At 75.1% G+C, this 228,923-nt stretch carries 190 protein-coding genes, 4 tRNA genes, 2 pseudogenes and 1 riboswitch (1 of these 197 only partly in view); of the genes and pseudogenes, 116 read left to right on the plus strand and 80 right to left on the minus strand.

All coding sequences use genetic code 11. The features are described from left to right. The first annotated feature begins 241 nt into the window (after positions 1-241). From ACFY07_RS07070 to ACFY07_RS07085, 4 genes are all read left to right on the plus strand, one after another. Positions 242-1,312: an SDR family oxidoreductase gene (locus ACFY07_RS07070; protein WP_230650962.1), complete on the plus strand. Its 1,071-nt coding sequence runs from the start codon at positions 242-244 to the stop codon at positions 1,310-1,312. Positions 1,313-1,572: 260 nt separating this feature from the next. After that, entirely contained in the window at positions 1,573-2,007 is a 435-nt protein-coding gene (locus ACFY07_RS07075; RefSeq protein WP_230650383.1) for a molybdenum cofactor biosynthesis protein MoaE, read from the plus strand. 134 nt (positions 2,008-2,141) lie between these two features. Next, complete coding sequence (locus ACFY07_RS07080) at positions 2,142-2,324, plus strand: hypothetical protein (protein WP_230650386.1); 183 nt, start codon at positions 2,142-2,144, stop codon at positions 2,322-2,324. Positions 2,325-2,384: 60 nt separating this feature from the next. Then, positions 2,385-3,449 carry a PDZ domain-containing protein gene (locus tag ACFY07_RS07085; protein WP_390867751.1) on the plus strand — a complete coding sequence of 355 codons (1,065 nt, stop codon included), beginning with the start codon at positions 2,385-2,387 and terminating at the stop codon, positions 3,447-3,449. Between the two features lie 87 nt (positions 3,450-3,536). Here the strand turns inward: ACFY07_RS07085 and ACFY07_RS07090 are convergent, their stop codons facing one another. After that, positions 3,537-4,097 carry a PPA1309 family protein gene (locus ACFY07_RS07090; protein ID WP_230650392.1) on the minus strand — a complete coding sequence of 187 codons (561 nt, stop codon included), beginning with the start codon at positions 4,095-4,097 and terminating at the stop codon, positions 3,537-3,539. 231 nt (positions 4,098-4,328) lie between these two features. On the opposite strand from ACFY07_RS07090, the gene ACFY07_RS07095 reads away from it, so the two are divergent. The 5 genes from ACFY07_RS07095 to ACFY07_RS07115 all read left to right on the plus strand — a co-directional run bounded on the left by ACFY07_RS07095 (position 4,329) and on the right by ACFY07_RS07115 (position 10,481). Then, on the plus strand, positions 4,329-7,328 hold the full coding sequence (locus ACFY07_RS07095; protein WP_390867911.1) for a UPF0182 family protein: 3,000 nt from the start codon (positions 4,329-4,331) through the stop codon (positions 7,326-7,328). 67 nt (positions 7,329-7,395) lie between these two features. Then, positions 7,396-7,469 (plus strand) — tRNA-Met (locus tag ACFY07_RS07100). Positions 7,470-7,742: 273 nt separating this feature from the next. Then, a tRNA-Met gene (locus tag ACFY07_RS07105) sits at positions 7,743-7,816 on the plus strand. Between the two features lie 243 nt (positions 7,817-8,059). Further along, positions 8,060-8,133: transfer RNA gene (locus tag ACFY07_RS07110), tRNA-Met, on the plus strand. 710 nt (positions 8,134-8,843) lie between these two features. Next, complete coding sequence (locus ACFY07_RS07115) at positions 8,844-10,481, plus strand: tetratricopeptide repeat protein (RefSeq protein WP_390867912.1); 1,638 nt, start codon at positions 8,844-8,846, stop codon at positions 10,479-10,481. 117 nt (positions 10,482-10,598) lie between these two features. Here ACFY07_RS07115 and ACFY07_RS07120 read toward each other — a convergent pair whose 3' ends face one another. From ACFY07_RS07120 to hisN, 3 genes are all read right to left on the minus strand, one after another. Beyond that, positions 10,599-11,021: a Fur family transcriptional regulator gene (locus tag ACFY07_RS07120; RefSeq protein WP_390867752.1), complete on the minus strand. Its 423-nt coding sequence runs from the start codon at positions 11,019-11,021 to the stop codon at positions 10,599-10,601. 332 nt (positions 11,022-11,353) lie between these two features. Beyond that, complete coding sequence (locus ACFY07_RS07125) at positions 11,354-11,770, minus strand: cyclic nucleotide-binding/CBS domain-containing protein (protein WP_390867753.1); 417 nt, start codon at positions 11,768-11,770, stop codon at positions 11,354-11,356. Positions 11,771-12,051: 281 nt separating this feature from the next. Then, positions 12,052-12,846, minus strand: a complete 795-nt coding sequence (hisN, locus tag ACFY07_RS07130; protein ID WP_230650403.1) for a histidinol-phosphatase — start codon at positions 12,844-12,846, stop codon at positions 12,052-12,054. 136 nt (positions 12,847-12,982) lie between these two features. Here hisN and ACFY07_RS07135 point away from each other — a divergent pair, with 136 nt between their 5' ends. Next, on the plus strand, positions 12,983-13,486 hold the full coding sequence (locus tag ACFY07_RS07135) for a MarR family winged helix-turn-helix transcriptional regulator (protein ID WP_230650409.1): 504 nt from the start codon (positions 12,983-12,985) through the stop codon (positions 13,484-13,486). An 86-nt stretch (positions 13,487-13,572) separates the two neighbouring features. Here the strand turns inward: ACFY07_RS07135 and ACFY07_RS07140 are convergent, their stop codons facing one another. The 4 genes from ACFY07_RS07140 to ACFY07_RS07155 form a co-directional block, all read right to left on the minus strand. Then, a complete protein-coding gene (locus ACFY07_RS07140; RefSeq protein WP_230650412.1) occupies positions 13,573-13,896 on the minus strand; it encodes a multidrug efflux SMR transporter in 324 nt (107 codons plus the stop codon). A 245-nt stretch (positions 13,897-14,141) separates the two neighbouring features. Next, on the minus strand, positions 14,142-15,197 hold the full coding sequence (gene rsgA / locus ACFY07_RS07145; RefSeq protein WP_390867754.1) for a ribosome small subunit-dependent GTPase A: 1,056 nt from the start codon (positions 15,195-15,197) through the stop codon (positions 14,142-14,144). 75 nt (positions 15,198-15,272) lie between these two features. Next, the gene (aroA, locus tag ACFY07_RS07150) at positions 15,273-16,607 is read right to left on the minus strand and encodes a 3-phosphoshikimate 1-carboxyvinyltransferase (protein WP_390867755.1); all 1,335 of its coding nucleotides are present in this window, start codon (positions 16,605-16,607) and stop codon (positions 15,273-15,275) included. A gap of 83 nt (positions 16,608-16,690) precedes the next feature. Beyond that, entirely contained in the window at positions 16,691-17,434 is a 744-nt protein-coding gene (locus ACFY07_RS07155; RefSeq protein WP_390867756.1) for a M50 family metallopeptidase, read from the minus strand. A gap of 259 nt (positions 17,435-17,693) precedes the next feature. Between ACFY07_RS07155 and ACFY07_RS07160 the strand changes: the two genes are divergently transcribed. The 8 genes from ACFY07_RS07160 (at position 17,694) to def (ending at position 25,931) form a co-directional block, all read left to right on the plus strand. Then, positions 17,694-18,494, plus strand: coding sequence for an SOS response-associated peptidase (locus tag ACFY07_RS07160; RefSeq protein ID WP_390867757.1), 801 nt, complete (start codon positions 17,694-17,696; stop codon positions 18,492-18,494). A gap of 54 nt (positions 18,495-18,548) precedes the next feature. Next, positions 18,549-19,196, plus strand: coding sequence for an alpha/beta family hydrolase (locus ACFY07_RS07165; RefSeq protein WP_390867758.1), 648 nt, complete (start codon positions 18,549-18,551; stop codon positions 19,194-19,196). Positions 19,197-19,558: 362 nt separating this feature from the next. Continuing rightward, complete coding sequence (locus tag ACFY07_RS07170) at positions 19,559-20,215, plus strand: sigma-70 family RNA polymerase sigma factor (RefSeq protein ID WP_255744140.1); 657 nt, start codon at positions 19,559-19,561, stop codon at positions 20,213-20,215. Beyond that, a complete protein-coding gene (gene rsrA, locus ACFY07_RS07175; protein ID WP_390867760.1) occupies positions 20,212-20,517 on the plus strand; it encodes a mycothiol system anti-sigma-R factor in 306 nt (101 codons plus the stop codon). Before ACFY07_RS07170 ends, rsrA begins: the two co-directional genes overlap by 4 nt. A gap of 376 nt (positions 20,518-20,893) precedes the next feature. Then, positions 20,894-22,465, plus strand: coding sequence for an HD-GYP domain-containing protein (locus ACFY07_RS07180; protein WP_390867762.1), 1,572 nt, complete (start codon positions 20,894-20,896; stop codon positions 22,463-22,465). An 83-nt stretch (positions 22,466-22,548) separates the two neighbouring features. Beyond that, positions 22,549-23,943 carry an HD-GYP domain-containing protein gene (locus ACFY07_RS07185; RefSeq protein WP_390867763.1) on the plus strand — a complete coding sequence of 465 codons (1,395 nt, stop codon included), beginning with the start codon at positions 22,549-22,551 and terminating at the stop codon, positions 23,941-23,943. 226 nt (positions 23,944-24,169) lie between these two features. Continuing rightward, positions 24,170-25,144, plus strand: a complete 975-nt coding sequence (locus ACFY07_RS07190) for a hypothetical protein (protein ID WP_230650432.1) — start codon at positions 24,170-24,172, stop codon at positions 25,142-25,144. Between the two features lie 127 nt (positions 25,145-25,271). Beyond that, on the plus strand, positions 25,272-25,931 hold the full coding sequence (gene def, locus ACFY07_RS07195) for a peptide deformylase (protein WP_230650435.1): 660 nt from the start codon (positions 25,272-25,274) through the stop codon (positions 25,929-25,931). Between the two features lie 70 nt (positions 25,932-26,001). On the opposite strand, the gene ACFY07_RS07200 is transcribed toward def, so the two are convergent. The 3 genes from ACFY07_RS07200 to ACFY07_RS07210 form a co-directional block, all read right to left on the minus strand. After that, positions 26,002-26,976 (minus strand): ribonucleotide-diphosphate reductase subunit beta, encoded by a 975-nt coding sequence (locus ACFY07_RS07200; RefSeq protein WP_390867913.1) that lies wholly within the window; start codon positions 26,974-26,976, stop codon positions 26,002-26,004. 53 nt (positions 26,977-27,029) lie between these two features. After that, a complete protein-coding gene (locus ACFY07_RS07205; RefSeq protein WP_390867914.1) occupies positions 27,030-29,357 on the minus strand; it encodes a ribonucleoside-diphosphate reductase subunit alpha in 2,328 nt (775 codons plus the stop codon). A gap of 301 nt (positions 29,358-29,658) precedes the next feature. Beyond that, positions 29,659-29,732, minus strand: a riboswitch (cobalamin riboswitch). A 135-nt stretch (positions 29,733-29,867) separates the two neighbouring features. Beyond that, positions 29,868-30,365, minus strand: coding sequence for a GNAT family N-acetyltransferase (locus ACFY07_RS07210; RefSeq protein WP_390867764.1), 498 nt, complete (start codon positions 30,363-30,365; stop codon positions 29,868-29,870). 158 nt (positions 30,366-30,523) lie between these two features. On the opposite strand from ACFY07_RS07210, the gene ACFY07_RS07215 reads away from it, so the two are divergent. Beyond that, positions 30,524-30,649 (plus strand): hypothetical protein, encoded by a 126-nt coding sequence (locus tag ACFY07_RS07215; protein ID WP_390867765.1) that lies wholly within the window; start codon positions 30,524-30,526, stop codon positions 30,647-30,649. Positions 30,650-30,692: 43 nt separating this feature from the next. Continuing rightward, positions 30,693-31,781 carry a helix-turn-helix domain-containing protein gene (locus ACFY07_RS07220; protein ID WP_390867766.1) on the plus strand — a complete coding sequence of 363 codons (1,089 nt, stop codon included), beginning with the start codon at positions 30,693-30,695 and terminating at the stop codon, positions 31,779-31,781. On the opposite strand, the gene ACFY07_RS07225 is transcribed toward ACFY07_RS07220, so the two are convergent. The 4 genes from ACFY07_RS07225 to ACFY07_RS07240 all read right to left on the minus strand — a co-directional run bounded on the left by ACFY07_RS07225 (position 31,744) and on the right by ACFY07_RS07240 (position 35,686). Further along, positions 31,744-32,556 carry a histidine phosphatase family protein gene (locus ACFY07_RS07225; RefSeq protein ID WP_390867767.1) on the minus strand — a complete coding sequence of 271 codons (813 nt, stop codon included), beginning with the start codon at positions 32,554-32,556 and terminating at the stop codon, positions 31,744-31,746. The two genes, ACFY07_RS07220 and ACFY07_RS07225, sit on opposite strands and share 38 nt — an antisense overlap. 157 nt (positions 32,557-32,713) lie before the next feature. Beyond that, positions 32,714-34,348: a monocarboxylate uptake permease MctP gene (mctP, locus tag ACFY07_RS07230; RefSeq protein WP_390867768.1), complete on the minus strand. Its 1,635-nt coding sequence runs from the start codon at positions 34,346-34,348 to the stop codon at positions 32,714-32,716. After that, positions 34,345-34,635: a DUF3311 domain-containing protein gene (locus ACFY07_RS07235; protein WP_230650452.1), complete on the minus strand. Its 291-nt coding sequence runs from the start codon at positions 34,633-34,635 to the stop codon at positions 34,345-34,347. Before ACFY07_RS07235 ends, mctP begins: the two co-directional genes overlap by 4 nt. Positions 34,636-34,867: 232 nt before the next feature. Continuing rightward, complete coding sequence (locus ACFY07_RS07240; RefSeq protein ID WP_390867769.1) at positions 34,868-35,686, minus strand: GntR family transcriptional regulator; 819 nt, start codon at positions 35,684-35,686, stop codon at positions 34,868-34,870. A 288-nt stretch (positions 35,687-35,974) separates the two neighbouring features. On the opposite strand from ACFY07_RS07240, the gene ACFY07_RS07245 reads away from it, so the two are divergent. The 6 genes from ACFY07_RS07245 to ACFY07_RS07270 all read left to right on the plus strand — a co-directional run bounded on the left by ACFY07_RS07245 (position 35,975) and on the right by ACFY07_RS07270 (position 42,561). After that, positions 35,975-37,270, plus strand: a complete 1,296-nt coding sequence (locus tag ACFY07_RS07245) for a sugar ABC transporter substrate-binding protein (RefSeq protein ID WP_390867770.1) — start codon at positions 35,975-35,977, stop codon at positions 37,268-37,270. Between the two features lie 120 nt (positions 37,271-37,390). Continuing rightward, entirely contained in the window at positions 37,391-38,434 is a 1,044-nt protein-coding gene (locus ACFY07_RS07250) for a carbohydrate ABC transporter permease (protein ID WP_390867771.1), read from the plus strand. Positions 38,435-38,436: 2 nt separating this feature from the next. Further along, positions 38,437-39,327: a carbohydrate ABC transporter permease gene (locus ACFY07_RS07255; RefSeq protein ID WP_230650464.1), complete on the plus strand. Its 891-nt coding sequence runs from the start codon at positions 38,437-38,439 to the stop codon at positions 39,325-39,327. Between the two features lie 6 nt (positions 39,328-39,333). Further along, entirely contained in the window at positions 39,334-40,890 is a 1,557-nt protein-coding gene (locus tag ACFY07_RS07260) for a glycoside hydrolase family 3 protein (RefSeq protein ID WP_390867773.1), read from the plus strand. A gap of 26 nt (positions 40,891-40,916) precedes the next feature. Further along, positions 40,917-41,978 (plus strand): SIS domain-containing protein, encoded by a 1,062-nt coding sequence (locus ACFY07_RS07265; RefSeq protein ID WP_230650470.1) that lies wholly within the window; start codon positions 40,917-40,919, stop codon positions 41,976-41,978. A gap of 139 nt (positions 41,979-42,117) precedes the next feature. Next, positions 42,118-42,561, plus strand: a complete 444-nt coding sequence (locus ACFY07_RS07270; protein ID WP_230650988.1) for a type II toxin-antitoxin system PemK/MazF family toxin — start codon at positions 42,118-42,120, stop codon at positions 42,559-42,561. Positions 42,562-42,735: 174 nt separating this feature from the next. On the opposite strand, the gene ACFY07_RS07275 is transcribed toward ACFY07_RS07270, so the two are convergent. After that, on the minus strand, positions 42,736-43,227 hold the full coding sequence (locus tag ACFY07_RS07275; protein ID WP_230650473.1) for an ATP-binding protein: 492 nt from the start codon (positions 43,225-43,227) through the stop codon (positions 42,736-42,738). A gap of 181 nt (positions 43,228-43,408) precedes the next feature. On the opposite strand from ACFY07_RS07275, the gene ACFY07_RS07280 reads away from it, so the two are divergent. Both ACFY07_RS07280 and ACFY07_RS07285 read left to right on the plus strand, forming a co-directional pair. Then, positions 43,409-43,642, plus strand: coding sequence for a DUF397 domain-containing protein (locus ACFY07_RS07280; RefSeq protein WP_230650476.1), 234 nt, complete (start codon positions 43,409-43,411; stop codon positions 43,640-43,642). A 71-nt stretch (positions 43,643-43,713) separates the two neighbouring features. Then, positions 43,714-44,625 (plus strand): helix-turn-helix domain-containing protein, encoded by a 912-nt coding sequence (locus ACFY07_RS07285; RefSeq protein ID WP_390867775.1) that lies wholly within the window; start codon positions 43,714-43,716, stop codon positions 44,623-44,625. Positions 44,626-44,707: 82 nt separating this feature from the next. Here ACFY07_RS07285 and ACFY07_RS07290 read toward each other — a convergent pair whose 3' ends face one another. Next, positions 44,708-45,517: an SAM-dependent methyltransferase gene (locus tag ACFY07_RS07290; protein WP_390867776.1), complete on the minus strand. Its 810-nt coding sequence runs from the start codon at positions 45,515-45,517 to the stop codon at positions 44,708-44,710. Positions 45,518-46,111: 594 nt separating this feature from the next. On the opposite strand from ACFY07_RS07290, the gene ACFY07_RS07295 reads away from it, so the two are divergent. After that, the gene (locus ACFY07_RS07295; protein WP_390867777.1) at positions 46,112-47,641 is read left to right on the plus strand and encodes a sensor histidine kinase; all 1,530 of its coding nucleotides are present in this window, start codon (positions 46,112-46,114) and stop codon (positions 47,639-47,641) included. A gap of 441 nt (positions 47,642-48,082) precedes the next feature. On the opposite strand, the gene ACFY07_RS07300 is transcribed toward ACFY07_RS07295, so the two are convergent. Continuing rightward, positions 48,083-48,334, minus strand: coding sequence for a WhiB family transcriptional regulator (locus ACFY07_RS07300; protein WP_014138019.1), 252 nt, complete (start codon positions 48,332-48,334; stop codon positions 48,083-48,085). Between the two features lie 340 nt (positions 48,335-48,674). Further along, the gene (locus ACFY07_RS07305) at positions 48,675-49,622 is read right to left on the minus strand and encodes a diacylglycerol/lipid kinase family protein (RefSeq protein WP_390867779.1); all 948 of its coding nucleotides are present in this window, start codon (positions 49,620-49,622) and stop codon (positions 48,675-48,677) included. Positions 49,623-49,700: 78 nt separating this feature from the next. Between ACFY07_RS07305 and ACFY07_RS07310 the strand changes: the two genes are divergently transcribed. Then, positions 49,701-50,126: a hypothetical protein gene (locus tag ACFY07_RS07310; RefSeq protein ID WP_390867780.1), complete on the plus strand. Its 426-nt coding sequence runs from the start codon at positions 49,701-49,703 to the stop codon at positions 50,124-50,126. Positions 50,127-50,209: 83 nt separating this feature from the next. Here the strand turns inward: ACFY07_RS07310 and ACFY07_RS07315 are convergent, their stop codons facing one another. From ACFY07_RS07315 to ACFY07_RS07330, 4 genes are all read right to left on the minus strand, one after another. Next, the gene (locus ACFY07_RS07315; RefSeq protein ID WP_390867781.1) at positions 50,210-51,262 is read right to left on the minus strand and encodes an RNA polymerase sigma factor SigF; all 1,053 of its coding nucleotides are present in this window, start codon (positions 51,260-51,262) and stop codon (positions 50,210-50,212) included. A 162-nt stretch (positions 51,263-51,424) separates the two neighbouring features. Further along, a complete protein-coding gene (locus tag ACFY07_RS07320; RefSeq protein ID WP_111491575.1) occupies positions 51,425-51,838 on the minus strand; it encodes an anti-sigma regulatory factor in 414 nt (137 codons plus the stop codon). 364 nt (positions 51,839-52,202) lie between these two features. Beyond that, a complete protein-coding gene (locus tag ACFY07_RS07325; protein WP_390867782.1) occupies positions 52,203-52,688 on the minus strand; it encodes a GNAT family N-acetyltransferase in 486 nt (161 codons plus the stop codon). 73 nt (positions 52,689-52,761) lie between these two features. Then, entirely contained in the window at positions 52,762-52,995 is a 234-nt protein-coding gene (locus tag ACFY07_RS07330; protein WP_230650994.1) for a UBP-type zinc finger domain-containing protein, read from the minus strand. Positions 52,996-53,202: 207 nt separating this feature from the next. On the opposite strand from ACFY07_RS07330, the gene ACFY07_RS07335 reads away from it, so the two are divergent. After that, on the plus strand, positions 53,203-54,828 hold the full coding sequence (locus tag ACFY07_RS07335; protein WP_390867783.1) for a Na+/H+ antiporter: 1,626 nt from the start codon (positions 53,203-53,205) through the stop codon (positions 54,826-54,828). A 113-nt stretch (positions 54,829-54,941) separates the two neighbouring features. Here the strand turns inward: ACFY07_RS07335 and ACFY07_RS07340 are convergent. The 3 genes and pseudogenes from ACFY07_RS07340 to sodN form a co-directional block, all read right to left on the minus strand. Next, positions 54,942-55,052, minus strand: a pseudogene (locus ACFY07_RS07340) (hypothetical protein); the annotation flags it as partial. 73 nt (positions 55,053-55,125) lie between these two features. Further along, a pseudogene (locus ACFY07_RS07345) lies at positions 55,126-55,671 on the minus strand (carbohydrate-binding module family 20 domain-containing protein); the annotation flags it as partial. Positions 55,672-56,144: 473 nt separating this feature from the next. Next, on the minus strand, positions 56,145-56,540 hold the full coding sequence (sodN, locus tag ACFY07_RS07350) for a superoxide dismutase, Ni (RefSeq protein WP_230650496.1): 396 nt from the start codon (positions 56,538-56,540) through the stop codon (positions 56,145-56,147). A 335-nt stretch (positions 56,541-56,875) separates the two neighbouring features. On the opposite strand from sodN, the gene sodX reads away from it, so the two are divergent. Continuing rightward, positions 56,876-57,247 (plus strand): nickel-type superoxide dismutase maturation protease, encoded by a 372-nt coding sequence (gene sodX, locus ACFY07_RS07355; RefSeq protein ID WP_390867915.1) that lies wholly within the window; start codon positions 56,876-56,878, stop codon positions 57,245-57,247. On the opposite strand, the gene ACFY07_RS07360 is transcribed toward sodX, so the two are convergent. Then, complete coding sequence (locus ACFY07_RS07360; protein ID WP_390867916.1) at positions 57,231-57,887, minus strand: CGNR zinc finger domain-containing protein; 657 nt, start codon at positions 57,885-57,887, stop codon at positions 57,231-57,233. The genes sodX and ACFY07_RS07360 overlap by 17 nt on opposite strands. Before the next feature lie 417 nt (positions 57,888-58,304). Here ACFY07_RS07360 and ACFY07_RS07365 point away from each other — a divergent pair, with 417 nt between their 5' ends. Further along, the gene (locus ACFY07_RS07365; RefSeq protein WP_390867784.1) at positions 58,305-58,634 is read left to right on the plus strand and encodes a hypothetical protein; all 330 of its coding nucleotides are present in this window, start codon (positions 58,305-58,307) and stop codon (positions 58,632-58,634) included. Between the two features lie 117 nt (positions 58,635-58,751). On the opposite strand, the gene ACFY07_RS07370 is transcribed toward ACFY07_RS07365, so the two are convergent. The 4 genes from ACFY07_RS07370 to ACFY07_RS07385 all read right to left on the minus strand — a co-directional run bounded on the left by ACFY07_RS07370 (position 58,752) and on the right by ACFY07_RS07385 (position 62,641). After that, positions 58,752-59,540 (minus strand): amino acid ABC transporter ATP-binding protein, encoded by a 789-nt coding sequence (locus ACFY07_RS07370; RefSeq protein WP_390867785.1) that lies wholly within the window; start codon positions 59,538-59,540, stop codon positions 58,752-58,754. Next, a complete protein-coding gene (locus tag ACFY07_RS07375) occupies positions 59,540-60,466 on the minus strand; it encodes an amino acid ABC transporter permease (protein WP_390867786.1) in 927 nt (308 codons plus the stop codon). Before ACFY07_RS07375 ends, ACFY07_RS07370 begins: the two co-directional genes overlap by 1 nt. Before the next feature lie 82 nt (positions 60,467-60,548). Continuing rightward, on the minus strand, positions 60,549-61,463 hold the full coding sequence (locus ACFY07_RS07380; protein ID WP_390867787.1) for a transporter substrate-binding domain-containing protein: 915 nt from the start codon (positions 61,461-61,463) through the stop codon (positions 60,549-60,551). A gap of 266 nt (positions 61,464-61,729) precedes the next feature. Then, complete coding sequence (locus ACFY07_RS07385) at positions 61,730-62,641, minus strand: ABC transporter substrate-binding protein (protein WP_390867788.1); 912 nt, start codon at positions 62,639-62,641, stop codon at positions 61,730-61,732. Positions 62,642-63,291: 650 nt separating this feature from the next. Between ACFY07_RS07385 and ACFY07_RS07390 the strand changes: the two genes are divergently transcribed. Continuing rightward, entirely contained in the window at positions 63,292-64,488 is a 1,197-nt protein-coding gene (locus tag ACFY07_RS07390; RefSeq protein ID WP_374228141.1) for an NADP-dependent malic enzyme, read from the plus strand. A 190-nt stretch (positions 64,489-64,678) separates the two neighbouring features. Further along, positions 64,679-65,641: a zinc-binding dehydrogenase gene (locus tag ACFY07_RS07395; RefSeq protein WP_390867789.1), complete on the plus strand. Its 963-nt coding sequence runs from the start codon at positions 64,679-64,681 to the stop codon at positions 65,639-65,641. 145 nt (positions 65,642-65,786) lie between these two features. On the opposite strand, the gene ACFY07_RS07400 is transcribed toward ACFY07_RS07395, so the two are convergent. Both ACFY07_RS07400 and ACFY07_RS07405 read right to left on the minus strand, forming a co-directional pair. Continuing rightward, entirely contained in the window at positions 65,787-66,842 is a 1,056-nt protein-coding gene (locus ACFY07_RS07400) for a helix-turn-helix transcriptional regulator (protein ID WP_390867790.1), read from the minus strand. Beyond that, positions 66,839-67,759: a DUF4097 domain-containing protein gene (locus tag ACFY07_RS07405; RefSeq protein WP_390867791.1), complete on the minus strand. Its 921-nt coding sequence runs from the start codon at positions 67,757-67,759 to the stop codon at positions 66,839-66,841. The genes ACFY07_RS07400 and ACFY07_RS07405 overlap by 4 nt, the downstream gene beginning before the upstream one ends. Positions 67,760-67,928: 169 nt before the next feature. Between ACFY07_RS07405 and ACFY07_RS07410 the strand changes: the two genes are divergently transcribed. Continuing rightward, entirely contained in the window at positions 67,929-69,350 is a 1,422-nt protein-coding gene (locus ACFY07_RS07410; protein WP_390867792.1) for a S1 family peptidase, read from the plus strand. 90 nt (positions 69,351-69,440) lie between these two features. Here the strand turns inward: ACFY07_RS07410 and ACFY07_RS07415 are convergent, their stop codons facing one another. The 5 genes from ACFY07_RS07415 to ACFY07_RS07435 all read right to left on the minus strand — a co-directional run bounded on the left by ACFY07_RS07415 (position 69,441) and on the right by ACFY07_RS07435 (position 76,964). Beyond that, complete coding sequence (locus ACFY07_RS07415; RefSeq protein ID WP_230650521.1) at positions 69,441-69,620, minus strand: DUF6104 family protein; 180 nt, start codon at positions 69,618-69,620, stop codon at positions 69,441-69,443. Between the two features lie 206 nt (positions 69,621-69,826). After that, positions 69,827-73,582 (minus strand): multifunctional oxoglutarate decarboxylase/oxoglutarate dehydrogenase thiamine pyrophosphate-binding subunit/dihydrolipoyllysine-residue succinyltransferase subunit, encoded by a 3,756-nt coding sequence (locus ACFY07_RS07420; protein WP_390867793.1) that lies wholly within the window; start codon positions 73,580-73,582, stop codon positions 69,827-69,829. A 285-nt stretch (positions 73,583-73,867) separates the two neighbouring features. Beyond that, on the minus strand, positions 73,868-75,013 hold the full coding sequence (locus ACFY07_RS07425; protein WP_390867794.1) for a sensor histidine kinase: 1,146 nt from the start codon (positions 75,011-75,013) through the stop codon (positions 73,868-73,870). 217 nt (positions 75,014-75,230) lie between these two features. After that, entirely contained in the window at positions 75,231-75,950 is a 720-nt protein-coding gene (locus ACFY07_RS07430; RefSeq protein WP_230650532.1) for a response regulator transcription factor, read from the minus strand. A 294-nt stretch (positions 75,951-76,244) separates the two neighbouring features. Further along, positions 76,245-76,964 carry a spermidine synthase gene (locus ACFY07_RS07435; protein WP_390867795.1) on the minus strand — a complete coding sequence of 240 codons (720 nt, stop codon included), beginning with the start codon at positions 76,962-76,964 and terminating at the stop codon, positions 76,245-76,247. A 419-nt stretch (positions 76,965-77,383) separates the two neighbouring features. Between ACFY07_RS07435 and ACFY07_RS07440 the strand changes: the two genes are divergently transcribed. From ACFY07_RS07440 to ACFY07_RS07455, 4 genes are all read left to right on the plus strand, one after another. Further along, entirely contained in the window at positions 77,384-78,178 is a 795-nt protein-coding gene (locus ACFY07_RS07440; protein ID WP_390867796.1) for a rhomboid-like protein, read from the plus strand. 142 nt (positions 78,179-78,320) lie between these two features. Beyond that, on the plus strand, positions 78,321-80,831 hold the full coding sequence (lon, locus tag ACFY07_RS07445) for an endopeptidase La (RefSeq protein WP_390867798.1): 2,511 nt from the start codon (positions 78,321-78,323) through the stop codon (positions 80,829-80,831). Positions 80,832-81,031: 200 nt separating this feature from the next. Further along, a complete protein-coding gene (locus ACFY07_RS07450) occupies positions 81,032-81,835 on the plus strand; it encodes an enoyl-CoA hydratase/isomerase family protein (RefSeq protein ID WP_390867917.1) in 804 nt (267 codons plus the stop codon). A gap of 170 nt (positions 81,836-82,005) precedes the next feature. After that, a complete protein-coding gene (locus ACFY07_RS07455) occupies positions 82,006-83,238 on the plus strand; it encodes a peptidoglycan recognition protein (RefSeq protein ID WP_390867799.1) in 1,233 nt (410 codons plus the stop codon). A 60-nt stretch (positions 83,239-83,298) separates the two neighbouring features. Here the strand turns inward: ACFY07_RS07455 and ACFY07_RS07460 are convergent, their stop codons facing one another. Both ACFY07_RS07460 and ACFY07_RS07465 read right to left on the minus strand, forming a co-directional pair. Continuing rightward, positions 83,299-83,562 (minus strand): dsRBD fold-containing protein, encoded by a 264-nt coding sequence (locus ACFY07_RS07460; RefSeq protein ID WP_390867800.1) that lies wholly within the window; start codon positions 83,560-83,562, stop codon positions 83,299-83,301. A gap of 185 nt (positions 83,563-83,747) precedes the next feature. After that, a complete protein-coding gene (locus tag ACFY07_RS07465; RefSeq protein WP_390867801.1) occupies positions 83,748-84,068 on the minus strand; it encodes a hypothetical protein in 321 nt (106 codons plus the stop codon). A gap of 286 nt (positions 84,069-84,354) precedes the next feature. Here ACFY07_RS07465 and ACFY07_RS07470 point away from each other — a divergent pair, with 286 nt between their 5' ends. Beyond that, the gene (locus ACFY07_RS07470; protein WP_390867802.1) at positions 84,355-85,653 is read left to right on the plus strand and encodes an ROK family protein; all 1,299 of its coding nucleotides are present in this window, start codon (positions 84,355-84,357) and stop codon (positions 85,651-85,653) included. Positions 85,654-85,837: 184 nt separating this feature from the next. Beyond that, positions 85,838-86,293, plus strand: a complete 456-nt coding sequence (locus ACFY07_RS07475; protein ID WP_390867803.1) for a MarR family winged helix-turn-helix transcriptional regulator — start codon at positions 85,838-85,840, stop codon at positions 86,291-86,293. A gap of 121 nt (positions 86,294-86,414) precedes the next feature. On the opposite strand, the gene ACFY07_RS07480 is transcribed toward ACFY07_RS07475, so the two are convergent. Both ACFY07_RS07480 and ACFY07_RS07485 read right to left on the minus strand, forming a co-directional pair. After that, complete coding sequence (locus ACFY07_RS07480) at positions 86,415-86,663, minus strand: hypothetical protein (RefSeq protein WP_390867804.1); 249 nt, start codon at positions 86,661-86,663, stop codon at positions 86,415-86,417. Positions 86,664-86,695: 32 nt separating this feature from the next. Further along, a complete protein-coding gene (locus tag ACFY07_RS07485; protein WP_390867805.1) occupies positions 86,696-87,856 on the minus strand; it encodes an anion permease in 1,161 nt (386 codons plus the stop codon). A gap of 422 nt (positions 87,857-88,278) precedes the next feature. Here ACFY07_RS07485 and ACFY07_RS07490 point away from each other — a divergent pair, with 422 nt between their 5' ends. The 6 genes from ACFY07_RS07490 to ACFY07_RS07515 all read left to right on the plus strand — a co-directional run bounded on the left by ACFY07_RS07490 (position 88,279) and on the right by ACFY07_RS07515 (position 94,981). Next, entirely contained in the window at positions 88,279-90,321 is a 2,043-nt protein-coding gene (locus ACFY07_RS07490) for an ATP-binding protein (RefSeq protein WP_390867806.1), read from the plus strand. Further along, positions 90,318-90,791: a roadblock/LC7 domain-containing protein gene (locus tag ACFY07_RS07495; RefSeq protein WP_390867808.1), complete on the plus strand. Its 474-nt coding sequence runs from the start codon at positions 90,318-90,320 to the stop codon at positions 90,789-90,791. The genes ACFY07_RS07490 and ACFY07_RS07495 overlap by 4 nt, the downstream gene beginning before the upstream one ends. Positions 90,792-90,811: 20 nt before the next feature. Further along, positions 90,812-91,222: a DUF742 domain-containing protein gene (locus ACFY07_RS07500; protein WP_230650567.1), complete on the plus strand. Its 411-nt coding sequence runs from the start codon at positions 90,812-90,814 to the stop codon at positions 91,220-91,222. Further along, entirely contained in the window at positions 91,203-91,856 is a 654-nt protein-coding gene (locus ACFY07_RS07505; RefSeq protein ID WP_390867809.1) for an ATP/GTP-binding protein, read from the plus strand. Before ACFY07_RS07500 ends, ACFY07_RS07505 begins: the two co-directional genes overlap by 20 nt. Before the next feature lie 77 nt (positions 91,857-91,933). Further along, entirely contained in the window at positions 91,934-93,172 is a 1,239-nt protein-coding gene (locus ACFY07_RS07510; protein WP_390867810.1) for a styrene monooxygenase/indole monooxygenase family protein, read from the plus strand. A gap of 207 nt (positions 93,173-93,379) precedes the next feature. Beyond that, entirely contained in the window at positions 93,380-94,981 is a 1,602-nt protein-coding gene (locus tag ACFY07_RS07515) for an NlpC/P60 family protein (RefSeq protein WP_390867811.1), read from the plus strand. A 72-nt stretch (positions 94,982-95,053) separates the two neighbouring features. On the opposite strand, the gene ACFY07_RS07520 is transcribed toward ACFY07_RS07515, so the two are convergent. From ACFY07_RS07520 to ACFY07_RS07535, 4 genes are all read right to left on the minus strand, one after another. Continuing rightward, a complete protein-coding gene (locus ACFY07_RS07520; protein WP_230650578.1) occupies positions 95,054-97,351 on the minus strand; it encodes an FdhF/YdeP family oxidoreductase in 2,298 nt (765 codons plus the stop codon). A gap of 234 nt (positions 97,352-97,585) precedes the next feature. Continuing rightward, the gene (locus ACFY07_RS07525) at positions 97,586-97,759 is read right to left on the minus strand and encodes a CsbD family protein (RefSeq protein WP_230651021.1); all 174 of its coding nucleotides are present in this window, start codon (positions 97,757-97,759) and stop codon (positions 97,586-97,588) included. Positions 97,760-97,948: 189 nt separating this feature from the next. Then, complete coding sequence (locus tag ACFY07_RS07530; RefSeq protein WP_390867812.1) at positions 97,949-98,776, minus strand: TetR/AcrR family transcriptional regulator; 828 nt, start codon at positions 98,774-98,776, stop codon at positions 97,949-97,951. Positions 98,777-98,862: 86 nt separating this feature from the next. Continuing rightward, on the minus strand, positions 98,863-99,819 hold the full coding sequence (locus tag ACFY07_RS07535) for a diiron oxygenase (protein WP_230651024.1): 957 nt from the start codon (positions 99,817-99,819) through the stop codon (positions 98,863-98,865). Positions 99,820-99,979: 160 nt separating this feature from the next. On the opposite strand from ACFY07_RS07535, the gene ACFY07_RS07540 reads away from it, so the two are divergent. After that, positions 99,980-100,981: a Gfo/Idh/MocA family protein gene (locus ACFY07_RS07540; protein WP_390867813.1), complete on the plus strand. Its 1,002-nt coding sequence runs from the start codon at positions 99,980-99,982 to the stop codon at positions 100,979-100,981. Positions 100,982-101,175: 194 nt separating this feature from the next. Here the strand turns inward: ACFY07_RS07540 and ACFY07_RS07545 are convergent, their stop codons facing one another. Continuing rightward, the gene (locus ACFY07_RS07545) at positions 101,176-101,883 is read right to left on the minus strand and encodes an alpha/beta hydrolase (protein ID WP_390867814.1); all 708 of its coding nucleotides are present in this window, start codon (positions 101,881-101,883) and stop codon (positions 101,176-101,178) included. Between the two features lie 286 nt (positions 101,884-102,169). Here ACFY07_RS07545 and ACFY07_RS07550 point away from each other — a divergent pair, with 286 nt between their 5' ends. Continuing rightward, positions 102,170-103,882: a DUF885 domain-containing protein gene (locus tag ACFY07_RS07550; RefSeq protein ID WP_390867815.1), complete on the plus strand. Its 1,713-nt coding sequence runs from the start codon at positions 102,170-102,172 to the stop codon at positions 103,880-103,882. Between the two features lie 149 nt (positions 103,883-104,031). Further along, positions 104,032-104,952: a carbohydrate kinase family protein gene (locus ACFY07_RS07555; protein WP_390867816.1), complete on the plus strand. Its 921-nt coding sequence runs from the start codon at positions 104,032-104,034 to the stop codon at positions 104,950-104,952. 37 nt (positions 104,953-104,989) lie between these two features. On the opposite strand, the gene ACFY07_RS07560 is transcribed toward ACFY07_RS07555, so the two are convergent. Both ACFY07_RS07560 and ACFY07_RS07565 read right to left on the minus strand, forming a co-directional pair. Then, complete coding sequence (locus tag ACFY07_RS07560) at positions 104,990-105,283, minus strand: hypothetical protein (protein ID WP_390867817.1); 294 nt, start codon at positions 105,281-105,283, stop codon at positions 104,990-104,992. 202 nt (positions 105,284-105,485) lie between these two features. Next, entirely contained in the window at positions 105,486-105,842 is a 357-nt protein-coding gene (locus ACFY07_RS07565; RefSeq protein ID WP_230650595.1) for a helix-turn-helix transcriptional regulator, read from the minus strand. Between the two features lie 306 nt (positions 105,843-106,148). Here ACFY07_RS07565 and ACFY07_RS07570 point away from each other — a divergent pair, with 306 nt between their 5' ends. The 5 genes from ACFY07_RS07570 to ACFY07_RS07590 all read left to right on the plus strand — a co-directional run bounded on the left by ACFY07_RS07570 (position 106,149) and on the right by ACFY07_RS07590 (position 110,167). Continuing rightward, the gene (locus ACFY07_RS07570) at positions 106,149-106,364 is read left to right on the plus strand and encodes a hypothetical protein (RefSeq protein WP_390867818.1); all 216 of its coding nucleotides are present in this window, start codon (positions 106,149-106,151) and stop codon (positions 106,362-106,364) included. Between the two features lie 104 nt (positions 106,365-106,468). Then, positions 106,469-106,690, plus strand: coding sequence for a hypothetical protein (locus ACFY07_RS07575; RefSeq protein ID WP_230650599.1), 222 nt, complete (start codon positions 106,469-106,471; stop codon positions 106,688-106,690). A gap of 100 nt (positions 106,691-106,790) precedes the next feature. Then, entirely contained in the window at positions 106,791-108,971 is a 2,181-nt protein-coding gene (locus ACFY07_RS07580; protein WP_390867819.1) for a hypothetical protein, read from the plus strand. A 31-nt stretch (positions 108,972-109,002) separates the two neighbouring features. Beyond that, entirely contained in the window at positions 109,003-109,737 is a 735-nt protein-coding gene (locus ACFY07_RS07585) for a hypothetical protein (protein WP_390867820.1), read from the plus strand. 163 nt (positions 109,738-109,900) lie between these two features. Then, positions 109,901-110,167: a DUF397 domain-containing protein gene (locus ACFY07_RS07590; RefSeq protein ID WP_230650608.1), complete on the plus strand. Its 267-nt coding sequence runs from the start codon at positions 109,901-109,903 to the stop codon at positions 110,165-110,167. Between the two features lie 196 nt (positions 110,168-110,363). Here ACFY07_RS07590 and ACFY07_RS07595 read toward each other — a convergent pair. Further along, positions 110,364-110,435, minus strand: a tRNA-Arg gene (locus ACFY07_RS07595). 241 nt (positions 110,436-110,676) lie between these two features. Between ACFY07_RS07595 and ACFY07_RS07600 the strand changes: the two genes are divergently transcribed. The 28 genes from ACFY07_RS07600 to ACFY07_RS07735 all read left to right on the plus strand — a co-directional run bounded on the left by ACFY07_RS07600 (position 110,677) and on the right by ACFY07_RS07735 (position 143,699). Beyond that, positions 110,677-111,156, plus strand: a complete 480-nt coding sequence (locus ACFY07_RS07600; protein ID WP_390867821.1) for a response regulator — start codon at positions 110,677-110,679, stop codon at positions 111,154-111,156. A gap of 175 nt (positions 111,157-111,331) precedes the next feature. Further along, on the plus strand, positions 111,332-112,993 hold the full coding sequence (gene argS, locus ACFY07_RS07605; protein ID WP_390867822.1) for an arginine--tRNA ligase: 1,662 nt from the start codon (positions 111,332-111,334) through the stop codon (positions 112,991-112,993). Between the two features lie 93 nt (positions 112,994-113,086). Then, the gene (gene lysA / locus ACFY07_RS07610) at positions 113,087-114,478 is read left to right on the plus strand and encodes a diaminopimelate decarboxylase (protein ID WP_390867823.1); all 1,392 of its coding nucleotides are present in this window, start codon (positions 113,087-113,089) and stop codon (positions 114,476-114,478) included. A gap of 115 nt (positions 114,479-114,593) precedes the next feature. Continuing rightward, positions 114,594-115,886 carry a homoserine dehydrogenase gene (locus ACFY07_RS07615; protein ID WP_230650619.1) on the plus strand — a complete coding sequence of 431 codons (1,293 nt, stop codon included), beginning with the start codon at positions 114,594-114,596 and terminating at the stop codon, positions 115,884-115,886. Positions 115,887-115,895: 9 nt separating this feature from the next. Beyond that, entirely contained in the window at positions 115,896-116,987 is a 1,092-nt protein-coding gene (gene thrC, locus ACFY07_RS07620) for a threonine synthase (RefSeq protein WP_230650621.1), read from the plus strand. Positions 116,988-117,358: 371 nt separating this feature from the next. Further along, positions 117,359-118,276 carry a homoserine kinase gene (gene thrB / locus ACFY07_RS07625; protein WP_390867824.1) on the plus strand — a complete coding sequence of 306 codons (918 nt, stop codon included), beginning with the start codon at positions 117,359-117,361 and terminating at the stop codon, positions 118,274-118,276. Positions 118,277-118,826: 550 nt separating this feature from the next. Then, positions 118,827-120,965, plus strand: coding sequence for a transcription termination factor Rho (gene rho, locus ACFY07_RS07630; protein ID WP_390867825.1), 2,139 nt, complete (start codon positions 118,827-118,829; stop codon positions 120,963-120,965). 379 nt (positions 120,966-121,344) lie between these two features. Then, entirely contained in the window at positions 121,345-123,171 is a 1,827-nt protein-coding gene (locus ACFY07_RS07635) for a trypsin-like serine protease (protein WP_390867826.1), read from the plus strand. Positions 123,172-123,431: 260 nt separating this feature from the next. Further along, a complete protein-coding gene (locus tag ACFY07_RS07640) occupies positions 123,432-125,213 on the plus strand; it encodes a trypsin-like serine protease (protein WP_390867827.1) in 1,782 nt (593 codons plus the stop codon). A 228-nt stretch (positions 125,214-125,441) separates the two neighbouring features. Continuing rightward, on the plus strand, positions 125,442-126,926 hold the full coding sequence (locus tag ACFY07_RS07645; protein WP_390867828.1) for an LCP family protein: 1,485 nt from the start codon (positions 125,442-125,444) through the stop codon (positions 126,924-126,926). A gap of 184 nt (positions 126,927-127,110) precedes the next feature. Then, the gene (rpmE, locus tag ACFY07_RS07650) at positions 127,111-127,332 is read left to right on the plus strand and encodes a 50S ribosomal protein L31 (RefSeq protein WP_230650644.1); all 222 of its coding nucleotides are present in this window, start codon (positions 127,111-127,113) and stop codon (positions 127,330-127,332) included. A 209-nt stretch (positions 127,333-127,541) separates the two neighbouring features. Beyond that, positions 127,542-128,618: a peptide chain release factor 1 gene (gene prfA / locus ACFY07_RS07655; protein WP_390867829.1), complete on the plus strand. Its 1,077-nt coding sequence runs from the start codon at positions 127,542-127,544 to the stop codon at positions 128,616-128,618. A 69-nt stretch (positions 128,619-128,687) separates the two neighbouring features. Beyond that, the gene (gene prmC / locus ACFY07_RS07660) at positions 128,688-129,554 is read left to right on the plus strand and encodes a peptide chain release factor N(5)-glutamine methyltransferase (RefSeq protein ID WP_230650649.1); all 867 of its coding nucleotides are present in this window, start codon (positions 128,688-128,690) and stop codon (positions 129,552-129,554) included. A 169-nt stretch (positions 129,555-129,723) separates the two neighbouring features. After that, positions 129,724-130,371, plus strand: coding sequence for an L-threonylcarbamoyladenylate synthase (locus tag ACFY07_RS07665; RefSeq protein ID WP_390867918.1), 648 nt, complete (start codon positions 129,724-129,726; stop codon positions 130,369-130,371). A 140-nt stretch (positions 130,372-130,511) separates the two neighbouring features. Continuing rightward, complete coding sequence (locus ACFY07_RS07670; RefSeq protein WP_230651030.1) at positions 130,512-131,162, plus strand: protein-tyrosine-phosphatase; 651 nt, start codon at positions 130,512-130,514, stop codon at positions 131,160-131,162. A gap of 277 nt (positions 131,163-131,439) precedes the next feature. Next, the gene (gene glyA / locus ACFY07_RS07675; RefSeq protein ID WP_390867830.1) at positions 131,440-132,720 is read left to right on the plus strand and encodes a serine hydroxymethyltransferase; all 1,281 of its coding nucleotides are present in this window, start codon (positions 131,440-131,442) and stop codon (positions 132,718-132,720) included. A gap of 107 nt (positions 132,721-132,827) precedes the next feature. Then, positions 132,828-134,153, plus strand: coding sequence for an MraY family glycosyltransferase (locus ACFY07_RS07680; RefSeq protein ID WP_390867831.1), 1,326 nt, complete (start codon positions 132,828-132,830; stop codon positions 134,151-134,153). A gap of 246 nt (positions 134,154-134,399) precedes the next feature. Continuing rightward, positions 134,400-134,840 (plus strand): hypothetical protein, encoded by a 441-nt coding sequence (locus ACFY07_RS07685; RefSeq protein WP_390867832.1) that lies wholly within the window; start codon positions 134,400-134,402, stop codon positions 134,838-134,840. Positions 134,841-135,095: 255 nt separating this feature from the next. Next, entirely contained in the window at positions 135,096-135,908 is an 813-nt protein-coding gene (gene atpB / locus ACFY07_RS07690; RefSeq protein ID WP_230650662.1) for a F0F1 ATP synthase subunit A, read from the plus strand. Positions 135,909-135,988: 80 nt separating this feature from the next. Next, entirely contained in the window at positions 135,989-136,228 is a 240-nt protein-coding gene (gene atpE / locus ACFY07_RS07695; RefSeq protein WP_230650665.1) for an ATP synthase F0 subunit C, read from the plus strand. 39 nt (positions 136,229-136,267) lie between these two features. Then, entirely contained in the window at positions 136,268-136,819 is a 552-nt protein-coding gene (locus tag ACFY07_RS07700) for a F0F1 ATP synthase subunit B (protein WP_230650667.1), read from the plus strand. Further along, entirely contained in the window at positions 136,816-137,631 is an 816-nt protein-coding gene (locus tag ACFY07_RS07705; RefSeq protein WP_390867833.1) for a F0F1 ATP synthase subunit delta, read from the plus strand. The genes ACFY07_RS07700 and ACFY07_RS07705 overlap by 4 nt, the downstream gene beginning before the upstream one ends. 143 nt (positions 137,632-137,774) lie before the next feature. After that, positions 137,775-139,349 (plus strand): F0F1 ATP synthase subunit alpha, encoded by a 1,575-nt coding sequence (atpA, locus tag ACFY07_RS07710; protein WP_230650673.1) that lies wholly within the window; start codon positions 137,775-137,777, stop codon positions 139,347-139,349. A 27-nt stretch (positions 139,350-139,376) separates the two neighbouring features. Continuing rightward, positions 139,377-140,297 (plus strand): F0F1 ATP synthase subunit gamma, encoded by a 921-nt coding sequence (locus ACFY07_RS07715; protein ID WP_230650676.1) that lies wholly within the window; start codon positions 139,377-139,379, stop codon positions 140,295-140,297. 5 nt (positions 140,298-140,302) lie between these two features. After that, a complete protein-coding gene (gene atpD / locus ACFY07_RS07720) occupies positions 140,303-141,748 on the plus strand; it encodes a F0F1 ATP synthase subunit beta (protein ID WP_230650678.1) in 1,446 nt (481 codons plus the stop codon). A gap of 200 nt (positions 141,749-141,948) precedes the next feature. After that, positions 141,949-142,326 (plus strand): F0F1 ATP synthase subunit epsilon, encoded by a 378-nt coding sequence (locus ACFY07_RS07725; RefSeq protein WP_230650681.1) that lies wholly within the window; start codon positions 141,949-141,951, stop codon positions 142,324-142,326. A 157-nt stretch (positions 142,327-142,483) separates the two neighbouring features. Continuing rightward, a complete protein-coding gene (locus tag ACFY07_RS07730; RefSeq protein WP_390867834.1) occupies positions 142,484-142,990 on the plus strand; it encodes a DUF2550 domain-containing protein in 507 nt (168 codons plus the stop codon). A 136-nt stretch (positions 142,991-143,126) separates the two neighbouring features. Beyond that, positions 143,127-143,699 carry a cob(I)yrinic acid a,c-diamide adenosyltransferase gene (locus ACFY07_RS07735; protein WP_230650687.1) on the plus strand — a complete coding sequence of 191 codons (573 nt, stop codon included), beginning with the start codon at positions 143,127-143,129 and terminating at the stop codon, positions 143,697-143,699. Between the two features lie 87 nt (positions 143,700-143,786). On the opposite strand, the gene ACFY07_RS07740 is transcribed toward ACFY07_RS07735, so the two are convergent. After that, a complete protein-coding gene (locus tag ACFY07_RS07740; protein ID WP_230650691.1) occupies positions 143,787-144,107 on the minus strand; it encodes a hypothetical protein in 321 nt (106 codons plus the stop codon). Between the two features lie 179 nt (positions 144,108-144,286). Here ACFY07_RS07740 and ACFY07_RS07745 point away from each other — a divergent pair, with 179 nt between their 5' ends. The 3 genes from ACFY07_RS07745 (at position 144,287) to ACFY07_RS07755 (ending at position 148,885) form a co-directional block, all read left to right on the plus strand. Next, positions 144,287-145,144 (plus strand): 3-hydroxyacyl-CoA dehydrogenase family protein, encoded by an 858-nt coding sequence (locus ACFY07_RS07745; protein WP_230650694.1) that lies wholly within the window; start codon positions 144,287-144,289, stop codon positions 145,142-145,144. 300 nt (positions 145,145-145,444) lie between these two features. Then, positions 145,445-145,861: an STAS domain-containing protein gene (locus ACFY07_RS07750; RefSeq protein ID WP_390867835.1), complete on the plus strand. Its 417-nt coding sequence runs from the start codon at positions 145,445-145,447 to the stop codon at positions 145,859-145,861. 726 nt (positions 145,862-146,587) lie between these two features. Then, on the plus strand, positions 146,588-148,885 hold the full coding sequence (locus tag ACFY07_RS07755) for an ATP-binding protein (RefSeq protein WP_390867836.1): 2,298 nt from the start codon (positions 146,588-146,590) through the stop codon (positions 148,883-148,885). A 104-nt stretch (positions 148,886-148,989) separates the two neighbouring features. On the opposite strand, the gene nucS is transcribed toward ACFY07_RS07755, so the two are convergent. Further along, entirely contained in the window at positions 148,990-149,649 is a 660-nt protein-coding gene (gene nucS / locus ACFY07_RS07760) for an endonuclease NucS (RefSeq protein ID WP_230650700.1), read from the minus strand. A 433-nt stretch (positions 149,650-150,082) separates the two neighbouring features. Here nucS and ACFY07_RS07765 point away from each other — a divergent pair, with 433 nt between their 5' ends. Then, a complete protein-coding gene (locus ACFY07_RS07765) occupies positions 150,083-150,475 on the plus strand; it encodes an SCO5389 family protein (protein WP_230650703.1) in 393 nt (130 codons plus the stop codon). 122 nt (positions 150,476-150,597) lie between these two features. Here ACFY07_RS07765 and ACFY07_RS07770 read toward each other — a convergent pair whose 3' ends face one another. Further along, the gene (locus tag ACFY07_RS07770) at positions 150,598-151,932 is read right to left on the minus strand and encodes an LLM class flavin-dependent oxidoreductase (protein ID WP_390867837.1); all 1,335 of its coding nucleotides are present in this window, start codon (positions 151,930-151,932) and stop codon (positions 150,598-150,600) included. 279 nt (positions 151,933-152,211) lie between these two features. On the opposite strand from ACFY07_RS07770, the gene ACFY07_RS07775 reads away from it, so the two are divergent. After that, on the plus strand, positions 152,212-152,535 hold the full coding sequence (locus ACFY07_RS07775; protein ID WP_390867839.1) for an ATP/GTP-binding protein: 324 nt from the start codon (positions 152,212-152,214) through the stop codon (positions 152,533-152,535). Positions 152,536-152,673: 138 nt separating this feature from the next. Here ACFY07_RS07775 and ACFY07_RS07780 read toward each other — a convergent pair whose 3' ends face one another. From ACFY07_RS07780 to ACFY07_RS07795, 4 genes are all read right to left on the minus strand, one after another. Then, complete coding sequence (locus tag ACFY07_RS07780) at positions 152,674-153,549, minus strand: ABC transporter permease (RefSeq protein WP_390867840.1); 876 nt, start codon at positions 153,547-153,549, stop codon at positions 152,674-152,676. 3 nt (positions 153,550-153,552) lie between these two features. After that, complete coding sequence (locus ACFY07_RS07785; protein WP_390867841.1) at positions 153,553-154,599, minus strand: ABC transporter ATP-binding protein; 1,047 nt, start codon at positions 154,597-154,599, stop codon at positions 153,553-153,555. 216 nt (positions 154,600-154,815) lie between these two features. Then, the gene (locus tag ACFY07_RS07790; protein ID WP_390867843.1) at positions 154,816-155,586 is read right to left on the minus strand and encodes an ABC transporter permease subunit; all 771 of its coding nucleotides are present in this window, start codon (positions 155,584-155,586) and stop codon (positions 154,816-154,818) included. Position 155,587: 1 nt separating this feature from the next. Then, positions 155,588-156,640: an ABC transporter ATP-binding protein gene (locus ACFY07_RS07795; protein WP_390867844.1), complete on the minus strand. Its 1,053-nt coding sequence runs from the start codon at positions 156,638-156,640 to the stop codon at positions 155,588-155,590. A gap of 76 nt (positions 156,641-156,716) precedes the next feature. Here ACFY07_RS07795 and ACFY07_RS07800 point away from each other — a divergent pair, with 76 nt between their 5' ends. After that, complete coding sequence (locus tag ACFY07_RS07800; protein WP_390867845.1) at positions 156,717-157,526, plus strand: alpha/beta fold hydrolase; 810 nt, start codon at positions 156,717-156,719, stop codon at positions 157,524-157,526. Between the two features lie 231 nt (positions 157,527-157,757). Here ACFY07_RS07800 and ACFY07_RS07805 read toward each other — a convergent pair whose 3' ends face one another. From ACFY07_RS07805 to mce, 3 genes are all read right to left on the minus strand, one after another. Further along, complete coding sequence (locus tag ACFY07_RS07805; RefSeq protein WP_230650723.1) at positions 157,758-158,690, minus strand: cellulose-binding protein; 933 nt, start codon at positions 158,688-158,690, stop codon at positions 157,758-157,760. 105 nt (positions 158,691-158,795) lie between these two features. Continuing rightward, positions 158,796-162,878, minus strand: a complete 4,083-nt coding sequence (locus ACFY07_RS07810; protein ID WP_390867846.1) for a hypothetical protein — start codon at positions 162,876-162,878, stop codon at positions 158,796-158,798. 575 nt (positions 162,879-163,453) lie between these two features. Continuing rightward, positions 163,454-163,900 (minus strand): methylmalonyl-CoA epimerase, encoded by a 447-nt coding sequence (gene mce / locus ACFY07_RS07815; RefSeq protein WP_390867848.1) that lies wholly within the window; start codon positions 163,898-163,900, stop codon positions 163,454-163,456. A 412-nt stretch (positions 163,901-164,312) separates the two neighbouring features. Here mce and ACFY07_RS07820 point away from each other — a divergent pair, with 412 nt between their 5' ends. Together ACFY07_RS07820 and meaB are read left to right on the plus strand one after the other, a co-directional pair. Continuing rightward, complete coding sequence (locus ACFY07_RS07820) at positions 164,313-165,515, plus strand: acetyl-CoA C-acetyltransferase (protein WP_390867849.1); 1,203 nt, start codon at positions 164,313-164,315, stop codon at positions 165,513-165,515. A gap of 146 nt (positions 165,516-165,661) precedes the next feature. Beyond that, complete coding sequence (meaB, locus tag ACFY07_RS07825; protein ID WP_230650735.1) at positions 165,662-166,618, plus strand: methylmalonyl Co-A mutase-associated GTPase MeaB; 957 nt, start codon at positions 165,662-165,664, stop codon at positions 166,616-166,618. A 70-nt stretch (positions 166,619-166,688) separates the two neighbouring features. On the opposite strand, the gene ACFY07_RS07830 is transcribed toward meaB, so the two are convergent. The 5 genes from ACFY07_RS07830 to ACFY07_RS07850 all read right to left on the minus strand — a co-directional run bounded on the left by ACFY07_RS07830 (position 166,689) and on the right by ACFY07_RS07850 (position 170,475). Further along, positions 166,689-167,201: a MarR family winged helix-turn-helix transcriptional regulator gene (locus ACFY07_RS07830; RefSeq protein WP_390867850.1), complete on the minus strand. Its 513-nt coding sequence runs from the start codon at positions 167,199-167,201 to the stop codon at positions 166,689-166,691. A 93-nt stretch (positions 167,202-167,294) separates the two neighbouring features. After that, positions 167,295-168,284 (minus strand): AIM24 family protein, encoded by a 990-nt coding sequence (locus ACFY07_RS07835; protein ID WP_390867851.1) that lies wholly within the window; start codon positions 168,282-168,284, stop codon positions 167,295-167,297. Continuing rightward, the gene (locus ACFY07_RS07840) at positions 168,284-168,934 is read right to left on the minus strand and encodes an AIM24 family protein (RefSeq protein WP_390867852.1); all 651 of its coding nucleotides are present in this window, start codon (positions 168,932-168,934) and stop codon (positions 168,284-168,286) included. The genes ACFY07_RS07835 and ACFY07_RS07840 overlap by 1 nt, the downstream gene beginning before the upstream one ends. After that, a complete protein-coding gene (locus ACFY07_RS07845; RefSeq protein ID WP_230650746.1) occupies positions 168,934-169,572 on the minus strand; it encodes an AIM24 family protein in 639 nt (212 codons plus the stop codon). Before ACFY07_RS07845 ends, ACFY07_RS07840 begins: the two co-directional genes overlap by 1 nt. A 108-nt stretch (positions 169,573-169,680) precedes the next feature. Further along, positions 169,681-170,475, minus strand: coding sequence for a DUF2127 domain-containing protein (locus ACFY07_RS07850; protein WP_390867854.1), 795 nt, complete (start codon positions 170,473-170,475; stop codon positions 169,681-169,683). A gap of 353 nt (positions 170,476-170,828) precedes the next feature. On the opposite strand from ACFY07_RS07850, the gene ACFY07_RS07855 reads away from it, so the two are divergent. Then, complete coding sequence (locus ACFY07_RS07855) at positions 170,829-171,146, plus strand: DUF3817 domain-containing protein (RefSeq protein WP_390867919.1); 318 nt, start codon at positions 170,829-170,831, stop codon at positions 171,144-171,146. Then, on the plus strand, positions 171,146-171,442 hold the full coding sequence (locus ACFY07_RS07860; RefSeq protein ID WP_390867855.1) for an MTH1187 family thiamine-binding protein: 297 nt from the start codon (positions 171,146-171,148) through the stop codon (positions 171,440-171,442). The genes ACFY07_RS07855 and ACFY07_RS07860 overlap by 1 nt, the downstream gene beginning before the upstream one ends. 200 nt (positions 171,443-171,642) lie before the next feature. Here the strand turns inward: ACFY07_RS07860 and ACFY07_RS07865 are convergent, their stop codons facing one another. Further along, positions 171,643-173,238, minus strand: a complete 1,596-nt coding sequence (locus ACFY07_RS07865; protein WP_390867920.1) for a M4 family metallopeptidase — start codon at positions 173,236-173,238, stop codon at positions 171,643-171,645. Positions 173,239-173,772: 534 nt separating this feature from the next. Here ACFY07_RS07865 and ACFY07_RS07870 point away from each other — a divergent pair. The 3 genes from ACFY07_RS07870 (at position 173,773) to ACFY07_RS07880 (ending at position 176,924) form a co-directional block, all read left to right on the plus strand. Further along, a complete protein-coding gene (locus ACFY07_RS07870) occupies positions 173,773-174,372 on the plus strand; it encodes a MarR family winged helix-turn-helix transcriptional regulator (RefSeq protein WP_390867856.1) in 600 nt (199 codons plus the stop codon). Between the two features lie 375 nt (positions 174,373-174,747). Beyond that, positions 174,748-175,077 carry a DUF3817 domain-containing protein gene (locus tag ACFY07_RS07875; protein WP_230650761.1) on the plus strand — a complete coding sequence of 110 codons (330 nt, stop codon included), beginning with the start codon at positions 174,748-174,750 and terminating at the stop codon, positions 175,075-175,077. A gap of 149 nt (positions 175,078-175,226) precedes the next feature. Then, the gene (locus ACFY07_RS07880) at positions 175,227-176,924 is read left to right on the plus strand and encodes a methylmalonyl-CoA mutase (protein ID WP_230650764.1); all 1,698 of its coding nucleotides are present in this window, start codon (positions 175,227-175,229) and stop codon (positions 176,922-176,924) included. A 188-nt stretch (positions 176,925-177,112) separates the two neighbouring features. On the opposite strand, the gene ACFY07_RS07885 is transcribed toward ACFY07_RS07880, so the two are convergent. Then, positions 177,113-177,763, minus strand: coding sequence for a TetR/AcrR family transcriptional regulator (locus ACFY07_RS07885; protein WP_390867857.1), 651 nt, complete (start codon positions 177,761-177,763; stop codon positions 177,113-177,115). Between the two features lie 402 nt (positions 177,764-178,165). Between ACFY07_RS07885 and ACFY07_RS07890 the strand changes: the two genes are divergently transcribed. From ACFY07_RS07890 to ACFY07_RS07905, 4 genes are all read left to right on the plus strand, one after another. Further along, entirely contained in the window at positions 178,166-179,140 is a 975-nt protein-coding gene (locus ACFY07_RS07890; protein ID WP_390867858.1) for a tetratricopeptide repeat protein, read from the plus strand. 589 nt (positions 179,141-179,729) lie between these two features. Further along, a complete protein-coding gene (locus ACFY07_RS07895; RefSeq protein ID WP_390867859.1) occupies positions 179,730-180,374 on the plus strand; it encodes a DUF6230 family protein in 645 nt (214 codons plus the stop codon). A gap of 150 nt (positions 180,375-180,524) precedes the next feature. Continuing rightward, on the plus strand, positions 180,525-181,112 hold the full coding sequence (locus tag ACFY07_RS07900) for a DUF6114 domain-containing protein (protein WP_390867860.1): 588 nt from the start codon (positions 180,525-180,527) through the stop codon (positions 181,110-181,112). Further along, complete coding sequence (locus tag ACFY07_RS07905) at positions 181,109-182,503, plus strand: hypothetical protein (protein WP_390867861.1); 1,395 nt, start codon at positions 181,109-181,111, stop codon at positions 182,501-182,503. Before ACFY07_RS07900 ends, ACFY07_RS07905 begins: the two co-directional genes overlap by 4 nt. Before the next feature lie 83 nt (positions 182,504-182,586). Here ACFY07_RS07905 and pyk read toward each other — a convergent pair whose 3' ends face one another. The 4 genes from pyk to ACFY07_RS07925 form a co-directional block, all read right to left on the minus strand. Continuing rightward, a complete protein-coding gene (gene pyk / locus ACFY07_RS07910) occupies positions 182,587-184,017 on the minus strand; it encodes a pyruvate kinase (RefSeq protein ID WP_230650778.1) in 1,431 nt (476 codons plus the stop codon). Between the two features lie 305 nt (positions 184,018-184,322). Beyond that, positions 184,323-185,522 carry an acetate kinase gene (locus ACFY07_RS07915; RefSeq protein WP_390867921.1) on the minus strand — a complete coding sequence of 400 codons (1,200 nt, stop codon included), beginning with the start codon at positions 185,520-185,522 and terminating at the stop codon, positions 184,323-184,325. 235 nt (positions 185,523-185,757) lie between these two features. Beyond that, complete coding sequence (pta, locus tag ACFY07_RS07920) at positions 185,758-187,878, minus strand: phosphate acetyltransferase (RefSeq protein WP_390867862.1); 2,121 nt, start codon at positions 187,876-187,878, stop codon at positions 185,758-185,760. A 756-nt stretch (positions 187,879-188,634) separates the two neighbouring features. Further along, on the minus strand, positions 188,635-189,300 hold the full coding sequence (locus ACFY07_RS07925) for a TasA family protein (RefSeq protein ID WP_390867863.1): 666 nt from the start codon (positions 189,298-189,300) through the stop codon (positions 188,635-188,637). Between the two features lie 301 nt (positions 189,301-189,601). Between ACFY07_RS07925 and ACFY07_RS07930 the strand changes: the two genes are divergently transcribed. From ACFY07_RS07930 to ACFY07_RS07940, 3 genes are all read left to right on the plus strand, one after another. Then, positions 189,602-190,381: a signal peptidase I gene (locus tag ACFY07_RS07930; protein ID WP_390867864.1), complete on the plus strand. Its 780-nt coding sequence runs from the start codon at positions 189,602-189,604 to the stop codon at positions 190,379-190,381. Positions 190,382-191,121: 740 nt separating this feature from the next. After that, positions 191,122-192,642, plus strand: a complete 1,521-nt coding sequence (locus tag ACFY07_RS07935; RefSeq protein ID WP_390867865.1) for a sensor histidine kinase — start codon at positions 191,122-191,124, stop codon at positions 192,640-192,642. 192 nt (positions 192,643-192,834) lie between these two features. Continuing rightward, positions 192,835-193,512 (plus strand): LuxR C-terminal-related transcriptional regulator, encoded by a 678-nt coding sequence (locus ACFY07_RS07940; protein ID WP_390867867.1) that lies wholly within the window; start codon positions 192,835-192,837, stop codon positions 193,510-193,512. Positions 193,513-193,707: 195 nt separating this feature from the next. Here ACFY07_RS07940 and glgB read toward each other — a convergent pair whose 3' ends face one another. The 4 genes from glgB to ACFY07_RS07960 form a co-directional block, all read right to left on the minus strand. Continuing rightward, positions 193,708-196,077: a 1,4-alpha-glucan branching protein GlgB gene (glgB, locus tag ACFY07_RS07945; RefSeq protein WP_390867868.1), complete on the minus strand. Its 2,370-nt coding sequence runs from the start codon at positions 196,075-196,077 to the stop codon at positions 193,708-193,710. Between the two features lie 136 nt (positions 196,078-196,213). Beyond that, on the minus strand, positions 196,214-197,785 hold the full coding sequence (locus ACFY07_RS07950) for a maltokinase (protein ID WP_230650798.1): 1,572 nt from the start codon (positions 197,783-197,785) through the stop codon (positions 196,214-196,216). 230 nt (positions 197,786-198,015) lie between these two features. Beyond that, positions 198,016-199,719, minus strand: coding sequence for a maltose alpha-D-glucosyltransferase (gene treS / locus ACFY07_RS07955; protein ID WP_230650803.1), 1,704 nt, complete (start codon positions 199,717-199,719; stop codon positions 198,016-198,018). After that, the gene (locus tag ACFY07_RS07960) at positions 199,716-201,728 is read right to left on the minus strand and encodes a maltotransferase domain-containing protein (RefSeq protein ID WP_390867922.1); all 2,013 of its coding nucleotides are present in this window, start codon (positions 201,726-201,728) and stop codon (positions 199,716-199,718) included. The genes treS and ACFY07_RS07960 overlap by 4 nt, the downstream gene beginning before the upstream one ends. Positions 201,729-202,940: 1,212 nt before the next feature. Here ACFY07_RS07960 and glgP point away from each other — a divergent pair. From glgP to ACFY07_RS07985, 5 genes are all read left to right on the plus strand, one after another. Next, positions 202,941-205,643 (plus strand): alpha-glucan family phosphorylase, encoded by a 2,703-nt coding sequence (gene glgP / locus ACFY07_RS07965; protein WP_390867869.1) that lies wholly within the window; start codon positions 202,941-202,943, stop codon positions 205,641-205,643. A 134-nt stretch (positions 205,644-205,777) separates the two neighbouring features. Beyond that, the gene (locus ACFY07_RS07970) at positions 205,778-206,350 is read left to right on the plus strand and encodes a WXG100 family type VII secretion target (RefSeq protein ID WP_390867870.1); all 573 of its coding nucleotides are present in this window, start codon (positions 205,778-205,780) and stop codon (positions 206,348-206,350) included. 13 nt (positions 206,351-206,363) lie between these two features. Then, a complete protein-coding gene (locus ACFY07_RS07975) occupies positions 206,364-207,605 on the plus strand; it encodes a putative T7SS-secreted protein (protein ID WP_390867871.1) in 1,242 nt (413 codons plus the stop codon). After that, complete coding sequence (locus ACFY07_RS07980; protein ID WP_230650813.1) at positions 207,602-208,228, plus strand: hypothetical protein; 627 nt, start codon at positions 207,602-207,604, stop codon at positions 208,226-208,228. The genes ACFY07_RS07975 and ACFY07_RS07980 overlap by 4 nt, the downstream gene beginning before the upstream one ends. Before the next feature lie 27 nt (positions 208,229-208,255). Next, the gene (locus ACFY07_RS07985; RefSeq protein WP_390867872.1) at positions 208,256-208,996 is read left to right on the plus strand and encodes a hypothetical protein; all 741 of its coding nucleotides are present in this window, start codon (positions 208,256-208,258) and stop codon (positions 208,994-208,996) included. A 134-nt stretch (positions 208,997-209,130) separates the two neighbouring features. Here ACFY07_RS07985 and ACFY07_RS07990 read toward each other — a convergent pair whose 3' ends face one another. The 5 genes from ACFY07_RS07990 to glgX all read right to left on the minus strand — a co-directional run bounded on the left by ACFY07_RS07990 (position 209,131) and on the right by glgX (position 216,988). After that, the gene (locus ACFY07_RS07990) at positions 209,131-211,074 is read right to left on the minus strand and encodes an ABC transporter ATP-binding protein (protein ID WP_390867873.1); all 1,944 of its coding nucleotides are present in this window, start codon (positions 211,072-211,074) and stop codon (positions 209,131-209,133) included. Beyond that, entirely contained in the window at positions 211,071-213,041 is a 1,971-nt protein-coding gene (locus tag ACFY07_RS07995) for an ABC transporter ATP-binding protein (protein WP_390867874.1), read from the minus strand. The genes ACFY07_RS07990 and ACFY07_RS07995 overlap by 4 nt, the downstream gene beginning before the upstream one ends. A 247-nt stretch (positions 213,042-213,288) precedes the next feature. Continuing rightward, positions 213,289-214,083 (minus strand): anti-sigma factor family protein, encoded by a 795-nt coding sequence (locus ACFY07_RS08000; RefSeq protein WP_390867875.1) that lies wholly within the window; start codon positions 214,081-214,083, stop codon positions 213,289-213,291. Then, a complete protein-coding gene (locus ACFY07_RS08005; RefSeq protein ID WP_230650828.1) occupies positions 214,080-214,625 on the minus strand; it encodes a sigma-70 family RNA polymerase sigma factor in 546 nt (181 codons plus the stop codon). Before ACFY07_RS08005 ends, ACFY07_RS08000 begins: the two co-directional genes overlap by 4 nt. 74 nt (positions 214,626-214,699) lie before the next feature. Beyond that, a complete protein-coding gene (glgX, locus tag ACFY07_RS08010; RefSeq protein WP_390867876.1) occupies positions 214,700-216,988 on the minus strand; it encodes a glycogen debranching protein GlgX in 2,289 nt (762 codons plus the stop codon). A gap of 237 nt (positions 216,989-217,225) precedes the next feature. Here glgX and ACFY07_RS08015 point away from each other — a divergent pair, with 237 nt between their 5' ends. The 7 genes from ACFY07_RS08015 to ACFY07_RS08045 form a co-directional block, all read left to right on the plus strand. Beyond that, positions 217,226-218,452 (plus strand): Ig-like domain-containing protein, encoded by a 1,227-nt coding sequence (locus ACFY07_RS08015; protein WP_390867877.1) that lies wholly within the window; start codon positions 217,226-217,228, stop codon positions 218,450-218,452. A 174-nt stretch (positions 218,453-218,626) separates the two neighbouring features. Then, positions 218,627-219,916 carry an Ig-like domain-containing protein gene (locus ACFY07_RS08020; RefSeq protein ID WP_390867878.1) on the plus strand — a complete coding sequence of 430 codons (1,290 nt, stop codon included), beginning with the start codon at positions 218,627-218,629 and terminating at the stop codon, positions 219,914-219,916. A 197-nt stretch (positions 219,917-220,113) separates the two neighbouring features. After that, a complete protein-coding gene (locus tag ACFY07_RS08025; RefSeq protein WP_230650835.1) occupies positions 220,114-220,887 on the plus strand; it encodes an enoyl-CoA hydratase/isomerase family protein in 774 nt (257 codons plus the stop codon). Positions 220,888-221,056: 169 nt separating this feature from the next. Then, positions 221,057-221,545, plus strand: coding sequence for an ATP-binding protein (locus ACFY07_RS08030; RefSeq protein WP_230650838.1), 489 nt, complete (start codon positions 221,057-221,059; stop codon positions 221,543-221,545). A 703-nt stretch (positions 221,546-222,248) separates the two neighbouring features. Continuing rightward, positions 222,249-223,850 (plus strand): cellulase family glycosylhydrolase, encoded by a 1,602-nt coding sequence (locus ACFY07_RS08035; protein WP_390867879.1) that lies wholly within the window; start codon positions 222,249-222,251, stop codon positions 223,848-223,850. Positions 223,851-224,053: 203 nt separating this feature from the next. Next, positions 224,054-227,743, plus strand: a complete 3,690-nt coding sequence (locus tag ACFY07_RS08040) for an AAA domain-containing protein (RefSeq protein ID WP_390867880.1) — start codon at positions 224,054-224,056, stop codon at positions 227,741-227,743. A 54-nt stretch (positions 227,744-227,797) separates the two neighbouring features. Beyond that, positions 227,798-228,923, plus strand: partial view of a hypothetical protein gene (locus tag ACFY07_RS08045; protein ID WP_390867882.1) — the 5' end (the start) only. 2,339 nt of this gene lie beyond the right edge of the window; the window shows 1,126 of its 3,465 coding nt (coding positions 1-1,126); it begins with the start codon at positions 227,798-227,800; its stop codon lies beyond the right edge, outside the window.

Raw genomic sequence — 228,923 nt, forward strand, 5'->3', positions numbered from 1 at the left:
TACGTGACACACGTACGTACGCAACAAAACTAACCGTGGAGGATGGCCGGTGAGTTCCCCGCCTTCGGACGTTCGCTCTGGGCTGACCGGGGATGCCGGGCCGACCGGGGACGGCGGCCCGGCGGAGGGCGCGGGCCCGGCCGGCGACGGCGGTCCGGCCGGCGACGGTCCCGCAGGCCGCGGGGCCGGGGAGCACGCGGACGCCGCGCCCGGCGCCGCCGCCCGCCCGGCCGCCGCCCCCGTGCCGTACGACGGCAGGCCCCTGGTGGTCGCCGTCACCGGCGCGGCCTCCGGCCTCGGCCGGCTGCTGGCCGCCCGCCTGGTCGAGTCGCCCGGCGTGCGCCGGGTCCTCGGCGTCGACGAGCGCCGCGGCGACGTCCCCGGTGTGCACTGGCGCGTGCTGGACGTCCGGGACCCCGCCGTCGCCGAGCGGCTGCGGGGCGCCGACGTCGTGGTCCACCTCGCCCTGGACCTCGGCATGGAGTCCGACCCCAAGGTCCGCTCCGCCTACAACGTGCGCGGCACCCAGACCGTGCTCACCGCCGCCGCGGCCGCCGGGGTGCACCGGGTGGTCCTCTGCACCTCCGCCATGGTCTACGGCGCGCTGCCCGACAACGAGGTGCCGCTCGCGGAGGACGCCGAACTGCGCGCCACGGAGGAGGCCTCCCTCGTCGGCGACCTGCTGGAGGTCGAGCGGCTCGGCCGGCGCGCCCCCCGCGCCCACCCCGGGCTCAACGTCACCGTGCTGCGCCCGGCCGTGGTGGTCGGGCCCGGCGTCGACACCGTCCTCACCCGGCACTTCGAGGCGCCCCGGCTGCTGGTGGTCGCCGGCTCCCGGCCGTGCTGGCAGTTCTGCCACGTCGACGACCTGGCCTCGGCCCTGGAGTACGCCGTGCTCGGCCGCGTCGAGGGCGAGGTCACGGTGGGCTGCGACGGCTGGCTGGAGCAGGAGGAGGTGGAGCAGCTCTCCGGCATCCGGCGGATGGAGCTGCCCGCCTCGCTGGCGCTCGGCACCGCGGCCCGGCTGCACCGGCTGGGCCTCACCCCGGCCCCCGCCGGGGACCTGGCGTACACCATGTACCCGTGGGTGGTCTCCGGCAGCCGGCTCCACGAGGCCGGCTGGCGCCCGGTCCACACCAACGAGGAGGTGCTGGCCGAGCTGCTCGCCCAGGTGGAGGGCAACCACGCGGTGGCCGGGCGCCGCCTCGGCGGCAAGGACGCCGCCACCACGCTGGGCGCGGCGGGCGCCACGGTGGCGCTGGTGGGCACGGCGGCGCTGGTCCGCCGGGCGCGCCGCCGCCGCCGCGCCTGACCGGCGCCCGCAGCGCCGGGCCCGCCCGTGCGCGGCCGCGCTCCGGCCCCGCCCGGTGCCGGCCCCGCCCCCACGCCCCGCGCCCTGTCCGGCGCCGCTCCCGCGCCCTGCCCGGCTCCGGCCCCACGCCCTGTCCGGCCCCCGTCCGGCCGTGCGCATGGCCCGACCCGGTGACATCCCTGGCCCGACCCGGTGACGCGCCGGACCCGACGGGGTTGATCTTGCGGGGGCTGTCGGGAGGAGGCCGTATCGTAGGGGCCATGCCGGAGATCCCCGACCCCGTCCGCCTGCTCGCGCTGCGCGACACGCCGCTCTCCCTCGACGAGGTGTACGCGGCCGTCGGCGACACCGCGGCCGGCGGCACCGCCGTCTTCGTGGGCACCGTCCGCGACCACGACGGCGGCCGGCCGGTGACCTCCCTGGCGTACAGCGCCCACCCCACCGCCGAGCGCGAGCTGCGCAGGGTCGCGGAGAAGGTCGCGGCGGACTTCCCGGTCCGCGCGCTCGCCGCCGTGCACCGGGTGGGCGACCTGGAGGTGACGGACACCGCAGTGATCGTCGCCGTCTCCTGTCCGCACCGGGCGGAGGCGTTCGAGGCGTGCCGCCGCCTGATCGACGACCTCAAGCACGAGGTCCCGATCTGGAAGCACCAGGTGTTCGCGGACGGCGGGGAGGAGTGGGTCGGCGCCTGCTGACCCCGGCCCGCCGCCGTCTCCGGCCCCGCCCGGGGCCGTCACCCGTCCGGGCGAATACGGGGGCCGGGGCGCCGTCTGCGTCCCCCGGTCCGGTGGATAATCTGCTCATAGGCATCTGAGCTGGGAGTACGGGTATGGGCGCGCTCGCCTGGTTGGTCATTCCGGTCGTCGCGGTGGTCGCCGCCGCGCTGTGGGCCGCCTGGGCCGCCAGGCCGCCGAAGGCGACCGGCGACGGCGCCTCGCTGGCCGACTACGAGCGCTTCCGGGCCGCCATGGAGCGCAGCACCGCCGCGCCGGTGCCCGCCGAGCGGGGCTGATCCCTGCCGGGTGCGAGGGCCGGGACGCGCAGGCCCGTTCCCGTCCCGTACTGTCGTGGCATGCCACGCCGCTCTGCGACGATGCTCGCCGCGACCCTGCTGCTCATAGCGATGCTGTGCGCCTCCGTGCTGCCGGCCATGAAGGTCCCGTACTCGGAGATGAGCCCGGGCCCCACCTACAACACGCTGGGGCGGCAGAACGGCAAGCCGGTGATCAGCATCACCGGGCAGCGGACCTACCCGACCAGCGGGCACCTCAACATGACCACGGTCCAGGTCACCAGCGCCGACTACCAGCCGAGCCTGGTCTCCGCCGTGATCGGCTGGCTGCGCGACGACGTCGCCGTCGTCCCGCACGACAACCTCTACCCGGACCACCAGACCGAGCAGGAGGCCGAGCAGCAGAACGCGGAGGAGTTCGCCTCCTCGCAGGACAGCGCCAAGGCCGCCGCCCTCCGCGAGCTCGGCTACAAGGTGGGGACCGACGTGATCGTCGGCTCGGTCGTCGCCGGCTCGCCCTCCCAGGGCCGGCTGCACGCGGGCGACACCGTCAAAGCCGTGGACGGCACCGCCGTCACCGCGCCGGAGCAGGTCGCCAAGCTCGTCACCCGCCACCGCCCCGGCCAGCCGGTGGTCTTCACCGTGGTCCCGAACGGCAAGGCCGCCTCCGCGGCCCGCACGGTGACCGTCACCACCGTCAAGGCCCCCGACGGCGACCGCGCCATGGTGGGCATCCAGCCCGGCACCAAGCACACCTTCCCGTTCAGCATCGACATCGGCCTGCAGGACGTCGGGGGGCCGAGCGCGGGGCTGATGTTCTCCCTCGGCATCGTCGACAAGCTGAGGCCGTCCGACATCACCGGCGGGAAGTTCGTCGCCGGCACGGGCACCATCACCGACGCGGGCAGGGTCGGCCCGATCGGCGGCATCTCCATGAAGACCATCGCCGCCCGCAACGCGGGGGCGCAGTACTTCCTCACCCCGGCCGAGAACTGCGCCGAGGCCGCCAGGGACACCCCGGCGGGACTCACCCTGGTGAAGGTGGAGACCCTGCACGGCGCGCTCGAGGCGCTGGACGCCATCCGCACCGGCGGCACCGCCGCGCTGCCGTCCTGCTCCCGCTGACGGCGGCCCGCTCCCGCCGGTGCCCGGAGGCCCGCTGACGGCCCGGCGGGCGCCGGGCCGTCCGGAGGGTGCGCCGGCCGCGCAGGGTCAGGCGAAGGTCGCCAGCAGCGCCTCGGAGAGGCCCGGGACCAGGCTCTCGCCGGTCAGCACCTCCCGGGCCGAGTCCTTCGACCGCAGCCGCAGCGCCGTCTCCCGGGAGCCGTCGCGCAGCACCGCCGCCGTGATCCGCACCTCCTGGCGCTCGGGGTGCTCGGCCACCCACGCGGCGAGCTGCTGCTCGTCCGCCCCCTCGGGCAGCTTCGCCTCGGCGTCCGGCGGCAGCATCAGCCGCTCCACCACCAGCGCGCAGCCGGACACCACGTCCGGCCAGGCGATGGTGCCGAGGAAGTCGTCGAGCGCCGCGCCCTCGGGCAGCTCGTCCTGTTCCACGGGCGTCAGGCCGCCGGGCTCGGCGCCCTCCAGCCCCAGCTGCTCGGCCAGGGCGGGCTCGCTGCTCAGCAGGCGGCCGGTGTCCACCAGGGCGAAGAGCCGCGCGGGCAGGTCCCAGCCCAGGGTGGCCGCGTAGCCGTCGATCTCCAGCACGGCGCGGGTCAGCGGGGTCGCGGCGGGGGGCAGGGCCGCGTCGGGGGTCTCGGGGTGCTCGGACATGGCCCTATCCTCACACGCCCGGCGGCCCCCGCCCCCCTCCCGGCGGCCCCCGCCCCCGCGCCCCGTCCGCCCCCGCCCCCGCGCCCCGTCCGCCCCCGCCCCCGCCGGGCGCCGCGGAGTGCGGGGGCCGGTAATCCGGGAGCCCCGGGAACTCGGCCGAATGCCGGGTAAGTTGCCTATCTGACGCTGACCGACCCACTGACGACAGAGGTGTGCACCTTGGTATTCCAGATGCCGGACCGCGGAGGGGCGGGGCCCTCCGGACCCCGGTTCAGAGTCGGCGCGTCCTCCCGGCGCTCCCGCGCCCTGCTGCTGACCGCCGGCGTGCTCGCGGTGCTGGCACTCCTCTTCGCCGTCTTCGCCGGGTTCTGGACCGACTGGCTCTGGTACCGCTCGCTGCACTACTCCTCGGTGTTCACCACCCGGCTGTGGACCAAGACCGGGCTCTTCGCGGTCTTCGGCCTGCTGATGGCCCTGACCGTCGGGCTGAACATCTGGCTCGCCCACCGCCTGCGCCCGCCGCTGAGCGCGATGTCCCCGGAGCAGCAGGGCCTCGACCGCTACCGCATGGGCGTCGCCCCCTACCGCCGCTGGGTGCTGCTGGGCGCCTCCGTGGTCACCGGCCTCATCGCCGGCGCCGCGGCGACCGGCCGCTGGCGGACCTGGCTCCAGTGGGTCAACGGCACCTCCTTCGGCACCCGGGACCCCCAGTTCCACAAGGACGTCTCCTTCTACGCCTTCGACCTGCCCTGGTACCGCTTCCTGCTCGACTTCGGCTTCAGCGCCGTGGTCGTCGCGCTGCTCGCCGCCGTGCTGGTGCACTACCTGTACGGGGGGCTGCGGCTGCAGGGCCCGGGGCGGCGGGTCTCCACCGCCGCGCAGGGCCACCTCGCGGTGCTGCTGGGCGTCTTCGTGGCGCTCAAGGCGGTCGCGTACTGGCTGGACCGGTACGGGCTGGCGCTCAAGTCCGGAGCCATCCGCGGCACCGACAGCTGGACCGGCCTGCGCTACGTCGACGCCAACGCCTACCTGCCGGCCAAGACCATCCTCTGCTGCGTCGCCGTCATCTGCGCGCTGCTCTTCCTCGTCACGCCGCTGCGCCGCACCTGGACGCTCCCGCTGGTCGGCTTCGGCCTGATGGTGCTCTCCGCGCTGCTGATCGGCGGGCTGTACCCGGCGATCGTGCAGCAGTTCCAGGTCAAGCCCAACGAGGCGAGCAAGGAGGCGCCGTACATCCGGAAGAACATCGACGCCACCAGGGCCGCCTACGGCATCGACGGGACGCGGGTCCAGCAGTACAGGGCCGCCGTCGACCCGGACCGCGCGGCGCTCGACAAGGACACCGCCACGCTCGGGAACATCCGCGTGCTGGACCCCAACATCGTCTCGCCCACCTTCACCCAGCGCGAGCAGCAGCGGTCCTACTACTCCTTCGCCTCGCCGCTGGACATCGACCGCTACGGCTCCGGCGCCGGCGTCCAGGACACCGTGATCGGCCTGCGCGAGCTCAACCTCGCGGGCGTCCCCAGCCGCAACTGGGTCAACGACCACTTCAAGTACACCCACGGCTACGCGGCCGTGACCGCCAAGGGCAACACCGTCGGCCCGGACGGCGACCCCGTCTTCACCGAGTCCGGCCTGCCGCCCCGGGGGCAGTTCCCCGCGGACACCAAGTGGCGCGTCTACTTCGGCGAGCGGACCACCGCGTACTCCGTCGTCGGCGGCTCCAACAAGGAGCTCGACTACTACGACCGGGACGCGGGCAAGGAGGTCACCTACACCTACGACGGCGGCGGCGGCGTCTCCCTGGACAACCCGCTCACCCGGGCCGCCTACGCGGTGAAGTTCTCCGAGCCGCAGCTGCTGTACTCCGGGGCGATCACCCCCGGCGCCAGGATCCTGTACGACCGCACCCCCAAGGAGCGCGTCGAGGCCGTGGCGCCCTGGCTGTCCATCGACGGCGACCCGTACCCCGTCGTGGTCGGCGGCAAGGTGAAGTGGGTGGTGGACGGCTACACCACCAGCAACGGCTACCCCTACGCCTCCCGCACCACCCTGGGCGACGTCACCGCCGACTCCCTCACCGCCGACGGGCGGCAGGTCCTGGCCCAGGCCGACCGGGTCAACTACATCCGCAACTCGGTCAAGGCCACCGTCGACGCCTTCACCGGCGAGGTCACCCTCTACCAGTGGGACGAGCGCGACCCGGTGCTGCGGACCTGGATGAAGTCCTTCCCCGGCACGGTGAAGCCCCGGTCCGCCATCGACCCGGCCCTGATGCAGCACCTGCGCTACCCGCAGGACCTCTTCAAGGTGCAGCGCGACCTGCTGACCCGCTACCACGTCACCGACCCGGCCGCGTTCTACGCCGGCAGCGACGTGTGGAAGGTGCCGACCGACCCGACCCGTGAGAACCGCGCCGACCAGCCCCCGTACTACCTGACGGTGCGGATGCCGGGCGAGCAGGCGGCGTTCTCGCTCACCACCAGCTTCGTGCCGTCCAACAGGCAGAACCTGGCGGCCTTCATGGCGGTGAACGCCAACCCCGGGCCGGACTACGGCAGGATGCACATCCTGACCATGCCGGAGCGCAGCGGGGACCAGGCGGTCCGCGGTCCGCAGCAGGTGCAGGCGAAGTTCAACTCCGACCCGCGCATCGCCTACGACATCAACCTGCTCAAGCAGGGCGACTCCTCGCTGGAGTACGGCAACCTGCTGACCCTGCCGGTCGGCGACGGCCTGCTCTACGTGGAGCCGGTCTACGTGCGCGGCAAGAACATCAACTACCCGCAGCTGAAGAAGGTGCTCGCCGTCTACGGCGGCAGCGACAACGTCGCCTACGCGGACACCCTCAAGGAGGCGCTGCAGCAGGTGCTCAAGGTGGACGCCGGCACCGTGCCGGAGCCCGGCGGCACCACGCCGCCGTCCGGCGGGACGCCGACCGCGCCGGGTTCGCCCACCGGCCCGGCGGGCCCCGCGAACCCCGCGAACCCCGCGAACCCCGCGAACCCCGCGGTGCAGAAGGCGCTGGACGACGCGCAGGCGGCCTTCCAGGCCGGCCAGGAGGCGCTCCGGAAGGGCGACTGGGCCGCCTACGGCGAGCAGCAGAAGAAGCTCCGGGACGCGCTCGACGCCGCGGTGAAGGCCCAGCGGCCGTCCGCCGCGCCGTCCGGTTCGCCGTCCCCCGTGCCCTCGGGGGCGCCCACGCCCGCACCGAGCCCCACGCCGTGACGGCGGGGCGGGGGGCGTCCGGCGTGACGCCCCCCGCCCGGGACGTGCTACGGTTGAGGCACAACGACGCGGGGTGGAGCAGCTCGGTAGCTCGCTGGGCTCATAACCCAGAGGTCGCAGGTTCAAATCCTGTCCCCGCTACTCCGTCGGAAGGCCCGGTGCACCAGCACCGGGCCTTCCGCTTTTCCCGGTCGCGGTTGCGGTCCGGGCTGCGGTTCCAACTCCGGCCTTCTTTCCCGGCGGCCCGGGCCTTCCCCTCCCCGGATCCCCGGCCGCTGCCGCGGCGGCTTTCCGCGGCCCCTTCCCGCCGGTTCTCCGGAACTCCGGCAGTCCGCGCGAAGGGGGTGCGGAGCGGTGCGGCGGAAAGCGATTCGTGGTCGCGGCGGAACGCGTGCTACGGTTGGGACACAACGACGCGGGGTGGAGCAGCTCGGTAGCTCGCTGGGCTCATAACCCAGAGGTCGCAGGTTCAAATCCTGTCCCCGCTACTCCGTCGGAAGGCCCGGTGCACCAGCACCGGGCCTTCCGCTTTTCCCGGCCCCCGCAGGATCCCGGACCGCCGCCCCGGCGGCTTTCCGCGGTCTTCCCTGGGATTGCGGCCCGTGACGGTTCGTGTCCGGACGGGAACGCGTCCACGGGGGTTCGCCGTCCCGGATGCGGGCAGCAGAACGACGGGTCGGAAAGCGATTCGTGGTCGCGGCGGAACGCGTGCTACGGTTGGGACACAACGACGCGGGGTGGAGCAGCTCGGTAGCTCGCTGGGCTCATAACCCAGAGGTCGCAGGTTCAAATCCTGTCCCCGCTACTGCGTCAGAAGGGCCCGCAGCCGATCAGGCTGCGGGCCCTTCTGCTGTCCGCCGGAGGCGTCCTCCCGTCTCCGGGCCGCGCCCCGGCGCTCCGCCGGCGGGGCGTCGACGCGGCGCCGGCGGGGCCCGCGCGGGCCGCCCCGCCGGACCCGGCGACACGCCGACGGGGTTTGTGGAGTTGATCTGTCGGGAAGTCGATAAAACGCTGAAGTAACATCAGGTCCTGCGGTATACCAGGTGTACGCGGCTTCCGGGTGGTGCGACGATGAGCGGCATGGGGGAGGGTGCAGAGGTTTTGAAGGGTCAGGTGCGTACGCCTGCAGGCGGATCGGGCTCGCTGCTCCACCGCCTCGCGGACACGCTCGCCGCCGTCTTCGCCGACCACGCCGACGACAACCCCTCGGGGGCGCTGCCCGCCCAGCGCTCCGGCGTGCACTCCCTGGTCGACCTCCAGGTCCCGCAGGCCGTCGCCCTCCTGGCCCCGCCCCGCAGCCCCCTGTCCGGCCGCGCCGCCGCCCTCCCGGCGGCGGACCCCGCCGGCGCGGACCTCCCGGGGGACCGCGCCGCCGGCCCGGACCCCTACCCGGCAGACCTCCCGGACGGCCCCGCGGAGGACGACGGCGGCCTGCCGCCGGGGCCCGGCACCGCCGACCGGTCCGCGTCCGCGGCCGGCTTCGAGGCCGCCCTCGCCGCCCGGGAGGAGGCGGCCCTGGAGGCCCGCTACCGCGGTGCCGCGGCGGCGGGCGACCCCGGCGCCGCCAGCCTGCTCGGCGCCCTGCTGCTGCGCCGCGGCGACCTGGAGGAGGCCGAGCCCCACCTGAGGCGCGCCGCCGCCGCGGGCCTGCGGCCCGCCGCCAACAACCTCGGCGTCCTCCTCCACCGGCGCGGCCTGCGCGAGGAGGCCGCCCAGTGGTGGCGGCAGGCGGCCGTCGCCGGGAGCGCGCCCGCCGCGCACGCCCTCGGCCTGCACCTGCGCGACCACGGCGACGAGTCGGGCGCCGAGTACTGGCTGCACTCCGCCGCCGACCAGGGGCACCCGCTGGGCGCCTACGCGCTCGCCGACCTGCTGGAGCACCGCCGCGACGTCCGCGCCGAGCGCTGGTTCCGCGCCGCCGCCGAGGCGGGGCACCGCGAGGCGTCGTACCGGCTCGCCCGGATGCGGGAGGCGGCGGGGGACAAGGAGACCGCCGGGACCTGGTACCGCACCGCCGCCGCCCGCGGCCACGCCCGCGCCGCCCTGCGGCTGGGCGTGCTGCTGGAGGAGCGCGGCGAGCGGGACGAGGCGGCCCGCTGGTACCGGCAGTCGGCCGACGGCGGCGAGCCCCGGGCCGCCTGCGCCCTCGGCTTCCTCCTGCGCGACTCCGGCGACACCGCCGCCGCGGCCGACTGGTGGCGGCAGGCGGCCGAGGGCGGGGACGGCAACGCCGCCAACGCGCTCGGGGCCCTGCACGCCGAACGGGGTGAGACGGCCCTCGCCGAGCGCTGGTACCGCGCCGCACTGGACGCGGGCGACCACAACGGCGCCTTCAACCTCGGCCTGCTGTGCGCCGCGGCCGGCCGCGGGGCGCAGGCCGAGCAGTGGTACCGGCGGGCGGCCTACGCCGGCCACCGTGAGGCGTGCAACGCCCTCGCCGTGCTGCTCCTCCAGCGCGACGACCCCTCCGGCGCCCTGCCCTGGTTCTCCAAGGCCGCCGAGGCGGGCAGCGTCGACGCGGCCTTCAACCTGGGCATCCTGCACGCCGCCCGCGGCGACCAGCACGAGGCCCAGGAGTGGTACGCCCGGGCGGCGGCCGAGGGCCACGGCGAGGCCGCCCTGCAGCTCGCCGTCGCCAGGGAGCGGCGCGGCGACCTGGACGCCGCGGAGCACCGCTACCGGCAGGCCGCCGGGGCGGGCTCGGCCGAGGCGGCCTTCCGGCTGGCCTCGCTGCTGGAGCGGCAGGGCGGCGACGGCGACGAGGCGGCCCGCTGGTACGAGGCCGCCGCCGAGGGCGGCCACAGCCGCGCGCAGGTGCGGATGGGCGTGCGGGCGGCGGCGCAGGGCGACGTGGACGCCGCGGAGGGCTGGTACCGGAGGGCGGCGGAGGCAGGGAGTCGCAGCGCGGCGTTCAACCTCGGCCTGCTGCTCGCCCGCGAGGGCGCGGAGGCGGCGGCGGTGCTCTGGTACACCCGGGCCGCCGACGCGGGCCACGGCCGGGCCGCACTGCGGCTGGCGCTGGCGTCCGTGCGGCGCGGGGACCTCGCGCAGGCCCGGAACTGGTGCCGGAGGGCGGCGGAGGCCGGGCCGGCCGAGGTGGCGGAGCGGGCCGGGCGCCTGCTGGAGGCGCTGGACGCCGAGCTGACCGCCTGACCCGCGGACGGGTACGGGCCCTCCGGGTCCCGCCCCGGGGGTCGGCCGGCCCCGGCGGGCGGGCGGCCCCGGCGGGCGGGCGGCCCGGTGCCGCTCCGGCGGTCTCCCGGGCCGTGCTCAGGCGGCGGTGGCGCTGCAGTCGGGGCAGGTGCCCCGGTAGGTCACCTCGACGTCGGAGACGGTGAAACCGAACCGCTCGCCGGACGGCAGGGCGGCCAGCGGGTCGCCGACCGGGTGCACGTCGCGGATCGTCCCGCAGTGCGAGCAGACCAGGTGCTGGTGTGCGTGGTGGGCGTTGGGGTCGTAGCGCCGGGCCCGGCCGTCGGTGCTGACCTCCAGCACCTCGCCCAGGGTCACCAGCTCGCCGAGGGTGTTGTAGACGGTGGCCCGGCTGATCTCCGGCAGCAGCCGCGCGGCCCGCGCGTGGACCTCGTCCGCGGTCAGGTGGACGTGGTCGCCGTCGAGCACCTCGGCGACGACCCTCCGCTGGGCGGTGAGCCGCCAGCCGCGGGTGCGCAGTCGTTCCAGGAGGTCGCTCATTCCGTCAGGATACCAGGGGATGTCCGAACCCGTAATATGTCGTGAATTGGTCATGATAGTGAATTGGACTTTGTCCATGTCGTGGTCGGGAGCGCGATCGCGAGGGTGGTCGGGATCGTGCGCCGTGGCCGCCCGACCCCGCGGAACTGCCCCGGTGGCGGCCCGGGACGGGCCCGGGCCGCCCGCGCCGCCGGGCGGACGCTCCCGCCGCGCACGGCCGGAACCCCGGGCGGCGGGTCCGGCTCGGAGGGCCCGGGCCGGCGGCGGGTTCGGGCCGGACGCCGATCGTGCGGGACGCCGATCGTGCGGGACGGGGATCGGGCCGGACGGGTTCAGGCCGGGACGGCGGCGGTGGACCCGGGGGCCGCCGTGCGGCCCGCGCCGACCCAGCAGCGCAGGACGTCCCGCACCGAGATGATGCCGGCGACCCCTCCGCCGTCGAGCACCACCAGGTGGCGGAAGCCGCCCCGCACCATGGCGGCGGCGGCCTGGTCGAGGGTCCACTCGGGTCCGGCGAAGACGACGTCGGTGGTCACGTGGGCGTGGGCGGTCTCCAGGTCGGGGTCCTGGCCGCGGCCGAGGGCGTTGAGGACGTCCCGCTCGGTGAGGATGCCGATCCCGCAGGTGTCGGGGTCGAGGACGACGGCGGCGCCGATGCGGCGCCCCGACATCAGGCGTGCGGCGTGGCGGAGGGTGTGGGCGGGGCCGATGGTGAGCACCACCGGACTCATGGCGTCGCGGACGAGCACGTGCGGACCACCTCCTGGGCAGGGGGGGCGGGCGAGCTCGGGAATCCCTTCACACATTCACAAGCTCCGGGATTCCCATGTTCACATGCCCGTGCCGCCCTGACCAGAGGGCCGGACGGAACCGGGGGAATCCGGCACCCCGGACGGTGCGCGGTGCCGTCCGCGGTCCGCCCGGCGGCGTCCGTGCCCGGCGTGCGCGCCGCCCGCGCCCGCACGGACGAGCCGTCACGCGCCGGTGTTCACGCGTCCGTGCCCGCACGCCCGCTTCCGCGCGCCCGCCGTCAGACGCTCAGCCGGGACAGCAGCTCCCCGTGCAGGATCCCGTTGGAGGCCGCCGCGTCCGCGCCCCCGGGCCCGTCCACCCCGTCCAGGCCGGTGAAGCGGCCGCCCGCCTCCTGCACCACGATGCAGGGCGCCGCCATGTCCCACAGCGACAGCTCCGGCTCCGCCGCGATGTCCACCGCCCCCTCGGCCACCATCATGTAGGACCAGAAGTCGCCGTAGGCGCGGGTCCGCCAGCAGGACCGGGTGAGGTCGAGGAAGGGCTCCAGCCGTCCGCGCTCCTCCCAGCCCGACAGCGAGGAGTACGAGAACGAGGCGTCCTCCAGCCGCGACACCCCGGAGACGTGGATCCGGCTCGCCCGGGTCAGGTCCCGCCCGGTGTAGGCGCCCGCCCCCCGGGCCGCCCACCAGCGGCGGCCCAGCGCCGGTGCGGAGACGATGCCGACCACCGGCTGCTCGCCGTCCGGCCCCAGCTCCAGCAGGGCGATCAGGGTGGCCCAGACCGGCACGCCGCGCACGTAGTTCTTGGTGCCGTCGATCGGGTCGATCACCCAGCGGCGCGGCCCGGTGCCCCGCCGCCCGAACTCCTCGCCCATCACGGCGTCGCGCGGCCGGGCGCGCTGCAGGACGCCGGCCACCAGCTCCTCGGCCGCCTTGTCGGCGTCGCTGACCGGCGTGAGGTCCGGCTTGGTCTCCACCTCCAGGTCGAGGGCCCGGAAGCGCTCCAGGGTGACGGAGTCGGCCGAGTCGGCGAGGACGTGGGCGAGGCGGAGGTCGTCGTGGTAGTCCGGCATGGCCTCACCGTAGCCACCCGCGCGCCCGCGGGTCACCTCGGCTCGCGCGCGGTGCGCCCCGGCTCGTGCGCCCGGCGGATGCGGCCCCGTCCGATCGGGGGGTCCGGACGGGGCCCCGCATGGCTACTGTGGCCCCATGGGACAGCGGGCAGCGGGACCGGCCGCCGGCGGCGCGGCCGCCACGGACATCTCCGACCACGAGCTGGTGACCCTCTACGGGCTGCTGCTGGAGGGGTGCGTCCGCACCGAGCGCCGGGTGCGCGTCGAGCGGGTGGCGGGGGTGGACCTGCCCGGTCCCTGGTTCGAGGTGCTGGTCAGACTGCTGCGCACCCCCGGCCGCCGGCTGCCGATGACGCGGCTGGCCCACGACGTCTCCCTCACCAGCGGCGGCTTCACCAAGCTCGCCGACCGGATGGCCGCGGCGGGCCTGATCGACCGTCAGCCCTGCCCCGGCGACCGCCGGGTCACCTACACGGTGCTCACCCCGCGCGGCGCGCGGCTCGCCGAGGAGGGGCACCGCCGCCACGCGGCCCTGCTGCGGCGGCACTTCCTGGCCCCGCTGGGGGCGGACCGTGCCGACCAGCTGGCCGCGCTCATGCAGGTGCTGAGGGACGCCAACAGCGACCCCGGCGAGGAGTGAGCCGCCCGGCGGTCCGCCGGACCCGCGGCACCGGCCCGCCGGGCCGGTCCGCCCGGTGCTCCGGCCCGCTCCGTGCTCCCGCCCGCTCAGTGCGCCGTGCCGCTGAGCTGCAGGCCGACCGCCCCGGCCACGACCAGGGCGATCGAGACCAGCTTCAGCGTGTTCGTGCTCTCGCCGAGCCAGATCATGCCGTACGTGGCGCTGCCCGCCGCGCCGATCCCGGTCCAGACCGCGTACGCGGGACCGACCGGCAGGTGCTTGAGGGAGAGCGTGAGCAGGCCGAAGCTCGCCAGCGCGAAGCAGCAGAAGGCGACGGTGGGCCAGAGGCGGGAGAACCCGTCGCTGAGCTTGAGGCAGACCGCGAAGCCCGTCTCGAACAGGCCCGCGCAGACCACCAGCAGCCATGCCATGGACACATCCCCCAAGGTTCGGTTCCGGCCGACGTGCCGACGTGCGCGCCGCCGCACCCGCGGTTCCCACCCGTCCGGTGGCCGGTCTCCCCGCGGGCGCGGCGGCGGCCGACCGCCCGGAGGCGGTCGGCCGCGCGTCCGCTTACGGAGAGTATGCACGCCGGGGCGCCCCCGCGGCCGCCCGGCGTACGCGGCTCGTCCGCGGCCGGCCCGGCGGTGCCCGGCCGCGCGGGGGGAGGGGCGGGTCAGTCGTCCTCGCGGGTGTCGCGGGCGGCCAGCAGCCGCCGCAGCGAGTACAGCCGCGCCGGGTCGGCCTTGCCGGCCTCCACCCAGGCGTCCAGCGCGCAGTCCGGCTCGTCGTGGCTGCAGGCGCGCGGGCAGTCCGCGGTCCCCGGGTCCAGGTCGGGGAAGGCGTGGATCACCCGGGAGGGGTCCACGTGGGAGAGGCCGAAGGACCGGAAGCCGGGGGTGTCGATGACCCAGCCCGGCGCCAGGGCCCGCTTCGAGCCGGGCTTCGCCCCCGGCGGCGCGGGGAGCCGCAGCGCGAGCGCCGAGGTGGTGGTGTGCCGGCCGCGGCCGGTGACGGCGTTGACCTGCCCGGTGGCCCGCTGCCGGTCCGGGACCAGGCCGTTGACCAGGGTCGTCTTGCCGACGCCGGAGTGGCCGACGAAGACGGTGGCGCGGTCGCGCAGCAGCTCGCGCACCGTCTCGGCGTTCTCCTCGTCCAGGTCGTCGCGGCGGGTCACGACGTGGCGGATCCCCAGCGGCGCGTACACCTCCAGCAGCGGGTCGGCGGGCGCCAGGTCGGACTTGGTGAGGATGAGCAGCGGTTCCATCCCCGCGTCGTACGCCGCCACCAGGCAGCGGTCGATCAGCCGGGGCCGCGGCTCGGGGTCGGCGAGGGCGGTGACGATGGCGAGCTGGTCGGCGTTGGCCACCACCACCCGCTCGTACGGGTCGTCGTCGTCCGCGGTGCGCCGCAGCACCGACGTGCGGTCCTCGACCCGGACGATCCGGGCCAGGCTGTCGGGCTCGCCCGACAGGTCCCCGACGAGGGCCACCCGGTCGCCGACCACCACGCCCTTGCGGCCCAGCTCGCGGGCCTTCATCGCGGTGACCGACCGCTCCTGCCGGGTCCCGGCGTCCACCAGGCAGGTGAGCCGGCCCCGGTCCACGGTGAGGACCATCGCCTCGGCGGCGTCCTCGTGCTTGGGGCGGGTGCGGGTGCGGGGGCGCGAGCCCCGCCGTGCGGGGCGGGCCCGGATGTCGTCCTCGTCGGAGTCCTTGCCGTAGCGGCGCATGCGGGGTGTCAGGCCTTCGGGTCGTGCGGGTTCGGGCGGTTCGTCACGGGGGGTCCTCTGCCGGTGGGCGGGCGGTCAGGCGGTGGCCGGCGCGGCGGAGCCGGCCAGCATGGCGGTCCACAGGCCGGGGAAGTCGGGGAGGGTCTTGCCGGTGGTGGCGACGTCCTCCACCTGCACGCCGGGCACGGCCAGGCCGAGCACGGCGGCGGCGGTGGCCAGCCGGTGGTCCTCGTAGGTGCGGAAGACGCCGCCGTGCAGCGGGCGGGGGCGGATCCGCAGGCCGTCCGCGGTCTCGGTGACGTCGCCGCCCAGCCCGTTCAGCTCCTTGGCGAGCGCCGCCAGGCGGTCGGTCTCGTGCAGCCGCAGGTGGGCGATGCCGTACAGGTGGGACTCGGAGTCGGCCAGCGCCGCCACCGCCGCGACCACGGGGGTGAGCTCGCCGACCTCGTGCAGGTCGGCCTCGATGCCGAGGATCCGGCCGCCGCCGGCCATGGTCAGGCCCTCGTCGCCGATCCCGCAGGAGCCGCCCATGGCGGTGAGGATCTCCCGCAGGCGGTCGCCGGGCTGCGTGGTGCGCCGCGGCCAGTCGCGGACGGTGACCCGGCCGCCGGTGACCAGCGCCGCGGCCAGGAACGGCGCCGCGTTGGACAGGTCGGGCTCGACGACCAGGTCGCAGCCGAGCAGGGCGCCGGGGGTCACCCGCCAGACGTCGGCCTCGCCGCCGTCCTCGGGCGCGTCCACCTGCGCGCCGGCCGCCCGCAGCATCTCCACCGTCATCCGGATGTGCGGCAGGGACGGCAGCGGCCCGCCGACGTGCCGCACCTCCAGGCCCTGGTTGTACCGGGCGCCGGAGAGCAGCAGCGCGCTGACGAACTGCGACGAGGAGGAGGCGTCCACGGTGACCGTGCCGCCGTCCAGGGCGCCGGTGCCGTGCACGGTGAGCGGCAGGGCGCCGCGGCCCTCGTCGTCGATCCGCGCGCCGAGGGCGCGCAGCGCGTCGATCACGCCGTGCAGCGGCCGCTCGTGGGAGCGGGGGTCCCCGTCGAAGTGGACCGGGCCGTCGGCCAGCACGGCGACCGGCGGCAGGAACCGCATCACGGTGCCCGCGTTGCCCACATCCACCGAGGCCGGGCCGCGCAGGCCGGCCGGGATGACCCGCCAGGCGTCGCCGCCGCCGGTGCCGCCGGTGGCGTTGTTGACGGTGTCCTCGATGCCCACGCCCAGCGACCGCAGCGCGGACGCCATCAGCAGGGTGTCCCGGCTGCGCAGCGGGCGCCGGATCCAGCCGGGCTCCGAGGCGAGGGCGGCCAGCACCAGCGCGCGGTTGGTGACCGACTTGGAGCCGGGCACGGTGACGGTGGCGTCCACGGCGGAGGACGCGGTCGGGGCGGGCCAGAGGTCATCGGTCATGCCGCAAGCGTAGAGGGTCCGGGCTCCGCGGCCCCCGAGCCGTCCGTCCGCCGGACGGCGGGTCCGCGTCCCGGCGCCGCCCCTCAGCGGGCGGTCAGCCAGCTGGCCCCCGCGAGCAGGCCGGCCAGCGCGGTGACCAGGAAGAGCCCCACCCAGAGCACCGGGGCCACCCCGGTCAGCCGGCCGAGCTGGTCGGCGTCCGAGTCGGGCGCCCCGCCGTGCCGCCGCTTGCGCTGCAGCTCCACCACCGGGCGCACCCCCGACAGCAGCAGGAACCACACGCCCAGGTAGGCGAAGGCGGCCTGCACCCGGTCGCCCGCGTACCAGGAGACCAGCAGGAAGGCCGCGCCGGTGGCCACGACCGTCAGCACCCCGAAGGCGTTGCGGACCATCACCAGCAGCCCGGCCAGCAGCGCCGTCGCCGTCCACAGCAGCGCCGTGACGTGCCCCGAGGCCAGCAGCGCCGCCCCGCCCAGGCCGAGCAGCGGCGGGGCGAGGTAGCCGGCCGCGGCGGTCAGCACCATGCCCGCGCCGGTGGGCCGGCCCGAGGAGACGGTGAGGCCGGAGGTGTCCGAGTGGAGCCGGATGCCGGACAGGCGGCGCCCGGTGAGCAGGGCCGTCAGGCCGTGGCCCCCCTCGTGGGCGATGGTGACGACGGCGCGGCTCACCCGCCACAGCGGCGGTGCGAGCACGGCGGCGAGCGCCACCGCGCCGGTGGCGAGCACCAGCCAGGCGGGCGGGTCGGGCTGGGTGCCGGTGACGCGGCTCCAGGCGTCGCCGATGCCGTGCCCGACCGTCGCAGCCGTTCCCGCCGCCGTCTCCACCACCGCGTCCTCCGTATCGCCGACCTCCCGGGGCACCGGCCCGGGGCGCCCGTCCGGGGCGCCCTGCCCGGGGGTCCGCCCCGGACGCGGCTCCGGGACGCCCGTCCGGACGCCCCTGCGGCGCGCCCGTCCCCGACGTCCCTCCGGTGCCCGGCCGCCCGAGGGGAACGGGCAGCTTCGCACGGGAGGACGAGCGGAGGCCAGTCCCCGGTTCGCCCCGGGGCCGCCCCGCGGTGGGGCCCGCGCGTGGCAGGGTGGACGCATGTGCGGTCGCTATGCGTCGGGCCGGAGGCCCGAGGACCTGGTCGAGCTGTTCGGGGTGGAGCGGTGGGACCCCACCGAGACCATCGCGCCGGACTGGAACGTGGCCCCCACCAAACCCGTGTGGGCGGTCATGGACCGGCCACCGAAGGACGCCCCTCCCGAGGGCGCCCCGCCGGAGGGGGCGGACCGGCCGGTCCGCCAGCTCCACGTGCTGCGCTGGGGCCTGGTCCCCTCCTGGTCGAGGACGCCCGAGGCCGGCGTCAAGATGATCAACGCCCGTGCGGAGACCGTCCACGAGAAGCCCGCCTACCGCCGCGCCTTCGCCTCCCGCCGCTGCCTGCTGCCCGCCGACGGCTACTACGAGTGGCACACCCCGGAGACCGCCCCGGACGGGCCGAAGGGGCGCGCCCGCAAGCAGCCGTACTACATCACCCCCGCCGACGGCTCGGTCATGGCGATGGCCGGCCTGTACGAGTGGTGGCGCGACCGCTCCCGCCCCGCCGACGACCCCGGGGCGTGGCTGTGCACCTGCACCGTGCTCACCACCGACGCCGAGGACGCCCTCGGCCGCATCCACCCCCGGATGCCGCTGCTGGTGGAGCCCGGCGGGTACGACGCCTGGCTCGACCCGGACCGCAGCGACCCCGACGAGCTGCGCTCGCTGCTGGTGCCCCCGGCCGCCGGGAGGCTCGCCGCGCGCCCGGTCTCCCCGGCGGTGAACAATGTGCGCAACAACGGCCCGCAGCTGACCGAGCCGATCCCCGCCGACCAGGTGCTGGGCGACGCCACGCTGTTCTGACGCCCCGGCCCGCCCCGGGCCCGGCCGTGGCCGCCGCAGCAGGAGGAGCAGCACGTGGAGCGCAGGACCGTCGCCACCCCGGCCGGGGACGCCCGGGTGTCGCTGGCCCGGGCCGGGGGGCGCCCCCGGGCGCTGCTGGCGCTCGGGCACGGCGCCGGCGGCGGCGTGGAGGCCCGCGACCTGCAGGCGGTCGCCGCCGCGCTGCCGCCCCTCGGCGTCACGGTCGCCCTGGTCGAGCAGCCCTGGCGGGTCGCGGGCCGGAAGGTCGCCCCCGCCCCGGCGGCGCTGGACACCGGCTGGCTTCCCGTCGCGGAGGCGCTGGCCGCCGACGCGGACGGGATCCCGCTGCTGGTCGGCGGCCGCAGCGCGGGCGCCCGCGTCGCCTGCCGCACCGCGCTGCGCAGCGGCGCCGCGGGGGTCGTGGCGCTGGCGTTCCCGCTGCACCCGCCGGGGAGGCCGGAGCGCAGCCGGGCCGGGGAGCTGACCGGGGCCGGCGTGCCGGTCCTGGTGGTGCAGGGCCTGCGGGACCCCTTCGGACGGCCCGGGGAGTTCCCGGCGCCGCCGCCCGGCGGCGCCCTGGTCGCGGTGCCCGGCGCGGACCACGGCTTCGCCGTGCCGAGGCGCGGCGCGCCGACGCAGGAGGAGGCGCTCGCCGCGGTCGCCGGGGCCGTGGCCGACTGGGTGCTGCGCCTCGCCGGGTGACGCCCCGCGCGGCCGCGCGGACCCCTCGCGGGGGCCAGTCCCCGGCCGGTGCCCGCCTCCCGGGAATGTCCGGGACGCCGCCGCGGTTGAGCACCGGTGTAGGTACACACGTCGGTGGAAAGGCAGTGCCCATGGGCTCGATCGCTTGCCCCGAGCGCCGCGGGGAGAAGGCGGGCAACCCCGCCGCCCTCTGGTCGGAGTGGCTTGTCGCGGGCGAGAAGACCCCCGGCCCGATATCCTCCCTTTCTAGCCGGACCACCACGGGCCGGCCACGCGTCACCGAGGAGGTGGGTCCGGTCGCCGGGACCGAGGACGACGCCGGGGCTGCGGAGAACGTAGGCCGGGAGCTCAGCGGGGAGGAGCTGGCCGACGCCATCGGCGAGGACACCTTCCGCGTCCCCGCCGGGGAGTCGGAGGACTCGCGCCGCGAGCGGTTCGAGCGCGACGCCCTGGGTTATCTGGACCAGATGTACTCCGCCGCGCTGCGCATGACGCGCAACCCCGCGGACGCCGAGGACCTGCTCCAGGAGACCTTCGCCAAGGCGTACGCCTCCTTCCACCAGTTCCGCGAGGGCACCAACCTCAAGGCCTGGCTGTACCGGATCCTCACCAACACCTTCATCAACTCCTACCGCAAGAAGCAGCGGGAGCCCCAGCGCACCGGGGCCGAGGAGATCGAGGACTGGCAGCTGGCCCGCGCCGAGTCGCACATGTCGACCGGCCTGCGCTCCGCCGAGGCCCAGGCGCTGGACCACCTCCCGGACAGCGACGTGAAGGAGGCCCTCCAGGCGATCCCGGAGGAGTTCCGCATCGCGGTCTACCTCGCGGACGTCGAGGGCTTTGCCTACAAGGAGATCGCCGACATCATGGGTACCCCCATCGGTACCGTGATGTCCCGTCTCCACCGGGGGCGCCGTCAGCTGCGCGGGCTGCTCGAGGACTACGCCAGGGACCGGGGGCTGGTCCCGGCCGGCAGTGGGGCGGGTGCGGGGGACGAGGCGAAGGGCTCGGGCACATGAGCTGCGGTAACCCGCACGAGACGGACTGCGGAGAGGTGCTCGACCACCTCTACGAGTACCTCGACAACGAGATGGACGAGGGCGACTGCGCCAAGCTCCGCCAGCACTTCGAGGAGTGCTCCCCCTGCCTGGAGAAGTACGGGCTGGAGCAGGCCATCAAGGCGCTGATCAAGCGGTCCTGCGGCTGCGACGCGGCCCCCAGCGACCTGCGCAGCAAGGTGCTGGCGCGGATCGACTCCATCCGGACGGCCCAGCGCGCCGACACCGCCTACGCCGCGGCGGAGGCCCTCCCGCAGGAGTGAGCGGCGCGGCCGGTCCGCCCGCCGGCCCGGCCCGCCGCCCCGGGGCGTGACGGGACCCGGCCGGCCTGCGGACCGGCCGCACCCGCACCCCGCGGCGGACGCGCCGGGGCCCGTCCCGGCCTCCGGCGGGCAGCCGCCCGCGCCCGGTGTCACCCGAACGTGGGAATCAGGCTGCGCCGACCCGGCCAATCCGGCGAGCGGCCCGTCCGAGGCCCGTCCGCGGCCTATCCTCCGTGGCGGGCGGTCCGCACCACCGGGGCCGCCGTACCCGACCGGTACGGAGGCCGTCATCGCTGCCGATCCCGCGGAGCCCGGCCCGGGCGCCGCGCTCCCTCCCGCCGCCCGGATCTGCCTGACCGCGGCCGCCGCAGCCGCCGTGCCCTGCCTGCTGCCGCTGCTCCCGCCCCTCCGGGAGGCCCTGCCGGCGGCGCGCTGGGCGGGCGCGCCCGTGCCCTGGTCCCGGCTCGCCGTCCTCACCCTCCTGTACGCCGGCTGCGACCTGATCGCCCGCGGCCTCCCCGCCCGCACCGGCCCGCGGGACCGCACCGGCCCGCGGGACCGCGCCGACCTGCCGTGCGACGCGCTGCCGCCCCTCCCGTCCCGGGCGGAGGCCGCCGCCAGCGGGGCCTTCCTCCCCGTGCTGCTCGCGGGCGCGCTGATGCTGCCGCCCTCGGCCGCCGCCCTCGCCGCCCTCCCCGCCGCCCTGCTCGGCCGGGTGCCGCCGCCCCGCGCGGCCCGCCGGCTGTGGAACGCCTCCCAGCTCGCCCTCTCCGCCTTCGCCGCCGCCGCCGCCTTCCGGCTGCTGCACGGCCCGGCGCTGCTGCTCGGCGCCCGGTTCCCCGGTGCGCTGCTCCCCGCCGCGGCCGCCGCCGCCGTGTTCTGCCTGGTCAACGGCGTCCTGCTGGGCCTGGTCACCGGCCTCGCCGACCCGTCGTCCCGCCGTCCCGCCCCCCGGGGCGGCATCCTGCTGCGCAGCGCCGTCCCCTGCCTCGTCCACGGCATGGCCGCTCTGGTGATGGCCGCCCTGTGGCAGGGCCCCTACGGCGCCTTCGCCGCCGTCGTCGCCCTGCTGCCGCTCTCCGTCTCCTGCTGGGTGTACGCCCAGTACCACCGCGAGCAGGCCGCGCACCGCGCGACCGTGCGGGCCCTGGTGCAGGCCGTCGAGATCAAGGACGAGTACACCCGGGGCCACAGCGAGCGCGTCGGGCGGGCCGCGGTGCTCATCGCCCGCCAGATCGGCATGGCCGAGGAGCGCCTCCACTCGCTGCGGTTCGCCGGGATCCTGCACGACGTGGGCAAGCTCGGCGTGCCCACCCCGCTGCTCCGCAAGAACGGCCCGCTCACCCCGGAGGAGCGGCGCGCCGTGGAGCTGCACCCCGAGTACGGGCACGAGATGGTCCGCGGCATCGGCTTCCTCCGCGAGGCCCGGGCCGGGATCCTGCACCACCACGAACGCGTCGACGGCCGCGGCTACCCCTACGGCCTCGCGGGGGAGGAGATCCCCGAGTTCGCCCGGGTGATCGCGGTGGCCGACGCCTTCGACTCCATGACCTCCACCCGCTCCTACCGCCGCGGCAGGCCCGTCCACGAGGCCGTGGAGGAGCTGCACCGCTGCTCGGGCACCCAGTTCGACCCGCGGATGGTCCGGGCCCTGGTCACCGCCGTCGAACTCCACGGCTGGCGGCCCGCCGCACCCCCGCCCGGCGGCTACGCGGGCGAGGTCCCGGACATCCCCCTGGGCCTGCCCGACCCCGACCCCGACCCCGACCCCGTCCCCGGATCCGCACACGCCGCCGCCCCCGCGCAGGTGCCCGCAGCCGCGCCGGGCCCCCGCCCGGACCGGCGGACCGCCGCACCCGCGCCCGCGCCCGCCCCCGCCCCCGCCCCCGCGCCCGCCCCCGCCGCCGACGCCGGCGTCGAGGACACCGCCCGGCCGGGCCGCCGGTGAGCGCGCCCCCGGCCGCCCGCCGGCCGCTGGACCGGGCGGCGCCCCGCCCCCCGCGGCCCGTCCCGCGCCCTCCCGCCGCGCCGGTGCCCCTGGCCGCGGTCGCCGCCGTGCACGCCGCCGCCGTCGCCCTCGTCCTCGCCGCCGCCGCGGCCGTCCTGGCCGGCGGCCTCGCCGACGTCCGCGCCGCCCTGGCCTTCGGCGCCCTGATCGCGGCCGGCGAGGCCGTCCGCATCACCCTCCCCGGCGACCGCGAGCTGGCCCCCGTCGGAGCCGCCGGAGCGCTCGCGTACGCCCTGCTGGGACCCCTGCGCGGGCTGCCCACCGGCCACGGCGTGCTCCAGACCGTCGCCGTGACCGCCGCCGCCGGACTGCTGGGCACCCTGCCGTACACGCTGCGCGGCCGCGCCCCGCAGCCCGACCGGGCCGCCCGCCGCCTCCTCACCACCGCCTTCGCCGCCGTCCTCTTCCAGCCGCTCTACAACTCCGGCGCCCTCGACCGGGTCGCCACCCGCGGCGCCCAGTACGGGCTCGTCCTCGCCGCCGCCGCCGTCCTCGCCGCGCTCTTCGACGTCGTCCTCGCCGCGCTGCTGCGCAGCGCCCGCGCCCGGATCCGCTTCGGCCCCGCCCTCGTCGCCGAGCTGCACGCCCTGCCCGGCATCGGCTCGGCGATCGCGGCCACCGGCCTGGTCATCAGCCTCGGCGCGGGCGAGATCGGCCTCTGGGCGCTGCCCGTCTTCTCCGTCCCGCTGCTGCTCACCCAGCTCTCCTTCCGCCGGTACGGGGCGACCGCCGCCACCCGGCGGCAGAGCGTCGCCGCGCTGGCCCGCGCCACCGAGGTCGCCGGCTACACGCTGCCCGGCCACGCCCGCCGTGTCGCGGCGCTCTCCCGCGCCGTCGGGAGCCGCCTGGGCCTGCCCGGACGGGACCTGGAGCTGCTGGAGTGCGCCGCGCTCATGCACGACATCGGCCAGCTCTCGCTGGTGGAGCCGGTGCCCGGCGGCGCCACCGCCCTGCTGCCGCCCGAGGAGCAGCGGCGGATCGCCCGACTCGGCAGCGAGGTGATCCGGCACACCGGCGTCCCGCCCGAGGTGGCGGTCTTCGTCGAACTGCAGGCGCGCCCGTACCGCGCGGCCGACGGCCGCCGCGACCCCGCCGTGCCCACCGCCTCGCGCATCATCCGGGCCGCCAACGCCTACGACGACCTGGTCTGCGACGACCCCCGGCTGGCCCGCCGCCTGGAGGTCCTGGAGCAGCTCCGCCTGGAGACCGGCCGCGCGTACGACCCCCGGGTGGTGGAGGCGCTGACCGCGGTCTGCACCGGGGCCGGCCCCGCGGGACCGGCGGACGACCGGCGCCGGGGGCGTCCCGCATGGTTGGATGCGGCGGCGGAGTGGGAGGAGCAGGGCGGGGCCGTGTCCGTCCGGGCACCGCTCCGCGCATCGTGGACGAGGAACGGGGCAGGGGGCCGTCATGAGTGAGCGGACCGGGGCAGGGCCGGCGTCCGCCGGCGGGCAGGTCCGGGCCTCCGGGGGCGGCCTGCCGGCGGCCATCGCGTAGCGCTCCGGCTCCGCCCGCCGTACTGTGCGGGCGTGGACCGGACCGGCCCGCGCGACGGCACCCCGCCCGCCGCGGCGGCGCCGCCCGCCGCGCGAGCCGGAGGAACGACCGACCAGAGGACGACCAGAGGACAACGGCAGGGACGACGTGAGGATCTTCCACCGGGCGAGGCACCGGCCGTCCGCCACCTGGCGGCAGACGACCGACCGGGCCTTCACGCTCATCGGCAACGGGCGCTACGAGGACGCGGGCGCCCTGCTCGTCATGGCCGCCGACCTGGAGCCCTGGCTCTCCGACTCCTGGTACAACCTCGCGCTGCTGCACAAGTTCCGCCGGGACTGGGAGCAGGCGCGCGCCGCCGGGCTGCGCGCCGTCGCCCTGCTCGACCGCGCCCACGGCGCCCCCGACTGGTGGAACCTCGGCATAGCCGCCACCGCGCTTCAGGACTGGCCGCTCGCCCGCCGCGCCTGGCAGGCGTACGGCCTGCGGGTGCCCGCGGGCGAGGGGCCGGTGCGCCTCGACTTCGGCACCACCCCGGTCCGGCTCTCCCCGGAGGGCGAGTCCGAGGTCGTCTGGGGCCGCCGCCTGGACCCGGCCCGGGTCGAGGTGCTGTCCATCCCGCTGCCGTCCTCCGGCCGCCGCTGGGGCGAGGTGGTGCTGCACGACGGCGCCCCGCACGGCGAGCGCGTCGCCGACGGCGTGGCCTACCCCGTCTTCGACGAGATCGAGCTGTGGGCCCCCTCGCCGGTCCCCACCCACGTGGTGCTGCTCCAGGCCGCCACCGAGCCCGACCGCGACGCCCTGGAGCGGCTGGTCGCCGACGCGGGCTACGCCGCCGAGGACTGGACCTCCTCCGTGCGGCTGCTCTGCCGGACCTGCTCCGAGAGCCGCATGGACACCGACGACGGCAGCGCCGACCACCACGACCCGCACGACGACGGCGACGCCGCCCACCCCGGGCACCTCAGCCACCTCAGCCACCGCGGGGAGGGCCTGTCGTGGATCGCGGAGCGCGAGTGCGGCATCGCCGCCCCCGCCGACCGGGTCGGCCCGCTGCTGGACGAGTGGGTCGCCGCGGCCCCCGGCACGCGCGCCTACCGGGACCTGGAGGAGGTCTGCTGAACCGCGGCAGGTAAGGGGCGCGGACCGGCCCCGGACCCGTACGCTGGGATCCGCACAGCCCGGGCACCCCGCAGGCGGACCTGCGGGCGCCCTCCAGGCCCCTCCAGGAAGACGAAGCGGAACAGCGATGGCGGAGCAGCACGAGCACGACACCCCCACCACCCGTGAGGGCGGCACCGACGAGGCGGCGGCGCCCGGGTCCCCCGAGGCGCCCGTGAAGGTGGTCGGGGAGGAGCCGGACACCTCCCGCGGCACCGTCCGGCCGGTCACCGTCGTCGGCAACCCCGTCCTGCACCGCCCCTGCCGGACCGTCACCGACTTCGACGCCGCCCTCGCGTCCCTCATCGACGACATGTTCGTCTCCATGTACGCCGCCGACGGCGTGGGCCTGGCGGCCAACCAGATCGGCGTCGACGCCCGCGTCTTCGTCTACGACTGCCCCGACGACGAGGGCGTCCGCCACGTCGGGTACGTCGTCAACCCGGTCCTGGAGGACCTGGACGCCTCCCGCCGCCTCCTCGACGAGTCCCCCGAGGGCTGCCTCTCCGTGCCGGGCGCCTACGCCGAGCTGGCCCGGCCCGACTACGCGGCGGTCACCGGGCAGGACCGGGACGGCAACGGGATCCGGGTGGAGGGCACCGGCTTCTTCGCCCGCTGCCTCCAGCACGAGACGGACCACCTGAACGGCTACCTCTACATCGACCGCCTCTCCAGGCGCGACCGCAAGGACGCGCTGCGGCAGATGGCCGAGTCCACCCCCAAGTACGCCACCGTGCCCAACGACTGAGCGGCACCGCCGTGCGCGGGACCGGCCCCCGGCCGGCCCCGCGCACGCCCGCGGGGCGGCCGGCGGCCGCTCAGAAGTCGTCGTCGAAGGAGACCGAGCCCTCCACCGCCACCTGGTAGGCGGACACGCGGCGCTCGAAGAAGTTGGTCAGCTCCTGGACGTTCTGCAGCTCCATGAACCCGAAGGGATTCGCCGAGCCGTAGCGCGGCGGCAGGCCGAGGCGGGCGAGGCGCTGGTCGGCGACGCACTCCAGGTACTGCCGCATCGAGTCGGTGTTCATCCCCGGCAGCCCGTCGCCGCACAGGTCCCGCGCGAACTGCAGCTCCGCCTCGACGGCCTCCTCCAGCATCGCCGTGACCTGCCGGCCCATCTCCTCGTCGAAGAGGTCCGGCTCCTCCTCGCGCACGGTGTCCACCACCTGGAAGGCGAAGTCCATGTGCATGGACTCGTCGCGGAACACCCAGTTGGTGCCGGTCGCCAGCCCGTGCAGCAGGCCGCGGCTGCGGAACCAGTAGACGTAGGCGAAGGCGCCGTAGAAGAACAGGCCCTCGATGCAGGCCGCGAAGCAGACCAGGTTGAGCAGGAACCGGCGGCGGTCCTCCCTCGTCTCCAGCCGCTCGACCCGCTCCACCCCCTCGCCCCCCTCCAGGGAGGCCATCCAGCGGAAGCAGAACTGCGCCTTCTCCCGGATGGAGGGGATGTTCTCCACGGCGGCGAAGGCGGCCGCGCGGTCGTCCGGGTCGGGCAGGTAGGTGTCCAGCAGGGTCAGGTAGAACTGGACGTGGACGGCCTCCTCGAAGAGCTGCCGGGAGAGGTAGAGCCGCGCCTCGGGCGAGTTGATGTGCCGGTACAGGGTCAGCACCAGGTTGTTCGCCACGATGGAGTCGCCCGTGGCGAAGAAGGCGACCAGCCGCCCCAGCAGGTGGCGCTCGCCCGGGCCCAGCTTCGCCAGGTCGGCGACGTCGGAGTGCAGGTCCACCTCCTCCACGGTCCAGGTGTTGCGGATGGCGTCCCGGTACCGGTCGTAGAAGGCCGGGTAGCGCATGGGCCGCAGGGTCAGCTCGAAGCCCGGGTCGAGGAGGTTCTTCTCACGGTCCGTCACTGGCAGGCCTCGCAGGACTCGGGGTTCTCCAGGGAGCAGGCGGCGGCCTGCTCCTCCGGGGTGGGCGTGGGGGCGGAGGAGGGTGCCGCCGTGCCGGCGGCGGCGCGGGCGATGCGGGTCGCGGGCCGGGACCGCAGGTAGTAGGTGGTCTTCAGGCCCGACCGCCACGCGTGGGCGTACATCGAGCTGAGCCTGCCGATGGTGGGGGCGGCCATGAAGAGGTTGAGCGACTGGCTCTGGTCCAGGTACGGCATGCGGGCCGCGGCCAGGTCGATCAGGGCGCGCTGCGGCAGCTCCCAGGCGGTGCGGTACAGCGTCCGCAGCCCCTCCGGCAGGCCGGGGACGTCCTGGACCGAGCCCTCGCCCGCCCGCAGGGCCTCGCGGGTGGCGTGGGTCCACAGCCCGAGGGCCTTGAGGTCGGCCACCAGGTAGGGGTTGACCTGCAGGAACTCGCCGGAGAGGGTCTCGCGCTTGAAGAGGTTGGAGACCTGCGGCTCGATGCACTCGTAGACGCCCGCGATGGAGGCGATGGTCGCGGTGGGGGCGATCGCCAGCAGCAGCGCGTTGCGCAGGCCGCCGGCGGCGATCCGGGCCCGCAGGGCGTCCCAGCGGTCCGTCCAGTGCGGCGCGGCGTCGGGGAAGTGGTCGACGTGCAGCTGCCCGCGGGCGGCCCGGGTCTCCTCCCAGGCCGGGTGCCGGCCCAGCCGCCCGGCCAGGTCGCAGGAGGTCTCGTACGCGGCCAGCATGATCCGCTCGGCGACGAGGGTGGACAGCCGCCGCGCCCCCGCGGAGTCGAAGGGCAGCCGCAGCCGGAAGAGGACGTCCTGCAGGCCCATCACGCCGAGGCCGACGGGGCGCCAGCGGGCGTTGGAGGCGGCGGCCTCGGGGGTCGGGTAGTAGTTGGTGTCCACCACCCGGTCGAGGAAGGTCACGGCGGTGCGGACGGTGGCGTCCAGCCGCTCCCAGTCGAAGGCGGCCAGGGGGTCCGCGCCGTCGAGGGGCCCCTCGGCCAGGTGGGCGGCGAGGTTGACCGAGCCGAGGTTGCAGACGGCCGTCTCGGAGTCGTCCGTCACCTCCAGGATCTCGGTGCACAGGTTCGAGGAGTGGACGGTGCGGCCGGGCAGGGCCGTCTGGTTGGCGGTCCGGTTGGAGGCGTCCTTGAAGGTCATCCAGCCGTTTCCGGTCTGCGCGAGGGTCCGCATCATCCGGGCGTACAGGGTGCGCGCGGGGACGGTCCGCACGGCCTTCCCGGCCCGCTCGGCGGCCTCGTACGCGGCGTCGAACCCCTCGCCCCACAGGTCGGTCAGCTCCGGCACGTCGGCGGGGGAGAAGAGCGACCAGTCGGCGTCGGCCTCGACGCGCCGCATGAACAGGTCGGGGATCCAGTGCGCCAGGTTGAGGTTGTGGGTGCGCCGGGCCTCCTCGCCGGTGCTGTCGCGCAGCTCCAGGAACTCCTCGACGTCGGCGTGCCAGGTCTCCAGGTAGACGCAGGCCGCGCCCTTGCGGCGGCCGCCCTGGTTGACGGCGGCGACGGAGGCGTCGAGGGTGCGCAGGAACGGCACGATGCCGTTGGAGGTGCCGTTGGTGCCGCGGATCAGCGAGCCGCGGGAGCGGACCCGGGTGAAGGGGATGCCGATGCCGCCGGCGTGCTTGGAGAGGCGGGCGACCTGCGCGTAGCGGCTGTAGATCGAGTCCAGCTCGTCCAGCGGCGAGTCCAGCAGGTAGCAGGAGGACATCTGCGGGTGCCGGGTGCCGGAGTTGAAGAGCGTGGGGGAGGACGGCAGGTACTCCAGGCGGCTCATCAGCCGGTACAGCTCCGCGACCTCGGCCACGGACCGCGCGGAGTCGCCCACGGCCAGCCCGCACGCGACCCGGAGCAGGAAGTGCTGCGGGGTCTCCAGCACGCGCCGGGTGACGGGGTGCCGCAGCAGGTAGCGGGAGTGCACGGTGCGCAGGCCGAAGTACTCGAAGCGGTCGTCGCCGCCGGGGTCGACCAGGGCGTCGAGGGCGTCCGCGTGCCGGGCGACGAAGGCGGCGGTGGTGTCGCCGATCAGGCCCTCGCGGTGTCCGGCGGCGACGGAGGCGGCGAAGCAGACCGCGCCCTCGCCGACGGCCTCGTCGGCGATCTCCCGGGCCAGCAGCCGGGCGGCGAGCCGGGAGTAGCCGGGGTCCTCGGCGGTCAGCGCGGCGGCGGCCTCGACGGCGAGGGAGCGCAGCTCCGCGAAGCCGGACCCGGCGCTGCGGCCGCGCAGGGCGGCGGCGGCGACCCGGCCGGGGTCGACCGCGGGCAGGTCGGCGGTGCAGTCGGTGAGGATCCGCAGCAGCGCGGCGCCCGGGTCGGCGTGCTCCGGGTCGCCGTGCTCCGGGCCCGTGTGCTCCGGGCCGGTGTGCCCGGGGCTCCCGGGCCGGGGGGCGCCGGGCCCGTCCTGCGACGGTTCTGCTGACAGGCCCGCTGGGGCGGCAGTGGTCAACGCGCTCTCTCCTCGCGGCGTGGTGGCCACCGGGCCGCCGGGGGAGGGCAGGGGTGCGCGCCGACGCGGGCGCGCCGGGGCGTCCCCGGCCCACCCGCGAGGCCCGGACGTACGGCGCCCGGCGGCGCAGGGGCGCGCCGGACGCACCGTCGGCAGGCACTCGGACTCGCGGGCCCGGAGGCCCGCACACCGCTGCGGGGCAGTCCCGGACTCGCACCGGGTTCCCCTGCATCGACAGCGAGGAGAGCATACATCTGGGGGGTGGGGGCGGCGACCACCCCCACATCTTGTGTGCCGCCCGGGGCGGAGCGGGTGACGCCGGGTCAGCCGCCGGTGCCGCCCCGGCGCGGGGCCCGGCCGCCGTCAGAGCCCGGCCGCGTAGACCCACAGGTCCACGCCCGGCACGGGCGACCAGTCCCGCTCCGGGGCCCGCCGGAAGCCCAGCCGCTCGTACAGCCGGTGGGCGGCGTGCATGCCCTGCTGCGTGGAGAAGGCCATCCGGGGCAGCCCGTGCGCCCGCGCCCGCTCCATCGAGGCCCGGACCAGCGCCTCCCCGGCGCCGCGGCCGCGCGCCGCGCGCGCGACCGCCAGCATCCGGATCTCCCCCTCGTCCTCCCGGGCGATGTCCGCCCACGGGCCGCCCGGGAGGGCGAAGGTCACGCAGCCGACGACCGCTCCGCCGGCGGCGGGGTCGGCGGCGACGAGGAGCTCCGCCTCAGCGGCACGGGTGCGGGCGTCGCGGAGGAGGCGGACGTAGTCCCCGTGGGCGGAGGTGTGGCCGTCCCCGACGAAGGCGTCCGCGGTGATGCGGCCGGCCTGCTCCAGGTCCTCGGGGCGCGCGGTGCGTACGACGATGTCCATGCGTCCAGTCTCCCGGAGCGCGGTGTCCGCGGGCCCGGCGTCTGCGGGCCCGCCGTCTGCGGGCCCGCCGGCCACGAGCCCAGGGTGAGGGCGGGCCGCTCGGGCCCGTGGGGGTCCGCGGGGTAGCCGCCGGGGCGGTGGCCGCCGACGGCGCGGTGGTGCCTGGCGTCCAGGCCGACGAGGAGGCCGAGGAGGCCGAAGCCGCCCACGACCGCGAGGAGTGCGAGTGCGGTGTCCATGGCTCCACCCTGGCACTTGCATGCACGTGCAACGAGTGGCAGTGATGCCACTCTTGCGCGAAAAGCTGCCACCCGGCAGGCTGGGGGCATGCTGAAGGACGTCGTCGCCGTGGTGCTGGAGGAGGTCCACCCCTTCGAACTCGGCGTGGCCTGCGAGGTCTTCGGCCTGGACCGCAGCGACCAGGGCCTGCCGGTGTACGACTTCGCCGTCGCCTCCTACCGGCCCGGCCCGATGCGCACCCACGCCGGGTTCTCCGTCGACGTGCCCCACGGGCCGGAGCGGCTGGCCACCGCCGACCTGGTGATCTCCGTGGCCGCCGACATCCGCGGCAGCTACCCGCCGGAGCTGCTGGACGCCCTGCGCGCCGCCGTCGACCGGGGCGCCCGGGTGCTCTCCATCTGCTCCGGGACCTTCCTGCTCGGCGCCGCCGGCCTGCTGGACGGCCGCCGCTGCACCACCCACTGGCGGTACCTCGACCTGCTGGCCGCCCGCCACCCGCTGGCCACCCTGGAGCCCGACGTGCTCTACGTCGACGAGGGCCAGGTCGTCACCTCGGCCGGGACCGCCGCCGGCATCGACGCCTGCCTGCACATCGTCCGCCAGGAGCAGGGCAGCGAGGTGGCCCGCGCCATCGCCCGGCGCATGGTGGTCGCGCCCCACCGGGACGGCGGCCAGGCCCAGTTCGTGGAGCGGCCGCTGCCGGAGTCCGAGGGCGACTCGCTCTCCGGGCTGCTGGACTGGATGCGCGCCAACCTCGACCGCGAGTCCACCGTGCAGCAGCTCGCCGCCCGCGCCCACATGTCGCCGCGCACCTTCGCCCGCCGCTTCCAGCAGGAGACCGGCACCACCCCCCACCGCTGGCTGGTCGGCCAGCGGGTGCTCCAGGCGCAGCGGATGCTGGAGGGCACCGACGAGACGGTGGAGGCCGTCGCCGCCGCCACCGGCTTCGGCAACGCCGCGACGCTGCGGCACCACTTCGGCCGATGGCTCGGCACCACGCCGCAGGCCTACCGGCGGACCTTCCGCGGACCGGCCGCCGCACCCGTCCCCGCCGCCGCACCCGTCCCCGCCGCCGCACCCGCCCCGGCGCCCGCACCCGCTCCGGCGCCCGCTCCGGCGCCCGCACCCGGGGCCGTGCTCACTGCGGCAGCCCTGCCAGGTGCCCGGTCTCGTTGAAGCAGACCGGCTGCATCCGGCCCGCCTCCCGCCGCCAGGCGGAGACCGAGGCGTTGCCCACCGGTCCGGCGGCGTGCACCGCCAGCAGCGCGGCCTCGTCCAGGCCCTCCAGGACGTGGCGCAGCATCAGCACCACGTTGTCGTGGCAGACCAGCAGCACCGGCCGCCCGTCGCCCGCCCGCCCGTCGCCCGTCCCCACGCCGTCCGGCCCGGCGTGGTCGGCCCGGTCCGCCCCGTCGGCCCGGTCGGCGCGGCCGGCCGGGCCGTCGTGCCCGGCCAGGTCGGCGAGGAGGCTGCGCACCCGCAGCGCCACGTCGGCCCAGGACTCGCCCCCCGGCGGCCGGTAGTACAGCGGCCCCAGCCGGCGGCGCCGGACGGCCTCCTCCGGGTGCCGGACCTCGATCGCCGCGGCGGTCAGCATCTCCAGCACCCCCAGCTCCCGGTCGCGCAGCCGCTCGTCGTACCGCACCGGCAGCCCGGCGCCGAACCCGGCGAGCGCGTGCTCCGCCGTCTGCCGCGCCCGGACGTACGGGGAGCACCAGACGGCCTGCGGCCGCAGCGGGCCGGGGAGCGCCGCCAGGCGGCGTCCCAGGGCGTCGGCCTGCCGGCGGCCGAGCGCGGTGAGCGGGATGTCGGCGTCCCGGCAGTCGATGGGCACCTCCAGGGCGCCCGCGGCCTCGGCCACCGCGAAGAGCGCGTTGGCGGTCGACTCGCCGTGCCGCACGGCCACGATCGCGGGCGGCAGCCCCGCCCCCCGCACCGGTGGTCCCCCCATCGCCGCGCCCCTTCCGCCGTCCCGGCCCCGGGCGGCCGCACGCCGCGGGCCGCCGCCCCCAGTCTCCCGGAGGCGGCGGCCCGTGCGCGGCGGAAACCGCGCGGTGCGGCGTGCGGTGCGGTGTGCGGTGCGGTGTGCGGCGAGGCGTGCCCGCTGCTCAGCCCGCCGGTGCCACCAGGGTCTTCTCCTCGACCACCCCGGGGTCGCCCGCCTCGGCGGTGTAGTCGCCCGGTGCGGTCTCGTCCACGCCCTCCGGCGCCTTGGCGGCCCGCAGCACCAGGGTGAGCACGACGGCGACGGCGAGGTTGAGGACGAAGGCGGTGAGGCCGATGTACCCGATCTCGCCGATCACGGGGATCACGGTGGAGCTGCCGCCGAAGTGCTTCGTGGTGGGCGAGGCGATGCCGTACGCCTTCCAGGTGCCGTACACCATGCCCGCGGCCCAGCCCGCGAGCAGCGCCCAGCGGTGGAACCAGCGGGTGAACAGCCCGGCCACGATGGAGACGAACGTCTGGAGGATCCAGATGCCGCCCAGCAGCTGCAGGTTGATCGCGAACTGCTTGTCCATGCCGAGGACGAAGGCCAGCGCGCCGACCTTCACCAGCAGCGACACCGCCTTGGAGACCTGGGTCTCCTGCGCCGGGGTGGCGTCCGGCTTCAGGAACTCCTTGTAGACGTTGCGGGTGAAGAGGTTGGCCGCGGCGATCGACATGATCGCGGCGGGGACCAGGGCGCCGATGCCGATCGCCGCGAAGGCGACCCCGGCGAACCAGCTCGGGAACATGTCCTCGAAGAGCTGCGGCACCGCCAGCTGGGCGTTGTAGCCCTTGACGCCGGAGCCCACGCCCGCCTTGATCGCCATGAAGCCGAGCAGGGCCAGGAAGCCCAGCATCAGCGAGTAGGCGGGCATGATGGCGGTGTTGCGGCGCACGGTGTCCCGCGACCTGGACGCCAGCACGCCGGTGACCGAGTGCGGGTACATGAAGAGCGCCATGGCCGAGCCGAGCGCCAGCGTGGCGTACCCCCACTGCGCCTGGGGTCCGCTGACCAGCGACCCGACCGGTTTGCCGGTGGCCGGGTTGACCGCGGAGAACTTGTGCGCGGCCGCGTCGAAGATCTGCCCGTACCCGCCCAGCCTCATGGGGATGTAGACCACCGCGACGATGATCACCAGGTACACCAGGGTGTCCTTGACGAAGGCGATCAGCGCCGGGGCCCGCAGGCCCGAGGAGTAGGTGTAGGCGGCCAGCACCGCGAAGGCGACGAAGAGCGGCAGGTCCTTGACGAACCAGCCGGCCGACGCGCCGCCGCCCACCCCCAGCACGTCCAGCACCGCCTGGATGCCGACCAGCTGGAGCGCGATGTACGGCATGGTGGCGAGGATGCCGGTGAGCGCCACCGCCAGCGACAGCCCGCGCGAGCCGTAGCGGCCGCGCACGAAGTCGGCGGGGGTGACGTAGCCGTGCCGGTGGGAGACCGACCACAGCCGCGGCAGGAAGAGGAAGACCAGCGGGTAGGCGATGATCGTGTACGGCACCGCGAAGAACCCGGCGGCCCCCGCGCCGTAGATCACCGCGGGCACCGCGACGAAGGTGTACGCCGTGTACAGGTCGCCGCCCAGCAGGAACCAGGTGACCCAGGTGCCGAAGGACCGGCCGCCGAGCCCCCACTCGTCCAGGTGGAGCGCGTTGTCGGCCCGCCGCCAGCGGGCGGCCAGGAAGCCCATCACGGTCACGGCCGCGAAGAACAGCACGAAGACCGTGAGCGCGACGGTGTTGACGCCGTCCTTCACCGTGCGTCACCCCCGCCCCGGACCCGGCGCTGCCGCTCCTCGCGGCGCACCAGCAGATAGGCGGAGACGGTGAGCAGCGCGGAGAGCGGCACCCACAGCAGCTGGTACCAGTAGAAGAACGGCACTCCGCCGAGGTCCGGCGAGGTGTCGGCGTACGAGGACACCCACAGGGTGGCGACGAAGGGCGCGACCAGGCAGAGCCCGGCCAGCACGCGGACGGGGGTGACGACGGGCGGTCGGCCGGGGGGCGCCTGGGCCTCCGGCGTCTCGGTCGGTGTGTCGGTCATGAGCGGCTCCGGCATCGGGAGCACCGCGGCGCCGCAGCGCGCGGGCGGGCCCGCGCGCCCGCCGAGCGGCGCCGCCGGTGGTCGTCAGGTGGGACGGCCGGAATCTAGGTCATCGCAGTGGCCATGTCACCGGTTCGCGCACGGAATCGCCTGTACGGGCAGGACGAACCGGGGCACAAGCCGCACGCGCGCCGCCCGGTGCGCCTCCGCGCCGTCCCCGGCCTGCCCGGGCTCACTCCTCGGGGCGCTTCAGCCGGGCCACGAACTTGTACCGGTCGCCCCGGTACAGCGACCGGACCCACTCCACGGGCTCCCCGTCCGCGGCGTAGGAGTGCCGGGAGAGCAGCAGCATCGGCAGCCCCACGTCCGAGCCGAGCAGCTCGGCCTCGCGCGGGGTCGCCAGGGAGGTCTCGATGGTCTCCTCGGCCTCGGCGACGGTGACGCCGTACACCTCGCGCAGGGCGGTGTAGAGCGAGTCGTGCTTCACCAGGTTGCGGCGCAGGGCGGGGAACCGCCTGGCGGACAGGTGGGCGGCCTCGATCGCCATCGGGTCGCCGTTGGCCAGCCGCAGCCGCTCGATGCGCAGCACGCGGCTGCCGGGCCGGATGTCGAGCAGCTCCGCGAGCCGGTCGTCGGCGGTGACGTAGCCGACGTCCAGCAGCCGGGAGGCGGGCTCCAGGCCCTGGGCGCGCATGTCCTCGGTGTACGAGGTGAGCTGGAGGGCCTGGGCCACCTTGGGCTTGGCGACGAAGGTGCCCTTGCCCTGGATGCGCTCCAGCCGGCCCTCGACCACCAGCTCCTGGAGCGCCTGCCGCACGGTGGTCCGGGAGGTGTCGAACTCGGCGGCGAGGGTGCGCTCCGGGGGGACCGGGGTGCCGGACGGCAGCCGGTCCGTCATCTCCAGCAGGTGCTTCTTCAGGCGGTAGTACTTCGGCACCCGCGCGGCGGGGCGGTCCGCGCCTCCGGGGCCGCCGGGCTCCCGCCCGCCCTCCGGGGCCGCCGGCCCCGGTGCCGTCGCCAGGGGCCGCGCCGTCCCCCCGTCGCTGGTCATCGCCGTCCTCATCCCCGTTCCGCCGTCGCCGGCCCGTCGGTACCGCCTGGGTGCCCATCGTTGCACGCCGCCGGGGCCCCCGGGCCTCCCCCTCCGCCCCGGGCTGCGGGGGCGGGTGTCGGCTTGGTAACGGCTGCTTCCCATTCGCGGCCGGAGCGTTGACACTCGCATTGGTCTAGGCCAAGCTCCGGGTACTGGTCTAAACCACTGAGGGCCAGCACCACAATCCCCGGCCCATCCACGGCGTGTCTGCGATGGGGGGAGTTCGGGCATCCCGAGGAGGACGGCGTGAAGCGTCAGCTCATTGCGGCGGTCGGTGTCGCAGCCATGGTGGTCGGCGTCGCGGCCTGCGGCTCCGACGCCAAGGGCGGCAAGACGGGCGACAGCGCGGGCAAGTCGCCCAAGTCCATCACGGTGTGGCTCACCGTCGACGCCCAGAACAACTGGCCGGAGCTGGTGAAGGCCGCCGACGACGCCCTCGTGGCCAAGCACCCGGGCCTGACGGTCAAGCACGAGTACTACGCCTGGACCGACAAGAACACCAAGCTCGACGCCGTGCTCGCCACCGACAAGGCCCCCGACGTGGTCGAGATGGGCAACACCGAGATGCTGCCCTACATGATCAAGGGCGCCTTCGCGGAGCTCGACGCCTCGAAGTTCGAGAACAGCGGCGCCTGGCTGGACGGCCTCAAGCTCTCGGCTACCTACCAGGACAAGACCTACGGCGTCCCGTACTACGCGGGCTCCCGCGTCGCCACCTGGCGCAAGGACGTCGCCGCGGCCGCCGGCGTCAAGGACGTGCCCAAGACCTACGCCGACCTGACCGCCGACCTCGACAGGATCCAGAAGAAGAACGGCGACAAGTTCTCCGCCTGGTACCAGCCCTCCCGCGACTGGTACGCCGCCATGTCCTTCGTCGCCGACGCCGGCGGCGCCATCGCCAAGCGCGGCTCCGACGGCACGTGGAAGTCCTCCCTCTCCGAACCGGCCGCCGTCCAGGGCCTGAAGGCGTGGAAGGACGCCCTCGGGAAGTACATGCACGGCGACCTCACCAAGGACGAGGCCGACCGCTACATCGTCTACGGCCAGGGCAAGTCCGCCATGATCTACGGCGCGTCCTGGGAGGGCGGCGCGGCCGCCGACCCGAAGCAGGACAAGACCGGCGGCAAGCTCAAGGACAACCTGGTCTCCTTCGTGATGCCCGGCCCGTCCGGCAAGGCCCTGCCGACCTTCCTCGGCGGCTCCGACCTGGCCGTCCCGGTCAAGTCGCAGGCCAAGGACCTCGCCTCCGAGTGGATCGCGGCCTTCACCGGCACCAAGGGCGAGGAGGGGCTGATCGGCAAGGGCAACCTGCCGAACAACAAGACCCAGCTCGCCCCGCTCAAGGCCGACCCGAAGACCGAGGCCACCGCCACCGCCGCCGAGATCAGCTGGTTCGTGCCGACCGCGCCGGGCTGGCTGCAGGTGGAGAAGCAGCAGGTCCTGCAGAACGCCCTCCAGGACATCGCGACCGGCAAGAAGTCGGTGGAGGACGCGGCCAAGGCCGCCGACACCGCGATCGACCAGGTCATCAACAACGCCTGACCCTCCCGGAAGGGGCCCGCCGCGCGGCGGGCCCCTTCCGGCCGGTCCCGCCGGCCCCGCCCCTCCCGCCGGACGCGCCCCGCAGGCGCGGCCGCGTGAGGCACAGCTGAGGAGCACGTGATGAGTGCCGCCCAGACCACCCCCGAGCAGTCGACCCCCGGGCAGACGGCCGCCGGGCGGACGGCCCCGGAGCACACGGCCGCCGCCGCGGCCCCGCCGCCGCGGACCGCGAAGGCGTCCCCGGCCGGCCGGGCGCCGGGCTCGGGCCTGCGCCTCACCGGCGCCGCGCTCCCGTGGACGCTGCTGGCCCCGACCCTGCTGGTCCTGCTCCTGGTGCTGGGCTACCCGCTGACCCGGCTGGTGGTCCTGTCCTTCCAGAGGTTCGGGCAGTCCCAGCTGTGGGGCTTCCAGCCCGCCGAGTGGGCCGGGTTCGACAACTTCGCGGCCGTCCTCGGCGACGGCGTGTTCTGGTCCGTCGTCCTGCGGACGGTGCTCTTCACCACGGGTGCGGTCGTCCTCACCATGGTGCTCGGCATGCTGGTCGCGCTGCTCCTCCTGCGGGTCTCGACCTGGGTGAAGACGCTGGTCAACATCGCCCTGGTGGCGAGCTGGTCGATGCCGATCGTGGTCGCCGTCACCGTCTTCAAGTGGATGTTCGACAGCGACTACGGCGTCGCGAACTGGCTCCTCAGCCGGATCCCCGGCGTCGACCTCACGGGCCACAACTGGTTCATGAACAGCACCCAGGGCTTCCTCGTCATCACCGCCCTGGTGGTCTGGGGCGCCGTGCCCTTCGTCGCCATCACCCTGCACGCGGGCCTCACGCAGGTCCCCAGGGAGCTGGAGGAGGCCGCCCGCATGGACGGCGCGGGCGCCGCGGGCGTCTTCCGGCACGTCACCCTGCCGATCCTCAAGCCCGTCGTCGTCATGCTCACCACGCTCTCCGTCATCTGGGACATGGGCGTCTTCCCCCAGGTCTTCCTGATGCGCGGCGGCCACCCCGAGCCGGAGTACCAGCTCCTGACGACCTACTCCTACGACCGGGCGTTCGTCGCCAACGACTACGCCACCGGCTCCGCCATCGCCCTGGTCACCGTCCTGCTGCTGCTCGGCGTCGTCGCCGTCTACATGCGCCAGATGCTCACGATCGGAGAGGTGGAGTGACGATGACGCCGACGGCCCCCGCCGCCGAGGCGGCCCCGCCCGCCGCCGCCCGCCCCGCCCCGGCCCGGCGCCGCCGCCCCCGCGGCCGCGCCCTGTACAACGCCCTGGGCGTGCTCGTCGCCCTGGTCGCCGGCTTCCCGGTGTACTGGATGGTCAACACGGCCTTCAAGCCGGCCAAGGACGCCATCGACCCGGACCCGAAGTTCCTGCCGTGGCCGATGACGCTGGACAACGTCCGCCGGGCCTTCCAGATCTCCGACTTCTGGGGCCCGATCGGCCGCAGCCTGGTCATCGCGGCGAGCACGGTCGGCATCGGCCTGGTGGTCGGGCTGCTCGCCGCCCTCGCGATCTCGCGCTTCGCCTTCCGCGGCCGCAGGGCGGTCATCGTCGGCATCCTCACGGTCCAGATGGTCCCGCTGATCGCGATGATCATCCCGGTCTTCCTGATGCTCAACGACATCGGCCAGTACGACAAGCTGACCGGGATCATCCTCACGTACCTGACCTTCATCCTCCCCTTCACGGTGTGGACGCTGCGCGGCTTCATCGTCAACATCCCCCGGGAGCTGGAGGAGTCGGCCATGGTCGACGGCTGCAGCCGCACCGGCGCCTTCGTCCGCGTCGTCTTCCCGCTGCTCGCCCCCGGCCTCGTGGCCACCGCCGTCTACGGCTTCATCCAGGCGTGGAACGAGTACCTCTACGCCCTGATGCTGCTCAGCAAGGAGCACCAGACCGCCCCCGTGTGGCTCGGCAACTTCACCACCCAGCACGGCACCGAGTACGCGCCCATGATGGCCGGCGCCACGCTGATGGCCGTCCCCGTCGTGGTCTTCTTCCTCCTCGTCCAGCGCAGGATCGCCTCCGGTCTGACCGCCGGCGCCGTGAAGGGCTGAAACCCCGTGAGCATCCTCGTCCCCACCGCCCCGCACGCGGACACCCTCCACCGCGACGCCCTGACGGTCCTCCAGCCCGGCTTCGTCGGCACCGTCCCGCCCGACTGGCTCCGCCGCCACCTGGCCGCCGGCCTCGGCTCCGTGGCCCTCTTCGCCCGCAACGTCACCGACCAGGGGCAGCTCGCCGGCCTCACCGCCGCCCTGCGCGAGGAGAACCCCGACGTCCTGGTCGCCATCGACGAGGAGGGCGGCGACGTCACCCGGCTGGAGGCCGGCTCCGGCTCCTCCTGGCCCGGCAACCTCGCCCTCGGCGCCGTCGACGACCCCGCCCTCACCCGCGACGTCGCCCGCGAGCTCGGCCGCGCCCTGGCCGCCTGCGGCGTCAACTACAACTGGGCGCCCTCCGCCGACGTCAACTCCAACCCCGGCAACCCCGTCATCGGCGTCCGCTCCTTCGGCGCCGACCCGGGCCTGTGCGCCCGGCACACCGCCGCCTGGGTCGAGGGCCTGCAGTCCGCCGGCGTCGCCGCCTGCGCCAAGCACTTCCCCGGCCACGGAGACACCGCCGTCGACTCCCACCACGGCCTGCCCGTCGTCGACGTCGACGTCGACCGGCTGCACTCCCGCGACCTGCTGCCCTTCAAGGCCGCGATCCGGGCCGGCGCCAAGGCCGTGATGACCGCCCACATCGTCGTCCCGGCCCTGGACACCGACCACCCCGCCACCCTCAGCCGCGCCGTCCTCCACGACCTGCTGCGCGCCGCCCCCGAGGACGGCGGTCTCGGCTACGACGGCCTCATCGTCACCGACGGCATCGAGATGGGCGCCATCGCCGACACCTACGGCACGGCCGAGGGGACCGTCCTCGCCCTCGCCGCCGGGGCCGACGCGATCTGCGTCGGCGGCGGCCTGGCCGACGAGGAGACCGTCCTGCACCTGCGGGACGCCGTCGTCGCCGCCGTCCGCGCCGGACGCATCCCCGAGCAGCGCCTCGCCGATGCCGCCGACCGGGTCCGCCGGCTCGGCGCCTGGGCCCGCGCCCGCGCCGCCGCCGCCGTCCCCGTCGAACCCGACCTCGCCGTCGGGCTGCGCGCCGCCCGCCGCGCCCTGCGGGTCGTCCGCGCCCCCGGCCGGTCCTGGGCGCCGGTCACCGAGCGCCCGTACGTGGCCTCCTTCTCCCCGGCGGCCAACATCGCCGTCGGCGACGCGACCCCCTGGGGCGTCGCCGGGATGCTCGCCGCCCGCCTCCCCGGCACCCGCGCGCGGGGCATCGGCCCGGCCGACGCCGCCCCGGACCGGCGGGCGGCCCTCGTGGGGGAGGTGCTCGCCGAGGCGCAGGACCGTAGGATCGTCCTCGTCGTACGCGACGTGCACCGGCACGCCTGGATGGCTGCCGCTGTGGAGGACCTGCTCGCCGCCCGCCCCGACGCAGCCGTCGTCGAGATGGGCGTCCCGCAGGCCCCTCCCGTCGGGGCACTGCACGTCGCCACGCATGGAGCGGCCCGTGTGTGCGGACTGGCCGCCGTAGAGGTCCTCACCGGGCAGCCGCCCGCGCTGGGGTAGAACCACCTTCTCCGGAGGTCCACCAGATGTCCGACACGCACGCCGTCGCCCCCGTCCCCGGACGCGTCATGGCGGGGGAGATGGCCGAGCAGCCGGCCGTCCTGCAGCGCGTCCTCGACGAGGGCGCACCCCGCATCCGCGCGATCGCCGCCGAGATCGCGGCCCGCGGTCCCCGCTTCGTGCTCCTCACCGGCCGCGGCACCTCGGACAACGCCGCGCTGTACGCCAAGTACCTGGTCGAGATCCTGCTCGGCAGGCCCGCCGGGCTCACCTCGATGTCCACCACCACCGCCTACGGGGCCCGGCAGGACCTGCGGGACTGCCTGGTCGTCACCGTCAGCCAGTCCGGCGGCTCGCCCGACCTGGTCGCCTCCACCCGGGCCGCCCGCGAGGCGGGGGCGGTCACCCTGGCCGTCACCAACAACGCGGCCTCCCCGCTGGCCGAGGTCTCCGAGTACCACGTCGACGTGCTGGCCGGGCCGGAGAAGGCGCTGCCCGCGACCAAGACCTACACCGCCGAGCTGCTCGCCCTCTACCTCCTCGTCGAGGGCCTGCGCGGCGGCGACGGCGCCGCCGCCAAGGCGCTGCCCGAGCTGGCCGCGGGCGTGCTGGCCCGCCAGGACGAGGTGCGCGCGCTCGCCGAGCGGTACCGCTTCGCCCAGCGGCTCGTCCTCACCTCGCGCGGCTACGGCTACCCGACCGCCCGCGAGGCCGCGCTCAAGCTCATGGAGACCACCTACATCCCGGCCACCCCGTTCTCCGGCGCGGACCTGCTGCACGGCCCGCTGGCCATGGTGGACAACGTCTCGCCGGTGATCGCGGTCGTCCCCGACGGCAAGGGCGGCGAGGCCCTGCAGCCCGTGCTGGACCGGCTCCGCGGCCGGGGCGCCGACCTCGTCGTCGTCGGCCCGCAGGCGCAGGTCGACGCGGCCTCCGCGGGCTTCGCCCTCCCGGCGGGCGTCCCCGAGGAGCTCCAGCCGGTCCTGGAGATCCTGCCGCTCCAGCGGCTCGCGTACGAGGTCACGATCGCCCGCGGCCAGGACCCGGACGCGCCCCGCGCCCTGGCGAAGGTCACCGAGACCCACTGAGGGCGGCCGGCGCCCGCCGGGCCCGGGCCCCCGTCCGACGGGGGCCCGGGCCCGGCCCGCGGCGGCACGCCCCCGGCCGCCGCCTGCGGCCGCCCCTTGCGGTCCGCCGGGAGGCCGTTAGCCTGGCCGCGTGACCGAGATGATCAGCAGTCAGCCCGACGTCCCCGGCCGCCGCGGCCCCTCCGCCACGGTCGAGGTCGAGCCCCTCGCCGTCGGCCCGGTGCGCACCGCGTACGCCCCCGACCACGACGGCGACCCGGACCCCGGCGAGATCGTGTGGACCTGGGTCCCCTACGAGGAGAACGACGGCCGCGGCAAGGACCGGCCCGTCCTGGTGGTGGCCCGCGAGGCGGGCGGGACCCTGCTGGCCGTGATGCTCTCCAGCAAGGAGCACGACGGGCAGCGCGACTGGGTGCCCATCGGCTCCGGCCCCTGGGACCGCACCGGCCGGGACTCCTGGGTGGCCCTCGACCGCGTCATGCGGGTCCACCCGGACGGCATGCGCCGCGAGGCCTGCGCGCTGGACCGGGCCCGCTTCAACCTGGTGGTGGACCACCTGCGGCTGCGCTACCGCTGGCGCTGAGCCCCCGCGGCGGCCGTCCGCCCCGGGGCGGCCGCCGGCCCGGCCGGGAGCAGGTCCGTCCGCTGGGGCCGCTGGGGCCGCCGTGGACGCGGCGGCACAGGCCCGGCGGCCGGCCCGGCCGGGAGCCCGTCCGCGAGCAGCCCGCCCGGCGCGGGGCGGGGCGGGCGGGGCCGGTCAGGCGCAGGCGGCGGCCGACACGGTCGCCCAGACGGACTTCCCGTCCCGGGTCGGGGGGGTCCAGCCCCAGGCGCGGCTCAGCGCGCCGATCAGGTGCAGTCCGCGCCCCGACTCGGCGAAGCCGTCGGCCTGCCGCACGACCGGCACGTCGGTGCTGGGGTCGGAGACCGCGCAGAGGACCGTCCGGCCGCGGCGCAGCAGCCCCAGGCCGACCAGGTTGGGCGTGCCGGCCCCGCCGCGCGTGCCGCCCAGCCCGTGGCGGATCGCGTTGCTCAGCATCTCGGACACGATCACCTCGACGTCGTCGACGAGGTCGGGCATGTCCCAGCCCTGGAGGGTCGATCTGGTGAAGTGCCGGGCCACGCCCGCCGCCTGAAGGTCCCCGCTGAGCGCACAGGTCGCGAAGGTGCCGCTCTCTGCCGGTTCCTCGCCGCGCCCTCCGGGCAGCAGTGCGAGACCGGCCGGTCGAATCGCCGTATCCGCTGTCATCACGATCTCCGTGGCCCTTTCGGGCGTCTCGGGCGCGAACGGTGCCTGCGCGCTCCACTATCCACGCCCCACCCCTGTCGCTGCAAGCACATCTGCAATTACAGTCGTAAGCACACCGGTAAGAACATATGCAAGTGCAGATGCACGTGCAGACGATCGTGAGGACGAAGGAGCGCCCCTCGTGGAGCAGATCCCCAACGGCGTGCAGGCCACCCGCATCCCGGGGGTGACCTGGAGGAAGAGCCGCCGCAGCAACCCCAACGGCAACTGCGTGGAGCTCGCCGCCCTCCCCGGGGGCGGCGCGGCCATCCGCAACTCCCGTGACCCCGAGGGCCCGGCGCTCGTCTACACGCCCGAGGAGATCGCGGCCTTCATCGGCGGCGTGAAGGACGGCGACTTCGACGCGCTGGTCTGACCGGCCGCTGTACCTGACCCGTCGGCAGTGCGAGACTGAGCGCCTGCGCGCAGTCACCCAGGGGAGTCGGAATGACCGCCACGCGGCCGGGCGGCGAGCCGTCCATAAGGCGCTACCTCGAGCACCCTCGGGGCGGCCCGACGGTGCTCCGCATCGTGCTCGGCACCCAGCTCCGCAGGTTGCGCGAGCGCTCCAACATCACCCGCGAGGCCGCCGGGGACGCGATCCGCGGCTCCCACGCGAAGATCAGCCGGCTGGAGCTGGGCCGGACGGGCTTCAAGGAGCGGGACGTCTCCGACCTGCTCACCCTCTACGGGGTGACCGACGAGGCGGAGCGGGCCGACTTCCTGGCGCTCGCCCGGCAGGCCAGTACGCCCGGCTGGTGGAACCGGTACAGCGACGTGCTGCCCAGCTGGTTCGAGACCCACATCGGCCTGGAGGAGGCCGCCTCGGTCATCCGGACCTACGAGGTCCAGTTCATCCCCGGCCTCCTGCAGACCGAGGAGTACGCCCGCGCCGTCGTCCGGCTCGGCCACCCCCGGTCCCCCGTGCCCGAGGTGGAGCGGCGCGTCCAGCTCCGGATGGAGCGCCAGAAGCTGCTGCGGGCCGAGGGCGCGCCCCGCCTGTGGGCGGTCATGGACGAGGCCTCGCTGCGGCGCCCGCTGGGCGGCCCGGCGATGATGCGCGCCCAGTTCGAGAAGCTGCTGGAGGCCGCGCGGCTCCCGAACGTCACGCTCCAGGTCGCGCCGTTCGAGATCGGCGGACTCGCCGCGGCCGGCGGGCCCATCACCATCCTGCGGTTCCAGGAGCCGGACCTGCCGGACATCGTCTACCTGGAGCAGCTGACCAGCGCCCTCTACCTGGACAAGCCGGACGACGTCGACAACTACCTGGCCGTGCTGGACCGCCTCTCCGCGGAGGCGTGCACGCCCCGGCAGACCGAGGAGTTCCTCCAGGGGCTGATCGACGCCGGCAGGGGCTGAGCCGGCGCCCCGGGCGTCCCGCCGGAGGCGGGGGCGCCCGGGGCGGGGACGCCGCCGCTCGCGCGGCGGGTCCGGGCGCCGGTCACGGCCTGCGGGCCACGCCCCCGAACTCGATCCACTCCCGGGTGAGCTGCTTCGGGCCGAGATCGGAGTCGGGCCGCCAGGTGGAGACCTCCACCAGGCCGGGTTTTAGGATCTCCAGCCCGTCGAAGAACCGCTCCACCTCGTGGGCCTGCCGGACCCGCCCCCACCGGCCCCCGGTGGACCGGTCCATGAAGTCGGTGACGAAGTCGCGGGTGGCCCTGTCCTCGCTGACCAGCTGGCAGACGACCAGGAAGCTGCCCGGGGCGAGCCGCTCGGCCACCCGCCGCACCAGGCCCGCCGGGTCGCTCTCGTCCGGGATGCAGTGCATCACCGACACGAAGAGGGCGGCGACCGGCTGGGAGAGGTCGATCAGCCGCCGCGCCTCGGGGTGGCCGAGGATCCCGTCGGTGTCCCGCATGTCCGCCTGGATGACGGCGGTGTTCTCGTTCTCCTCCAGCAGGGCGCGCCCGTGGGCCAGCACGATCGGGTCGTTGTCCACGTACAGCACGCGGGAGGACGGGTCGACGCGCTGGGCGACCTGGTGGACGTTGTCCTGGGTGGGCAGGCCGGAGCCGTGGTCGACGAACTGCCGGATGCCGTACTCCTCCGCCAGCCGGCGCACCACCCGCTGCAGGAACCGCCGGTTGTTGACGGCCAGCACCTTGGTGCTGGGCACCACCTTGAGCAGTTCCTCGGACGCCTCGCGGTCGACGGCGTAGTTGTCCTTGCCGCCGAGGTAGTAGTCGTACATCCGGGCCACGCTGGGGACGGAGACGTCGACTCCGACGGGGGGTGCTTCCCGGTCCATGCGCTCCTCGCAGTCTCTCCGGCGCCGCCGGTGCTGGGTGCTGACGATCCGCCACATGGTAGGCGGAGCCGCCGCACGGCGAGGACCGGTCGGACGGATCTCCCCGATCCGCACACAAGCCGGAGGGCGGGCCGGAAGACCGTCCGGAGGGCGGGCCGGAAGACGGTCCGGGAAACGGGGCGGGAGACAGTCCGGGAAACGGTCCGGAGGGCGGGCCGCCGGACGGTCCGGGACCCGGCCGCGGCCGGGCGGCGGGGGCGCACGCCCGGACCGCGGCGCCGGGACGGGACCCTCGGCCCGCCCGGCACCGCGGTCCGCCGGTGCGGCCGGCCGCGCCGCCGGGGCGGGCTGTGCGGGGCCCGGTCCAGGCTGCGGCCGGCCGGAGGGGCCGCGCGGTCAGGGCGGACGCGCGACGGACTCCTCCTCGGTGCACGCCCATAGTGGACTAGACCACTTGCGGCTGTCCAGGGATCGCCGGGAACAGGCCGGGAACACGCAAGGGACCGGCCGCGAACAGGCGGGGAGCCGGCCGGGGACCGCCCCGCGGACGGCTCCGGTGGGCGCCCCCGCCGCACCGGCGGTTACGCTCGCAGCGTGCCCTCGCTCAACGAACTGGTCCGCCAGCACACCACCCTCACCGGCTCCGACGTGGAATGGCTCCACCTGCTGGTCTCGGAGTGGCAGCTCCTCTCCGACCTCTCCTTCGCCGACCTGGTGCTGTGGATCCCCACCCACGACGGCACCCGGTACGTCTCGGTCGCCCAGATGCGCCCGAACACCGGCCCCACCTCCCACCAGGACGACATGGTCGGCCACCTGGTGCCGCGCGGCCGCCGCCCGCTGCTGGACGCCGCCTACGACGAGGGCCGCATCGTGCGCGAGGGCGACCCGGAGTGGCGCGAGGAGGTGCCGGTCCGCGTCGAGTCCATCCCGGTCCGCCGTGAGGGGCGCGTCCTCGGCGTGATCGCCCGCAACACCAACCTGCTCACCGTCCGCACCCCCAGCCGGCTGGAGCTCACCTACCTGCAGAGCGCCTCCGACCTGGCCCAGATGATCGCCGCCGGCACCTTCCCCTTCCCCGGCGAGCAGGTCGACATGGACGCCGCCCCCCGGGCCGGCGACGGACTGATCCGGCTCGACGCCGACGGCATCGTCACCTACGCCAGCCCCAACGCGCTCTCCGCCTACCACCGCCTCGGCCTCACCGCCGACCTGGTCGGCTGCCACCTCGGCCGCACCACCGCCGAGCTGGTCCCGCCGTCCCGCGGCCCGGTCGACGAGGCCCTGGTGAAACTGGCCAGCGGCTGGGCCCCCCGCCAGACCGAGGTCGAGGCCAACGGCGGCGTCGTCCAGCTGCGCGCCATCCCGCTCAAGCCCAAGGGCGTCCACGTCGGCTCGCTGGTGCTGCTCCGGGACGTCACCGAACTCCGGCGCCGCGAGCGGGAACTGATGACCAAGGACGCCACCATCCGGGAGATCCACCACCGGGTGAAGAACAACCTGCAGACGGTGGCGGCGCTGCTGCGCCTGCAGTCCCGCCGGATGGACTCCGACCCGGCCCGGCTCGCGCTGGACGAGGCGGTGCGCCGGGTCGGCTCCATCGCCATCGTCCACGAGACGCTGTCGCAGACCCTGGACGAGCAGGTCGCCTTCGACGAGATCGCCGACCGGGTGCTGGCCATGGTGATGGAGCTCTCGCAGGACGGCCGGGTGGCCACCCGGCGCACCGGCTCCTTCGGGATCCTCTCGGCCGAGGTGGCGACGCCGCTGGCCATGGTCCTCACCGAGCTGCTGCAGAACGCGCTGGAGCACGCCTTCGGCACCAGGGCCTCGGGCAGCCTGGAGGTCTCCGCGCTGCGGGGCCGGGCGTCGTCGGCCGGGCCCGCCGGGCCGGAGGCCGGCCCGGCCGCCCGGGCCGCGGGCGGCCGGCTGCAGGAGTACCTGCTGATCACCGTGCAGGACGACGGCCGGGGGATGCCCGAGGGGTTCGACCCGCAGAGCGGCGGCAACCTCGGGCTGCAGATCGTCCGCACGCTCGCCGCGGGCGAGCTGGGCGGCACCTTCGACATGGTCGCCGCCCCGGGCGGCGGCACGAGGGTGGTGCTGGAGATCCCCGTCGGGTGAGGCCCGCGGGCCGGGGCCCCGGCCGTTGCGCCCGGTGCCGTGTCCTGCGCCGTGCGCCCGGCACTCCCGGCACCCGGTTCCCGGGGCGCTGTGCGTCCCGGGCCCGGCGCGGCGTGTCCCGCCCGGCCGGCGGCCTCCGGGCCCGGTCCCCGGACACGAAACGAGGCCCTGCCGACCGGGGGGGGATGGGTCGGCAGGGCCTCTCGTCCTGCTCCGGCCGTCGGGGGGAGTCGGCCGGAACAGGGGCTCCTGGTCCGCGGCGCTGCCGCGGAGTGCGGGCCTGGCCCGCTGGGCACCGCACGCGGCGGGCCCTCGTCAACGACGGTACCAAATGTCGCGACCGAACGGCGCCGCAGGGGTGCGGTGCGGTGGAAGGCGTCGGCCCCTCGGGGCCGTGCCTCTGATCAGGTGCTGATCACGTCCCCCCGGGTCGGGGGTGTCTCAGGCGGTGCGGGCGCGGTTGCGGGCGGCGCGGCGCTTCATGGCGCGACGCTCGTCCTCGCTCATGCCGCCCCACACGCCGGCGTCCTGACCGGTCTCCAGGGCCCACTGCAGGCACTGCTCCATGACCGGGCAGCGGCGGCACACGGCCTTGGCCTCCTCGATCTGCAGCAGCGCCGGACCGGTGTTACCGATCGGGAAGAACAGCTCGGGGTCCTCTTCCCGGCAGACAGCGCGGTGGCGCCAGTCCATGGTGGTCCAACTCCTCCTGTCGGCAGACGGTGATCCGCCGACACCTGTGGTTGCTTGTGAATGTGAACGCTTTCACGAATCCCGAGACGCCCAAAGGGGTCGACAGACACGTCGGCCCGTGAGGCTTGAGCTTTGGAGCAGGGGATTCGGGCGACTCCGGCGGATGTCCCGTTGCGGTCCGTCCCGATCGCCAAGTAGAGGTTCGCAAACCTGGGGCCCGGATACAACCCCCTTCGAGGAGGAATTTTTGATTCTTTGGTGTCGCCTCCATCACACCCTGTACTTCGATGGAGTGAAGGCGGGTTGCACGTTCGACTGCAAGGCCGAACGGCCTACCTGATCACACAATCACACGCAGTGCCCGGCGAACGCCTGTGAAACTCACGTCCGTCCGCTCTCCAAGGTGGTCCCCGTCCACCTGGAACGGCACCGGTTCCTGCGAAACCAAGGTGAAGTGCCGCAGATCGTGGTAGGAGACCACGTGCCGGCCCCGCGGGCCGGCGCCGTCCCCGCGCAGCAGGCCGCGCGCGGTCCGGACCGTGCCCGCCACCGTCATCCGGTCCAGTGCGAACAGATCGAGCCCGGTGTCGAACGACGCCCTCGGCGACGGGTGCACCGGGCGGTTGCCCAGGAACGTCCAGGGCGAGGTGTTCGAGACTATGGAGAACACGAGCCCCGGGACGGGCTCCCCGCCGGGCACCCGCAGGGTGATCGGACCGGCCCTCCGCCGCTCACGCTCCGTGACGAAGTGCCGCAGCGCCTCGTTGACGTACAGGGCGTGGGTCGACCGGCGGCCCGCCCGGCGGCGTTCCTCCACCCGGCCCACCACGCCGGCGTCGAAACCCAGCCCCGCGCAGAAGGTGAACCAGCGGTCCGGCAGCCCCGGCGTCAACGCCTTGCCCAGGCCGATCACCCGCTCGCGGCCCGCCTCCAGCGCGTCCAGCAGCGCCCCGGTGGCCTCCACCGGGTCGTTGGGCAGGCCCAGGGTGCGGGCGAAGACGTTCGTGCTGCCGCCGGGCACCACGGCCAGGCGCGGCACCCGCTCCGAGGGGCCGTGGGCGAGGAGGCCGTTCACCACCTCGTTGACGGTGCCGTCGCCGCCGAGCGCGACGACCAGGTCCACCGCCCCGTCCGCGGCCGCCTGCTGCGCCAGCTCCCGGGCGTGGCCCCGGTGCGCGGTCGCCGCCACCTCCAGCTTGAGGTCGCTGGCGAGCGCGTGGGCCAGCACGTCTCTGGTCCGCGCACTGGTGGTGGTCGCCTTGGGGTTCACGACCAGGAGGGCACGCATGCCCCTCAGCGTACCTACCCGTCGGTACACGCCGGGCCGGGGTCCGGTATGCGGGCACCGGGCGGATACCCTGCAGAGGTGACGACCGACAGCCCGCGCGCGAAGAACGCACCCGCCGCGACCCGGCCCGCCCCGCTGGTCGCGGGGGCCGTGATCGCCCTCGTCCAGGGTGCCGCCCTGGCCGCCTGGGGCCTGTACGACATCGTCGCCGGGCTCGTCGGCGCCCCGCACAACCGCGGCCTCGCGGAGCTGGGCGGCGTGGTGATCCTGCTGCTGGGGCTGCTGCCCCTCCTCGCCGGGCGCGGCCTGCTGCGGCTCAGCCGCTGGGGCCGCACCCCGGCGCTGCTCACCGACTCCATCTGCCTGCCGGTCGCCTACTACATGGGGCAGAGCGGCGGCGTGATGGCCGTCCTGGCGGTGCTGGTCGCCCTGCTGGGGCTGGCGGGGATCGCCGCCCTGCTGCACCCGAGGGTGACCGCCGTCCTGGAGGCCCCGCGCGACTGACCCGCCCGGCGCCCGCACGCGGACGCCGACGCGCCGGAGGGCCGCACCCGGTCACGGGTGCGGCCCTCCGGCGCGTGCGGGGCCTACTCCTCCACCAGCAGCTTCTCGCGCAGCTGGGCGAGGGTGCGGGCGAGCAGCCGGGAGACGTGCATCTGCGAGATGCCCACCTCGGCCGCGATCTGCGACTGCGTCATGTTGCGGAAGAACCGCAGCACCAGGATCTTCTGCTCGCGCGGCGGCAGCTGCGCCAGCAGCGGCTTGAGCGACTCCCGGTACTCCACGCCCTCCAGCGCGTCGTCCTCGGCGCCCAGGGTGTCCGCCACGGCCGGCGACTCGTCGTCGGTGTCCGGCACGTCCAGCGAGAGCGTGGAGTAGGCGTTGGCCGACTCCAGGCCCTCCAGCACGTCCTCCTCGGAGATGCCGAGGTGCTCCGCCAGCTCGTGCACCGTCGGGGAGCGGCCGTGCCGCTGGGAGAGCTCGCCGGTCGCCGTGGTCAGCGACAGCCGCAGCTCCTGCAGGCGGCGCGGCACCCGCACCGCCCAGCCCTTGTCGCGGAAGTGCCGCTTGATCTCGCCGACGATGGTCGGCGTCGCGTACGTGGAGAACTCCACGCCGCGCTCGTGGTCGAAGCGGTCGACCGACTTGATCAGGCCGATGGTCGCGACCTGGGTCAGGTCGTCCAGCGGCTCCCCGCGGTTGCGGAACCGCCGGGCCAGGTGCTCCACCAGCGGGATGTGCATCCGCACCAGCTGGTTGCGGAGCTCGACCCGCTCCGGCGAGCCCTCGGGCAGCGCCGCCAGCCGGGCGAAGAGGGCCTTGGCCGCCGCCCGGTCGGGGGCGTGCGGGGTGGACGCGTGCAGCAGCTCGGCCTCCACCGGCTCCGGCACGTCCACCGCGTCCGGCGCCGGCCCTGCCGTCGGCCCGGGTGCCGGTGCCGGTGCCGGCGTCGGTTCGGACGGGTGCGGCTCGCTCATGCGGGAGGCGTCCTTCGGGTGCGCGGCGTCATGGTCGGTGCCCGCCGGCCGGTCGGCGCCGCGCACGGCGGCGGCCGGCTCCGGCGTCCCCGCCTGGGCGGGCACGGCGGGGGCGCGGTCGACACCGGGCCCCGCACCGCCTGTGCGGTCCAGATCACTCACGGCGATCCCCCGTTCCGTTCCGGGAGCACCGGTGCCGCAGCCGCGGCGCCGGGGTCAACAGTTGGTTGTACCGCCGCGGCGCCCCGGACGGGCCGGGACACGCGGCTGAGGGAGGTCCGCGCCGCACGCGCGGCGGCGGGGCCGCCGCGCGTGCGGGCCGCCTCACGGCTGACCGGGGCCGGCACCGCGCTTCTTGTGCAGGCTGATGCTCACGGTCCGGTCCTCGGCGACGGTCGACTCGACCTCGCCGGCCAGTGCGGAGAGCACCGTCCAGGCGAAGGTGTCGCGCTCCGGCGCACGGCCGTCGGTCGTCGGTGCGGAGACCGTCACCCGCAGCGAGTCGCCGACCAGGCGGAACTCGCAGGCCAGCACCGAGCCGGGCACCGCCTGCTGGAGCAGGATGGCGCACGCCTCGTCGACCGCGATCCGCAGGTCCTCGATCTCGTCCAGGGTGAAGTCCAGACGGGCCGCGAGGCCGGCGGTCGCCGTCCGCAGAACCGAGAGGTACGCCCCTGCCGCGGGCAGGCGGACTTCCACGAAGTCCTTCGCCCCGGGCTCGCCGTCGATCTGGGACACCCTCACCTCCTGGGTGACGCGCCGTGCAGCCGGCCCCTGCGGGCCGCGGCCTCGGCTGCTTGCCTTGGAACTGCTTCCGCCCCGGGGGCGGGGCGGGATGCGCGGCACCCCGGTCGCGTCCTGTGCGGACGGCCCGGACAACGCGCCTCGCCTGCGACGCTACCGCGATCCGTGGCCCGGTGTCGCCGCCCCCGCGGGCCGTCACGTGAACGGGCGACTGCGCGGGCCACTCATGGTAGGCCCTCGGGCACTCCCCGTGGCAGTGCCCGTCGCCGTCGGCGGCGGTCCGGGTCCCCCGGCAGGGGTCCTGACCCGCCGTCGGGGGGCCGGGGGCGCGCACGCCGGGGCCGGGGACCCCCGCGGGTCAGGCCCCGGCGGCGAGGCGGGCCAGCGGCTCGCCGGTGAGCCGGAAGACCGTCCACTCGTCCATCGCCTCGGCGCCGAGGGACCGGTAGAAGCCGATGGACGGCTCGTTCCAGTCCAGCACCCACCACTCCAGGCGCGCGTAGCCGCGCTCGGTGCAGATCCGGGCCAGCTCGCGCAGCAGCGCCTTGCCGTGGCCGCCGCCGCGGGCGTGCGGGCGGACGTACAGGTCCTCCAGGTACACCCCGTGGGTGCCGCGCCAGGTGGAGAAGTTCCGGAACCACAGCGCGAAGCCGACCGGCTCGCCCCCGGGGTCCTCCCCCTCGACGGCGACGTGGGCGAAGACGGCGGGCTGCGGCCCGAAGAGCGCGTCGCGCAGCTGCTCCTCGGTGGCCACCGCCTCGTGCAGGGCCTTCTCGTACTCCGCGAGCTCGCGGATCATGGCGTGGATCGCGGGGACGTCTTCGACGGAAGCGGGACGGATCATGCCGCGAGGGTACCGGCCGGCGGACGGCGGGCCCCGCGCCGGCCGGGGCCCGCCGGCCCGGCGCGGCCCGCCCTCACACGATGCGGCGGTCCACGTAGCACCAGCGCCACGACTCGCCCGGCTCGTGGGACCGCATCACCGCGTGCCCCGTGGCGAGGAAGTGGGCGGTGGCGTGCCGGGACGGGGAGGAGTCGCAGCAGGAGACGAGCCCGCACACCAGGCACTTGCGCAGCTGCACCGGGTGCTGCCCGGCCTCGTCGCAGCCGCGGCAGCCCTCCCCGGACGCCGGTGGCTCGGGATCCGGCAGGTGCGCGGTGTGGGCGCAGCCCGGCGCCGCGGACGCACCCGCCGGGACCCCGGAGCCGGCCGCGGGCTGCTCCGCGCGCCGTGCGTCCTCCGCCGCCTCGCCGTGCTTGCGTGTGCTGCGGTACCTATCGAACAACGGTCCCCCTCGGAGCCCTCGACCTGCGGACCGGCGCGGCCATGACCCGACGACGACCAAGGACCGGCGACCATGACCAGCATGACCCATTCCGGCTCCAGCACCGACCTGCTGCTCCTCGTCGCGGGCGCCGCCGCCGTCGCGGGCGTCGCGCGGAAGCTGCGCACCTCCGCGCCGCTGCTCCTGGTGGCCGTCGGACTGGCCGCCTCCTACCTGCCCGGCGTGCCCGCGTACACGCTGGACCCGCACCTGGTGCTGCCGCTGGTCCTGCCGCCGCTGCTGTACACCTCCGCCCTGGACAGCTCGTTCCTCGGCCTGCGGGCGCAGGTCCGGCCGGTGGCGCTGCTCGCCGTCGGGTACGTGCTCTTCTGCACCGTGCTGGTCGGCCTGGCCGCGTACGCCCTGGTGCCGGGCCTGCCGCTGGCGGCGGCCTTCGTCCTGGGCGCGGTCGTCGCGCCGCCCGACGCCGTCGCCGCCACGGCGATCGCCCGCCGGGTGGGGCTGCCGCGCACGATCGTGACCATCCTGCAGGGGGAGAGCCTGGCCAACGACGCCACCGCGATCACCGCCTACCGGGTGGCGCTGGCCGCGGCCGTGGGGGAGGGGTTCTCGTGGGGGACGGCCGCCGGCGACTTCCTGCTTGCCGCGCTCGGCGGCACCGCCGTGGGCCTGGTGCTGATGGTGCCGCTGCAGTGGGTCCGGGTCCGGCTCGCCGACCCGCTGCTGCTCAACACCTTCTCGCTGCTCGTCCCCTTCGCGGCCTACGCCGTCGCCGAGGCGTTCGGGGCCTCCGGCGTGATCGCCGTGGTCGTGGTGGGCCTCTACCTCGGCCACGAGGCCCACGCCGTGGACTTCGCCACCCGGCTGCAGGAGGAGGCGGTGTGGCGGATGGTGTCCTTCGTGCTGGAGTCCACCGTCTTCGCCCTCATCGGGCTCCAGCTGAGGCTCATCCTCGACGACCTGGGCGCCTACCGGGCCGGGCAGCTCGCGCTGTGGGCCGCGGCGGTGCTGGCGGTCGTCGTCGTGGGCCGGTTCGTCTGGACGTACGCCACCACCTACCTGCCGCCGCTGCTCGGCCTGGGGCTGCGCCGCTCCCGGCCGGCCGCCCCCCTGCCGCCCTGGAACGCCACCTTCGTCATCGCCTGGGCCGGCATGCGCGGCGTGGTCTCGCTCGCGGTGGCGTTCTCGATCCCGGCCACCGTCGAGGGCGGCGGCCCCTTCCCCGGCCGGGAGCTGATCCTCTTCCTCACCTTCGCCGTCGTGGTCGGCACCCTGCTGCTGCAGGGCCTCACCCTGCCGGCGCTGGTCCGGGTGCTCCGCCTGCCCCGGCCCGACCGGCAGCGGCTCGTCCTCACCGAGGCGCAGGCGCAGAGCGACGCCTCGCACGCCGCGCTGGACCGTCTGGACGTCCTGCTGCAGGACGAGCGCAACCGGCTGCCGCAGGCGCTGGAGACCCGGCTGCGGCGGGTGCTGGACCGGCGGCAGAACGCCGTCTGGGAGCGCCTGGGCGCCGTCCACGAGGAGACGGGGGAGTCCGCCGACGCCACCTACCGGCGGCTCAGCCGGGAGCTCGTCGAGGCCGAGCGGCAGGCCTTCGTCCGGCTGCGCGACCAGGGGCGGATCGACGACGAGCTGCTGCGGACCCTGGTGCGGCGCCTGGACCTGGAGGAGGCGATGGTCGACCACGACGAGGAGTAGGGCCCGGCGGGGGCGTGCGGGGACGTGCGGGGCGTGCGGCGCAGGACCGGGCGCGGAGGGCGCGCGGGGCGGGGGTGCCCGTGCGGGGGCGCGGCCCCGGAGTCCGGCCCCGCTCAGCGCAGGGTGTCGTTCACGGTGAGGACGCCGCTCGGGACGGTCGTGGTGCTGCGGTCGGCGCCGCCCTCCCAGGTGACGGTGCCGTCCGCGTTCTTGGTGAAGTACTTGTACCGGACCGCGCTGTTCGGGGGGCAGCTGCACCCCGCCGGACCACACCGGGTAGGTGCCGGGGCCGGTCGTGAGCGGGACGGCCCTCGCCGGGTTCCACGCCCCGAGCTCGGCCAGGTCGCCGGTCACGTACACGTTCTGGCCGTAGGAGGTGTGCGCGGTCACCTGGAAGACGGCCGTCGCCGGGCTGCCGCCGGCGACGTTCCACCGGTCGTGCAGCGCGGTCTCGCCCGTGGGGGAGATGAAGACGGACCGGTCGGGGACGGTCTCCCAGACCAGCGACCCGGCGGCGGTGCGCCGGATGTACTTGTACTGGACCTCGGGGCCGGGCGGCAGCGACACGTTCGCCGACCACACCGGGTAGGTGCCGGGGCCGGTCGTGAGCGGGACGGCCTTCGCCGGGTCCCAGGAGCCGAGCTCCGGGGAGCTGCCGGAGAGCAGGACGGTGTCGCCGTAGTCGGTGGTGGCGGCGACCTGGAAGGGCACGACCACGCTGGGCGGGTACTCGCGGGCCGCCGCGGCGGGCGACACGGTGGTGAACAGGCCGGCGGCGACCGCCAGCAGGAGCAGGAGCGGCTGCCAGCGCGTCCTGGTGCGGAGGTGGCGTATGCGGACCATGCTCGTCCTTCCGTCGGGGTCCGGTGGCGGACCGTCAGCGAGGAGGCGACCGGGTGCGGTTCCGGATCTCGCGTACGAATCCCAACACGGGGCGAGGGGTCTGCGGGCGGAATGCGTTCAAGCAGTTTCGCCGAGCAGCCGCTTCCGGCCGTTGTCGGACACGAACGGCGGGGCAATCCTTCACCTCTTGAAGGTGAAGCGGTGAGGGCGTCCGCCGCGCCGCCCCTCTTCTGACATGCTCATTCTCAAAAAGGTGCGCCCCGGGGCGTCGCGCCGGTCCGCACGGCCCGCCGCCCCGGCCGCCTGAAATTTCTTGCGCAAGACGGCGCAAAATCTTCCGTCGCCGTCCGCCCCGGTTCCCCCGCACCCCTGCCCCCCCGCGATCCCCGCACCTCCACGCACGACCGCGCCCGGCGCGCCGGCCCCGGGAAGGGGCGGTGCGCCGGGCGCGGTGCGGCCGGGCAGGTCCGGGATCAGGCCTTCTTGGTCTCCCAGAAGATCTTGTCGATCTCGGCGATCAGGTCCAGCAGCGCCTGGCCGGTGGCCGGGTCGGTGGAGGCCTTGGCGGCGCTGGCGGCCTTCAGCGCGTCGTTGAAGAGCTGGTGCAGCTGCGGGTACTTCTCGAAGTGCGGGGCCTTGAAGTAGTCGCTCCAGAGCACCGAGAGGTGGTGCTTGGCCAGCTCGGCCCGCTGCTCCTTGATGACGACGGCGCGGGCGCGGAAGTGCGCGTCCTCGTTGGCCTGGTACTTCTCCTGCACGGCCTTCACGGACTCGGCCTCGATACGGGCCTGGGCCGGGTCGTACACGCCGCACGGCAGGTCGCAGTGGGCGTGGACGGTGGCGCGCGGTGCGAACAGACGAGAGAGCATGGGGGTCCTTCCTCCGTGATCGTCTTCCCGGGTGCGAGATTACCCCGCAACCGGCCCCGTTTCGCGCCTGCCCCCGGGGTCCTAGGGCAAAAGTCCGACAGGCGGACGCCGCCGCGCCGCGCCCCGGACGGGAGGCGGCCGCAGCCCGGGCGTCCCGGTGCGGGATGCTGGGTCTGGACGAGACGTCGGGTACCGGGTAGGTGTGGGGCATGGCGCTGAAGCGGCGGCAGGACGGCGGCCCGTACGGAACGGGGCCCGGCGTCCTGGCGGAGGAGGAGCCCGGCGGCGGCCCCGGCGCGGCGCCGCTCGGACTGGTGGACGTCGAGGGCCCCTCGATGCTGCCGACGCTCCGCCAGGGCGACCGGCTGCTGGTGCGCTACGGCGCCCGCCTGCGGCCCGGGGCCGTGGTCGTGGCCCGGCACCCGCTGCGGCAGGACCTGCTCGTGGTCAAGCGGGCCGCCGAGCGGCGGCCCGGCGGCTGGTGGCTGCTGTCCGACAACTCCTTCGCCGAGGGCGACAGCCGCGACTTCGGCACCGTCCCCGACGAGCTGGTGCTCGGCCGGGTGCTGCTGCGCCTGGGCCCGTCCCCCGCCTGGCTGGCGCCCTCCCCGCGGCTGGAGCGCCTGCTGCGCCGCCTGCCGCCGGGGGCGGGGCCGCGCGTGGCGGCCCGGCTCGGCGTCCTCACCCGGGTCAGCCCCGAGATGTGACCTCGGCGGAGGCGGAGGCGGAGGCGGCCGGGGCCGGGGCCGGGGCGCCGCCGCCCGCCGCGCCGCCGCCCGCCGCCGGGGCCTCCTGGCGCTTGCGGGCCCGGTAGGCGGCGACGTTCGCCCGGGTCGCGCAGCGGTCCGAGCAGTAGCGGCGCGAGCGGTTGGTGGAGGTGTCCAGGTACGCGTTGCGGCAGGGCGCGGCCTGGCAGATGCCGAGCCGGTCGACGCCGAGCTCCGTGAGGTGGATGGCCAGGCCCATGGCGGCCGGGGCCGCGTAGGCGGCGGTCGCGGTGGCGGCGCTGTCCGCGAGGTGCAGGTGCCAGCGGGGGCGGCCCTCCTCGTCCAGGTGGTCGTGGCCGGAGACGACGGGGCTGACCGGGTACTCCACCAGCAGGCCGTTGAGCAGGTCCACCGCCCGCACCTGGTCGCCCTCGGCGGCCGACTCGAAGACGCCGCGCAGCCGGCCGCGGACGGCCCGCAGCCGCGGCACGTCGGCCTCCTCGGCCAGCGACGCGGCACGCGTTCCGGCGCCGAGGAGCTGCCGCAGCTCGTCGAGCGAGGTGAGCGCGTCGGTGCCGCGGCCGGGCTCCTCGCTGTTCACCAGCCGCACCGCGTACTCCGCATAAGAGCCCAGCTCCACCTGCGATCCCCACTCTGCGCTGTCCGGCACCGGTAACGGCCTGCTTGGATCCCAGGGTATTACCAATGGCCCTCTCCCGGGCAACCGCCGGCCACTCGAAGCCCGGTCCCGTGCGCGCGCCGGCGCCGTCGTGCACCTGCGGGGTGGCCGCGGCAACTGCAACGTCGTCGTGCGGCGAATCCTGACGGGCCGGACGGGACTGCGGGGTGTAACGGCAGAGCGGGGAGGCGGCCCTGCAGGTGCCGGAGCCGGACGCAGCGATCAGGAAGCCGTGCCATTCGAAGCCGGTGGGAGCCTGCCGTACGGCGGGGGTGCCCCCCACCGAATGGGGGTGTTGTGCAGGAATCTCGGCAGGGGGCCATTCCTGGCCTCAATGTCCTTCGCTGATTCCGGCGACCGGAGCATGGACGGAGTTTCGTGAGGCAGAAATTCAGAGCGCGGGGGAAGCGCCTCGCCGGGGTGGCATCGGCGGCGTTTCTGGCAGTCCCGCTTCTGGTGCTTGCACCAGCCGCAGCGGCCTCCGCCGACCCCGGATTCTGCGGTGTCCGTGCCGATGTGAGCGATGGCGGCGGTCCCACGGGAATCGTCCACACCGTTGACGACCGATGCACGTACAAGCACAGCTTCAAGGTGTACCTGCCGAGCGCCGGCCGGACGAGCAAGTGCGAGAGTGCGCCTCCGGGTGGAGATGCCTGCTTCCTCTTCCAGTTCGCCGACGAGGACTGGCAGGTGCGGGCCTGCTCGTGAGCTGCAGGGCACCTGAGCCCCTGCCGGCCCGCATCGCGGACGAGGGAAGTGTGCCGACGGCTGCGGAGGTTCCGACGGGTGGCCCGAAGGGGGTTCCTCCCTCGGGCCACCCGGCTGTCAGAGCACCTTGGAGAGGAACGCCTTGGTGCGCTCGTGCTGCGGGTCGGTGAGGACGTCGCGCGGGTGGCCGGACTCGACCACGACACCGCCGTCCATGAAGACCAGCGCGTCGCCGACCTCGCGGGCGAAGCCCATCTCGTGGGTGACCACGACCATGGTCATGCCCTCCTCGGCGAGCTGCCGCATGACGTCCAGGACGTCGCCGACCAGCTCGGGGTCGAGGGCGGAGGTCGGCTCGTCGAAGAGCATGAGCTTGGGCTCCATGGCCAGGGCGCGGGCGATGGCCACCCGCTGCTGCTGGCCGCCGGAGAGCTGCGACGGGTAGCTGCCCGCCTTGTCGCCCAGCCCCACCCGCTCCAGCAGCTGCTGGGCCCGCTCGCGGGCCTCCGCCCTGCCCTGCCCCTTGACCCGCACCGGGGCCTCCATGACGTTCTCGACGGCCGTCATGTGGGGGAAGAGGTTGAACCGCTGGAAGACCATGCCGATGTCGCGGCGCTGGACGGCGATCTCGCTGTCCTTCATCTCGTACAGCTTGTCGCCCTTCTGGCGGTAGCCGACGAGCTCGCCGTCCACCCACAGGCGGCCGGCGTTGATCTTCTCCAGGTGGTTGATGCACCGCAGGAAGGTGGACTTGCCGGAGCCGGACGGGCCGATCAGGCAGAAGACCTCACGCGGCCTGACCTCCAGGTCGATGCCCTTGAGCACCTGGAGGTGGCCGAAGGACTTGTGCACGTCCTCGGCCTTGACCATGGGGGCGCCCGGGTTCTTGCTCAGGTTGCCGGCCATCAGAGTGCGCCTCCCGGGGTGCGCAGGGAGAACAGGTTGGCCTTGATCTTCTGCAGCGGGGTGGGCGGCAGGTTGCGGCTCGACCCGCGGGCGTAGCGGCGCTCCAGGTAGAACTGGCCGATGCTGAAGACCGTGGTGAGCACCAGGTACCAGAAGCACGCGACGAAGAGCAGCTCCATCACGGCGAGGTTGTTGGTGTAGACGTCCTGCACCTTGAGCATCACCTCGGGGTAGGTCACCACGAAGGCCAGCGACGAGGTCTTGAGCATGTTGATGAACTCGTTGCCGGTCGGCGGCACGATCACCCGCATCGCCTGGGGCAGCACGATGCGCCGCATGGTCTGGCCCTTGGACATGCCCAGGGCGTGGGACGCCTCGGTCTGGCCCTCGTCGACGGACTGGATGCCCGCGCGGACGATCTCGGCCATGTAGGCGCCCTCGTTGATGCCGAGGCCCAGGAGGGCGGCCACGAGCGGCGTGATCACCTTGTTGGTGTCCTGGCCGAACATGGTCGGGAAGACCAGGGCGAGGTTCCACCAGATCAGCAGCTGCACGATGACCGGGGTGCCGCGGAAGATCCAGATGTAGAGCCACGCGACGCCGGACATCACCGGGTTGCCCGACATGCGCATCACGGCGGCGGTGACGCCGAGCACGAGGCCCAGCACCATGGAGGCCACGCTGATGAAGAGCGTGTTCCCCGCGCCGGCCATGATGTCGGCGTTGAAGAGGAACTCGCGGGTCGTGCTCCAGGTGATCTTGCCGCCGGCGAAGGCGGCGCCCAGGGCCGCCAGGATGCCGACCACGACGACGGCGGAGACCCAGCGGCCGTAGTGGCGGACGGGGATCGCCCTGATGGGGTGGTGCGGGGAGACGGTGCCGGAGGGCCCCGGGCCCTCCGGCACCTTGTCGACGGATGTGGTCACGGAAGGTGCCTCTCGGACGTGCGGGAGCGGGCGGGGCCGTCCGGCCCGGCCGCCGTGCGGGGCGGGCGGGCCGGACCGGGGGTCACGAGCCGCCGTTGACCTGCGCCGAGGAGACGGCGCCCTGCTTGACCTGCCACTTCTCCAGGATCTTGGCGTACTCGCCGTTGGCGATCAGCGCGTCCAGGGCCGCCTTGACCGCGTCCCGCAGCTGGGTGTTCTCCTTGGAGACCGCGATGCCGTAGAGGCCGGCCTGGATCTGGTCGCCGACGACCTCGAAGTCGTTGCCCCCACCGGAAGTCTGCGCGTTGTAGGCCGCGACGGGGAAGTCGTTGAGGTCGGCGACCGCGCCGCCGCCCTTGATCTTCAGCAGCGCCTCACCGTCGTGGGCGTACGCCTGGATGGTGAGCTTGCCCTTGCCGTCGGCGTCGCACTTCTTCGCCTGCTCCTTGGCGATGTCCTCGTTGGTGGTGGCCTTCTGCAGGGCCACGGTCTTCCCGCAGAGGTCGTCCAGGGTCTGGATCTTCTCCGGGTTGCCCTTCTTCACCAGGATCGAGGTGCCGGCGCTGAAGTAGTCGACGAAGTCGACGCCCTTGCCCTGGCGCTCCTTGTTGTCGGTGATGGCCGACATCGCCAGGTCGAAGCGCTTGGAGTCCAGGCCGGTGATCAGGGTGTCGAAGCCGGTGTTCTGGATCTGGAAGGTCACCCCGAGCTGCTTGCCCAGGGCCTCGGCCAGGTCGGGGTCGATGCCGACCGGCTTGCCGCTCTGCATGAACTCGACGGGCGCGTAGGCCACCTCGGAGCCGACCTTCACCACACCGGCCTTCTGGACGGCCGCGGGCAGCTTGTCGAAGAGGGGGGCCTTGGAGGCGGCCGCGCTCGGCTGCGTGGTCGTGGCCTTGGTGCCGCCCTGGCTGCCGCAGGCGGTGAGGGCCAGGGTGCCGGCCGCGAGCACCGCACCGGTCGCGAGGAGGCGGTGGCGGGTGGAGCGTGCAGTCATGGGGTGGATCCTCCTGATGGGAGAGGTCTTCTCAGCCGATGCGCCGTAGCGCGGCGCGCGGGTGCGCGCCGGGTCGTGCGGTGGTGCTGGGGAATGCACGCCGTCGTGCGAGCCGTGCCGCGACCAGTGATGGCCGCATCTTGCCACTCCGCACCGCTCAGCGGACCCTCGGACAGATCAAAATCGAATAACGGGACGGCCGTCCAGCCTCCGTCCGGCACGCGGACGGCGGGCGGACGGCCGCTCCTCGCCTCGGCCTCCGTGCCTCAGCCCCCGTTGACGACCGCGTTCTGCGCCGCTCCCTCGCTCAGGTTCCAGTCGGCCAGGATCTTGTCGTACTCGCCGCTGATGATGATCGCGTCCACCGCCTGCACCACCGCGTCGCGCAGCGCCGTGTTCTCCTTGTTCACCGCGATCCCGTACGGCGCGGGCTGCATCTGCGGCCCGACCACCTGCAGGGCGGACCCGCCGGCGACCTTCTTCGCGTTGTAGACGGCCACGGGGAAGTCGTTCATGTCGGCGACGGCGTTGCCGGCCCGCAGCTGGGCCAGCGCCGCGTCGTCGGTGCCCAGGCGCATGACCTTCAGCGGCTTGCCCGCGGCCCTGCACGGGTCCTGCTGCCGGGTGGCGATGGTGTCCTGCGTGGTGCCCTTCTGCAGGGCGACGGTCGTGCCGCAGAGGTCGTTGAGGCCGGTGATGCCGTGCGGGTTGCCCTTGGCCGTCAGGATCGAGGTGCCCGCGATGAAGTAGTCGATGAAGTCGACGCCCGGGTTCAGCCGGTTGCCGAGCTCGTCGACGCCCTCGCGGCGCTCCTTGGTGTCCGTCATCGCGGACATCACCAGGTCGATCTGCCCGGCCTGCAGCTCGGGGATCAGCTTGTCGAAGGCGACGTTCTGGAACTCCACCCTGACCCCGAGCTTGCGCCCGACCGCCGCCGCCAGGTCGGGGTCCAGGCCGACGGCCCTGCCGTCGGCGCCCCGGGACTCCACGGGGGCGTAGCTGAGGTCCGAGCCGATCCGCAGGACGCCCGCCTTCCGGACGCCCTCGGGCAGCTGGTCGTGCAGCGAGAGGCTCTGCTTCCCGCCGGAGCCGGACGCGCAGCCTGTCAGCAGCAGCGGGACGGCGGCGAGGACGGCGCCGGCCGCGGCGGTGCGGCGGCGTATCGGACGAGCGGTCATGCAGGGCCTCCAGCGGTAGCGTGATCGCCACGGTTGCGCCCCGTCGCGGCAGGGTCGGGCCGCCGACACGGAGGAGGGCCGTCGGGCCGCACGCCGTCGTGGGGGCTGTGCGCAACCGGTGACGAAAGTGGAGTCTCCCATCCCGCTCTGCCCGAACGGTCATCCGGTGTGTCAAAATCGGGTAACGGGTGACCCCCGTAGCAGCGAGCAGGCCGCCGGACCGGGACCGGTCCGGGGTGCGCAGGACCGGAAGTCGACGACGCAGACTCCGGATCCGAGGCACCGCATCCCTCCGCGCCCGCACGCCCGCACTGCCCCGCGGCGCCCCCTCACCGCGCCCCGCGCGCGCCGCCGCAGTGCTCCGCTTCCCCGTCCGGCAGCCCTTCCGCGCCGGCGGCCCGCCGCAGGGCACGGACCGCCGCCGGGGTGGGGACCGCGCCAGGAGGGCGAAAAGGCACAGGTGCGGTGCTTTCGTCCCCTTCGGAGCAGGGAACGGTACCGACCGGAAGCACCCCTGAAGATCACTCACACCCTCACCCCGAGGGCGCCGCCCGGCGGCCGCGCCCCCGTCCCCGGAACGCGGTGCCGCACCGGGGCACGGCGCGACCCCGCCGGACTGCGCCCTCGACGACGAAGACGAAGAGGTCATCGTGGCAGCGGAGATCATCCACCCCCACCCGGCGGAGGCCGGCGACCCCATCGACCCGGCCTTCGCGCTCCACCGCGGCGGCAAGATGGAGGTCCGTGCGACGGTGCCGGTGCGCGACGCGGACGACCTGTCCCTCGCCTACACCCCGGGCGTCGCCCGGGTCTGCACCGCCATCGCCGAGCAGCCGGAGCTGGTGCACGACTACACCTGGAAGTCCTCCACGGTGGCCGTGGTCACCGACGGCACCGCCGTCCTGGGCCTGGGCGACATCGGCCCGGAGGCCTCGCTGCCCGTCATGGAGGGCAAGGCGATCCTGTTCAAGCAGTTCGGCGGCGTGGACGCCGTCCCGCTCGCGCTGGCCTGCACCGACGTGGACGAGCTGGTGGAGACCGTCGCCCGCCTCGCCCCGTCCTTCGGCGGGATCAACCTGGAGGACATCTCCGCGCCCCGCTGCTTCGAGGTCGAGCGGAGGCTGCAGGAGCGCCTGGACATCCCCGTCTTCCACGACGACCAGCACGGCACCGCCATCGTCACCCTGGCCGCGCTGTGGAACGCCGCGAAGGTCACCGGCCGGGAGATCGGGGAGCTGCGGGCGGTGATCAGCGGCGCGGGCGCGGCCGGCGTCGCCATCGCCAAGATCCTGCTGGAGGCCGGCATCGGCGACGTCGCGGTCTGCGACCGCCGGGGCGTCGTGCACGAGGGCCGCGACGACCTCACCCCGGTCAAGCGGATGGTCGCCGAGCTGACCAACAAGGCGCGCCTCACGGGTTCGCTGGCCGAGGCGCTCGACGGCGCCGACGTCTTCGTCGGCGTCTCCGGCGGCACGGTCCCGGAGGAGGCGGTGGCGGCGATGGCGAAGGACTGCCTGGTCTTCGCCATGGCCAACCCGACCCCGGAGGTCCACCCGGAGGTGGCCCGCCGGCACGCCGCGGTGGTCGCCACCGGCCGCTCGGACTTCCCCAACCAGATCAACAACGTGCTGGCCTTCCCCGGCGTCTTCGCCGGCGCCCTCCAGGTGCGGGCCTCCCGGATCACCGAGGGCATGAAGCTGGCGGCGGCCAGGGCGCTGGCGGCCGTGGTCGAGGACGAGCTGTCCGCCGACCGGGTGATCCCCAGCCCGTTCGACGAGCGGGTGGCCCCGGCGGTCACCCGGGCCGTGGCCGAGGCCGCGCGGCGCGAGGGCGTCGCCCGCCGCTGACGGCCGCGGCGCGGGCCGCCGCGGGCCTTGCGGGTCGTACCGCCCGTGCGCGCGGGCGGCACGGGCGGCCCCCGCGGCAGGCGCGGACGCGGCGCCCGGCGGCCCGGACGGCCGGGGCGGGGGACCCGCGCGGTGGAACTCACACCGCGGCGTTGTTCCCCGCCCCCGCCGCCGCCGCTAGGGTCCGACCATGTTCGCTGCCTATGCCGCACGTATCAGTCCTGACGACCCGTTGAGCGGTCTGGAGCTGGGGGAGCGCCCGGAGCCCGAGGCCCGGCCCGGCTGGAGCACGGTCACGGTCAAGGCCGCCACGCTCAACCACCACGACCTCTGGTCGCTGCGCGGGGTGGGGCTCCCCGAGGAGCGGCTGCCGATGATCCTCGGCTGCGACGCGGCCGGTGTGGACGAGCACGGCAACGAGGTCGTCCTGCACTCGGTGATCGGGCAGACCGGGCACGGCGTCGGCCCGGACGAGCGGATGTCCATCCTCACCGAGCGCTACCAGGGCACCTTCGCCGAGAAGGTCTCGGTGCCCACCTGGAACCTGCTCCCCAAGCCGGCCGGGCTCTCCTTCGAGGAGGCCGCCTGCCTGCCCACCGCCTGGCTCACGGCCTACCGGATGCTCTTCACCAAGGCCGGGGTGAAGCCCGGCGACACCGTCCTGGTCCAGGGCGCCGGCGGCGGGGTGGCGACCGCCCTGATCGTGCTCGGCAAGGCGGCCGGCCTGCGGGTCTGGGCCACCAGCCGGGACGAGGCCAAGCGGGCGCGGGCGGTGGAGCTCGGCGCCGACGACGCCTTCCCCGCCGGTGCCCGGCTGCCGGAGCGCGTGGACGCGGTCCTGGAGACGGTCGGCGCCGCCACCTGGTCCCACTCCGTGAAGTCGCTGCGCCCCGGCGGCACCATCGTCATCTCCGGCGCCACCTCGGGCCCCAACCCGCCGAGCGCCGAGCTCACCCGCATCTTCTTCCTGGAACTGCGGGTCGTCGGCTCCACCATGGGCACCAAGGAGGAGCTCGCCGGCCTGCTGTCGCTCTGCGCCAACGCGGGGGTGCGGCCGGTGGTCGACACCGTGCTGCCGCTGGCCGAGGCCCGGGAGGGCTTCGCCCGGCTGGCGAAGGGCGACGTCTTCGGCAAGATCGTCCTCACCCCCTGACCCTCCGGACCGCCTGACCCCTGGACCGTCCGACCCCTGGACCCCTGACCGCCTGACTCCCCGGGCCGCCGTGCCCCGGCCTCCGGACGAGCCGCGGCGGGGGCGGCCGCCGCCGCCCCCGCCGCTCCCCCGCAGGTCGCGGCCCTCAGGGCCGCAGCAGCCGCTCCGCGGCCTCCGCCAGCACCGCGCCGGACCGCGCCAGCTGCTCCGCGCCCACCCCGCGGTCCCGCGCGGCGTCCCGGACCACGTCGCGGAACCGGTCCAGCAGCCGCTCCAGTTCCCGCACCGGGTCGCCGGCGGGATCCGTACGGGCCCAGTCGGGCAGCCCGGCGGCCGCCTCGGAGGCGCCCCCGGCCGCCGTCGCCGTCCCCACCGGTCCCGCCGTCCCCGTGGCCGGGCCCGCCTCCGGCGCCTCCGGCCGCGTCGCCCGGGCCGGACCGGACCGCCATCCGCCCCACCGCCCCGGGTCGGCCAGGTCGGCCAGCCCCTTGGTGAGCTCGGCCAGGCCCTCGCCGAGGCCGGTCGGCCAGTCGCCGCGGGCGGCGTGCTCCCGCACCTGCTGCTCCACCCGCTGCTGCAGCCGCCGCGCCTCGGCCCGCGCGGCCGCCCCGGCGGCCTGGGCGTTCTCGCGGGCCCGCCGGACCTCCTCCTGGGCCTGCCGCAGCTGCTCCTTCGCCTGCCTGGCCTGCTCCTTGGCCTGCCTGGCCTGCTCCTTGGTCTGCTTCGCCTGCTCCCGGGCCTGCACGCGGTACCGGGCGTACTCCTCCCCGCCGCGCCGGCCCCCCGTGAGGCCCTCCCCGCCTGCGCCGCCGCGCCGCGCCTCCTGCGCCGCCCGGCGCACCTCCTCGCGCAGGTCCTCCGCGGAGTCCCGGACGTCCTCCCGGATCGCCTCGGCGAGCTGGGCGACCGAGTCGCGGATCTCCACCTCCAGCTCGGCCAGCTCGTCCTGGCGGGACGCCAGCTCGGCGCGGCCCGCGTCCGTGATCCGGTAGACCTTGCGGCCGCCCTCGGTGCTGTGGGTGACCAGGCCCTCCTTCTCCAGCTTGGCCAGGCGGGGGTAGACGGTGCCCGCGGAGGGCGCGTACAGGCCGTGGAAGCGCTCCTCCAGCAGCCGGATCACCTCGTAGCCGTGGCGCGGCGCCTCCTCCAGCAGCTTCAGCAGGTAGAGCCGCAGGCGCCCGTGGGCGAAGACCGGGGTCACGCGGCGCCCCCGTCCCGGTCGGAGAGCCGCTTGGAGAGGTCGGGCCGCCCGGCCGGGCCGGGTGCGCCGTCCTCCCCGGGGCCGTGCGCCGGCGGCCGCCGCAGCAGCGCCACCGACCCGGAGACCGTGGTCACCTGCAGCCTGCCGGTGCCGGCGCCGAGCCGGCCGGAGAGGCGCCGGGCGCCCCAGGTGCCGCCCATCCGCAGCTCGTCGAAGGCGCTGGACATCTCGCCGCTGGTGGACCCGGCGTCCACGCGCGTGTCTGCGGGGTGCGGCATCCGGACGGCCACCTTGCCGGAGACGGTGTTGAGGTCCACGTCGGCCGGCCCGCGGCCGTCCAGGTCGACGGTCATGGAGCCGCTCACCGAGTGGGCGTGCAGCCGCGGGCCCGAGGCCTCGACCACGGTGAGCTCCCCGGAGACGGTCTGCACCTTCAGGTCGCCGGAGACGGCCTGGGCCTCGACGCTGCCGGAGACCGACTGGGCCTCCACCGGCCCGGACACCCGCACCAGCGTGGTGTCGCCGCCGGCGCCGCGGACGGCGACCGGTCCGGCGATGCCGGAGACGACCACGTCGGCGCCGACGCTGACCAGCTCCACCCGGGCCGCGGCCGGGACGGCCAGCGAGACCACGGCGTGCCGCCTGCGCCGCCAGGAGTCGACGAGGGAGGCGATGCCCTTGAGGGAGAAGTGCTGCGAGGAGAACTCCCACCGGGTGAGCTCCTCGTAGGCGACGGTGAGCGTCCCGCCCTCGTGGGTCACCACGAGCGGCGGTCCGTCGAGTTCGGAGACCTCCAGGCGGGCGGGCCCGTCGCCGGCCACCACGTGGACGGCGCCCGAGACGGTGCGCACCCGCAGGACGTCCACCGGTTCGTCGAAGGTGATCCGCTCCGGCCCGTTCACGGTCCACTGCGGCATGGCTGGCCCTCCCGTTCGGATGTGCGACATATCGCGTCGCCCGTCAACAACACGATATATCGCGTCCTGTGGAAGTCAAGGGCCGGTCCGCACCGGGACCGAACCCGGGCCGCCGCGGGCGGCGTATCCCCGGCACGGGACGACGGCCACGTCGCAGGGAGAAGGACCCATGAGCCACGCCAAGCAGCGCAACACCCGGAGGATCGGCGTCCTTGCGACCGTCGGCGGCCTGGTCGCCGCCGGGGTCGCCGTGTCGGCCTTCGCCGACGAGGGCACCGGCGCACCCCCGGCGGGCCCCCCCGCGGCGGCCGTCGGCGCCCCCGCACAGGACCCGGCCTCCCTGGCCCGCACCCTCGTCGCGCAGCTGGGCCGCGCCCGCAGCGCCGGGGCCTGGATCGGCGCCGACGGCAGGCCGGTCGTCGCGGTCACCGGACCCGGGGCGGCCGACGCCGTGCGCGCCGCCGGGGCCGTCCCGAGGACGGTGGCCCGCAGCGGCGACCAGCTCGACGCGGCCGTCTCCGCGCTGCGCTCCGCGCCCCGGGTGCCCGGCACCGCGTGGTCGGTGGACCCGGTCTCCAACCAGGTCGTGGTCCTGGCCGACCGGACCGTCTCCGCCGCCGACTGGCAGCGGCTCTCCGGCACGGCGGGGCGGCTCGGCGGAGCCGTGCGGATGCGGCGCACCCGGGGCGCCCTCACCACCCGGATCGCCGGGGGCGACCCGGTCTTCACGGGCGGCGCCCGCTGCTCGGCCGGGTTCAACGTGACCGACGGGCAGCAGGGGTTCGTCCTCACCGCCGGCCACTGCGGGCCGGTCGGCACGCCCTGGGCCGCCGACGCGGCCGGCACCCGGCCGATCGGCGCCACCGTGAAGGACACCTTCCCGGGGAACGGGGACTTCTCGCTCATCCAGGTCCAGGGCGGGGGAGTGGACCAGCCCGGTGCCGTCGACCTCGGCAACGGCTCCCTGCAGCCCGTCACCCGGGCCGCCGAGGCCGTGGTCGGCGAGCAGGTCACCCGCAGCGGCTCCACCACCGGCGTGCACAGCGGCCGTGTCACGGCGCTGGACGCCACCGTCAACTACCCCGAGGGCACGGTCACGGGCCTGATCCAGACCGACGTCTGCGCCGAGCCCGGCGACAGCGGCGGCCCGCTCTTCGACCAGGACGCGGCGGTCGGGCTCACCTCGGGCGGCGACGGCGACTGCACGGCCGGCGGCACCACCTTCTTCCAGCCGGTGACCACCGCGCTCCAGGCCCTGGGCGTGCAGATACCCGCGGGCGGGGCCGGCGCGCAGGGGCAGGGCGCCCGGGGCGAGGCAGTCCCCGGCCAGGACGTGCAGGGGCAGGACGTGCAGGGGCAGGACGTGCAGGGGCAGGCCGGCCAGGCCGGCGGGGGGCAGGCCCGGGACGGGCTCCGGCAGGGCGGGGCCCCGCAGGGGCAGGGCGCCCGGGACCAGGGGAGCCAGGACCAGGGAAACCAGGGCCGGGCGGGTCAGGACGGCGGGCGCGGGAAGGACGGGCGCAACGTCAACGTGAGCGTGAACGTCATCGGCGGACTGCTGGGCGGCCTCCTGGGCGGCGGCCACCGCTGACCCGCCGGCCCCCGCCGGAGCCGCCGCCGGGACGCCGGCCGCCCGCGGCCCGGGCCCCTCGGGGCCGGTCCGCGGGCGGCCGCGCCGGTGTCAGTCCTCGTCCTCGTCGTCCAGCCGGGCCAGCCAGGTGGCCAGCCGCTCGACGGGGACCTCGAACTCCGGGTTGAGGTCGACGAACTCGCGCAGGCGCTCGGAGAGCCACTCGAAGGTGACCTCCTCGTCGCCGCGCCGGCTCTCCAGCTCCTCGATCCCGCGGTCGGTGAAGTACACGCTCTGCTCCGGACGGACGGTCGTTGTGCGCTCTGGACTCCGGCCAGGATAGTCCGGCCGCGGAGAAGCCCCGGGCCCGGCCGCCGCACCGCTGCGGTGGCCGGGCCCGGGGCTGCTGTCCGCCGTGCGGCCGGGGTCCCGGGGCGCCGGGCCCCGCGGTGCCGCGGCCTTCCGGCCGGCGGCGGGCGGGGGCCCGGCGTGCGGGGTCAGAGGGAGAAGACCTCCTCCACGAGCTGCTGCTGCTCCTGCTGGTGCCGCTTGGCCGAGCCCACCGCCGGGGCGGAGGAGGCCGGACGGGCGACGCGGCGCAGGCGGGCGCCGCCCGCGTTGCGGCCGACCACCACGTCGAGGTGGTCGACCAGGTTGAGCGCGATGAACGGCCAGGCGCCCTGGTTGGCCGGCTCCTCCTGCGCCCAGACGAACTGGACGTTGTCGCCGTACCGGCCCAGCTCCTCCTGGAGCTCGGCCACCGGCAGCGGGTAGAGCCGCTCGACGCGGACGATGGCGGTGTCGGTGACGCCGCGCTCGGCGCGTGCCGCCGCCAGGTCGTAGTAGAACTTGCCGGAGGTGATCACGACCTTGCGGACGTCGGCCGGGGCCACGCTGTCGTCGCCGATCACCGGGCGGAAGCCGCCGCCGAGGAACTCCTCCGTCCGCGACGCCGCGGCCTTGAGCCGGAGCATCGACTTCGGGGTGAAGACGACCAGCGGCTTGTGGTGCGGGTTGTGGACCTGCCAGCGCAGCAGGTGGAAGTAGTTCGACGGGAGCGTCGGCATGGCGACCGTCATGTTGTTCTGCGCGCAGAGCTGCAGGAACCGCTCGGGGCGGGCCGAGGAGTGGTCCGGGCCCTGGCCCTCGTAGCCGTGCGGCAGCAGCAGGGTGACGCCGGAGGTCTGGCCCCACTTCTGCTCGGCGGAGGAGATGAACTCGTCCACCACCGTGGAGGCGCCGTTGACGAAGTCGCCGAACTGGGCCTCCCACATCACCAGCGCGTTCGGCCGGGCGAGGGAGTAGCCGTACTCGAAGCCCATCGCCGCGTACTCGCTGAGCAGCGAGTCGTAGACGGTGTAGCGGGCCTGGTCCTCCGTCAGGTAGAGCAGCGGGGTGTAGTCCTCGCCGGTCTTCCGGTCCACCAGCACCGCGTGGCGCTGGCCGAAGGTGCCGCGGCGGCTGTCCTGGCCGGCCAGGCGGACCGGGTGGCCCTCCATCAGCAGCGAGCCGATGGCGAGGGTCTCGCCCATCGCCCAGTCGATGCTGTTCTCCTCGACCATCGCGGCGCGGCGCTGCAGCTGCGGCAGCAGGCGCGGGTGGACGGTCAGCCAGTCCGGCAGGTTGACCTGCGAGGAGGCGATCCGCTTGACGGTCTCCTCGGAGATGGCGGTCGTGACCGACACCGGGAAGTCCGGCAGCGGGGCGGCGGCCGGGGCGGCCTGCGGCACCGCGTCGCGGACCTCGGCGAAGACCTTCTCCAGCTGGCCCTGGAAGTCCTGGAGCGCCTGCTCCGCCTCCTCCAGGGTGATGTCGCCGCGCCCGATCAGGCCCTCGGTGTAGAGCTTGCGCACCGAGCGCTTCTTGTCGATCAGGTCGTACATCAGCGGCTGGGTGAACGACGGGTTGTCGGCCTCGTTGTGACCGCGGCGGCGGTAGCAGATGAGGTCGATCACGACGTCCTTGTTGAACGCCTGGCGGAACTCGAAGGCGAGCCGCGCGACGCGGACCACGGCCTCCGGGTCGTCGCCGTTCACGTGGAAGATCGGCGCCTCGATCATGCGGGCCACGTCGGTGGAGTACATCGACGAGCGGGAGGCGGCCGGGGCGGCGGTGAAGCCGACCTGGTTGTTGACCACCACGTGCACGGTGCCGCCGGTGCGGTAGCCGCGCAGCTGCGACATGTTGAGCGTCTCCGCGACGACGCCCTGGCCGGCGAAGGCCGCGTCGCCGTGGATCTGGATCGGCAGCACGTCGAAAGCGGTGCCGGCCTTGTCCAGGATGTCCTGCTTGGCGCGGGCGATGCCCTCGACGACCGGGTCCACGGCCTCCAGGTGGGAGGGGTTGGCGGCCAGCGAGACCTTGATGGTCTCCCCGTCCAGGCCGGTGAAGGTGCCCTCGGCGCCCAGGTGGTACTTCACGTCGCCGGAGCCGTGCATCGACTTCGGGTCGAGGTTGCCCTCGAACTCGCCGAAGACCTTGGCGTACGGCTTGCCGACGATGTTGGTCAGCACGTTGAGGCGGCCGCGGTGGGCCATGCCGATGACGGCCTCGTCCAGGCGGTGCTCGGCGGCGGCGTCCAGGACGGCGTCGAGCAGCGGGATCAGCGACTCGCCGCCCTCCAGCGAGAACCGCTTCTGGCCGACGTACTTCGTCTGCAGGAACGTCTCGAACGCCTCGGCGGAGTTCAGGCGGCGCAGGATGCGCAGCTGCTCCTCGCGCTCCGGCTTGGCGTAGTGGTTCTCCACCCGCTCCTGGATCCAGCGGCGCTGCTTCGGGTCCTGGATGTGCATGTACTCGATGCCGACGGTGCGGCAGTACGAGTCGCGCAGCACGCCCAGGATGTCGCGCAGCTTCATCATCCGCTTGCCGGCGAAGCCGCCGACGGCGAACTCGCGCTCCAGGTCCCACAGGGTGAGGCCGTGCTCCACGACGTCCAGGTCGGGGTGCTTGCGCTGCTTGTACTCCAGCGGGTCGGTGTCGGCCATGAGGTGGCCGCGGACCCGGTAGGAGTGGATGAGCTCCATGACGCGGGCGGTCTTGTTGACCTCGTCGTCGTGGGTGGCGGCCACGTCGGTCGCCCAGCGCACCGGCTCGTAGGGGATGCGCAGCGACTCGAAGATCTCGTCGTAGAAGTCGCTGCCGCCCAGCAGGAGCTGGTGGATCTGGCGCAGGAACTCGCCGGACGCCGCGCCCTGGATGACCCGGTGGTCGTAGGTCGAGGTCAGCGTCATCACCTTGGAGACGCCGAGGCGGGAGAGGGTCTCGGGAGAGGAGCCCTGGAACTCGGCCGGGTACTCCATGGCGCCGACGCCGAGGATGGTGCCCTGGCCGGGCATCAGGCGCGGCACGGAGTGCACGGTGCCGATGCCGCCGGGGTTGGTCAGGGAGACCGTGACGCCGGTGAAGTCCTCCATGGTCAGCTTGTTGGCGCGGGCCCGGCGGACGATGTCCTCGTAGGCCTGCCAGAAGCCGAAGAAGTCGAGGGTCTCGGCCTTCTTGATCGCCGCCACCACGAGCTGCCGGTCGCCGTTGGGCTTCACCAGGTCGATGGCCAGGCCCAGGTTCACGTGCTCGGGCTTGACCAGGAAGGACTTGCCGTCCTTCACGGTGTAGCTGTGGTTCATGCCCGGCATGGCCTTCAGCGCCTGCACCATGGCGTAGCCGATGATGTGCGTGAAGGAGACCTTGCCGCCGCGCGCCCGCTTGAGGTGGTTGTTGATGACGATGCGGTTGTCGATCAGCAGCTTGGCCGGGACGGCGCGCACCGAGGTCGCGGTGGGGATCTCCAGCGAGGCGTCCATGTTGGTCGCCACGGCCTTCGCCGGGCCGCGCAGCGGCACCAGCTCCGGGCCGGCGGCCTTCTCCGCCGGCGCGGCCTGTGCCGCGGCGGCCGGCCTCGCGGCGGCCGGGGCCGCCTTGGGCGCCGCCGCGGGCTGCGCGGGAGCGGCCGGCTGCGCGGGCGCCTGGGCGGCGGCCGGAGCCGGCTGCGCCGGGGCCGGGGCGGGCGCGGGGGCTGCGGCAGGGGCCTGCTGCGCGGGTGCGGGAGCGGGGGCCGGGGTCGCGGCCTGGGTCACTGAAGTCACCTCGGTACCGGGCTTGTAGTCGGCGAAGAAGTCCCACCAGGCGCGGTCGACGGAACCCGGGTCCTGGAGGTACTGCTGGTAGATCTCGTCGACAAGCCATTCGTTGGGGCCGAAGCCCGCTGAGCTGCTGGTCGAGCTGTTGGAGGTATTCGGGGACTGTGGCGACACGGCGCTAACCGCCCTCTTCCGCTTCCTTTTGGGATGGTGGACAGCGGAGAACAAGGCTACGCCCCTGACATGTGATCGCGCAGTTCCCGGGGGGTGGTCGTCGCCCAGATCACAGCCTGCGGGGCCGGAATGGCGTGAAAGATGCGTTAGAACGCGTCGGCCTGGGGGAAGCGCGTGATGCCTCGGGGGCTCGAAAATCTCACCAAAGGGGACAAATGCACCGGTTGGGGCGGTGCTCCGGAGGTGGTCCACCCGGTCCGGCGGTCCGATTGTCCCTGTTCTGTGTCAATCCTGCGCGGGCACGCCGCCCGGAAGGGTGACCACGATCCGGCAACCCCGCTCGGCCTCCGCCACCCTGATCTCCCCGCCGTGCAGGTCCACGGCCCACCGGGCGATGGCCAGGCCCAGGCCGGTCCCGCCGTCGCTGCCCGGTCCGGCGGCGGTCGAGGAGGTTCCCCGGCCGAACCGCTCGAAGACCCGCGCCCGGTCCTCCTCCGGGATGCCCGGCCCCTCGTCCAGCACCTCCAGCACCAGGCTCGTCGGCGCCCGTCCGGCCCGCGCCCGCACGGTCACGGTGCCGCCGGGCGGGCTGTGCTTGCTGGCGTTGTCCACCAGGTTGGCCACCACCTGGTGGAGCCGCTCCGGGTCCGCGACCGCGGTCAGGTCCTCCGGCCCGACCTGCAGGTCGAGCGTCAGGTCGTCCCGGCGCTTGGTGGCCCCGCCGGAGGTGGAGCCGTCGACGGTGATCCCGCGCAGCACCCCGGCGAGGTACGGCCGGACGGCGAACTCGCGGGCGTCCAGCGGGACGACCCCGTCGTCGATCTTCGACAGGTCCAGCAGGTGGGCGACCAGCCGCCCCAGCCGCTCGGTCTGCTCCAGGGCGGCCGACATGGTGGCCGGATCCGGCCGTACGACGCCGTCCACCACGTTCTCCAGCACCGCGCGCAGCGCCGCGATCGGCGTGCGCAGCTCGTGCGAGACGTTGGCGACCAGCTCGCGCCGGTGGCGGTCGGCGGCCTCCAGGTCGGCCGCCATCCGGTTGAAGGTGGCCGCCAGCTCGCCCACCTCGTCGCGCGAGGTGGCCCGCACCCGGCGGCTGTAGTCGCCCGCGGCCATCGCCCGGGCGGCGGCCGTCATGTCGCGCAGCGGCGCCGTCAGGCCGTGCGCCATCAGCTGCATGAAGAGCAGCGAGGCGATCATGGAGAAGATCATGATCACCCGGATGCGGGTGTCGGACTGGACCGCTATCACGACCATGCCGCTGGCGACCACCACCGAGACCATCACCAGCACCGCCAGCTTGGCCTTGATGGAGCGCATCGGGTCCAGGGGGCGGACGTCGCTCCACACGCGCCGGGCGGCCCGGGCGGCCAGGCCCGGCTCCCGGTCGGCGCGGCCGCCGCCCCGGCGCAGCTCCTCGGTGTAGGTCATCGCGTCCCCCTCGCCCCTCGCGGTCCCCGGCCGCCCGCGGCCGCCCTCGGCCGACTGCGGTGTCCGGCCCTCTGCCCACCCGGCCCCTGCTGCACCGGTCCTCCGCCGCACCCGGCAGCCGTGCACGTCCGGCAGCCCGGCGTGCCCGGCCGCCCGCGCCGCCCGCGCCGCCCGCGCCGCCCGCGCCGCCCGCGCCGCGGGCGGCCCCCGGACCCGCTCAGGGGGTCGGGGCCTCCAGGGCGTAGCCGACGCCGTGCACCGTGCGGATCCAGTTCGCGCCGATCTTCCGGCGCAGCGCCTTCACGTGGCTGTCGACGGTGCGGGTGCCGGAGGCGTCCGTCCAGTCCCACACCTCCGCCAGCAGCTGCTCGCGGGTGAGCACCGCCCGCGGCTGCTGAGCCAGGCAGGCCAGCAGGTCGAACTCGGTCGGCGTCAGGTGCACGTCGGAGCCAGCGACCCGGACCCGGCGCTGCACGTTGTCGATCTCCAGCTCGCCGAGCCGGATCGAGCCGCCGACCGGGGTGCGGGCGGCCAGCTGGGCGCGCTCGACGCGGCGCAGCAGCACGTTGACCCGGGCCGCGAGCTCCCGCATGGAGAACGGCTTGGTCATGTAGTCGTCCGCGCCCACGCCGAGGCCGACGAGCATGTCGGTCTCGTCGTCGCGCGCGGTGAGCATGAGCACGGGGACGGGCCGCTGCGCCTGGATGCGGCGGCACACCTCCAGCCCGTCGAAGCCCGGCAGCATCACGTCGAGGACCACCAGGTCCGGCTGCCAGGACTGGAAGGAGTCCACGGCCGCCGGGCCGTCGTGGGCGACGGCCACCTTGAAGCCCTCCGCGCCCAGCCGGGCCGCGATGGACTCGGCGATCGTGGGCTCGTCCTCCACGACCAGCACCCGTCGCTGTGCGCTCGGGTTGCCGCTCTCCTGCTGCTGCATGTCTGTCACGGTCACGCCACCGCCCCCAGGGCCTGCGGACCGGCACCCCCTCGCGGGGAGGGCGCCGCTGCCGCTCGTCGTCTCGTTCCGTCAGCTCCAAGCCACGGTGCCGCGCCCGCCGCCGCGCGCGGCCCGCACGGTCCGGAGTGTGGTGCTCCGGGCCCTGCGGTGACCGCGAGTGCATCGCGGGCCACCGTGCGCAGCGTGTGTACCGGGCATCTCTCCCGGAGGGGGCGGCGGCATCCGGGCCGCGTGCCCCGCCGGGACGGCACAGCCCGACACCTTACCCAGCGATCATTCCACTTGTGATGCCAGGTACACGACATCGGGCGCGCCCCGGCGCACCTCCACGTCGAGGCGGCGCACCCTGGCGAAGCGCGCCCGCAGCCGCTCCTCGAAGACCGGGGCGGGCGCCGCGCTCCACACGGCGAGCACGCCGAGGGGGGCCAGCACGCGCTGCAGCACCGTGAGCCCGGCGAAGCCGTAGAGGCCGCCGTTGGCGTCGGTGACGGTCCAGTCCGGGCCGTTGTCGATGTCCAGGCAGAGGACGTCCCAGCGGTCCGAGGTCGCCCGCAGGTGGTCGAGCAGGTCGGCGGTGACGACCTCGGTGCGGGGGTCGTCCAGCGACCCGGCCGAGAAGCGGCCCAGCGGCCCCGCATGCCACTCCACCACGGCCTTCTCCCGTTCCAGCACGGTGATCCGGGACACCGCCGGGTCCGCCGCGGCCTCCGCGAGCGAGAAGCCCGCACCCAGGCCGCCGACCAGGACCGAGGGGTGCGGGACGGCCGCCGCGTCCAGCGCGGCGCGCACCAGCAGCCGCTCCGACCTGCCGTCGGAGGTGTCCATGAGGAAGCAGCCGTTGGCGATGATCTCGAAGACCTCGTCGGCCCCCTCGCCGCGCCGCCGCAGCACCACCTCCCCGTACGGGCCGTCCCGGCGGTCGAGCACTTCGGCGGTGGGGTGTGCCGTCCGGACGGCGAGCGCTGCGGCGGTCGGCGGGGTGGCGGAAGTCACAGGGGGAACCCTTCGTGGGCGCACTGGCGGGTCGCGACACGCCCATCCTGGGGGGTCGGCGAGGCGCCGGTCCACCCCTTTCGTCCGCGTCCGGACGACCTACCGTGGACTCGGGAGCGCGGGATCGTCCCGGGCGCCCCGGCGGGTGCGCCGAGCGCCCCGCCGGACGGCGGAGCCGAGGAGGCGCCATGGCGGACGACGCCTGCCGGGCCCCCCGCCTCCGGCCGCTCGGCACCGCCGGGCCCCTGCGGCGCGCGCACCGTGCGGTGCGCCGATGGTGCGAACGGGCGTCGCGCGGGCAGGCGCCGCCCATGCGGATGCGGCCCACGCGGACACGGACGGAGCGCTCCCGGCCCGGCGGCACGGCCGCCGAGGACGCGGCCGGAGGGGTGCGGGACGGCGGGGCGCGGCCCCGGGGGGTGCACGTCCGGAAGGTGCGGCCCGCCGGGGCCGGAGCCGGCCGGACCCGGCTGGTCCCGGTCCGGGGCCGCCCGGCCCGGCCGCCCCTCGCCGGGGCCCTCGCGGACGCGCTGTCCCCTGTCCGGCCGTACCTGTCCCGACCGGCCCTGCTCCTGCCGGGGCCCCGGCGCACCCCCTTCACCTTCTGGTACCTGGTCGTGCTGCTGGCCACCACCCTGTACGCCCGGTTCGGCGACCCCGCGGCCGTGCGCGCGGCCGTGGACGCCTCCAGCAGCGACGGGTGGCACCTGCTGCACACCCCCGTCCGCGCCATGCTCCTTAGCGGGGTCTGGGCGGCCGGGCCGCTCTGGTCGCCCTACCTGCTGGCCTTCACCCTCGTCCTGGCGCCGCTGGAGCGCCGGGTCGGCGCGCTCCGCGCCGCGCTGGTCTTCGCCGCCGGGCACGTCCTCGCCACCCTCGTCTCCGAGCTGCCGATAGCGCTGCTGGTACTCACCGGCGGGCTCGGGCCGGCGGCGCTGCACCGGATCGACGTGGGCGTCAGCTACGGCGTGATGGCCTGCCTGGGGGCCCTCTCCGGCCTGCTGCCGCGGCCCGTGCGCTACGGGGTGCCGGCGGGGGCGGCGGCGCTGCTGCTCCAGCGCGCGTTCGACGGGGACGACCCGGTGACCGGCGTGGGCCACCCCTCCGCCCTGCTGGTCGGCCTGCTCTGCTGGCCGCTGGTGCGGCGGTGGGCCGGCCGGACCGGAGGCGCGCCGCGGGAGGGGGGTGCGCTGCCGCAGGGCGGGGGCTCCTAGGAGGCGGGGGTCGGGGGCCGGGCGGTCGAGTGGCCGGGGGCGGGCCCGCGGGCCCGCGTTCGCCCACGGTGAACGGAGGAACACCCTGCGCCTCCCGCGCCTTAAGTCAGTCCGACTCAAGTTGACTGACTGGGGAGAGATCATGGCTTCGACGCCCTCGCCGCTCATCCTTCCCGTGCTGCCCCTCGACGACGAGGTCGTGCTGCCCGGCACGGCCGTACCGCTGGACCTGTCCGGCCCCGAGGTCCGCGCCGCCGTCGACGCCGCCCGGGCCGCCGCCCGCGGCGCCGAGGAGCGCGCGCACGCCCCCGGCATCCGCACCCCCGGCTCCCGCAGGCCCCAGGTGCTGCTCGTCCCGCGGATCGACGGCGTGTACGCCGCCACGGGCACCCTCGCGACCGTGGAGCAGGTCGGCCGGCTCGCCGGCGGCGACCCCGCCGCCCTCGTCCGCGGCGTCCGCCGGATGCGCATCGGCGCCGGCACCACCGGTCCCGGCGCCGCCCTGTGGGTGGAGGCCGTCCCGGTCGACGAGTCCCCGGCCGGCGAGCCGCCCGGCGGCGGGTCCCCCGCCGCGGACGGGGCCCCCGGCCGCACCGCCGAGCTGGTGCGGGCCTACCGGGCGGCCTCCGCCCGCTGGCTCGGCAAGCGCGGCGCCTGGCAGGCCGTGGACCGCATCGAGCGGACCGAGGACCCCTCCGAGCTGGCCGACAGCATCGGGTACGCCTCCTTCCCCACCGCCGCCCAGAAGCTGCGGCTGCTGGAGACCGGCGACCCGGTCGAGCGCCTCGCGTACGCCCTGGAGCTGCTGGAGGCGCACCTGGCGGAGGAGGAGGTCAACGACACCATCCGCAAGGACGTCCAGGAGGGCGTGGAGCGGCAGCAGAAGGAGTTCCTGCTCCGCCGCCAGCTGGAGGCCGTCCGCAAGGAGCTCGCCGAGCTCGACGGCGGCACCGCCCCGGAGGAGGACGACTACCGCGCCCGCGTGGAGGCCGCCGACCTGCCCGAGAAGGTCCGCGAGGCGGCGCTCAAGGAGGTCGGCCGCCTGGAGCGGTCCTCCGACGCCTCGCCCGAGGGCGGCTGGATCCGCACCTGGCTGGACACCGTCCTGGAGCTGCCCTGGAACGAGCGGACCGAGGACGCCTACGACATCCCCGGCGCCCGCGCCGTGCTCGACGCCGACCACGCCGGGCTCGACGACGTCAAGGACCGCATCGTCGAGTACCTGGCCGTGCGCCGGCGCCGCGCCGCCCGCGGCCCGGCCCCGGCCGGCCCCTCCGGCGGAGCCGCCGGGCGGCGGACCGGCGGCGCCGTGCTCGCCCTGGTCGGGCCGCCCGGCGTCGGCAAGACCTCGCTCGGCGAGTCCGTCGCCCGCGCCATGGGCCGCCGCTTCGTCCGGGTCGCCCTCGGCGGCGTCCGCGACGAGGCCGAGATCCGCGGCCACCGCCGCACCTACGTCGGCGCCCTGCCCGGCCGGATCGTCCGGGCGATCCGGGAGGCCGGGTCGATGAACCCCGTCGTCCTGCTCGACGAGGTCGACAAGGTCGGTGCCGACTACCGCGGCGACCCCGCCGCCGCCCTGCTGGAGGTCCTCGACCCGGCGCAGAACCACACCTTCCGCGACCACTACCTGGAGGTCGAGCTCGACCTCTCCGACGTGGTCTTCCTCGCCACCGCCAACGTGCTGGAGGCCGTCCCCGAGCCGCTGCTCGACCGGATGGAGCTCGTCCGGCTCGACGGCTACACCGAGGACGAGAAGGTCGCCATCGCCCGCGACCACCTGCTGCCCCGCCAGCTGGAGAAGGCCGGCCTGGGCGCCGACGAGGTCCGGGTCGAGGAGGCCGCGCTGCGCCGCCTCGCCGGCGAGTACACCCGCGAGGCCGGGGTGCGGAACCTGGAGCGCGCCCTCGCCCGCGTCCTGCGCAAGGTCGCGGCCCGGCACGAGCTCGGCGGGCTCGCGCTGCCGGCCGAGGTGACCGCCGACGGCCTGCAGGACCTCCTCGGGCGGCCGCACCACACCCCCGAGTCGGCGCTCGAGCCCGCCGGGCGGCGCACCGCCGTCCCCGGCGTGGCGACCGGCCTGGCCGTCACCGGCGCCGGCGGCGACGTCCTCCACGTGGAGGCCTCGCTCGCCGACCCGGAGACCGGGGCCACCGGCCTCTCCCTCACCGGTCAGCTGGGCGACGTCATGAAGGAGTCCGCGCACATCGCCCTCTCCTTCCTGCGCTCCCACGGGGCCGAGCTGGAGCTGCCGGTCACCGACCTGCGGGACCGCGGCGTCCACCTGCACGTGCCGGCCGGGGCCGTGCCCAAGGACGGGCCCAGCGCGGGCGTCACCATGACCACCGCCCTGGCCTCGCTGCTCTCGGGCCGCCGGGTCCGCGCCGACGTGGCGATGACCGGCGAGGTGTCGCTCACCGGCCGGGTGCTGCCGGTCGGCGGGATCAAGCAGAAGGTCCTCGCCGCCGACCGGGCCGGCCTCACCACGGTGGTCGTCCCGCAGCGCAACGGGCCCGACCTGGACGACGTGCCCGAGGAGGTGCTGCGGCGGCTCACCGTGCACCGGGTCTCCGACGTGCGGGAGGTGCTGGAGCTGGCGCTGGAGCCCGCGGCGGCCGCGGAGCCCGCGGAGCCCGCCGTGCCCGCGGCGGCCTGAGCGGGCGGGCGGCCGCGCGCCGGGGCCGGTGTGTGCGGGATCACCGCCGCCGGTGGCTGACAGGGCGCGGTCCGGACCGGTTGCCTGCCCCTTGCAGGCGCCGGTCCGGCCCCTGCCCGCGGCACCGGTCGGCGCACCGGGCGCCGCACCGGCCCGGCCGCCGCACGGCGCCGTACGCGAGAGGAGCAAGGGTGGAGCAGCTGCTGCTGGAGGGCCGCACCGAGCAGCCGGCCGGGGCGGAGTCCCTGCGGGCCTGGACCGGGCCGGACGGCGTCGCCGTCCTGCTGGTCGACCGACCGGAGCGCCGCAACGCCCTCACCCTCGCCATGTGGCGCGCGCTGCCCCGCGTCCTGGACCGCCTCGCCGCCGACCCCGCCGTGCGGGTGCTGCTGCTGGCCGGCGCCGGGGGCACCTTCAGCGCCGGGGCCGACATCGCGGAGCTGCTGGAGGTGTACGCCGACCCGGGACGCGCCGACGCCTACCACCGCGACAACGTCGCCGCCGAGGAGGCGCTCGCGGCCTTCCCCCGCCCCACCCTCGCCGTGGTCCGGGGTGCGGCGGTCGGCGGCGGGTGCCAGCTCGCCGTCGCCTGCGACCTGCGGTTCGCCGCCGCGGACGCCCGCCTCGGCATCACCCCCGCCAAGCTCGGCGTGGTCTACCCGGCGGTCCCCACCGCCCGGCTGGCCCGCCTGGTCGGCCCGGCCCGCGCCAAGTACCTGCTGTACTCCGCCGACCTGGTCACCGGTGCCCGCGCCGAACTGCTCGGCCTGGTCGACGAGGCGCTGCCGGGGCCGGACCTCGAGGCCCGCGCGCTGGAGTACGCCCGCACGGCGGCCGGGCGCTCCCCGCAGACCCTGGGCGCGGCCAAGGACGTGGTGGCGGCAGCCGTCGAGGGCCGCGACCCGCAGGCCGCCGCCGAGCCGTGGGAGCGCCGGTCCCGCAGCGCGCCCGACGTCCGCGAGGGGCTGGCTGCCTTCCTGGAGCGCCGCCCGCCGCGGTTCTGAGGCCGGTCCGGGGCCGGTCCGGGGCCGGTCCGGGGCCGAGCCGGGGCGGGGGCTCCCCGGACCGGCCGCCCCGGCCCGGGGCCGGGCGGATCGCAGCGCGCGGGTGAGACCGTTCCCCGCACGGCCCACAGGTCGGGCGGAACGGGCATACCGGACCCTAGGCTCGGTGCATGCGCCTACTCCGGACGGCACGGTTCGCCGCGGCCTGTGCAGTGACGTGTGCGGCGGCCCTGGGCCTGACCGCCCTCGCGGGCTGCGCGGCCCCGGACGCCGCCCTGCGGCACCCGGCCACCACCCCGGCCGCGGGCGTGTCCGGCGCCTCGTACGCGGTGCCGCTGACCTCCGCCCCCACCGCCGGCCCGAGCGCCGCGCCGCGCCGCACCCGGCCGTTCTCGATGGTCGGCGCGGTCTGGAACGACGCCCGCGCGCCGCTGGACGCCACGGTCCGGATCCGCACCCGCCGCAGCGCCGACGGGCGGTGGGGCCCCTGGACGGTGCTGCAGGCCGAGGACCGGGTGGACCCCGACCCCGGCCGGAAGCAGGCCCGCGGCTACACCAGCCCCCTCTGGGTCGGCCCCTCCGACGGCGTGCAGGTCGCCGTCGGGCGCCCCGTCGGCGGTGTCCTGCCCGCCGGCCTGCACCTGGCCCTGGTCGACCCGGGCGGTCCCGGCGACCCGGCGCGCCAGCCGCCCGTGGCCGGCGGCCCGCCCGGCTGGCTGCTGCTGCCCACGGCGGCCGCCCCTCACCCCCGCCGGACCTTCACCGCCCCCCGGCCCGCGATCGTCACCCGGGCCGGCTGGAGGGCCGACGAGTCGCTGCGGCACCGGACGTCGCTCGTCTACGCGGGCGCGGTGCACATGGTCTTCATCCACCACACCGACAACCCCAACGGGTACTCCTGCTCCCAGGTGCCCGACATGATCCGGGCCATGTACCAGTACCACGTCGCCGAGCTGGCCTGGGACGACATCGGCTACAACTTCCTGGTGGACCGCTGCGGCACGATCTACGAGGGCCGGGCCGGCGGGGTGGACCGGCCGGTGGTCGGCGGCCACACCATGGGGTTCAACATCGGCTCCATGGGCATCGCCGCGATCGGCGACTTCCGCGCGGGGCACCCCGTGCCGAAGCCGATGGCCGACTCCATCGCCCGGCTCGCCGCCTGGAAGCTCTCCCTGGCCGGGGTGGACCCCGCCGGCCGGGCGACGATGGTCTCCCAGGACAGCGCCACCCGCTACGCCAAGGGCACCGCCGTCCGGCTGGCGGCCATCTCCGGCCACCGCGACGCGGTGTGGACCGAGTGCCCCGGCGACTCCCTCTACGCGGCGCTGCCGGGCATCCGGGCCGCCGCCGCCCGGATCGTGGCGGCGGCCCGCGCCCGCGCCCTGGCGCACCCGCACTGAGGCCGGCCCCGGACGCGGGGCGGCCGGGCGTCCCCGCGGCCCGGTGTCCCCTGCCCGGCGTCAGTGCAGCAGCTGCACGGGATGCCGCAGGGCGTCCTCGATGTCGCCGGACGCCTGGGCGAGCATCCTGCGGGCCAGGGCGTTCAGCGCCCTGGCCGCCGCCAGCTCCTTGCCGATCCGCGTCTCCGGGCGGTCGGCGTCGCTGCAGCGGGCGGCGCCGTGCGCCACCACGCCCGGCGCCCGCTCGCCCACCAGCCGGGCCTCGCACTCGGTGCTCCGGCCGTCCTCGTCGAAGAACAGCCGGACGTCCCACTCGTGGCGCATGGCGTCCCCTTCCCTCGGTCTCCCCGGGACCCGCGGTGCTCCTCGCCCCCCGGGGCAGGCCCCGGCCGCCCCCGTCCCAGCGCGCGCCGCGGACGGCGGCCGGGCAAGGCGGGGACCGGGGGCGGTCGGCCCGGGCGGGCGGTCGGGCCGGGCGGGACGGCCGTCCGCGGGGAACGCCGCCGCCGTCAGACGCGGTGCCCCTGGCCCCGCAGCCAGCGGTGCAGCGCCTCCTTCTCGCCGACGGTGACCCGGGGGCCCGGCCGCTCCGGCCCCTCGTCCCCGGTGAAGCCGGTGTCGGTGACCCGGGCGGTGGCCCAGTCCGCCAGCTCCTGCGCGGTCTCGGGCAGGAACCGGCCGCCGTCCTCCCAGGCCCGGCGGGCCACCTCGGCGGCCTGCGGCTCCTCCCCGGCGGCCTCCTCCAGCCAGAGCGGGACCAGCCGGGCGGCGGCGCGGGCGTCGGAGGAGGAGTCGGTCGCGGTGTGTGCGGAGTCGTCCGTGGAGTCCATGGAGGGGAGCGTGACCGGTCCGGGCGGATTCATGCCCTGCGGCCCGGGCGGACGGGCCGGGCGGGCGGCGGGCCGGGGGAGCCGTCGCCGCGGGCCCGGCAGGCGGTGCACGGCGGGCCGGCCCGGCTCCCGGGCGGCGTCGGCGGACCGCCGCCGGACCGCTGCCTGACGGCTGCCGGACCGCCGTCCCGGTACGCCGCGGCCCCCGCCCGCATCGCCGGTACCCTGCACGGGGCCGGGCGGCTGTTCGGGGAGCCGGTCCGCCGACCGGACGAGTGGAGGACACGTGCGCGAGCCGACCGCGAGCGGCAGGCCGGCGGCCCGGCCCGCCCCCGCGTCGCAGCAGACCATGCGCCGGCAGAACCTCGGCCTGGTGCTGCAGCAGGTCGCGGCGGGCGCCGCGGACGGCGCGCCGCCCTCCCGCGCCGAGGTCGCCGCCGCCAGCGGACTCACCCGCGCCGCCGTCTCCTCCCTGGTGGAGGAGCTGATCGGCGCCGGACTGCTCGCCGAACTGCCCCCCGCCCCCAGCGGCCGCGTCGGACGGCCCGGCACCGCTCTCACCCTCGACCCCCGCGGACCGGCCGGGCTCGGCGCCGAGATCGGGGTCGAGCACCTGGCCGCCTGCCTGGTCGACCTGCGCGGCGAGGCCCGGGTGTGGCGGCGGGTCCCCGCCGACAACCGCGGCCGGCCCCCCGGCGCGGTCCTCGCCGACCTCGCCGCCCTGCTGCGCGCCACCGCCGCCGAGGCGCCCGGACTGCGCCCCGCCGGCCTCGGCGTCGCGGTGCCCGGCCTGGTCGGCGCCGAGTCCGGACTGGTCCGCCGGGCCGCCAACCTCGGCTGGTCCGACGTGCCGGCCGTGGCCGGACTGCGCTCGGCGCTGCGCCGGGCGGGGGCCCCGGAGCTGGCGGCGCTGCCGGCCGAGGCGGACAACGAGGCCAACCTGGGCGGCCTCGCCGAGCTGTGGCTGGGCGGGCACGGGGGCGCGGGCGACTTCGTGCACATCTCGGCGGAGTCCGGTGTCGGCGCCGCCCTCATCGTCTCCGGGCGGCTCTTCCGCGGCGCCCGCGGCTTCGCCGGGGAGCTGGGGCACGTGCCGGTGGAGCCGGACGGCCCGCCATGCGCCTGCGGGGCGCGGGGCTGCCTGGAGCAGTACGCCGGGGAGCGGGCGGTCCTGGCGGCGGCCGGCGCCGGCCCCCGGCGCGGGGAGGGGGGCCTGCCCGGGGGAGCGGGTGCGGGGACGGGCGGGCGGGGGGACTGGATCGCCCTGGTCGCCGACCGGGCCGCCGACGGCGACCCCGCGGTGCGCGCCGCCCTGGACCGGGCCGGCACCGCGCTGGGCACCGCCGTCGCCGGGGCGGTCAACCTCATCGACCCGGCCGCGGTGATCCTCGGCGGCGGCTACGCCGAGCTGGGGGAGTGGCTGCTGCCGGCGATGCGCCGCGAGCTCGCGGCACGGGTCACCGTCCGCCCTTGGTCGGACGACTGGCTGGCGGCCTCCTCCCTCGGCCGCCGCGGCCCGCTGCTGGGCGCCGCCGTCGGCGTCGTCCGGGCGATCGTGGAGGACCCGGGGCGGTTCACCGGCTGAGCCGGCCCGTCGCGGCCCGGCCCCGTCCCGCCCGCCCGCCCCCGCCCGCCCGCCCCTGTCCGTCCCGCCCGGCCCCGCCCGCCCGTCGCCCCGGGCCGGCCGCCCCCGTGGTGCGGTCCGGCGGCCCCGGCGGTGGATACTTGGGCCGACGGAACCGCCCAGGAAAACCGGAGGACAGGGCAGCGTGGACGTGCGGGACGCGGCACCGGAGGACGCCTACCGCTCGGTCGAGCAGGAGCTCGCCCTGCTGTTCCGGCGCGCCAGGGCCCGGGCGACGGAGATGGCCCGGGAGGTGCACCCGGAGCTGGAGGGCAGCGCCTACCCGCTGCTCGCCTACATCGGGGGCTCGGGCCGCGTCCGGCTCACCGACATCGGCCTGCACTTCGGCGTCGGCAAGGGCACCGTGAGCCGGCAGATCAAGACGCTGGAGTCGCTGGGGCTGGTCAGCCGGGAGTCCGACCCGCTGGACGGCAGGGTCTACCTGGTCTCGCTCACCGAGGAGGGCGACCGCCGCTACACCCGCGCCCGGGAGGCGCGGATGGGGTCCATCCGCACCCTGCTCGGCGCCTGGGAGCCCGCGGACGTCTCCGCCTTCGCCGGGCTGCTGCACCGCTTCAACGAGCTGATGGAGAGCGGCTGAGGAGGCCGGTCCGGCGGGACGGCCGGTACGCCCGGCCCGGCACGACGGCGCACGACGACGGCGGAGGGCCGGTGGGATTCCCACCGGCCCTCCGCCGTCGTCGTACCGCGGCCGTGCCGTGTCAGCGCACGGCGATCAGGTAGATCCCGTAGCCGACCGCCGCCGCGCAGGCGGCGAAGCAGACCGCCGCCGCCGCGGTCAGGACGCCGCCCCCGGCCCCCTGGCCCGGGCCGCCGGCCGCGGCCGCCTCGCGGGCCGCGTCACGGCGGGCGAGGGCGAGACTGCCCAGGGCGAAGACCGCGACCACCGCGACCGTGATGCCGAAGCTGACGCCGGCCGTGCCGGCGAGCGCACCCCACTTGATCTCCATGGGGACTCCTCCTTCTGTCCTGCGGACCGGTGTCAGGCGGCGATGCCGGCGGGCGGCTGCGTCGCGGCGGCGGCGGGCAGGGGCTCGGGCTCCTCGTCGACGACGTTGCCGGAGTGGACCGGGCGGCGGCGGGAGGCGAACCAGACGGCGGCGGAACCCGCCACCAGCAGCACGCCCACCACGGCGACGCCGGCGTTGCCGAGCCCGGCGATCCAGGCGGCCGCGCCGCCGACGGCGCCGGCCGCGGGGAGGGTCATGAGCCACGCGTAGACCATGCGGCGGGCGACGCTCCAGCGGACCTGGCCGCCGGGGGCGCCGAGGCCGGCGCCCATCACGCCGCCGGTGCAGACGTGCGTGGTGGAGAGGCCGAAGCCCATGTGGGAGGAGGCCAGGATCACCGAGGTGGCGGCGCTCTCCGAGGAGAAGCCCTGCCGGGGCTCGATGTCGGTGAGGCCCTTGCCCATGGTGCGGATGATCCGCCAGCCGCCCATGTAGGTGCCCAGGGCGATGGCCAGGCCGGCGCTGAGGATGACCCACAGCGGCGGGCTGGCACCGGCGCCCAGGGAGCCGGCGGAGATCAGGGTGAGGGTGATCACGCCCATGGTCTTCTGCGCGTCGTTGGTGCCGTGCGCGAGCGAGATCAGCGACGAGGAGGCGATCTGGCCCAGGCGGAAGCTCCGGCCGGCGGACTGCTCGGAGGAGCCGCGGGTGATCAGGTAGGCGAGCCTCGTCGCCCCCCAGGAGGCCAGGCCCGCGACGAAGGGGGCCGCCACCGCGGGGATGAGGATCTTGGTGACGACCGTGTCGAAGTGCACGCCGTGGGTCCCCACGCCGACCAGGGTGGCGCCGATGAGGCCGCCGTACAGGGCGTGCGAGGAACTGGAGGGCAGGCCGAGGAGCCAGGTCGCCAGGTTCCAGAGGATCGCGCCGGTCAGCGCCGCGAAGATGACCTCGGGGTGGACCCCGGCGCTCTCGTCGATGATCCCGCCGGAGATCGTCTTGGCGACCTCCACCGAGAGGAAGGCGCCGGCGAGGTTGAGGACGGCCGAGATGGCGACCGCGACCCTGGGTCGCAGGGCGCCGGTGGCAATCGAGGTCGACATGGCGTTGGCCGTGTCGTGGAAGCCGTTGGTGAAGTCGAAGGCGAGAGCCGTGATGATCACGACGGCCACCAGGAACGTGATGTGTTCCATACCCAAACAATCGTCTTAGTCGTTGTCGTCCGGCGGTGACCGTACGGACACATGGTGAACGGCAGGTTAACGGGCAACGACTTCGGGGTGGTGTGTTGCGCGCCGCACTTTGACATGCTCAGGATGGAATGGCATCGTCCCCGGTGGCGTGGGCCGCTTACATGATCTGCACACCATGTGCGCCGTTTTGATCTTGTTGCGGCAGGCTGTTGTGCGATTCACTCATTCGGGTGTCTGTGTCGGTATCAGGTGGTAGTGGGCCCCGGTGCCGGATGGGATGGCTGATGCCGCAGGACACCCGAGTTCACCGAACAGGATTGCGAGATCTCGTGCGGACGAGACGAGTGGGGCCGCGGCGTCCCGACGCCTGGCCGACCGCCGCCGACGGGTCCCGGAGCACGCCCGGTGGCACGTCCGGTGGCATGTCCGGGGAGCTGCCCGGCCACGGTGAAGAGGAGCGGGCGCCCCGGCAGCGCCCGGCCCGCCCGGCGGCCTGGACCGCGACCGGCGTACCGGCCGCCCTCCTCGCCACGGGGTGCGGGGCGGTGCCCGCGGGCGGCTCCACAGTGGTCGTCGGCACCGCCACCGCCGCCGCGGCGGTCGCCGCCGCCTGGGGCCTGGTCGCCGCCGTCCGCCGCACGATGGTCCGGCCCCTGGTCCGCGACCGCGCCCGGCTCTCCGCCGAGCGCGACCGGCTGACGGTCCAGCGCGACGCCCTCCTCGCCGAGCGCGAGCAGCTGGTGCAGGACCGCGAGGTCCGCCTGGCCCAGCTCCAGTCCCACACCGCGCAGTTGCAGAGCCTCACCGCCGAGCGGGGGGCGCTCGCCGCCGAGCGCGACGAGCTCGAGGCCGAGCGGGACGAGCTCCAGGGCAGCGTCGACGCCACCTTCGTCAACCTGGCGATGCGGACCCTCCGGCTGGTCGAGCGGCAGCTCGTCCTCATCGAGACCCTGGAAGGGCGCGAGGCCGACCCGGACCAGCTGGACAACCTCTACCGGCTGGACCACCTCGCCACCCGGATGCGGCGCAACAGCGAGAACATGCTGCTGCTCGCGGGCCTGGAGAACAGCCGCCGCGCCGGCCGCAACGTCCCCCTGCTGGACGTCCTGCGCGCGGCCGTCTCCGAGATCGAGCGCTACGAGCGGGTCCGCATCCGGTTCCTGCCGCCGGTGCGGCTCGTCGGCGGCACCGCCGACGACACCAGCCACCTGGTCGCCGAGCTGCTGGAGAACGCCACCGCCTTCTCCCCGCCGCAGGACCTGGTCGAGGTCGGCGGCTGGCTGCTCGACAACGGCGAGCTGATGATCTCCGTGACCGACCACGGCATCGGCATCCCCGCCGACCGGATGCGGGAGCTCAACGAGCAGCTGGAGAACCCGGACGCCGGCCAGGCCGAGCAGCTCTCCGGCAGGGCGCCGTGGCGCGAGCAGACCGCCTCCGCCCGCAGCATGGGCCTCTTCGTCGTCTCCCGGCTGGCGCGCCGGCACGGCGTGCGGGTCCAGCTGCGGGAGACCGCGGCGGGCGGCGGCGTCACCGCCATCGTGGTGGTGCCCCGCGAGGCGGTGGTGGACGCCGACCTCACGGCGGCGGACGTCGACGAGCAGCGCGAGGCGGAGCGCACCGCGCAGGCCGACGTCGCCGGGTCGGACCCGGCGGAGGCGCAGCCGGCCGCCCCGGCCCCCGCGGCCGGCCGGACCGCCGCCCCGCAGCCCGCCGCCCCGCAGCCGGATGCCCCGCAGCCGGATGCCCCGCGGTCCGGCGCCGGGCAGGGCGGGCCGCCGCCGCTGCCGCGCCGCACCCCGGTCCTGCCGGCCGCCCGCGCCTCGGCCGAGGACGACCAGCACGGCCGGACCGGCGAGGGCGCGGCCGCCCCGGAGGCGGAGAGCCGCCCGCGCGGCGGGACCGCCGCCGCGTCGTCCGCCCCGGTTCCGCCGGAGGCCGCGGCCGGACCCCGGGCCGCGACGGAGCCGCAGCCGGAGTCAAAGCCGGAGCCGGAGTCAAAGCCGGAGCAGGCGCCGGATGCGCAGGCGGAGCCCGGGCCCGAGCCGCGGTCCGCGCCGCCGTCGGAGTCCCGGACCGGCTCCCCCCGGCCTCCCGCCCCCGGCGGGGGCGGCGCCGGCCCGGAGGGCGCCCCGGAGACCGGCGGCACGGACGGCGCCGGCGCGCCGGTCACCAGGCTCGGCCTGCCCCGCAGGGTCCCGCGGGGCGGCGGCCTGCCGGGCACGGGCGAGGGCCCGGGGTCCGGACTGCGCCGGGAGGCGGGGCAGCCCGCCGCCTCCGGCGAACGCACCGGGTCGACCTCGGCGGCGGAGCTGCGGCGGCGCCTCGGGGGCTTCCAGAGCGGGCTCCGCCAGGCGGCCCGCGAGGCCGCCGCCCCGGCGGAGGGCCGGCCCGCGGGGGAGGCGCAGGCGGGGGGCGGATCCCGGGGGGTCGGCGGTTCCTCTGGTGAGGAGGCAGGCAGATGACGGTAGGCGGCGCGGCCGGAGCGCCCGCGGTGGCACCTGGCGGCCCCGGCGGAAACGGGGTCAGCCAGGGGGCCCACAAGGTGAGGTGGCTCCTCTCCGACTTCGCGTCGGGGGTGCGCGGCCTCACGGACGTGGTGGTCGTCTCCTCGGACGGGCTGCTGCTCGCGGCGTCCGACGGGGCGCGCCGGGCGGAGGACCTGGCGGCGGTGGTCTCCGGGCTGGTCAGCCTGGGCGCCGGTGCCTCCCGGGTGCTCGGCAACGGAGCGGTGAAGCAGACCATCGTGACCATGGAGGGCGGCCACCTGTTCCTCATGGCGATCAGCGACGGCTCGTGCCTCGGTGTGCACGCCTCGCTCGACTGCGACCTCGGCGTGGTCGCGTACCAGATGGCCCTGCTCGTGGAGCGGGCCGGGCACGCGCTCACCCCGGAGGTCCGCGGCGAACTGCACCGGGCGATGGCCGCCCGGTGACCTCGGCGAAAGGTGGGTCCGTGCCCGGCAGCGACCACAGCACGGGAGGGGTGCGGCGCTCCGGCGCGGGGCGTGCGTCCCGCGTCCGCCCGTACGCGATCACCGGCGGACGGACCCGGTTCGGGCACGTGCTGCTGGTGGAGACGCTGGTCTCCGCACTGAACCGGCCCGCGCCCGCGGGCGGCGGCCTGCCGGAGATGGACGCGATCTGCGAGCTGTGCCGCGGCCACATGCGCTCCGTGGCGGAGATCGCCGCGCTGCTGCGCATCCCGCTGGGCGTGGTCCGCGTCCTGCTCGGCGACCTGGCCGACCAGGGGCGGATCCGGGTGCACGGCACGCCCGGCGAGGACGGCGACGGGGACGGGACCCCCGGTTCGACGGCGAACCGGGAGCTGCTGGAGAGGGTGCTGGGTGGACTTCGCAAGCTCTGAGGCCGTGGTGGCGGATCCGGCGGGAGGCCCCTCGGCCGCCCCGGCGCCTGCCCCCGGCCCGACGCCGGGCGTCCCGCTCGGTCCCACCGGCAGCGCCACCTCGACCAAGATCGTGGTGGCGGGCGGCTTCGGCGTCGGCAAGACCACCTTCGTGGCCTCGGTCTCCGAGATCGTCCCGCTGACCACCGAGGCGGTGATGACGCAGGCGAGCGAGGGCGTCGACGACGCCTCCGGCACGCCGGACAAGACCACCACCACGGTCGCCATGGACTTCGGGCGGATCAGCCTGGAGCACGACCTCGTCCTGTACCTCTTCGGCACCCCGGGCCAGCAGCGGTTCTGGTTCATGTGGGACGACCTGGTGCGCGGCGCGATCGGCGCCGTCGTGCTGGCGGACACCCGGAGGCTGGCGGACAGCTTCCCGGCGATCGACTACTTCGAGGGCTGCGGGCTGCCCTTCGTGGTGGCGGTCAACCAGTTCGACGGCGCCCCGCGCTACTCGCCCGACGACGTCCGGGACTCCCTGGCCGTGCCGCCGGAGATCCCCGTGCTGCTCTGCGACGCCCGGGAGCGCGGCGCGGTGGCGGACGTGCTGACCTCACTGGTCGTACACGCACTGGCGGTGCAAGGATGAGCAACCGTGCCTGAACCGGAAGAAGTTGAAACAGCGTCAGCGCGGGTCCCCGAACGAGCCGAGGAGCACACCACCGCATGCGCAAGATCCTGATCGTCGGCGCCGGGCAGTCCGGCCTGCAGCTCGCCCTGGGGCTGCAGGCGCACGGCTACGACGTCACCGTCATGACCAACCGCACCGCCGACGAGATACGCGACGGCCGGGTGATGTCCACCCAGTGCATGTTCGACACCGCCCTGCAGCACGAGCGCGATCTCGGCCTGAACCTCTGGGAGGACCGGGCCCCCCGCATCGAGGGCCTCGGCGTCTCCGTGGCGGGCCCCGACGGCGCCCGCGTCGTCGACTGGGTGGGCCGCCTCGACGGGTACGCGCAGTCCGTCGACCAGCGCGTGAAGATGGCCGGCTGGCTGGAGGCCTTCGCCGCCCGCGGCGGCAAGGTCGTGGTGCACGGCGTCACCGTCTCCGACCTCGACTACTTCTCCCGCACCTTCGACCTGGTGCTGGTCGCCGCCGGCAAGGGCGAGCTGGTGTCGATGTTCGGCCGCGACGCCTCCCGCTCCCCGTACGACGCGCCGCAGCGCGCCCTGGCCGTCTCCTACGTCCACGGCCTCGGCCCGCGCCCCGAGCACGGCTTCGAGGCCGTGCGGTGCAACCTGGTCCCCGGCGTCGGCGAGCTGTTCGTGATGCCGTGCCTGACCGTCTCCGGCCGCTGCGACATCCTCTTCTGGGAGGGCGTCCCCGGCGGGCCGCTCGACGTCTTCGACGGTGTCAAGGACCCGGGCGAGCACCTGCGGCTCACCCTGGAGCTCATGCGGGCCTTCACGCCCTGGGAGTACGAGCGCGCGGCCGGCGGCGTGGAGCTGACCGACGCCGGCGCCACCCTCGCCGGCCGGTACGCCCCCGTGGTGCGCCGCCCCGTCGCCGAACTGCCCGGCGGCGGACTGGTGCTGGGCGTCGCCGACGTGGTCGTGGCCAACGACCCCATCACCGGCCAGGGCTCCAACAACGCCGCCAAGTGCGCCGCCGCGTACCTGGACGCGATCGTCGGCCACGGCGGCAAGCCCTTCGACCGCGACTTCATGCAGGCCGCCTTCGACCGCTACTGGGACGGCGCGCAGCACGTGACGAAGTGGACCAACGCCATGCTGGCGCCGCCGCCGGAGCACGTGCTGAACCTGATCGGCGCCGCCGGGCAGCTCCAGCCCGTCGCCGACCGCTTCGCCAACGGCTTCGACGACCCGGCCGACTTCGAGCACTGGTTCTTCGAGCCGGAGAAGGCCTCCGCCTACCTCGCCTCGGTCGCCCCGCAGGCCTGACGGCGCCTCACCCCCGGTCCGGGTACAACCCCGGGCCGGGGGTGTGCGTCCTCCCTTCCGGCGGCGGGACGCCGACGGGGGTTCACACGGCCCCCGGGGGACGCCCCCTGCCGCAGGCGGGGTGCCCCGTGGCAGGATCGTCCGCGACCGGCGGGGATCCGTACGGGAGCGGCGGTCGACCGATCGTGTCCGGGAGGGACCAGTTCCATGGCGGTGGCTCAGCAGACGGCCGACGGCGGCACGACGGGGTCCGTGCGGCCCTGGGTGAGGGCGGCGCTCCGGTGCGGCGCGGTGCTCGCCGCCGCGGCCCTGGCGGTACCGGCCGCGGCCTCCGCCGCCTGGGCCGCCCCCGGCCCGTCCGGACCGGCCCCCGCCGACCCGCTCGCCCAGGCGCGGGCGACGCTCGGCCCCCTCCTCGACCAGCTCCACGAGCTGTACCGGACGGCCGAGGAGGCGACCGAGAAGTACAACGACGCCTCCGAGCAGCTCGAGAGGCACCGGGCCGAGGTCGCCGACCTCGACCGGCGGATCGGGGAGAAGCAGGCCCAGCTCGACGCCGGCACCGACATCGCCGCCGAGCTCGCCCGCGCCCAGTACCGCAACGGCTCCCTCTCCGCCTACGCCGAGATGCTGCTCGCCGACAGCCCCTACGAGGCCCTGGACCGCGGCCACGCCCTCCAGCAGGCCGGCGACGCCCAGACCGCGCTCCTCGACGCCCTCCGGGCCGACCAGGCCGCCCTCGCGGCCCTGCGCGCCCGGGCCGACGCCTCGCTGCGCCTCGTCCAGCAGCTCGCGGACCGGCAGCGGCACGCCCGCGACGACGTGCGCCGCCGCCTCGACGAGGTCGAACGGACCGTCACCTCCCTCACGGGCGCCCAGCGGGCCGACCTGGAGCGGCTGGAGAAGCGCGAGGCCGACGAGGCGCAGCTGTCCCTCCTCGCCTCCGGCACGCTCGGCAAGAGCCGCCGGTCCCCCTCCGAGGACGGGCGCAGGGCGGTCCGGTACGCCTTCGAGCAGCTCGGCAAGCCCTACGTGTGGGGCGGCGCCGGGCCGGACGTCTTCGACTGCTCCGGCCTCACCTCGCAGGCGTGGCTCCACGCCGGCCTGCCCATCCCGCGCACCAGCCAGCAGCAGTGGGCGCAGCTGCGGCACGTCCCGCTGGACCAGCTGCGCCCGGGCGACCTGGTCGTCTACTTCCCCGGGGCCACCCACGTCGCGATGTACATAGGCGCCGGCCTGATCATCCAGGCCCCGCGGCCGGGGGCGTTCGTCAAGGTCTCCCCGATGGCCGCCATGCCGATCCTCGGCGCCGTACGGCCGGACCCCTCCGCCGCGGACGACGGCGACGGCTGGAAGGTCCCGCACGTCCCGGGCGGCACCGACACGACCACCCCGATCCTGGGGTCGGACATCCACGACGGCGGCAAGCCGAAGCCGCACCGGCCCGCCCCGGCGCCGTCCGAGCCGCGGCCGCCCGTCCTCCCCCCGGTCCCGCACCAGCCGTCCTCGCCGTCCTCGCCGTCCTTGCCGCCGCCGAAGCCCAGCGTGCCGTCGTCCCCCAGGCCCACCGGGACGTCATCCCCCAAGCCCACCGCGACGCCGTCCGGCGGCACCGGCTCCGGCTCGCCCTCGCCCTCCGCCACGGCGGCCCCGGGCTCCCCCTCGGCGCCCGGCTCCCCGGCCCCGGCCTCTTCCGGCCCCGCCTCCTCCGGCCCCGCCTCCTCGGACCCGGCGGCCGCCTCGCCCGGGCCGTCCGGCTCCTCGCTGTCGGCCGTCCTCGGCCTCGACCTCGGCCCGCTGTCCGGCTGACGTCCCGCCGGGCCGCCCGGGAGGACCCGGGCGGCCCGGCGGCGGGGCGCGGCCCCGCCGTCCCCCGCCCCGTCAGGCGCCGCTGTCCGGCTCGAAGCGGACGACGACCGACTTGGACGTGGGCGTGTTGCTGATGTCCGCGGTGGAGTCCAGCGGGACCAGCACGTTCGCCTCCGGGAAGTACGCCGCCGCGCAGCCGCGCGCCGTCGGGTAGTGCACCACCCGGAAGTGCGGTGCGCGCCGTTCCACCCCGTCCGCCCACTCGCCGACCAGGTCCGTGTACGCGCCGTCGGCCAGGCCCAGCTCCCGGGCGTCCCCCGGGTTGACCAGCACCACCCGGCGGCCGCCCTCGATGCCGCGGTAGCGGTCGTCCAGGCCGTAGACGGTGGTGTTGTACTGGTCGTGGGAGCGCAGCGTCTGCAGCAGCAGCCTGCCCGGCGGCACCTCGGGCGCGGTGAGCGGGTTGACCGTGAAGTTCGCCCGCCCCGTCGCGGTGGGGAAGGTGCGGCTGTCGCGCGGGGCGTGCGGCAGGGCGAACCCGCCGGGGGCGCGCACCCGTGCGTTGAAGTCGTCGAACCCGGGCACCACCCGGGATATCCGGTCGCGGACCAGGTCGTAGGAGACGGCGAACTCCTCCCACGGCACCTCGTCCTGCGGGCCCAGGACGCGCCGGGCCAGCCGGCACACGAGGGCCGGCTCGGAGAGCAGCTCCGGGGACGGCGGGCGCAGCGCGCCGCGCGACGCGTGCACCATGCCCATGGAGTCCTCGACGGTGACGAACTGCCGCCCCGCCGCGGTGGCGTCCAGGTCGGTGCGGCCCAGCACGGGCAGGATCAGCGCCCGCGCCCCGGTGACGGCGTGCGAGCGGTTGAGCTTGGTGGAGACGTGCACCGTCAGCCGGCAGCGGCGGACCGCCGCCTCGGTGGCGAGGGTGTCCGGCGCGGCCCCGACGAAGTTGCCGCCCATCGCGAACAGGACCCGCACCCGGCCGTCCCGCATCGCCCGGACGGCGTCCACCGTGTCGAGGCCGTGGTGCCGCGGCGGCTCGAAGCCGAACTCCCGGCCCAGCGCGTCCAGGAAGGCCGGGGCGGGCTTCTCCACGATGCCCATCGTGCGGTCGCCCTGGACGTTGCTGTGCCCGCGCACCGGGCACACCCCGGCGCCGGGGCGCCCCACGTTGCCGCGCAGCAGCAGGAAGTCCACCACCTCGCGGATGGTGGGCACCGCGTGCTTGTGCTGGGTGAGGCCCATCGCCCAGCAGACGACGATCCGGCGGGACCCCAGCACCATCGCCGCCAGCTCCCGGATCTGCTCCTCGGGCAGGCCCGTGGCGGCCAGCACCGCGTCCCAGGAGGTGGTGCGGGCGTCGGCGGCCCACTCCTCGAAGCCGTGGCAGTGCTCCCGGATGAAGGCGTGGTCCAGGACGGTGCCCGGCGCCGCGTCCTCCGCCTCCAGCAGCAGCAGGTTCAGCGCCCGGAAGAGCGCCAGGTCGCCGCCGAGGCGGATCTGCAGGAACAGGTCGGTCAGCCGGGTGCCGCCGCCGGCCAGGCCGCGCGCCGTCTGCGGGTTCCGGAACCGCTCCAGCCCGGCCTCCGGCAGCGGGTTGACGCTGACGATGCGGGCCCCGGCCCGCTTGGCCCGCTCCAGGGCGGAGAGCATCCGCGGATGGTTGGTGCCCGGGTTCTGCCCCGCGACGACGACCAGGTCCGCCTGGTGGAGGTCCTTCAGGCGGACGCTGCCCTTGCCCACGCCCAGCGTCTCCACCAGGGCCGAGCCGGACGACTCGTGGCACAGGTTGGAGCAGTCGGGCAGGTTGTTCGTGCCGAACCGTCGGACGAACAGCTGGTACAGGAAGGCGGTCTCGTTGGCGGTCCGGCCCGAGGTGTAGAAGGCCGCGCCGTCGGGGGAGTCCAGGGCGGCGAGCTCCTCCGCCACCACGTCGAAGGCCCGCTCCCAGCTCACCGGGGCGTACCGGTCCGCGCCCTCCTCCAGCAGCATCGGCTCCGTGAGGCGCCCCTGCTGGCCCAGCCAGTAGCCCGAGCGGCCGGCGAGGTCCGCCACCGGGTGCGCGGCGAAGAACTCCCGCCCGATCCGGCGCTCGGTCGCCTCCTCGGCCACCGCCTTCGCGCCGTTCTCGCAGAACTCCGCCAGGTGCGGCCGGTCCGGCTCGGGCCAGGCGCAGCCGGGGCAGTCGAAGCCGCCGTGCTGGTTGACCCGGCGCAGGAGGGAGAGCGTCCGCCCCGCGCCCATCTGGGCACCCGCGGCCCGCAGGGTGTGGACGACCGCCGGGACCCCCGCCGCCGCGTGCTGGGGCGCACCCACCCGCGGCGCGTCCTGCGCCGGATCACTCCCGGGAGCCCGCCTGGCCATCCTCGCCACCTCCGCTCGACCGCCGGTGCGGTCCGCGGCGCCGCACCCGGCCGGGCCATCCTTCCACCCCCGGCCGCCCGCACCGCCGCACGGGTGCACGCCCCGGCGGCCGCCGGACGGGGGCCGGGGGCGCGGGCGGGACACGGGCGGCCGGACGGGGGCCGGGGACACGGGCCGGACACGGGAGCGGGGCCGCGGGACCTGGTCCCGCGGCCCCGCCGCTCCTGCGTCCGGTCAGCGCTTGAAGGCGTCCTTCACGTGCTCCCCGGCCTGCTTCAGGTCGCTCTTGCCCTGCTCGGCGCGGCCCTCGGCCTCCAGGCCCGGATCGTCCGTCGCGCGACCGGTCTGCTCCTTGGCCTTGCCCTTGACCTTCTCGGCGGCGTTCTCGGCCTTGTCGGCGATACCCATGGGGGACTCCTCCGGATGTCGGGCGGTCGATCCCGTTTCGCCGGGATCCCTGCACGGCTCCGCCTGCCCGGTGACCGCACCGCCATGCGCCCGGCTCCGGACGGATTCCGCCGACCGGGAGCAGCTCCGGTCCGCGTCCGGCGGCGGACGGGTGCGCCCGCCGCGGCCGGACGCGGCCGCGGGCGGCCGTCAGACCGCGGCCGCCGCCGGGTCCGGCGACCCGTCCGGCAGCGCGCTGCGGGCCGCGCCCCGGAGGGGCAGGCCGCCTGCCCCCAGCACCCCCGCCAGCCGGTCGGCCGGGCCGCCCGCGGACTCCCGCTCCAGCACCGCCGCCAGCGTCCGCGCCGCCTCGGCGTCGTGCAGCGCGGTCACCGCGAGCATCGCCGCGAACTGGTCGACCAGCCAGTCCCGCAGCTCCCCCTGCGGGATCAGCCGGCCCTCGTCGAGCCAGGTGAGCGCGGACGCCTCCACCACCGAGATCCACGACCGCACCAGCAGGGCGAGCCGCGGCCCCGGGCCGTCCACCTCCAGGTTCCCCATGACGTGCCGGAAGGCCGCCCGCCGCACGTCGTCGACGATCGCCGAGGTCCGCTCGGTCTCCACGACCGAACCGCCCCGCAGCAACGCCCCGTAGCCGGCGGCGTGCCCCGCCACGAACCCGAAGTAGCGGTCCAGCCCCTGCGCCAGCCGCTCCGTCGGCGTGCCGTCGACGGGCTCCACGAACCGCCGGACGAGCTCCTGCGCCGCGCTGCGCAGCGCCGCCTCGTACAGCTGCTGCTTGCCGCCCGCGAAGTACCGGTAGACCAGCGGCCGGGAGGCGGCGGCGGCCTCCGCCACCTCGTCCAGCGAGACCTCCTCCGGAGGGCGGGTGCTGAACAGCTCCAGGGCGACCGCGATGAGCTGCTCGCGCCGCTGCTCCACCGGGAGCCGGCGGGGCCGCCCGGCGCCCTGCCCGGTGTCGTGCCCGGCCGCCCCGGCGTGCCCGGGGCCGGCTGCTGGTCCGGCGTCGGCGTGCATGGCGGCCAGCCTAACGGCCTGCCGCCCCCGGGCCGGGCAACTCGGGGGACCCGGGCGGGACCGCCCGGCGGCGGTCCCGCCCGGGGTCAGGCGAGCAGTCCCGAGCGCCGCCAGGCGCGCACCCCGGGGCCGGCCAGGACGCCGATCTCGTCCAGGAAGGAGGTGAGCCGCTGGGCGGCCCACTGCATCGTGGCCCGCCGGTGCGCGCTCTCCCGCACCTGCCGCAGCGCCTCCTTCGGGTCGAGCCCGACCTCGGCGTAGACCCGGGGGCTGATCAGCGACCGGGCGACGACCACGGCCGCCTCGCCGGAGGCGAGCCTGGTCCAGTGCCGCTCCCAGGCGGGGCAGTCGGCCATCTGGCGGCGCAGCTCCTCGCGGGCGTAGCGGACGTGCCGCGCCTCCTCCACCACGTGGATCCGGGTCACCCCGCGGACCAGCGGCTGCACCGACTCGTCGGGGAAGGTCACCCGCTGCATCTGGTCCAGGATCTCCTCGACCAGCAGCGTCGCGGTGAACGCGCCGGGGGTGGTGGACACCGTCTTCATGACCCGCCCCAGGAAGTGGGCGAGGCCGGAGGGCCGGTAGACGGGCGTGCCGAGCTTCCGGATCATCCGGGCGAACATCATGGAGTGCCGGCACTCGTCGGCCATCTCGGTCAGCGCGTAGCGCACGTGCCGGCTGGTGGGGTCGAGGTCGTAGATGTGCCGGGTGAGCAGCTGCATCAGGATGACCTCGAACCAGATGCCGGCGCCGGCCATGCTGGCGGCCTCGTGGCGGGAGAGGTCGATGCGCTGCCGCTCGTCCATCCGCTCCCACAGCGGCGTCCCGTGGAGGGAGACCAGGTGCTGGGGCAGGAACCACTTCCCCTCCTCCAGCGGGGCGTCCCAGTCGAGGTCGGAGTCCGGGTCGAAGGAGTGGCGCCCGGACGCGGCCAGCAGCCGCTCCGCCACCTGCTCGCGGTCCGTCAGCGTCCCCAGCGCGTCGCGCATCGCGGTCGCGGCCTCCACCGCCCGGTCCGCGTCCGGGCTCTCCAGGGCCCTCATGCCCATGGTCCGATCCCCTCACCTGTGCCACCGCCGCCGGTGCGGCGGCTCTCCCGCCTTATGAGACTCCCTGTCAGTAGAGGAGTCAAGACCCCGGGAACCGGCCCGCCCCCGGATCCGGCCGTACCGGCGCGGCGCCGCACCCCGTACGCTGCCGCGCGTGACCACCGCTGCCCACCGACCCGTCCGCTGGGGCATCCTCGCCACCGGCGGCATCGCCGACGCCTTCGCCCAGGACCTGCGGCTCCTCGGCGACGAGGCCGAACTCGTCGCCGTCGGCTCCCGCACCGCAGAGTCCGCCCGCCGCTTCGCCGACCGCCACGGGATCCCCCGTGCCCACGGCACCTGGCAGGACCTCGCCGACGACCCCGACGTCGACGTCGTCTACGTCGCCACCCCGCACTCCGCCCACCACGCCGCCGCCTCCCTCTGCCTGGAGGCGGGCCGGGCCGTCCTCTGCGAGAAGCCCTTCACCCTCAACCTCGCCCAGGCCCAGGACCTGGTGACGCTCGCCCGGCGACGCGAGCTCTTCCTCATGGAGGCCATGTGGATGTACGTGAACCCCACCGTGCGCCGCATCCGCGACCTCGTCGCCGACGGGGCGGTCGGCGAGGTGCGCTCGGTCCACGCCGACTTCGGCATCGCCGTCCCCTACGCGGCGGCCCACCGGCTGCACGACCCCGCCCAGGGCGGCGGGGCCCTCCTCGACCTCGGCGTCTACCCGGTGGCCTTCGCCCAGCTCCTCCTGGGCGCCCCCGACGACGTCTCCGCCCGGGCCCACCTGAACCCGCAGGGCGTCGACGAGAACACCGGCATCCTGCTCGGCTACGACAGCGGGGCGGTGGCGAACCTCTCCTGCTCGCTGACCACCGCCACCTCCCAGTACGCGGCCGTCAACGGCACCCGGGGCCGGATCGTCGTCGCCCGGGACTTCTTCCACCCGGACGGCTTCGTGCTCCACCGGGACGGCCACGACCCGGAGGAGGTCCGGCTGCCGGCCGACCCGGGCAACGGCTACACCCACGAGGCCCGCGAGGTCGTGCGGTGCCTGCGGGCGGGCGCCACCGAGTCGGAGCTGGTCCCGCTCGACGGCACGCTGTCGCTGATGGCCACCCTGGACAACGTCCGCGACCGGATCGGGGTCCACTACCCCGACGAGTGACCCCGACGAGTGACCCCGGCGGGCGGTCCCGGCGGGCGGCTCGCCCGGACGGCCCGTGCGGACGGCCCGTGCGGACGGCCCGTGCGGACGACCCGGACGGGTGACCCCGGGTCGCCGCCCGGCCCGTCACCCGGACGGGCGGTCCCGGCGCCGGGACCGCCGCTGCCGCCGCGGCCCGCCGCCCCGCCGCGGCCTCAGCGCACCGGTGCCAGCGGCTCGTCCAGGGCCGCCGCCCGCAGCGCCGCCGCCACCGCGGGCGGCAGCGGACCGGCCCCCGCCAGCCCCGCCGCCGTCGCCGCCGTCACCGCGTGCCAGTCGCCGGCGCGGCGCAGCATCGCGTGGTCGCTCCCGGCCACCACCAGCCGGCAGGCACGGGCGCCGGCCCGGCGGGCGCGCTCGGCGAACGCCCGCGAACCCGCCGGGTCGGTGATCCGGTCGCGGTCCGAGTGCAGCAGCACCACGTCCCGTCCGGCGAGCTGCTCCGCCGGCTCGCCCGGCGGGCACCAGGGGGCCAGCCCGACCACGGCCGCCACCCGGGGGTGGCCCCCGGCCCGCAGCGCGGCCCGGCCGCCCATCGAGTGCCCCACCAGGACCACCGGGACCGGGCCCAGCAGCTCCTCCAGCTCCTCCAGCGCGTCCAGGGTGTCCCGCAGCGGGTCGGCCCGGTCGCCGTTCCACCCCCGGTACCGGTACCGGACCTCGCCGACCGCGATCCCGGCACCCGCCACCGCCCGGCGGATGCCGCGCACGAACGGCCGCATCCGCAGCGCGGCCGCGTTCCAGGGCTCGACCGGGTCGAGCGAGGAGTCCCGGCCCCCGTGCAGCACCAGGACCGCGCCGCGCGCCTCCTCCGGCCGCAGCCTCGTCCGCAGCGGCCGGTGCGCCGCCGTCGTCCCCGCCATCCGTCTCTCCCGCCTCGCGCCCGTCGCAGCCCCGAGCGGCACCGGCCCCGCGCGCCGCCGGCACGGCACCGCCGCGACCGGCGGGCGCCCTGCCGTCGGCGCCGGGCCTCCTCCGCTCCCTGCTCCCCTCCCGCTTCTTCGTCGCCGCAGCGCCCGCGGACTGGTCCGGGCCGGTCCCCGCCGCCGGTGCCGGGCGCCGGTGCCGGTCCCGGCGGTCCGCGCGGACCGGCCGCCCCGCGGCGGCAAAAGGCAGCACAGGCGTTCCCCGCTGCGCCAGGATGGCGGGATGTCCGACGAACCGATCACCACCACCGAGCAGGCGACCGCGCCGGCCACCCCGCGCCGCATCGCCGACGCCCACGTCCGCGCCGTCGCCGACCTCGACCCGCTGACCGCGACCTACCTGGGACTCGCCCCCGGCGACGACCGGCTCCCCGACCTCTCCCCGACCGGCCTGGAGGCCGTCGCCGACCAGGCCCGCCGCACCCTCGCCGCCCTCGACGACGCGGAGCGGGACGGCGCCGCCGAGGATCCGGCCGAGCGCCGCTGCGCCCGGCTGCTGCGCGAGCGGCTGACCGCCGAGCTCGCCGTCCACGACGCGGGGGAGGAGCTGCGCGCCGTCCGCAACCTCGGCTCCCCGCTGCACGGCGTCCGCGACATCTTCACCCTGATGCCGACGGCGACCGACGACGACTGGGCGGTGGTCGCCCGCCGCATGGCGCGCGTCCCGCAGGCCCTGGAGGGGTACCGCGCCACCCTCGCCGAGGGCGTGCGGCGCGGCCTGCTCTCCGGCCCGCGGCAGGTGGAGACCGTCGTCGGGCAGCTCGCCGAGTGGCTGGGCGACGGGCCGGGCGGCGGCTGGTTCGCCGACTTCGCCGCCGACGGCCCCGAGTCCCTGCGCGGTGAGCTGGACGCGGCCGCCGCCGCGGCCGGTGCCGCGCTCGCGGAGCTGCGCGACTGGCTGCGGGACGAGTACGCCCCGGCCGCCGCCTCCGAGCCGGACACCGTCGGCCGTGAGCGGTACGGCCGCCTCGTCCGCTACTGGAACGGCTCCGACCCCGACCTCGACGAGGCGTACCGCTGGGCGTGGGGGGAGTTCCACCAGCTGGAGGCGGAGATGCGCGCCGAGGCGGCCAAGGTGCTGCCGGACGCCACCCCGATCGAGGCCATGCGGTACCTGGAGCAGGAGGGGCCGGCCGTGGAGGGCGCCGAGGCGGCCCGGGAGTGGCTCCAGGGCCTCATGGACCAGGCGATCCGCGACCTGCAGGGCACCCACTTCGACCTCGCCGAGCGGGTGCGCCGGGTGGAGTCGATGATCGCCCCGCCCGGCAGTGCCGCCGCCCCCTACTACACCGCGCCGTCGCTGGACTTCTCCCGCCCCGGCCGTACCTGGCTGCCCACCCGGGGGCAGGACCGCTTCCCGGTCTGGGACCTGGTGTCCACCTGGTACCACGAGGGCGTCCCGGGCCACCACCTCCAGCTCGCGCAGTGGAACCACGTGGCGGACAGCCTCTCCACCTACCAGGTGAGCCTCGGCCAGGTCAGCGCCAACGCCGAGGGCTGGGCGCTCTACGCCGAGCGGCTCATGGACGAGCTGGGCTACCTGACCGACCCGGCGGCCCGCATGGGCTACCTCAACGCGCAGATGATGCGGGCGCTGCGGGTGATCGTCGACATCGGCATGCACGTCGGCCTGGACTTCCCCGCCGACTCCCCGTACCGGCCGGGCGAGCGGATGACCCCCGAGGCCGCCCGTGAGTTCTTCGGGCTGCACTGCGGGCTGGCCCCCGACTTCCTGGACAGCGAGCTGGTCCGCTACCTGGGGATGCCCGGCCAGGCGATCGGCTACAAGCTGGGGGAGCGGGCCTGGCTGCAGGGCCGGGCCGCCGCCAGGGCGGCGCACGGCGAGGCGTTCGACCTCAAGGCCTGGCACATGGCCGCCCTCTCCCAGGGCTCGCTGGGGCTGGACGACCTGGTGGCGGAGCTGTCCGCGCTCTGACCGCCGCTCCGGCGGCCGGACCCTCCGGACGGCGGTCGGCGGCCGGCGGCCGTGCTTCGGCAATCTCTTGCGGAAAGTTCCTGCAAGGGATTGCCGGAGCGGCCGGACCCTGCTTGACTCGGCGTCCTCAAAGGAGAGGAGGGCGGACCATGCCCCGGTACGACGTCCTGGTCGTCGGAGGTGCGGGTGTCGACACCATCGTCCGCGTCGACCGGCTGGAGATCCCCGCGGCGGACTCGCTCTTCGTCCCGCCCGTCCGCGACTACGTCGCCCACACGGGCAACGGTGTCGCCCTCGGCCTGCACGCCCTCGGCCGGTCGGTGAAGTTCCTCGACTTCCTCGGCGACGACCCGCAGGCGGCCCTCGTCCTGGCCGAGTACGCCCGGCGCGGCCTCGACTTCAGCCACGTGGTCTCCGCGACCGGCACGCCCCGGGCGGTCAACCTCGTGGACGCCGCCGGGCGCCGCTTCTCCTTCTACGACGGCCGCCACCCGGCGGACCTGCGGCTGCCCCGCGACTTCTGGCTGCCCTTCCTGGAGCAGGCGGGCCACGTGCACCTCTCCATCACCGGCATCAACCGGGACCTCTACCCGGACGTGCACCGCCTCGGCGTCACCAGCTCCACCGACCTGCACGACTGGGACGGGACCAACCCCCACCACCGCCACTACGCGCTCGAGTCCGACCTCGTCTTCCTCTCGACCGCGGGCGTCCGCGGCCGCCACGAGCAGGTGATGCGCGCAATCCTGGAGGACGGCCGGGCGCAGGTCGTCGTCGCCATGTCCGGCGCGGAGGGCAGCTTCCTGCTGGGCCGGGGCGACGCCGGGGTGCGGCACTTCCCGGTGGTCGTCCCCCAGCGGCCGGTGGTGGACACCAACGGGGCCGGGGACGCCTTCGTCACCGGCTTCCTGGACTTCTGGCTCGCGGGCCGGCCGGTGGAGGAGTGCATGCTGGCCGGAGCGGTCTCCGGCGCCGAGGCCTGCACCACCGCGGGCACCCACACCGACTTCGTCGGCGCCGACGCGCTGGCGTCCGGCGTCGCCCGGGCCTCGGCCGCGTCCCCCCGGTAGCCGGGGGCGCGCCGCTCCCGGGCCGGCGGGGCCGCCGCTATCCGGCCGCGCCGTCCCCGCAGACCAGCACCGGTGCGCCGTCGACCAGCTCGCGGCGGCCCTCGCCCCGACGCATGGCCGCCAGGCACTCCCTGAGCCGGCGCATCTCCTGACGCGTCAACAGGGCCGCGGCGAGGTCCATGACCTCGACCCGGTCGGCGGCCGGCTCGTCCGGCAGCAGCACCACCACGGAGTCCGTGCCGGGCCGGCGGGCCACCGCCGCGGCGTGGCAGCCGCGCACGCCGCGCACCACGGTCAGCCGGGGCCGGGCCGGAGGCCTCTTCGTCTTCATGCGTCCCCCACCGCCCGGCGGGTCCGCGGCTCTCGCCGACCCCGGGGCGCAACGCGACGATAGGCAGCCCGGAGCGGCCAGGTCCCGGGCTCGTGGTGCTTTCCCCCAACGACGCCCCGGACTTCCTCAATTCTGAGGACCCGGCCCCCGCATCGAGGGGCCGGGCCGGAGGGGCCGCCGCCGTGGGCGCGGCCCGCCGGCGTCACCCGCCGCGGCGCAGCAGCGACTCCACCAGGGCCGCCACGTGCTGGCGGTCCTGCGCCGAGAGCTGCTTCAGGCTGGCGATCAGCACGTCCACCTCGGGGTCGCGCACCTCGTCGGCGTACAGGTGGATCCCGCAGGCCTCGGCCGCCGCCCCCCGCACCGCCTCCAGCGGCAGCTCCAGGCCGCGCGCCAGGCCCTCCAGGGTCGCCGGCTGCGGCATGCGGCGGATCTCCTCGACGGAGGCGAGGTGGTGGACCGTGGAGCGGGGGATGCCGCCCCGCCGGGCCACCTCGCCGTACGACCAGCCCTGCCGGTCCAGTCGTTCCCGGATCAGCTCCTGCAACGCGTTGGCCACTGGTGGTCGCTTCCTGCTCGGGCTCGGGGCGGCCCCAGTCTAGGGCTCGGCCCGGCACGGCCGCCCGCCGCGCTCCCGTGCGCGCCGCCCCGGGCCGCCGGCCGCGGACCGCCCGCGACGACCGGTCCGTCGCCCGCTGTTACAGGCCTGTTGCAGAGAGCTGCACGGATTCGGCTTGCGGCGCCGCCACCGGCCCGACTACTGTCCAATCTCGTCGGACAGGACGTCCGAACGGATCGGACAGGCTCGGGGGGGTTCCTGAGCACTTCCGAACGAAACCTGCCTATCCCTGAGGGGGAGAAGACCATGCTCGACCCGCGTGAGCTCGACGCCGAGTCCGCCGACCTGCTGCCCGGCCGCGAGGCCCTCACCAAGTTCAGCCTGAACTTCACCAAGGCGATGAACGTCACCAAGCACGTCGCCCACGTGGAGGCGGCCAACAGCTCGCAGGCCGTGAACCAGTGCTCGCCGGGTGCGGTGGCGCAGGCCTCCGCCGGCCAGTCGATCAGCATCAAGCAGTGACGCCGGGTCAGGCCGCCGCCTGACCGCTCACCGCGACCCGTACGGAACCACCCGCCGGCGGCGGCACGCCCGCCGGCGGGGCACGCAAGGAGAAGAGCACCATCATGAGCATGAACATGGACGAGCTGGCCGCCGAGTCCGCCGACCTGCTGCCCGGCCGCGAGGCCCTCACCAAGTTCAGCGGTTTCAGCTTCACCAAGACGCTGAACGTCACCAAGCACGTCGCCCACGTGAGCGCCTCCAACGAGTCGCTGGCGCTGAACGACCACTCGGTGGGTGCGGTCGCCCAGTCCGCGGCGAACCAGTCCATCTCCATCAGCCAGTAACAGGCACCACCCGCGGCGGTGGGGGCGAGGCACGAGTCGCCCCCGCCGCCGCGGCGCACATCGGCCCGCGGGGGAGTGGGCCGCCCAGGGGGAGGACAGCATGACCGCGCTCGGAGAGCCGGGCGGGGACCCGGGGCCGTACGGGCAGAGCCAGGGCGCCGGGCCGCCGCACTACGACTGGGACGTCTACTACGCCCAGTACCTGCAGGAGCAGCGCTCCGGCGACGGAGGGCCCCACCAGGCCGCCCAGGTGCCGTACGACCCGTACGGCACCTGGGCGGCCGGGGGCGGGACCGGCCCCTACGACGACGCGACGGTCCAGGCGCCCACCGCCGTGCAGCAGCTCGACCCGTACGCCGCCGGCCGCCACGCCGCGGACCCGTACGCCGCCGGCCCGTACGCCGCCGGCCCGTACGCCGCCGGCCCGTACGCCGCCGGCCCGGACGCGTCCGGGCCGGCGGCCGACGGCCCCGCGGACGAGGACGACGACGCCCTGCCGCCCCGGCTCAGCGCCGGCCTGAAGCTCCACGGCGAGTACCGCGGCTCCGGCTTCGCCGAGCCCCGCTACATCGCCCGGCGCGGCGACGGCCAGGTCGTGCAGCTCACCCGGCTGCTCTACCTGGTCGCGTGCGCCGTCGACGGCGAGCGGGACCGCGAGCGCATCGCCCACCGGGTGAGCGCCGAGTTCGGCCGCGAGGTCAGCGCGGACAACATCGCCTACCTGCTGGAGAACAAGCTCCAGCCGCTCGGCATCACCGTCCCGCCCGGCCAGGACGACGACGAGGTCGACGCCCCGCGCAGCGACCTGCTGCTCAGCCTCAAGGGCCACAAGGTGCTCTTCAACGAGCGCCGGGTCGCCCGCATCTCCCGGTCCCTCTCCTGGCTCCACCGCCCGGTCTCCGTCGCCGCCGTGCTGCTGACCGCGGTGGGCCTGGACGTCTGGTTCTTCGGCTGGTTCGGCGCCATGACGCCGGTGCTGCACACCCTGGAGCAGCCCGTGCTGCTGCTGGTGGTGCTGGGCCTCACCATCGCCTCGATGGTCTTCCACGAGTTCGGCCACGCCTCCGCGTGCCGCTACGGAGGGGCTCATCCCGGCTGCATCGGCTGCGGGCTGTACCTGATCTGGCCCGCCATGTACACCGACGTCACCGACGTGTACCGGCTCGGCCGGGGCGGCCGCATCCGCACCGACCTGGGCGGCATCTACTTCAACGTCGTCTTCATCCTCGGCCTCTTCGGCTGCTACTTCCTGACGGGCCAGCAGGTCTTCCTCGCCGCCGCCTACCTCGCCCACTTCGAGGTGCTGGAACAGCTGATGCCGGCCCTCCGGCTGGACGGCTACTACATCCTCGGCGACCTGGCCGGCGTCCCCGACCTGTTCGGGAAGATCAAGCCCATCCTCGTCGGCATGGTGCCGGGCAGGCCGGTCCCGCGGGACGTCGCCGACCTCAAGAAGTCCTCGCGGGTCATCGTCACCGCCTGGGTGCTGATGATGGTCCCCCTGGTCGTCGGCGAGCTGTCCTACGCCCTGTGGAACCTGCCCCGCATCCTCTCCACCGCGGAGCGCTCCCTCGTCGACCAGGTCGCCGGCACCGCCGCGGCCTTCCGGGAGGGCCAGGTCGCCGAGTCCGTCCTCGGCGTCGTCGGCTCGGTCCTGCTGATCCTCCCGACGTGCGGTATCGCGTACCTCGTCATCCGCGTCGGCCACCGGCTGATCGGTGCGGCCCGTAAGGGCACCGCCGGCCGGCCCGCCGCCCGGATCGGACTGCTCGTCGGGATCGGCTGCGTCGGCGCGGTCCTCGTCGGCGCCTGGACCCACGGCCTCACCCCGAAGCCGCTGCCGCCCCGGCCGCCGATCGTCCCCGCCCTGCAGCCCAACCTGCCGCCGCGGCCCACCCCCAGCGCCGGCCCGTCCACACCGGCGCCCAGCCGCCGCCCCGGCCGGTCCGCGGTCGAGCAGCCCACCGCGCCCGCCGCGCCGTCGCCGTCCGCGAGCGCCACGATCCCGGCGAGGAAGGGCTCCGCCTCCCCGAAGGCCTCACCGAGCGCCTCGGCCTCCCGGCCCGCGCCCTCGGCCTCCGGCAGCGCCTCCGCCCCGCCCCCGGGCCCGGGCCCGGGCCCGAGCACGCCGCCCCCGACGCCGGGGCCGTCCACGCCGGCCCCCACGCCCACGACGCCCGGCCCGTCCACGACGCCGCCCCCGTCGCCCGGCCCCACCACGACTCCCCCTGATTCCACTCCGCCGCCGTCCACCCCCGCCCCCGGACCGGCGACCAGCTGAACCACCGACCCACGCACACCGGAGACACACCGTGAAGCACAGCAACCACCGCAAGCCGCGCCAGCAGCGCGCCCAGCAGGTCCTGCGCCTGGGGCTGCTCGCCACCGCCGGGCTCGCCGCGGTCGCCACCGCCGCCCCGGCCCAGGCCGCCACCACCGCGGCGCCCCGGGGGGGATCCGGGCTCACCATGCCCGAGGTCCACGTCCACGCCGACACCGCGCTCAGCAACGCCAACCGGCTGCACACCCGCGACTTCCGCACGTCCTTCGCCATCCACGAGTACGGCGACACCGTCGGGGCCGGCATCGCCAACCGGGCCTACGCCTCCTCCGTCGGCTGCAACGGCTCCGACCACTGCCGCTCGGTCGCGCTCTCCTTCCAGATCGTGACCATGGGCGGCAGCCACACCCACCTGAACGCCAGCAACGTCAGCAGGGCTGCCAACAACCACTGCACGGGCTGCGAGACGATGGCCGGCGCCTACCAGTTCATCGTGGACACCCCGCAGGCGATGCACCTCACCAGCTCGGACCGCGCCAAGCTCACCGCGATCCAGCACGAGCTCGCCTCCCTGCGCGGCACCACGGACTCGCCCGCCGTGCTCAAGCAGAAGGCCGACGCCCTGGCGGGCCGGGTCGTCGCGGTCCTCAGGTCCGCCGCCGCGCGCACGCCGTCCAGGCCCGCGCCCACCCGGGCGGGCTTCTTCGCCTCGCCCACCTCGCCGAGGATCACCGTCCACTCCCTGATGGACGGCTGGCCGTCCTAGTCGGTCGCCCGGGTCCGGCCGTCCGCCCTCCTTCCGCACGGGGGCGGACGGCCGGACCTCGCTTGATGACTCCGAGTGACTGTTCGACTCGCGAACGTGTGCGGGCGGATGCAGGCTGGTGCCGGGCCCGGCGAAGGACGCCGGCCCGTGCAAGGAGACGACGATGTCTGCGAAGACCACCAACCGCCAGGACCAGCACGACCGCAACCAGCAGGACCGCAACCAGCAGCGCGCCGGCCGCCAGGAGTGGCGCCGGAGCAGCCACAGCAACGGCAGCGGCGCCTGCGTCGAGGTCGCGCCCACCCCGGACGGCGGCGCCTCGATCCGCGACTCGCGGAACCCCCAGGGCGCGGTTCTGACCTTCCAGGCCAACGAGTGGCGCGCCTTCCTCGACGGCGCCCGCGACGGCGAGTTCCACCGCATGTCCTGAGCGGCCCCGCTCCACGGTCGGCCCCGCCCCTCCCGGGCGGGGCCGACCCGCGTCCGCCTGCCGCCGTGTCCGCCCGCCGCCGGACCCGTCCGCGCCCGGGGGGCCGGCGTCGCCGCCGGACCCGGCCGCGGACGCACGAAGACCCCGCACTCAGCATCTCTGCTGAGTGCGGGGTCTTCCGGCACTTCCTGCGAAGTGCCCCCGGCAGGATTCGAACCTGCGCACACGGCTCCGGAGGCCGTTGCTCTATCCCCTGAGCTACGGGGGCCCGTTCTTGCGACGGGAAGAACACTACCAGTTCGCAGGGGGTGGACGTGCACACCGTTCCGCGGTCCGGGCGGCAGCCGCGGGCCGCGGGGCGCGACGGGCGGCGGCCGCCCCCCGGAGGCGGCGGCGGTCACCGGGCGTGGCGGGCCGGGAGCGGGGCGGCGCAGGGGCGGCGGTGCGGGCGGCGGCGAAGTGGGCCAAAACCCCGGCGGGCCGCGGGCGGCGCGCCTACCCTCGGTGCTGTGCCGGGCTTGTCCGGCCGGGTCCTCGTCGTCGACGACAGCGAGGTGATCCGGCAGCTGATCAGGGTCAATCTCGAACTCGAGGGGTTCGAGGTGGTGACCGCCGCCGACGGTGCCGAGTGCCTGGAGGTCGTGGAGCAGGTCCGCCCCGACGTGGTCACCCTCGACGTGGTCATGCCCCGCCTCGACGGCCTGCGGACGGCGGCCCGCCTGCGCCGCGACCCCGGTACCAGCGGCCTGCGGATAGCGATCGTGAGCGCGTGCACCCCGGCCGACCTGGAGCGCGGGGAGTCGGCGGGGGTGGACGGCTACCTCGGCAAGCCGTTCGAGCCGACCGACCTGGTGGACCTGGTGCGCGGCCTGATGGCCCTGCCGCCGCGCGGGGAGGGCGGCGGGGGCCCGGGGGCGCTCCGGCCCGGACCGGCGCATCCCGGCCTGACACGCCCCGCGCGCGGGTTCCGCTCTCGGCGAACCGACTAGGGCGGACACCCCGGGGCCGCGGGTGCAGAAGCGCCCGGACCACGGGGAAACGACGGAAAAGGCCGGAAGCCGGACAAGGGGGCGGCCGCTCGGCCCGGCGCCGGGAGCGCCCCCGCACGTCTCACGCCGCAAACCCGATGGCGGTCCGCACCCCCCTCTCGCCTAGGCTTGCACCGTGACACCCGCAGAGCTTTCCCAGGCAGTGCTGTCCGCGGTCCGCGCCGTCGTCGAGGCGGGCGGGCTGACCGTCGCCGTGCCCGACGAGGTGACCGTCGAGCGGCCCAAGAACAAGGACCACGGCGACTACGCCACCAACGTGGCCCTCCAGCTCGCGAAGCCGGCCGGGAGGCCGCCGCGACAGGTGGCCGAGCTGGTCGCCGCCCGCCTGGCCGAGGCCCCGGGCGTCGCGAAGGTGGACGTCGCCGGCCCCGGCTTCCTCAACATCACCCTGGACGCCGCCGCCCAGGGCGGCCTGGCCCGCACGGTCGTCGAGGCCGGCGCGGCGTACGGGCGCAACGACGCCTTCCGCGGCCTCAAGGTCAACCTGGAGTTCGTCTCCGCCAACCCCACCGGCCCGATCCACATCGGCGGCGTCCGCTGGGCGGCGGTCGGCGACTCCCTCGGCCGCATCCTGCGGGCCTGCGGCGCCGACGTCACGACCGAGTACTACTTCAACGACGCCGGCGTGCAGATCTCCAAGTTCGGGGCCTCCCTGCTCGCGGCCGCCAACGGCCGGCCGGTCCCCGCGGACGGCTACGTCGGCGAGTACATCGGCGAGATCGCCAAGCGGATCGTCGACGCGCACCCCGGCGTGCTGGAGCTCCCCGAGCCCGAGCAGCTGGAGGTGTTCCGCGCCGAGGGCCTGGAGCTGATGGTCGCCGAGATCCGGCGCTCCATGGAGGAGTTCGGCGCCCACTTCGACGTCTGGTTCTCCGAGAAGTCGCTGCACGAGTCCGGCGCCGTCGGGACGGCCATCGAGCGGCTGCGCGAGCAGGGCCACGTCTTCGACCGGGACGGCGCCGTCTGGCTGCGCACCACCGACTTCGGCGACGACAAGGACCGCGTCCTGATCAAGGCCGACGGCGACACCACCTACTTCGCCGCCGACGCCGCGTACTACCTCTCCAAGCGGGACCGCGGCAACGAGGTCAACGTCTACATGCTGGGCGCGGACCACCACGGCTACGTGGGCCGCCTCAAGGCGATCGCGGCCTGCGCCGGCGACGACCCCGAGCACAACATCGAGGTCCTCATCGGCCAGTTCGTGAAGATGCTCAAGGACGGCGAAGAGGTCCGCATGTCCAAGCGGGCCGGCAACATCATCACCATCGACGACGTGGTCGACTGGATCGGCGTGGACGCGGCCCGCTACTCCCTGGCCCGCTCCTCGACCGACTCCACGCTCACCCTCGACATCGACGTGCTCACCAGCCAGTCGAACGAGAACCCGGTCTACTACGTGCAGTACGCGCACGCCCGGATGAGCTCCGTCGCCCGCAACGCCGCCCAGCTCGGCATCGACAAGGGCGCCGCCGGCGAGTTCAGGCCGGAGCTGCTCTCCACGCAGTGGGAGTCGGACCTGCTGGGCATGCTCGGTGAGTTCCCGCGCGTCGTCGCCTCCGCGGGCGAGCTGCGCGAGCCGCACCGGGTGGCCCGCTACCTGGAGCAGCTGGCCGGCACCTACCACCGGTTCTACGACAACTGCCGCATCCTGCCGCGGGGCGACGAGGAGGCCACCGACCTCACCCGTGCCCGCCTGTGGCTGGCCGAGGCGACCCGCACGGTGATCGCCAACGGCCTCGGCCTGCTCGGCGTCTCGGCCCCCGAGCGCATGTGACGGCCGTACCCGAACGCCCGCGATGACGGTGCGGGGGGCGGCGGCGGTGACCTCACCCCGCCGCCCCCGCGCACAGAGGGAGAGATCAGCACCATGAGCCGCTCCGCGCACCCCGCGGGCCCGCGCCACGGCGACGTCCTGCCCGAGGGCCACTACAGCGCCCCGCCCGCCGACCTCAACGCGCTCGACCCCAAGGTGTGGGCGCGCACCGTCTCCCGCGGGCCGTCCGGCGCCGCGACCGTCGGCGGCGTCGACGTGCGGACCCTCGCCGAGGAGTTCGGCACGCCCGCCTACATCCTCGACGAGGACGACTTCCGCGCCCGGGCCCGCGCCTGGCGGGAGGCGTTCGGTGAGGACGCCGACGTCTACTACGCGGGCAAGGCGTTCCTGTGCCGGGCGGTGGTCCGCTGGCTGCACGAGGAGGGCCTCAACCTCGACGTGTGCAGCGGCGGCGAGCTGGCCGTGGCGCTCTCCGCCGGCATGCCCGCCGCGCGCATCGCCTTCCACGGCAACAACAAGTCGGCGCACGAGCTGGAGCAGGCCGTCGCGGCCGGCGTCGGCCACGTCGTGGTGGACTCCTTCGAGGAGATCGCCCGCCTCGCCTTCGTCGCCGACGAGCAGGGAGTCCGGCAGAAGGTGCTGGTCCGCGTCACCGTCGGCGTCGAGGCGCACACCCACGAGTTCATCGCCACCGCCCACGAGGACCAGAAGTTCGGCCTCTCGCTGGCCGGCGGCGCCGCGGCCGAGGCCGTGCGGCGGGTGCTGAAGCTGGACAGCCTGGAGCTGGCCGGCATCCACTCCCACATCGGCTCGCAGATCTTCGACACCGCGGGCTTCGAGGTCGCCGCCCGCCGCGTGGTGGGCCTGCTGAGCGGGATCCGCGACGAGCACGGCGTGGAGCTGCCGGAGATCGACCTCGGCGGCGGCCTCGGCATCGCCTACACCAGCGACGACGACCCGGCCGAGCCCGCGGACATCGCCCGCTCGCTCGCCGCGATCGTGCGCCGCGAGTGCGAGGCGGCCGGGCTGCGGGTGCCGCGGCTGTCGGTGGAGCCGGGCCGCGCGATCGCCGGCCCGACGACCTTCACCCTGTACGAGGTGGGCACGGTCAAGCCGCTGGAGGGCCTGCGCACCTACGTCAGCGTGGACGGCGGCATGTCGGACAACATCCGCACCGCCCTGTACGACGCCGAGTACTCCGTGGCGCTGGTCTCCCGCACCTCGGACGCGGAGCCGATGCTGGCCCGCGTGGTCGGCAAGCACTGCGAGTCCGGCGACATCGTGGTCCGTGACGCCTTCCTCCCCGCCGACCTGGCCCCGGGCGACCTGATCGCGGTCCCGGCGACCGGCGCCTACTGCCGGTCCATGGCGAGCAACTACAACCACGCGCTGCGCCCGCCGGTGGTGGCGGTGCAGGCGGGGCACGCCCGCGCGGTCGTGCGGCGCGAGACGGAGGAGGATCTCCTGCGTCTCGATATCGGCTGACGAAATCCTGGTCTCAGATCGTGGAACGAGCGGAGATCCGTCCCGGAACTCCACGAAACTGGGGCGGAGGGCCCTGCGGGGGCCACTCGGCGACGGACGACGAGAGCGGAGTCGGATGATGCGTACGCGGCCGCTGAAGGTGGCGCTGCTGGGCTGTGGAGTGGTGGGCTCCGAGGTCGCCCGCATCATGACGACGCACGCCGCCGACCTCGCCGCACGCGTCGGCGCGCCGGTGGAGCTCGCCGGCGTCGCCGTGCGCCGGGCCGGCCGCCCGCGCCCCGGCGTGCCCGGGCACCTCGTCACCACCGACGCCGCCGAGCTGGTCAAACGCGACGACGTCGACGTCGTGGTCGAGGTCATCGGCGGCATCGAGCCCGCCCGCGGCCTCATCCTCTCCGCCTTCGAGCACGGCGCCTCCGTCGTCTCCGCCAACAAGGCGCTCCTCGCCCAGGACGGCGCGGCCCTGCACGCCGCCGCCTCCGCCGCCGGGGCCGACCTCTACTACGAGGCCGCGGTGGCCGGCGCCATCCCGCTGATCCGCCCGCTGCGCGAGTCGCTGGCCGGGGACAAGGTCAACCGGGTGCTCGGCATCGTCAACGGCACCACCAACTTCATCCTCGACAAGATGGACTCCACCGGCGCCGGCTACTCCGAGGCGCTGGAGGAGGCCACCGCGCTCGGCTACGCCGAGGCCGACCCCACCGCCGACGTGGAGGGCTTCGACGCCGCCGCCAAGGCCGCCATCCTGGCCGGCATCGCCTTCCACACCCGGGTCACCGCCGCCGACGTCTACCGCGAGGGCATCACCGAGGTCACCGCCGCCGACATCCGCAGCGCCCGGCAGATGGGCTGCGTCGTCAAGCTGCTCGCCATCTGCGAGCGCTCCCGCGACGGCCGCGCGGTCACGGCCCGCGTCCACCCCGCGATGATCCCGCTCAGCCACCCGCTGGCCTCGGTCCGCGAGGCGTACAACGCGGTCTTCGTCGAGGCCGAGGCGGCCGGCCGGCTGATGTTCTACGGCCCGGGCGCCGGCGGCTCCCCGACCGCCAGCGCCGTCCTGGGCGACCTGGTCGCCGTCTGCCGCAACAAGGTCGCCGAGGCCACCGGCCCGGGCGAGTCCGCGTACACGGAGCTGCCGGCCCGCCCGATGGACGACGTCGTCACCCGCTACCACGTCAGCCTGGACGTCGCCGACCGCGCGGGCGTGCTCGCCCAGGTCGCCACCGTCTTCGCCGAGCACGGCGTCTCCATCGACACCGTCCGCCAGCAGGGCCGCGACGGCGACGCCTCGCTCGTGGTGGTGACCCACCGCGCCACCGACGCCGCCCTGTCGGCGACGGTCGACAAGCTCCGCGCGCTGGACAGCGTGCGCGACGTGGCCAGCACCATGCGGGTCGAAGGGGAGTAGGAGAGCAGCATGAACGCCGTCGTCGACAGCCCCCGGCGCCACACCCACCAGTGGCGCGGCCTCATCGAGGAGTACCGCGACCGCCTGCCGGTCACGGACGCCACCCCGGTGGTCAGCCTCCTGGAGGGCGGCACCCCCCTCGTCCCGGCGCAGCTCCTCTCCGAGCGCACCGGCTGCGATGTGTACCTCAAGGTCGAGGGCGCCAACCCGACCGGCTCCTTCAAGGACCGGGGGATGACCATGGCGATCTCGCGGGCCAAGGAGGAGGGCGCGCAGGCCGTCATCTGCGCCTCCACCGGCAACACCTCCGCCTCCGCCGCCGCCTACGCGGTGCGGGCCGGCCTGGTCTGCGCGGTGCTCGTCCCGCAGGGCAAGATCGCGCTGGGCAAGATGGGCCAGGCGCTGGTGCACGGCGCCCGTATCCTGCAGGTGGACGGCAACTTCGACGACTGCCTCACCCTCGCCCGCGGCCTGTCGGACCGGTACCCGGTCGCCCTGGTGAACTCGGTGAACCCGGTCCGCATCGAGGGGCAGAAGACCGCCGCCTTCGAGATCGTCGACGCGCTCGGCGACGCCCCGGACGTGCACGTCCTCCCGGTCGGCAACGCGGGCAACATCACGGCCTACTGGAAGGGCTACACCGAGTACGCGGCGGACGGCATGGCCGCCCGCCGGCCGCGGATGTGGGGCTTCCAGGCCGCGGGCTCCGCGCCCATCGTCGACGGCGCCCCCGTGCTGAGGCCGCAGACCGTCGCCACCGCGATCCGGATCGGCAACCCGGCGTCCTGGGACTTCGCCCTGGCCGCCCGGGACGAGTCCGGCGGGCTCATCGACAAGGTGACCGACCGTCAGATCCTCGCCGCCTACCGGCTGCTGGCCTCCCGTGAGGGCGTCTTCGTGGAGCCGGCCTCCGCCGCCTCGGTGGCCGGCCTGCTGCAGGCCGCCGAGCGCGGCCTGGTCGACCCGGGCCAGCGGATCGTCTGCACCGTCACCGGCAACGGCCTCAAGGACCCCGACTGGGCCGTCATGGGCGCGCCGCAGCCCGTGGTCGTGCCCGTCGACGCCGACGCCGCGGCGCAGCGGCTGGGCCTGGCCGGCTGACCGCCCGCCGGGCCGCCCGCCCCGCACCGGCCCGGCGCAACCGGCCGACCCGGCGCAACCGGCCGGTCCGAGCGCGGCGGCCGTGCCGAGCGGGGCGGCCGGTCCGCCGGACCGGCCGGGCAACACGGCGGACCGGGGCGCCGCAGGGTGTACCGCGCCGGAAGCCCTCTTCGCTACCCTGGGAAGCGCCGGTGGCACAGTCCGCCGGTCCATGCCGTCCGCGCCCCGGCACCGGCGCGTGCCGCCCCGTCCGGACCCGCGCAGTGCCGGGTCCCGACCGGGCCCGCGGACGCCGGGCTCGCCCCGCGCGAGCGGCAGCCAGCCCCCCGCGGGCAGTCCAGCACCCACCGAGCACCAGGAGAGTCCACCGCATGGCCGGTCCCGCGTTCCGAGCCGCAGCCGTCCGGGTGCGGGTCCCCGCGACCAGCGCCAACCTCGGCCCCGGCTTCGACGCCTTCGGACTCGCCCTGGGGCTGTACGACGACGTCGTGGTCCGGGTCGCCGACTCCGGCCTCCACGTGGACATAGCGGGCGAGGGCGCCGACACGCTCGCCCGGGACGAGCGCCACCTGGTGGTGCGCTCGCTGCGCGCGGCCTTCGACGTGCTCGGCGGCCAGCCCCGCGGCCTGGAGGTGGTCTGCGCCAACCGCATACCCCACGGCCGCGGCCTCGGCTCCTCCTCCGCCGCCATCTGCGCCGGCATCGTCGCCGCGCGCGCGGTGGCCATCGGCGGCCCGTCGGTCCTCGACGACGCCGGCCTGCTGGCGCTCGCCTCCGAGCTGGAGGGGCACCCGGACAACGTCGCCGCCTGCCTCCTCGGCGGCTTCACCGTGGCCTGGACGGACGAGGACGCCGCCCGCGCGGTCCGGCTGGAGCCCTCGGCCGACGTGGTGCCGGTCGTCTTCGTCCCGGCGACGCCGCTGCTCACCGAGACGGCGCGCGGCTTGCTGCCGCGGACCGTCCCGCACGCCGACGCCGCCGTCAACGCCGGCCGTGCCGCGCTGCTCGTGGAGGCGCTCACCCGGCGTCCCGGACTGCTGCTGCCGGCCACCGAGGACCGCATCCACCAGGACTACCGCTCCTCCGCCATGCCGGAGAGCGCCGCGCTGGTCGCCGCCCTGCGGGCGGAGGGCGTCGCGGCGGTCGTCTCCGGCGCGGGGCCGACCGTGCTGGCGCTCACCGACGACGGTGCCGCCGACAAGCTGGTCCGCTCCGCCGGCCCGGAGTGGGCCGCGCACCGCCTGGAGCTCGACCGGGGCGGCGCGGCGGTACTGCCGCTGGAGGTCTGACGGCGGCCCGCGGGGAGGGGGCGGCGATGTCGCGGGACACGATTGGCGCACACGGGGTAGGGGAATGTTTGTTGGGTCCAGTAGTGTTAATCTCATGCGTGCACCAGGACCCCTCCGGGGACCGGTGCCGAGCGTCCCGATCCCGGCCCCCCGTCACGACGGGGTACACCGGAAGCCCGGGACCACGATTCTCCGGGAGCCTGCCTCACCGCGTACGCAGCCTGCCTGCGCGTGTACGGCCGCGTCCCGAAGCCGTGACGGTGCCCGGCCCCACACGCTCTAGGGGACGCCCGCAGCCGCCGGCCTCCACCTGAGGCCGCGCCCGGGGGTGTCGGGGACACCGCCGCGCGACGGGGGCCCGGAATCCAGAGCGGCACGGCGGCGCGGGGCCGACGCGTCCGGCCGGACCGCGCTGGCGCACCGCAGCCACCACCACCTTCAACCGCCACCCGGCGGAACACCGCCCCGGACCTGCACACCACGCAGGACGGACAGCACAACCGGTCGCCGAGCCAGACAGGCCGACGTCCGCTCCAGGGAAGGACCCTTCGTGAGCGACACCACCGATCTGATGGGCGCGCGCCCGGACGCCGATGCGCCGGACGCGGCAGCTGCCGCCCCCGCGCCCAAGCGTCGCAGGACCACGGGCTCCGGCCTGAACGGCCTGGTCCTGGCCGAGCTCCAGCAGCTCGCCTCCGGCCTCGGCATCAGCGGCACCGGGCGCATGCGCAAGAGCCAGCTCATCGACGCCATCAAGGAGAAGAACGGCGGCGACCCGCTGCTCGCCGGCGGGGAGGCCCCGGCCGCCCCGGCCGCGAAGCGCTCCGCCGCCCAGGCCAAGGCCGCCGCCACCGCCGAGGCCCCCGCCGAGAAGCCGGCCCGGCGCACCCGCGCCCGCGCCGTCGAGGCGGAGCCCGCGCAGCAGATCGAGATCCCCGGCCAGGTCGCGGGCGAGACCGCCGCGGCCGAGACCGCGGCCCCGGCCCGTGCCGAGCGGCCCCGCCGCCGGGCGACCTCGGCCGCCGGCGCCCCCGGCGCGGACGCCGAGGCCGTGCAGGAGGCCGTCGCCGAGCGCGCCGAGCCGGCCGCCGCGGTGGCCACCGAGACCCGGGAGCGTCCCGCCGAGGACGGCCGCCAGGGCGGCGAGGGCCGCCGCGAGCGCCGCGAGCGCCGCGACCGGGGCGACCGCCCCGAGCGCCAGGAGGCGGCCGACGGCCAGGGCGGCCCCGACGGCCAGGGCGGGGACCGCGAGACCCGCCGCGACCGGCGCAACCGCCGGGACCGCGACCGGGACCGCCAGGAGACCCGCCAGGACGGTGGCCAGCAGGGCGGCCAGGGCCGTGACCAGCAGCGGGACCAGCAGCGGGACCAGGGCCGCGACCAGCAGCGGGATCAGGGCCGCGACCAGCGCCGCGACCAGCAGCGCGACCAGCAGGACGACGACGACTTCGAGGGCGGCCGCCGGGGCCGCCGCGGCCGCTACCGCGACCGCAACCGCCGGGGCGGCCGCCGCGACGGCTTCGAGGGCGCGAACGAGCCGCAGATCGGCGAGGACGACGTCCTGATCCCGGTCGCCGGCATCCTGGACATCCTGGACAACTACGCGTTCGTGCGGACCTCCGGCTACCTGCCCGGCCCGAACGACGTGTACGTCTCCCTCGCCCAGGTCCGCAAGAACGGCCTGCGCAAGGGCGACGCGATCACCGGTGCGGTCCGCCAGCCGCGTGACGGCGAGCGCCGTGAGAAGTTCAATGCGCTGGTGCGCCTGGACTCGGTGAACGGCATGGACCCGGAGGCCGGCCGCAGCCGCCCCGAGTTCGGCAAGCTCACCCCGCTGTACCCGCAGGAGCGGCTGCGCCTGGAGACCGACCCGGGCGTGCTGACCACCCGGATCATCGACCTGGTCGCCCCCATCGGCAAGGGCCAGCGCGGCCTGATCGTCGCCCCGCCGAAGACCGGCAAGACGATGATCATGCAGGCGATCGCCAACGCGATCACCCGCAACAACCCCGAGTGCCACCTGATGGTCGTCCTGGTCGACGAGCGTCCGGAGGAGGTCACCGACATGCAGCGGTCGGTGAAGGGCGAGGTCATCTCCTCGACCTTCGACCGGCCCGCCGAGGACCACACCGTCGTCGCCGAGCTCGCCATCGAGCGCGCCAAGCGCCTGGTGGAGCTGGGCCACGACGTGGTGATCCTGCTGGACTCCATCACCCGCCTGGGCCGCGCCTACAACCTGGCGGCGCCGGCCTCCGGCCGCATCCTGTCCGGCGGTGTCGACTCGACCGCGCTCTACCCGCCGAAGAAGTTCTTCGGCGCCGCGCGCAACATCGAGAACGGCGGCTCGCTGACCATCCTCGCCACCGCCCTGGTGGAGACCGGCTCCCGGGCCGACGAGGTGGTCTTCGAGGAGTTCAAGGGCACCGGCAACATGGAGCTCAAGCTCGACCGCAAGCTCTCGGACAAGCGGATCTTCCCGGCCGTGGACGTCGACGCGTCCTCGACCCGCAAGGAGGAGATCCTGCTGGGCAGCGAGGAGCTGGCCATCGTCTGGAAGCTGCGCCGGGTGCTCCACGCGCTGGACCAGCAGCAGGCCATCGAGCTGCTGCTGGACCGGATGAAGAAGACCGGCAGCAACGGCGAGTTCCTGATGCAGATCGCCAAGACGACGCCGGGCTCGTCCGACTGACGCCCGCCGCCCCCCGGAGCCCCCGGACCGCACCCGCGGTCCGGGGGCTCCGGCGTGTGCGGGCCGCGCCCGGACGGGTGCGCCCGACGGGGGCGCCGGACGCCGGACGGGCCGTGCCTGACCGCGGGCGCCGGGCCGGCAGGCCGCCGGACCGGCCGGCCGTGCCGCGGGCCGGCGGGGCCGCAACCGGACGATCCGGTCGCAACCGGTCGGCGAACGTCTTGGATCTGTCACAACACCGACCCCATCGGTCACGGCAGGTTTGGGTGCCACTAGCATCGCCGCGTCGGAAGTGAGCGCCGCCCCCAGGGCCGCCCACCGGCACACGTCTTCTGGCGCCCTCTGCGACGGGCGCCTCTCTTCTGCACCGGGAGACCGAGTGAACCCTGCTCAGCGCGCGTCCGGGAAGCACCGGATACGCCGGCACAAGCTCCCCGCCATCGCCCTCGCCACGGTCCTGGCGGGCGGCGGCGCCTTCGCCGCGTCCCAGGCCTGGGCCGGTTCGAACACCGCCGCCGGGCGACCCGTCGCCCAGGCGGCCGCGGCCCCCCAGCGCCCCGTGTCCTACCTCGGCGAGCGCGTCATGAAAGCCCTCCACCACGGGAAGGTCAAGGGCCTCCCCTCGCCGACCGCGAGCCCCTCCGGCTCCCCCTCGCCGGGGTCGACCGGTTTCAGCCCCCGCATCATCGGCGGCACCTCCACGACCATCACGACCGCCCCGTGGATGGTCCAGCTCTGGTACTACGACGCGTCCTCCGGCGAGGGCTGGTTCTGCGGCGGCACCCTGGTGGCGCCCACCAAGGTCCTCACCGCCGCCCACTGCGTCGACGGCCTCGACTGGCACGACAACGGCGTGGTCGTCGGCGGCACCGCCGCGCAGTGGAACGGCGCCAACGGCAAGGCCGTGCGCGTCTGGAAGCAGTGGCAGCACCCGTCCTTCAGCATGGACACCCTGCAGAACGACATCGCCGTCCTCACCCTGGACACCCCGCTGCCGTACACGACCGCCAAGCTCGTCGACGCCGGCGACACCGCGTCCTACGCCGCGACCAACACCGGCACCGTCTACGGCTGGGGCCAGACCACCTCGTCGTCGTCCGGGGGCATCTCGGCCGACCTGCGCAAGGCCGACCTGCCGCTCGTCGACGACAGCACCTGCAAGCCCGCGATGGACAAGATCACGGACGACCCGGCCACGCCGGCCGTGGAGTCCTACCTCGTCCCGGGGAAGATGTTCTGCGCCGGAAAGCCGGGCACCGGCAGCGAGACCACCACGGTGGCGAGCTGCCACGGCGACTCCGGCGGCCCGCTGATGGTCAACGGCCGGATCGCGGGCATCGTCTCCTGGGGCTCGGGCGACTGCATCACCGCGGGCGGCTACGACGTGTACACCAAGGTGGCCACCTACGCGACGGACGCGCAGGCCCAGATCACCGCCGCCGACGCCCCGAAGCAGAACGACTGGAGCCGCGACGGCAAGGCCGACCTGCTGGTCCGCACCTCCTCGACGACCGGCCAGTCCTACGCCTACCTCGGCGCCACCATGAAGTACCGGTGGTCCGCCGGCACCGGCTGGCAGTACTACGACAAGGTCGTCCAGACCGACCTCAACCGGGACGGCGCCACCGACCTGGTCATGCGCAAGTCCAGCGACGGCAGCCTCTACTGGCGCCACTACGACCTGTACAGCTACGCGTGGGTCAACACGAAGCTCGCCTCCGGCTGGGGCACGGTGCGCCAGATCGTGGCGCCCGGCGACCTGACCGGTGACGGCAACCCCGACCTGCTGAGCGTGGACAGCGCGGGCGCGGTCTGGGTGTACCCGGGCAAGGGCAACGGCTCCTTCGGCTCCCGCTTCCAGGTCGGCTCCGGCCTGCAGGGCCTGAGCCAGCTGGTGGGCCACGGCGACGTCACCGGCGACGGGAAGGCCGACCTGGTGGGCCGCACCTCCGCCGGCGCGCTCTACCTGTACCCGGGCGCGGGCAACGGCACGTTCGGCGCCCGCAGGACCCTGAGCACCAGCGGCTTCGCCTCGGCCAACGCGCTGGCCGCCGTGGGCGACGTCAACGGCGACGGCAAGGCCGACCTGCTGATCCGCTTCACCACCGGCTCTCTCTACCTGTACCCGGGCAACGGCAACGGCACCTTCGGCGCCAAGATCCAGATGGGCACCGGCAGCTTCGGCTCCGCCACCATCCTCGGCTGACCCCGCCCCGGCGCGACCGCGCCCCCGCCCGGAACACCGGGCGGGGGCGCGGTCGTGTGCTTTTGGGGGAGAAGGTTCCCGGAAAAATTCCGGATTCTGTCACAGTCCGCCCGCCTGTCGACCATGGTCCGTCCACGCACCACTAGCATCTGCCTGTCGGACGTGAGTGCCATGATCGAATCTTCGATCGGCAGCCTGCCGACTGATCCGTGCGGACGCCCTCAGGGGGAGGGCGTCGCCTCTCTCCCACAGGAGAATCAGTGAATCCTGCTCAGCGCGGGTCCGGCATGCGCCGGACCCGCCGGAACAGACTCGCCACCGTCGCCCTCGCGACGACGCTGGCGACCGGCGGCGCCGCCGCCGTCAGCGACGCGTGGGCCGGGGCCACCCTCCCGGCGGACGCGTCCACCACGGGGACCCTCGAAACCCCGGCCAAGGCCGGGCAGAGCCGCACCGACGGCTCCTCGCTCGCCGCGCGCCTCCGCGCCGCCGCCCGCAAGGGCGTCGTCGGCAGCGGCCGCCCCGGCGCCCCGAAGCTGCCGACGGGGGGCATCAGCCGCATCATCGGCGGCACCCCGATCTCCATCGGCAGCGCTCCCTCCATGGTGCAGCTGTGGTACCTGCTCGACGACGGCACCGCGATGTTCTGCGGCGGCACGCTCGTCGCGCCGGACAAGGTGCTCACCGCCGCCCACTGCGTCGCCGGCCTCGACTGGAAGTCGAACGGCCTCGTGTTCTACGGCACCTCCACCCTCGCCGACCCGAACGCCACCCCGGTGGGCGTGTGGCGGCAGTGGAGCCACCCGTCCTTCCTCGGCAACACCCAGGACGACCTCGGCAACGACGTCGCCGTCCTCACCCTGGACCAGCCCGTCCGGATGCCGACCACCAAGCTGGTCGCCGCCGGCGACACCGCCTCGTACGCGCCCGGCACCACGGGCACCGTCTACGGCTGGGGTCTGACGACGGGCGCCGACGACCCCGACGCCGACCTGTCGCCGCAGCTGCGCCGGGCGACCCTGCCGGTCGTCTCCGACTCGGCCTGCGCCACCGCCATGAACAGCCTGCCGGACACCAAGGGCTACTTCGCGGCGGGCAAGATGTTCTGCGCGGGCAAGCCGGCCAGCGGCACCACCGCCGGCACGGTCAGCAGCTGCCACGGCGACTCCGGCGGTCCGCTGGTGGTCAACGGCCGCATCGCCGGCATCGTCTCCTGGGGCGCGCCGGACTGCGTGGAGAAGGGCGGGTACAGCGTCTTCACCAAGCTGAGCGCCTACACCGCCACCGCGCTGGAGCGCATCACCGACACCGACTTCACGGGTGACGGCAAGGCCGACCTGCTGGTGCGCACCTCCAGCGGCCAGGGCTACGTCTACGAGGGCGCCACGATGCGCTACCGGGCCTCCACGGGCACCGGCTGGAACAGCTTCAACAAGGTGCTGCAGACCGACCTCGACCGGGACGGCGTCAACGACCTGATCGAGCGCGGCACCAACGGCTCCCTGTACCGCGAGTACTGGACGGGCAGCGACTGGACCGTGACCAGGCTCGCCACCGGCTGGGGCACGGTGCGCCAGATCGTCACGCCCGGCGACCTGACCGGCGACTACCTGCCGGACCTGCTCACCGTCGACAGCGCGGGCAAGGTCTGGGTGTACCCGGGCAAGGGCAACGGCTCCTTCGGCTCCCGCTTCCAGGTCGGCTCCGGCCTGCAGGGCCTGAGCCAGCTGGTGGGCCACGGCGACGTCACCGGCGACGGGAAGGCCGACCTGGTGGGCCGCACCTCCGCCGGCGCGCTCTACCTGTACCCGGGCGCGGGCAACGGCACGTTCGGCGCCCGCAGGACCCTGAGCAGCAGCGGCTTCACGTCCGCCAACGCGCTGGCCGCGGTGGGCGACGTCAACAACGACGGCCACGCCGACCTGCTGATCCGCTTCACCAGCGGGTACCTGTACCTGTACCCGGGCAAGGGCAACGGCTCCTTCGGCGCCAAGATCCAGATGGGCACCGGCAGCTTCGGCTCCTACACCCTCCTCGGCTGATCCGGGTCCCGGCCGGTCCGGGACCCGCGGCACGGCCTCGACGGCCGCCGACACGACTGCTCCGGCAGCCGTGTCGGCGGCCGTTCCGCTGCCGCCCCCCTTATGCTCGATATCCACCCATCGGGTGCATTGCGGGCGAAAAGGGAACCGCGGAGGAGGCGCAGGACGTCCCACCCCCGAGCAGTCCCGCGCACGTGCGGGCGGCGTACCGAGGACGGACCCAGCACCATGGCCGAGCAGCGGAAGGACCAGCCGCCGACCCCCTCCGGGAGACCCGGCCGCCGCGGCCTGCGGACGGCCGGCCTGGCGCTCGCCGCCGTGCTCCTGGCCGGCGCCGGATTCGGCGGCTTCGCGTACTGGAAGCTGAACCGCAACATCACCGGTGTCGACGTCGACTCCCTCCTCGGCAGGGCCAGGCCGCCCGCGTCCACCAACGGCGACTTCAACATCCTGCTGCTCGGCTCCGACTCGCGCGCCGGGGCCAACCACGCCAAGGCCGGCGGTTCCGACGACGGCACCGCCCGCTCGGACACGGCGATGGTCGTGCACGTCGAGCGCGACCACCGGCACGCCTCCGTGGTGTCCGTGCCCCGCGACGCCCTGGTCGACCGCCCCGCGTGCACCAGGCCCGACGGCACCGTCGTGCCGGCCGCCCCCCGCACCATGTTCAACAGCGCCTTCGAGGTCGGCGGCGCCGCCTGCGCGGTGAAGACGGTGGAGGACCTGTCCGGGCTGCGGATGGACCACTTCGTGGAGATCGACTTCGCGGGCTTCGCGGCCTTCGTCGACGCCATCGGGGGCGTCGACGTCACCACCACGGTCGACATCAGCGACCGGCAGAGCCACCTCACCCTGCCCCGCGGCACCCACCACCTGGGCGGCGACCAGGCCCTGGCCTTCGTGCGCACCCGGCACGGCGTCGGCGACGGCAGCGACCTGGGCCGGATGGAGCTCCAGCAGCAGATGGTGCGGTCGATCCTGGCCCGGGCGAGGAGCGCCGGCCTGCTCACCGACCCGGTCAGGCTCTACCGGGTCGCCGACACCCTCACCCGGTCCGTCACCGCCGACACCGACCTGGCGTCCGTCAACGCCCTGGTCGGGCTCTCCCAGACGCTCAGGCACCTCGGTCCCGGCGACCTCTCCCTCGCCACCATGCCGGTCCGCCGCGCGCCCGCCGACCCCAACCGGGTGGTGGCGGACGAGCCGCTGGCGGGGAGGCTCTGGGCGGCCCTCAAGGACGACCGGCCCATCCCGCCGGAGGTGCTGCGGCGGCAGCCCGCCAACCCGGCGACCTCCGTGCCGCGGCCCGCGTCCGCCGCCCCGTCGGCGCCCGGTGCGTCCCCGCACGCCTCCCCCGCGCACATGCCCTCCGCGCACGTGCGGCCGTCCCCCGCGCACCCGTTGCCGGCCCGCACGGCCCCGGCCCGGGCCGCCGCCACGGCGCACTCCGGCGCCGGCCGCACCCGCCGGCCCGCGCACCGCCCGGAGCCGGCCCGCGCCGCCCCCGCCGCCCCCGCCGCGCCCGGCGCACCCGGTCCGGCGGAGGCCGGTCCGCCCCCGTCCGGCCAGTCCGGCCCCGACCGGCCCTCCCTCGGCCGGCCCGCGGACGCCCCGCCCCCGTCCGACCCGCCCCCGTCCGACCCGCCGCCGGACGACCCCGCCCTGCCGGACCCCGCCGATCCGGCCGCCCTGCGGGCGTACCCGGACCGCTGACCCCCGCCGCGCCGGGACACCGCCCCGGTGCCGCGCCCCGGGGCGGGGTCCGCGGCAGGAATACCGGGGGCCCCGCCCCGGTTTGGGAAGATGCAGCCGGTCCTGGCAGACTGGTACGTCGGTCCCGGTTCACGCACGGCACCAGCCGTACGACCCGGTACCCTCCCGATCACTAGGAGAACCCTTGAAGCGCGACATCCACCCCGAGTACGTCGTCACGCAGGTGACCTGCACCTGCGGTGCCGAGTTCACCACGCGCAGCACCGCCAAGGACGGCGTCATCCGTGCCGACGTCTGCTCGCAGTGCCACCCCTTCTACACCGGCAAGCAGAAGATCCTCGACACCGGCGGCCGCGTCGCCCGCTTCGAGGCCCGCTTCGGCAAGCAGCACGCCGTCAAGAAGTAGCGACCTCTCGGCGCCGGCCGGGCGCCCCCGCAGCCTCGCGCTGCCGGGGCCTGCCCGACCGGCGCCGTTCGCGTCCCCCACGCCCCGCAGCACACCGCACCGCGCACCGCACCACCAGCGCACCGCACCCCAGCACACCGCACGGCGGAGACCGCACGGCGGACCACCCCCACCGCAGGACGCCGGCCCCCGGGAAGAAGGCCCCACCCATGTTCGAGGCAGTCGAGGAGCTCCTCACCGAGCACGCCGTCCTCGAGGAGAGGCTGGCCGACCCGTCGGTCCACGCCGACCAGGCCAACGCCCGCAAGCTGTCCAAGCGCTACGCCGAGCTCACCCCGATCACCCAGGCCTACCGCGCCTGGCGGCAGACCGGCGACGACATCGCCACCGCCCGCGAGCTCGCCGCCGACGACCCGGACTTCGCCGCCGAGGTCAAGGAGCTGGAGCACCAGCGCGAGGAGCTCACCGAGCGCCTGCGGCTGCTGCTGGTCCCGCGCGACCCCAGCGACGACAAGGACGTGATCCTGGAGGTCAAGGCCGGCGAGGGCGGCGAGGAGTCGGCCCTGTTCGCCGGCGACCTGCTGCGGATGTACCTGCGGTACGCCGAGCGGGTCGGCTGGAAGACCGAGATCATCGACGCCAACGCCTCCGACCTCGGCGGCTACAAGGACGTCCAGGTCGCCGTGAAGACGCGGGGCGCCACCGAGCCCGGCCAGGGCGTCTGGGCCCGGCTGAAGTACGAGGGCGGCGTCCACCGGGTGCAGCGGGTGCCCGCGACCGAGTCGCAGGGCCGCATCCACACCTCCGCCGCCGGCGTGCTGGTCACCCCGGAGGCAGAGGAGGTCGAGGTCGAGATCGGCCCCAACGACCTGCGGATCGACGTCTACCGCTCGTCCGGCCCCGGCGGCCAGTCGGTCAACACCACCGACTCCGCGGTGCGCATCACCCACCTGCCCAGCGGCATCGTGGTCTCCTGCCAGAACGAGAAGAGCCAGCTCCAGAACAAGGAGCAGGCCATGCGGATCCTGCGCTCCCGGCTGCTGGCCGCCGCCCAGGAGGAGGCCGAGCGCGAGGCGTCCGACGCCCGCCGCAGCCAGGTCCGCACGGTGGACCGCTCCGAGCGCATCCGCACCTACAACTTCCCGGAGAACCGCATCTCGGACCACCGGGTGGGCTACAAGGCGTACAACTTGGACCAGGTGCTCGACGGGGACCTGGACGCCGTGATCCAGTCCTGCGTGGACGCCGACGCTGCGGCCAAGCTCGCCGTGGCCCAGGAGAGCTGACTGCCGCAGCTCCGGGGCACCGGACGCCGCCCGCACACCGTGAAGCCGCAACACCCTGAAGGGGGCCGGATGAACCTGCTGCTCGCCGAGGTGGCCCAGGCCACCCAGCGGCTGGCCGCGGCCGGCGTGCCGTCGCCGCGGTTCGACGCCGAGGAGCTCGCCGCGCACATCCACGGCGTCAAGCGCGGCCGGCTGCACACCGTCCCCGACGCCGACTTCGACGCCCGGTACTGGGAGGCGGTGGCCCGGCGCGAGGCGCGCGAGCCGCTGCAGCACATCACCGGCCGCGCCTTCTTCCGCTACCTGGAGCTCCAGGTCGGGCCGGGCGTCTTCGTGCCCCGGCCGGAGACCGAGTCCGTCGTGGGCTGGGCGATAGACGCCGTCCGGGACATGGACGTCGCCGAACCGCTCGTGGTGGACCTGTGCACCGGCTCCGGCGCCATCGCCCTGGCGATCGCCCAGGAGGTGCCGCGCAGCACCGTCCACGCCTTCGAGCTGGACGAGGACGCCCTGGTGTGGACGCGCCGCAACGTCGACGCCAGCCCCGACCGGGCCCGGGTCACCCTGCACGCGGGCGACGCCACCCGCGCCTTCGAGGACGACCCCTCCTGGAGCGGCCGCTTCGACCTGGTCATCAGCAACCCGCCGTACATCCCGCTCACCGAGTGGGAGTACGTCGCCCCCGAGGCCCGCGACCACGACCCGCAGCTGGCGCTCTTCTCCGGCGAGGACGGCCTCACCGCCATCCGCGGCATCGAGCGGGTCGCCGCCCGGCTGCTGCGGCCCGGCGGCGTGGTCGTCGTCGAGCACGCCGACACCCAGGGCGGCCAGGTCCCGTGGATCTTCAGCGAGGACCGCGGCTGGACCGACGCCGCCGACCACCGCGACCTCAACAACCGCCCCCGCTTCACCACCGCCCGCAGAGCCGTGCCGTGACCGGCGGGCCGTGCGGGGCCGCCCGGGCCTGAGCCCTGCCCCCGCCGGCCGCCGGCCCCGTGATCCCGTGGCCCCGGCAGGCCCGTGACCCGCCGCCTGCGCCCCCCCAGCCCATGAACGCGACCAGCCCATGAACGCGACCAGCCCCGTACGGAAGGGAACCGCACCGATGAGCCGCCGCTACGACTGCGCAGATCCGAGCGACCGGGCGACCGGCCTGCGTGAGGCGGCCTCCGCCGTCCGCCGCGGTGAGCTGGTGGTGCTCCCCACCGACACGGTGTACGGCCTGGGCGCCGACGCGTTCTCGCCGGACGCCGTCCGGGACCTGCTGGCCGCCAAGGGCCGCGGCCGCGCCATGCCCTCGCCGGTCCTGGTCGGCTCCCCGACCACCCTCCACGGGCTGGTCACCGACTTCTCCGAGTCCGCCTGGGAGCTGGTGGACGCCTTCTGGCCCGGCGGCCTCACCCTCGTCGCCCGCCACCAGCCCTCGCTGCGCTGGGACCTCGGCGACACCCGCGGCACCGTCGCCGTGCGCATGCCGCTGCACCCGGTCGCCATCGAGCTGCTGAACACCACCGGTCCCATGGCCGTGAGCAGCGCCAACCTCACCGGCGGGCCGTCCCCCGCCACCTGCGACGAGGCCGAGGGCCAGCTCGGCGACTCGGTGTCGGTCTACCTCGACGGCGGCCGCGCGGAGCACGCCGTGCCCTCCTCCATCGTCGACGTCACCGGCAAGGTCCCGGTGCTGCTGCGCGCCGGCGCGGTCAGCGAGGCGCAGCTGCGGGAGGTCGTACCCGACCTGGAGGCCGGCAGTTGACGGCCCCCGACATCCGGACGGCCGACATCCGGACGGCCGACGTCCGGGCGACGGACATCCGGCTGCCCGGCGTCCGGGTCGCCGGCGGCCGCGTGCCGGAGGCCCGGACGCCCGACGGCCGGACGCCCGGCCGCGCCGCCCTGCCCGCCCAGGGGCGCCCGCACGGCATACCCGTGCCCACCCCGCACGACCGCTTCCGGATCCTCTTCGTCTGCACCGGCAACATCTGCCGCTCCCCGATCGCCGAGCGCCTCACCCGCCACGGGATCGCCGCCCGCCTGGGCGGCCGCGGCGCCGGGCAGATCGTGGTGGAGAGCGCCGGCACCTGGGGCCACGAGGGCGCCCCGATGGAGGCCCACGCCGCGACCGTGCTCGGCGAGTACGGCGCCGACCCGGCCGGGTTCGCCGGCCGCGAGCTGCTGGACGAGCACGTCATCGACGCCGACCTGGTGCTCACGGCCACCCTCGACCACCGCGCCCAGGTGATCTCCATGGGCCACGCGGCCGGGCTGCGCACCTTCACCCTCAAGGAGTTCACCCGGCTGGTGCGGACGATAGACCCCGCCACCCTCCCCGACCCCCTCCAGGGGGCCGCGGTGGCCGCGCGGGCCCGCGCCCTGGTCCGCGCCGCCGCGGCGCTGCGCGGCTGGCTGCTCGCCTCCACGCCGGAGGCCGACGAGGTCGACGACCCGTACGGTGCGCCCATCAGCATGTTCCGCAACTGCGGCGAGGAGATCTACCACGCCATCGACCCCGTGGTCACCGCCCTGACCGGCGTCGCGCTGCCCTGAGCCGCCGCCTCCGGGCCCCCCGCCGGCCCCCTGAGCCGCCGCCTCCGGGCCCCCCGCCTGCCCCTCTGCGCGGGCACCCCGGGCCCCCGGCCCCGCGGGCACCCCGGCCCCCGGCCCCGCGGCCCTCCGGGGCCCTCCGCGGCACCCGTCCCGCCCCACGCCTGTCCGGCCCCGGGGGAGGGCCCGGCCGACCCCCGAGGCACGCGACGGCGCGCCGTGCGCCCCCGGCCGTCCTACCCTGGGGGTGAACCACCTCCGCACCTCCCGGAGTCCTGCCATGACGGTCACCGAGCCCCCGCACGCCCCCGCCCGCACGCCGCTCTGGGAGGCCCCGGAGGCCCTGCGCCGGACCGACCCGCAGATCGCCGACGTGCTCGCGGCCGAGGCCGAGCGGCGGCGCGACTGCCTCCAGCTCCTCGCGGGGGAGAACACCGCCTCCGAGGCCGTGCTGGCCGCCCTCGCCGGCCCGCTGGCCCACAAGTACGCCGAGGGCTACCCCGGCCGCCGCCACCACACCGGCTGCGCCGCCGCCGACGCCGCCGAGCTCCTCGCGGTCGAGCGCGCCCGGGACCTCTTCGGCGCCGACCACGCCAACGTGCAGCCCTACACCGGCACCACCGCCATGCTCGCGGCCTACGCGGCGCTGCTGCGCCCCGGCGACCGGGTGCTCGCCATGTCGCTCCAGCACGGCGGCCACCTCACCGTCGGCTCGCAGGCCAACTTCTCGGGCCGCTGGTTCCAGTTCACCGGCTACGGCGTGCGCCGGGACGACGGCCTGATCGACCTGGACCAGGTCCGGGACCTCGCCCGGCGGCACCGGCCCAAGGCGATCGTCGCGGGCTCCATCACCTACCCCCGGCACATCGACTGGGCGGCCTTCCGGGAGATCGCCGACGAGGTGGGCGCCTACCTGGTCGCCACCGCCGCCCAGACCCTCGGCCTGGCCGCCGGAGGAGCGGCGCCCTCACCGGTGCCGTACGCGGACGTCGTCGTCGCGGTCACCCACAAGATGCTGCGCGGCCCGCGCGGCGGCCTGCTGCTCTGCACCGCCGAGCTGGCCGAGCGCGTCGACCGGGCCGTCTCCCCGTTCATCCAGGGCGGGCCCTCCATGCACGAGGTCGCCGCGAAGGCGGTCGCCTTCGCCGAGGCCGCCACGCCCCGCTACCGCGACTACGTCCACGCCGCGGTCGACAACGCCCGCGCGCTGGCCGCCGGCCTCGCCGGGCAGGGCGTGCGCCCCCTCACCGGAGGCACCGACACCCACCTCGTCACCGCCGACGTCTCCGCGCTCGGCATCACCGGCCGGGAGGCCGAGCGCCGCTGCGCCGCCGCCGGCATCCTGCTCGGCAAGTGCGCCCTGCCGTACGACACGGCCCCGCCCGCCGAGACCTCCGGACTGCGCCTGGGCACCGGGTGCGTGACCACCGCCGGCCTGGGGGCCGCGGAGATGGCGGAGGCGGCCGTCCTGGCCGGACGGGCGCTGCGCACCGCCGACGGGGGCGGCGAACTGGCCGCACGGGTGCGCGAACTGGCGCGCGGACCGGTACCGAAGCGGTGATACCGGACACCTCCGGGAGCCGCGGTGCACACGCGGGGCGTCCGTCTGAATAAGGTGTGGTGCCGTGGCGGCGGCACCGCCGTCGATGCGAGGTGGGAGGGCCCCCGGTGCGTGAGTACCTGCTGACGCTGTTCACCACCGCCGCGGTCACCTACCTGCTGACCGCGCCGGTGCGGAAGTTCGCCATCCTCGCGGGCGCGATGCCGGCGGTGCGCGCCCGCGACGTGCACCGCGAGCCGACGCCCCGCCTGGGCGGCATCGCCATGTTCGGCGGTCTCTGCGCGGGCCTGCTGACCGCCTCCCACCTCACCCACCTGACGTTCGTCTTCGACAACGGCAGCGACGTGAAGGCGCTGCTCTCCGGCGCCGGGATCATGTGGGTGCTGGGCGTGCTGGACGACAAGTGGGGCGTGGACGCCCTGGTGAAGATGGGCGGCCAGATGGTGGCCGCGGGCGTCATGGTCTGGCAGGGCCTCACCGTGATCTCCATCCCGGTCCCCGGTGTGGGCTCGGTGGCGGTCACGCCCATGCAGGGCACCCTGATCTCGGTGCTGCTGGTCGTCGTCATGGTCAACGCGGTGAACTTCATCGACGGCCTGGACGGCCTGGCGGCCGGCATGGTCTGCATCGCCGCGATGGCGTTCTTCCTGTACTCCTACCGCCTCTGGTACGGCTACGGCGTCGAGGACGCCGCGCCCGCCGCGCTGTTCAGCGCCGTGCTGATCGGCATGTGCCTGGGCTTCCTGCCGCACAACCTGCACCCGGCCCGGATCTTCATGGGCGACTCCGGGTCCATGCTGCTGGGCCTGATGCTGGCGGTGGCGTCCATCTCCATCACCGGCCGGGTCAACCCCGACGTGGTGATCGAGGAGGCCGGCTCGCAGCGCGAGGCGATCCACGCCCTGGTGCCGATCTACATCCCGCTGCTGCTGCCGCTCACCGTGATCGCGCTGCCGCTGGCCGACCTGCTGCTGGCCGTGGTCCGGCGCACCTGGGCGGGCAAGTCGCCGTTCGCCGCGGACAAGCAGCACCTGCACCACCGGCTGCTGGAGATCGGGCACTCGCACAGCCGCGCGGTGCTCATCATGTACTTCTGGGCGGCACTCTTCGCCTTCTCGACGGTCGCCTTCTCGGTGACCGACACCGGCCGCGTGGTGGTGCTGATCGGCGCCGGGCTCTGCCTGCTGGGCATCGTCGTGCTGCTCATGCCGCGCTTCCGGCCGCGGGCGCCGAAGGCGCTCCAGCCGATGGTGCCGCCGCGCTTCCGCGACGCGGAGGAGGAGGACGCCCCCGCTCCCGGCACCGCTCCCGCCGGGACCGCCGGCCGCTTCTCCGCGGAGGACGAGGAGCTGCTGCACCGCCTCGGCTCCACCGCCGCCGGCTCGGCCGGCCCCGGCGGCGGTGCGGGCCGCACCGGCGGTACGCAGGGGTGACCGCCGCTGCTCCGTGCGGCCTCACCCGATCGGCGGCACCGATGGGCCGACGGTGTGACAGGTAGCACACCAACATGGTAAAGCTCGTATCAAATAGTTTGTGATACCGTTCACGAGTACCGGGAGACGGCCGAAAGACCTAGGAGAGGGTCGACAGGCCCGCTCGTCCCTTCCCCCCGGTCCGGATCGATGCCTTCACCACAGCCCGTCCCCCCGTACGTCCGACATGCCGCCGGAGCTGCCGACATGCCGTCCACCGACGCCCGGATCCTCCGTGGCGCCGCAATCCCCACTGCGGTCGCCGGAGTCGTCGCCGTTGCGATCGCGACCGCCGTCGTGGGGACCAAGGGGCTGCTCGGCGCGCTCTTCGGGGTGCTTCTCGTGGTCTGCTTCTTCAGCTTCGGCCAGGTCGCCCTGGACCGCCTGACGCGGAACAACCCGCAGATCTTCATGGCGGCAGGCCTCATGGTCTACACGACCCAGATCCTGCTGGTCGGCATCGTGCTCGCCGTCTTCAAGGGGACGACCCTCTTCGACACCAAGGTGTTCGCCTTCACCCTGCTCGGCTGCGCGCTCATCTGGACCGCCGGCCAGGTGCGGGCCGCCATGAAGGCCAAGATGCTCTACGTGGTCCCCGAGGCGCCCTCCGAACGCGCCCGGGAGGCCGAGCCAGAACGCCGGTCATGACCTCCGCCTTCCCCCTCCCGAGGGAGGGGGGCGGCGCCCGGGCCCACCGGCCGGGCTGCTATCGTCCGGAACGACACCGGGCACGGGATGCGGCCAGGTCCCTCCGCTCAGCGGACGGATCGCCCCCCGAGCCCGACTCCGGGCCCTTGCTCGACCCGCGATTTCCCCATCTAGTCCCAGTGCCGCCCCGTGGCCGCAGGTCACGCCGACACACCGAGGTTGCCGTTCCCATGCGTCACGACGAAGGAGTCCGTGGTGAGTAGTGCACTCACGCAGCTCGCCTCTGAGGCCGACTGCCACCTGAACTCTGGCTGCGGCTTCCCGGCGCCGGGTCTGCACACCTTCACGTTCGAGCCGCTCTTCACGGTCGGCAGCGTCGAGGTCAACAAGCCGATGCTGCTGTCGGTGATCGCCATGCTCGCGGTGATCGGCTTCTTCGCCGCGGCCTTCGCGAAGCCGAAGCTGATCCCCGGCAAGATGCAGCTCGTGGGCGAGATCGGCTACGACTTCGTCAAGCGCGCCATCGTGCTGGACACCATCGGCAAGAAGGGACAGAAGTACGTCCCGATGATGGTGTCGCTGTTCTTCTTCGTCTGGATCATGAACGTGATGTCGATCATCCCGTTCGCCCAGTTCCCGGTGACGTCGAAGATCGCCTTCCCTGCGGCCCTCACCCTGGTCGTCTGGCTCACCTACATGGGCCTGACCTTCAAGAAGCACGGCTTCGTCGGCGGTCTGAAGAACCTGTGCTGGCCGTCGGGCGTCCCCGGCTGGGTCATGTTCCTGCTGGTGCCGATCGAGTTCTTCTCGAACATCTTCGTGCGGCCCTTCACGCTCGCGGTCCGGCTCTTCGCGAACATGTTCGCCGGCCACCTGCTGATCGTGATGTTCTCGCTGGCCTCCTGGTACCTGCTCACCCCGAGCCTGGGCGCGCTCTACGCCGGCACCTCCTTCGTGGTGACCATCGCCCTCACCGCGTTCGAGCTGCTGATCCAGTTCCTGCAGGCCTACATCTTCGTGATCCTGGCCAGCACCTACGTCTCCGGCGCGCTCGAAGAAGCGCACTGAGACCGCAGACCTTCCTTCCCACCCCGCAGTCGTCCGGTGGCCAACCACCACCGGCTCACTATCCGCAAAGGACAGCTGAAATGAGCATCCTCGCCGCAGGCGTTTACGGCTCCGTCGCCTCCATCGGTTACGGCCTGGCCGCCATCGGCCCCGGCATCGGCGTCGGCCTGATCTTCGGCAACGGTGTGCAGGCGATGGCCCGTCAGCCCGAGGCTGCCGGCCTGATCCGCTCCAACATGTTCATCGGCTTCGCCCTCACCGAGGCGCTCGCCCTCATCGGCATCGTGATGCCGTTCGTCTTCGGCGCCGGCCCCAAGTAATTCGGCGTCCGGTAGCCCCTTCCGACGAAAGGTCCAGATATGAACTTCCTGGCTGAAGCCGCGGAGGCGGAGAACCCTCTCCTCCCCGCGTGGCCGGAGCTCATCATCGGCCTGATCTGCTTCTTCATCGTCTTCGGGTTCCTCGGCAAGAAGCTCCTCCCCAGCATCGAGAAGGTGCTGTCGGAGCGCCGGGACGCGATCGAGGGCGGCCTCGAGCGGGCCGAGGAGGCGCAGGCCGAGGCCCAGCGCACCCTGGAGCAGTACCGCGCCGAGCTCGCCGAGGCGCGCCACGAGGCGGCTCGGATCACCGAGCACGCCCGTGAGCAGGGCGCCGCGCTGATCACGGAGATGCGTGAGGAGGGCCAGCGCCAGCGGGACGCCATCGTCACCGCCGGCCACGCCCAGATCGAGGCCGACCGCAAGCAGGCCACCGCCGTGCTCCGGCACGACGTGGGCGCGCTCGCGACCGAGCTGGCCTCCCGCATCGTCGGCGAGTCCCTCCAGGACTCCGCCCGGCAGAGCGGGATCATCGACCGCTTCCTCGACGAGCTCGAGGCCAAGGCCTCCGTCTCGGAAGGTGCGGCCAAGTGATCGGCGCCAGCCGTGGGGCCCTCGCCGCGGGGCGGGAGAACCTCGAGAGCCTGACCGACTCCACCGCGGTGGACGCCGTCAGGCTCGGTGAGGAACTCTCCGCCGTCACCGCGCTGCTCGACCGCGAGGTGTCGCTGCGCCGGGTCCTCACCGACCCGGCGCGGTCCGGGCAGGACAAGGCCGGCCTGGTCGCCTCGCTGCTGGCCGGGCAGGTCTCCGGCGAGACCGTCGACCTGGTCTCCGGCCTGGTCCGCTCCCGCTGGTCCGGTTCGCGCGACCTGGTCGACGCCGCCGAGCAGCTGGCGGCGTACGCCGAGGTCATCGCGGCCGACCGGGCCGGGGCGCTGGACGACGTCGAGGACGAGCTGTTCCGGTTCGGCCGCGTCGTCGCGGGCTCCCCGGAGCTGCGGTCCGCGCTGAGCGAGCCCAAGGCCGGCACCGCCGCCAAGGCGGAGCTGGTGCGCTCGCTGCTCGGCGGCCGCGCCAACCCGGCCACCGTGCGCCTGGTCGTCTCGCTCGTCTCGCACCCGCGTGGACGTAGCCTGGACCAGGGGCTGGAGTCCTACTCCAGGCTCGCCGCCTCCCGTCGCGGCCGTGTGGTGGCCCTGGTCACCACCGCGGTGCCGCTGTCGGACGGGCAGCGTCAGCGCCTCGCCGGCGCCCTGGGCCGGCTCTACGGCCGCCAGGTGCACCTGAACATCGACATCGACCCCGAGGTCCTCGGCGGTGTGAAGGTGCAGATCGGCGACGAGATCATCGACGGCACCGTGGCCAGCCGCCTGGAAGGCGCCCGGCAGGGCCTCGAGGGCTGACGCCCCGGGCCCGGAAGCAGCATCCGACCCTCGGTCGGGACAACGTACGGCCGGTTCCACGAACCACACCGGCCGAGGATCGAATACTTGCGGCCCTCCAAGGGCGGGCCGAGGATCGCAACCTAGGAGAGCAGGGAACCCAGATGGCGGAGCTCACGATCCGGCCGGAGGAGATCCGGGACGCGCTGGCGAACTTCGTCCAGTCGTACCAGCCGGACGCCGCCTCGCGCGAAGAGGTCGGCACGGTCAGCGAGGCGATGGACGGCATCGCCAAGGTCCAGGGCCTTCCCTCGGCCATGGCCAACGAGCTGCTGAAGTTCGAGGACGGCACCCTCGGCCTCGCGCTGAACCTCGAGGACCGCGAGATCGGCGTCGTCGTCCTCGGCGACTTCAGCGGCATCGAGGAGGGCCAGACGGTCCGCCGTACCGGCGAGGTGCTGTCGGTTCCCGTGGGCGAGGGCTACCTCGGCCGCGTGGTCGACCCGCTGGGCAACCCGATCGACGGCCTCGGCGCGATCGAGTCCACGGGCCGCCGCGCCCTGGAGCTGCAGGCCCCCGGCGTCATGGTCCGCAAGTCGGTCCACGAGCCGATGCAGACCGGCATCAAGGCCATCGACGCGATGACCCCGATCGGCCGCGGCCAGCGCCAGCTGATCATCGGCGACCGCCAGACCGGCAAGACCGCGGTGGCGATCGACACCATCATCAACCAGCGCGACAACTGGCGCTCGGGCGACCCGAAGAAGCAGGTCCGCTGCATCTACGTCGCCATCGGCCAGAAGGGCTCCACCATCGCGTCCGTGCGCGGCGCGCTGGAGGAGGCCGGCGCCCTGGAGTACACCACCATCGTCGCCGCCCCGGCGTCGGACCCGGCGGGCTTCAAGTACCTGGCCCCCTACACCGGCTCCGCCATCGGCCAGGAGTGGATGTACGACGGCAAGCACGTCCTGATCGTCTTCGACGACCTGTCGAAGCAGGCCGAGGCCTACCGCTCCGTCTCCCTGCTGCTCCGCCGCCCGCCGGGCCGCGAGGCCTACCCGGGTGACGTCTTCTACCTGCACTCCCGCCTGCTGGAGCGCTGCGCCAAGCTCTCCGACGAGCTGGGCGCGGGTTCGATGACCGGCCTGCCGATCATCGAGACCAAGGCCAACGACGTGTCGGCGTACATCCCGACCAACGTCATCTCCATCACCGACGGCCAGTGCTTCCTGGAGTCCGACCTGTTCAACGCCGGCATCCGCCCGGCCGTGAACGTCGGCATCTCGGTCTCCCGCGTCGGCGGCTCCGCCCAGATCAAGGCCATGAAGTCGGTCGCCGGCCGCCTGCGCCTGGACCTGGCCCAGTACCGCGAGCTCGAGGCGTTCGCCGCCTTCGGCTCCGACCTGGACCCGGCCTCCAAGGCCCAGCTGGAGCGCGGCGCCCGCATGGTCGAGCTGCTGAAGCAGGGCCAGTACGCGCCGTTCCCGGTCGAGGAGCAGGTCGTCTCCATCTGGGCCGGCACCACCGGCAAGCTGGACGACGTCCCGGTCGCCGACATCCGCCGCTTCGAGCGCGAGTTCCTCGACAACCTGCGGGTGGAGCACAAGCAGCTCCTCTCCGGCATCGTCGAGACCGGCAAGCTCGAGGACGGCACCATCGACGCGCTGACCGCCGCGATCGCTTCCTTCAAGCAGGGCTTCGAGACCTCCGAGGGCAAGCTGCTCGGCGAGTCGGCCTGAAGCCGGACGGAAAGGACGTAACGACCCATGGGAGCCCAGCTTCGGGTCTACAAGCGCCGGATCCGCTCCGTCTCCGCGACCAAGAAGATCACCAAGGCGATGGAGATGATCTCCGCGTCGCGCATCGTCAAGGCGCAGCGCGCGGTGGCCGCCTCCACCCCGTACGCGAGTGAGCTCACCCGCGCGGTGACCGCGGTCGCCACCCGGTCCAACGCCAAGCACCCGCTGACCACGGAGAACCCCGACGCCACCCGCGCCGCGGTCCTCCTGGTCACCGCGGACCGCGGCCTGGCCGGCGGCTACTCCTCCAACGCCATCAAGGCTGCGACGCTCCTCGGCGAGCGCCTCACGGCCGAGGGCAAGGAGGTCGTGACGTACATCGTCGGCCGCAAGGGCGTCGCCTTCTACAACTTCCGCAACCGCCCGGTCGCGGAGTCGTGGACCGGCTTCTCCGACAAGCCGACGTACGCGGACGCCAAGACGGTCGCGAGCACCCTCATCGAGGCGTTCGTGACCGACACGGCGGACGGCGGCGTGGACGAGCTCCACATCGTGTCGACCGAGTTCGTGTCCATGCTGACGCAGAACGCGGTGGACGCCCGGCTGCTGCCGCTGCACCTCGACGAGGTGGCGGAGGAGCGCGAGGAGTCCGCGAAGGCGGAGATCTTCCCGCTGTACGACTTCGAGCCGTCGGCGGAGGGCGTCCTCGACGCGCTGCTGCCGCGGTATGTCGAGAGCCGGATCTACAACGCGCTGCTCCAGTCGGCAGCTTCGGAGCACGCCGCCCGCCGGCGCGCGATGAAGTCGGCGACGGACAACGCCGAGGAGCTCATCAAGTCGCTCACGCGGCTTGCCAACTCGGCCCGCCAGGCCGAGATCACCCAGGAAATCAGCGAGATCGTCGGTGGCGCGAACGCCCTGGCCGACGCTAGCGCGGGGAGTGACTGACAACTATGACCGCCACTGTTGAGACGGCCACGGCGACGGGCCGCGTCGCGCGGGTCATCGGCCCGGTCGTCGACGTGGAGTTCCCCGTCGACGCGATGCCGGACATGTTCAACGCCCTGCACGTCGAGGTCGACGCGCCCGACGGCACCGGCAGGAAGACGCTGACCCTCGAGGTCGCCCAGCACCTGGGCGACGGCATGGTCCGCACCATCTCGATGCAGCCCACCGACGGCCTGGTCCGCGGCGCCGGTGTCACCGACACCGGCTCGGCGATCTCCGTCCCGGTCGGCGACATCACCAAGGGCAAGGTGTTCAACGCCCTGGGCGACGTGCTCAACGCCGACCCGGCGGAGTTCAACGCCCAGGTCACCACGCGCTGGCCGATCCACCGCAAGGCGCCCAACTTCGACCAGCTCGAGTCCAAGACCGAGATGTTCGAGACCGGCATCAAGGTCATCGACCTGCTGACCCCGTACGTCACGGGCGGCAAGATCGGCCTGTTCGGCGGCGCCGGCGTCGGCAAGACCGTCCTCATCCAGGAGATGATCTACCGCGTCGCCGAGAACTTCGGCGGTGTGTCGGTCTTCGCCGGTGTGGGCGAGCGCACCCGTGAGGGCAACGACCTCATCCACGAGATGGTGGACTCGGGCGTCCTCGACAAGACCGCCCTGGTCTTCGGCCAGATGGACGAGCCGCCGGGCACCCGTCTGCGCGTCGCGCTCTCGGCCCTCACCATGGCCGAGTACTTCCGCGACGTGCAGCAGCAGGACGTGCTGCTCTTCATCGACAACATCTTCCGGTTCACCCAGGCCGGCTCCGAGGTGTCGACCCTGCTCGGCCGCATGCCCTCCGCGGTGGGCTACCAGCCGAACCTGGCCGACGAGATGGGCCTCCTCCAGGAGCGCATCACCTCGACCCGCGGTCACTCGATCACCTCCATGCAGGCGATCTACGTCCCCGCGGACGACCTGACCGACCCGGCCCCGGCCACCACCTTCGCCCACCTCGACGCGACGACGGTGCTCTCCCGTCCGATCTCGGAGAAGGGCATCTACCCCGCGGTCGACCCGCTGGACTCCACGTCCCGCATCCTGGACCCGCGCTACATCGCGCAGGACCACTACGACACCGCGGTCCGCATCAAGGGGATCCTCCAGAAGTACAAGGACCTCCAGGACATCATCGCGATCCTCGGCATCGACGAGCTGGGCGAGGAGGACAAGCTCACCGTCCACCGCGCCCGCCGGATCGAGCGCTTCCTCTCGCAGAACACCTACGTGGCGAAGCAGTTCACCGGTGTCGAGGGCTCGACCGTGCCGCTGTCGGAGACCATCGAGGCCTTCAACGCGATCGCGGACGGCAAGTACGACCACGTCCCCGAGCAGGCCTTCTTCATGTGCGGCGGCATCGAGGACCTCGAGAAGAACGCCGCCGAGCTGCTGAAGAAGTAAGGCAGCAGGCAGGCAGGTCGTCGTGACGGAGAGGGGCGGGCCCCGGGGCACCGGGCCCGCCCCTCTCCGCGCACCGGCCCGCCGCCAGGCCGGGTTCCGGCCATCCCCGCCCCTCCCGGTTTCGGCCGGGCGGGACGGGGCCGTTATCCTTACCGGGACCGCCCGTCCATCCGGCGGTCCCACGATCCGAGGAGCCAACGTTGGCTGAGCTGCACGTCGAGCTGGTCGCGGCCGACCGCAAGGTGTGGTCCGGTGCGGCCACCATCGTCGTCGCCCGGACCGCGTCCGGTGACATCGGCATCCAGCCGGGCCACACCCCGGTGCTGAGCGTGCTGGAGTCCGGCCCGGTCACCATCCGCCAGGCGGACGGCGGCACCGTCGTCGCCGCCGTGCACGGCGGCTTCATCTCGTTCGCGGACAACAAGCTGTCGCTGCTCGCCGAGATCGCCGAGCTGGCGGACGAGATCGACGTCGCCCGCGCCGAGCGCGCCCTGGAGCGGGCCAAGTCGGACACCGACGCCCACGCCGAGCGCCGGGCCGAGGTCCGACTGGTCGCCGCGTCCCGCAAGGCCGCCTGAGGCCGCGACGGCGCACGCCGAGAGGCAGAGCTTCACCGGCGGTCCCGGGGCGCTTCGACAGTGACCCCGGGACCGCCGCACCGGTTGATAGGGGTGGCGGGTCCGCGGGGCACCCGCCCCGCCCAGCGGAAGTGCGAGCGCGAGGAGGTCGGTGGGCATGGTCCTCGCCCTTGTGGTGTGTGCGGCGGTCGTCGCGGTGGGCGTCGCCGGCCTGGCGGCCTTCGCGCTGCGCCGCCGGCTCATCCAGCGGGTGGGCGGCACCTTCGACTGCAGCCTGCGCCTGCGGATGCCCGCCCCCGTGTCCCCGGCCCCCGTGCCGGACCCCGCGCCCGACGGCGAGCCCGCCCCCGCCCCGCCGACCCCCGCCGACGGCAAGGGGTGGGTCTTCGGCATCGCCCGCTACAGCGGCGACTCCATCGAGTGGTTCCGCGTCTTCTCCTACGCCCCGCGGCCGCGCCGCGTGCTGCCCCGCTCCGAGATCGAGGTCCTGGGCCGCCGCTACCCGGCCGGCCAGGAGGAGCTCGCCCTCCTCTCCGGCTCCGTCGTGCTGCGCTGCCTGCACCGCGGCGCCCCCCTGGAGCTGGCCATGAGCGAGGACGCCCTGACCGGTTTCCTGGCCTGGCTCGAGGCCGCCCCGCCCGGACAGCGCGTCAACGTCGCCTGAGTCCCGTACCGCCCCGGTGGGCCCCCGCCGCGGCCGCCCTCCTTGCCTGCCCCATCCCGGCCCGCCCCCGCCCCCGGGCCCGGCCGGCCGGGCCCGGGCCTGACAGCCCGCCGTACCGCTGAGTAGGCTGCGCCCCATGGTCAACCTCACCCGGATCTACACCCGCACCGGCGACGACGGCACCACGGCGCTCGGCGACATGAGCCGCACCACCAAGACCGACCCCCGGCTGGCCGCCTACGCGGACGCCAACGAGGCCAACGCCGCCATCGGCGTCGCCCTGGCCGCCGGCAGCCTCCCCGAGGACGTCGCCGCCGTCCTGGTCCGGGTGCAGAACGACCTCTTCGACGTCGGCGCCGACCTCGCCACCCCCGTGGTCGAGAACCCGGAGTACCCGCCGCTGCGCGTCCTCCAGACCTACATCGACCGGCTGGAGGCCGACTGCGACACCTACCTGGAGCAGCTGGAGAAGCTGCGCAGCTTCATCCTCCCCGGCGGTACCCCCGGCGCCGCCCACCTCCACCTCGCCTGCACCGTCGTGCGCCGCGCCGAGCGCTCCACGTGGGCCGCGATCGAGGTCCACGGCGACAGCGTCAACCCGCTGACGGCCAAGTACCTCAACCGCCTCTCCGACCTGCTCTTCATCCTCGCCAGGATCGCCAACAAGGAGCGCGGCGACGTCCTGTGGATCCCCGGCGAGAACCGCTGAGGGACACCCCGCCCGGGGAGCCGCCCGGTGCCCCGGGCGGGTCCCGGCGGCGGGCTCCCCGGCCGTGCCGGGAGCCCGGCCGCGGCCTCAGCCGTCCGGCTCCGCCAGCACGCCCCGCGCCCGGTCGGCCTCCTGCGGCCACACCATCACCCGGGCGCCCTGGGTGGTGTGCACCACCGTGCTGCGGATGCCCGCGCCGTCCAGCCGCCGGGTCAGCCGCAGCGCCTCCGCCGCGTCGCGGGGCGCGGCGACGCTCACCAGCAGCCCGTACTCGCCGGGCCGCCCCGTCCGCGGCGGCCGCGCCACCAGCGACCTGCCGCCGCTGAAGGTCCAGCGCAGCAGCAGCACCATCACGCCCAGCACGCCCAGGGCCAGCAGCAGCGCCGGCAGGGGGTCGAGCCCTTCCACCTGAACCCACCTCCCGTCCGCACCGGCCGCCCCGTCCGGCGTCGGAACCGGACGGAGATCACACCCTCCATTGTCACCACAGCGCCGCGCCCGGCGTTAGAGTCCCGACCGGAGCGGCGCGGCTCGGGCGGTGACCCCTGCCCGTGGGCCGGACGCCGCACGGGACGTGGAGGAGCAGCGTGAGCAAGAGGATCGCCGTCGTCGGCGCCGGCCTGATGGGATCCGGCATCGCCCAGGTGTCCGCACAGGCCGGGTACGAGGTGGTGCTGAGGGACGTCACCGAGGAGGCGCTGCGGCGCGGCGTGGGCGGCATCCGGGCCTCCTACGAGCGCTTCGTCGCCAAGGGGAAGCTCTCCGCCGAGGACGCCGAGGCGGCCCTGGGCCGCATCACCACCACCACCGACCTGGAGGCCGTCGCCGACGCCGACCTGGTCGTCGAGGCCGTCTTCGAGAAGCTGGAGGTCAAGCAGGAGGTCTTCCGCGAGCTGGACCGCATCGCCCGCGACGGCGCGGTGCTCGCCACCAACACCTCCGCCATCCCGATCACCCGCATCGCCGCCGTCACCGACCGGCCGGAGAGCGTGGTCGGCACCCACTTCTTCTCGCCGGTCCCGATGATGCAGCTGTGCGAGCTGGTGCGCGGCTACAAGACCGGCGACGAGGCCCTGGCGGCGGCCCGCGCCTTCGCCGAGGGCGTCGGCAAGACCGTCGTCGTGGTCAACCGCGACGTGGCGGGCTTCGTCACCACCCGGCTGATCACCGCCCTCGTGGTGGAGGCGACGAAGCTGTACGAGTCCGGCGTGGCCTCCGCCGAGGACATCGACACCGCCTGCCGGCTCGGCTTCGGGCACGCCATGGGCCCCCTCGCCACCGCCGACCTCACCGGTGTGGACATCCTGCTGAACGCGACGCGGAACATCTACACCGAGACCCAGGACGAGAAATTCGCGCCGCCGGAGATCATGGCCCGCATGGTCACCGCGGGCGACCTCGGCCGCAAGAGCGGACGCGGTTTCTACGGGTACGACGAGAAGTGACCCGCGGCGGCCGGGGCCCGGGACGGCCGGGCCCGGCCGCCCGTCGCACCCGGGGTGAACTTGCTCACCTCTGCGCCGCCGCGGGGTGACGGCGGCACCGGATGGGCTGTAATCGGACGAGGGCCTGCGAAGGAACCGCCGGTATTCCCCCGGACGGGTGAATTCGTTTCAGATGTCGCCCGCACCAGCAACCTGCACACCTGGTCCCGCGTCAGAGAAGAGAAGTGCCGGGACCGGCACCCGCGGCGTGGCGCCACGGCCGCGCGGGGACGTACGGGAGGAAGACGGAGGAGAAGGGGCATGCGCATCACGGGCGACCACGCCGAGCTGGCCGTCGAGGGGCGTCTCGACGTGCGTACCGCCGCGGACGCCCGAGCCGTGCTGCACGAGGCGGTGGACGGCGGGCGGGGCGACCTCGTCCTCGACCTCGGCCGCCTCGACTCCTGGGACGCCACCGGACTCGGCGTCATCATGGGCACCCACCGGCGGGCCGGGAGGCTCGGCCGGCGGCTGGTCCTGCGGGCCGTGCCGCTCCAGCTCCAGCGGCTGCTGGTCGCCACCCGGCTGCACCGCATCCTCGCCATCGAGGGAGCCGTCCGCGAGCCCGGCGGGGCCACCCTCCCCGGGTCCGGCGCCGACGCCGAGGCCCTCCCGGTGGCGGGCGCCGCGCTCCCCGGCGGCGGGTCCGCCCCGTGGCCCGCGCCCGCCCGCGCCTGACCGGCCCCCTCCGGCCGTACTCCCCGCGCTGCCCCGTCCTGCTCCCGGCCCCGCCCTGCTCCCGGGCGCGGACCGCTTCCCGGCCGCCCCAAGTCCCGCCCAGGTCACCGGGCTTCCGCCCCGTCCGCGCCGGGGTCCGGGGTTGGTCGCAGGTGGGCGAGGGTCTAGGGTTCGCCATCGAGAGGCCCGGACACGCCCGGGCGGCCGACCGGTCCTTCGGCCACGGTCTACAGCGGCGGAGCGACGACGATGAACCCATCCCCCGGGGGCCCCGGGCCCGGCGAGCCCGGAGGCCCCGAGGAACGCCACCGCGACCTGCCCGCCCTTCCGAGGCGCCGCACCCCCGCCGCCGCGCAGGACGGGGCCGCAGCGCAGGACGGGGCCGCGCCGTCCCGCGGACGGCCCGCACTGCCGACGCGCCCCGTGGGCGCCGGCCGCCCCGCGGGCTTCGACGGCCCCTCGGGGACCGGGAGGCCCGCACCGCCCGCGGACGACCGCCCCGCGCTGCCCAGGCGCCCCGTGGGGGCGGGCCGCCCCGCCGGCTTCGACGGGCCCCCGCCGCTGTCCGAGCGCCCCGCCGCACCGGCGCGTCCCGTCGGGTTCGGCAAGCCCGGGCCGTCCGCGGACCGCCCGGCCCTCCCGACGCGCCCCGCGCCGTCCGGCCGCCCGGCGGCGCCCGCCCCCGACCCGCAGTCACCCCGTGAGGCCCCCGCGGCGCCCCGGCCCGTGACCGACACCGCCCCCCTTCCCGTCCTCGCGGCCGCCGCCGAGGAGGAGGCGCGGGTGCGCACCGGCGAGGTCGTCGCCGGCCGCTTCCTGGTCGCCGTGGGCGCGCCGGAGGGCTCCGAGGCCCTGCCCTGCCCCGCGGACCGCCTCCCCGAGCCCCGCCCCGTGGCGCGCACGGCCGGCGGGCGCCGCCCCGCCGGGCCCGTGGGCCCCGTCGGCCCGGTGGTGCTCGGCTCCGGACCCGGCGGCGCCGCGCTCCTGGAGCGCGAGGCCGAGGTCGCGCGGCTCCGCGACCTCCTCTCCCGCGGCCGCTCCATACGGGTCACCGGGCCGTCCGGCTCCGGCCGCAGCGCCCTGCTGCGCGCGGTCGCCGACTCCTGCGCGGGCATCGCCCCCGACGGCGTCGTCCGGCTGAGCGGGTACCGCCGCACCCCGGCCGACCTGCTGCAGGACCTCTACGCCGCCACCCACCGTGCGCCCGGCCACCGCCCCGACCGCCGCGAACTGCCGGACCTGCTGGCCGGGGTGGGGGCCCTGGTGGTCGTCGACGACGTGGAGTTCGGCGGCGCCGCGCTCGACGAGTTCCTGGACGCCGCCCCCGAGTGCGCGTTCCTGGTCGCCACCGCCCCCGACACGGCCGCCCCCGACTCCGGCGCACGCCTGGAGGAGAGCGTCCTCGGCGGACTCTCCCGCGACGCCTGCCTGGCGCTCCTCGCCTCGCTCGCCGGGCGCCCCCTGGACGCGGTCGAGCGGGCCTGGGCGGTGGACCTGTGGTTCGAGTCCGAGGGCCTGCCGCTGCGCTTCGTCCAGGCGGGTGCGCTGCTGCGGCACCGCGACGTCGCCGCCGACGCCCTGGCCGTCACCCGCGAGGAGCGGGCGTCCCTCTTCGGCGGCGGCGCCGGCCCCCGTCCGGACGGCGACCCCGCCCTGCTGGACGAGGAGCTGCGGCAGGCCGTGCCGCTGCCCTCGGTCGCGGAGAGCGCGGCCCCCGCCGTGCGGATCGCCCGCGGCCTCTCCGGCCAGGCGCGGGAGGTGCTCCGGCTCGCCGTGGGCCTCGGCGGCCAGTGCCCCACCGCGCCGCACCTGCCCGCGCTGATCGACGTCGGCCAGGGCGAGAGCGCCCTGCGCGAACTCGTCGACTGCGGGCTCGCCGTCTCCGCGGGGGAGCACCACCGGCTGACCGCGGGCGTCCGCTCCCTCCTGGCCATGGAGTGGCGGACCGGTGACGTCGCCCGCGGGGCGGCGCAGCACTTCGCCTGGTGGGTCGGCCACTCCTCGGTCGTGCCCGAGCAGGTCGCGGCCGAGGCGGAGGTGCTGGTCGCCGCCCTGTACGCGGACCGGGAGGCGGGCCGGCACGGCTCGGTGGTGCTGCTGGCGCGCGCAGCCGCGCCCGCGCTCGCGCTGAGCCTGCGCTGGGGTGCCTGGGAGCAGGTCCTCCGGCTGGGACTGGAGGCGGCGCGGACCTCCGGCGCGGTCTCCGACGAGGCGTGGTTCCACCACGAACTCGGGGTGCTGGCGCTGGTGACGGGCGCGGAGGACCGGGCCCGGACCGAACTGGAGGCGTCCGTCGCGCTGCGCGGCGCGCTCGGCGACACCTCGGCGGGTGCGGCCCGCCGGATGCTCGCCCTGCTCGCCGGTGCGGGCGGCGCCGCCGGTGCGGCCGGGGCGGTGGGCCGGCCCGCCCAGGGGCGCTCCATGGGCCACCTCCTCTGGCGGCGCGGCGGTGCGGCGGGCGGGCGCGCCCGGCGGCGCGGCGCCGCGGCGGGCGCCGGCGTCGTGCTGCTCGCGGCGCTGGGCGCGACCGCCGGCCTGGTCGCGGCCGGCAGCAGCGCGGGGACGCCGACGCCGCAGCGGACCGTGCCGGGCGTGCCGGCCGACGCGGGGGTCCCGGAGGACCCGGCGGACCTCGGCGCCTCCCCCTCGGCGGACGCCCCGTCCGCACCGGCCTCCGGCACCGTCCGCGGCACCTCGCGCCCGCCCTCGGCCTCCTCCTCCGCGACGGCGGCCTCCGCCCCGCTGCCGGTGCCGGGCGGGTCCGGCGCCCCCTCGGGCTCCGCGGGTCCCGCGGCCCCGACGGCCGGCGCGCCGAAGCCCTCCGCCCGGCCGACGGGCGGGGGCACGCCGTCGCGGCCGCCGAAGCCGTCCCCGTCCGGCACGTCGCCGAAGCCCTCGCCGAGCGGGACGTCGGCGTCGCCGACCGCCTCCCCGTCGGGCTCCGCCTCGCCGAGCACGACGACCCCGGTCGACCCCCCGCCGCCGCCCCCGGGCACGTCGCAGAGCGGGACCGGCCTGCCGTAGAGCGCCGCCGCCGCCCCCTGGCGGTCCTGCCGGGGGTCCGGCGGTCCGGGGAGGCGGCGGCGCCGCGGTGCCGGGCGGCCGCGGGGTCGCGGCGGCCCGGCGGGTCAGAACAGCCTCAGCTTGTCGTCGTCGATCCCGCGCAGCCCGTCGTAGTCCAGGACGACGCAGCCGATGCCGCGGTCGGCGGCGAGCACCCGGGCCTGCGGCTTGATCTCCTGGGCGGCGAAGACGCCCCTGACGGGGGCGAGCAGCGGGTCCCGGTTGAGGAGCTCCAGGTACCGGGTGAGCTGCTCCACGCCGTCGATCTCGCCGCGCCGCTTGATCTCCACGGCGACGGTCGCCCCGGAGGCGTCCCGGCAGAGGATGTCCACCGGCCCGATGGCGGTGGGGTACTCGCGGCGGACGAGGGACCAGCCCTCCCCGAGGACCTCCATCCGGTCGGCCAGCAGCTCCTGGAGGTGGGCCTCCACGCCGTCCTTGATCAGGCCGGGGTCCACCCCCAGCTCGTGGGAGGAGTCGTGGAGCACCTCCTCCAGGGTGATGATCAGCTTTTCACCGGCCTTGTTCTCGACCGTCCAGACGCCCTCGGCCTCCTTGAGGACGCACGGCGGCGACATCCAGTTGAGCGGCTTGTAGGCCCGGTCGTCCGCGTGCACGGAGACCGAGCCGTCGGCCTTCAGCAGCAGCAGCCGGGTCGCGGAGGGAAGGTGGGCGGAGAGCCGTCCGGCGTAGTCGACGGAGCAGCGGGCAATGACGAGACGCACGGTCGACAACGCTAGCCCACCGGGGCCATTCGGTGCGATTCGCGGGAAGGGCGGCTCCCGGCGGCCCGCGGACCGCGACCCTGGAGGCGGGTGTCCACCGGCCGCGGCCCGGCGTCCGACCGGATCTCGGGGCCGATCCCTGGTGGCCTGCGTGCCCGGTGGCTTACCGTGTGTCACGGAGCCGGGTGAGGGGGACTGCTTCTGACGGAATTTCATATGCTTTTGCGCCATCTTCTCCGTATGGCGTCAGGTTTCGGCGAGATTCGCCGGATTACGGTGGCCCCGCCGACAACCGACTGAGAGCCTGCCGGGGCGTGTCGGCGCCGGCGTCCGTACCGGCCGACCGCTCGCCGGCAGCGGCTGAGCACGGCACGGCACCATCCCCCACACCGCACCGTCTCCGGGTCGGCCCGGAGCGGCGAGAGGAGAACCCATGTCGCTCGACGTCTCACCGGCCCTGCTCGAGAAGGCCGAGCGAGGCGAGGTCGACGAGAGGGAGTTCGTCGACTGCGTCCGTACCTCCCTGCCCTACGCCTGGGACATGATCAGCTCGCTGGCCGCCCGGCTCCGGGCGGACGGCACCGGCTTCGCCGACAACCAGGTGCCCCCGCCGGACGAGCAGGCCCGCGGCCAGCTCCTCCGCGCCCTGGCCAGCAACGCCATCCGGGGGGCCCTGGAGCGGCACTTCGGCGTCCGCCTGGCCTTCCAGAACTGCCACCGGGTCGCGGTGTTCGCCCCCGGGAAGGAGTCCGAGGAGCGCTACGAGCGGTTCACCTCGGTGCGCGGGCAGCTGCTCAACCAGTCGCCGGTCCTGCGCGACTGCTGATCCCGGGCCGCCCCCTGCGGCGGGGCGGCCCCGGCCCGCCCCGGGCGGCCGCACCCCGGCCGCACCCCGGCCGGAACACGGCCGGGGCCGCCCGGAGCGCCCCGGCCGCCCCGGGCGGCCCGTCACCGCAGCAGCGGCAGCACCTCCGAGCCGAGCCGGGCGACGTTGTGCAGCGTCGCCGCCCGGTCCCCGGAGCCCTCGACGAGCAGGGCGAACCGCCGGATGCCGGTGCGCTCCGCGGTGGCCAGCATGCGGTCGGCGCACAGCCGGGGGGTGCCGACCGCATGGAGGTCGCACAGCAGCCGGGTGTACTCGTGCGGGTCGCGCATCCTCCGCTCCCGGCCGTCCACGGTGCGGTGCGCGCCCAGCCCGTACCGGAACCACTCCGGCATCGCCGCCAGCAGGGTGCCGCGGGCCTCGGAGGCGCTGTCGCCGACCTGCGCCACCCCGGCGGCCACGTGCTCCCGCTCGACCCGGGCGATCTGCTCCGGCGTGCGCCCCGCGTCCGCCGCGGCGGCCCGGTAGGCGGCCACCATCTCCGCCTTGTCGTCGTCGCCGGAGTGCATGCCGAGCAGCATCGGCAGCCCGCGTTCGGCCGCCAGCCGGACCGAGCCCCGCGAGGTGCAGGCGACCACCACCGGGGGCCCGCCCGCGGCGTGCGCCGCCTGCACGGGCACGGTCTGCAGCGGGTGCGGGCGGCCCGCGGGCCCCGGGGCGGGGGAGCCGGTCCGGCGGCCGGAGCCCGACCGCTGCCGGGGGAGGGCCGCCCGGACGGCGGGACCCGGCCGGTACCGGACGCCGGACGGCAGGCCGCCCCCGACGAGGGGGGTCTCCGAGGCGCGCGGCACCACGGCCACCTCGGGGAAGGAGAACGCCGGCCCGTCCGCACCCACCCGGGAGCCGCGCAGCCACCGCAGCAGGAGGTCGAGCCGCTCGGGGAACTGCGACTCGAAGGCGTCGGCCCCGGAGCCGAAGACGGCCAGGTCCACCCAGGGCCCGCCGCGGCCCACCCCGAGGGTGAAGCGGCCCCCGGAGGTCAGGTGCAGCAGGGCCGCCTGCTCGCCGAGGGCCACCGGGTGCGCCGTGGACAGGACGCTGACCGCGGTGCCCACCCCGATCCGGCGGGTCCTGCCGAGGAGCAGCGCGGCCAGCGTCGCGGCGTCCGGGCACACCCCGTACGGCACGAAGTGGTGCTCGGCCAGCCACACGCTGTCCAGTCCGGCGTGCTCGGCGGCCACGGCGGCGCCCACCGTGCGCTCCAGCGCCTCCGCGTGCCGCTGGCCGGGGAACTGTGCGGAGAGCAGGAACGCGCCGACGCGGAGGGTGTCGGTGTGCGGGCCGCCGGCGCGGGCGGTGTCGGCGGCGCCCGGGTGCGCGTCCCCGGCACGTCCGGCGTCCCCGGGCGCTTGGGCCGCGGCCCCGGCGCTGACGGCGGTCGCGGTCGTGGTGTCGGTCATCGGGTCTCCCTCGGTCGTGCAGGGTCCGCGGCCCCGCCTTGTCCCCTCGTGAGTAACCCATGTCATGTGCCAATGGCACGCCGATTGGCGGAACTGCCGGAAGAAGGGATGCATATCGCCGGATTCGCTGACATCCGGGCAGCTTGCCTGCTATAGGGCTGCCGGCACCCCCTACCCTTGAGGGCGAGGGCGCGCCGCCGTCCGTGCCTCCGCCCCAGTCCCCCTGCGGACAACAGGTCCGGGAGGGACCGCCCCAGGGAACCAAGGAAGGGAACCGCCGTGTCGCCGCGCCGCAACCGCCCCCGATCCACCGACGACGGGTCCCGGGAGCCGGCGGCGCCCGCCGGGAGCTCGCTGCTCCAGCGCACCGAGCCCTACCGCGGCGAGGACTGGGCGGTGCGGACCGTCGCCGGGGCCGCGGACCGCCGCTACCGCTGCCCCGGCTGCGACCAGGAGATCCCGCCCCGCGTCGGGCACGTCGTCGCCTGGCCCCTGCACGGCGCCGGCGTCGAGGACCGGCGGCACTGGCACCGCGCGTGCTGGAACGCCCGCGAGCGGCGTACCACCGCCGTCCTGCGCGGCCGCGGGGCGCCCCGGTACTGACCGGGTTCCCGCCGGGCCGCGGACACCTGCCGGGCACGGCCGGACACGGCCGGACACCGGCCGGACACGGCCGGACACCTGCCGGGCACGGCCGGACACCTGTCGGGCACCTGCCCGGCGCCCCGCCGCGCCGTCCGGTCAGACGTCCCGCCGGACGGCCGCCGCGTACGCGCCCGCCAGCAGCACCGCGGTGAGGCCCGCCAGCGTCGCCAGCAGCCGCCAGCAGCCGGTGTCCGGGTCGAAACCGCTGCCGAAGAGCGACGCCGAGGTCGCGACCGCCGAGTGCCTGAGCAGGTAGGGGCCCAGCCGCTCGCCCGCGAAGAGCCCCAGGACGACCGGCAGCAGCACGAAGCCGATCATCGCCGCGATCGCTCCCGCGCCGTGCCGCAGCAGGGTGCCCACCGCCAGCGACATCAGGGCGACCACCGTCAGGTACAGGCCGCCGCCCGCCACCGCGTCCAGCAGCCGCCCCGCCGGCTGGGGCCCGGCCCCGGGGCCGAGCACGAGGACCGCCAGCGCGGCGAAGAGCCCGACCGATGCGGTGCCGGCCACGAGGACCAGGCCGGCGAGGACCGCGGCCTTGGCGGTGAGCACCCGGGTCCGCCGGGGGCAGGCGACCAGCGTCGTGCGGATCATGCCGCTGCCGTACTCGGAGGTGACGGTGAGCACCCCGAGGACGATCACGGCGATCTGCCCGACGAGGAAGCCGCCCAGGCCCAGGCCCAGGATGTTGTCGCCCGGCCGGGTGCCCCCCTTCGACCAGGCGACCGCCGCCCCGCCGATGCCGACGACGGCGCCGACCGCGACGGCCAGCGTCCACACCGTCGACGGCACGCTGCGGATCTTCGTCCACTCCGAGGCCAGCGCGTGGCGCAGGCCGGGCTCCTGCACGGGGGGCTCCGGCAGGGGGCGCCCGGACGGGCCGTCCCCGTACGCGGCGTCCCCGGACGGGCCGTCCCCGTACGCGGCGTCCGCGCGGGGACCGCCGGCGGGGGAGGGGGTGGGGTGCGCCACGGCTCAGGCCTCGCTCTCGCGCCCGCCCGCGGCGGCCGCGGCGGTGTCGTACGGGTGGGGGACGGCACCCGGGGCGTGCCCGGGGGCCGCGGGCGGCCAGGGGCCCGGGGCCGCGGGCCCGCCGGCCGCCGGCACGGCCGAGCGGTACTCGACGGCCCCCTGGGTCAGGCGCATGTACGCCTCCTCCAGCGACGCGTGGTGCGGCGCCAGTTCGTGCAGCCGCACCCCGTGCCCGTGCGCCAGGTCGCTGATGCCCGCCGCCGTCAGCCCGGTCACCCGCAGCGCGCCGTCGGGCTCCGGCTCGGCGTGCGCACCCGCCCGGACGAGGACGCCGGCCAGCCTGGTGCGCTGCTCCCCGGCCCCGTCGGGCGTGCGGACCCGCACGAAGCCCGCGGAGTGGTGCTCGACGAACTCGCGCACGCTCGTGTCGGCGAGCAGCCGCCCCCGGCCGATGACGACGAGGTGGTCGGCGGTGAGGGCCATCTCGCTCATCAGGTGGGAGGAGACGAGGACCGTGCGGCCCTCGGCGGCCAGGCCCCTCATCAGGGTGCGCACCCAGTGGATGCCCTCCGGGTCCAGCCCGTTGACCGGTTCGTCGAGGAGCAGCACCTCCGGGTCGCCCAGCAGGGCGGCGGCGATGCCGAGGCGCTGGCCCATGCCGAGCGAGAAGCCGCCGCAGCGCCGGCCCGCGACCTCCGACAGGCCCACCAGCGCCAGCACCTCGTCCACCCGCCGTGCGCCGATGCCCGCCAGCTGCGCCAGGCACAGCAGGTGGTTGCGGGCGCTGCGGCCGCCGTGGACGGCCCCGGCGTCCAGCAGGGCGCCCACCGTGCGGGCCGCGTTCGGCAGCTCCCGGTAGGGGACGCCGCCGACGGTGACCGTCCCCGACGTGGGCGCCTCCAGGCCGACGGCCATCCGCATGGTGGTCGACTTGCCCGAGCCGTTGGGGCCCAGGAAGCCGGTGACGACGCCGGGGCGCACCCGGAAGGTGAGCCCGTCGACGGCGGTCCTGGGGCCGTAGCGCTTGGTGAGGCCGTGTGCCTCGATCATCCGGTGCGTCCTCGGTCGTCTCGGTGGGCGGGCGGCCCCCTCCGGCGCGGCGGCCCCGGCGGGTGCCGGACGGGCACAGCCCATCACACCGGCCGGGTCCCGCGCAGCCCGCCGGCCGGTTCCGTGTCCCGCTGTTGCACGATCATGACGTGCCCGGGCCCGCTGTGCCCCCGGGTCCGCCGGCCCCGTCCGCGGCGGACCCGGCCGCTCCGCCGCTCAGGCGTCCCTGCGCCGCAGCACCAGCCAGCCGCCGAGCAGGGCCGCCGCCGTCCACAGCGCGCAGATCCCCAGCCCCGTCCACGGCCCGTAGGGGGCGTCCGGCTGCTGGAGCACCGAGGTGACGCGGGAGCCCGCCGTGTCGGGGAAGTACCGCGCCACCGTCTTCACCTTGGGCACGTTCGACAGGATCGGCGACACCAGGAAGAAGAACGGCATCAGCACGCCCAGCGCCAGCGTCTGGTTGCGCAGCATCGCCGTCACGCCCACCGAGAAGAGGCAGATCAGCGCCATGTAGAGCGCCGCGCCGACCACCGCCCGCAGCACGTGCGGCGCGTCCAGCGAGGTGCGGTGCGGGCCCAGCAGCGCCTGCCCGAGCAGGAACGAGCTGAAGCTCGTCAGCGCCGCCACCGCCAGCACCAGGGCCAGCACGACGGCGGTCTTCCCCGCCAGCAGCGCCCCCCGCCACGGCACGGCCGCCAGCGACACCCGGATCATGCCGCTGCTGTACTCGTTGCCGACCGCCAGCACGCCGAAGACGATCACCGCCAGCTGGCCCAGGAACACCCCCGCGAAGCTGGTCGACGTCGGGTCGAAGACGGCGTTCCGGCCGTTGCGGGTGGCCTCGGTGAAGTTGGCGTTGGTCAGGGCGCAGACGACCGCGGAGAGGCCGACCGTCACCACGAAGGCGGCGGCCAGCGTCACGGTCGTGGACCGCACGGTGCGGATCTTGGTCCACTCGGAGAGCAGGACCGGTCCGGGTGCCGCCATGTCAGGACTCCTCCGTCTTCCGCCGGCCGCGCCGCCCGCCGCCGGACCGCTGCCCCCAGTCCGCGCCCCAGCCCGCGGACCCGCCGGCCGCGGACCCCTCGGCCGTGGACCCGCCGGGCGCCGGCGGCCCGGCCGCCGCGGTCCCGGACCCGCCGCCCGCCTGGTACTCCACCGACTCGGCGGTCATCCGCATGAACGCCTCCTCCAGCGACGCCCGCTGCGGGCTCAGCTCGTGCAGCACGACGCCCGCCGCCGCCGCCAGTTCGCCGATCTTCGCCGCGTCGCCGCCCGCCACCTCGTACGCGCCGTCCTCCACCGGCTCCGCCGTGACCGCCGCACCGGCGAGGGCGTCCAGCAGCGCCTCGGGCTGCGGCGTTCGGATCCGCACGGCGGAGCGCGAGTTGCGGTCGATGAACTCCGTCATCGGCAGGTCGGCCAGCAGCCGGCCCCGCCCGATGACGACCAGGTGGTCGGCGGTGAGCGCCATCTCGCTCATCAGGTGGGAGGAGACGAAGACGGTGCGGCCCTCGGCGGCCAGCCGCTTCATCAGGTTGCGCACCCAGAGGATCCCCTCCGGGTCCAGCCCGTTGACCGGCTCGTCGAACATGAGGATCCGCGGGTCGCCCAGCAGGGCGGCGGCGATGCCGAGGCGCTGCCCCATGCCCAGCGAGAACCCGCCCGACCGCTTGTCCGCCACCTCCGACAGGCCCACCATCGCCAGCACCTCGTCGACCCGGCGGACGGGGACGCGGTTGCTCTGCGCCAGCCACAGCAGGTGGTTGCGGGCGCTGCGCCCGGGGTGGAGCGCCTTCGCCTCCAGCAGCGCCCCGATGTACTTCACCGGCTCGCGCAGCTGCGCGTAGTGCCTGCCGTCGATGAGGACCCGGCCGGAGGTCGGCCGGTCCAGGTCGAGGATCATGCGCATCGTCGTGGACTTGCCCGCGCCGTTGGGGCCGAGGAAGCCCGTCACCACGCCGGGCGGGATGGCGAAGCTCAGCCGGTCCACCGCCAGCTTGTCCCCGTAGCGCTTGGTCAGCTCGTGCAGCTCGATCATCGGTGCTCGCTCCCTGACGGGCGTCGGCGGCCGTGGCACCCCACGCGCTGTCAGACTACGCCGCTACGGTGGGGGCATGAGCGAACCGCAGCACGTCCGCGAGTCCGGCACCGGCACCCCGCTCGTGCTGCTGCACGCCTTCCCCCTGTCGTCCCGGATGTGGGAGCGCCAGCTCGCCGTGCTGCCCGGCCCGGACGGCACGGCGGCCCGGGTCCTCGCCCCCGACCTGCGCGGCTTCGGCGCCGCCCCGCAGAGCGGCGAGGCGCCCTCGCTGGACGTGCTCGCCGACGACGTCGCCCGGCTGCTGGACCGGTCCGGCGTCGGACGGGCGGTGGTCGGCGGCCTGTCCATGGGCGGGTACGTCGCCCTGGCCTTCGCCCGCCGCCACGGCGACCGGCTCGCCGGGCTGCTGCTCGCCGACACCAAGGCCGACCCCGACACCGGGGAGGCCCGTGCCAACCGGGAGCGGATCGCCCGCGCCGTCCTGGCCCGCGACAGCGTCCGGCTGCTGGTGGACGAGCAGCTCCCGCAGCCCCAGCTCTCCGCCACCACCGTCCGGGAGCGGCCGGAGGTCGTGGACCGGGTCCGCGCGCTGATGTCCGAGGCCGCGCCCGCGGCGGTCGCCTGGGCGCAGCGGGCGATGGCCGCCCGGCCCGGCAGCCGCGACGTGCTGCCCGCGGTCTCCGTGCCGGCGCTGGTGGTGGTCGGCGAGGAGGACGCCATCACGCCCGTGGGCGACGCCCGGGCGATGGCCGGGGCCCTGCCCGACGCGGAGCTGCGGATCGTCCCCGGGGCGGGGCACCTCACCCCGCTGGAAGCCCCCGACGCCTTCGACGACGCCGTGCGCGCGCTGCTGGCCCGCGTCACCGCGGCGGACCGCCCGTAGCCCCTCGTAGCCCCCCGGCAGGCCGCACCTGCAGCCCCCGGCCCGTGGACCCCGCCCGCGGACCCGGCCTGCGGCCCCCCCCGCACCCCCGGCAGCCCCCTTCAGGCCCCGCCCGCGGAGGCGCCGACCGCCCGGACCGCTCCCGCCCCCGCTCCGCCCCGCATCTTCCCCGGACGCAGGTGATCCCCGGCCGCGGGGCGGCCGGGGATCACCTCAGGAACCGACCCCGGGTCAGCGGCTCTGCTGCGCCGGGACGCTGCGGCCCAGGTCGTCGTCGCTGCTGCCGGCCGCGGCCACCGCGGCACCGGTCAGCGTCGCCAGCATCTCGCGGACATTGGTGAGCTGGGCGTTGATGGAGTCGCGGCGGTTGGTCAGCGCCGCCAGCTCACGCTCGGACTCGCTGCGGATGCGGTCGGCCTTGGCGTTGGCGTCCGCCACGATGTCCTCGGACTGCCGCTGCGCGGTCTCCACCGTCTGGCGGGCCCGGCGCTCGGCGTCGGTCCGCAGCTTCTCCGCCTCCAGGCGGAGCTGCTCGGCGCGGTGCTCGATCTCCGCCAGCCGCTTCTCCGCCTTGGCCTGGCGGGCCGCCAGGTCGCGCTCGGACTGCTCGCGCCGCTTCGCCAGGTTGGTCTCGAAGTCGGCCGCGGCCTGGGCGGCCTTGGCGCGGGTCTCCTCGAAGAGGGCGTCCGCCTCCTCGCGCTTGTTCTGCGCGTCCTTGGTGGCCTCGGCCCGCAGCTGGGCGGCGTCGGAGTCGGCCTTGTCGACGATGCGCCGGCCCTCCTCCTCGGCCTTCGCCTTGCGGTCCTTCGCGTAGGCCTCGGCCTCCGAGCGGACCTGCTGCGCCGCGGCCTCGGCCAGCTCGCGGTGCTGCTCGGCGGCCCGGTGCGCCTCGTCCCGCAGGTCCTTGGCCTCCTCCTCGGCCAGCCGCAGGATCTTCTCCACGCGCGCGCCGAGGCCGGCGTACGAGGGCTCGGCGTCGGTGACGGCCGCCTGCGCGTTCTGCGTCTCGAGGTGCAGCTCCTCGATGCGCTTCTCCAGGGCCGTGATGCGCGAGAGGGCACTGTCCCGGTCGCTGACCAGCTTGGTGATGCGCTCGTCGACCTGGGCGCGCTCGTACCCGCGGCGCACGACGTCGAAGCCGTGCGGAGAGTGAGTGTCGCTCATGGGGATGGGGTTCCTGTCGTAAGACCGGTGAGGTGATAGGGGGAATCCTGGCACGAATCCGGAGTGTCATCGAGCGGAAGCCGGGGGTTGGTGCACAATGTCCGCTCAATCGGGTGGTGGGCCGTCGGCCCGCTTTCCACCCGGTCGTGCGGAGCCGACCCCGGCCCCTGCCCTGGCGCCCCCGTCGCGGCCTCCGGGGCCGCCGCCCGCCTTGCCCGTACCGCTTCCCCCGCTGGTCCCCCCGCTGCGCTGACCGGCAGCTGGCGGGGCCTCGAAGGCCTCCAGCGCCGACAGCACGTCCTGGACGCGCGCGATCTCGGTGTTGATGTCCTTGCGGCGCCGCACCAGCTCGTCCAGCTCGCGCTTCCCCGCCTGCGTGGTGCGGTCGGCCTCCCCGCGGGCCTCCGCCACGATCCGCTCCGCCTCCTCGCGCGCGAGGCGCAGCTCCTCCTCGGCCTTCTCCCCGGCCTCCCGCAGCCGCTCCTCGACCTCGGCCGCCGCCTTCTCCAGCCGCTCCTCCGCCTCCCCCTGGGCGGCGGAGAGCCGCTCGTCGGCCTCGGTGCGGCGCCGCTCGGCCTCCGCCTCGGAGTCGGCGAGCTTCTGCTCGGCCTCCTTCAGCAGGGCCTCCGCCTTGCGCACGGCGGCGATGCGGACCTTGCTGGCCTCCGCGGACGCCTCGGAGTTCAGCTCCGACGCCCGCTCCTCCGCGGCGGCGACCAGCGCGGCGGCCCGCTCCTCGGCCTCCGCCACGGTCTCCACCGCCTGCTCCTCGGCCTCGGTGAGCTGCTCCTGAGCCGCCCTCACCAGCTTGTCGACCCGCTCGCCGGCCGACCGCAGCGCCTCCGCGGCCTCCTTGCGGGCCCGCTCGTGCAGCTCCTCGACCTCCGCGTGCGTCCGGTCGCGCAGCTCCTCGGCCCGCTCCCGGATCGCCGTGGAGTCCCGGCGGACCTCCGCGAGCAGCGCGTCGGCGTCCGCCCTGGCGCGCTCCACCGCGCTGCGGCCCTCGGCGGCGCCCTCGGCGACCAGCCGGTCGGCCTCCTTGCGGGCGGCCGCCACCATGGCGTCCGCCTGCTCCTCGGCGGCGGCGGTGGTCGCCAGCGCGGCCGTCTGGGCCTCCCCGGTCAGCGCCTCGGCCTCCGCCCGCGCCTGTGCGACCAGGGACTCCGCCCGCTCCTCCGCCTCGGCGAGGGTCCGGGCCGCCGCGGCCCGGGTGGCGACGGCGTACTCGTCGGCCTCGGACCGCGCGGCGGCCGCCAGCTCCTCGGCCTCGGCCAGCAGCCGCGTGGCGTCCGCATCGGCCGCGGCCCGCTGGTCGCGGCCGTACGCCTCGGCGGACCGCCGGTCCGCGTCGGCCTCCGCCCGCACCCGGGCGGCGTAGCCGTCGGCCTCGGCGTGCAGCCGGGAGGCGGCCTCCGCGGCCTCCTCGCGGACCCGCTCCGCCTCGGCGCCGACCCGCGACCGCAGCTCGGCGACCTCCCGGGCGGCAGCCTCCCGCAGCTCCGCGGTCTCCCGCCCGGCCGCGGTCCGCACCTCGGCGGACTCCCGCTCGGCGTCCGCCCGCAGCTGGGCCGTCTGGCGCTCCGCCGCCTCGTACAGGCCCGCCACCGACTGGCGCACCTGGGCGGCCTCGTCCTCGGCGGCGGCCACCAGCTCGGCGGCGCGCCGCTCGGCCTCGCCGAGGGTGCGGGCGGCCTCGCTCCGGGCCCCCTCCAGCCGCTCGGCGGCCTCGGCGGAGAGCCGCGCCGCCTCCTCGCGGGCCGCGATGCGCTCCTGCTCCGCCTCGGCGGCCAGCGCGGCGGCCCGCGCCTCGGCCTCCGCCATCAGCTCGGCGCCCAGCTGCTCCGCGGTCTCCTGCGCCTGGCGGGCCTCCTCGCGCAGCCGGGCGGTCTCCACCTCGGCGTCCGCCCGCAGCCGCTCGGACTCCTCCCGGGCACCGGCCCGCAGCTCCTCGGCCTCGGCCTGGGCGTCGGCCCGCAGCCGGACCGCCTCGCCCTCGGCGTCGGCCCGCGAGGCGGCCACCTCGGCGGCCACACGGCCCCGCAGCTCCTCCGCCTCGGCGGCGGCCGCCGCCCGGACCTCCTCGGCCTCCCGGGCCGTCCGCTCCGCCAGCTCCGCCGCCGCCTGCTCCGCCTCGCGGGCGGCCTGCTCGGCGGCCGCCAGCAGCGCCGCGGTCTCGGCCTGCTCGCGCTGCAGCCCCTCCGAGGCGGCCTCCCGCTCCCGGGCGGCCTCCTCGCGCAGGGCCGCGGCGTAGGCCTCGGCCTCCTCGCGCTGCGTCCGCACCACGGAGTCCGTCTCGGCCCGCAGCGCCCGCGCCTCCGCGTCCGCCTCGGCGCGGACCCGGGCGGAGAACTCCTCGGCCTCCCGGCGCACCGTCTCCGCGTGCTCCGCGGCCTGCCGCGCCAGCCGCTCGGCCTCCTGGCCGGCGGCCTCCCGCTCCTGGTCGCGCAGCCGCTCGGCCTCGGCGGTGATCTTCTCGGCCTCGTCGCGGGCCCGCGCCAGCACCTGCTCGGCGCGGCCCTGGACCTCCGCCGCCCGCTCCTTGGCCTGCTCGCGCAGCCGCTCCACCTCGCCGGCGGCGCCGGCCCGCAGGTCGTCGGCGTCGGCCTTGGCCCGGGTCAGCAGCTCCTCGGCGCTGCGGGCGGACTCCTCGATCTGCACCACGGCCTGGCGCCGGGCCTCGCTGCGGGCCCGCTCGGCCTCCGCGGCGGCCTCGGCCCGCAGCTGCTCGGCCTCGGCGCGGAACCGGGCCGCCTCGTCCTGCATGTCCTGGATGCGGGCGCGGATGTCCGCGGTCTCGCCCAGGACGGCGCTCTGCGCCTGCTCGGCGGCGGCCTCCGCCTCGGCGCGGAGCCGCTCCACCTCCGCCTTGGCCTCGGCCCGGATCCGCTCCGCCTCGGCGGCGGCCTCCGCCCGGGTCTCCTCGGCCGCGACGGTGGCGCGGGCCACCACGTCCTCGGCGGTGCGGGCGGCCTTGGCCAGGTGCACCGTGGCGTCCTTGGCGCCCTCGCTGCGGCCCTGCTCCAGGGCCTCGGCCCGCAGCGCCTCCGCGGTGGCCTCGGCCTCGGCGCGGAGCCGCTCCGCCTCCGCCTCCGCGGCCGCCCTGGCCTCGGCGGCCTCGGCCTTGATGCGGTCCGCCTCCCTGGTGGCGTTGGCCACCATGCGGGCGATCTCGGCCTTCGCGGTCGCGGTCCGCTGCTCGCTGGCGGCCTCGGTGTCGGCCACCCGGCGCTCGGCGGCGGCCTCGGCGTCCGCCTGCAGCTGCTCGGCGGACCGCTCGGCCTCGGCGCGCAGCTCGGCGGCCTCGCGGCGGGCCCGCTCCGCCTCGGCGGCGGCCTCCGCCCGCAGCCGCTCCACCTCGGCCCGGGACCGGGCCAGGGCCTGCTCGGCGGCGGCCTCCGCCTCGGCGGCCTCGCGCTTGAGCCGCGCGATCTCGTCCTGGGCGGCGGCCAGGCGGCCCTCCGCCTCGCTGGCGGCGCTGCCGCGCAGCCGCTCGGCCTGCGAGGCGGCCTCCTGGGCCTGCTCGGCGGCGGCCTTCAGCAGCCGCTCGGCCTGCTCCTGGGCGCGCTGAAGGGCGCGCTCCGCCTCGGCGCGGGTCGACTCGACGTCGGCGGCGGTCTGGGCGCGGGCCTGGTCGGCGATGGCGGCCGCCTCGGCACGGGCGGCGGCCAGCAGCCGCTCCGCCTCCAGCCGGGACTCCTGGAGGAGCCGCTGGGACTCCTGCTCCGTGCCGGCGCGGGCCTGCTCGGCCCAGTTGACGTTCTCGCTGACGTGCCGTTCGGCGTTGCGCCGCAGCTCCGCCAGCTCCTCCTCCAGGCGCTGCCGGCGGGCACGGGCCTCGGCCTGCATCTCGGCGTCCAGCCGGGCGCTGCGCTCGGCGGCCTCGGCCATCAGGCGCTGGGTGGCCGCCTGGGACTCGCGCAGCTGCCGCTCGGCGTCCGCCCGCAGCTGCTGGGCCTGCATCTCCGCGGTGCGCAGCAGCTGCTCGGCCTGCCCGGTGACGGAGTCGAAGGCGCGCGGCTGGGCGAGCTGCCGACGGGACTCGTGCAGCTTGGCCCTGAGGACCTCCACCTGGTAGCCGAGGTCCTCGGCATGCTCGACGGCCTTGTCCCGCTCCGTCCGAAGCCGGTCCATCTCGGCCTCGAACTTGGAGAGGTGATCGTCAACCTCGTAGCGGTCGTAGCCCCGCACTCCGCGGTCCCATCCATCTCCTGGTCGCGTCCTCGACCCGCGCGGGACAACCGGATCCCCTGCCCTGACTGGGATCGGTCCCGACGGACCCTTGCACCCGCGGCCGGTGGACGGCACCCCGGGGACGAGGGCCCTCCGCCACGGACGGAGCCGTCCGGCCGGTGGGCGGCCGTCCTGCGCCGCTCCGCCGTCCGGGTGAACTCCTCGGCGAAACTGTTGCCTTACCGGAGCATGGTGACAGATTCCGGCGCGACCTTCACCGGCCCGCTGCCGCCGCCCCTCCGGTCCGGCCGTCCCGGCGGCTCCGCCGCCGGGCACCGTCCGCCGCCCGCACGCTGCTGCCCTGCTCGTCCCCTTCGTCCGCGTGCCTGCCGGCCTGCCGGCCTGCGTCCCAGCGGCCCGTCCTCCACGGGCTTGGGCGCACCCGGGCATTGTAGTCGTGCCGCGGGGGCCCCCACCGGCCACCTCCGGCTTTTTCCCTGGTTACCGGCGGGTTCCGCAGCTTCTGCGGTGTCCGGCCCGGCGGGTGGGGGCCTCCCGTGGAGGTCCGGCGAAGGATTCGTGGGGTCCGGCGCTCAGTGGCCGCCGGTCCCCCCGTGGGCCTTCGCCGAGGTCACCAGCTCGGTGAGGACGCCGCCGCAGTCCTTGGGGTGGAGGAAGGTGATGCGGGACCCCATGGAGCCCGTCCGCGGCTCGTCGTACAGCACCCGCACGCCCTTGGCGCGGACGTCCGCGGCGTCGGCGTCCACGTCCGCGGTGCCGAAGGCGATGTGGTGGACCCCCTCGCCGTTCTTCGCCAGCCACTTGGCGACGGTGGAGTCCTCGCGGGTGGGCTCCAGCAGCTGGAGGTAGGAGGCGCCGCCGTCGTCGGTGCCGTTGATGCGCAGCATCGCCTCGCGCACCCCCTGCTCCTCGTTGACCTCGCTGTGGAAGACCTCGAAGCCGTAGGTGGAGCGGTAGAACTCCACCGTCCGGTCGAGGTCGAAGCAGGCGATGCCGATGTGGTCGATGCGGGTGAGCAAGGCGGCCTCCTGAGGGTGGGGCCGGGGCCCGGGAAGCGGGCCGGCCGGGGCGGGTGCGGACCGGCGGGCCGGGACCGCACGGTCACCAGTCCAGCGCATCCGGCGGCGGGGCGGCCAGTGGGGCGCCCTGCGAGTCTGCTCACACCCCGTGCGGGACGGATCACCCCGGGTGCCCCCATAGCGGACGCGCCGCCGCGCCGGGACCCGGTCGGCCGGGCGGGCGAAACCGGCCCGCGACGTGCCCGTGATCACACCCCGGCTGCGGTGACGGCGGGGATACGGCTCAGTACATTGGGCGAAAACCCTCACCCGGGCCCCGCCCGCCCGGCCGCCGCGGCCGCCCGGCCCGCCGGGACGGCCGGTGCCCGCCGCGCCGGGGCCCGTGGCCATGACGTGCGAAGGGGCTCGTTCCATGACCGGATCCGCAGGCACCACCTCTGTCATCGTCGCAGGTGCGCGCACCCCGATGGGCCGTCTGCTCGGCTCCCTCAAGTCCTTCTCCGGCGCGGACCTCGGCGGCTTCGCCATCAAGGCGGCCCTGGAGCGGGCCGGCATCACCGGCGGGCAGGTCCAGTACGTGATCATGGGCCAGGTGCTCCAGGCCGGCGCCGGCCAGATCCCCGCGCGCCAGGCCGCCGTCAAGGCGGGCATCCCGATGAACGTGCCCGCCCTGACCGTCAACAAGGTCTGCCTCTCCGGTCTGGACGCCATCGCCCTGGCCGACCAGCTGATCCGGGCCGGCGAGTTCGACGTCGTCGTGGCCGGCGGCCAGGAGTCGATGACCAACGCCCCGCACCTGCTGCCGAAGTCCCGCGAGGGCTACAAGTACGGCGCCGTGCAGATGCTCGACGCGATGGCGCACGACGGCCTCACCGACGCCTTCGAGAACATCGCCATGGGCGAGTCCACCGAGAAGCACAACACCCGGCTGGGCATCGGCCGCGCCGAGCAGGACGAGATCGCCGCCCTCTCCCACCAGCGCGCCGCCGCCGCCCAGAAGAACGGCCTCTTCGACGCCGAGATCGCCCCCGTGGAGATCCCGCAGCGCAAGGGCGACCCGGTGCTCTTCTCCCAGGACGAGGGCATCCGCCCCGAGACCACCGCGGAGTCGCTGGGCCGGCTGCGCCCCGCCTTCAGCAAGGACGGCACCATCACCGCCGGCACCTCCTCGCAGATCTCCGACGGCGCCGCCGCGGTGGTCGTGATGAGCAGGGTGAAGGCCGAGGAGCTGGGCCTGTCCTGGATCGCCGAGATCGGCGCCCACGGCAACGTCGCCGGCCCCGACAACTCCCTCCAGTCGCAGCCGTCCAACGCGATCGCCCACGCGCTCGCCAAGGAGGGCCTGACCGTCGCCGACCTCGACCTGATCGAGATCAACGAGGCCTTCGCCGCGGTCGCCGTGCAGTCCATGAAGGACCTGGGCGTCACCCCCGAGAAGGTCAACGTCAACGGCGGCGCCATCGCGCTCGGCCACCCGATCGGCATGTCCGGCGCCCGCATCGTGCTGCACCTGGCGCTGGAGCTGCAGCGCCGCGGCGGCGGCGTCGGCGCGGCCGCCCTCTGCGGCGGCGGCGGCCAGGGCGACGCCCTGGTCCTCCGGGTGCCGAGGGCCTGACCGCGCGGCGGCGCCCCGGGACCGACGGTCCCGGGGCGCCGCCCGCCCCAGGGGCCGGTCCACGGTCCGACGTACGGTCGGGGGTGCACGCGGGTACGGTCCCGCATGCGCCCCCTCGCCGCCGACTGCCGGGAGAGATGACCTTCATGATCGATGTGCCGACGCTGGTGGAGCAGGCGCGGCAGGGCCGCCCGCGGGCGGTGGCCCGGCTGATCTCCCTGGTGGAGAACGCCGCGCCGCAGCTGCGGGAGGCGATGGCGGCGCTCGCGCCGCACACCGGCCGCGCGTACACGGTGGGGCTGACCGGCTCCCCGGGCGTGGGCAAGTCCACCTCCACCTCCGCGCTGGTCGCCGCCTACCGCCGGCGCGGCAAGCGGGTCGGCGTGCTGGCGGTGGACCCGTCCTCGCCGTTCTCCGGCGGGGCGCTGCTCGGCGACCGGGTGCGCATGCAGGAGCACGCCACCGACCCCGAGGTCTACATCCGCTCCATGGCCACCCGCGGCCACCTCGGCGGCCTGTCCTGGGCCGCCCCGCAGGCGCTGCGGGTGCTGGACGCGGCCGGCTGCGACGTGGTCCTGGTGGAGACGGTCGGCGTCGGCCAGTCCGAGGTGGAGGTCGCCGCCCAGGCCGACACGACCGTGGTGCTGCTGGCGCCCGGCATGGGCGACGGCATCCAGGCCGCGAAGGCGGGCATCCTGGAGATCGGCGACGTCTTCGTGGTCAACAAGGCGGACCGGGACGGCGCCGACGCGACCGCCCGCGAGCTGAACCACATGCTGGGCCTGGGGGAGTCCCGCGCGCCCGGCGACTGGCGGCCGCCGATCGTCAAGACGGTCGCGGCGCGCGGCGAGGGCGTGGACGAGGTCGTCGAGGCGCTGGAGAAGCACCGCGCCTGGATGGAGGAGCACGGCGAGCTGGCGGCCCGCCGCCGGCGCCGGGCGGCCGACGAGGTCGAGGCGATCGCGGTGGCGGCGCTGCGCAGCCGGATGGGCGACCTGCACGGCGACCGGCGGCTGGACGCGCTGGCCGAGCGGGTCGCGGCGGGCACGCTGGACCCGTACGCGGCCGCCGACGGCCTGGTCGACGGCCTCACCGGGGCCTGACCCGCCCGGGCGCCCGCGGTCGGCGCGGGCGCCTGCGGGCCGGTGGGCGGGATGCGGTGCGGCGGGCGGCTCAGCCGCGGCCGCGCAGCGACCTCAGGTGCTCGGCGACGGGGGCCAGCGCCTCGTAGAGGGCGGCGACCTGGTCCTCGTCGAACCGGTCGATGAAGTGGTGGCGGACGCTGCGGACGTGGTCCGGGGCCACCTTCTGCAGCGTCTCCCAGCCCTTGTCGGTCAGCACCGCGTACAGGCCGCGGCGGTCGCCCGGGCATCCCTCCCGGACGACCAGGCCGTCCTTCTCCATCCGGGTGACCTGGTGGGAGAGGCGGCTCTTGGACTGCAGGGTGGCGGTGGCCAGGTCGGTCATCCGCATCCGCCGCTTGGGCTCCTCCGAGAGCACCACGAGGATCTCGTAGTCGTTCATCGCCAGGCCGTGCGGCTGGAGCTCCCGGCCCAGCTGGTGCTCCAGCAGCCTGCTCACGTCGAGGTGGGCGCGCCACAGCTGCTGCTCCCGCACGGAGAGCCAGGGGGCCCTGCCCTCGGCGTCGGGGGCGGCGGGGTCCTGGGAGGCGGTGTCGGCGTCCATGGGGACATGATACCCAAGGTTGTTTAACTTTGTACGAAAAGTGGGGCCCGCCTGTGACGGACCCCACTCCCGGCCGTGTCCCGGCCGGCCGTGTCACAGGCCGAAGCGGCGCCCCAGGTCCCCCAGGTTGCCCAGCCCCGGGATGTTCACGTTGGGCAGCTGCTGCCCGCCGTACTGCTGCGGGGTGTGGGAGGGCGCGCCCGCGCCCGGGATGCCCGCCTCGTTCGGCACGTGCCCGGTGTTGATCTCCGCCATCAGCTTCTCCGACGACTGCAGCAGCACCTGGCCCGCGCCGATGAACTCGAACTGGTGCTCCTCGCCGGAGACCCCGCCGAGCCCGGTCAGCTGCCGGATGCCGCCCAGCACGCCCCGCATGTAGCTGTGGTCGTAGTGGTGGCACGGCGACGGACAGTCCGCCCAGCCCACCAGGGCCTGCGGGTCCACCCGGACCGGCGGCTCCACGAAGTGCACCGGCCCGTTGGACGCCGCCACGAACTTGCCCGTGCCGATCAGGGTGAGGAACCCCGGGATGATCGACTGCTTCAGCGACAGGCTCGGGTCGAACGCCAGCAGGTTGCCCGAGCGGACGGTGAGGTTGCCGTTCTCCAGGTCGTAGGAGTTCAGGTCGAACGCCCGGTCGGCCAGAATCATCCTCCCCTGGCCCTCGGCCACCACCCAGTCCGCGGCGTGCAGCGGCGAGTGGAAGCTCCGCCCCACCAGCTGGTCCAGCGGGCCGTGCCCGATGCCGTGGAACTGGATGTTCCCGTAGTACGCGACCATCTTCCCCTTCTGCAGGAAGTACTGGCCGTTGAGGTCCACGGAGAAGGCGTACGGGTTGACGTTGTCGTTCACCGGCAGGGTGTGCGCGTCGTGCACCACCGGGCCGCCGGCCGCCGTCTGCGGCAGGGGCGCCTGCGGGCCGCCGTACTGCTGCGGCTGCGGGGGCGGGTAGCCCCCCTGGGGCGGCGGATAGCCCTGCTGCGGATACCCCTGCTGGGGCGGATACCCCTGCTGGGGCGGATACCCCTGCTGCTGGGGGTAGCCCTGCTGCCCGTACGGCGGCGGCTGCGGCGGGTAGGACATCAGAGCTTCTCCTCACTGGCCTGCACGTACACCGCTCCGTGGCCGGACAGCTCCAGCTGGAACGCCTCGCCCGAGCCGCGCCCCATCATGTCGCGCCAGCCCAGCGCCGTGGACAGCTTGTTCTGCACCTGGCCCCGGTGCGCCACGTACGCCTGCGGGTCGACGTGGACCGGCTGCTGGGGCGTGATCGGCAGCTCGATGACGCCGCCGTGGGCCATCACCGCCACCGAGCCCTGGCCGCTCAGCTGGGTGGTGAACAGGCCCTGCCCGGTCACCTGGCCGCGCACCATGCCCATCACGCCGCCCTGCGAGCCCATGAACATCGTCGACTGCTGCAGCGTGCCGTCGAAGGCGAGCAGCCGGTCGGCCTCCACGTAGAGGGTGTCGCCGGCCAGGTCGATCACGTGGACGTTGTGGCCCCCGTGCCCGAACATCACCCTGCCCTGCCCCTCGACCGTCATGAGCGGGGTGTCCTCGTTGGCCACCCGGCGGCCGATCATCGACATCAGGCCGCCCTGGCCGCCCGCCATGTTGGGCGTGAAGGTGACCTGGCCGCTGTAGGCGAGCATCGCGCCGCGCTGGCTGAACACCTTCTGGCCGGGGAGGACCTGCGCCTCGACCATCTTGCCGTTGATCTTCGTGAACGGCATCAGACGTCACCGCCGACCGTCACGCGCTCCGACGGCTGCACGTACACCAGCCCGTCGCCGACGAACTCGATCTGCATCGCCTCGCCGCCCCCCTCGCCGAAGAAGGTGCTGAAGCCCGCACCCGACCTGAAGTTCCGGTTGAGGTTGCCGGTGTGCGCGATGTACGCCCCCGGGTCGACCCGCAGCGGCATCCCCTGCGAGACCCGCAGGATGATCGCCGGGCCGTCCGACATCACCGCCGCCCAGCCGTGGCCCTCCACCTTGGTGGTGAACAGCCCGTTGCCGGAGGCCGCGCCGTGCAGTCCGGTGAACGACGTGCCGGTGTGCAGCGTCGCCTCCGTGCAGAGCAGGTTGTCGGCCTCGACGAAGAGCGCCTCCCCGTTCAGCCGCACCAGGTTCACCTCGGTGGCGCGCTCCGCGAAGTAGCAGGTCCCCTGCCCCTTGACCTCCATCACCACCATCTGCTCGCCGGTCAGGCGGCGCGCGACCATGCCGCGCAGTCCCTCACCGCCGCCGGAGAGCTTCTTGAAGTTCATCTGGCCGGTGTACGCGACCATGGACCCGTTCCGGGCCTTCACGGCGTCGCCCGTCATGTCGACGGCGAGCACCTTGGACCCCTGCAGTCGAAACTGTGCCACGGGCGACAAGGTAGCCCGCATCCGGCCGATCGGGCGAGGGGCGCGCGCCGCACCGGTACCGATCCGGGATATGTCCCGGACCGCCCGGGCGCGGCGCGCGGCCGGCGGTCAGCCGGCCGCCGGGCCCCCCGACGCGCCGGCGGGGTGCGTCCCGGCGGCCTCCTCGACCTCCAGCAGCGACGCCGAGTGCCGCTCGGCCTCGAACGCCGCCCGGCCGCCGCGCAGCCCGAACAGCCGCTTGGAGAGCGCGATCCACAGCACCGCCAGGACGTTGACGACGAGGGTGGCGATCTTCAGCCAGCTGACCCGCTCGGTGAGCTCGTAGACCTCCAGCGGCAGGAAGGCCGCGGTGGCCACCACCGTCAGGTACTCCGCCCAGCGCCTCGCCATCCACAGGCCGACGCCCTCGACGATCTCGACCAGGGCGTAGACGAGCAGCGCCCCCGCCACGACCAGCAGGGTGGAGTGCTCGTACTCGAAGGTCTTCCGGATGGTGTCCACGACGGGGGAGTGGTCGATGTCGTAGTGGAAGTGGTCCGCCACCGGACGCAGGACGGTGAGGTCCTCGTCGAAGAGCCGGTGCACCGCGTCCCGGCTGTTGGAGAACCGCCACACCGCCCAGGCGGCCAGCACGATGAAGACGCCGCGCACGGCCCGCTCCACGGCCAGGAACCGCAGGATGAACAGGTCCCGCAGCGCCTTGCCGCGCGGCACCAGCGGCGCCTCCCCGGCCGGGCCCGAGCCGTGCGGCTCGCCCAGCGCGAAGTCGCCGCAGCGCAGGCAGCGCCAGGCGTCGCCGACGGCGGTCACCGCGTGCAGCCGCTCGCGCAGCTCCTGCTCGACCGGCGCGTAGGTGATGTGGCCGCGGCGTGCGCAGGTCCGCCGGTCCCAGTCCAGTGCCATCGTCGTCCGCTCCCCGTTCCGCTGCGGGCCGGGTGGTCGGCCCGCGCCGCACGGCCGAGGATAGGCGCCGCCGCGGACGCCGGACCAGGCGCTTCCCCGGGGCGGGGGGTTCTGCGGCGCGGCTGTGACGCGGCTGTGACGTCGCTCGCAGCGGACGCCCCGGGCGGGGCGGGCGGGCCGGACGCGGTGATAATGGACGGGAGCTTGTGCGTCCGTTCACAAGCAGTGCCGTCCACCCTGTGAGGTCAGCCGCCGTGCCCACCCCCGCTGCCGCCCCGAACGCCCCCGACCGGAACGCCCCTGCCACCGCGGACGGCACCCCCGCACCCGCCGGGAGCAGCGCCGTCCACCGCCTGCGCCTCGTCTCCGCCCCCGAGGCGGTCTCCTTCCTCGTCCTGCTGGTCTGCGCCGTACTCAAGCGCACCACCGAGTTCAACGCGGTCCCGGTGATGGGCCCCGTGCACGGCTTCCTCTTCGTCCTCTACGTGCTCTTCCTCCTCGACGCCTGGAAGAAGCAGGGGTGGAGCCTGCGCCGCGCCGCCGTGATGTTCGTGCTCTCGGTGCTGCCGGCCGGCGGCTTCTTCGCCGAGCGGATGCTGGCCCGCGAGGAGCGCGAGGGCCTCGCCCCGGCGGGTGCGGCCGGGGGCGCCGCGGAGAGGGCGGCCGCCTGATGATCGTCGCCTTCTCGGTCACCCCGCTGGGCGTGGGGGAGGACGTCGGCGCGTACGTCGCCGAGGCGGTCCGGGTCGTCCGCGAGTCCGGCCTGCCCCACCGCACCGACGCGATGTTCACCTCCGTCGAGGGGGAGTGGGACGAGGTGATGGCCGTGGTCAAGCAGGCCGTGGACGCCGTCGCCGCCCGCGCGCCCCGGGTCAGCGTGGTGCTCAAGGCGGACGTCCGCCCGGGGGTCGTCGACGGCCTCACCGCCAAGGTCGACACCGTCGAGCGGCATCTCGCCGAGTCGTGAGGGCGGGTCCCGGCGGCAGGCCCCGAGGACGGGGCCTGCGGACGGGGCCTGCGGACGGGGCCCGAGGGCGGGGCCTGAGGGCGCGCTGCCACGGCGCGGCCGTGCAGGAGCCAGCCCCCCGCACGCCGGAGGGCCGGCCGGCTCCCGTGGTCGCGGGAGCCGGCCGGCCCTCCTGGAGAAACGTTCCTCCTGGCGTCGCGTCAGTTGACGTTCACGGCCGTCCAGGTCGCGGCGACCGCGTTGTACTCCGCGCTGCCGCTGCCGTAGAGGTCCTTGGCGGCGTTCAGCGTGGCGGTGCGGGCCGCCTTGTAGTTGGTGGTCGAGGTCATGTAGACCGTCAGCGCCCGGTACCAGATCGCGGCGGCCTTGTCGCGGCCGATGCCCGCCAGCGTGGCGCCGTTGTAGGTCGGGCTGTTGTAGCCGACGCCGTTGACGGTCTTGGCGCCGCTGCCCTCGGACAGCAGGTAGAAGAAGTGGTTGGCGACGCCCGAGGAGTAGTGGACGTCCAGGCTGCCGACGCCGGAGGACCAGTAGTCCGCCGACGCGCCGTCCCTGGAGGGCTTGTCCATGTAGCGCAGCGGCGTGCCGTTGCCGTTGAGGTCGATCAGCTCGCCGATCAGGTAGTCCGGCTTGTCGGTGGTGAGGTTCGCGGAGAACTCCACCATGGTGCCGAAGATGTCGGAGGTGGCCTCGTTGAGGCCGCCCGACTCACCGGAGTAGGCGAGGTTCGCGGTGCGGCTGGTGACGCCGTGGCTCATCTCGTGGCCCGAGACGTCCAGCTCGGTCAGCGGGTGGGTGTTGCCCGACCCGTCGCCGTACGTCATGCAGAAGCAGGAGTCGCTCCAGAAGGCGTTGACGTAGTTGCGGCCGTAGTGGACGCGGCTGTAGGCGCCCTTGCCGTCGTTGGCTATGCCGTTCCGGCCGAAGGTGTTCTTGTAGTAGTCCCAGGTGGCGGCCGCGCCGAACTGGGCGTCCACGGCGGCGGACTGGCCGTTGGAGACGGTGCCGTCGCCCCACGCGTTGTCCGCGTCGGTGTAGAGGGTGCCGGCGCCGTTGGTCCTGTTGGCCAGGTTGGTCGTGTACTGGCCGCCACGGGCGGCGTCCTTCAGCTGGTACGTCCCGCTGGCGAGCGTGGTCTCCAGGGGCACCGAGCCGACGAAGACGCCCCTGCCGCTGCCGGCGACGGTCTGGACCGCCTCGTGCCGGGAGAGGACGGCGCCCGAGGCGGCGTCGGTGACGACGTGCTGCTCGCTGGGGGTGCCGTCGGCGCGGGTGCCGGTGACGACGGTCTCGTAGGCCAGGCGGGGGGTGCCGGAGGCGGCCCAGACGACCAGCTTCGGGGCGGCCGCGGCGCCGACCGACCTCAGCGGGGACGCGTCCTTGTCGGAGGTGTCGCCCACCAGCGACCTCACCGCGCTCGACGCCTTGCCCGCGGCCTTGGCCGGGGCGAGGGCCGGGGTGAGGCTCTTCAGGGCGATCCGCTTCGGGACGGCGCGGTCGACCGACTTCACGGCGCCGCCGGCGGCCTGGTGGACGACCAGGTCGCCGCCGAGCACCGGCAGGCCGCCGTAGGTGCGGTCGTAGCGCACGTGGCGGGTGCCGTCGGCGTCCACCACGACGTCCTTGACGACCAGCTTCTCCTGGCTGCCGAGGGCCAGCGTCCGGGCCAGGGCGGGGGCCTGGGTGCGGGCCAGCTCCACCGCTGCGGCGCGCTGGGCGGAGGCGGCCGGCGCGGCGGACGCGCCGACGGCGGCGTTGGCCGTTCCGGTGCCCGCCTGGATGCCCACGACGAGCATGGTGGAGGCGGAGAGGAGGGCTCCGGCGGTCAGCTTTCGCTTCACTGTGTTCCCTTTCGGTACCACCGCGTGTGCGCGGTCGCGCGTCGCTCCGGGGGCGTCGGGTGTGCGCCTTCGAGGGCGGAGCGGGCGCGGACGTGCAGCTCCGTGCGGTTTCACGGCGCTCGCGGTGGGTGGACGCGGGCGCCGTACGGGGCTGACCGGAAGCATGACAATTGAATAAGTGAAATGACAGGGTTCGATCAGTGGTTGGCGGACTTTCGCCACAACCCCGTCGCCCGCCGTTCGTCCCCCGGTCGCCCGCCCGGGGCCCGAACCGGACGAAGCGGGTGCGGACGGCCGGTTCCGCCTGCGATCGAGGGGCTGCAACCGGCCAATCCCCCGCGGAGTGCGGCCTGCCGTTGACACGCGGCGGCCCCGCGTGGTCGTCGATCATGCTGGTCCGGACCAGTCCCGCCCGCGGCGGCGCCCCGCCACCGCCCGCCCTGTGGACAGGGCCTCGGCCGCCCGCCGGACCGCCGGTACGGTGGGGACGTGCCCAAGCAGCTCAGCCTCGACTTCGACCCGATCGCCCGCGCCGACGACCTGTGGACCCGGCGCTGGGGGGCCGTGCCCTCCATGGCCGCGATCACGTCGGTCATGCGCGCCCACCAGATCCTGCTCGGCCGGGTCGACGCGGTCGTCAAGCCGTACGGGCTGACCTTCGCCCGCTACGAGGCCCTGGTGCTGCTCACCTTCAGCCGCACCGGCGAGCTCTCCCTCTCCAAGATCGGCGAGCGGCTCATGGTGCACCCCACGAGCGTCACCAACACCGTCGACCGCCTGGAGCGCGCCGGCCTGGTCTCCCGCCGCCCCAACCCCCTCGACGGCCGCGGCGTCCTCGCCGCCATCACCGACCGCGGGCGCGCGGTGGTGGAGGACGCCACCCGCGACCTCATGGCCATGGACTTCGGCCTGGACGAGTACGACGCCGACCGGTGCCGCGAGATCTTCGACCTGCTGCGGCCGCTCCGCGTCGCCGCCGGCGACTTCACCGAGCCGGAGCCGGAGCCGGAGCCGGAGTCCGAGCCCGAGCCCGCGTCCGCGTCCGAGCCCGCGTCCGGGAAGGCCGCCGCGGCGGCGAGCAGCGGCTGACCGCCCCCCCGCGGACGCCCGTCGCACGCACGGGTGCAGGGGCCGGCGGCCGGCCGTACCGGCAGGGCGCGCCCCTCCCCGGCGGCCGCCTGCCGGGCGTTCTCGGCATGCGCGCTCCGGGCCGGGGGCCGCAGCAGAGTGCGGACGGTGCGATCGACCCCTGTCCGCCCGGTCCGGGGGAGGCTGCCCGGCCGGCTCCGCGGGACCGGTGCGGGGAGAAGGCCGGCTCCCGTGTCCGGCCGGCGGCGAAGCCGCTCTGCGGGGGGCCCTCCCCGGGGGCGTGCGCGGGGTCCGCAGGGGCCGGGGTTACCCTCGGGGAGGCGGTGCCGAGTCCGGACACACCGCCCCGAACCCCTGGCATGTGAGGCGAACGCGGTGAAGTCGAACCCCCTGCTGACCTGGTACCGGGTGCTGGCCTACGCCACCGGCTGCGCGCTGCTGCTGCTGTGCGGCTTCATGGTCGCCAAGTACGGCTTCGGCGCGGGCAGGGACGCCACCCTCTACGTGGCGCAGCTGCACGGCTACCTGTACATGGCCTACTTCGTGGTGGCCTTCCTGCTGGGCATGAAGCTCAAGTGGCCGCTCGGCAAGCTGGTGCTGGTCCTGGTCGCCGGCACCGTCCCGCTGGCCTCGTTCTTCGCCGAGCGCCGGGTCGTGCGGGACGCCGCCCCGCAGGAGCGGGAGCCGCAGCCGGTCCGCGCCTGACCCCTCCGCCCGCCGCGGGCGGTTCCTCCCTCCGGGGGAGGGGCCGCCCGCGGCGCGTTTGGGCCGGAATGCGCCCGTCGACAATTACTAGGACGTCCGAGTAAATTGTGGGGACGTACTGGCAGTCGCACGGGAGCGGGGTTCACGGCATGGATGCCGAGGAGATCGAGGCCGGCCGGAGCCGCTGGCAGCAGCGGTACGACGCGGCGCGCAAGCGCGACGCCGACTTCACCACGCTCTCCGGGGACCCGGTCGAGCCCGTGTACGGGCCGCCGCCCGGGCAGCCCGTCGAGGGCTTCGAGCGGATCGGCTGGCCCGGCGAGTACCCCTTCACCCGCGGGCTGCACCCCACCGGGTACCGGGGCCGCTCCTGGACCATCCGGCAGTTCGCCGGCTTCGGCAACGCCCGGCAGACCAACGAGCGCTACCGGATGATCCTCGACGCGGGCGGCGGCGGCCTCTCCGTCGCCTTCGACATGCCGACCCTGATGGGCCGCGACTCCGACGACCCGCGCTCGCTCGGCGAGGTCGGCCACTGCGGCGTCGCCATCGACTCCGCCGCCGACATGGACGTCCTCTTCGAAGGCATCCCGCTCGGCGAGGTCACCACCTCGATGACCATCTCCGGCCCGGCCGTCCCGGTCTTCTGCATGTACCTGGTGGCCGCCGAGCGCCAGGGCGTCGACCCGGGCACCCTCAACGGGACCCTGCAGACCGACATCTTCAAGGAGTACATCGCCCAGAAGGAGTGGCTCTTCGCGCCCGAGCCGCACCTGCGCCTGATCGGCGACCTCATGGAGTACTGCGCGGCCGGCATCCCCGCCTACAAGCCGCTCTCGGTCTCCGGCTACCACATCCGCGAGGCCGGGGCCACGGCCGCGCAGGAGCTGGCCTTCACGCTCGCCGACGGCTTCGGCTACGTCGAGCTCGGCCTCTCCCGGGGCCTGGACGTCGACGCCTTCGCCCCCGGCCTCTCCTTCTTCTTCGACGCGCACCTCGACTTCTTCGAGGAGATCGCCAAGTTCCGCGCCGCCCGCCGCATCTGGGCCCGCTGGATGCGCGACGTGTACGGGGCGAGGACCGACAAGGCGCAGTGGCTGCGGTTCCACACCCAGACGGCCGGCGTCTCCCTCACCGCCCAGCAGCCGTACAACAACGTGGTCCGCACCGCCGTCGAGGCGCTCTCCGCGATCCTCGGCGGCACCAACTCCCTGCACACCAACGCCCTGGACGAGACCCTCGCCCTGCCCTCCGCCCAGGCCGCCGAGATCGCCCTGCGCACCCAGCAGGTGCTGATGGAGGAGACCGGCGTCGCCAACGTCGCCGACCCGCTGGGCGGCTCCTGGTACGTGGAGGCGCTGACCGACCGCATCGAGGCCGAGGCGGAGAAGATCTTCGAGCGGATCCGCCGCATGGGCGAGCGCGACGGCGGCGCCGAGCACCCGGTCGGGCCGATGACGGCGGGCATCCTGCGCGGCATCGAGGACGGCTGGTTCACCGGCGAGACCGCCGAGTCGGCCTTCCGTTACCAGCAGGCCGTGGAGAAGGGCGAGAAGCGGGTCGTCGGCGTCAACTGCCACACCTCCACCGTCACCTCCGACCTGGAGATCCTCCGGGTCAGCCACGAGGTCGAGACGGAGCAGGTGAAGCTGCTCGCCGAGCGGCGGGCGGGGCGCGACGAGGCGGCCGTGCGCGCGGGGATCGCCGCGATGCTGGACGCCGCCCGGTCCGGGGCCAACATGGTGCCGCCCATGCTGGAGGCGGTGCGGGCGGAGGCCACGCTGGGCGAGATCTGCGACGCGCTGCGCGAGGAGTGGGGCGTCTACACCGAGCCGCCCGGCTTCTGAGCCGCCGTTCCCGGGCCCTCCGGGCCCCTGATCCCGGGCCCCCGGGGGCCGGGTGCGACCCCCACGAGCCCGCAGGGGCGCCGCGGAGCCTGTCCCGCGGCGCCCCTGCGGCGTGCCGCGCCCCGCGTCCCCGATGCCCTGCGCCTCCCGCGCCCCGCGTCCCCGGCCTCCGTCCGGGCCCGGCCCCGTCAGGGCCGCTGCGCCGGGCGCCCCGCGGAGAGGCCGGAGAGCGGGGCGAGCAGCAGCGTCGTGAAGCGGTGGATCCACGCCTCGCCGACGGACTCGCCGCTGACCAGGATGCGGTGCTCCACGGTGCCCGCGATCGTGTCGAAGATGAGGTCCACCTCCTCGCGGGCGGCGGCCTCGTCCGCGTCCGGCGGCAGCTCGCCGCGCTCCTGGGCGCGGGCGCGCCCGCAGCGCACCAGCTCCTTCTGCGGGTCCACGATGGCCTCCCGGATGCGGCGCCGCAGCAGCGGGTCGCGGGTGCCCTCGGCGAACAGCGCCAGCAGCGCGGCCTGGGTCTCGGGGCGCGAGAGCAGCGCGGCGAACCGCTGCACCACGGCCTCGATGTCGGCCTGCAGGCTGCCGAGGTCGACGATCTCCAGGTCCTCGAAGAGGTCGGCGACCGCGTCGACCGCCAGCTCGTTCCGGGAGGGCCAGCGCCGGTAGAGGGTGGTCTTGGCCACGCCCGCGCGCTCCGCGACGTGGCCCATGGTCAGGCCGCCCCAGCCGAGTTCGGCGAGGGCCGCGCGGGTGGCGTCGAGGATGGCGCGGTCGGCCGCGGCGCTGCGCGGCCGGCCCTTGGCCGGGGAGGGGGGTCCGGTGGGTGCGGCGGCCACGTGCGGTCTCCTGGGTGGGGAGGGGGACGTGTGGGGAGGGGGACGTGTGGGGAGGGGGGCGTGCGGGGTGGTGCTCCGGGGCGGGGATCCGGCGGGTGCGGCCGGGTCGGAGCCGCCGGGTGAGCGTATCCGCAGGCAGGCGGTGCCGCGGTACCGGGAGGGCGCAGGGAGTGAGCCGTCTCACGCCGCCGGTTGCCCCGCGCTGTGTCCACCGGGGGCGCCGGGCATATACGCTACGGCTCGTAGCGTAAAGAGCGGCAACCAGGGCGCGGGTGGGGACCCGCGCCGCATGCGGTGCATCAGGGGGCGGCGGCCCGGCTTCCGGGCGGCCGCGACACACGGGTGCGGCGGACGTCGGGGGAGATGGCGTCGGCACCCCTGCGGACGGGGGAGGATAGAGCCATGCAGCCACGGAACATGTCCATGCGCGGCGTGGTCGACCTCGCCGCGGTGAAGGCGGCCGGAGAAGCCGCCCAGAAGGCGGAGCAGGCCCGGGCCGAGCGCGCCCGCCGCGCCGACGCCGGGGAGGCCCCGCCGGCCGTCCAGGGGTCGCTCGTCGTCGACGTCACCGAGGAGACCTTCGAGGCGGAGGTCGTCCAGCGCTCGGCCGAGGCCCCGGTCGTGGTCGACTTCTGGGCCGAGTGGTGCGGGCCCTGCAAGCAGCTGAGCCCCATCCTGGAGCGGCTGGCCGAGGAGTACGCGGGCCGGTTCGTCCTCGCCAAGATCGATGTCGACGCCAACCAGATGCTGGCCGCCCAGTTCGGCATCCAGTCCATCCCCTCGGTGATGGCGGTGGTGGCGGGGCAGCTCGTGCCGCTCTTCCAGGGGGCGGTGAACGAGGCCCAGGCCCGCCAGTACCTCGACCAGCTCGTCCTGGTCGCCGAGCAGCGGTTCGGCATCACCGGCCTGGCCGGGGCGTCCGGCGCCGGCGAGCCCGGCGGGGCGGCCGCACCGGCCGTGCCGGAGGACCCGACGCTCGCGGCGGCGCACGACGCGCTCGACCGCGGCGACCTGGGCGGGGCGATCCAGGCGTACCGCAACGTCCTCTCCGACCGCCCGGGCAGCGAGGAGGCGAAGCTGGGCCTGGCCCAGGCGGAGCTGCTGCAGCGGGTCCAGGACCTGGACCCGCAGGCGGTGCGCAAGGCCGCCGCCGAGGACCCGAAGGACGTCGGGGCGCAGCTCGACGCGGCCGACCTGGACCTGGTGGGCGGCCACGTGGAGGACGCCTTCGGCCGGCTCGTGGACACCGTGGGCCGCACGGCGGGCGAGGACCGGGACCGGGTCCGGGTGCACCTGCTGGGGCTCTTCGAGGTGATCGGGTCCGACGACCCGCGGGTCGCCAGGGCCCGGACGGCGCTGGCCAGGGTGCTCTTCTGAGGCACGGAGTGCAGCCGCCGGTGCCACGGTGATTTGGCGACATTCGGCCACCTTTACCAAATCTTGATAACACCTCGGGACGGTTGCGGCACGTGACCGTCCCGAGGTGTTTCGTCCTTGTTTCGCGGCTCTTGCGCCTCCCGTGCGTCCATGGATCGCTACGCAGGGTGTCCGATGATTGCATGCTGTGATCATGTCACGTGGCTGTTGGATTACTCGTCAGTAATGGAGGCCTTGTGTTCGGCCGTGGTTTGGACCACGATCGGCGACGCTCGGTCCCTTGCTCCCCAGCCCGGCCGCCTGCCGGACGGGAGGCGCAGGGGGTCCCCACCGGGCAGGTTCCGGCCCCGGCCGGCACCTCGAGGACAGGGGGGTCTCCGTCCTACCCGGCGGAGCCTGTCCTCACCGGCCGCGTACCCTGCGCGGCCGCTGGTTGTCGCTCGGGGGTGATCGCCGATGACGTCGGTCGGACGCCGTGCCGACGGAGTCGACGGCGCTCTCCTTCCCGAGGACGTAGCTCTTCTCCCCATCTGAGGCCGTGACCCTGCGGGGCCCGGCCGGAGATGTACGTCCGAGAAGGAGGACATGCATGTCCCAGACTTACGGCAAGACCCGCTGGAAGCGGTTCGCCGTCGTGATGGTGCCGAGCATCGCGGCCACCGCCGCGATCGGCGTGAGCCTGGCCCAGGGCGCGCTCGCCGCGTCGTTCAACGTCTCCGGCCAGCAGTTCAAGGTCGGTGCGGGCCACCTCGAGGGCAACGGCTTCGCCCAGTACGGCTCGCTGGACGTCGAGAAGGCGGGCGTCCCGCACCCCGTCGCGGTCTCGTCGTTCCGCAACGCGACCATCAACAACCTCTGCCAGTCGGTCGTGCTGGACGCGCCGCTCATCGGCAAGGTGTCGCTCAACATCAACGCGGGCGGCGACCCGAAGAACCCCGTCGAGGCGAAGAACCTCTTCATCGACCTCGACGACCTGAACGCCGACGCGACGTTCACCAACATCAACATCGGCGTCGCCACCGGCTCCATCACCAAGGGCGACGTCAACGCGGCCGACCGGGCCGCCGCGCAGAAGCTGGGCTTCGGCGACAAGTTCGAGAACTCCTTCGCGCAGGAGGCCGACAAGGCCGTCCTCGACGGTGTCCAGCAGACCGCGTGGGCGACCTCGGCCGGCACCTTCAAGCTGAGCGGCCTGCACCTGGCCGTGAAGAAGGGCGTCTCCGAGTGCTTCTGATCCGCCTCCGCGCGGACCGGCACCACGCACCACCCCCCGAAGGCCCCGGGTCCGAAACCTTCCGGGCCTGACGGCTCCTGGCGGGGAGGGGCCCCTCCCGGCTCCTCCCCGCCCTGCACCACCAGCTGCTACTCCACAGGGAGCTGCAACGTGACCAGCGCGACCGCCCCCGCGCGGCCCGACGACACCAGCGCCTTCGACCGGAACCGCCGCAGGTTCCGGGACTGGCGCCACCGCCGACCCTTCTGGGGCGGACTGCTGGCGATCATCGCTGGACTGCCCATCCTGTACTTCCCGTACGCCCACCTGAGCCTCGGCGGCCTCACCTTCGCCATGGCCACCACCGGCGGCGCCGGGGCCCTGATCATCGGCATCCTGATGATCGTGCTCGGGATCAGCGCGTGGCTGCAGCCGATGTCCCGGGTCTTCGCCGGCGTGGCGACCATCCTGCTCTCCCTGGTCTCCATCCCGGTCTCCAACCTCGGCGGCTTCGGGTTCGGCCTGCTGCCCGGCCTCATCGGCGGCGGCCTGATGGTCGCCTGGGCGCCCCTCAGGGAGCAGGCCGCCGTGGCGTCCAAGGCGCCAGCAGCGCCCGTGGCCGAACCGGCCGCACCCGCCCCCGCCGAACCCGCGGGGGAGCCCGCGACCGCGCAGCTGCCCGCCCAGCGCGCCGAGGCGGCCGACACGGACGCCGACGCGGAGCCCGGCGGACCGGGAGCCGCCGGGGAGGCCCGGTGACGGGCGGCGACGGGACCGAGAGCCGGACCGCCGTGCCGAGCGGCCCGCGCCACGCCGCGCCGCGCCGCCAGCTGCGCTCGCGCATCCAGGTGCCCGCCGGCAAGGTGCTGGCCATGGCTGCCGTGCCCACGGCCCTGCTGATGGGCGCGGGCTACACGCCGACCCTGGCGATGGCCGACGACGCCGCGGCCAAGGACACGGCCAAGCCCTGCGCCACCGCCGCGGACACCCCGGTCCCGGACGCCACCCCGTCCGCCGCGGGCAGCGCCACCCCCGCTCCCGACACCTCCCCGACGTCCGGTCCCACGGGCCGGCCCGCCCCGGACCCGTCGTCGCCCGCCCCGGCGCAGAGCGATCCCGCCACGGCCACCGCCACTCCGGCGCCGACCGCGTCGGACGCCGCCGCCCCGGCCGCCGCCCCGACGGCGGCCCGCAGCGCCACCAGGCGGACGGCGGCCCCGGCCCCGTCCACCCCGGCGCCCGCACCCACCGCCTCCCAGCACCAGGGCGTGCTCGGCGGCCTCCTGGGCGGGGTCCACGACGTGCTGACCGGCACCACGACCGGGGGAGGCACCACCTCCCCCTCGCCGTCGGCGACGCCGTCCTCCGAGGCGCCGAAGCCCGCACCCTCGTCCTCGGCGCCCGCCCCGAGCCCGTCGCACGTCCCGGCGCACGTCCCGGCGGCGCCCTCGGCGGGCGGCACGGTCCGGACCACCCGGCCCGCCCCTCTCGCCACCGCCCCGGTCCGCAGGGCCGCCGGGACGGCGTCGGCCGCCGCCGCCAGGGCTGCCGCCGACGCCACCGCGAACCCCTCGCCCTCACCCTCGGCAGGCACCGGCGCCGACGCGCTGTGCGCCACCGACGCCTCGGGCCTCCGGGCGAGGGCCGAGTCCACCGCGGCCGGCGTCATCCCGGACCAGTCCTGGACGCTGAGGTCCAGCAGGCTGGCCCTGCACGGCGCGGTCTTCGGCGGCGTGGTCGAGGTGAAGACGCGGTCGGGCGCCACCAAGCGGGTGCTGAAGTTCACCGTCAGCAGCATCGACATCGGCGACCTCGACATGTCGACGATCGAGTACAACGGGAAGACCACGCACGTGAAGGGGCGCGCCGGCTCCACCTCCACGCTGCGCGAGGGCCCGATCGTGATGTACACCGAGAAGCTGACCGGCCACCTCTCCAAGGTCGTCGGCGTCCCGCTGCCCGACCTCGGCGCCGTCACCCTGACCCCCGACACCCTGCCGAAGTTCCTCTACGACCTCATCGGCGCGGTGCCGATCCCGCTGGACCTGGAGCTGACGGACGTCAAGGCCGTCCAGGCCGGGCAGTTCGGCGGCACCCTGAAGATCCCGGGCATGCACCTCTACACGGACGACGAGCCCTACGGCGGCTGAACCGGCCGCCCCGGGCACCCCGTACGACGGCGCGGGCCGCCTCCCCACCGGGAGGCGGCCCGCGCCGCGTCGCTGATCGGCCGTCAGGCGTGCGAGTGCTCGCCCAGGTGGTGCACCCGGACCATGTTGGTGGTGCCGGGGACGCCGGGCGGGGAGCCGGCGGTGACGATCACGGTGTCGCCGCGCTGGAGCCGGCCCAGCTCCAGCAGCGCGTCGTCGACCTGGTCGACCATCGCGTCGGTGGTCTCCACCTGCGGGGAGACGAAGGTCTCCACGCCCCAGCTGAGGGCCAGCTGGTTGCGGGTGTGGGCGTCCGGGGTGAAGGCGATCACCGGGATCGGCGAGCGGTAGCGCGAGAGCCGGCGCGCGGTGTCGCCGGACTTGGTGAACGCCACCAGCGCCTCCGCGGAGAGGAAGTCGCCCAGCTCGCACGCGGCGCGGGCGATGGAGCCGCCCTGGGTGCGCGGCTTGCGGCCCGGGTTGAGCGGCTGCAGGCCGCGGGAGACCAGCTCCTCCTCGGCCGCCTCGATGATCCGGCCCATCGTCCGGACCGTCTCCACCGGGTACTTGCCGACGCTGCTCTCGGCGGAGAGCATGACCGCGTCGGTGCCGTCCAGGATGGCGTTGGCGACGTCCGAGGCCTCGGCGCGGGTCGGCCGGGAGGCGTGGATCATCGACTCCATCATCTGGGTCGCCACGATGACCGGCTTCGCGTTCTGGCGGCAGAGGGTGATCAGCTGCTTCTGGACCAGCGGCACCTTCTCCAGCGGGTACTCCACCGCCAGGTCGCCGCGGGCGACCATGACCGCGTCGAAGGCGAGGACGATCTCCCGCATGGCCTCGACGGCCTGCGGCTTCTCGATCTTGGCGATGACGGGGACCCGGCGGCCCTCCTCGTCCATCACCGCGTGGACCCGCTCGATGTCCGCGGCGTTGCGGACGAAGGAGAGGGCCACCATGTCGACGCCGAGGCGCAGCGCGAAGCGCAGGTCCTCGACGTCCTTCTCCGACAGGGCGGGGACGTTGACGGCCGCGCCCGGGAGGTTGATGCCCTTGTTGTTCGACAGGACGCCGCCCTCGACGACGACGGTCCGCACGCGGGGGCCGTCGACGCTGACGACCTCCAGCGCGACCGCGCCGTCGTTGATGAGGACGGGGTCGCCCTTCCGCACGTCACCCGGCAGGCCCTTGTAGGTGGTTCCGCAGATGTGCTGGTCGCCGGGGACGTCCTCGGTGGTGATGGTGAACTCGTCGCCGCTCTCCACGGTGACGGGGCCCTCGGCGAAGGTGGCGAGGCGGATCTTGGGGCCCTGGAGGTCGGCCAGCACGCCGATGGCGCGGCCGGTGTCCTCCGAGACCTGGCGGACCCTGCGGTACCGGCCCTCGTGCTCGGCGTGGGAGCCGTGGCTCATGTTGAGACGGGCCACGTTCATGCCGGCCTCGGCGATGGCCTTCAGCTGTTCGTAGCTGTCCGTTGCCGGACCCAGGGTGCAGACAATTTTCGCTCGGCGCATATGGATCATTCTATCCGTTCGTGCTATAGGTGCATTCCGGTCGCTTTCGGCTGCGATCGCCTGCGAACCGTTCCGGAATGCGGGACGACTGGTGGGACGGCGGACGGGGGCGACGGGTGGGGCCGCGGGCCGGACGGGCGGTCACCCGCCGGGCGGTGCGGAGGCCCGGACACCGCGCGGCGTGCGGGCGTGCGACGGCCCCGGACATCCTCGCCCGCGCCTCCCCCCGGGGGCCGGGACGCCGCGGGGACCGGACCACCGGGAGGACCCGGGCCCCGGGACGCCCCGGCCGCCGCACGGCCTCCTCACCGCGGGGACCGGCTCACCAGGGCGAAGGCCTGCCGGGCGATCTCGAACTCCTCGTCCGTCGGCACCACCGCCACCGGGACCCGCGCGCCGGGCGGCGAGACCAGCCGGGCGCCCCCGCCCCGCCCGGCGTTCAGCTCCGGGTCCACCGCGATGCCCAGCCCCTCCAGGCCCGCCGTCGCGGCCGCCCGTACCGGGGCGGAGTTCTCGCCCACCCCCGCGGTGAAGACCAGGGCGTCCACCCGGCCCAGCACGGCCGTGTAGGCGCCGATGTACTTCCGCAGCCGGTGGACGTACACGTCGAAGGCGACCGCGGCCTCCCGGTCGCCCTCCTGCCGGCGGCGGACGATCTCCCGCATGTCGTTGTCCCCGCAGAGCCCCACCAGCCCGCTGCGGCGGTTGAGCAGGTCGTCGACCTCGTCCATCGTCAGCCCGCCGACCCGGCTCAGGTGGAACACCACCGCCGGGTCCAGGTCGCCCGAGCGGGTGCCCATGACCAGGCCCTCCAGCGGTGTCATGCCCATCGACGTCTCCACGCAGACGCCGCCCGCCACCGCCGACGCCGACGCGCCGTTGCCCAGGTGCAGCACGATCACGTTCACCTCGGACGGCTCCCGCCCCAGCAGCCCGGCCGCGGCCCGCGACACGTACTGGTGCGACGTGCCGTGGAAGCCGTACCGGCGCACCGAGAACCGGTCGGCCACCGCCCGGTCCACCGCGTAGCGGGCCGCGGCCTCCGGCAGGGTGGCGTGGAACGCGGTGTCGAAGACCGCCACCTGCGGCAGGTCGGGGCGCAGCGCGCGGGCGGTCTCGATGCCGGTGACGTTCGCCGGGTTGTGCAGCGGGGCCAGCGGGGTCAGGGCGCGGACCTCCTCCAGCACCTCGTCGGTGACCAGCGTCGGCTCGGTGAAGCGGGTGCCGCCGTGCACCACCCGGTGGCCCACCGCGGCCAGGCCGGGGGAGTCCAGGCCCAGGCCGTCGGCGCGCAGCTCCTCGCCGACCGCCCCCAGCGCCGCGGCGTGGTCCGGGAAGGGCAGGGTCCGCTCGCGCCGCCCCCCGTCGCCGGACGTGTGGACGATGCGCCCGCCGCCCCCGGACTCGCCGATCCGCTCGGCCAGGCCGCCGGCCAGCCGCCGGCCGTCCGCCATGTCCAGCAGCTGGTACTTGACCGACGACGAGCCGGAGTTCAGGACCAGCACCCGGGTGGCGGCGCCGTCCGGCCCGCGGACGCCCCCGGCGCGCGCGCCCTCGTCCGCCCGCGGTCCTCCTGCCGGCCCGGGGGCGGCCGCGCGCGCCGCCGCGGGGGCCGCGGCGGAGGAGGTGACGGGGGCCGTGGCGGCCGTGCTCTCGGCGGCTCCGTCGGCGGGGACTGGACTCACTGGGTTCGCTCCTCGGCTGGTCGGGACGGCCGTGCCGCTGCCGGCCGGCCGCCGGTCAACGCCCGTCCCGGCCCTGGGCCTGGACGGCGGTGATGGCGACGGTGTTGACGATGTCCTGCACCAGGGCGCCGCGTGACAGGTCGTTGACCGGCTTGCGCAGCCCCTGCAGCACCGGGCCCACCGCGACGGCCCCGGCCGAGCGCTGCACGGCCTTGTAGGTGTTGTTGCCGGTGTTCAGGTCCGGGAAGACCAGGACGGTCGCCCGGCCCGCCACCTTCGACCCCGGCAGCTTGGTGGCGGCCACCCCCGGGTCCACGGCGGCGTCGTACTGGATCGGCCCCTCCACCAGCAGGTCCGGCCGCTGCGTGCGGACCAGCTCCGTCGCCTCGCGGACCTTGTCCACGTCCGCGCCCGAGCCGGAGGTGCCCGTGGAGTAGGAGAGCATCGCGATCCGCGGCTCCACCCCGAACTGGGCGGCGGTCCCCGCCGACTGGATCGCGATGTCGGCGAGCTGCCGGGCGTCCGGGTCCGGGTTGACCGCGCAGTCGCCGTAGACCAGCACCCGGTCGGCCAGGCACATGAAGAAGACCGACGAGACGATGGCGGCGCCCGGCGCCGTCTTGATGACCTCGAAGGCGGGCCGGATGGTGGCCGCGGTGGAGTGCACCGCGCCCGAGACCATGCCGTCGGCCAGGCCCTCCTGCACCATCAGGGTCCCGAAGTAGCTGACGTCGGCCACCACGTCGTAGGCCAGCTCCACGCTGACGCCCCGGTGCGCCCGCAGCTTCGCGTACACCTCGGCGAAGCGGTCCCGCAGCGGGGAGGACACCGGGTCCACGATGCGGGCGACCGCGCCGGAGGGCTCCCGGTCCAGGCCCAGGTCCACGCCGAGGTCGGCGGCGCGGCGGCGCACCGCGTCCTCGTCGCCGAGCAGGGTGAGGTCGCAGATGTTGCGGCGCAGCAGCACCTCGGCGGCGCGCAGCACCCGCTCCTCGGTGCCCTCGGGCAGCACCACGTGGCGGCGGTCCCCGCGGGCCCGCTCCAGGAGCACGTGCTCGAACATCATCGGGGTGACCCGCTCCGAGCGGCTCAGCTCGATCCGGTCCAGCAGCTCGGCGGTGTCCACGTGGAGCTCGAAGAGGCCGAGGGCGGTCTCCGCCTTGCGGGGGCTCGCCGCGGTCAGGCGGCCCTCCAGGCCCGACAGCGAGGCCGCGGTCGGCCAGCTGCCCGCAGGCGCCACCAGCACCGGCGTGCCCGGGGCCAGCCGGCCGGCCAGTGCCATCACCGCCGCGTCGGGGCGGATGCCGAGGGTGAGCAGCACGCCGGAGATCGACGGGGCGCCGGCGGCGTGCGCGGCCAGGGTGCCGATCAGCAGGTCGGCGCGGTCCCCGGGGGTGACCACCAGGGCCCCCTCGGTGAGGGCGGCCAGGAAGGTCGGCAGTGTGGCCCCGCCGAAGACGAAGCCCCGCACGTCGCGGGCCAGGCCGGCCGGGTCGCCGAGCAGCACCTCCGCGCCGGTGGCCTGCACGACCTGGGTGACGGTGGGCGCGGCGAGCGCCTGGTCCTCCGGGAGGATGTAGGACGGCACGGACGGCCGCCCCGCCAGGCGGCGGGCGATCTGCTGCTTGTCCGCGGGCGTCACCCGGTTGGCGACCATCGCCAGGATGTTGCAGCCCAGGTCGGAGTAGGCGCGGTAGGCGTTGCGGACCTCGGCGACCACGGCGTCGGGCCCCTCCCGCAGGCCGCCGACCACGGGCAGCACCCAGGCGCCGAACTCGTTCGCCAGCCGCGCGTTGAAGGACAGCTCGTCCGGGATGCTGGTGTCGGCGAAGTCGGTGCCGAGCACCAGCATCGCCTGGCACTTGCGCTCCAGCGTCCTGAACCTGTCCACCAGGACGGACACCAGCTCGTCCACCCCGCGCTCCGCCTGCAGCGCCGTGGCCTCCTCGTAGCTGAGGCCGTAGAGGTCCTCCAGGGGGAGGTCGATCCGGTACCGGCCGCGCAGCAGCTCCACCACGTGGTCGGAGCCCGGGCCGCCCGGGGCCGCGGCGTGGACCAGCGGACGGAACACCCCGACCCGGTCCACGTGGCGGGTCAGCAGCTCCATGACCCCCAGCTCGACCACCTGCCGGCCGTCCCCGCGGCCGATACCGGTCACGTACACGCTGCGCGCCACGCGTTCCACTCCGTTCCCTGGGCCTGCCGGGCGGGGCCCGCGCTGCGGTCCCGCGATCCCGCGGTGCCGTCGGGCACGTTCCGGGACACCTGTCGACCATACCCGCGTACCCGAGCCGGACGACGGGCACGGGTGGTCCCGGACCCGGCGGGACGGTCGGCCCGGAACACCGGGCCGACGGGGACGGCCGTGGACGGCCGGGACCGGCGGGCGTCGGGAGGGCCCGGAAGCAGCCGGGAACGCCCGGGAGCGGCCGGGAGCCCCGTGCCGACGTCGACGCCCTGGGCCGAGGGCCGAGGGCCGGTCGGAGGAGCGGCCCGGGTCCGCCGCGGCCCGGTCCGCCCCTCCGACCGCCCCTGCCGGACCACACCCCTGACCGCCGGCTCGTGCCGGGCGGCGCCGCACCGCCCCCGTCGGCACCCACCCCGCGCTCCCCCCGTCCGCGTCGCACCCGTCCTGGCATCCCGGCGTCCCGGCGTACCGGCGTCCCGCCGCAACGCCGACGACCGCCCGGAGTCTCCTCCGGGCGGCCGCCCACGTCTCGCCCCCTCGGTTCCCCCTCGGCGAGTCTCCCCCCTCGGAGTCCCTCTCCCCCCGGATCCCCCCGGCGGGACTCCTTCCCTCGCGCGGCCTCCCCTGCCGTGCGCGGGATCCTCGGTACCGGGTCCGGCGTCCGCCGGACGGTTCCCCAACCGCCCGCGGCCCCCCGGCCGTACGGCCGGACCCTGCACCAGGTCTGCTGCTGCCTCCGCCCCGCTACCCGGCCACCGTCGCGTCGGGTGCCTGGAGCTGGATCAGCGTGGCCGTCAGGCTGTAGGCCAGGGACTTGCCCTGGATGCTGTTGCCGGCCTGCTCGTCGATGCGCCCGGTGACCGTCACCCGCTGCTGGTCCCCCGGATCGAGCCTGAAGTACTCCGCGAACCCGGCGTAGTCGCCGTCGGTCCGCGTGTACGGCACGTCACCCGACTGCGGGGCGTTGGGCCCCAGGCTGTGGGCGAACGCGTCGTCGAGGTCGATGTCGAACTCCTTGTCGCCGAGGTCGCGGCCCGTGCTGCTGCGCCGCTCGATGGCGACGTGCAGGTGGAAGTACTTGAGGTCGGCGTCCCGGACCGCCTCCTCGCCGGACCCGACGCCGTCCCGGTGCAGGGCGAGGCGCACCTTGCCGCTCAGCGAGCCGCCGCCGCTGAACACCGCGCTGAGCGTCGGCAGCGGACTGCCCGGGACGAGGTCCGTCGCCGACGGCGCCGAGGTGGTGGACGCGGACCCGAGGGTGAGTGTGCCGGTCTGGACGGTGGTGGAGCCGGTGTTCTGGGTGTCGGTGAACCACGCGTAGGTCCCTCCGGTGACGGCCACGGCGGCGGCGGCCAGGGATACCGATCCGGCGAGCGCGGCGACCTTCCTGCTGCTCCTGAACACGCTCATCCCGTCCCGACCGTCCTCATGTCCGTCCACGTCCGCGCGGTGGTCCGCCGCTGCACGCCACGTGCGTTCCGCCCGCACCTCCCTGCCGGTGCGGCATCTGACGACAAGACTGCCGGGGGGCCGCCCCCGCCACATCACCAAAGCGCAGTAAGCGCCTATCCCCACTTTTGACGATGCGCTGGACCCGCTCCCGCGGAAGGATCGGAAGGGCGACTGGTGTCAGGGCCCCCGGTCGCGACGCACACGCCGCCGGCCGACCACGGGCCGCGCGGAAGGGGAAGGCACGGGCGGGAGATCAACTGTGGCGACCACGGCTCCCCGGGCGAGGGGATCGCACCGCCGTCCCGCGGCCGGCCCCTCGGTGCCGGGCAGGGCCTCCGGGGGGCGCCGGGGCCGTCGCGGGCGGGGCCGCGGCGCCCCCTCCCGCACCACCGGCTCGCCGCGCGGCCGGGGCCGGGCGCCGCGGGGCCCCGGGGGCGCCCTGCGCGTCGCGGCCCGGGTCCTGGTCCTGCTCGCCGCGGCGGGAGCCGTCGCCCTGGCCCTGGCGCTGACCGTGCTCCCGCTGGCCGTGCACGGCTCGGTGCTGACCGTCCTCACCGGGAGCATGGACCCGGCGATCCCGCCCGGGTCCGTGGTGGTGGACCGCCCGGTGCAGCCCGGGTCGATCAGACGCGGCGACGTGGTCACCTTCCGCTCCGGCCGCTCCCCGTCCGGCGGGGAGCAGCTGGTCACCCACCGGGTGGTGGCCGTCCACAGCAGCCGCGTCGGGCTGTCGTTCACCACGAAGGGCGACGCCAACCGCGTCGACGACCCCGGCCGCCGTGACGCGTCCGACGTCCGGGGCCGGGTCTGGTTCCACCTGCCGCAGATCGGCCTCTGGCGGCAGCGGCTGCTCTCCGGGGCCGGCGCACTCGTAGTCGGCGGCCTCGCCCTCGGCGTCTGGGGGGCGCGGACGCTCGCCTGGGCGCTCCGCCCGGCGGAGGGGGGCGCCGGGGCGCCGCAGGAGGGGGGCTCGGGCCCCGGCCCCGGCCCCGGCCGCAGGCGCGGGCACGGCACGGTGGAGTGGGACGGCGGTGCCTGACCGCGGGCGCCACCGCAGGCGGCCCGCCCCCGCCGCACCGAGCCCGCTGCTGCGCCGCCTCGCCGCCGCGGTCCTCTTCGGCGCGGCTGGGACCGCCGCTTCCACACCGCTCTGGGGAACCACCGGCGCCTGGCTCACCGACACCGCGGACTCCGGCACCGTCCGCGTCGACACGGCCCCCGACCCCGAGACCCCCCACGCCGAAACCCCCCGCTCCGAGGCGGCCGTGCCTGCGGCCGCCGCTCCCGGTGCGGCCGGCTCCCCGGAGCGGTCCCCGGCCCCCGGCCCCGCCGCCCGGAACAGCCCCGCCCCGCAAGGCGCGCACCCGGACGCCGCCGGACCGGCGGAGACCGGACAGGCCGGCACCGGGCGGACGGGAGGCGCACGGACAACCGGCGGGAGCGGGGGCACCGGCAGGCACCGGGCCGTGCCCCCGGGCGGCCCTGCCCCGGGCGGTGCTGCCCCGGGCGGTGCTGCCCCGGCTGGCGGTGCCGCGGACGGCGCCGGCCGGTCCGGTGCGCAGGGAGGCACCGGGGGGCGCGGACGATAGCGGGAGTTCCGGTCGGAGGGGGGAATACGCCGGTTCGGCGCCGTCTGTCAGCGGCCTGGACTACGATCCGTCACGCTGCGGTGCCGAACGGTTGCACCGCGTCGATCTGCCCGCCTGCGGGCCGCGCTCCTGCCTGCCACCTGCGCGTCCGGGCCGGGCCGGGGACCGCGTCGGCAGCTGGGGGATGCGTATGACAGCAGGACACCAGACCTCCGCCCGCCGGATCCACCGCGCCCCGCGGCGGCCCCGGCCCCGGCTCCGGGCCGTCCTGCGCCGCGGACCGGCCCGCTGGGGCGCGGCCGGCGACACCGCGGCGGTGGCCGCCGCCACGGCCGCCGCCCTGCTGCTCGCCGCCGGTCCCGCCGACCGCCTCCTCCCGCTGCGGCAGACCCACCTCCTGCTCGTCCTCGCCGCCGCCGGCACCGGCGCGGCCGCGGTCGGCGTCGCCGCGCTGACCCCGCGGCTGGCCGGCGGGGGCGGGCGGCCGCACCCGGTCGTCGCGGCGGCGCTGCTCCTGCACAGCCTCGTCCTGATGCCCGCCTCGGTGGTCGACACCGGGTCCGACGAGGCGCTGCGCTGGCTGGCCGCCATCCGCTTCACCGCCTCGGTCTGCTTCGTCCTGCTGCTGGCCGCCGCGCTCCGCACCCACCCGCCCCGCTGGACCCGGGGCCTGCGCGGAGTCCTGGCCGCAGTGGCCGCGACCGCGGCCGGCGGCCTGCTCGGACCCTCCCTCCTGCCGCCGCTGCAGTCCTCGTCCGGCGACCGGCCGCCCGCCCTGGCGCTGGCGGCGGCCTGGCTCGCCGTCTCGCTGGCGCACCTCGGCACCGGGCTCCGCCGCGGCGACCGGCTGCGCACCCGGCTCGGCCTCGGACTCTCCGTGGCCGCGGCCGCCCAGCTGGGAAGGGTGCTGGCGGGCCACCCGGTCTGGGCGCCGGACCTGGTCTCGGCCGCGCTCCGGCTGCTGGGCCTGCTCGTCGTGCTGGCCGCGCTGACCGCCGACTTCCTCCACCAGGCCGACCGGGTCGAGGGGCGCCTGCGTGCCTCCGACCGCCGGGCCCGGCAGGCCGCCGAGCGCGACCACGAGATGCGCAACGCCCTGGCCGGCCTGTCCGGCGCCGCCTACCTGCTGCGGGCCGCGGGCGCCCGGCTGGGCCCCGGCGAGCAGGCCGAGCTGGGAGCCGCCGTCCAGGCCGAGCTGGAGCGCCTCCGGGAGCTGCTGGCCCGTGACGGCAGCCGCCCGTCCGACGACCCGGACGGCCACGAGGTGGAGCCGGTGCTGCGCCGGCTGGTGGTGCTGCGCCGCATGGTGGGCGCCGACGTCGAGCTGGCGGCCGAGCCGGGGCTGCGGACCACCGTTCCCGCCTCCGTCCTCGCCCAGGTGGCCAGCAACCTCCTGGCGAACTGCGAGCGCCACGCCCCCGGCGCCCGGGTGCGGGTGGCGGCCCGGAGGGAGGGCGGCGCGGTCCTGGTGGAGGTGTCCGACGACGGGCCGGGGCTGGCCCCGGGCGCCGAGCGGCGGGTGATGCGGCGCGGGGTGCGGGACACCGGTGCGGGCGGCAGCGGGCTCGGCCTGTACGTCAGCTCCCGGCTGCTCGCGGAGCACGGCGGCGCGGTCCGCCTCCTGCCCCGCGACCCGCTGCGGCCCGGCTGCACGGCGGTGGTGGAACTGCCCGCCGCCGGGGAGCCGGGCGCCCGGGTGTCCGCCGCCTGACCTCCCCCCGGCCGGACGGATCCGCCCCGCCGCCGGACCGCCACCCGCCGGATCCACCCGCCGGGTCCGCCCCCACGGACCCGGCCCCGGGGCCACCGGTCCGGGCGCCGCCCGCCCCGCGGCCCGGTCCCGCCCGTGCCGGCCCCTCCTCCCGCACGACGAACCGCCCCTCCGCCCTCTCCGGGGAAGACCGTGACCGTACTCGTCATCGACGACCACCGACTCGTCGGCACCACCCTGGTCCTCGCCCTGCGCGGACACGGGCTGGACGCCTGCACCGCCGTCGGCCGCACCCTCGCCGCCCTGCTCGACGAGGCGGCCGGGCTGCCCCCGGGGCTCGCCCTCCTCGACCTCGACCTCGGGCGCGGCGACGACGGCACCGAACTGGACGGCGTCGAGCTGGTGGCCCCGCTCTGCGCGGCGGGCTGGACGGTGCTGGTGGTCACCGGCACCACCGACCGCGCCCGGATCGCCGCCGCGGTCTGCCGCGGCGCGGTGGGCTGGGTCGCCAAGTCCGCCCCCTTCGAGGACCTGGTCCGCACCGCGCTCGACGCCGCGGCGGGCTTCCCGGTGCTCGCCCCCGCCGAGCGCGCCGAGCTGGTCGACCTGCACCGCCGCACCGTCGCCGACCGGCCCGCGGCGGGGGGCGCCGACCGGTCCCGCCTGCTGGAGCGCCTGACCCCGCGCGAGGCGGCGGTGCTGCGCGCCCTCGCGGAGGGCCGCCGGGCCAGGGCCATCGCCGAGGAGTCCTGGGTCGCGCTCTCCACCGTGCGCAGCCAGATCCGGTCGATCCTCGTCAAACTGGAGGTCAACTCCCAGCTGGAGGCGGCCGCCCTGGGCCGCGAGCTGTTCCCCCCGTCCCGGTCCTGACCCGTCCCGGTCCTGACCCGTGCCGGCCGGGCCGCCGGTGCGTCCCGGCCGCCAGGAGCCCGCCCGGCGCACCCCCGGTGTCCGCCCGGCACACCCCCGGCGCACGTCCGGCCCGCCATCGGACGGACGGCGGGCCGGACGGCTCCCCGCGCCGGGACCGGGCGGACCGGTCCCGGCGCAGGCGGCGCAGGCGGCTCAGGCGGGCCGGAGCCAGATCGTCGCCAGCGGCGGCAGGACCAGCTCGGCGCTGACGTCGCGCCCGTGCCGGCTGTCGGCCTCGGCCTTGACCGGGTCCGGGTTGCCGACCCCGCTGCCGCCGTAGACGGCCGCGTCGGTGTTGAGCACCTCGGTCCACAGCCCGTGCGATCCGGCGGGGGCGTGCGGCAGCCCCACCCGGTAGCCCCGCCGGACGACGGGGGAGAGGTTGCTGACCATCACCAGCGGGTTCCCGGCGGTGTCGTGGCGGACGAAGGAGAAGACGTTGTCCTCGGCCGCGCCGCCGTCCAGCCAGGAGAAGCCCGCCGGGTCGGTGTCCCGCTCCCACAGGGCCGGGGTGTCCCGGTAGACCCGGTTGAGGGCGGCCACCAGCCGCTGCACGCCCCTGTGGTCCTCGGCGGCCGGCCACTTCTCGTCCAGCACCCACCACTGCGGCCCGGCGTCGTGGTCGAACTCGGAGCCCTGCGCGAACTCCTGCCCCATGAAGAGCAGCTGCTTGCCCGGGTGCGCCCACATGAAGGCGAGGTAGGCCCGCAGGTTGGCCCGCTGCTGCCACCAGTCGCCGGGCATCTTGGAGACGAGCGAGCCCTTGCCGTGCACCACCTCGTCGTGCGAGATCGGCAGGATGTAGTTCTCCGAGTAGGCGTACACCATCGAGAAGGTCATCTCGTTGTGGTGGTACCTGCGGTGCACCGGGTCCTTGGACATGTACTCCAGGGAGTCGTGCATCCAGCCCATGTTCCACTTCAGGCCGAAGCCGAGGCCGCCGGTGCCGCCCGGGCCGACGGCGTGGGTGGGCCGGGTGACGCCGTCCCAGGCGGTGGACTCCTCGGCGATGGTGACCGCGCCGGGGCAGCGCCGGTAGACGGTCGCGTTCATCTCCTGGAGGAAGGCGACGGCGTCCAGGTTCTCCCTGCCCCCGTACTGGTTGGGGGTCCACTGCCCGTGCTCGCGCGAGTAGTCGAGGTAGAGCATGGAGGCCACCGCGTCCACCCGCAGCCCGTCCACGTGGTATTCCTGGCACCAGAAGACGGCGTTGGCCACCAGGAAGTTGCGGACCTCGGTGCGGCCGTAGTCGAACTCCAGGGTCCCCCAGTCGGGGTGCTCGGCCCGCAGCGGGTCGGCGGGCTCGTACAGCGGCTCGCCGTCGTAGCGGGCCAGCGCGAAGTCGTCCTTGGGGAAGTGCGCCGGCACCCAGTCGACGATCACGCCGATGCCCGCCCGGTGCAGGGCGTCCACCAGGAACCTGAAGTCGTCGGGCCCGCCCATCCGGGCGGTCGGCGCGTAGTAGTAGGAGACCTGGTAGCCCCACGAGCCGCCGAAGGGGTGCTCCATCACCGGCAGGAACTCCACGTGGGTGAAGCCCAGCTCCTTCACGTACTCCGGCAGCGCCTCGGCGAGCTCCCGGTAGGAGAGCCCCGGCCGCCAGGACGGCAGGTGCACCTCGTAGACCGACATGGGCTCCCGGTGGTGCTGCCCGGCCTCCCGGGCGGCCATCCACTCCCCGTCGCCCCACGTGTACCGCGAGGTGTGCACGACCGACGCGGTGCCCGGCGGGCACTCGGCGGACTGCGCCAGCGGGTCCGCCTTCTGGATCAGCCGGCCGTCGCGGGTGCGGATCTCGTACTTGTACCGGGTGCCCTCGCCCATGCCGGGCACGAAGAGCTCCCACACGCCGGAGGCGCCCAGCGAGCGCATGGGGTGGCAGCAGCCGTTCCACCCGTTGAAGTCGCCGACGAGCCGCACGCCCACCGCGTTGGGCGCCCACACGGCGAAGGTCGTGCCGGTGACGGTGCCGAACGCGCTCTCGTAGCTGCGGACGTGCGAGCCGAGGGCCTCCCACAGCTGCTCGTGCCGGCCCTCGCGGATGAGGTGCAGGTCGATCTCGCCGAGGCTGGGCAGGAAGCGGTAGCCGTCCTCCTGGACATGCTCGGTGCCGCCGTAGGTCACCCGCAGCCGGTAGTCCGGGACGAGGTCCACCGGCAGCATGCCGGTGAACAGGCCGTCCCGCTGGTGGACCAGTTCCGCGCGGCCGATGGTCGTCTCCACCACGACCCGCTCGGCCATGGGCCGCAGCGCCCGGACCGCCACTCCGCCCTGCACCGGGTGCGCCCCGAGGACGCCGTGCGGGTCGTGGTGGGCGCCGGAGACCAGCCGGTCGATCTCGCCGGGGGAGAGCGGCGCCTCCGGCAGCCGGATCGGCTCCGACTCCCGTCCGCCGCCGGCGGCGGACGGCCCGGCGGGCGCGTCCCCGGTGGGAGCGGACTCCGTATCGGGTCGGGGCGCCACCACGGACGGCTGCTGCCGCTGGAGCTGCGAAGTCGGGCGGGTCGGGTCGGACGCGGTCACGGCCGATGCCTCCTCGGGCGGGTCGGTGTCGCGGGGGTTCGGGTCGCGCGGGCGCGGGCCGCCGGGGCGGCCCGCCGGTCGGGCGTGGGGGGTCGGGTCTGCGGGCGGGCCGGCTCCGGGAACCGGCCCGCGGCCGTCACGCCGGGGCGGCGCCCGCAGCGAGGCGGCGGACGGCGGACATCGGGATGGGCAGCCAGTCGGGCCGGTGCCGGGCCTCGTACACGACCTCGTACACGGCCTTGTCGATCTCGAAGGCCCGCATCAGCGCCGGGTCGGTGCGCGGGTCCTCGCCGCCGCCCGCCGCGTACCCGGCGCAGAAGGCCGCCCGGTTGCGGACCGCCCAGGCGGTGGCCAGCCGCGCCAGGTGGTCGCGGTCGGCGGACTGTCGGCCGCCGCCGCGCGGGTCGGGGACGGTCGCGGGCTGCTCGGCGAGCAGGTGGGCGGCCGCGTAGTCGAAGGAGCGCAGCATCGCCGCCACGTCCTGCACGGCGGGCCGCAGCCGGCGCCGCTCGGCGAGGGTCTTGGCGGGCTCGCCCTCGAAGTCCAGCAGCACCCAGCCGTCGGCGGTCCGCATGGACTGGCCGAGGTGCAGGTCGCCGTGGATGCGCTGGATGCGCAGCGGGCGCCCGTCGCGGCCCGGGTCGGCCAGGGCCCGGAAGGCGTCCTGGAGGGCGGGCCGGTAGGGCAGCAGGTCGGGCACGGCCACGGTGGCCGCGTCCAGCCGCCGGGCCATGGCGGCGGCCAGCTGGTCGGTCTGCGCCCGGTCGAGGACGCCGACGGGCAGGGTGCGGGCGAGGGCCAGGTGGACCTCGGCGGTGGCGCGGCCCAGGAGGAACGCCTCGGCGGAGAAGTTGCCGCTGACGTGGTCGGCGGGCCGCCCGTCGCGGCCGCTGGACCACTCCGGCTCGGTGCACAGCCGCTGCACGTGCTCCAGGGCCAGCTCCCAGCCGTCGCGGGCGCCCGCCAGGAACTGCTGGAGCAGGCCCAGGGTGGCCGGGTCGGAGTCGCCGCTGCCCGCCAGCCGCGTCTCGAACCAGGCGGCCGGGCGGGGGATGCGGGTGGACCCGGCCCGGGCGAGGGCCAGCGACAGCTCCAGGTCGGGGTTGACGCCGGGGCTGACCCGCCGGAAGAGCTTGAGGATCAGGGCGTTGCCGTAGACCAGCGAGGTGTTGCTCTGCTCGGCGGTGACGGCCCGGCCGACGAGCCCGGCCGGGATCTGCGCGCCGGGCAGCCGCCGGAACGCCAGCGGGCCCACGTCGCCCGGCTCGGCGAACCGGGTGAGCAGCCAGCGGGTGAGGTCGGTGTCGTGGGCCCCGTCGTAGACGACGGTGCCGTCGTAGGGGCCGCCGGAGAGGCGGCCGATGACGGCGCCGCCGAGCCGCCCCGGCAGTTCGGCGCCGGCGGCCAGCAGCAGCTGGTAGACGTCCGCGGTGGACTGGTCGTCGCCGCCCGTGCGCTGTTCGACCCGCAGCAGCAGGTGGACGAGGGCGGGGTCGCCCTCCAGCAGGAGGGTGGCGCCGATCGGTGTGATCCCGGTGACCGGCCGCCCCTTGCCGGCGAACCAGCGCTGACCGGGCAGCCAGGACTGCAGCAGCGGCAGTGCTGCTTCGACCAGGGCGTCGGTTCCGGCACGGGTGCCTGGACGGGCCGCGGGGCCGCTGCGCGGTCCGCTGTTGACGGTGGCTCGAGACCGGGAGGTGTCCGACATGGCTCCCTTTCCCCGGATGAGACGGTATGCCCGGCTCGGGTGGGTTAGCCGGATTTGCCAGTCTTCCGGATTTCGGCGGCGCGGCGGCTCCGGCACGCGGTCCGGGACCGCATGTCACGCCTTGGGCGGGTGTGGTGGGTTCCTGGTGTGTCTCCGTACGGTGGTGCGGTGGGCCCCCCGGCACGGCCCGTCGCCGCGCCGGGAGGCCCCGCGGTCCGGGGTCCGCCGGGTCAGAGTGCGTCGGGCCGGCGCAGTCGGAACCAGTAGAACCCGTGCCCCGCCAGGGTCAGCAGGTACGGCAGCTCGCCGATCGCCGGGAAGCGCACGCCGCCGATCAGCTCCACGGGGTGCCGGCCCGCGTACTCGCGGAGGTCGAGCTCGGTCGGCTGCGCGAACCTGGAGAAGTTGTTCACGCACATGACCAGGTCGTCCCCGTACTCGCGCACGAAGGCCAGCACCGCCGGGTTGCTGGACGGCAGCTCGGCGTAGCTGCCCAGCCCGAAGGCCGGGTTGAGCTTGCGGATCTCGATCATCCGGCGGGTCCAGTGGAGCAGCGAGCTGGTGTTGCTCATCTGCGCCTCGACGTTGGTCACCTGGAAGCCGTAGACCGGATCCATGATGGTCGGCAGGTTGAGCCTGCCCGGGTCGCAGGACGAGAAACCGGCGTTTCGATCGGGTGTCCACTGCATCGGGGTGCGCACCCCGTCGCGGTCGCCCAGCCAGATGTTGTCGCCCATGCCGATCTCGTCGCCGTAGTAGAGGACGGGCGAGCCGGGGAGCGACATCAGCAGCGCGGTGAAGAGCTCGATCTGGTTGCGGTCGTTGTCCAGCAGCGGCGCGAGCCGGCGGCGGATGCCCACGTTGGCCCGCATCCGCGGGTCCTTCGCGTACTCCGCGTACATGTAGTCGCGCTCCTCGTCGGTGACCATCTCCAGGGTCAGCTCGTCGTGGTTGCGCAGGAAGATGCCCCACTGGCAGCCCGCGGGGATCTTCGGCGTCTTGGCCAGGATCTCCGAGACCGGGTAGCGCGACTCGCGGCGCACCGCCATGAAGATCCGCGGCATCACCGGGAAGTGGAACGCCATGTGGCACTCGTCGCCGCCGCCCTCGAAGTCGCCGAAGTAGTCGACGACGTCCTCCGGCCACTGGTTGGCCTCGGCCAGCAGCACCGTGTCGGGGTAGGCGGCGTCGATCTCGGCCCGCACCCGCCTGAGGAAGGAGTGCGTCTCGGGCAGGTTCTCGCAGTTGGTGCCCTCGCGGGCGTACAGGTACGGGACCGCGTCCAGCCGGAAGCCGTCGATGCCCAGGTCCAGCCAGAACTTCAGGGCCGCGATCATCTCCTCCTGGACCGCCGGGGAGTCGAAGTTCAGGTCCGGCTGGTGGGAGAAGAAGCGGTGCCAGAAGTACTGCTTGCGGACCGGGTCGTACGTCCAGTTCGACGTCTCGGTGTCGACGAAGATGATCCGCGCGTCCGGGAACTGCTTGTCGTCGTCGGCCCACATGTAGTAGTCGCCGTACGGCCCGTCCGGGTTCTTGCGGGACTCCTGGAACCACGGGTGCTGGTCGCTCGTGTGGTTCATGACGAAGTCGATGATCACCCGCATGCCCCGCTGGTGGGCGGCGTCCACGAACTCCACGAAGTCGGCCAGGTCGCCGAACTCGGGCAGCACCGCGGTGTAGTCCGAGACGTCGTACCCGCCGTCGCGCAGCGGCGAGGCGAAGAACGGCGGCAGCCAGAGGCAGTCCACGCCCAGCCACTGCAGGTAGTCCAGTTTCGCGGTGAGCCCCTTGAGGTCCCCGACGCCGTCTCCGTTGCTGTCCTGGAAGGAGCGGACGAGGACTTCGTAGAACACCGCCCGCTTGAACCAGTCCGGGTCGCGGTCCTTCTGGGGGGTGTCCTCGAACGTGTCGGGAACGGGCTCGTTGACGATCACTCTGCGGTCCTCCGAACCGTGAGGATGTGCGCCGGCTGCTGGGACGGGTCGAGCCGGACGTAGTTGTGCTGACCCCAGCGATACGTGGCACCGGTGAGCTCGTCGCGCACCGTCAGGTGGTCGTGCCACTCCAGCCCGAGTGCGGGCAGGTCCAGGGAGACGGTCGCCTCCTGCGCGTGGTGGGGGTCGAGGTTGACCACCACCAGCACGGCGTCGTCGTGGTCGGACGGGGCCCCGGCGCCGCCGACCCCGGCGCCCGTCGTGCGCTTGGAGAAGGCCAGCACGGAGTCGTTGTCCGCGTGGTGGAAGCGGATGTTGCGCAGCTCGCGCAGCGCCGGGTGGCGCCGGCGCAGCCGGTTGAGCGCGGTGATCAGCGGGGCCAGGGTGCGGCCCTCGGCCTCGGCGGCGGCCCAGTCGCGCGGCCGCAGCTGGTACTTCTCCGAGTCCAGGTACTCCTCCGACCCCGGCCGCACGGCGGTCCCCTCGTACAGCTCGTAGCCCGCGTACACCCCCCAGGAGGGCGAGAGGGCGGCGCCCAGCACCGCCCGCAGCGCGAAGGCCGCCGGGCCGCCGTGCTGCAGCACGGCGTGCAGGATGTCCGGGGTGTTCACGAAGAAGTTCGGCCGCATGTAGGAGGCCGCCTCCCCGCTCAGCTCGGTCAGGTACTCCGTCAGCTCCTGCTTGCCGTTGCGCCAGGTGAAGTAGGTGTACGACTGGTGGAAGCCGATCTTGCCCAGGGTGTGCATCATCGCGGGGCGGGTGAACGCCTCGGCGAGGAAGAGCACGTCCGGGTCGGTGCGGGCGATGTCGGCCAGCACCCGCTCCCAGAAGAGCACCGGCTTGGTGTGCGGGTTGTCCACGCGGAAGATCCGCACCCCGTGGTCCATCCAGAAGCGCAGCACCCGCAGCGTCTCGCGGACCAGGCCGTCGAAGTCCCGGTCGAAGTCGATCGGGTAGATGTCCTGGTACTTCTTCGGGGGGTTCTCCGCGTAGGCGATGGAGCCGTCGGCGCGGTGCCGGAACCACTCCGGGTGCTTCTCCACCCACGGGTGGTCCGGCGAGCACTGGAGCGCGAAGTCCAGCGCCACCTCCATGCCCAGCTCCCGGGCGCGGGCGGTGAAGGCGTCGAAGTCCTCGATCGTGCCCAGGTCCGGGTGGACCGCGTCGTGGCCGCCCTCGGGCGAGCCGATCGCCCACGGCGAGCCCACGTCGTGGGGGCCCGCGGTCAGCGTGTTGTTGGGGCCCTTGCGGAACGCCCGTCCGATCGGGTGGATCGGCGGCAGGTACACGACGTCGAAGCCCATCTCCGCGACGGCCGGCAGCCGCTCCGCGGCGGTGCGCAGCGTGCCGCTGCGCGGCGGCTCCAGCCCGGCCGGGTCGACGACCGCGCCCTCGGAGCGCGGGAAGAACTCGTACCAGGAGCCGAACAGCGCCCGCGGGCGGTCCACCTGCAGCGGCAGCGGCCGCGAGGAGGTCACCAGCTCCCGCAGCGGGTGGCGGACCAGGACGGCGGCGACCTCGGCGGAGACCGCCGCGGCCAGCCGGGTCATCGGGGGCAGCCCGGAGTCGCGCAGCGCGGTGACGGCGGCGAGCACCGCGGCCCGGCCGTCGTCCTCGGGCACGCCCGCGGCGGCCCGCTCCAGCAGCAGGGCGCCCTCCTCCAGCACCAGCTCGGTGTCCATCCCCACGGGGATCTTCACCTTGGCGTGGTGCCGCCAGGTCTCCACCGGGTCGCTCCACGCCTCCACCGCGTACGTCCACAGGCCCTCGCCGGTGGGCGTCACGTCGGCGCCCCACCGGTCGGTGCCGGGGGCGAGCTCGCGCATGGGCGTCCAGGGCCCGGCCTGGCCGTCGGGGCCGCGCAGCACCACGTTCGCGTTGACCGCGTCGTGTCCCTCGCGGAACACCGTGGCCGTCACGGGGAAGGTCTCGCCCGCCACCGCCTTGGCGGGGCGGCGGCCGCAGTCGACCAGCGGCCGCACGTCCAGGACGGGGATGCGCCCCACGATGGTGCCGCCGTCCGCTGTGCCGCCGTCCGCGGTGCCGCCCGCCGGGGCGGCGGCCTGTGCCACCGCCGGGGCGGCGGCGGGGCGCCGGGCGGGGGCCTTCTTCGCCGCGGACCGCTTCGCCGGGGCCTTCTTCGCCGGGGCCTTCTCGGCCGTCTTCCTCACCGCCGCCTTCTTCGCGGCGGCCCTCCCCGCGGGGGCCTCCCCTGCAGGGGTCTTCTCGGAGGGGGTCTTCTTCGCAGCCGTCTTCTTCGCCACCGGTGTCTTCTCCGCAGCCGTCGCCGTCGCCGTCTTCCGCGTCCCGGCGGCGCCCACCGGGGCGCCCGCCGTCTCCGCGGCCTTCAGGGCCGGAACCGTCCCCCCGGACGGAGGCGCCTGCTGCGCCGGCACCGCGGGGGTCTGGTCGGCCTGCGGAACCCGTCCGGTGGTGCGGCCGGAGGTCTCCGGCGGGGTCGTGGGGACGGACGGTGTCCGCTTCTCGTCGTGCATGGCGAAGCTCCTGCCCGCGATCGGCGGCAGCTCCCACCGCGGGGCCCACCGCGTCCGGAACGGGGCGGTGGGGCCGGGAGGAGTACCGGGAGGACTGGTTTCGGGACGAAGGACCGGATGCGGTTGCGGTCCCGGAGAGCCTTCCCCCGCCTCTCCGTCCGGCAACCTGTCGGCGGCCGGGCCCCCGGCCGCGCGCCCCCGGCGGGGGCCGGACGCACTCCGGCGCACGCTCCGGTCGGGAGCGCCCCGACAGCCGTCCCGGAGGGTGGTCCGGACGGGCAGCCGTACCCGACTCGAGAACGAGCGCGCACGGAGCGAGGACACGCAGACATCAGCCACCGGTGATCATGTCGACGCGGAAGCGGATCCGGGCGGGAGCGAGGGGGAGGAACAGGGGAAACGGGAAACAGGGACATCCGGGCACGGAGCCCCGACGGAACCGGCGTCCGGCCGGACCTCCGCGGGGAGCCTTCGCCCCGCACGCATCCTCGCACCGGCGTCCGCCGCCATGCAGCAGTTTGGTCCTGTCTGCGGCGTGTCTCGGCCGCAGCCGGACGCTCCGGGCGGACCCCCGCGCGCCCGGCGCGCGGACGGAGCCGACCGCGCGCCCCCTGCGCCGCCGCGTGCGGCCCCGCGCCCGCAGTGATCTCCGACGCTGGGCCGAACGGCCCCCGGACGACGAGTTGACGCTGCCTGCGCGCCACCCCCGCGGCTAGGCTTCCGAGAGTGAAGGCAATCCGCAGATTCACAGTCCGCACCGTCCTGCCCGAGCAACTCCAGCCGCTGCACGACCTCGCTCTCAACCTGCGGTGGTCCTGGCACCCGGAGACCCGGGAACTCTTCCGCTCCGTGGACCCGGAGGTCTGGGAGGCCACCGGCGAGGACCCGGTCCGCCTCCTCGGCGAGGTCCCCGCGGCCAGGCTGGCGGCCCTCGCCGCCGACCGGCGCTTCCTGCGCCGCCTCCACGACACCGCCGACGAGCTCCACGACTACCTCACCGGCCCCCGCTGGTACCAGGGCGCCCCGCCCGGCACCGACGGCGAGCCGCTCCCCGCCGCCGTCGCCTACTTCTCCCCCGAGTACGGGATCGCCGCCGCCCTGCCGCAGTACTCCGGCGGCCTCGGCATCCTCGCCGGCGACCACCTCAAGGCCGCCAGCGACCTCGGCGTGCCGATCGTCGGCGTCGGCCTGTTCTACCGGCACGGGTACTTCCGCCAGTCCCTCTCCCGGGACGGCTGGCAGCAGGAGCGTTACCCGCTGCTCGACCCCAACGAACTCGCCGTCAGCCTCCTCCGCGAGCCCGACGGCAGCCCCTGCCGGGTCGTCCTCACCCTGCCCGGCGGCCGCCGGCTGCACGCCCACATCTGGAAGGCCCAGGTGGGACGCGTGCCGCTGCTGCTCCTCGACTCCGACATCGAGGAGAACTCCGCCGCCGAGCGCGACGTCACCGACCGCCTCTACGGCGGCGGCAGCGAGCACCGGCTGCTCCAGGAGATGCTGCTCGGCATCGGCGGCGTCCGCGCCGTCCGCACCTTCTGCCGCCTCACCGGCCACCCCGAGCCCGAGGTCTTCCACACCAATGAGGGCCACGCCGGCTTCCTCGGCGTGGAGCGCATCAGCGAACTCGCCCACGGCACCGGCCTCGACTTCGACGCCGCCCTGGAGGCGGTCCGCGCCGGCACCGTCTTCACCACCCACACGCCCGTCCCGGCGGGCATCGACCGGTTCGACCGCGACCTGGTCGCCCGCCACTTCGGCGGCGACGCGGCCCTGCCCGGCGTCCCCGCCGACCGGGTCCTCGCGCTGGGCGCCGAGTCCTGGGAGGGCGGCGACCCCCGCCTGTTCAACATGGCCGCCATGGGCCTGCGCCTGGCCCAGCGCGCCAACGGCGTCTCCACCCTCCACGGCGAGGTCAGCCGCCGGATGTTCAACGGCCTGTGGCCGGGCTTCGACGCCCCGGAGGTGCCCATCACCTCCATCACCAACGGCGTCCACGCCCCCACCTGGATCGACCCGGCCGTGGTCCGGCTGGGCGCCCGCGAGATCGGCGCCGCCCACGCCGAGAACGCCATGATCACCGGCGAGGCCAAGCGCTGGCACGGCGTCGAGGCCATCGCCGACGCCGACATCTGGGAGCTGCGCCGCGCCCTGCGCGCCCAGCTCGTCGACGAGGCCCGCCGCCGGCTGCGCACCTCCTGGCGGCAGCGCGGCGCCGGCGACGCCGAACTCGGCTGGACCGAGTCCGCGCTCGACCCCGACGTCCTCACCATCGGCTTCGCCCGCCGGGTGCCCTCCTACAAGCGGCTCACCCTGATGCTGCGCGACCCCGAGCGGCTGCGCCGCCTGCTGCTCCACCCCGAGCGGCCGGTGCAGATCGTCATCGCCGGCAAGGCCCATCCGGCCGACGACGGCGGCAAGCGGCTCATCCAGGAGATGGTCCGCTTCTCCGACGACCCCGCGGTGCGCCACCGCATCGTCTTCCTGCCCGACTACGACATGGCCATGGCGCAGCACCTCTACCCCGGCTGCGACGTCTGGCTCAACAACCCCCTCCGCCCGCTGGAGGCCTGCGGCACCTCCGGGATGAAGGCCGCCCTCAACGGCTGCCTCAACCTCTCGGTGCTCGACGGCTGGTGGGACGAGTGGTTCGACGGGTCCAACGGCTGGGCGATCCCCACCGCCGAGGGCACCGGCGTGGGCGGCAACGTCCACGGCGCCGGCATGACCGGCGGCCAGGGCATCGACGCCGACCGCCGGGACGACCTGGAGGCCTCGGCCCTGTACGACCTGATCGAGCACCAGGTCGCCGCCCGCTTCTACGACCGCGGGCCCGGCGGGCTGCCGCACCGCTGGATCGAGATGGTCCGCCACACCCTGGTCCACCTCGGCCCCAAGGTGCTCGCCGGGCGCATGGTCCGCGAGTACGTCGACCGGCTCTACGCCCCCGCCGCGGCCGCCCAGCGGCGCCTCGCCGGGACGGTCCCCGACGGGGAGGCGTACTCCGGCGCCCGCGAGCTCGCCGGCTGGAAGTCCCGCGTGCGGGAGGCCTGGTCGGCGGTCCGGGTGGAGCACGTGGAGGCCGGGGGACCCGCCGACGCCCCCGAACTCGGCTCCACCCTCGCGCTGCGGGTCCAGGTCGCGCTCGGCGCGCTGGAGCCGTCGGACGTGGACGTCCAGGCGGTCGCCGGCCGGGTCGACGACAGCGACCGCATCACCGACGCGGCCGTCGTCTCGCTCAAGCCCTCCGGCAGGCCCGGCCTCGACGGCCGCTGGCTCTACGAGGGACCGCTGGAACTCGCCCGCACCGGCCCCTTCGGGTACACCGTTCGGGTGCTTCCCGCGCACCCCCTGCTGGCCTCCACCGCCGAGCTCGGGCTCGTCGCCGTCCCGCCGGAGTCGGCGGGCATGGACGCCGGCCTGCTGCGCTGACGCACCCCCTCCCGAGCGCCCCCCGTCCCCACTCGGGCGGGGGGCGCCCGTGCGCCTGTGGTTAGGATGGCACGCGTTTTTCCCGGCCCGTCCACGGCGCCGGGCCTGCCGCCGACCACACCGAGGGGGAACGGGTGTCGGGATCGTTCAGCGTGGACGTCCAGCAGTTGGACGCGCTGGCCAGGGAGTTGAAGGAGAGCGTCGCGGCGATGACCGCCGCCCGGCACTCCATGGAGACCACCGGTCCGAGGACCACCGGCAGCAAGAACCTGGACCACGCCTGCGACGACTTCCAGGACAAATGGGGCTACGGGCTCCAGCAGATCCGGGAGACCGCCGAGGCCGTCACCCAGGGCCTGGAGGCCACCGCCAAGGCCTACCGCGCGACGGAGGACGCCCTGAGCGGCATGTTCCGCGGCGCCCTCGACGGCGGCGCGGGACCGGGGCCGCGGCCGGGGCCGGGCCGGATCGAGCACGGCGGCGGCCAGCACCTGCCGCCGGACCCGCGGTCGCTGGACGGCGGACCGGCGCTCCTCCCCGACCACGGCCAGGGGCACGGCCAGGGCGCGGGCCCCGGGGACGTGCAGACCATGCCGTACCGGCTCCGGCCCGGCGACTGGCGGCCCCAGGGGCCGGACACGGTACCGATCGACCACGGCGACGGCTCCGCGGAGTTCGTCCGCCGCGACGACATCCGCACGGTCTGAGGGGGATCCGCAGATGACCGGCTTCACGCTCGACCCCGACTTCCCCGCGCTCGGCTTCGACCCCGCACCGGGCAACCCCGGCAACGTCGACGCCCTGGTCATGCAGCTGACCTCGTCGGCCCGGCACCTGGAGGCCGCCCACCAGACCCTCCGCCGGGTCACCGGCGGCGGCACCGACTGGCAGGGCGACGCCGCCCGGGGCTTCAGCGCCCGCGTCGCGCCGCTGCCCGCCCAGCTCGACGCCGCCCGCCGGTCCTTCGAGGACGCCGCCCGGCAGCTCGACGGCTGGCGCGCCGACCTCGACGGCATGCAGTCCAAGGCCCGCGCCTACGAGCACGAGGCCGAGCAGGCCCGCGAGCGGATGAAGCGGGCGGAGGGCAATCCCGACCTGGACCTGGCCGGCCACGTCTTCGACAACGACGCCGACCTCGCCGCCGCCCAGTCCCGGCTGGACGCCGCCAACCGCGAGCTGGAGGCCGCCTCCCAGGCGCTCGGCGAGATCCGGGCGCAGGCCATGGACCTCGCCGGCCAGCACAAGGACCTCGCCGACCGCTGCGCCGCCGCGATCCGTCGCGCCGCAGAGGGCGCCCCCGACGGCCCCGGCCTCTTCGACCGCCTCGCCGACGGCATCAAGGACCTCGTCACCCTCCAGCTGCGGATGGCCAGGTCCGTCGCCGACTTCGTCAAGAACCACGCCAACGCCATCGCGGCGGTGGGGGACATGCTTTCCACCGCCAGCACGCTGGTGGGCGTGGTCGGCACCGCGATCGATCTTGTCGGCTGTGCCTTCCCTCCTGTGGAGCCCGTCGGACTCATGCTCAATGCGACGTCAGGTGTGCTCGGCCTGGGCGCTCTGGGCTTCCATGCGGCGGCCAAGGCGGGTGGGGCGGACGTGTCCGGCAGCACTCTCGCCCAGGACACGTTCGGTGCCCTGTCCTTCGGGTTCGGCGACGGCATCGCGGTTGCGGGACGAGTCGGGATGGCGGCACCCCGGGTCGTCCGCGCAGCAGCCCAGGGGGAACTGGTCACAGGCGGAACGGGATTCCTCCTCAACACCATGTCCTTGAAGGACATGGTCGGAGATCCTCACACCCTCGGCTACTTCCAGCCGAAGGGCAAGCGCCAGCATGACGAGTACGCCGTCACCACGGTTCTCGGCTCCCCTCTCGCGGGAGGCCTCCTGGTCGGCTTCCAGAACGCCTGGCACGACGGCAGCAAGAAGGACGCCGCTGCTGCGGATCAGCGGGGGAAGTGATGAACCTCGACCGGATCGCCGCGCTCTTCGACGGCCGCCCCCGCGTGGACTCCTCGCAGTACACGATGGACGGCCCTGAGCTTCTGTGGATGTCCTACCTGTACGGCTACCGCTACGAAGGGCTGTCTCCCCTCAAGAACGGGGCGCTGTTCCACTTCGTCCGCGATGATTCAGCCTCTGCCCGGCGGAGGGCCGCCTGGATGCGCGCTCCGCACCTCGATCCGACGTTTCCCCCGCCGGTCTCCTGGTCCATGGGTGCACCGTGGGGCTGGACGCCGCCCGGCTGGCACCCTGGAGCGAAGGTCGCCCTGCCGACCCGGGAGGAGCGTGCCGACCTCCTCTCGCTCGTCATGGTCGACAGGGGAAACTCCCGCTACTTCTGGGGTGTCCTGGCGATGGTTGCGGGCGGTGGCGCCGTCGCCGCCTGGGGGCGCGGCCCCGGTTTCTGGCTGGTGTGGGCCGTCGTCGTTGCTGCTCTCTTCGTCTGCACCCTCATCGGCACGGTCTTCGTCCCGCGTCGTCATGCGGCCGGTGCTGCCAGGGCCAGAGCCAGGCTGGGCATCGGAGACGCATCCGTCGGGGCAGGCTCCCCACCTGGCCCGCCGCCCGCGACACTGCGCTGAACGCCACAGAGAAAGGCCGGTGACGGCATGCCCGACTATCAGGTCGTTTTCGACCTTCCGCCGGACTTCCACGACCTGGCGATCGGTGCGGATCCCGACGAGGTCCGCACCGCACTCGTCCACCGCATCGGCGCCGAACGGGTCGAGGACATTCCGGCCTTCGTGCTCAAGGGACTGCTGACCGACTATGAGCAGTCCTCGCGGCTCATGAGGGAACTGGGAATCTTCCATGCCTCCACCGCGCTCGGCAGGGTCAGAGACCATCCCTCGGCCTCCTCTCTCTTCCTGGCCCATACGGAAGCGGACTGCACCGACCCGGAGGTCGCCGTCGAGGGTGTCCTTCGCATCCGGGGGCGCGGACCCGGGTCGGAGAACCGCAAGGTCCAGCGGTACGACCTGCCGTGCGGCCCGGCGGCGATCACCGTCGAGGCCGCACCCGGCATGGTGATCCCTGCGGAGTTGACCGAGTCCGGTGAGGACGAGCCGGTGACCGTGGCCACGCTGCAGGCGTGGATCCCGGTGCCGGCGGCGGCCGACCCGGCCCGGCGGAGCCTGCTGGTCGTCACCTTCACCACGCCCAGCGTGCAGGACTGGGAGGTCTACTGCCCGGTGGTCGTGGACCTGCTGCGCAGCCTGCGGTTCGTCACGGACGGGCACGGCGGCGGGGACGGCGGGGGCACAGGCGGGTACGGCGGCGGCCAGGGCGGGCCGGCCGTTCCGGCCCCGGCCGGTGACGGGGCGTCCCGGATCGCCGCCGCGTTCGGCTGACCCGGCGTCAGTCCGCCTGCCGTGCCCGGGCCGGCGCCCCGTCCGGGCGCCCCTCCCGGCGTCCTCCGGCCGGTACGCGCCCGCCCTCCGGCCGGCCCGGTCCTCCTGGACCGGACCGGCCGGACCCGGGCGGGTCAGACCAGGCTGTCCCGCCAGGCCTGGTGGAGGTCGGCGAAGCGGCCCGCGGAGCCGATCAGGCCGACGGGGGTGCCGTCCTCGACGACGCGGCCCTGCTCCATGACCAGCACCCGGTCGGCGATCTCCACCGTGGAGAGCCGGTGGGCGATGATCACCGCCGTGCGGCCCGCCAGCACGGTGCGCATGGCCTCCTGGACGGCCCGCTCGCCGGGCACGTCCAGCGACGAGGTGGCCTCGTCGAGGATGAGGACGGCCGGGTCGGCGAGCAGCGCGCGGGCGAAGGCGACCAGCTGCCGCTGGCCCGCCGAGATCCGTCCGCCGCGCTTGCGCACGTCGGTGTCGAAGCCCTCCGGCAGCGCGGCGACGAAGTCGTACGCCCCGATGGCCCGGGCGGCCTCCTCCACCTCCTCGCGGGTGGCCCCGGGGCGGCCGACGGCGATGTTGTCGGCGACCGTCCCGGAGAAGAGGAAGGACTCCTGGGTCACCATCACCACGCCGCGGCGCAGGTCGGGGGTGGAGAGCCGGCGCAGGTCCACGCCGTCCAGGGTGATCCGGCCGTCCGTGGGGTCGTGGAAGCGGGCCAGCAGCTTGGCGAGCGTGGACTTGCCCGCGCCGGTCGCGCCGACCACGGCGACCGTCTGCCCGGCGGGCAGCACCAGGTCGAAGCGGGGCAGCACCTCCTTGCCGTTCCGGTAGGCGAAGGAGACGCCCTCGAAGGCCACCTCGAGCCCCTTGGCCGACGCCTCCGGCCGCTCCGGCAGCCGCTCGGGCTCGGCGGGCTCGGCGACGGTCGGCTCGTGGGCCAGCAGGCCGGCGATCTTCTCCAGGGCCGCGGACGCCGACTGGTAGCTGTTGAGGAACATGGCCAGGTGGTCGATGGGGTCGAACAGCCGCCGCAGGTACAGCACGAAGGCGGCCAGCACGCCCAGCCGCAGGCTCCCGTCGGCGACCAGGTACGCGCCCCACAGCACCACGGCCGTGATCCACGCGTTCGCGGTGGCGCGGGAGGAGGCGACGAAGCGGGCCATCGCGAGCAGTCCGTCCGCGTTGGCCGTCGCGTACTCGGCGTTGACGACGCCGAACGCCTCGTCGTTGGCCTGCTCCCGGCGGAACGCCTGCACCGGCCGGATGCCGTTCATGGTCTCGGTGAAGCGGACGATCACCGTCGCCACGGCGGTGCGGGAGCGCCGGTACACCGTGCGGGACCGGCGCCGGAAGGACCGGGTGAGCAGGTACACGGGCACGAAGGACGCCAGGGAGGCGAGGCCCAGGCGCCAGTCCATCACCAGCAGCAGCACCGAGATGTAGGTGACCGACAGGGCGACCGAGAGCAGCTCCTGCAGGCCCTCGTTGAGGAGCTCCCGCAGGGCGTCCACGTCGCTGGTGGCCCGGGAGATGATCCGTCCGGAGGTGTAGCGCTCGTGGAAGTCCAGGCTGAGCCGCTGGGCGTGCCGGAAGATGCGGCCGCGCAGGTCCAGCAGGACGTCCTGGTTGATGCGGCCGGAGAGCCGGATGAAGGCCCGCTGGAGCAGGGTGCCCAGCAGGGCGCAGCCCAGGTAGGCGGCGGTGACGGCCACCAGCGGGCCGGATTCGCTGCGGCGCAGCGCGGGGATGGCCCGGTCGATGGCGACCGACACCAGCAGCGGCCCGGCCTGGAGGGCTGCCTGCTGGACCAGGATCAGCAGCATGGCGACGGCGATCCGCCGCCGGTGGGGGCCCATCAGGCTGCGCAGCAGCGCGCGGGGGGCGCCCGGCGGGACGGGGATGTCCTCGTCCTCCCCGTGCGGGGGCCCGGCGTCGTCGGCGGCAATGCCGCCGGGGGTGTCCTCGGAGGTGCCGTCGGCGGGGGCGCCGGCCGGGGCCGCGGTCCCGGTGCCCGCGGGCTCCGGGCCGGGGCCGTCCCGCAGGGCGTCCGGCTCCGTCTCGGTGGTCGAGGTCATCGGGCCGTGCTCCTTTCCCGGACGGTGTCCGTCCTGCCGGTGCGGTCCGCAGGCTCCGTGCCCACCGTGCCCACCGCGCTCTCCGTGCCGTCCGCCCCACCGGTGCCGTCCGCGGTGTGCTCCCGGCCGGCCGGTTCGCCGGACATCAGCTCCCGGTAGGCGGGACAGGACCCCAGCAGCTCCTGGTGCGTGCCGACCGCGGCGATCCGGCCGTCGGCCAGCAGCGCCACCCGGTCGGCGAGCAGCACGGTGCTCGGCCGGTGCGCCACCACCAGTGCCGTGGTGTCGGCGAGGACGTGGCGCAGGGCCTCCTCCACCAGGGCCTCGGTGTGCACGTCCAGCGCGGACAGCGGGTCGTCGAGCACCAGGAAGGCGGGTCGGCCGACGACGGCGCGGGCCAGGGCCAGCCGCTGGCGCTGGCCGCCGGAGAGGCTGAGGCCCTGCTCGCCGACCTGGGTGTCCAGGCCGTCGGGCAGTCGGCGGGTGAAGTGGGCCTGGGCGGTGTCCAGGGCCCGGTCCAGCGCCTCCTGCCCGGCGTCGGGGGCGCCCATCAGGACGTTCTCCCGCACCGAGGCGGAGAAGAGCGTGGGCTCCTCGAAGGCGGTGGCGACCCGTTCGCGCACCTGCCGCCGGGACAGGTCGCGGACGTCGGTGCCGTCCAGCGTGATCGATCCGGCGGTGGCGTCGTACAGGCGGGGGATCAGGGCGGTGAGGGTGGTCTTGCCGCTGCCGGTTGCGCCCACCAGGGCCATCGTCTCGCCGGGCCGGACGTGCAGGTCGACGCCGCGCAGCAGGTCGGGGGAGTCCGGCGGCGCGTCGGGGTAGCGGAACCGGACGCCGGTGAAGCGGATGCCGTCCGGCGCGGCGCCGCCGGAGGCCCGGTCGGCCTGCGGCCGGCCCGCCCGGGCCCGGGCCGCGGCGGACGCGTCCTGCTCCTCGGCCTCGGGGGTGTCCATGACCTCGAAGAACCGGTCGGCCGCGGTCGCCGCCTCGTTGCTGTACGCCAGCAGCCAGCCCAGGGACTCCACCGGCCAGCGCAGCGCCAGCGCGGTGGAGAGGAAGGCGACCAGGGTCCCCGCGCTGAGGTGGCCGTGGGCGACCAGCACGCACCCCGTGCACAGGGCCGCGCCGAGCGCGACCTCGGGCAGGCCGACGACGACCGCCCACAGGTCGGCCAGCAGCCGCGCCTTGTGCAGCTCGGTGGAGCGCAGCTCGGACGCCTGCTCCCGGAAGCGCCGGGCCATGGTGCGGTGGCGGCCGAAGGCCTTGAGGATGCGGATCCCGAGGACCGACTCCTCGACGACCGTGGCGAGGTCGCCGATCTGGTCCTGGGCCCGGCGGGCGGCCCTGCTGTACCGGGCCTCGAAGTACGAGCAGAGCAGCACCAGCGGGGCGGCGGGCAGCACGAGGATCAGCCCGAGCCGCCAGTCCAGCGAGAACATGATGGCCACGCCGGTCAGGAAGGTCGCCGTGTTGACGATCAGGAAGACCAGCGGGAAGGCCAGGAAGAGCCGCAGCGTGAAGAGGTCCGAGGTGGCGCGCGACAGCAGCTGCCCGGAGGCCCAGCGGTCGTGGAAGGAGACGGGGAGGCGCTGGAGCCGGGCGTGCAGGTCGCCCCGCATGGTCCGCTCGACCCGGGCCAGCGGACGGGCGATCAGCCAGCGCCGGACGCCGAACAGTCCGGCCTCGGCCATGCCCAGCAGCAGGAGCAGGCCGGCGAGCGGCCAGAGCCCGGCGGTGTCGTGGCGGGCGATCGGGCCGTCCACGATCCGCCGCAGGACCAGCGGCACCAGGAGCGCCGCGCTGGAGGCGACCAGGGCGGCCGTGGTGGAGCCCGCCAGGAACCAGCGCACCGGCCGCACGTAGGGCCACAGGCGGAGCAGGGAGCGCACGGCGGAGCGCTTCGGCGCGGGTGCGGGCGCCGGAGCAGGGGACGGGGTGGCGGCTGCGGCCGGGTCTTCGGACATCGTTCGCGAGCGTACGACTCACCACCGACAAGCACACCCGGTTTTCCGGCCGCTCCGCCCGGGAGGGGGCCGCGGCGCGCCCGCGGCCCGGCGTGTCCCGGCACGGGAGGAGGGGCGCCGGACCCGCGGAGGACCGGCATGCGAAAGGCCGGGACGGCTCCGCCATCCCGGTGTGTCCCGTGCTGCGTGCTGGGCGTGCTGGGCGTGCTGGGCGTGCCGCCTGCTGCGGCCTGCCGGCCGGGGACGGCTACCCGTCCCGCCGGGCCCCCCGGCCCTGTGTCAGCCGCACCAGCCGGTGCCCGGAGTCGGACACGATGTCGATGCTGCTGATGTCCTCCGGCCGGGCCGAGGTGGAGGCGGGTACGGCGGTGGTGTCGGCGTAGCCCGACCCCCAGGTGCCCCCGGTCTCGGTGCGCCCGTCCCGGGTGTGCACCACCATGGAGCAGCGGATGCCCTGCGGCAGCCCGTCGAGCCGCAGCTCCACCTGGGTGCCCCACGCCTTGCGGACCAGGCCCGCCGTGGCGCCGACCCGGCTGGCGGGGTCGGTCGCGTGCAGGGTCGCCGCCGCCGGCTGCGCGGCTGCGGTGTCGCCGCGCGTCACCCCGAGGTAGACGGCGGCACCGGTGGCGCAGGCCGCCACCGCGACGGAGGCGGCGGTCAGCAGCCGCCTCGTCCTGTGGTCCCGGCGGTGCGAGACCGGCGCCGGCTCGTGGTGGGGAGCGGCGCGGTGCGACGGCGGTCCGCCGCGTGCCGAGGGGAGGACGGTCCCGCCGCCGCCCGGCGACGGGGGTGCCGGCTCCGCGGGCGGCCCGGCCGTCCGGGGCACCGCCGCGAGCCGGGGGAACGCCTCCGCGTCCTCCGCGGTCTCCGCCATCTCCTCGAACGGCGTGCGCCGCAGCAGCCCCGGCAGGGGTGCGAGCTGGACCAGCTCGTCCCGGCAGCGCGGGCATCCGTCGAGGTGCCGTTCGAGCGCGGCGCGCTCCCGGCCGTCGAGCGCTCCGAGCATGTAGGCGCCCAGAGAGACGCTCTCCTGGCACGTCATGGTGCTGTCACCCCTCGTTCCTCCAGCACGTTCCGCAGTGCGCGCAGCGCGTAGTAGCAGCGCGACTTGACCGTCCCCGCGGGTATGCCCAGGTGCTGGGCGGCCTCCGCCACCGTACGCCGCAGGTAGTACACCTGGACCAGGACCGCACGGTGGTCCGGCCGCAGCCCCCGCAGGGCCTCCGCCATCTGCCAGCTCTCCAGCATCCGGTCCAGCTCGTCCTCGCCGCGCCCGGGGGGCTCCTCCTCGCCGAGCGGGCTCTCCGGCGGACGCGCCTGCGTCCGGCGGAAGGCGGACACCACCAGGTTGTGGGCCACCGTGTGCAGCCACGGCCCGGCGCGCTCGGGGTCGAGGGTGGCCCGGTGCTGCCACGCCCGCAGGAACGTCTCCTGCACCAGGTCCTCCGCCCGCTGGTAGTCGCCGTGCAGCAGCCGCAGGACGTGTCCGAGGACAGAGCGTCCGTACCGCGCGTACAGGGCTCGCACCCACTCCGAGTCGCTGTGGGCCGTGATGGTCGTTGTTGCCGTGGCTGTCTGCTGCATGGGTCCAGTACGCCCGTTGCCGCAGAGTGGTTCAAGGCACCCTAGACTCCCTTAAGGATGACCTGAGGCTGAGGTTATGACGAGGGCTCAACCGCGCGCAGGAGCAGCAGCGAACGGCCCTCCAGCACGCGTTCCGCGCCCGCGGCGAGCACCTCGCCGGGGGCCTGCGCCTGCTCCTCCGCGGCGGTGTCCGCCACCGTGCGCCAGCCGCCGGCCCAGGGCCGGCCGGGCAGGGCGAAGGGCACGTCGCGGTGGGAGGCGTTCAGCAGCAGCAGGAAGCTGTCGTCCCGCACCGGCCGCCCCGCCGGGTCGCGCTCCGCCATGTCGCTGCCGGACAGGAACATCCCCAGCGTCCCGGTGTGCTCGTACCAGTCCGCCTCGGTCATCTCCCGCCCGGCGGGCGTGAACCAGGCCAGGTCCCGCAGGCCGCCGGGGTGCCCGGGCCGCCCGGAGAAGAACGCCCGCTGCCGCAGCACCGGGTGCTCCCGGCGCAGCCGGACCAGCCGCCCGGCCAGGTCGGCGAGCGCCCGCCAGCCGGGGTCGTCCAGGAGCGACCAGTCGACCCAGCCGGTCTCGTTGTCCTGGCAGTAGGCGTTGTTGTTGCCGCCCTGGGTGCGGCCCATCTCGTCGCCGGCGACCAGCATCGGCACGCCGGCGGAGAGCAGCAGGGTGGCCAGCATGTTGCGCAGCTGGCGGCGGCGCAGCGCGGTCACCTCCGGGTCTGCGGTCTCCCCCTCGTGGCCGCAGTTCCACGACCGGTTGTCGTCGGTGCCGTCGCGGTTGTCCTCGCCGTTGGCCTCGTTGTGCTTGCGGTCGTAGGAGACCAGGTCGCGCAGGGTGAAGCCGTCGTGCGCGGTGACGAAGTTGACGGAGGCGTAGGGGCGGCGGCCGCCGCGCTGGTACAGGTCGGAGGAGCCGGAGAGCCGGTAGCCGAGCTGCCGCACGTCGGGGTGGGCGCCGCGCCAGAAGTCCCGCACGGTGTCCCGGTAGCGGTCGTTCCACTCGGCCCACAGCGGCGGGAAGCCGCCCACCTGGTAGCCGCCGGGGGCGACGTCCCACGGCTCGGCGATCAGCTTCACCCGGCTGAGCACCGGGTCCTGGGACACGGCGGCGAGGAACGGGGAGTCCATGTCCACGCCGTCGCTGCCGCGGGTCAGCGCCGCCGCCAAATCGAAGCGGAAGCCGTCCACGCCCATCTCGGCGACCCAGTAGCGCAGCGAGTCGGTGATCAGCCGCACCACGTGCGGCCGGCGGGTGTCCAGGGTGTTGCCGCAGCCGGTGTAGTCGGCGTAGCCGCGCCGGTGCAGCGGCGGCAGCCGGTAGTAGGCGGCGTTGTCGATGCCGCGGAAGGACAGCGTGGGGCCGCCGGCCCCGCCCTCCGCGGTGTGGTTGTAGACCACGTCCAGGATCACCTCGATCCCGGCCGCGTGCAGCGCCCGCACCATCCGCTTGAACTCGCCGACCTGCTGCCCCCGGGTGCCCGAGGAGGAGTAGCCGCCGTGCGGGGCGAAGAAGGCGAGGGTGTTGTACCCCCAGTAGTTGCGCAGGCCGCGGCGCTGCAGGTGGTCCTCGTCGGCGAACTGGTGCACCGGCAGCAGCTCCACCGCGGTCACCCCGAGCCGCACCAGGTGCTCCACGGCGGCGGGGTGCCCCAGCCCGGCGTAGGTGCCCCGCAGGTGCTCGGGCACGCCGGGGTGGCGCATGGTGAAGCCGCGCACGTGCACCTCGTAGAGGACCGTCTCCGCCCACGGCGTCTTCGGCCGCCGGTCGTCCTGCCAGTCGTCGTCGTCCTGCACCACCACGGCCTTGGGCACGTACGGGGCCGAGTCCCGGTTGTCGCGGACCGTGTCGGCCACGTCGGCCTCCGGCCAGTCGCGGACCGAGCCGCACTGGGCGTCGTGGGTGCGCGCGACGCCGTCGACGGCCCGGGCGTACGGGTCCAGCAGCAGCTTGGCCGGGTTCCACCGGGCGCCGGTCCACGGGTCCCAGCGGCCGTGCACCCGGAAGCCGTACCGCTGCCCCGGGGCGACCCCCGGCAGGAAGCCGTGCCAGGTCTGGAAGGTCTGCTCGGCGAGCGGGTGGCGGGTCTCGGCGCCGTCGTCGTCGAAGAGGCACAGCTCCACGGCCTCGGCGCCCGCCGCCCACAGGGCGAAGTTGGTGCCCGGGGTGCCGTCGGCCGCCGTCCGGTACCGGGCGCCCAGCGGCTGCCAGCTGCCCGGCCACGCGGGCTCCGGTCCCGGGTCGGGCTCCGGCGGCGCCGCGACCGGCCCGGTCGGGACGAGCCGCAGCTCGGTCCCCGGGCGTGGGTCGGAGCGGGCACGGCCCTCGTCCGGTCCGCCGCCGACCTGCTGCCATGCCGCCATGGCGCACCCTCCCGCCGTGGGGCGTCCCGTGCCCCGTCACTCCTTGTTTCCCCAGATCGGGGGCGCCTGTCACGCACGGAATCCGTCAGCGACCCTCCGTGACCGCTCCACCGCTTTGGGTGATGCAGCCGTGTCCTTGCGGGCGCCGGATCGTTGGGACGGTTGGCCGGGCGCCGGGCCCGGCCCGGTCGGCACCTGCGGGATCGGCCGTCCGAGTGAGTCCAGGGAGGCGCCGGGATGCACCCGGGAAGCACCGCGCGGGGCGGGCGCACCGCCCTCGCCGCGGTCGGCGGGGTCCTGCTCGTGCTGGCCGCACTGGCGGGATGCCGACCCGCCGACCCCGTGCACCCCTCCTCGGACGGCGCCGTCGCCGCCACCCCCGCGCCCCCGCGGGTCTCCCGCGCCGCCGTCACGGTCGTACCGGCCGACGGCGCCTCCGACGTCGCGCCGACCGGCTCCGTCCGCGTCACCGCCGAGCGGGGGCGGCTGACCTCGGTCCGGCTGGCGGACGACGGCGGGCACCCCGTCCCCGGCCACCTGGAGCCGGGCGGCGCAGCCTGGCTGCCCGACGCGCCGCTGGCGCTCTCCACCCGCTACACCGTGGACGCCACCGCCCGGGACGCCGAGGGCCTGGAGGCCGCCCGGCACGCCGTCTTCACCACCCTCGTGCCGAAGCACACCGCCGTCGCGTTCTTCACGCCCGAGGCCGGCTCGACGGTCGGCGTCGGCATGCCCGTCTCGCTGCGGTTCACCCGGCCGATCGCCGACCGGGCCGCGGTGGAGCGGGCGGTGCGGGTCACCGCGGACCCGCCCGTCCCGGTGCGGCTGCACTGGTTCGACGGCACCCGCCTGGACTTCCGGCCCAAGTACTTCTGGAAGCCCGGCACCCGGGTGCTGCTGTCGCTGCGCCTGCGCGACCAGCGGGTCGCGCCGGGCGTGTACGGGGTGCAGCGCAAGGACGTGCGGTTCACCGTCGGCCGCTCGCAGGTCTCCACCGTCGACGTCAGGGCCCGCACCATGACGGTGCGCCGCGACGGCGGCGTGCTGCGCACCCTGCCGATCTCGGCGGGCAGCCCGCAGCACCCCACCTACAACGGGTACCTGGTGGTGTCCGAGAAGTTCGCGGTGACCCGGATGAACTCCCGGACCGTGGGCCTGGGCAGCGAGTACGACATCCCCGACGTGCCGCACGCCATGCGGCTGACCGGCTCCGGCACCTTCGTGCACGGCAACTACTGGGCCCCCCGCTCGGTCTTCGGCGCCGAGAACACCAGCCACGGCTGCGTGGGCCTCGCCGACACCAAGGGCGGCGGCGCCGACACCCCGGCCGGCTGGTTCTTCGCCCACTCGCTGATCGGCGACGTCGTCCGCGTGGAGGGCTCCGACGACCGCACGGTCGACCCGGCCAACGGGCTCAACGGCTGGAACCTCCCCTGGTCGCAGTGGAGCCCCCAGCCCCGCTGACCGCGTCCCCCTGCCGGGCCCCGCCCGCTCCGCGGCCGCCCGCGCCCTCGCTCCGGGGCCGCCGCTGCCTGCCGTTATCCTCGGATGTCCAGCCGCGTGCAGGATCACGGCCCGGTGCAACCGGCCCGCTCCCCTGTGCGTGTAGTGAGGTGAAACCGGGAGGGGAGCACACACGTGAAGCCGGAACAGGCGGCAGCCGCCGCGATACGCCCGAGCGCCGTACGAGGCAGGAACCGGGGCGCCGCGCGGGGTGCGCTCGCCCTGCTCCTCGGCCTCCTGCTGGCCCTCGTCACCGCCTGCAGCTCCGGCGGGTCGAAGTCCTCGGACGCGTCCGGGGACAAGGGCGGCGCCGACAAGGGCGCCAGCCAGGCCGACAAGGCCGCCGCGCAGAAGACCTCCGACGCCGTGATCTCCATCACGCCCAAGGACGGCGCCTCCAACGTCCCGACCCGCGACGCCCTCAAGGTCACCGTCGCCAAGGGGAAGCTCACCTCGGTCAAGGTCACCTCGGAGTCCGGCGCGGCCGTCGCCGGCGCCCTCGCCGCCGACGGCAGCAGCTGGACGCCGGCCGACTCCCTGAACACCGGCGTCAAGTACCGGGTCGAGGCGCACGCCAAGGACGCCAAGAACCTGGAGGCGGTGGAGAACGCCACCTTCACCACGCTGACGCCCGCCAACACCTTCATCGGCTACTTCAACACCGAGCAGGGGCAGACCTACGGCGTCGGCATGATCGTCTCGCTGCGGTTCAACAAGCCGATCGCCAACCGCAAGGACGTCCTCGGCCACATCAAGGTGACCGCGAACCCCGCGGTCGACGTGGTCGGCCACTGGGTCGACGGCCAGCGGCTGGACTTCCGCCCCAAGGACTACTGGGCGCCCGGCACCCAGGTCACCCTGGGCCTGCGGCTCAACGGCGTCCAGGGCTCCCCGGGCGTGTACGGCGTGCAGTCCAAGGACGTGAAGTTCTCCATCGGCCGCTCGCAGGTCAGCCTGGTGGACGCCGAGAAGCACACCATGACGGTGCGCAAGAACGGCGCCGTGCTCCGGACGATCCCGATCTCCGCCGGGTCGCCGCAGAACACCACCTACAACGGCAGGATGGTGATCTCCGAGAAGTACACCGAGACCCGCATGAACGGCGACTCGGTCGGCTTCAAGGGCGAGTACGACATCAAGGACGTGCCGCACGCCATGCGGCTCACCACCTCCGGCACCTTCGTGCACGGCAACTACTGGGGCAGGCCGGGCATCTTCGGCGCCGAGAACACCAGCCACGGCTGCGTGGGCCTGCGCGACGCCAAGGGGGCGAAGGACCCGGGGACCCCGGGCGCCTGGTTCTTCTCCCACTCGCTGATCGGCGACGTGGTCGAGGTGGTCCACTCGCACGACAGGACCGTCGACCCGTTCAACGGCATCAACGGCTGGAACATGGACTGGTCGCAGTGGACGGCCGGCAGCTGACCGGCCCGTGGCCGCCAGGCCGCCCGCCGGGGCCCGGCCCGGAGCACCGCGAGTGCCCGGGGCCGGGCCCCGGCCGTGTCCGGGCCGCCGTGCCCGGCCCTCCGTCCCGGCCCCCGGGCGGCCACGCGCTAGGGTCGGCCCGGGCGGCACCCCGCCCGCACCGGACCCGTTCCGCACCACCCGCCCCGGAGGCCGCAATGACGCGTTCCGTCCACCTCGACGTCGAGGACGGCGTCGGCACCGTCCGCCTGGACCGCCCGCCGATGAACGCCCTCGACGCCGCCATGCAGGACCAGCTCCGCGAGGCCGCCGAGGAGGCGTCGCGCCGGTCCGACGTGCGCGCGGTCGTGCTCTGGGGCGGGGAGAAGGTCTTCGCGGCCGGCGCCGACATCAAGGAGATGCAGGCCATGTCGTACGCCGACATGGCCGAGCGCGGGGGCCCGCTCCAGGAGGCCTTCACGGCCGTGGCCCGCATCCCCAAGCCGGTGGTCGCCGCGGTCACCGGCTACGCGCTGGGGGGCGGCTGCGAACTCGCCCTGTGCGCCGACGTCCGCGTCGCGGCGGACAACGCCCGCCTCGGCCAGCCCGAGATCCTGCTCGGCCTGATCCCCGGTGCGGGCGGTACCCAGCGGCTGGCCCGGCTCGTCGGCCCCTCCCGGGCCAAGGACCTGATCTTCACCGGCCGGCACGTCAAGGCCGACGAGGCGCTGCGCATCGGCCTCGTCGACCGGGTGGTCCCCGCCGAGGAGGTGTACGCGACCGCGCACGCGTGGGCCGCGAAGCTCGCCGCCGGCCCGGCGCTGGCGCTGCGCGCCGCCAAGGAGGCCGTCGACCGCGGCCTGGAGACCGACCTGGACTCGGGGCTCGCGATCGAGCGGAGCCTCTTCGCGGGGCTCTTCGCCACCGAGGACCGCGAGATCGGGATGCGCAGCTTCGTCGAGGAGGGCCCGGGCAAGGCGAAGTTCCGCTGACACGCCCGCGCCCCGCCCGCGCCGTGGCCGGGCGCCCGTGGGCGCCGCCCGTGACCGCCGCCCGCGCCGCGGCCGGACCCCGCCGCGGCGCGGGCGGCGCGATCGTACGACTGATGATCCTTTCCCGGTTGTGGCCACGTCCGGGGGCCGCAGCGGCCATGATGGGCGCATGTCGGGCCGGGGAGAAGCAGAGCGGACGCACCACCCGAGCCCGGGGTTCCCGGACGAGTTCGCCCCGGACCCGCTGGAGGCCGCCTTCTTCGACCGCCTCTCGCACCCCGCCGTCGACGAGGTGCGGCTGCCGGCGACGGCGGAGTCGGCCGGCGAGGCGCGGCGGCTGACCCTCTCCGTGCTGGAGCTCTGGGGTCTGGTGCAGCAGCGGGAGGCCGCCGAGCAGCTCGTGGGCGAGCTGGTCGCCAACGCCGTACGGCACACCGGCGGCCGCACGGTGGGCGTGCGGTTCGCCCGCCGGCCGGGCTGCCTGCGCGTCGAGGTGCGGGACCCGTCGCGGGCGCTGCCGTGCCTGATCCGGGTGGAGGCCGACGCGGACTCCGGGCGGGGGCTGCAGCTGGTCGAGGCGATGTCCGACCGCTGGGGCGCCGACCTGCTGTCGCGGGGCAAGAGCGTCTGGTTCGAGCTGCGGGTGCGCGAGCGCTGAGGGGGCCGAGGGCCGCCCGGGAGGCAGGACCGCCGGGGAGGCGCCGGGAGGCGCCCGGAACGCATGCGGGCCCCCGTGCGCCGTGATGAGGCGGTGCGGGGGCCCTGCAGCTCACCGCGCAGGCCAGAGGGGGTGCGTGCCGTGCGGTGCGTGACGGCCGTGCCGGGTCGTGCGGAGGCCGTGGTCAACGGGTGCCAGTGTCCCACAGGGTGGGACAGTCGGGCAAACCGTACGCCTGGCATTCAAAGGTGTGCATATCGATTCACCTTGTGTTCGTGAGCCTGTCGGGCTGCAGGCCTTGTTTGCGCCGGATCTCCGGCTCCGGGGTGCGCGTCCGCCCCCCGGCGCGGCCCTGCCCGCACGGCGTCCGCACCCCCGGCGGGGCGTCCGGGCAGGGCCCGTGCGGCGTCCGCGCAGTGTCCGCGGGGAGGGCCCGGGCAGCCTCCCGGGGAATCTGCTAAACCGGTTCGGTTCACACCGTTGTCATCGTTCGGGTACGCCTTTACGCTGAGTCCCGCACCGAATGCCGTCGACCATTCGGGCAGCCGGAAGGGCGCCCTGCGCCCCGGCCCCGGGCGACGATGTCGCCGGTCGACACGGTGCCGAAGCCCCAGGTCGGAACAGGGGCAGAGTCCGGTCGCCGTGCTGTGCCGCGACCCCCGAACGGAATCCGCGAGATTCCTCCCGACAGGGGAGTCGTCCCATGAGAAAACGCATTGCCGGTGCCCTGGCGGCGCTTTTCGCACTCGTCGTCCCGATGCTCGCCGCCGCCCAGCCCGCGCACGCCGCGACCGGCCTCCACGTGAGCAACGGCCGTCTGGTGGAGGCCGGCGGCAGCGACTTCGTCATGCGCGGCGTCAGCCACGCGCACACCTGGTACCCCACCCACCTCGACGCCCTCGACGACATCAAGGCGCTCGGCGCCAACACCGTCCGGGTGGTGCTCTCCAGCGGGGACCTCTACACGAAGAACGACACGGCCGACGTCGCCGATGTCGTCTCCCGGTGCAAGGCCGACCGCCTGATCTGCGTCCTGGAGGTCCACGACACCACCGGCTACGGCGAGAGCAGCGGCGCCGTCTCCCTGAGCCGGGCCGCCGACTACTGGGCCGGCGTGAAGAGCGCGCTGGACGGCCAGGAGGACTACGTCGTCATCAACATCGGCAACGAGCCCTACGGCAACACCAACACCGGTGCCTGGACCAACGACACCGCCAACGCGATCCGGAAGATGCGCGCCGCCGGCTTCCACCACACCCTCATGGTCGACGCGCCGAACTGGGGCCAGGACTGGTCCTTCACCATGCGCGACAACGCCCGCACGGTCTTCTCAGCCGACCCCGAGGCCAACACGGTCTTCTCGGTGCACATGTACGGCGTCTTCAACACCGCCGCCAAGGTGAGCGACTACCTCAACCGCTTCGTCTCGGCGAAACTGCCCGTCGTGGTCGGCGAGTTCGGCTGGAAGCACACTGACGGCGACCCCGACGAGGACGCGATCATGTCCACCGCGCAGTCGCTGGGGCTGGGCTACCTGGGCTGGTCCTGGAGCGGCAACGGCGGCGGGGTCGAGTACCTCGACATGGCGACGGGCTTCGGCGCCTCCCGGCTGACCAGCTGGGGCCAGCGGGTCTTCAACGGCGCCAACGGCATCCGGTCCACCGCGAAGGAGGCGTCCGTCTACAGCGGCACCGGCGGGGGCGGGACCGACACCACGCCGCCCACCGCGCCCGGCGCACCGGTCGTCACCGCCACCACGAGCAGCAGCGTCTCGCTCTCCTGGGGAGCCGCCACCGACGACACCGGCGTGGCCGGCTACGACGTCTACCGCGGCGGCGCCAAGGTCGGCAGCACCGCCGGCACCTCCTACACGGACACCGGCCTGACCGCCTCCACCGCCTACGCCTACACCGTGAAGGCCCGTGACGCGGCCGGCAACACCTCGCCCGCGTCCGCCGCCGTCACCGCCACCACCCAGGCGGGGAGCACGGGCGGCGGCGACCCCGGCTGCACCGCGTCCTTCCGCGTGGACAACCAGTGGAGCGGCGGCTTCATCGGCATCGTCACCGTGAAGAACACCGGAACCGCGCCGACGAAGGGCTGGAAGGTCACCTGGACCTTCGGCGGCGACCAGCGGATCGTCAATTCCTGGAACGCCACGGTCGTGCAGAGCGGCGCGTCCGTCTCCGCCGCCAACGTCGACTACAACGCGTCGGTGGCGCCCGGGGCCTCGACCGACCTGGGCTTCCAGGCGAACGTGACCGGCCCGCCCGGCACGCTCACCCCGGTCTGCACCGCGGGCTGACCGCCCCCGCGCACGGCCGCCCCGCACGCACGCGCCCCCGACGGTCCGGCCGGACCGTCGGGGGCGCGTGCGTGCGGGGCAGCCGGCGGCCCTGGTGCCGGAAGGATCCGTCACCGTGCCAACCGGCTGATTCCCGGGCCGGTTTGCGCTATGTATGGACGAGCCGCGGTGCGAGCGGGGACCCGGGGGCAAGCGGAGGCGCAGTGGAAGCGGCGGAGACGGACCGGCTGGTCGAGTACTTCTTCTGCGACCCCCAGACCGCCCTGGGGCGCTACGGCACACCCGCCGGACGGAACGTCGCCGAGTGCAGCCACGAGCTGATCTCCGGTGCGCTGCACCGGTACGACCTCACCGACGGCGGCCAGTTCCCGGTGACGCTCCAGCTCTACCAGGGACTCTCCAACGTCGCGGGCCACCTGTGGGAACAGGAGGTCCGCGTGCTGCTGCGCGCGGCGGCCCTGCGCCACCCGGCACTACCGGAGATCGTCACCGGCGGCTACCGGGATGCCGAGGCGACCCGCTCCAAGGGCTTCGACGTCAACGGATTCGCGTACGTGGTCACCAAGGGCGCTGTCGACAGCCTCGCGGACGGCGGCCTCCTGGACGACCTCCGGGGACAGCACGCGGTGGCGGTCAGGCAGTTCTTCTTCCTTGCGGACGCACTGTCCGTACTGCACGGACAAAAGATCGTGCACCGGAACCTGTGGCCCGGCAGCATCGACGTCCACCAGGACACCTCCATGCCGGTCGGCCCCGAGCGGCTGCAGCTGCGACTCTCCCGCTTCGAGATGAGCGCCCTCATCGGCAATCTGCTGCGGGCGACCGAGATGGACACCGAGTACGCCGCCGAGCAGGTCACCCGTCTCCTGCTCGGGCAGGACACCGAGGCGTTGGCCTACTGCGCCCCGGAGAGGCTCGCCTACCTCTTCCCGGTCCAGGGGACCGAGCCCGCCGACCACGCCAGTTCCGACGTCTTCAGCCTGGGCGCCACCGTCGCCGAGTGGTTCCTCCCCGAGAGGCCCGGTCCGGCGGCTCCGTCCGCCCCGGGAAGCGACCACCTGCTCGCCTGGGCGCGCAACCGGCACACGGCCCTGCGGGAAGCCCTCGCTGACCACCCCGACCTTCCCGGCCCCCTGCGGGCGCTCCTCACCGACATGCTCGCCCACCACCACCGCGAACGGCCCACCAGCTACGAGGTCGTGGAGCGGATCAGCAGCAACTACGAGGAGATATCGGGCCACTGGGCCCAGGTCTCGGACGTCCAACTGCCCTACCTGATGGCCTTCCTCCCCGCCGAGTCCCGCCATACGCTGTACCACTGGGGATGGCTGACCCATGACCCGGAGTCCGAGGAAGGGCACCGGGAGCTCGCCGAGCTCATCGAGCAGGACCTGTGCGGGGCGCGCCTGGTCCACGCGCCGCACGGGGCAGTGCCCTACGTCGTTCCGGGGGACAAGCAGACCAAGCGGGAGGCCCAGCTGCTCCTGATCGGGGCGCGGGCGGCCTGGTTCTGCCAGCGCTACCGGCCGTTCAGCGCGCTCGGCACCGCGCTGGGCCCGCCCCGCGAGGACACCCTGGTGATCAAGTACACGGTGTCCCTCGACAGCTCCGCAGGCCGTTCGATCCTGGACGACGTCGCCCGGACCCGCTTCCACCGCACCATCCCCTCAGTCGAGGCCGTCGCCTACAACATCCACCCGGCGGAGTTCGCCAGGGCGCAGGCCGGCCGGCCCAAGTGGACCCCGCTCGTCGATGCGATCGCGCGGGCGGTGGTCGACTCGCCGACCGACCTGGTCTACGAGCAGGCCTTCGACTGGCTGCTGAGCTACCAGGAGGTGGAACTCCAGGCCCGTGAGTACGCCTACGAGGTCGACAAGGAGGACAGCGGAGCCCGCTACCTGACGCTGCGGCTGGACGCGGCGCGCGACGACGCCCGCAGGCACCGCAACGCCATGCTGACCTACTACTGCGAGGACCCGGCGCTCCGGCCGCCCCTCGGCGACTTCTTCGCCTCCTTCGCCTCCGAGGAGGGGGGCGACATCGAGGTCCTGGACGACCGCAACGGCGCTCCCCGGCGCCATCGCGACCGCCGGGTCCTCGTCAGCCTCGACGATCAGCTGGGCGAGCAGGCCATCCGGGTCCGCCTGCACTCCGACAGCGGCAGGCCCCCGGACCGGGGCTGGATCCGCCCCGCGGGGGATCTCGGAAGCTGGGTCGCCTACCGCCGCCAGCTGCACGCGCGCTGGAAGCTCCTGGGAAACAAGGTGCTCCTCCAGCAGCTCCAGAACCCGACGACGATCAAGGGGCTTCCGGAGCGCTGGAAGGACGCGGGCACCGGCCTGGTGGGGGGCGAGGTGGTGACCGACATGCTGGTGTCGCAGCCGTTCTTCGCTCTCCAGGGGCCCCCCGGCACCGGCAAGACCGAGATGACCGCGAGAGCGGTCATCGCCTACCTCAGGCAGGAGCCCGCTGCCCGGGTGATGGTCTCGGCCCAGTCCAACTGGGCCCTGGACAACCTGGCCGCCCGGATCCTGGAGCGGCTCGCCCCGGAGGGCGAGCAGCAGGGGGAGGCCGGCGGGAAGGACGCGTCGGAGAACCGTCCGCTCGACGCACTCACCGTGGGCGACATCATCGCGCTGCGTGTCACCACGAGTTCCTCCGCCGACCGCGTGGACGACCGCCTGCGCCCCTTCCGTCCCGCAGAGCTCGCCGAGGCTCGTTCCGAGGCCCTCCAGAAGTACGCCGTCAGGGCGCAGAAGGAGGCCGGCCGGGACAGCCGGGAGCTGCAGCTGCTCAAAGAGTGGGAGAAGGTGGCGAAGGGGGCCGTGCCCGAACTCACGGACCGCATCCGGCGCTCCGCCAACCTCGTCTTCGCGACCTGCTCGTCCGCCGACCCGGAGCACATGTCGGTCACCGGCAACGAGGAGCCGTTCGACTGGGTGCTGATCGAGGAGGCTGCCAAGGCGTGGCCCACCGAGATCGCCATCCCCCTCGCTCAGGGCCTGCGATGGACCCTCATCGGCGATCACCACCAGCTCCCGGCCCACCGCAGACAGGACGTCGAACGCTTCCTGCACGACTCCGCCGACCACCCCGACCCCGCTCTGGCCCTGCACGGTTTCCGCAGTGCCGAGTACCTGCGCGTCTTCAACATGTTCGGCAGCCTCTTCGACCGGCCGGCCGCCGGCACCGACCGGGCCGACGGCTCCCTGTCCCGGCCCGTACGCACGCTCAGCACGCAGTTCCGGATGAACCGGCCCATCGGGAACCTGATCAGCCGGGTCTTCTACCCTGATCCCGAGGACCCCGGGGGCGAGGGGCTCATCCGCACCGGGAAGGCCGACGAGCCGCACGGCTACGGTGCGCCGGAATGGCTGGGCGACGCGTCGCTCGTCTGGCTGGACACGCACGCCCTGACCGGCTGCGAGGACGAGCCCGCCTGGAAGAACCGCGGTGAGGTCGAGGTCGTGGCCGAGCTGGTGTCCCGGCTCAGCCCGCGTCCCCAGCCGCGTCGCGAGGGCGGGGGCCATGATGCCCTGGCCGTGCTCGCCCCGTACCGGCAGCAGACCGATCTGCTGCGCGCCCGCAGCGACCTGGCCCCTTTCGTCCACACCGTCCACGCCTACCAGGGGCGGGAGGCCGAGGCGGTCGTCGTCTCCCTGGTCCGGGACCGCAACCGGAGCGAGGCCAAGGACCAGCCGTGGAAGAACCTGGGCCACCTGGTCCAGCCCGATCTGGTCAATGTGATGTGCTCGCGCGCCCGGCGGCTTCTGGTCATGGTCGGCGACCTCGAGCATTTCGCAGGCAGCGGGGTGGACTTCTGGGCGCAGGTCTGCGAGGCGTTCCGGCAGTACGGCCTGGTGCTGCCGGCCGGGCGGATGTTCGGTGACTGACCGCCGCGGCACGGCAGGTCCGGCCGGCGCACGGGTGACGGGGGAGGAGCACGGATGGGCAACCTGACGGTCAGTGTGCGGTGCGTGGTGGTGCCGGTCAGGGTCACGCTGGGCTACGGCCGGTTCGTCTCCCCGATCGAACAGATCGTCCTGAAGAAGCTCACGCTCCACGAGGCCGACGGCCTCGACGAGCCGGCTGTCTACGGAGCCGACGAACTGGCCCGAAGCCTCGGCCTCGGTCAGCGCCTCACCCTCGACATCATCTCCGACCTGTGGCACAAGAACTACATCACCCTGGACCTCGCCCGGGGCGTGGTGCGGGCCGCGGACCACGTCCGGCGCCGCGCGGCGCAGGGGACGCTGCACGAGCTGGAGGGCGCCGAGGTCCACAGCGTCGAGTACCCCCTGATGGTGGACTCCCTGACCGGCACCCTCATGCCGGTCAACGGCTCCCCCCGGCCGCAGGAGGGCCACCACGTCGTCCCGGTGCTCGACCGCTGGGCCACGGACGACAAGTTCACCCAGGCCGAGCTGGCCGACGCCCTCCACGAGCACTTGCGCCAGGAGCGCCGCCAGGAGCGCCGTCAGGGCGCACAGGGCCGGGAGCAGCGCGTGCTCACCGCCCAGCTCGTCCCCGCCGACCTCCGTCCGCCGCCGCAGAACCGCTGGCTGCCCCTGAGCATCACCGTGGGGTGGGACAACGACGCCCAGAAGATCCGGCTCTTCTCCGACGACCCGGCATTTCCCACCGAGAGCCGGCTGCGCGCCCTCAGCCGGATCGCCGAGCTGCTGGAGACCCTGCCGGAGAACGCCTTCGCCACCCAGGTACGCCGTGCCGCCAACAGCCAGTTCGTCGAGGCCCCGTCCCTGGAGACGGCCCTGGAGCGACTGGAGCAGGCGGCGGCCGGGGTCTCCGGATCCGCCCCCGGGACACAGCACGCCCGGCACAACGAACTCGCCAGGCAGAGCCGCCAGGTGACGGAACTGCTGCGGCTGCGGGTCGCCTCCGAGGTCCGCACCCGTGTCGTGGTCGACCCGGACGACCACCGCGAGACCGTCGTCGAGCTGATCGAACGCGCGCGCCGGCAGATCGTCCTCGCCTGCCCCTCCGTCGGCTACGAGTCCCTCTACGCCGTTTCCGAGCACCTGCGCCAGGCGCTGGCCAGAGGCGTCCACGTGG

The sequence above is a fragment of the Streptomyces sp. NPDC001380 genome (assembly GCF_042895785.1).
Lineage (GTDB): Bacteria > Actinomycetota > Actinomycetes > Streptomycetales > Streptomycetaceae > Peterkaempfera.

What these genes read in the sequence shown, in the direction of transcription:
- ACFY07_RS07075 (WP_230650383.1), top strand. Translation starts at nt 1,573, where the DNA reads ATGCCGGAGATCCCCGACCCCGTCCGCCTGCTCGCGCTGCGCGACACG.
- ACFY07_RS07080 (WP_230650386.1), top strand. Translation starts at nt 2,142, where the DNA reads ATGGGCGCGCTCGCCTGGTTGGTCATTCCGGTCGTCGCGGTGGTCGCC.
- ACFY07_RS07085 (WP_390867751.1), top strand. Translation starts at nt 2,385, where the DNA reads ATGCCACGCCGCTCTGCGACGATGCTCGCCGCGACCCTGCTGCTCATA.
- ACFY07_RS07090 (WP_230650392.1), bottom strand. Translation starts at nt 4,097, where the DNA reads ATGTCCGAGCACCCCGAGACCCCCGACGCGGCCCTGCCCCCCGCCGCG.
- ACFY07_RS07095 (WP_390867911.1), top strand. Translation starts at nt 4,329, where the DNA reads ATGCCGGACCGCGGAGGGGCGGGGCCCTCCGGACCCCGGTTCAGAGTC.
- ACFY07_RS07120 (WP_390867752.1), bottom strand. Translation starts at nt 11,021, where the DNA reads ATGAGCGACCTCCTGGAACGACTGCGCACCCGCGGCTGGCGGCTCACC.
- hisN (WP_230650403.1), bottom strand. Translation starts at nt 12,846, where the DNA reads ATGCCGGACTACCACGACGACCTCCGCCTCGCCCACGTCCTCGCCGAC.
- ACFY07_RS07135 (WP_230650409.1), top strand. Translation starts at nt 12,983, where the DNA reads ATGGGACAGCGGGCAGCGGGACCGGCCGCCGGCGGCGCGGCCGCCACG.
- ACFY07_RS07140 (WP_230650412.1), bottom strand. Translation starts at nt 13,896, where the DNA reads ATGGCATGGCTGCTGGTGGTCTGCGCGGGCCTGTTCGAGACGGGCTTC.
- rsgA (WP_390867754.1), bottom strand. Translation starts at nt 15,197, where the DNA reads ATGCGCCGCTACGGCAAGGACTCCGACGAGGACGACATCCGGGCCCGC.
- aroA (WP_390867755.1), bottom strand. Translation starts at nt 16,607, where the DNA reads ATGACCGATGACCTCTGGCCCGCCCCGACCGCGTCCTCCGCCGTGGAC.
- ACFY07_RS07160 (WP_390867757.1), top strand. Translation starts at nt 17,694, where the DNA reads ATGTGCGGTCGCTATGCGTCGGGCCGGAGGCCCGAGGACCTGGTCGAG.
- rsrA (WP_390867760.1), top strand. Translation starts at nt 20,212, where the DNA reads ATGAGCTGCGGTAACCCGCACGAGACGGACTGCGGAGAGGTGCTCGAC.
- def (WP_230650435.1), top strand. Translation starts at nt 25,272, where the DNA reads ATGGCGGAGCAGCACGAGCACGACACCCCCACCACCCGTGAGGGCGGC.
- ACFY07_RS07200 (WP_390867913.1), bottom strand. Translation starts at nt 26,976, where the DNA reads ATGCGCTACCCGGCCTTCTACGACCGGTACCGGGACGCCATCCGCAAC.
- ACFY07_RS07210 (WP_390867764.1), bottom strand. Translation starts at nt 30,365, where the DNA reads ATGGACATCGTCGTACGCACCGCGCGCCCCGAGGACCTGGAGCAGGCC.
- ACFY07_RS07220 (WP_390867766.1), top strand. Translation starts at nt 30,693, where the DNA reads ATGCTGAAGGACGTCGTCGCCGTGGTGCTGGAGGAGGTCCACCCCTTC.
- ACFY07_RS07225 (WP_390867767.1), bottom strand. Translation starts at nt 32,556, where the DNA reads ATGGGGGGACCACCGGTGCGGGGGGCGGGGCTGCCGCCCGCGATCGTG.
- ACFY07_RS07235 (WP_230650452.1), bottom strand. Translation starts at nt 34,635, where the DNA reads ATGACCGACACACCGACCGAGACGCCGGAGGCCCAGGCGCCCCCCGGC.
- ACFY07_RS07240 (WP_390867769.1), bottom strand. Translation starts at nt 35,686, where the DNA reads ATGACCAGCGACGGGGGGACGGCGCGGCCCCTGGCGACGGCACCGGGG.
- ACFY07_RS07250 (WP_390867771.1), top strand. Translation starts at nt 37,391, where the DNA reads ATGAGTGCCGCCCAGACCACCCCCGAGCAGTCGACCCCCGGGCAGACG.
- ACFY07_RS07255 (WP_230650464.1), top strand. Translation starts at nt 38,437, where the DNA reads ATGACGCCGACGGCCCCCGCCGCCGAGGCGGCCCCGCCCGCCGCCGCC.
- ACFY07_RS07265 (WP_230650470.1), top strand. Translation starts at nt 40,917, where the DNA reads ATGTCCGACACGCACGCCGTCGCCCCCGTCCCCGGACGCGTCATGGCG.
- ACFY07_RS07270 (WP_230650988.1), top strand. Translation starts at nt 42,118, where the DNA reads ATGATCAGCAGTCAGCCCGACGTCCCCGGCCGCCGCGGCCCCTCCGCC.
- ACFY07_RS07275 (WP_230650473.1), bottom strand. Translation starts at nt 43,227, where the DNA reads ATGACAGCGGATACGGCGATTCGACCGGCCGGTCTCGCACTGCTGCCC.
- ACFY07_RS07285 (WP_390867775.1), top strand. Translation starts at nt 43,714, where the DNA reads ATGACCGCCACGCGGCCGGGCGGCGAGCCGTCCATAAGGCGCTACCTC.
- ACFY07_RS07290 (WP_390867776.1), bottom strand. Translation starts at nt 45,517, where the DNA reads ATGGACCGGGAAGCACCCCCCGTCGGAGTCGACGTCTCCGTCCCCAGC.
- ACFY07_RS07300 (WP_014138019.1), bottom strand. Translation starts at nt 48,334, where the DNA reads ATGGACTGGCGCCACCGCGCTGTCTGCCGGGAAGAGGACCCCGAGCTG.
- ACFY07_RS07305 (WP_390867779.1), bottom strand. Translation starts at nt 49,622, where the DNA reads ATGCGTGCCCTCCTGGTCGTGAACCCCAAGGCGACCACCACCAGTGCG.
- ACFY07_RS07325 (WP_390867782.1), bottom strand. Translation starts at nt 52,688, where the DNA reads ATGATCCGTCCCGCTTCCGTCGAAGACGTCCCCGCGATCCACGCCATG.
- ACFY07_RS07335 (WP_390867783.1), top strand. Translation starts at nt 53,203, where the DNA reads ATGACCAGCATGACCCATTCCGGCTCCAGCACCGACCTGCTGCTCCTC.
- sodN (WP_230650496.1), bottom strand. Translation starts at nt 56,540, where the DNA reads ATGCTCTCTCGTCTGTTCGCACCGCGCGCCACCGTCCACGCCCACTGC.
- sodX (WP_390867915.1), top strand. Translation starts at nt 56,876, where the DNA reads ATGCTGCCGACGCTCCGCCAGGGCGACCGGCTGCTGGTGCGCTACGGC.
- ACFY07_RS07370 (WP_390867785.1), bottom strand. Translation starts at nt 59,540, where the DNA reads ATGGCCGGCAACCTGAGCAAGAACCCGGGCGCCCCCATGGTCAAGGCC.
- ACFY07_RS07380 (WP_390867787.1), bottom strand. Translation starts at nt 61,463, where the DNA reads ATGACTGCACGCTCCACCCGCCACCGCCTCCTCGCGACCGGTGCGGTG.
- ACFY07_RS07385 (WP_390867788.1), bottom strand. Translation starts at nt 62,641, where the DNA reads ATGACCGCTCGTCCGATACGCCGCCGCACCGCCGCGGCCGGCGCCGTC.
- ACFY07_RS07395 (WP_390867789.1), top strand. Translation starts at nt 64,679, where the DNA reads ATGTTCGCTGCCTATGCCGCACGTATCAGTCCTGACGACCCGTTGAGC.
- ACFY07_RS07405 (WP_390867791.1), bottom strand. Translation starts at nt 67,759, where the DNA reads ATGCCGCAGTGGACCGTGAACGGGCCGGAGCGGATCACCTTCGACGAA.
- ACFY07_RS07410 (WP_390867792.1), top strand. Translation starts at nt 67,929, where the DNA reads ATGAGCCACGCCAAGCAGCGCAACACCCGGAGGATCGGCGTCCTTGCG.
- ACFY07_RS07425 (WP_390867794.1), bottom strand. Translation starts at nt 75,013, where the DNA reads ATGACCTACACCGAGGAGCTGCGCCGGGGCGGCGGCCGCGCCGACCGG.
- ACFY07_RS07430 (WP_230650532.1), bottom strand. Translation starts at nt 75,950, where the DNA reads ATGCAGCAGCAGGAGAGCGGCAACCCGAGCGCACAGCGACGGGTGCTG.
- lon (WP_390867798.1), top strand. Translation starts at nt 78,321, where the DNA reads ATGGCTTCGACGCCCTCGCCGCTCATCCTTCCCGTGCTGCCCCTCGAC.
- ACFY07_RS07455 (WP_390867799.1), top strand. Translation starts at nt 82,006, where the DNA reads ATGCGCCTACTCCGGACGGCACGGTTCGCCGCGGCCTGTGCAGTGACG.
- ACFY07_RS07460 (WP_390867800.1), bottom strand. Translation starts at nt 83,562, where the DNA reads ATGCGCCACGAGTGGGACGTCCGGCTGTTCTTCGACGAGGACGGCCGG.
- ACFY07_RS07465 (WP_390867801.1), bottom strand. Translation starts at nt 84,068, where the DNA reads ATGGACTCCACGGACGACTCCGCACACACCGCGACCGACTCCTCCTCC.
- ACFY07_RS07480 (WP_390867804.1), bottom strand. Translation starts at nt 86,663, where the DNA reads ATGGAGATCAAGTGGGGTGCGCTCGCCGGCACGGCCGGCGTCAGCTTC.
- ACFY07_RS07485 (WP_390867805.1), bottom strand. Translation starts at nt 87,856, where the DNA reads ATGGAACACATCACGTTCCTGGTGGCCGTCGTGATCATCACGGCTCTC.
- ACFY07_RS07490 (WP_390867806.1), top strand. Translation starts at nt 88,279, where the DNA reads ATGTCCGGGGAGCTGCCCGGCCACGGTGAAGAGGAGCGGGCGCCCCGG.
- ACFY07_RS07495 (WP_390867808.1), top strand. Translation starts at nt 90,318, where the DNA reads ATGACGGTAGGCGGCGCGGCCGGAGCGCCCGCGGTGGCACCTGGCGGC.
- ACFY07_RS07510 (WP_390867810.1), top strand. Translation starts at nt 91,934, where the DNA reads ATGCGCAAGATCCTGATCGTCGGCGCCGGGCAGTCCGGCCTGCAGCTC.
- ACFY07_RS07515 (WP_390867811.1), top strand. Translation starts at nt 93,380, where the DNA reads ATGGCGGTGGCTCAGCAGACGGCCGACGGCGGCACGACGGGGTCCGTG.
- ACFY07_RS07520 (WP_230650578.1), bottom strand. Translation starts at nt 97,351, where the DNA reads ATGGCCAGGCGGGCTCCCGGGAGTGATCCGGCGCAGGACGCGCCGCGG.
- ACFY07_RS07525 (WP_230651021.1), bottom strand. Translation starts at nt 97,759, where the DNA reads ATGGGTATCGCCGACAAGGCCGAGAACGCCGCCGAGAAGGTCAAGGGC.
- ACFY07_RS07530 (WP_390867812.1), bottom strand. Translation starts at nt 98,776, where the DNA reads ATGCACGCCGACGCCGGACCAGCAGCCGGCCCCGGGCACGCCGGGGCG.
- ACFY07_RS07535 (WP_230651024.1), bottom strand. Translation starts at nt 99,819, where the DNA reads ATGAGGGCCCTGGAGAGCCCGGACGCGGACCGGGCGGTGGAGGCCGCG.
- ACFY07_RS07545 (WP_390867814.1), bottom strand. Translation starts at nt 101,883, where the DNA reads ATGGCGGGGACGACGGCGGCGCACCGGCCGCTGCGGACGAGGCTGCGG.
- ACFY07_RS07550 (WP_390867815.1), top strand. Translation starts at nt 102,170, where the DNA reads ATGTCCGACGAACCGATCACCACCACCGAGCAGGCGACCGCGCCGGCC.
- ACFY07_RS07555 (WP_390867816.1), top strand. Translation starts at nt 104,032, where the DNA reads ATGCCCCGGTACGACGTCCTGGTCGTCGGAGGTGCGGGTGTCGACACC.
- ACFY07_RS07560 (WP_390867817.1), bottom strand. Translation starts at nt 105,283, where the DNA reads ATGAAGACGAAGAGGCCTCCGGCCCGGCCCCGGCTGACCGTGGTGCGC.
- ACFY07_RS07570 (WP_390867818.1), top strand. Translation starts at nt 106,149, where the DNA reads ATGCTCGACCCGCGTGAGCTCGACGCCGAGTCCGCCGACCTGCTGCCC.
- ACFY07_RS07575 (WP_230650599.1), top strand. Translation starts at nt 106,469, where the DNA reads ATGAGCATGAACATGGACGAGCTGGCCGCCGAGTCCGCCGACCTGCTG.
- ACFY07_RS07580 (WP_390867819.1), top strand. Translation starts at nt 106,791, where the DNA reads ATGACCGCGCTCGGAGAGCCGGGCGGGGACCCGGGGCCGTACGGGCAG.
- ACFY07_RS07590 (WP_230650608.1), top strand. Translation starts at nt 109,901, where the DNA reads ATGTCTGCGAAGACCACCAACCGCCAGGACCAGCACGACCGCAACCAG.
- lysA (WP_390867823.1), top strand. Translation starts at nt 113,087, where the DNA reads ATGAGCCGCTCCGCGCACCCCGCGGGCCCGCGCCACGGCGACGTCCTG.
- ACFY07_RS07615 (WP_230650619.1), top strand. Translation starts at nt 114,594, where the DNA reads ATGATGCGTACGCGGCCGCTGAAGGTGGCGCTGCTGGGCTGTGGAGTG.
- thrC (WP_230650621.1), top strand. Translation starts at nt 115,896, where the DNA reads ATGAACGCCGTCGTCGACAGCCCCCGGCGCCACACCCACCAGTGGCGC.
- thrB (WP_390867824.1), top strand. Translation starts at nt 117,359, where the DNA reads ATGGCCGGTCCCGCGTTCCGAGCCGCAGCCGTCCGGGTGCGGGTCCCC.
- ACFY07_RS07645 (WP_390867828.1), top strand. Translation starts at nt 125,442, where the DNA reads ATGGCCGAGCAGCGGAAGGACCAGCCGCCGACCCCCTCCGGGAGACCC.
- prfA (WP_390867829.1), top strand. Translation starts at nt 127,542, where the DNA reads ATGTTCGAGGCAGTCGAGGAGCTCCTCACCGAGCACGCCGTCCTCGAG.
- prmC (WP_230650649.1), top strand. Translation starts at nt 128,688, where the DNA reads ATGAACCTGCTGCTCGCCGAGGTGGCCCAGGCCACCCAGCGGCTGGCC.
- ACFY07_RS07665 (WP_390867918.1), top strand. Translation starts at nt 129,724, where the DNA reads ATGAGCCGCCGCTACGACTGCGCAGATCCGAGCGACCGGGCGACCGGC.
- glyA (WP_390867830.1), top strand. Translation starts at nt 131,440, where the DNA reads ATGACGGTCACCGAGCCCCCGCACGCCCCCGCCCGCACGCCGCTCTGG.
- ACFY07_RS07685 (WP_390867832.1), top strand. Translation starts at nt 134,400, where the DNA reads ATGCCGTCCACCGACGCCCGGATCCTCCGTGGCGCCGCAATCCCCACT.
- atpE (WP_230650665.1), top strand. Translation starts at nt 135,989, where the DNA reads ATGAGCATCCTCGCCGCAGGCGTTTACGGCTCCGTCGCCTCCATCGGT.
- ACFY07_RS07700 (WP_230650667.1), top strand. Translation starts at nt 136,268, where the DNA reads ATGAACTTCCTGGCTGAAGCCGCGGAGGCGGAGAACCCTCTCCTCCCC.
- atpA (WP_230650673.1), top strand. Translation starts at nt 137,775, where the DNA reads ATGGCGGAGCTCACGATCCGGCCGGAGGAGATCCGGGACGCGCTGGCG.
- ACFY07_RS07715 (WP_230650676.1), top strand. Translation starts at nt 139,377, where the DNA reads ATGGGAGCCCAGCTTCGGGTCTACAAGCGCCGGATCCGCTCCGTCTCC.
- atpD (WP_230650678.1), top strand. Translation starts at nt 140,303, where the DNA reads ATGACCGCCACTGTTGAGACGGCCACGGCGACGGGCCGCGTCGCGCGG.
- ACFY07_RS07730 (WP_390867834.1), top strand. Translation starts at nt 142,484, where the DNA reads ATGGTCCTCGCCCTTGTGGTGTGTGCGGCGGTCGTCGCGGTGGGCGTC.
- ACFY07_RS07735 (WP_230650687.1), top strand. Translation starts at nt 143,127, where the DNA reads ATGGTCAACCTCACCCGGATCTACACCCGCACCGGCGACGACGGCACC.
- ACFY07_RS07750 (WP_390867835.1), top strand. Translation starts at nt 145,445, where the DNA reads ATGCGCATCACGGGCGACCACGCCGAGCTGGCCGTCGAGGGGCGTCTC.
- ACFY07_RS07765 (WP_230650703.1), top strand. Translation starts at nt 150,083, where the DNA reads ATGTCGCTCGACGTCTCACCGGCCCTGCTCGAGAAGGCCGAGCGAGGC.
- ACFY07_RS07770 (WP_390867837.1), bottom strand. Translation starts at nt 151,932, where the DNA reads ATGACCGACACCACGACCGCGACCGCCGTCAGCGCCGGGGCCGCGGCC.
- ACFY07_RS07785 (WP_390867841.1), bottom strand. Translation starts at nt 154,599, where the DNA reads ATGATCGAGGCACACGGCCTCACCAAGCGCTACGGCCCCAGGACCGCC.
- ACFY07_RS07790 (WP_390867843.1), bottom strand. Translation starts at nt 155,586, where the DNA reads ATGGCGGCACCCGGACCGGTCCTGCTCTCCGAGTGGACCAAGATCCGC.
- ACFY07_RS07795 (WP_390867844.1), bottom strand. Translation starts at nt 156,640, where the DNA reads ATGATCGAGCTGCACGAGCTGACCAAGCGCTACGGGGACAAGCTGGCG.
- ACFY07_RS07800 (WP_390867845.1), top strand. Translation starts at nt 156,717, where the DNA reads ATGAGCGAACCGCAGCACGTCCGCGAGTCCGGCACCGGCACCCCGCTC.
- ACFY07_RS07805 (WP_230650723.1), bottom strand. Translation starts at nt 158,690, where the DNA reads ATGAGCGACACTCACTCTCCGCACGGCTTCGACGTCGTGCGCCGCGGG.
- ACFY07_RS07820 (WP_390867849.1), top strand. Translation starts at nt 164,313, where the DNA reads ATGACCGGATCCGCAGGCACCACCTCTGTCATCGTCGCAGGTGCGCGC.
- meaB (WP_230650735.1), top strand. Translation starts at nt 165,662, where the DNA reads ATGATCGATGTGCCGACGCTGGTGGAGCAGGCGCGGCAGGGCCGCCCG.
- ACFY07_RS07830 (WP_390867850.1), bottom strand. Translation starts at nt 167,201, where the DNA reads ATGGACGCCGACACCGCCTCCCAGGACCCCGCCGCCCCCGACGCCGAG.
- ACFY07_RS07835 (WP_390867851.1), bottom strand. Translation starts at nt 168,284, where the DNA reads ATGTCCTACCCGCCGCAGCCGCCGCCGTACGGGCAGCAGGGCTACCCC.
- ACFY07_RS07840 (WP_390867852.1), bottom strand. Translation starts at nt 168,934, where the DNA reads ATGCCGTTCACGAAGATCAACGGCAAGATGGTCGAGGCGCAGGTCCTC.
- ACFY07_RS07850 (WP_390867854.1), bottom strand. Translation starts at nt 170,475, where the DNA reads ATGGCACTGGACTGGGACCGGCGGACCTGCGCACGCCGCGGCCACATC.
- ACFY07_RS07860 (WP_390867855.1), top strand. Translation starts at nt 171,146, where the DNA reads ATGATCGTCGCCTTCTCGGTCACCCCGCTGGGCGTGGGGGAGGACGTC.
- ACFY07_RS07865 (WP_390867920.1), bottom strand. Translation starts at nt 173,238, where the DNA reads ATGCTCGTCGTGGGCATCCAGGCGGGCACCGGAACGGCCAACGCCGCC.
- ACFY07_RS07880 (WP_230650764.1), top strand. Translation starts at nt 175,227, where the DNA reads ATGGATGCCGAGGAGATCGAGGCCGGCCGGAGCCGCTGGCAGCAGCGG.
- ACFY07_RS07890 (WP_390867858.1), top strand. Translation starts at nt 178,166, where the DNA reads ATGCAGCCACGGAACATGTCCATGCGCGGCGTGGTCGACCTCGCCGCG.
- ACFY07_RS07895 (WP_390867859.1), top strand. Translation starts at nt 179,730, where the DNA reads ATGTCCCAGACTTACGGCAAGACCCGCTGGAAGCGGTTCGCCGTCGTG.
- pyk (WP_230650778.1), bottom strand. Translation starts at nt 184,017, where the DNA reads ATGCGCCGAGCGAAAATTGTCTGCACCCTGGGTCCGGCAACGGACAGC.
- ACFY07_RS07925 (WP_390867863.1), bottom strand. Translation starts at nt 189,300, where the DNA reads ATGAGCGTGTTCAGGAGCAGCAGGAAGGTCGCCGCGCTCGCCGGATCG.
- ACFY07_RS07935 (WP_390867865.1), top strand. Translation starts at nt 191,122, where the DNA reads ATGACAGCAGGACACCAGACCTCCGCCCGCCGGATCCACCGCGCCCCG.
- ACFY07_RS07950 (WP_230650798.1), bottom strand. Translation starts at nt 197,785, where the DNA reads ATGTCGGACACCTCCCGGTCTCGAGCCACCGTCAACAGCGGACCGCGC.
- ACFY07_RS07975 (WP_390867871.1), top strand. Translation starts at nt 206,364, where the DNA reads ATGACCGGCTTCACGCTCGACCCCGACTTCCCCGCGCTCGGCTTCGAC.
- ACFY07_RS07985 (WP_390867872.1), top strand. Translation starts at nt 208,256, where the DNA reads ATGCCCGACTATCAGGTCGTTTTCGACCTTCCGCCGGACTTCCACGAC.
- ACFY07_RS07990 (WP_390867873.1), bottom strand. Translation starts at nt 211,074, where the DNA reads ATGACCTCGACCACCGAGACGGAGCCGGACGCCCTGCGGGACGGCCCC.
- ACFY07_RS07995 (WP_390867874.1), bottom strand. Translation starts at nt 213,041, where the DNA reads ATGTCCGAAGACCCGGCCGCAGCCGCCACCCCGTCCCCTGCTCCGGCG.
- ACFY07_RS08000 (WP_390867875.1), bottom strand. Translation starts at nt 214,083, where the DNA reads ATGACGTGCCAGGAGAGCGTCTCTCTGGGCGCCTACATGCTCGGAGCG.
- ACFY07_RS08005 (WP_230650828.1), bottom strand. Translation starts at nt 214,625, where the DNA reads ATGCAGCAGACAGCCACGGCAACAACGACCATCACGGCCCACAGCGAC.
- glgX (WP_390867876.1), bottom strand. Translation starts at nt 216,988, where the DNA reads ATGGCGGCATGGCAGCAGGTCGGCGGCGGACCGGACGAGGGCCGTGCC.
- ACFY07_RS08015 (WP_390867877.1), top strand. Translation starts at nt 217,226, where the DNA reads ATGCACCCGGGAAGCACCGCGCGGGGCGGGCGCACCGCCCTCGCCGCG.
- ACFY07_RS08025 (WP_230650835.1), top strand. Translation starts at nt 220,114, where the DNA reads ATGACGCGTTCCGTCCACCTCGACGTCGAGGACGGCGTCGGCACCGTC.
- ACFY07_RS08030 (WP_230650838.1), top strand. Translation starts at nt 221,057, where the DNA reads ATGTCGGGCCGGGGAGAAGCAGAGCGGACGCACCACCCGAGCCCGGGG.
- ACFY07_RS08035 (WP_390867879.1), top strand. Translation starts at nt 222,249, where the DNA reads ATGAGAAAACGCATTGCCGGTGCCCTGGCGGCGCTTTTCGCACTCGTC.